This is a genomic window from Streptomyces sp. NPDC002680 (assembly GCF_042889145.1).
GTDB lineage: Bacteria > Actinomycetota > Actinomycetes > Streptomycetales > Streptomycetaceae > Streptomyces > Streptomyces adonidis.
On sequence record NZ_JBIAQP010000002.1, the window covers coordinates 297,678 to 528,363 of the forward strand.

Below are 230,686 nucleotides of genomic sequence, written 5' to 3' on the forward strand. Positions count from 1 at the left end.
CGGGACGCCAAGGAGGTGCTGGAGCGGTGCCTGCGCATCGCGGTGGCTCATCGGGACCGCCGGATCGGCGACGAGCACATCCTCCTCGCCCTCACGGCCCGCCCCGGCGTACCGTCAGAGGTCCTCGCCGACCAGGGAGTCACGTACGAGGCCCTGAGCCGTGTGCTGTACGGCGGGGGTGAGGCGAGGGCCGCCGGCTGAGGGTTCGGGCTGAGGCCCGTCGGGCGGGTGCCCGGCGCCGCGCCGCGCCGCGCGTCAGGCGCCTCCAGCCCCGGCCCTCCAGCCCCGGCCCTCCAGCCCCGGCCCCGACTCCCCGGTTCGCTAGTCCCTCCCTGCTCACACCCTCGGTGTCCGCAGTGCCGCCCCCACATGTGCCGCCGCCGATGACAAGTGGCGTCGGATCTCCTGGAGTTGGGGTTCCGTGACGCCGTGGTCGCGGGCGGAGTCCCGGATGTCGTCGCGGAAGCGGTCGAGGAGGCGGTCCAGGTCGCGGGCCGGGTTGCCGGTGGAGTCCTCGTGGGCCCAGGACGGTTCGTAGCCGGCCGGGAAGTCCGGGGGAGTGTCCGTGTACGTCGGTTCGTGCTCCGGCCGCGGTGCCGTGGGCGTCGTGGTGCCGCCTGGGCGGGGGAAGCCGAAGCCCTTCCCGAACTCGCCGAACTCCTTGGCCAGTTCGGTCAGGCCCTCCCGGACCCCCGTCGGCCAGTCGCCCCGCGTGAAGTGGTCCTGGACCTGATCCTGGACCCGCCTGGCGATGCGCTGCATCTCTTCCTGGGCCTGGGCGCGGGCGTGTTCCTGGGCCTCCTTGGCCTGGCGCCTGGCCCGCTGGGCCTCCTCGCGGGCCCGACGGCTCTCGTCCTTCGCGCGCCGGGCCTGCTCCTTCCACTCCTGCTTGATGCGCCGCATCTCCTCCGCGCCGGAGTCCCTGCGCGCCTCGCTCGTCGCCGCGCGCACCTCCCTGCGCAGATCGCCCGCCGCGCCCCGGACGTCGGCCCGGATCTCGGCGGCGAGTTCGGCGACGGACTCGCGGATCTCCAGTTCCAGGTCGGCCAGTTCGCCGCTGCGGTCGGCCAGTTCGGCGCGGCCCGCGTCCGTGATGGCGTACACCTTGCGGCCGCCCTCGCTGGTGTGGGTGACCAGGCCCTCGGCCTCCAGCTTGGCCAGACGGGGGTACACGGTGCCCGCCGACGGCGCGTACAGCCCCTGGAAGCGCTCCTCCAGGAGGCGGATCACCTCGTAGCCGTGGCGCGGGGCCTCGTCCAGCAGCTTCAGCAGGTAGAGACGCAGACGGCCGTGGGCGAAGACGGGGGGCATGTCAGAGCACCTTCTTGTTCGCGAGGTCTGTCGGGCCGGAATTGTCCCCAGGGGCAGTCCGGTCCGTCGAATCGTCCTCCCGCTGGGGGCGGCGGAGCAGGGCGATCGAGCCGGAGACCGTCGTCGCCCGCAGCTTGCCCGTGCCCGCGCCCAGGCGGCCCGTGACGCGGTGGGCACCCCACTGGCCGTGCACACGGAGGCCGTCGAAGGCGTTCGAGATCGTGCCGCTCGCCGTGTTCGCCTCGACCTCGGCGTCCGCCGGATGCGGGAGCCGGATCGCGATCTCGCCCGAGACGTTCGTCAGCCGCACGTCCGTCGGGCCCTCCGGGTCCAGGTCGACGATCATGGAGCCGCTCACCGACTCGGCGCGCACGGAGGGCCCGGAGCCCTCGACGACGGTGAGGTCGCCGGAGACGGAGTTGAAGCGCAGGTCGCCGGTGACCGCCTGGGCCTCCAGGCTGCCCGAGACCGTGTCGGCGCGGACCGGGCCGGAGAGGCCGACGAGTGTCGTGTCCCCCGTGACACCCTTCACCACCGTCGGCCCGTCGACCCCCGAGACCACGGCGCCCGCGCCGACCACGCCCACCTCCACGCGGGTGCCGGCCGGGACGGCCAGGGACACCACCGCGTTGCGTTGCCAGCCCTTGCGGTCCAGCCACTTGAGGAAGCCCTTCCAGGGCAGGTCCTCGTACGCCACCGTCAGGACGCCGTCCTCCTGGGTCACCACCAGGGGTGGGCCCTGGATCTCTGAGACCTCCAGACGGGCGGAACCCTCGTCGGTGCCCACCACGTTCACCGTGCCGTTCACGATGCGTACGTGCAGGCCCGTGACGGGCTCGTCGAAGGTGAGTTTGCCGGGCTCTTTGACGGACCACTCGGACGTCGTGGACATGGTGCGGACCCCCTGGACACAGCACGACGCGCCATATCGCGTCTTCTGCTATTCACGATATATCGCGGTCACGGAAAGTCAAGACACTTCGCGACCTACTCGTCGTCCTCGTCGTCCAGCCGTGCCAGCCAGGTCGCCAGGCGCTCCACCGGCACCTCGAAGTCGGGATTGAGGTCGACGAAGGTCCGCAGCTGCTCGGCGAGCCACTCGAAGGTGACCTCCTCCTCGCCGCGCCGCTTCTCCAGCTCTTCGATGCCTCGGTCGGTGAAATACACGCTCGTTCTCCTGGGGACTGCCGGGCCGTGGGGCTTACGCCTCCAGATTAGGCGGAGGCCCTGCCCGCCCGGGGCGGTGGTCGTCCGTCGCCCGGACCGGGGTTGTCCACAGGTTGTCCACATTTCCCCACGCGCTCGTGTCCGCACAGGCACAATGGCATCACTGTTAGTCACCATGCTCGGGGGGCGCCGTGGAACAACGCGTGATTCAGGAGATCCGACTGCCCGGGGGCGACACCGTCCTCGCGCGGGTCAGTGTGCTCGACCCGGGCGAAGTGCCGGGCGGCGCGGACGAGTTCTCGTACGAGGACGTCGGGGCGCTCGACCACATGGCGGCGCGGATCGACCAGCTGAACGAACTGGTCCGGGGCGTCGGTTCGGCCGTGTTCGACGCGGCGCGTGCCGTCCGGCCGGACGAGGTCAGCGCCACCTTCGGGGTCGAACTGGCCGTCAAACCGGGCAAGGCCGTCGCCCTGCTCGCCGACGGCGAGGCCAAGGCGGCACTGTCCATCACCCTCACCTGGCGGCCGGGGGAGAGCGGCGACCGCGTCGGCGGCACGACCGCCGCGGCCGGTCTGATCCCCGCCCCCGCCCCGGTCCCCGTTCGCGACGACCAGAGCACCGGGACGGTATGACGGAGGAGATGCTCGACGTGCTGGTCACCCGGGCCACCGTACGGATCGGGCCGGAGAACGAACCGGACAAGTTGTGGGGCAGCGGCTTCTTCGTCGCGCCCGGGTGGGTCCTGAGCTGCGCCCATGTCCTGCCTCTGACGGCCGACCCGGAGGACGTCGGCTCCTTACGGGTGAGGGTGCGGGGGTACGGCGGGCTCGATGTGCGGGCGCGTCCCGCCTACTGGCTCGGCGGGACGGACTCCGAGCAGGATCTCGTCCTCATCCGGCTGACGGAGAACGTGGCACACACGTGCGTGCGCCTCACCGACCGCTATGACGCACCACAGTCCGCCGTCACCGCCTACGGCTGGTATCCCCTGGCCGACGGCGCACCCCAGCGCTGGAAGGGGGAAACGGTGTGCAACGGCAAGGTCGCGCACGCCCTGACCCTCGGTCCCACGGTGGAGATCCCGCGCGGGGCCTCCGGGGGACCGCTGCTCGACCGTGGGCGCGGCCTGGTGGTCGGCGTCGTCAAGGCACGCCGGCCACAGAAGGACGGCGGTCTGGCCGTCGCGGCAACCGCGTTGCGCGGGTTCCGGCACGCCCTCGTCGTGCGGGCCGGGGAGGACAAGGAGGAACAGGGCGAACTGGGGGACAACCCTTACGCCGCCCTGATCCGCGCCCATGACATCTGGCATCGGAACGCCACCGGCAGCGGGTCCTGGGTGAAGGCGCAGGACGGAATGGCCGCGGGCGGCGAGCGCCGGTGGGGACCGCGGGACAGCGCCGCGGCCTCCGCGCTGCTCGCCGGGCTGCCCGCGCCGGATTCGCCGGTCGAGCTGGAGAAGGTGATCGGGCGCGTTCTCGGCGACCAGCCGTTGTGGCTGGAGGAGGACGCCCCGCGCGACTGGCGCGACGGGCACGGCTGGCTGTACGACCACAAGAAAGAGGCCGCCGACCTCGTGGCGCTGCACTATCTGCGGGTCGTCGCGCAGCTGTGCGGGCCACAGGCCCCGGGCCCCGCCGCCGCACTGGAACAGTGGGTGGAGTCACGAGCCGAGGAACTGCCCCACCACGAGCGGGCGCTCCTGATGGGCGTGGTGCCGGGTGCGCCCGCGCCCTGGGCCGAAGCCCCGCGTGCCCAGGGGTGGCGTGCCGACCCCCGGGAGAGCGACTGCGCCGAGGACGACGAAGGGCCGGTCGTCGCCGTCGAGCTGGAGCCCGATCTCTTCCGGCCGAAGGACCGCTTCCACTGGCGTATCTGGACCTGGATCGGTGGCCCCGAGACCGTGCGGGCCGTGGACGAGGGCTCCGACGGCGAAGGAGTCTCCCTCGCCGATCTGGAGGATGCCCTGACCGGGCCGCTGACGCGCACCTTCGGCCAGCTCGACGGCGAGCGCCGGGCCCGCCTCGAAGTCGCCCTGCCGGTCGAGCACTTCGGCGTGGACGCCCGGGTGTGGCAGCTGCGACCGGCGGTCCGCCGTCTCCGCCTGCGTCCCGAGGAGCGGCCCTTCGGAGTACACCGACCGGTCGTCCTGCGCTCCCTGAAGCGGCGGGGCGAGCCCACGTCCGTGTGGCGCGAGCGCTGGCGCGGAGTCGCCGAGGGCGAGCCCCAGGTGCTGTACGTGAAGTCGGAGGCCTATGCCCGGCAGGTCCTCGACCAGGGGCCGCCCGGTGCGGTGCCCGTGCTGTGCCGCACGCCGGCCGAGAGCACCGGGGCACTGTCCCGCGCGGTGGAGGCGGGCTACGGCGTCGCCCTCTGGAACCTGGAGGCCGAACACCCGCACGGCTGCGGCGCCGGCTGTGCCGATCTGCAGGTCCGAGCGGACAAGCTGCTCAGCTCGGTCGGCCGGGCGACCGCCCTGCCCGAGCGCCTGCGCATCCTGCGCGAGGACTTCAGCCTGACCGACTCCAAGAAAGCCCCCCACCCCGACCTCGACTGGGCGCAACACCTCGCCCTGTTCTACGACGATCCGCGGCGCCCGATCCCACTCTGCGACGACCTGCTGGAGTCCCCTTGACGAGCACCGACACCCGCCAACCGGACTGGTTCATCTACCGGGGAGTCGGCGGGCCGCACGACGGCATCGGCCGGCTGCCCGCCCCGCCGCCGTGGCGCGACTTCGACGGCGAGCCCGGCGGCACCGTAGTACCGCCGCTCGGCTCGGAGTCGACCAGACGCCTCGGGACGCGCGGCGACCGCGGTGTCGCCTGGCGGACGGAGGACCTGGAGCTGATCAACGCGGCGTTGTATCTGCGCCGGCCGCTGCTGGTCACCGGTGACCCCGGCTCCGGCAAGTCCACGCTCGCCCACTCCATCGCGCACGAACTGGGCCTGGGCCGGGTCCTGCAGTGGCCCATCGTGAGCCGCACGACGTTGCGCGACGGCCTGTACACGTACGACGCCATCGCCCGGCTCCAGGACAGCCAGATGGCGAAGGTGCGGGGCCAGGCGCACACCGGGGCGCCCTCCGGTGACACCACCCGTGGGCACACCGAGGACATCGGCGAGTATCTGCGGCTCGGCCCGCTCGGTACCGCGCTCCTGCCGTACGAGCGTCCGCGCGTCCTCCTGGTCGACGAGTTGGACAAGAGCGACATCGACCTGCCCAACGACCTGCTGAACGCCCTGGAGGAGGGGGAGTTCCGCATCGCCGAGCTGCAACGGATCGCCCGGCGGCAGGCGGACGTCCAGGTCCTCACGGACGACGACGAACGGGCCGTGGTGAAGGGCGGCCTGGTCCGCTGCCGGGCCTTTCCGATCGTCGTGCTGACGAGCAACGGCGAACGCGACTTCCCGGCCCCGCTGTTGCGCCGCTGCCTCCACCTGGACCTGCCCTCGCCGCGCGACGACGCCTCGGGCCGGGCCCGCCTCGAAGCCATGGTCGGCGCCCACTTCGGCGGGGCCGATGCCGAAGCAGGCGGGGACGGTGACCTGATCAGCACCTTCCTCGACTCGGAGCCGGGAGCCCTGCGCGCCGCCGACCAGCTCCTCAACGCGATCTACTTCACCCAGGAGGCCGTACGGGACCGGGGCCCGGACCGGCAGCGGCTGGCCGAGCTGCTGATGCGGCCCCTCGACCAGGGTGAGTACGGGAGCGGCGGACCGCGCGGATGACCTCACCCGATGGGCGCCTCGCCGAACTGGCCGACCGGCTTCGCGGCCTCGGCGGTGTCGAGCCGTCGGCGCGCGAACTGGCGGAGGCGCTGTGGCTGGCCCGGTTCGTGCCCCCGGCGGAGCTGAGTCGGCCGGGGGCACCGGCGTCCGCGGGTGACCTCGCGCTCCGGCGCGAACCGCCCGCGCCGCACCACGCCGACGCTCCGGTGGGCGACCGGGGCGGGCACGCCGGGCCGGCCGCCCTGCGCACCCGCCTGCACGTCGAACGGCCCCGGCCCGCCCGGCCGGATCCCGCACCGGGCCACACGGACGCGGGCTTCGTCCGGGTCCGCGTCCCCGCCGCCACAGCCCTGCCGCACCCCCTCGCGCTCCAGCGCAGCCTGCGCCCGCTCCAGCACTACCGCCCGCCCGTCCGGCTGCCTGCCCTCGACCTGGACGAACAGGCCACGGCGGAACAGGCGGCGGAGACCCATCTCGTCCTCCCCGTCCTGCGCGCCACCACCCGCCGCGAGGCCCGCCTCTGCCTCCTCATGGACATGTCGACATCAACCGGCGTGTGGAACACGGCATTCGAGGAGCTGCGCCAGTTGTGCGCCGGGCTCGGTGCCTTCCGCGAGGTGTCCGCGTACTACGTCCGGGCGGGCGCGGACGGCCGCCTGGTGATCGCGACCGGCCATGACGTCGGAGGTGAGACCGGCCGGGCGCCGCGCGCCGCCGAGCAGCTGCGCGATCCGACCGGCCGGCAGCTGACCCTCGTACTGAGCGACTGCGCGGGCCCGTTGTGGCGCTCGGGGGCGATGCAGCGGCTGCTGCACGACTGGGGGCGGGCCGCGCCCGTGGCGGTCGTGCAGCCGTTGCCGCAGCGGATGTGGCGACGTACGCATCTGCCCGCGCTCCCCGGCACGCTCCGGCGGCGCGAAGGGCTGGGCGCGCGCCTGGAGTTCACGCCGGCGGATGGTGACGTACCACCGCCCGGGGCGCTGCCGGTGCCGGTCCTGTCGCCGACCCGTACGGCGCTGGGGACGTGGGCGCGGCTGCTGTCCGGGAGCACCGGGCTGGCGGTGCCCGCGCCGGCCGCCTGGGTCAGGGGCGATCATCCGGCGTCCCCGCCCCGCCCTCGACGGCCGGTCGCGGACGCGGAGTCGGTCGTGCGGACCTTTCGGCGTACGGCGTCCCGGCAGGCCGTGGCGCTGGCCGTGGCCTTCTCGGAGGTGCCGCTCACCCTGCCGGTGATGCAGCTCGTCCAGCGGGCCATGCAGCCCCGGTCCGGTCCTGCCGTACTGGCCGAAGTGCTGCTGAGCGGGCTGCTGGAGCGCGGCGCGGAGGACGGGTGGTACGAGTTCCGGCCGGATGTGCGGAACGTGCTGCGCCGGCTGCTGCCGTCCGGGGACGCCTCGCTCGTGCTCAGGGTCTGCGGTGAGTACATCGACCGGCACCTGGGACGCCGGGCGCGCAATTTCGCGGCGCTGGCACAGGCGGAGGGTGGGGGAACGGCCGCCGCCCCGGAGCGGGACGACACGGACCTCGCCCCGGGGGCGTTCGCCGACATCTCGATGCCGGTGGCAGGAGGGGCGCCGCGCGGGCAGGGGGAGGTCTTCGACGTCATGTACGTCGAGGAGGACGAGGCATGGGCGACCTGGGTGGCCCATCTGCTCACGTCGCGCGGGCAGTTCGTGGTGAAGCGGCCGATGCGGGCGGACTCGCGGGAGCTGGCGCGGCTGGTGGGGGAGCGGCTGTCGGCGCAGCGTCCTCGTGGCGGACGTGTCGTGCTCATCGTCGGCAGCTGGTACTCCGCCTTCCGCCTCGGCAACCCGCTTCGGGCGATCGCCGCGCTGAAGGACGACCGGCTCGTCGCCGTCACCGTGACCCGCAGGGAGGGCTTCTCCTGGCAGCGGGAGGTGGGTCCCTGCACGGGCGTGTGGGACACCACCGGGACGGTGGCCACGGAGCGGCTGCTCACCGGTCTCGGCCTCGGCCCCATGACGTCGCCGGACGGCGGCCAGGGCCCGCGTTTCCCGGGGCCCACGCTGCGGCTGCGGAGCGGAGTACCCCGTACGACCGCCGGATTCGTGGCGCCGCAGGGCGTGTTGGCGCGGGTGCGCAGGAATCTGTCGCAGGGGCGTCACTCCGCGATGTGCGTTCTCGTGGGGCCGCAGTCGTCCGGCAAGACCGACCTCGCCGCGATGTTCGCGCAGCACTACGGGGCGACGTACGACATCGTCTGGTGGGTCGGAGGGGACAACGCCGAGGAACGCAAGGAGCGGCTGGCCCGGCTGGGCGTCGAGTTCGGGCTGCCGGCGGGCGGGGAGATCGGGGCCCGCCTCAGGGAGCTGTACCGGGTGCTGGCGGGCACGGCCCTCGACTGGCTGATCGTCCTGGACGGCTGGGGGGACTCGGGGGGTTCAGAGGGCTTGGGGGGCTCCGAGGAGCCGTTCCCCTTCCCCGTCGGTGGGCATGTGCTGGTCACCTCCCGGGAGGAGAACTGGCCGCGCGGGGTGGACACCGTGCGGCTGGAGCCGGGGCAGCGCCGGGAGTCCGAGAGCGTCGGCCGTGCCGTGGCGGCCGTCCGGGTCGGCGGCGACACGGTCGGCACCGGCTTCTTCGTCGCGCCGGGCATCCTCGTCACCTGCACGAGCGCGGTGGAGCGGGTGCCCAAGGGCGACCGGACCAGGATCACCGTCCACACGACGGACGGACTGGGCCACCGGGCCTGGCCGGTGCGCACGACAGGTGAGCTGGCCCTGCTGGAACTCGCCGACGACGCCGACCGCTACGGCTGTCTGTGGCTCACGGACACACCGGACGTACGGCCCGACGGCGTGACCCTGCTCGACGCCACCCGGGCGACCTTCGGCACGGTGGTCCGGTCCTGCTCCGCGCGGGCCGAAGGGCAGCCCGGGCAGCACACGATGACGCTGGTCGGCGCCCCCTTCTCGGAGCTGAGAGCCGGTGCCCCGGTACGGAGCCGACGGGACGGCTCGGTCGTCGGCGTCGCCCTGGCCACCGCGCCGGAGGACACCGGACCGGGCCGGGCCGTACGTATCGAGGCACTGCGAGAACTGTGCGAACAGGTGCCGGAGAAGGGCGCCGACCTGTGGCACCGCATCGTCCGCGCGCACGACCGGCACCACGCCCGACAGGGCTCCGCGAAGGCGGAACTGTACGCCCTGCTCGCCGAGTTGGAGCCCCCGGAGCGGCCGGAGACGGTACTGGACCTGCTCACGTCCGCCGAGGTGCCGGCGCCGGACCACGCCCCCCGGAGCTGGCGCGACGGCGCCGGACACCTGTACGCGGTCGGCGCCGCCGGATCAGTCGTCGTCTACGCGGCGAGAGTGTTCGCCCGTCTGGAGGAACAGGGCCGGACCCGGGGCGTTGCGGGCCTCCTCCCCTGGATCGAGCGGGCGGCCGGGACCGGCCTGACCGAGGAACAGGCGCGGGCGGTCCGCCAGGCACTGGCACCGGCGGCCCCGCAGTCCGCAGGCAGCGAAGGATGCCGGATCACCGTCAAGATCTGGCCCACGGACATCAGCCGGGACGATCTCTACACCTGGAGCCTGGGGGCGACCCAGACCGACCGGATGCGCCAGGCGGCACCGCCCAAGGCACCCTTCCGCCCGGACGAACCGGTGCCCCAACTGCGCGACCAGCTCAAAGCCGCGCTGGAGTGGGCCGACACCAGAAAGATCAGGGCCACGGTCGAGTACGAGCTGCCGGAGGCGCTGCTGTGGCAGCTCGACGTGATGGCCTGGGCGCCGGGCGCGGCACTGCGTACGGAGTGCAATGTGTTCGTCCGGGGGAACGTGCGGCCGTACCCGAGCGGCACCGAACAGCAGCGGGCGGACCGCTGGGAGGCCGTGTCCCGAGGCCCGTTGCTGGGCCTGCGGCCACCCGGTGACGTCTCGCCGGAGGGCGTGCGGCGGCACTTGCGCGACGCCCCCGCCAACGCCGTACCCCTCTCCTGCCGACACGCCACCGACGACGACCCCGGCACCGCCGTGCTCGACGCGGCCCGCGCCCTCGGCTACCCCCTGATCCTCTGGAGCCGCGAGGCCGACCACAGGAACTGCGCCGAGTTCTACAACCGGGTGGAACGGGAGCTGCTGCGCAGGTCGGGCAGTGTGCGGGAACTCCTGGTCCGGGTGCGGGGGTTGTGGGTCCGGAACGAGATGCGGGAGAAGAACACCGACTGGGTCAGGCAACTGGGCGTCTACTACGACCCGCCCGAGAACACCTGACGAACGCGAAGGGCCCGGCACCGGATCTCCCCGGTGCCGGGCCCTACCGCTGTGCCGCCAGAGACCTACGCCTCGAACACCTCACGCACCAGCTGCTCCTGCTCCGCCTGGTGACGCTTGGCCGAACCCACCGCCGGGGACGAGCCCGCCGGGCGCGAGATGCGCCGCAGGCGCTCGCCGTGCGGGATGTCCGCGCCGACCGCGAGGTCCAGGTGGTCGATCAGGTTGAGGGCGATGAAGGGCCACGCGCCCTGGTTCGCCGGCTCCTCCTGCGCCCACAGGTACTTCTCGGCGTTCGGGTACTTGGCGATCTCCGCCTGGAGTTCCGCACCCGGGAGCGGGTACAGGCGCTCGATGCGGATGATCGCCGTGTCCGTGGTGCCGCGCTTCTTCCGCTCGGCCTCAAGGTCGTAGTACAGCTTGCCGGCGCAGAAGACGACCTTGCGGACGTCGGCCGGGTTCGCGGACTCGTCGCCGATGACCGGGCGGAAGGCGCCCGTCGTGAACTCCTCCGTCTTCGAGGCCGCCGCCTTGAGACGCAGCATCGACTTCGGGGTGAAGACCACCAGCGGCTTGTGGTGCGGGTTGTGCACCTGCCACCGCAGCAGGTGGAAGTAGTTCGACGGGAGCGTCGGCTGAGCGACCGTCATGTTGTTCTGGGCGCACAGCTGGAGGAACCGCTCGATGCGCGCGGACGAGTGGTCCGGGCCCTGGCCCTCGTAGCCGTGGGGGAGGAGCAGGGTGACGCCGGACGTCTGGCCCCACTTCTGCTCCGCCGCCGAGATGTACTCGTCGATGACCGTCTGCGCGCCGTTGACGAAGTCGCCGAACTGCGCCTCCCACATGACGAGCGCGTCGGGGCGGGCCAGCGAGTAGCCGTACTCGAAGCCCATGACCGCGTACTCGGAGAGCAGCGAGTCGTAGACGTTCAGGCGGGCCTGCTCGTCCGACAGGTACTGGAGCGGGGTGAAGTCCTCGCCCGTGACCCGGTCGATCAGGACCGCGTGGCGCTGGCCGAAGGTGCCGCGTCGGGAGTCCTGGCCCGAGAGGCGCACCGGGGTGCCCTCCAGGAGCAGGGAGCCGATCGCGAGCGTCTCGCCCATGCCCCAGTCGATCGTGTCGTCCTCGATCATCGACGCCCGGCGCTGCAGCTGCGGGAGCAGCCGCGGGTGGACGGTGACGTGGTCGGGGATGTTGACCTGGGACTCGGCGATGCGCTTGACGACCTCCTGGGAGACCGCGGTCTGCACGGCCACCGGGAACTCGGCCCGGGGGTCGCCCACGAGGGCCTCGGCCGGGGTGGAGATGGCCTCGCGGACCTCCGTGAAGACCTTCTCCAGCTGGCCCTGGAAGTCCTGGAGCGCCTGCTCGGCCTCTTCCAGGGTGATGTCGCCGCGACCGATGAGGGACTCGGTGTAGAGCTTGCGCACCGAGCGCTTCTTGTCGATCAGGTCGTACATCAGGGGCTGCGTGAACGCCGGGTTGTCGGACTCGTTGTGGCCCCGACGGCGGTAGCAGATGAGGTCGATGACGACGTCCTTGTTGAACGCCTGGCGGAACTCGAAGGCCAGGCGAGCGACGCGGACGACGGCCTCGGGGTCGTCGCCGTTCACATGGAAGATCGGCGCCTCGATCATGCGGGCCACGTCGGTGGCGTACATGGAGGAGCGCGACGACTCCGGGGCGGCGGTGAAGCCGACCTGGTTGTTGATGACGATGTGGACCGTGCCGCCGGTGCGGTAGCCGCGCAGCTGGGACATGTTGAGCGTCTCGGCCACCACGCCCTGGCCCGCGAAGGCCGCGTCACCGTGCAGGGCGACCGGCAGGACCGTGAAGTCCGTGCCGCCCTTGTTGATGATGTCCTGCTTGGCACGGGCGATGCCCTCGATGACCGGGTCGACCGTCTCCAGGTGGGACGGGTTGGCGGCCAGCGAGACGTTGATCTGCTCGCCGTCCAGGCCGGTGAACACGCCCTGGGCGCCAAGGTGGTACTTCACGTCGCCGGAGCCGTGCATCGACTTCGGGTCGAGGTTGCCCTCGAACTCGCGGAAGATCTGGGCGTACGACTTGCCGACGATGTTCGCGAGGACGTTCAGCCGGCCGCGGTGGGCCATGCCGATGACGACCTCGTCCAGGCGCGACTCGGCCGCGCTGTCGATGACCGCGTCCAGCAGCGGGATGACCGACTCGCCGCCTTCGAGCGAGAAGCGCTTCTGGCCGACGTACTTCGTCTGCAGGAAGGTCTCGAAGGCCTCCGCCGCGTTCAGCCGGCGCAGGATGCGCAGCTGCTCCTCGCGCTCCGGCTTGCTGTGCGGGCGCTCGATGCGGTCCTGGATCCACTTGCGCTGCTTCGGGTCCTGGATGTGCATGAACTCGACGCCGGTGGTGCGGCAGTACGAGTCGCGCAGCACGCCGAGGATGTCGCGCAGCTTCATCAGGGACTTGCCCGAGAAGCCGCCGACCGCGAACTCGCGCTCCAGGTCCCAGAGGGTGAGCCCGTGCTCGGTGATGTCCAGGTCGGGGTGCTTGCGCTGGTGGTACTCCAGCGGGTCGGTGTCGGCCATGACATGGCCGCGGACCCGGTAGGAATGGATCAGCTCGAAGACGCGCGCGGCCTTCGTGACGTCGTCGTCGTGCGAGGCGTCGATGTCCTTGAGCCAGCGGACCGGCTCGTAGGGGATGCGCAGCGCCTCGAAGATGTCGTCGTAGAACCCGGTCTCGCCGAGGAGGAGGTTCGCGACGATCCGGAGGAACTCGCCCGACGCGGCGCCCTGGATGACCCGGTGGTCGTAGGTCGACGTGAGCGTCATGACCTTCGAGATGCCGAGCTTGTTGAGGGTGTCCTGGCTCGTGCCCTGGAACTCGGCCGGGTAGTCCATGGAACCGACGCCCATGATGACCGACTGACCGGGCATCAGACGCGGTACCGAGTGGACGGTGCCGAGGCCACCGGGGTTGGTCAACGACACGGTCACGCCTGTGAAGTCGTCCATCGTCAGCTTGCCGTCGCGGGCGCGGCGGACGATGTCCTCGTAGGCCTGCCAGAACTCGAAGAAGTTCAGCGTCTCGGCCTTCTTGATGCCGGCGACGACGAGCTGGCGGTCGCCGTTGGGCTTCACCAGGTCGATGGCCAGGCCGAAGTTGACGTGCGCCGGCTTCACCAGGGTCGGCTTGCCGTCCTTCTCCGCGAAGGAGTAGTTCATCGACGGCATGGCCTTGATGGCCTGCACCATCGCGTACCCGATGAGGTGGGTGAAGGAGATCTTCCCGCCCCGGGCGCGCTTCAGGTGGTTGTTGATGACGATGCGGTTGTCGAAGAGCAGCTTCACCGGGACCGCGCGCACGGACGTGGCCGTGGGCACCTCGATCGAGGCGTTCATGTTCTTCGCCACGGCGGCGGAGGGGCCGCGCAGCGTCACGAACTCGGGGCCGTCCGCGGCCACGGTCGCGGGAGCGGCCTTTGGCTTGGCGGCGGGCGCGGCTGCCACGGGCTTCGCGGCAGGAGCAGCCGGAGCGGCAGGCGCCGCCGGAGCAGCGGCCGGGGCGGCAGCGGCGGGCTTGGGAGCGACCGCCGGGGCCGGCGCAGGGACGGCCGGGGTCACGGGAGCCGCGGGGGCGGCCGGAGCCGCTGGAGCGGTCGTGGTGGTACCTGCGGCCCCCGTGGCCGCAGCACCCGCCGTAGCCGTCGGAGCGGCAGCCGCTCCGGGCTTGTAGTCGGCGAAGAAGTCCCACCAGGCTCGGTCTACGGAGTTCGGATCCTGGAGGTACTGCTGATAGATCTCGTCGACGAGCCACTCGTTGGGTCCGAACGCAGCCGCAGGGTTACCTGCTCCTTCGTCGGTCGAGATGCTCGATGAGTTACTGGGGGACTGTGGCGACACGGCGGCAACCGCCCTCTTCCGCTTCACAAGGTGGCTTCACAAGGTGATGGACAGCGGGAATTAAGGCTACGCCCCCGTGGCCGAAAGGTCAGTCCGGGCCCGTTCATCGTCGTGTAAGTCACATCGAGAAACGGGTTTCGGGGGGTGAAATGGCGGGAAACAAGCGGGGTTCCGGTCCGAAAGGGACACTCGGGGGATGCCCAGATTGTCGGCCGGGCGCACCAAATGCGCGGGCCTGTGACCAATCACACGTGTCCACGCGCGTCCGTCAGCGCGGACGTCAGGTGGATCTTGTGGCTCCGCTTCGAACTTTACGTCAACTTGGGACGGATGAGTCTCCCGGAAGGGTGACCAAAATCCGGCAACCTCGCTCGGATTCGGCCACACCGATCCGGCCGCCGTGCAGATCCACGGCCCAGCGCGCGATCGCGAGCCCGAGGCCCGTACCGCCGTCGCTGCCCGGGCCGTGCGGCGAGCTGACGCCGCCGCGGTTGAACCGCTCGAAGACCCGGTGCCACTCGGAGCGCGGGATGCCGGGCCCCTCGTCCAGGATCTCCAGCTCCAGCGACTCGGCCAGTTCTCCGCGCCGCGCCTTCACCGTGACCCGGCCGTGCGCGGGGCTGTGCTTGACCGCGTTGTCGATCAGGTTGGCGACGACCTGGTGGAGGCGCTCCGGGTCGGCGTGCGCGACCAGCTCGGGCGGGTTGACGTCGAGGTGCAGATGGACGTCCGTACGGGTGTGACCGCCGGAGCCCGACGCGATGCCCGCGCGCGTGGAGGCAACCATGTTGGCCTCCTTGAGCACGCCCGAGAGATACGGCCAGACCTCGAAGCGGCGGGTGCGCAGCGGTACGACGCCGTTGTCGAGCCGGGAGAGGTCCAGCAGGGTCTCCACCAGCCGCCCGAGCCGCTCGGTCTGCTTGAGCGCCGTACGCATGGTCTCGGGATCGGCGGCCGAGACGCCGTCCACGACGTTCTCCAGCACGGCGCGCAGCCCCGCGATGGGGGTGCGCAGCTCGTGCGAGACGTTCGCCACCAGCTCCTTGCGCTGGTGGTCCTGGGCCTCAAGCTCGTCGGCCATGACGTTGATCGTCTGGGCCAGGTCGCCCAGCTCGTCCCAGCGGTTCTCGCGCACCCGGCGCGTGTAGTCGCCGTGCGAGATGGAACGGGCCACCGCGTTCATGTCGTCCAGCGGCGCGGTGAGCGAATGGGCCACGAACTGCGTAATCAACAGTGTGGCGATCATCGAGAAGACCGTGATGAAGCGGATCTCCGTCTTGGTGTGCACCGCGATCATGGAAAGACCGGTGGTGATCAGCACCGAGACGACGACCAGAGCACCCAGCTTGGTCTTGATCGAGAACGGGCGTACGCCGCCCCAGGGCTCCCCGGGGCTCCTCCGCGCGGCCGGCCGCCCCCGGTTCATGGCGTCGGTGTCTCCAGTGCGTAGCCGACCCCGTGCACCGTACGGATCCGCTCGGCGCCGATCTTCCGGCGCAGTGCCTTGATGTGGCTGTCGACGGTCCGGGTGCCGGAGGCGTCCGCCCAGTCCCACACCTCGGCGAGCAGCTGCTCGCGCGAGAGCACGGCACGCGGGGTGTTCGCCAGACAGACGAGCAGATCGAACTCGGTGGGAGTGAGGTGCACGTCCTCGGACCGCACCCGCACGCGTCGCTGCGCGTGGTCGATCTCCAGCTCGCCGAGGCGCAGGATGCCGGAGCGCGGCGTCGACGCGGCGATGGCGGCCCGCTCGACCCGGCGCAGCAGCACATGCACGCGTGCGGCCAGCTCCCGCATGGAGAAGGGCTTCGTCATGTAGTCGTCGGCGCCGACCCCGAGCCCGACCAGCATGTCGGTCTCGTCGTCGCGCGCGGTGAGCATCAGGACGGGCACGGCCCGCTGGGCCTGTACCCGCCTGCAGACTTCGAGCCCGTCGAACCCGGGCAGCATGATGTCGAGGATCAGCAGATCGGGCTGCCAGGCCTCGGCGGTGTCGACGGCGGCCGGGCCGTCGCCCGCGGTCTGCACGAGAAATCCCTCTGCGCGCAGACGGGCCGCGATGGCGTCGACGATCGTCGGATCGTCCTCGACCACGAGAACCCGGCGCTGGGCGCCGGGTGTCGCCGTCGCGCCGTTCTGGGAGGTGTGTGTCTGCTCCATCGCCCGCCCCTGAAGTGTGCTTTCCGGAATCAGTGGGGTGATTCCTTGGCTGCGCTTGTCCGCGCATGACTGCGATTGACGCCCGCCTGATCGGATCAGTGATCGGCGTCAGGGGAGCAGAGTACGGGCAGTCACCGCGTGAGGGCTATCCAGGTCGTACGGCGAGGTGTACAACGTCGGGGACTCCCCGGGCAACAGGGACTTCTTCGGTACGCACCCCCTGGAACCCGGCATTCCGTAGAGTTCCCTCGAATTCCGGAGAGGGTTGCGCGGACCACACCGCGAGCACCCCGCCCGGCCTCAACACCCTTGCGCAGCTTGCCAGTCCGGCCTGCGAGTACAGGCTCTGGTTGTCCTCCGTGACGGTCCAGTCGGGCCCGTTGTCGATGTCGAGACACAGCGCGTCAAATGTGGCGGAGGTCTCATTGACGTATCTCACGAGATCGGCTGCGACGATCTCGGTACGGGGGTCGGAGAAAGCGCGGGCCGAGATCTCCGCCAACGGCCCGTTCCGGTGCCATTCGACGATCGCGGCTTCCCGTTCGACGACGGTGATACGGCCCCAGCGGGGTTCGTCGGCGGCGTGCGCGAGGGAGAAGCCGACACCGAGGCCGCCGATGAGGACGTGGGGGGCGGGCGTCCCGGGATCGAGGGCGTCGAGAGCCACGTCCATGAGGAGACGCTCGGACCGGCCGTCGGAAGTGTCCATCAGGAAGCACCCGTTGGCGATGATCTGCAGCAACTCCCCGTGCCGCCGCAGCACGACTTCGCCGTACGGGCCGTCACGGCGGTCCAGGACTTCGGGGGCGGTGTAGGAGGTGGTCAAGCGGGTCATGGGGGCATCTTGGCAGTGTGCCGGGACGAGTTCAGTCATTTTCGGCGAGGCCTGTCGGCTTGCTGTGAATCAGCCGGTGCGTGGCGCGGGTCACAGACAGGGGCGTGTGCCGGGGCGAAAGGTGGGGTGAAACGGAAGGAGTGCCTCACCGTGGAACGGGTCGATACGAGGGGTGACATGACGCCGGATTCGTCGGCGCCCTCGGACGTGCCCGTCGCGGAGGGCGTACGGCTGCTGGACGGGATGCCGAGACAGCGGGGGCCGGCGGAGGCCATGTCCGCGCGGCCCGTGTCCGGTCCGCGCCGGCGGCTCCTCCGGCCCTGGCGGCTCCTCCCCACCCCCACCGGAACCCCGTTCACCTTCACGTTCGCCGCCGTCCTCCTCGTTACGGCGTTCGTCGCCGAGCATGCCGACCCCGCCCTCGTGCACGCCCTCCACCAGGGCACCAGCACGGATGTCTTCCACCTCGTACGGACGCCCGTGTTCGTGCTGGTCACCAGCGCGCTGTGGGTCGTGGGCGGCGTGACATCGCCGTACGCCATCGTGTTCCTGCTCGTCCTCACCGCGCTGGAGCGGCGGATCGGTGGGCTGCGTACCGCCGGGGTGTTCGCGCTCGGGCATGTGCTGGCCACTCTCGCGACCGAGGTGCCGGTGGGGCTCGCGGTGCTGGTGGGGTGGCTGCCGGAGACCTCGCTGCATCGGCTCGACTACGGGATCAGTTTCGGGGTCGCGGCGAGCGTGGGCGCGCTGGCGGGGCTGCTGCGGCCCTGGCTGGGGTGGCTGGTGCTGGTGGTGTTCGGCGGGACGCTGGTGCAGGACCTCGTCGCGTACACCGATCCGATGACCAACTGGGGGCATGTGATGGCCCTGGCCATCGGGGTCGCCACCTGGCCGTGGGTGCGGCGATGGCGAGCGGGGCGGAGCACCGACTCCCGGAAATCACGGAAAGTCACCGCCTGATTACCCGAATCCCGATAACCTGCCCGCAAGTGGGGGACCGGCGCGTTCGCGGTCCCCGGGGACGTCAGTGCTTGCGGAGGGGGCTGGTGTGGGGGAGAGGCTGCGCCTCGCGGATGTCGAGCGGGTGCCCACGGAACGGCTCGTCGAGCTGATCGCCGAGAGTTTCGACAACCTCGTGACCGTGGCCGTCGCGGAAGCCGTCCACGGGCGGTTCCTCCCGCCCCGCACCGGCCGGCTGCTGCGCAAGGCGGAATGGCGGCTGGACTGGCAGGACGCCCTGCTGTGCGCCGGCGGAGAACTCCAGGTCGCCACCGAGCGGATGCGTTACACCGGCGACCCCCGCCTGGAGGTCACCGAGCACCGGCTGGGCCGGGTCCGCCATCGCGCCCACGAGGCCGCCATCCTGGTCAAGAAGCTGCGGCGCAACGACTTCCACAACAGCCGTGAGCGCAGGAACGGCACGAACTCCCATGTCACGGCTCAGGCCTGGCTGCGGCACGTGTTCCCGGACGAGTACGCCGGCCTCGTCCAGCGGGAGCGCGCCCGGCGGCACCTCAGTGATGCGGCGGAGCCGCCCGCGTTCCGTGACGTGCACGACGAGATCGCGTACGCCGTCGCCCACGGCCGGATCTCCGCGCCGCGCTCCCCGCAGGTCGACGCCCTGCTCGCCGCCGGTGACACCACCGTGCGGCTGGCCGCCGCCGAGGACGCCAAGGAGCAGGACGAACGCGACATGGCGCTGCGTCATCCGCTGATGCTGAAACGGTGGGAGAACGCCTTGCGGGAGCTGGGCGCGATGGCCGCGGAACGGGCCCGCACGGAGACACCCCACGCGTTGGGCACGCTCCCCGACGACATCTACGCCCTGCCCGAGGCGGAAGCGGTCGCGGTGCTCAACGCCCGGCGTTTCCTCGCGGCCCTCCAGCAGCGGCGCATGGAGTACAAGCGGTACATCCGGCAGCTCACCCAGGCCCTGCGTGAACGGGCACTCGAAAGTCCGTACGCGCTGGCCGTGTCCGAGGCCAAGGCGGAGGCCGACCGGCTCCTCGTCGAAGCGCATCCGTCCGAGTACGCCTTCATCCGCGCCGAGCTGCGCCCGTACGAGGAGCGCGTCGGCCATCTGCCCCTGTCCCTCGTCAGCAGCCCGCAGCGTGCCGGGATCAAGCGCCGCGTCCTGGCCGCCCTGTCGGACGGCACGTGGATGTGCCCGGCGCCGTGAACTTCGCGTTCGTCAGCAGCGCCTCCACCCGCCACTCCAGCGCCTCGTACAGCGCCCGGCCGTCCGGTGTTCCGGCCAGTACGCCTCTCTCCGCGCCCTGGGAGACGGCCTCCCGCGCGAGCGTCCGCATCGCGAAGGAGCCGAGGCCCCGGCGCCGGTGCGCGGGGGAGGTCTCCACCTGGTCGACCACCGCCGTTCTGCCCGTCGGGGCGATCTGGCCGCGGGCCGCCCAGGAGCCGTCGGGCGCCGCGAGCATCACGCGGGTCACGCCGGCGCGCGTCCAGACGCGTACCCGGTAGCCGTCGGGGGCGACGGGCGCCTCCGCGGGCGTCAGCGGGACCGACATCAGGTAGCCCGGCTCGGGGTCGGTCCGCCAGCCCTCGCCGAGCCAGCCGCCGACCGTCGCCGGATCGGCGAAGACCTTGAGCGTCACGCCCGTCCCGGTCACCGCGTCGGCCACCTTGCGGACGGTCCGTTCCTCGACGGCGTCGTTCACCGCGTCGAGGACGTGCCGGGTGACGTGCTCGGCCGTGCCCACGTCGATCGTGTATCCCCAGGGCTCGACCAGCGGCGGTGACGCCCCGCGCGAGACGACCCAGCCGTCGACCCAGGCCCGCACGGTTCCGTCCACGTCGACTCCCTGTGTAATGGTTGAGCTGCGGTAATGAGTGTTACTTGCCTGACTGTATGCGGGTGGTCGGCCGTCGCGGCAGAGGTGATCGCTCACGGCGAACACGTCCCTGGGAACAATCGGCCGCCCCCAAGCATTGAGTCGGCATAGCTCAACTTGACTGCCGAAGGGGAGATCATGGCTTCGACGTCCACACCGCTCACTCTGCCTGTGCTGCCGCTCGACGACGAGGTCGTGCTGCCCGGGATGGTGGTGCCGCTGGATCTGAACGACGCCGATGTGCGGGCCGCCGTGGAGGCCGCGCAGGCTGCCGCGCGCACCGAGCCCGGGAAGCCTCGGGTTCTGCTGGTGCCGCGTGTCGACGGGTCGTACCCGAGTACCGGTGTCGTCGGCACCGTGGAGCAGGTCGGCCGGCTGGCCGACGGGGATCCGGGCGCCCTCATTCGCGCTCGGGGGCGGGTGCGGATCGGCGCCGGGACCACCGGGCCGGGGGCCGCGCTGTGGGTCGAGGGGACCCGCATCGACGAGACCGTTCCCGACCCGTTGCCCGGTCATGTCACCGAACTTGTCAAGGAATACAAGGCACTTGCCACCGCCTGGCTGCGCAAGCGCGCCGCCTGGCAGGTCGTCGACCGCGTCCAGGCCATCGACGACGTCTCCGCCCTTGCCGACAATTCCGGTTACTCGCCCTTCCTCAGCACCGACCAGAAGATCGAGCTCCTGGAGACCGCCGACCCGGTGGCCCGGCTGAAGCTCGCCACCCAGCAGCTGCGCGACCACCTCGCCGAGCAGGACGTCGCCGAGACCATCGCGAAGGACGTCCAGGAGGGCGTCGACAAGCAGCAGCGGGAGTTCCTGCTGCGGAAGCAGCTGGAAGCCGTACGCAAGGAACTGCGGGAGATCAACGGCGAGAAGGACGGCGAGGAGTCCGACGACTACCGGGCCCGCGTCGAGGCCGCCGACCTGCCGGAGAACGTCCGCGAGGCCGCGCTCAAGGAGGTCGACAAGCTGGAGCGGTCCTCCGAGCAGTCGCCCGAGGGCGGCTGGATCCGGACCTGGCTGGACACCGTTCTCGAACTGCCGTGGAACGAGCGGACCGAGGACTCGTACGACATCCAGGGCGCCCAGGCCGTGCTCGACGCCGAGCACGCGGGGCTGGAAGACGTGAAGGAGCGCATCACCGAGTACCTCGCCGTGCGCAAGCGGCGGGCCCAGCGCGGGCTGGGGGTTGTCGGCGGGCGTCGTGGTGGCGCCGTGCTGGCGCTCGTCGGGCCGCCCGGTGTCGGCAAGACCAGCCTCGGTGAGTCCGTCGCGCATGCCATGGGGCGGAAGTTCGTCCGGGTGGCGCTGGGTGGGGTCAGGGATGAAGCCGAGATCCGCGGTCACCGGCGTACGTATGTCGGCGCGCTGCCCGGGCGGATCGTGCGGGCCATCAAGGAGGCCGGGTCCATGAACCCCGTCGTCCTCCTCGACGAGATCGACAAGGTCGGCTCCGACTTCCGGGGCGACCCCGCCGCCGCGCTGCTCGAAGTCCTCGACCCGGCGCAGAACCACACCTTCCGCGACCACTACCTCGAAGTCGAACTCGATCTGAGTGACGTGGTGTTCCTTGCCACGGCCAACGTGCTCGAAGCCATTCCGGAGGCGCTGCTCGACCGGATGGAGCTGGTGCGGCTCGACGGGTACACAGAGGACGAGAAGGTCGTCATCGCCCGGGACCACCTGCTGCCCCGGCAGCTGGAGCGGGCCGGTCTCGAGAGCACCGAAGTCACCCTCGACGAGGGCGCGTTGCGCAAGCTCGCCGGCGAGTACACCCGGGAGGCCGGGGTCCGGAACCTGGAGCGGTCCATCGCGCGGCTGCTGCGCAAGGTCACCGCACAGCACGAACTCGGCGAGCGGAAGCTGCCGTTCACCGTCACCGAGGGCGATCTGCGGTCGCTCATCGGGCGCCCGCATCACGTGCCCGAGGCCGCGCAGGACCCGGCCGAGCGGCGTACGGCCGTACCCGGTGTCGCCACCGGGCTCGCGGTCACCGGGGCCGGCGGTGACGTCCTCTACGTCGAGGCCTCGCTCGCCGATCCGGAGACCGGGGCGGCGGGACTCACGCTCACCGGGCAGCTGGGTGACGTGATGAAGGAGTCCGCGCAGATCGCGCTCTCCTTCCTGCGCTCGCACGGCGCCGAACTGGAGCTGCCCGTCGGCGACCTGAAGGACCGGGGCGTGCACATCCACTTCCCGGCGGGTGCCGTGCCCAAGGACGGTCCCAGCGCGGGCGTCACCATGACGACCGCTCTCGCCTCGCTGCTCAGCGGGCGGCTCGTTCGTACGGACGTCGCCATGACGGGCGAGGTCTCGCTGACCGGGCGGGTGCTGCCCATCGGCGGGGTGAAGCAGAAGCTGCTCGCCGCGCACCGGGCAGGCGTCACCACCGTGATCATCCCGAAGCGCAACGAGGCCGACCTGGACGACGTCCCGGCCGAGGTCCTGGAGAAGCTCGACGTCCACGCCGTCACGGACGTCCGCCAGGTCCTCGAACTGGCGCTCACCCCGGCGGAGAACCCGGCGGAGGTGAGGGTTCCGGCAGCGGCGTGACGGACGCTGCCGGTCGGTGAGAGCCCGGGTCCCGGAAGGGGTCCGGGCTTTCCCGTACGCCGGACGGGGGCCTGGGTGACGTCGGCGGTCCTGGCCTGCGAAATACTTGCCGAATACTGTCCGAGCTGCGGCAATGGCCGTGTTCGACGGACACCTTCAGAGCGGCGACACCGGATCGGGAGTGCTGACGTGCACGAGGACGTGAACGGCGAGGGGAACCTCGGCGGACAGCGAGTCGAGTCCACGACGCCCGGACCCGGGGTCGAGCGGGAATTCCTCGCCCTGGAGCGCGAGTTGACCGTGTTCCTGCGGCGCGCCCGGGCCAACTCCGGGGAGATGGCCCGCGAGGTCCATCCCGACCTGGAGCCGTCGGCGTACGGCCTGTTGGTGCGGCTGGACGAGTGCGGGCGCCAGCGGGCCACCGAACTCGCCGCCTACATCGGCGTCGGCAAGGCCACCATGTCCCGCCAGCTGCGCGCCATGGAGGAGCTGGGCCTGATCGCCCGCGAACCGGACCCCGCCGACGGCCGCGCCTGGCTGGTCCACCTCACCGACGAGGGCAGCGTCCGCTTCCGCGCCGTACGGGAGGCGCGACGCGCGCGGTACGTGCGGGAGCTGGGCGCCTGGGACCGCACCGAGGTGGCCGAACTGGCCCGGCTGCTGCACCAGCTGAACCTCGGTATGGAGAAGTAGGCCCTCATCCCTCTCCTCGTTCAAAGCTCCACGTAGACCACCGTCGCGTCGTCGTGCGTCTTGCTGCGGCGCAGGCGGGGTCGGCCGGCGTCCGCGTCCGCCCGTTCCAGTTCCCGTACGCGGTTCAGCAGCGACTGTGGGCCCTCCTTGCGTACGGCGGTGAAGCAGGCCGTCCAGTCGCCCTCGGCGAACTTCTCCACCCAGCGGGTCGCGCCGTCCGTCAGGGCCGCCAGGGCGCGGACCTCGGCGCGCGGGAGGGTGCCCGACACCGCGCGGGACGCCACCGCCGGATCGGCCGCCGCCGTGAAGAAGCCGCCCTCCTTGTTGCGTACCGTCGCGTCGGCGATCGCGTCCGTGGCCAGGGACGCACGGGGGACGCGGGACAGCCGGTCGTCCAGGTGGGCGGTGACCGTGCCGTCCGGGGACTCGGTCAGCAGGGCCGAGTCGGACAGCACCAGATGCTCCACGACGTCCAGGGACCAGCGGGCCAGGACCACGGTCGCCTGGGGCGTACGGGGGTGAGAAAGGTCACAGGTTTGCGTGTGGGCCTCGGCGGTACGAGAGATGGCCGCCGCCAGCACGTCCTGGAGAGGCATATCCCGCTGCGAAACCGACAGTTCGGTCAGCGCGCCGCCGAGCCGGGCCGTGTACCAGGGGACGGAATGCAGACAGCCCGTGCCGGCCCTGGGGGGAGTCACCCCGTCCAGGAGGACGAGCGAACCGCCCTGCCCGGAGGCGGGAAGCCCGATCGCTGCGAAGTCCTCATTGGGGCGGGCCGGATCACCGGGCTCCGTGGCGAGTTCAGTACGCATCCAGCCAGTCTGCACGAGGCCTTCACAACGTTCTCAAAAGGCTGGCAACAGTTGCCGAAACAGCGGGTAGCCGCTGGTCAGACGCCTGGTTTGGGCGGGAATGATCTACTCCGTGAAGACGTAGTGGCGGATAATGTCAAAGCCCGCCGCCCACGTCCAACCGGCCCACCGGGCACGGTGGGAGCACAGGCCAGAGGAACTTGCCGCCAACTCCCCGCCGATGTTGACTCCTTGATGTTCACTCCTTTGAGTGGCGGGTCAGGTGACGCGCGCTCCCTGCCCACCGGCATGGGAGGGTCGGGAGCCGGACCGTGCCGGAGAACCGGAACCGTACCGGGTGAGCGGCAGGCCAGAACCATCCGGGCGGCCATCCAGTTGACGGATCGTCATTCGGGTCCGGACGCATCGTCACCCGGGCCCATGGGCACACGAGTCAGGAATGCGAGCGACGGTGCAGAAGACGCGGCCTCGGCGCACAGGCAGGCAGACAGCTCCCGCAGGGGGCGCTACCGGTGACGCCCCGACCGATCCCGCGGGCCGGGGACGCCCCGCCCACGTCAGGAACCGGCTCATCGTGGCCGTCGCCGTCGTGGCCGCCGCGATCGCCGGGGCAGGCTCCCCGTCCCTGATCACGGCCTCCTCCCAGCTCCACGACTCCCAGGACCTGGTGACCCTCGCGGCGCAGACCCAGGACGCCCTGACCCTGGCCCACTCGCTCGCCGACGAACGCGACGAGGTCACTGTCTACATCGCCGCCGGCCGCGCCAAGGCGAAGGCGCCCTCCGAGCAGCGCGCCGCCCGCGTCGACCGCCAGGTCGGCGATCTGCGCGCCGACCCCGACACCCCGGCCGCGCTGCGCGAGGACCTGGACGAGATCGCGACGCTGCGCCGGGAGGCGCTCACCGGCAAGAGCACCGCTCTCCAGGCCCACGAGACGTACTCCGACGCCATCGCCGGGCTGCACCGCCTCGCCGAGCGACTGGCCGAGCAGCAGCCGCCCCGAGCGGGCTCCGGCGCGTACGCCCTCGCCGAACTCGACTCCGCCGTCCAGCAGGCCGCCGCCGCCCGGGGCCTCCTCCTCGCCGCGCTCAGCGTGCCGACCTCCACCGAGAACGTGTACGACCCGATCACCGGGCTGTCCTCCCGGGTGACCGTCACCTCGCCCGCCGACACGAAGACGCGGAACGCCCTCACCACCGCCGCCCAGCAGGCCCGCCTGCGCTCGGACGCGGCGATCCTCGACTTCCGCGAGACGGCCCCCGAGACCGCCGTCGGCAGCTACGACTCCACGGTCACCGGACCCGAGGTCGACACCGCCGACAAGTACCTCGCCTCGCTCACCGACCAGCCCACGCTGTCCACGCGCGAACTCACCACCGGCCTCAGCGGTGTGGACGCGGCGCTCTCCGCCCGGGTCGAGCTGATGCGGGGCGTCGAGGCCTCCCTCTACGAGCGCCGCACCAAGGCCCTCGTCAAGCTCCGGGACGACGACGTCACCGAGCTGGAGATCCGGATCGCCGCCCTCGGCGCCCTTCTCCTGATCTCCGTGGGTATCGCCACCGCCATGGCCCGCACCCTCACCCGCCCCCTCTCCGTGCTGCGCCGGGGCACCGCCCGGCTCGCCGGGGCCGCCGACCCGCTCGCCGAGGAACCGATCAAGTTCACCGGCCGCAACGACGAGTTCGCCCAGGTCGTCCGCTCCGTCAACGCCCTGCACGCCCGCGCCCTCGCCGTCCACGAGCGCATCGCCACCCTGGAGTCCGACCGCAAGCACCTGGTCGGCCAGCGCCAGAAGATGGCCGACGCCCGCGAGGAACTGCGCACCGAACTCGCCGACGCCGCAAGCCAGTTGGCCCGCACCCGGCACAACATCCACGGCACCTTCGTGAACCTCGCGCTGCGCACCCTGGGCCTCGTCGAGCGTCAACTCGCCGTCATCGAGGGCCTGGAGGAGCGCGAGCAGGACCCGGACCGGCTCGCCACCCTCTTCAAGCTCGACCACTTCGCCACCGTCATGCGCCGGCACAGCGAGAACCTCCTGGTCCTCGCCGGCGCCGAACACGGCCACCAGCACGCGGGTCCCGTCCCGCTCGTCGATGTCGTCCGGGCCGCCGTGAGTGAGATCGAGCGGTACGAGCGGGTGCGCATCTCCGCGCTGCCGCCGCACGCGCATCTCGCCGGGTTCGTCGCCGACGACGTCAGCCATCTGCTGGCCGAACTCCTGGAGAACGCCACCTCGTTCACCCCGCCCGAGCTTCCGGTGGAGATCTCCGGCTGGCTCCTGGAGAGCGGCGACATCATGCTCTCCGTCCAGGACGAGGGCATCGGCATGGCCGCCGACCGCCTCGTCCGCCTCAACTCCCGCTTGGCCGACTTCGATCCGGACGCCCCGTACGAGGCGGGCGACGAGGGCGACGAGGACGGTGACGGCATCGGGCTCGGGCTGTACGTCGTGGCGCGGCTCGCCCACCGGCACGGTGTGCGCGTGCAGTTGAGGGAGCAGAAGCAGGGCGGGGTCGCGGCGGTCGTCGTCCTGCCGAAGACGCTGCTGGCCCAGGACCCGGCGGCCGTATCACCCTCGGCCAACTCGACGCTCGGCGGCGGCACGCTGACCTTCCCGGGCGCCGACGCCGAGGTCAACTCCAATGTGCTGCAAGGGCGTTCGGAGGCCGAGGACCCGGAGGAGAGCCGGGTCGAGGACCTTGCGGAGCAGTCGGGCGGTGAGTCGGGCGGCGCCGACCCGATCGCGGCCGACGCGCCGGACCTGATGATCGCCCTGGCGGAGCGGGCCGTACGGAACGCGGAGGCGGACGCCGAGACGGACGCGGACGTGGACACCTATACGGGCACGCGCGCGGACGCGGGCACGAATGCGGGCACGGATGCGACCCCGGTCGACGGCACGCTCGCCGCGGCCGAGCCGTCGGCGCCGTCGGCTCCGGAACCCGACAACGCTCCCGTCCCGGACACCGCTCCCGTCCCCGAGGCCCTCCCCGCCTCCGAGATCACCATGGAACTGCTCGTGCCGGAACCCCCGGCCGAGGACACCCCCGAGCCGACCGTCCCCACGGCTCCCGACACCGGCACCGCCCCGGACCCCTACGCCATCGGCCCCGACACGCACGAGCGCGTCGAGGACGAGCCGCTCACCGACAAGGGCCTGCCCAAGCGGACCCCGAAGATCACCGCGCCCGCCGCGCCGCCCAGACCACGGATCGGATCCGTCGACGCCGACGCGCTGCGCCGCAGGCTCGGCGGGTTCCACCGGGGTGCCCGCGACGGACGCCGTGACGTGGAGGCGGAGATCGCGGAGCAGACGGAGCGGCCCGACCGGACCGAGCACACGGCACAACCGGCACGTACGGCACAGCCCGCACATGCCGAAGAATCCACGGGGGGAACAGTCGAGGAGGCAAGCAGTTGACCGCGCCCAGTACCTTCGGCCTGAGTAGTGAAGCCCGCAACCTGCACTGGCTGCTGACCAATCTCGTCGAGGAGGTGCCGGGACTGACGTCGGTCGCGGTGGTCTCCTCGGACGGTCTGCTCCTGCTCTCGTCCGACCCAGACAGGAACGCGGAGCGCCGGCCCGATCAGCCGACCGGCCCCAAGGGCTCCGCCGCCGACCTCGCCACCATCGTCTCCGGCATCGGCAGCCTCACCATCGGCGCCGCCAAGCTGATGGACTACGGCGGCGTCAAGCAGACCATGGTCGCGATGGAGGACGGCAGCCTCTTCGTGATGTCGATCAGCGACGGCTCACTGCTCGGTGTGCACGGCTCCCCGGACTGTGACATGAGCGTGGTGGCGTACCACATGGCGCTCTTCGTGGGCCGCGCCGGCCATGTCCTGACCCCCGAACTCCGCAGTGAGCTACGGGAGTCGATCGAACGCGGGGCCTCGGACAAGGAGCCCACGGCGGTCGGTCCGATGGCCGTCAGAACCGTGCCGGACCGTTCGGCGGAGGTCGCCAAGTGAGCGCCGTCCCGGACGCGCCCAGGCTTCCCGTCCGTGGCGGCGACCGCAAACCGGCCCGAGTACGCCCGTACTCGCTGACCGGTGGCCGGACCCGCTTCGGACACGTCCTCCTCGTCGAGACGTTCGTCGCCGCGATCGAAGCGCCCGAGGAGCGCAAGGAGCTGGAGAATGGTTCCCTCAGCACCCGGGTCATGCCGGAGATGAGGGCCATCGTCGAACTGTGCCGCCGGATGCGTACGGTGGCCGAGATCGCCGCACTGCTGACGATGCCGCTGGGCGTGGTCCGCGTGCTCCTCAGCGATCTCGCGGACCAGGGAAAGATCCGTGTGTACGGAACCGGTCACGGGCCGGGGCAGCCGGACCGCGCGCTGCTGGAAAGGGTGCTGAGTGGACTCCGTCGTCTCTGACGTCGCCCGTGGCGTCTCCCCGCTTCTCCAAGTCCGGCCCGGTGAGCAAGTCCGGCCCGGCGAGGAGGAGTTGCGGCCCTGGCAGCAGGACCGCACCCGGGCGCCGATCGCCACGAAGATCGTGATCGCGGGCGGCTTCGGCGTCGGCAAGACCACGATGGTCGGCACCATCTCGGAGATCGAGCCCCTCCAGACGGAGGCGCTGATGACCGAGGCGAGCGAGGGCACCGACGACCTCACCGCCACCCCGGAGAAGCGCACCACCACCGTGGCCATGGACTACGGCCGCATCACGCTTGACGACGACCTCGTGCTCTACCTCTTCGGTACGCCGGGCCAGCAGCGGTTCTGGTTCATGTGGGACGACCTGGTGCGTGGCGCGATCGGCGCGGTCGTACTGGCCGACACCCGGCGGCTGAAGGAGTGCTTCCCGGCGCTCGACTACTTCGAGAGCTGCGGGCTGCCGTACGTCGTGGCCGTCAACCACTTCGACGGCAGTGCCGAGTTCGACCCGGAGGACGTGCGGGAGGCGCTCACCGTGCCGCCGCACATACCTGTCATGATCATGGATGCGCGGCGCCGCATCCCGGTGATCGAGACCCTGCTCGCCCTGGTGGGCCACGCGCTGGACGTCAGTCCCGAGTAACTGCGACAGGAGACGTAGACCGTATGCGGAAGATACTCGTCGTCGGAGCCGGTCAGGCCGGACTCCAGATAGCCCTCGGCCTCCAGTCGCACGGCTACGAGGTCACCCTGATGTCCAACCGGACCTCGGACGAGATCCGGTCCGGCCGGGTCATGTCGACCCAGTGCATGTTCCACACCGCCCTCCAGCACGAGCGCGATCTCCAGCTGAACTTCTGGGAGTCCCAGGCCCCGAAGATCGAAGGACTCGGCGTCTCGGTCGCCGCCCCCGGCTCGCACGACCCGGGGCCGACCCAGCGCGCGATCGACTGGATCGGCAGGCTCGACGGCTACGCCCAGTCCGTCGACCAGCGGGTGAAGATGGCCGGCTGGATGGAGACGTTCGCCCAGCGCGGCGGCCAACTGGTCATCCACGGCGCCGCGGTGGGCGACCTCGACTACTTCTCCCGTACGTACGACCTGGTCCTCGTCTCGGCGGGCAAGGGCGAACTGGTGTCGATGTTCGCCCGCGACCCCGAGCGCTCCCCGTACCGCGAGCCGCAGCGCGCGCTGGCCGTCGCCTACGTCCACGGCCTCGGCCCGCGCCCGGAGCACCCCGAGTACGACGGCGTCCGCTGCAACCTGGTCCCGGGTGTCGGCGAGCTGTTCGTCATGCCGACGTTCACCACCTCGGGCCGCGCCGACATCCTGTTCTGGGAGGGCATACCCGGCGGCCCGCTCGACGTCTTCAACGGCGTCCGCGACCCCGCCGAACACCTCTCCCTGACCCTGGAACTCATGGAGCGGTTCACACCGTGGGAGTACGCGCGGGCCACCAAGGTCGAACTCACCGACGCGGGCGGCACGTTGGCCGGCCGCTACGCCCCCACCGTCCGTAACCCGGTCGGCCGCCTCCCCGGCGGCGGTCTGGTCCTCGGCGTGGCCGACGTGGTCGTGGCGAACGACCCGATCACCGGCCAGGGCTCCAACTCGGCCTCGAAGTGCGCGGCTTCGTATCTCGACTCGATCCTCGAACAGGGCGAGAAGGAGTTCGACGAGACCTGGATGCGGGCCACCTTCGACCGCTACTGGGACACCGCCCAGCACGTCACCAAGTGGACCAACGCGATGCTCGGCCCGCCGCCGGAGCACGTCCTCAACCTCATTGGCGCGGCAGGCCAGTTGCCCTCGGTCGCCGACCGCTTCGCCAACGCGTTCAACGACCCGGCGGACTTCGAGAACTTCTTCTACGAGCCGGACAAGACGGCCGCCTACCTGGGTTCGGTCGCGGGAGCGATGACCGAGTCGTAGCCCTCGTCCGGGCCCGCCGTGGCGTCGGCGGGGAGCTTCGGCGGTGTGTAGCGCCGCAGGGGTTCCCCGTCCGGGTCCGGCCGTACGGCGCCCAGCACCGGGTTGGCCGAGAGCGGCGACACCTTGATCCTGGCCCCCGGACGCGGCGCCTGTACGACCATGCCGTCCCCGAGATACAGGGCCACATGCGTCGCCCCGGGGAAGTAGACGACCAGGTCACCGGGGCGCAGCTCGGCCAGCGGGATGTGCGGCAGCCGCGCCCACTGCTCCTGGCTGGTCCGGGGGATGGGCCGCCCCGCCTTCTCCCAGGCCTGCGAGGTCAGCCCCGAGCAGTCGAACGACGTCGGCCCCTCGGCCCCCCACTCGTACGGCTTCCCGAGCTGCGCCACCGCATGCCTCAGCGCCTGCTCACCGTCCTGGGACGGCTTCCGTCCGGCGCTGAGGGCACCGGAGGTGACGAACTCCCGCTGTTCCTCGGTGACTTCGCCGCCGCGCTCCAACTCGGCCAGTTCGCCGAGCTGTTCGGTGCTCAGCGAGGCGAGCAGCTCCTCGACCTCCCTGAGCCGCTCCCGTACGGCGTCCCGGTCGCGCTTCTGCCGTTCGGCGAGGGTGAGTTGCTCGTCCAGCGCGGCACGTGCGGCCCGCGCGAGACCGCCGGTGCGCCGCTCGCCGCCGACCAGCCGGCCCACCGTCTCGGCCCGCTCCAGCGCCAACTGGCGGATCACATGGCCCTGTTCGAGGGCGTGCTGCGGATCGCGGGCCAGCAGCAGCTGGACGTACGGGGAGATGTCGGTGCTGTTCTGGTACTGCTGCCGGGCGAGCCGGCCGAGGGCACCGCGCCGCTCGTGCAGGGCCAGCCGGGCGCGCACGAGCTGCCGGTCGAGCCGCCGCACCTCGGCCCGCTGCCGCTTCAGCCGCTCGGCGGTGGCGTCGTAGGTGTGGGTGGCCTGCTCGGCCTCGCGATACAGACGCTGAAGGTCCGTCAGGAGGTCGGCGACGGAGGGCTCGTCGGCCTGGGGGACGACAGCGGCGGGCTCGGTGGCGGGCCCGGTCGGGGAGTCGGTCGCTGGGTAGGGCTCGGTGGAGGAACCGGTCGCCGGGGCGGGCTCGGAGGGGGAACCGTTGCCGGGGGCGGGCTCGGCGGAGGATTCGGTCGCTGTGGGACTCGGGCTCGGGCTCGGGTCCGGTGCGGCCAGGGCGGGGACGGGTGCGAGGAGTGTGCCGGCCGCCATCGCCGCCGTACAGACCAGACGCAGAAGCCTTCCTGACACGTCATCACCTCCGGTGCGGGGCAGCCCTTCCGCTCCGCACCGCGAGCTTGTGACGCGGGCGCGAGGTCCGCGCGGCGAGCGTGCGCGGTTCGGCCCAACCTCGTCACCCGTCGGTGTCGTCCGGCTTGCCCTGCGGCGTGGCGCCTGGCACCGGTCCGGCGGCCGGTTTCGACCACGGCCAGCGCAGCTTGCCGTCGGTCGGCTTGCCCTCCGGGTCGTACGCGTACTTCCAGCCCGGGTGCAGACCCAGCTTTCCCGGCCGCCCCTTCGGCACGCGCCGGTAGACCAGCACGGTCGGCGGGCCGCCGGCCGCGTCCGGCACCGGGACCTTGTACGTCTTCGGGGGGTGGCCGGTCGGCCCGAGCAGGATGGGCAGCACACGGCCGTCCAGGGGGCCGCCCTCGAAGGCGGTGTCTTGGCTCTTCACGGGATCAGTTTCCGGTATCCGCGCTCAGGGTGTTGCGTACGACGGCCGCCGTCTGCGGGTCGCGGCCGGCCGTCACCGTCAGGACCGCCGTGAACTGTTCCACCAGCCAGTCCCGCAGCTCGTCCACCGGCGGGTCCTTGTCCTCGTCCAGCCAGATGAGGGACGCCGCTTCGACGGCGGTGATCCACATGCGTACGGTCATCCGCAGGCGGGGGCTGGGGTCTGTCACCCCGAGATGGCTGAGGATGTGCTCGGCGGCGGTACGGCGGACCCGGTCCACTATGGCCGTCGTACGGGACGTCTCGACGACGCTGCCGCCCTGGAGGAGGGCGCTGAAGCCGGCGTCGTGCTCGTCGACGAAGGTGAGGTAGCGGTCGAGGGCGCGGGAGAGGCGGGCAGGGAGGGGGCCCTCGGGGGGTTCGTCGAAGCAGAGTTCGAGTTCCTCGGCGGCGGAGCGGAGTGCTGCCTCGTACAGCTGCTGTTTGCCGCCGGGGAAGTAGCGGTACACGAGGGGGCGGGAGACTCCGGCTGCCTCTGCTACGTCGTCGAGGGAGACCTCTTCGGGGGTGCGGTGGGCGAAGAGGGTGAGGGCGGCTTCGAGGAGCTGGCTGCGCCGCTCCTCGACGTTCAGACGGCGGTAGGCGGGGGCGGCGGGGGGCATGTGTGCAGGGTAGTCGGGCGGGTGGGGGTGCGTCGTGGCTGGTCGCGCAGTTCCCCGCGCCCCTGAGAGACAAAGACCCGTCCGTCCCGGTTCGTTTGGCTGCGGGCCCGGTGGGGGCTGGTCGCGCAGTTCCCCGCGCCCCTAAAGGCCCCGGCCCTGCGCCCCTGAAAAGCACGGGGCGCAGCCCCTGCTTTTCAGGGGCGCGGGGAACTGCGCGAGCAACCCCCTCTGACCCGCAGCTATACGCCAAGGGCCGGACGGGCTTTTAGGGGCGCGGGGAACTGCGCGACCAGCCCCCACCGAGGCGCACCCTGGATTCAAGCCAGCAGTCCCGAAGACCTCCACAGCCGTCGGCCGGCACCTCGCAGGACCCCGATGTCGTCCAGGAAGTCCGTCAGTTTCTTCGCGCCGGACTGCATGACCTCCCGTCGATGCCCGCTTGCCCGCACCTGCGCCACCGCCTCCGCCTTGTTCAGGCCGACGTTCTCGTACACGTCCGGGTTGACGAACGCGACCGAGAACACGCGGGCGAACTCGCCCGAGGTGACTCGGGTGAAGCCCTGGGACCATCTCGGGGCCGTCACCATCTGGCGGCGGAGTTCCTCGCGGGCGTAGCGGACGTGGCGGGACTCCTCCACCACGTGGATGCGAGTGACACCCCTGATCAGCGGCTGCACCCGCTCGTCCGGGAACGTCAGGCGCTGCATCCAGTCGAGAACCTCCTCCCCGAGCAGCGTCGCCGTGAACGAACCGGGCGTCGTGGACACCGTCTTGAAGAACCGGCCCAGGTTCTGGTGCACCCGGCTGACCGGGTAGTACGGGGTGCCGCCCCGGCTGATCAGGCGCGCGAACATCTTCGAGTGCCTGCACTCGTCCTCGATCTCCGTCAACGCGTAGCGGACGTGCGCGCTCGTCGCCGCCTTGTCGTAGATATGGCGTACGAGGAGCTGCATCAGGATGATCTCGAACCAGATCCCGAGCGAGGCGAGCGCCGCCGCCTCGTGCCGGGAGAGCAGGATGCGCTGCTCCTCGCTCATCCGCTTCCACAGCGGAGTGCCGTACAGGGAGACCAGCTCGGGCGGCCAGAACCACTTGCCGTCCTCGAAGGGGGCGTCCCAGTCCAGCTCCTTGTCGGGGTCGAAGGAGTGCTTGGCGGACGCGTCGAGGAGCCGTTCGGCCACTTGTTCCCGGTCCTTGAGCACGCCCAGCGCGTCGCGGAGTATCTCGGCTTCCGTCACTGTCGTCACGTTCTTATGAGATCGCTTGTCAGCAAGCGGGTCAATCCCCTGGGAGCTACTTGCGCGTAGCTTTTTGTGGGGCCTTATATGGGGCTTATCTCGTCACCCAAGTGCAGTAGCGTGCATGGCGTGTCCACGACTCCGCCGCCCCAGCCGCCCGACAACCCCTACGGCCCGCCCCCGACTTCGGGCCCCTACGGTCAGCAGCCGTATCCGGGCCCGCCTCCGGGGCCGTACGGTCAGCAGCCGCCACCGCCCCCGTTCCCCTACGGGCAGCAGGGGCCGTACGGCGCTCCCGCTCCCGCGCCCTGGGGTGCGCCGCCCCCGCCGCCGAAGAAGAGCCGGCTCGGGCTGATCCTCGGCATCGTCGGTGGTGTCGTCGTGCTGGTCGTGGCGGGTGTGGCCGCGCTCGTCTGGATCGGGGTGAAGTCCGACACCGGTTTCCCCGAGGCGGAGTACAAACTGACGCTGCCGGAGAAGGTGCTCGACGAGAAGTACGAGCTGGCCGGTGACCTCTCCGGCACCGAGGGGCAGGCCATCGAGGAGGAGGCCGACGGTGCGTGGGACGCGCGGGACACCAAGGCGGTGGTCGGTCAGTACAGCCTGGGTGGCGACCAGGCCGCGGGCACGTTGGTGATCTCCGGCATGTACGGGCGGTTCAAGAACACCGACCTCGCGCGCGACAACATGATGGAGGGTGCGGCGGGCGGGGAGGGCGCGAAGGTTGCCGTCAGGCCCAAGGACTTCAAGCCGGCGGGCTCCGATGTGACCGTCACCTGCGAGGTGCTTGTCCAGACCCAGCTCGGTACGGAGATCACGATTCCCGTGTGTGGCTGGGTGGATGGCAACACGGGTGCATCGATCGCCGAGATCACGGCTGAGACGGTTACGAAGAAGCCAGCGGAGGTGGACTTGGCGGCTGCCGCCGAGACTGCGGTCAGGATTCGCGGGGAGATCAGGAAGCCGCTCGGCTGAGTTGGACTCCGTCGGCTGGACGGTTGCTTGGCTGCGGGCCCGGTGGGGGCTGGTCGCGCCGTTCCTCGCGCCCCTGAAAACCCCGTCCGTGCCGATTCGTTCGGCTGCGGGCCGGTGGGGGCTGGTCGCGCAGTTCCCCGCGCCCCTAGGAGGGCGCTTCGCGCCCGTCCAACCCGCCCAGCCTGCGGGCATGCGTGCCGCTAGGGGCGGCACGGGTGGGCGCAGGCGGTACCCCGTGAGCGCGACCCCCGTGTCTCAGTCGCCGAGTACCGTCTCCATCACCTCCCGGGCGATCGGCGCGGCCACCCCACCCCCGCTGATGTCTGTGCGGTCGGGTGAGGCGTCCTCGACCACCACCGCGACCGCGACCGACGGCTCGACGTCGCGTTCGCCCTGGGCCCAGGAGACGAACCAGGCGTACGGCACGCCGGAGTTGCCGATGCCGTGCTGGGCGGTGCCGGTCTTGCCGCCGACCGTCGCGCCGGGGATCGCCGCGTTCCTGCCGGTGCCCCGTTCCACCACGTCCCGCATCAGCTCCCGCATCAGGACGGCCGTCGACGGATGCATCGCCCTGTGCTGGCGTCGTACGCCCGACGTGGCAACCGTCGTGCCGTGCGCTGTCGTTGTGCGCTCCACCAGGTACGGGGACGGCATTTGGCCGTCGTTCGCCACCGCCGCCGCCACCATCGCCATCTGCAACGGCGTCGCCCGCGTGTTGTACTGGCCGATCGCGGACAGCGCCAACTGCGCCTTGTCGACGTGGGTGTCGAAGGTGCTCGGTGCCACCGAGAACGGGATGCGCAGCCCCGCGTCGTTGAAGCCGAAGCCGTCCGCCGTGGCCGCCAGGTCGGCGACGCCCACGTCCACGCCCAGCTTGGCGAAGACCGTGTTGCACGACCAGGTGAACGCCTCCCGCAGCGAGACGTCCGCACAGCCGTCGCCCTCGTTCGTCAGCCTTGTCGAGGTGCCTGGGAGGCGGTACGGGTCGGGGGAGTGGGTCCGTTCGTCCAGGTCCGTGACCACGCCCGCGTCCAGGGCCGCCGCCGCCGTCACCACCTTGAACGTCGAACCCGGCGGATATGTCTGCCGTACCGCCCTGTTGAGCATCGGCTTGTCCGGGTCCCCGTTCAGGCGTCGCCAACTCCGTTCCACCGAACGCCCGTTGCCGGAGAGCGCGGTGGGGTCGTAGGACGGGGTCGAGACCAGGGCCAGGATGCGGCCCGTCGACGGTTCCACCGCCGCCACCGCGCCCTTGCGGCCTGCCAGGCCGTCGTAAGCGGCTTGCTGGGCAGCCGAGTTGATCGTGGTCACCACTTCGCCGCCGGGGTTCTGTGCCCGTGTCACGTCGTTCCACAGCGGGAACGGGGAGAGCATCGGGTCGGTGCCCGACAGGATGCCGTCCTCCGTGTGCTCCAGGAACGTCGTGCCGTACACCTGGGAGGCGAAGCCGGTGATCGGGGCGTACAACGGGCCGTCCCTGTACGTCCGTTCGTAGCGGAGCTGCTCCCCGGTGTCGGCGGACCCGGTGACCGGCCGGTCACCGACCAGGATGGCGCCGCGCGGCTGGCCGTAACGGGCGATCACCTGGCGGCGGTTGGCCGGGTTGTCGTCGTACCGCTGGGCCTGGACGACCTGGACGCGGGTGATGTTGACGAGCAGGGCGAGCAGGAGCAGGGCGCAGAAGACTGCCGCGTGCTTGATGCAGCGCGTCATCGGGCGCGCGGTTCTTTTCACGGGGTGTCTCTTCCTGGCGTGGGGCGCCCGTCGCCGTCGTACCCTCGTCGGGCCGAGTCGCTGATCCGGATCAGCAGCGCCACGATGATCCAGTTGGTGACCACGGACGAGCCCCCCTGCGCGAGGAACGGCATCGCCATGCCGGTGAGCGGGATGAGGCCGGACACCCCGCCCGCGATCACGAACACCTGGAGCGCCACGATCGAGGAGAGGCCGACCGCGAGCAGACGCCCGAAGGGGTCGCGGAGGGACAGGCCCGCCCGGTAGCCGCGCTCCACCAGCAGGGCGTACAGGATCACGATCGCGGAGAGGCCCGCCAGGCCCAGTTCCTCGCCCGCCGTCGCCAGGATGAAGTCCGACTTGGCCGCGAAGCCGATCAGGATCGAGTGGCCGAGACCGAGGCCGGTGCCGAGGATGCCGCCCGCCGCGAACGCGAACAGCGACTGGGAGAGCTGGTTGGGGCCCTGGCCCGCCTCGATCGTTGCGAACGGGTGCAGCCAGTCCTCGACCCGGCTGTGGACGTGCGGTTCGAACGTGCCGACGGCGAAGGCGCCCAGCGCGGCCAGCAGCAGCCCGACCGCGATCCAGCCGGTGCGGCCCGTGGCGACGTACAGCATGACCACGAAGAGGCCGAAGAAGAGGAGTGAGGTCCCGAGGTCGCGTTCGAGGATCAGTACGCCGACGCTGATCAGCCAGATCGCGACGATCGGGCCGAGGACCCGCCCGGTGGGCAGTTGGAGACGGCTGAACCGCCAGATCCGGCGGCCCGTGTACGCGAGCGCCTTGCGGTTCGCGGCGAGATACGCGGCGAAGAAGACCGCGAGCAGCACCTTCGCGAACTCGCCCGGCTGGATGGAGAATCCGGCGATCCGGATCCAGATGCGGGCCCCGTTCACGGAGGGGAAGAAGATCGGGAGGGTGAGGAGGATCAGGGCGGCGGCCACGCACACGTACGCGTAGCGCTGGAGGACCCTGTGGTCGCGCAGCAGGACGACGACCACGATGAACAGGCCCACGCCGACCGTGGACCAGACGAGTTGGGTGGGCGCGGCCCGGTGCCCCGGTGTCTCCAGGTCGAGCCGGTAGATGAGGACCAGGCCGAGGCCGTTGAGCAGCACGCCGATGGGGAGCAGGAGCGGGTCGGCGCAGGGGGCGCACCGGCGTACCGCGAGATGGGCGAGGAGCGCGAGCACACCGAGCCCGGCGCCGTAGCCGGCGGCGCCGGGCGGGAGGGTGCCGTTCTTCGCGAGGCCGACGTCGCAGTAGCCGTACACGGAGAGGAGGACGGCTACGACGATCAGGACCAGCTCGATGCCACGGCGCCGGGGGACGCGCGGGGCGGGAGCGGAGGGATCGGCGGGCTCCGAGAGCCAGGGCTCCGGGGATTCCTCGTACTCCGCCGCCACGGTGGTTCCGGGCTTCGTCATGTCCGGAACTTACCCAAAGTTCACGGAATGGTGTGTGATGCGGCCTATGTTCGCCGGGTCAGCAGAAGCGCGGTGCCGCGCCGATGTTGTCGATGTAGCGGGCGGCGCCCCAGGCCCAGGTGCCGTCCGTGAGGAGGTACCAGAGCGAGTTGCCGTCGACGTTCTCGCCGCCGACCTTGCAGAAGATGTTGACGATCGCGCCCTGCGGGACGACCCGGATGATCGCGCTGCCACGGTTCGGCGCGCTGCGCAGCCGCAGTCCGCCGTTGGCGGTGACGATCCCCTGGTAGGGCCCGGAGCTGGCAGTGCTGGAGTTGCCGCTGTTGTGCTGGCCCCAGTCGCCGTTGCCGCTCTGCTGGTTGCTGTTCCCCTGGTTCCAGCTGCTGTTGCTGTTGCTGTTGCTGTTCTGGTTGTTCTGGCTGTTCTGCTGGCCCACGCCGGTGTTGCTGTTCGGGTTCTGGTTCTGGTTCGGGTTCGGCGTGGGGTTCTGGCTCTGGTTGCTCTGCTGCGACGGCGGCTGCGTCTGCTGGGACTGCTGCGGGTTCTGCTGTTGCGGCTGCTGGGTCTGCTGTTGCTGCTGGTTCCAGCTGGTGCCCCAGTCGTCGTCGGCGGGGCTCGCGAGTGCCGGGGTGACGGCGCAGACGGAGAGCGCGGTGGCGGCAGCGGTTATGCCGAGGCGGGTGAGGGTGGTCCGCGATGTCATGTTGGCTCCTTTGCCGGGGGCAGAGCTGACTACCCGCCACGCTAGGAGCGGCCCGTGCAAGGTGCCCGTCACGCTGGGCCGTTGGTGGCGGGCCCCCGTGATTCGGCCAGCGTGAGCGTCGCCAGCGCGCCCCCGCCCTCCCCCTCCGGCACATTGACGAAGGTCAGCCGGGCACCCAGTACCTCCGCCTGGCCCAGCGCGATCGTCAGCCCCAGCCCGTGCCCGGTCGCCCCGCCCTCCGTACGGAACCGCTGCGGCCCGTGCTCCACCAGGTACTCCGGATAGCCGTCCCCGTGGTCCCGCACGGTCACGACCGGACCGTCGACGGTCAGCGTCACCGGCGTACGGCCGTGGCGGTGGGCGTTGGCGACCAGGTTCCCGAGCACCCGTTCGAGCCGGCGCCGGTCGGTGTCGACGTGGGTGTCACGGACGACGACGATCTCCGTGTCGGCGCCGGCGGCCTCCGAGGCCCGTACGACCCGTGCGGCGATGGCGCCGAGTTGCTCGGTGTCGGCCTCCAGTCGCTCCTTGCCCGTGTCGAGGCGGGAGATCTCGAGCAGGTCCTCGGTGAGTGTGCGCAGCGCGGCGACCCGGTCACGGACCAGCTCGGTCGGCCGTCCGGGCGGCAGCAGTTCGGCCGCCGCGTGCAGCCCGGTGAGCGGGGTGCGCAGTTCGTGCGCGACATCGGCGGTGAAGCGCTGCTCGCTGAGCAGCTTGCGTTGCAGCGAGGCGGCCATGGTGTCGAGGGCGGCGGCGACGGCGGCGACCTCGTCCGGCGGGCGGTTCGGGTCCTGCGTACGGGCGTCGTCGACGCGGGCGTCCAGGTCGCCGGCGCTGATCCGGCGGGCCACCTGGGCGGTCGCGTGCAGTCGGCGGGTCACCCGGGTCACCGCGAACGCGCCGACCAGCAGCGTCGCGCCGATGGCGAGGCCCGACGACCACAGGATGGCCCGGTCGAGGCCCTCGATCGTCCGGGCGCTCTGCGAGTAGTCGAGCGCCACGGCGAGCGCGTGCCCGCCGTCGGCCGGTCCGGCCGCCCACATCGTCGGGACCCCGTCGTGGTCGGTGACCATCGTGCCGCGGTCCCCGGCCGCCGCGAGCGCCCGCAGCGACCCGGGCAGCCCCTCGGGATCGATACCGGCGTTCGGCCGAAGAGCCTCCCCGGCCTCGTACGCGGCGGTGGCCTCCACCAGTCGGGACAGTGCGCGGTCGCGGGCCTGGTCGACGGTCTGGTGGGTCACCGAGACATGCACGAGGACGCCGAGCAGGGCGGCGAGGGCGCAGCACATCACGGTGATGAACAGCGCGGCCTTGACGGCGAGGGTGCCTGCCCAGGCGGGCAGCGCGACCCTCATCGGGCGCTCACGGAGGACGAGGACGAGGGCCCGGGGCTGGGGGTGCGCTGGGGTTTTCCCGTACGGAGGAACTCGTCCCGGGTGAGCAGCATCGCCTTCTGGTCGGCGTCCCAGGTCCACTGGGTGCGGTACTCGTACCCCGGGATCTGCGAGGGCGAGCGGATGATCACGGCCCGGCCGGCCAGCTCGACGGCGGTCACGGCGTCGTCGTTCGCCATGATCTGCACGAGCCTGTGCTTCTGGAAGGTGTACACGCGTACGGCCGTCCCGTTGCCCGGCAGCAGCCGGAAACCGAGGGCCATGTCGTCGCGGCCGTCGCCGGTGAGGTCGCGATAGTAGGCCTGGAGGACGGGACAGGCACCGGTGTCGCGCGTGCGCCCGCAGGCCGCCATGCCGGCGGCCGTCCCGGCGTACGGGGAGTTGTCGGCGGTGTACATGTCGGGGTGGGCGGCGATCTCCGCCCGTACGACCGCCACCGGATCGATCATGTGGATGTCGTCGCCGGGGGCGGTGACGCCCTTGACGGTCTCGGTCTCGGCCTCGCCGTAGTCCCAGGCGGGGCTGGAGGCGGCGGGCAGCTCGGGCCAGAGCCGGGCGGGGCTGACGGCGATGGCGGTGGGCCCGGCACCGCGCAGCCCACCGGCGTCGCCGCAGCCGGAGACGAGGGAGACGAGGCCGAGGACGAGGACGGCGAGGGGGACGCGTGCGGTGCGGCTGGGGTTCAACTGCACTCCTGCGTCGGGTCCGGCGAGAGGGGCGGGCGGTGGGCGAAGGGCGACCGGTCGCCTCGTACGCCACACCTTATTCGCAGGGATGACGCATTTGCCGGACGGGTTGCTCCGCCCGCTCCACCTGTTCTCCCTTTCTCACTGTTCCGCCAGCTCCTCCAGCAGCCGGGCCGTGGGCAGCCCCGTCCGCAGGTACTCCACGAACAGTTCGTTGTGCAGGGCCCAGGCGGAGCGGCGGGCCCTGATGAGACGGATCGCTTCGTCGGTGTCGTGTCCGTCGCGGACGAGGGCGTGCGCGACGACGAGCCCCGAGCGGTTGTAGCCGCTGTAGCAGCGCACGAGCACGCTGCGCCCGTCCTCCAGCGCGGCACACGCGGCCTCCGCGAGCCGGATCACACCGGCCAGCTGGGTCCCGTCGAGCGGCCCGTCCGGAACGGGCCACACATGGTGCTCGACACCGGGATCGGGCCCGTGCCCCGGCAGCTTCAAAAGGGTGATGACCAGGTCGAACTCATCCCGCACGACGGCGAACTCGAGCTCCCCCGAGCGGTTGACGAACTCGTGCCCACCCATCCACAACCCGGGCACGATCTCGCTCCATGGCTCACCCGGAGCCGGTACGTCGGGCTGCTTTCTGCGGGTCCGCAACTGTGCCGCCTCTCCCACTCGGGCCCAACTCGGCCACCCAACTCCTCCCAAAGGTAACCGGCTTCTTGCCCCGGCAGCACCCCGCCTGTTCCCATGGTCATGCGGGGAATGGGGTGATGGCGGATGAGCGGACTGCGCGTCGTACCGGCCTGGCGGCAAGGCCATGAGCGGCTGTACGTGTGCATGACGGACGGACGGAACATCGCCTGGTACGACCGTGAGTCGTCCCGGGTCAACCTGCTCAGCGAGGATCTCAGAGGGGACGTACTGGAAGCCCTGGGCCCGTTCCTGACGGGCCCCGTGACGGTGGGACCGCCCCCGGTCCCGACCCCGGCGGAGCTGGCCCGCCTCTCCCTCCACCCCGACGACGACCTGGCCCCGAACCGTCCCGGCGAGGCTCTCCAGATCGCCCTGGACCGTGACCCGGGGCCGTCCCACCGACTCCGCCCGGACCCCCGCCGACGGGCGCTGACGGCGGAACAGGCGGTGGGCGAGGCCCTGGAGGCGCTGGAGGGCGCGGGCTGGCACACCCTGCACTCGATCCCGTTACCGGGGGGCGACCGGATCCACCACCTGGTGATCGGTCCGGGCGGTCTGTTCGCGGTGCACACGCTGTACGCCCGTAAGCAGCGGGTCCATGTGGCCGACCCGATGGTGTCGTTGGGCCGCCGCGACCCGCGCCCCCTGCTGCGCCGGGTGCGCTCGGACGCCGACCGGGCCTCGTACGCCCTGACGGCCGAGGTCCACCCGGTCCTGGCCCTGGCGGGCCCGGCCGACCTGACGGTGACGGTTCCGCTGCGGGAGGTCAGGGTTCTCCAGGACGCGGATCTGTCGGGGCTGGCACGCCTGGGTGGCGTGCTCAAACCGGCCGATGTGGAGGCGCTGCACGCGGTGGCTCGGGATCGGGGGACTTGGGGGCGGGTGTAGGGGAACCGGGCGGTCGGATCAGGCGGCGTGGCAGAGCGTCGCGGGGTCGGCCACGGCCGTGTGCACCGGACGGGTGGCGCGGACCGCGACCCGCGAGCGGTTCCGCGCGAAGACGACGAGACGCAGCACCGCGAACCGCGCGACACCGGCGAGCGCGGAGGCGGACAGGTAGACGACCTGTTCGAGCACCGCACCGGGCACCGCCACCAGCTCCCGCAGCACAACCATCGCCACGCAGGTCACCGCATACGCGCCCACCGCCGACCCGGCCGACTGCACATGCTGACGCCAGGTCGCGCGCCCACCCGCGCCGAAGGTGAAACGGGCGTGCAGCTCGGTGGCGAGAAGCGTGGATGCCACGGTGATCAGGGCGTTGGCCAGGGCCCAGGGCATCCATAAGGCGAGCCCCACCACGGCGAAGCTGGAGGCGAGCCCCACTCCGCCACCGCAGAGCACGAAGCGCGCGAAGGCGTTGAAGGCGCCGGGTGTCCCCTGCCGCCGACTTTCTGCTGTCTCCATGATCCGCCCCCTGAGACTCACTCCGCCGAACGCGCGTTCCTGCCGTCTGCGGGACGGAGGGGCGCGCTGCCAATGGCGCCATGATGGCACATGTGTGGTGCCATTGATAAGGAATATGTGGCACCTATTGGCGCCATGCTTGGTGCGAGGTGTGGCGGGGAGGGTGAACGTGCAGCTCAGCGAGCCAGTAGTGGTGCCAGTAGGTCGCCGTATGTCTGGAGCCGGGGGGTGATGTCCTGTGCCCGGAACGTGAGTTCGGCCGGGTCGGTACATCCCGCGACCTCTTCCCACGTCACCGGTGCGGACGCCGTCGGCTCCGTGCCCGCCCTCAGGGTGTACGGCGTCGCCGTTGTCTTTCGGGCCGCGTTCTGGCTGTAGTCGACGAAGACCTTTCCCGGGCGCAGGCTGCGGGTCATGCGGTGGACGACCAGGTGGGGGAGGGTGTGTTCCGCCTCGACCGCCAGGTCCTTCGCGTACGCCGTGACCTCCCTGGAGGGGGTCCGTTCCGTCAGGGCGGCCAGTACGTGCAGGCCCTTCGAGCCGGACGTCTTCGCGTACGCCTCCACCCCGTCCGCCGCCAGCCGTTCCCGCAGCCACAGGGCGACCTCGCAGCACTCCACGATCGTCGCAGGGTGCCCGGGGTCCAGGTCCAGGACCAGGCGGTCGGCCTCGCCCGGGGCGTCGATCAGCCACTGGGGAGTGTGGAACTCCGTCACCAGGTTCGCCGCCCACATGAGGCTGGGCAGGTCCTGGATCAGGACCATCCTTGCCGGGCCCTCCGAGCGCGGGACCTCCGCCGTCGTTACCCAGTCGGGCGTACCGGGCGGGACGTTCTTGGCGAAGAAAGTCTGGCCGTCGGGGCCGTCCGGGTAGCGGAGGAAGGAGAGCGGGCGGTCGTGGAGGTGGGGGAGGAGGGCGTCCGCCGTGGTCGCGTAGTAGTGGAGCAGCTCGCCCTTGGTGAAGCCGGTCGCCGGGTGGATCACCTTCTCCAGGTTGGAGAGGGCCACCCTCCGCCCCTCCACCTCCGTGATCGGCGTCATACGATGAGAATCCCATGAAAGTGGGGCAAAGGGGTGAGGGGGCAGAGTGGCCCCTCGACGGCCGGCGGAAGGGTTCTCTCGTGCGATCCATATGGAACGGCGCCATCTCCTTCGGGCTGGTCAGCATCCCGATCAAGCTCGTGAACGCCACCGAGAGCCATGCGATCTCCTTCCGGCAGGTCCATGTCGAGGACGGCGGGCGCATCCGGTACCGCAAGTTCTGCGAGCTGGAGGACCGTGAGGTCGGGAGCGACGAGATCGGCAAGGCGTACGAGGGTGCCGACGGGGCGATGATCCCGATCACCGACGAGGATCTGGGGTCGCTGCCCCTGCCCACCGCCAAGACGATCGAGATCGTCGCCTTCGTGCCGAGTGATCGTATTGATCCTCTTCAGATGGACACCGCCTACTACCTCTCCGCGAACGGCGTCCCGGCCGCCAAGCCCTACACCCTGCTGCGCGAGGCGCTGAAGCGCAGCCAGAAGGTCGCCATCGCCAAGTTCGCGCTCCGGGGGCGGGAACGGCTCGGCATGCTGCGGGTCGTCGAGGACGTCATCGCCATGCACGGGCTGCTCTGGCCCGACGAGATCCGGGCCACGGACGGTGTCGCGCCGGATGCGAGCGTCACCGTGCGGGACCAGGAACTCGATCTCGCCGACGCCCTCATGGCCACCCTCGGCGAGGTCGACCTCGCAGACCTCCATGACGACTACCGCGAAGCCGTCGAGGAACTCATCGCCGCGAAGGCCTCCGGCGAGGAGACTCCGCAGGCCCCGGCACCCACCGGCGGCGGCAAGGTGCTCGACCTGATGGCCGCCCTGGAGAAGAGCGTCCGAGAGGCCAAGGAGTCGCGCGGCGAAACCGTGGAGGATGGGGAGGTCAAGCCCCTACGGGGGCGGCGTACGGCTTCCGCTGCCAAAGCCGCGCCCAAGGCGGATGCCGGAAAGAAGTCGACCTCCACAGCGAAGAAGACCGCCGCCAAGAAGACGGCCACTGCCAACAAGTCGACCAGCACCGCCAAGAAGACCCCGGCCAAGAAGACCACAGCCAAGAAGACGGCCACCCGCAAACGCTCGGCGTGATCACCCCTTCGGGTCGGGCGCGCGACAGCGCCCCGACAGGGGCGCGGGGAACTGCGCGACAAGCCCCCACCGGCCCGCAGCCAAGGAACAACCACATCCAGCGGAACTACACCCGCCGCAGCGCCAACACCGCGTTGTGCCCCCCGAACCCGAACGAATTACTGAGCGCCAGATCCCCGTGCCCGGGCAACACACGCGGCCCACCCCACACCACGTCCAAGCCGATCCCCTCGTCCTGCCCACCCTCCGCACACCCGATCGTCGGCGGAATCGTGCCATGGTGCAGCGTCAGCACCGTGGCCACCGCCTCCACCCCGCCCGCAGCCCCCTGAAGGTGTCCGAGATGACCCTTCAGGGCAGTGACGGGGACCGGAATCGCGCCCAGTACCGCCCGCAGCGCGTTCGCCTCCGCCAGGTCGCCGTCGACCGTGGCCGTGGCATGGGCGTTGACATGGATCACGTCGTCGGGGCCGCCGCCCGCGTCCCGCAGCGCGCGGCGCAGGGCCAGGGCCACCCCCGTGCCGGACGGATCCGGCGCGGCCATGTGGTGGGCGTCGGCCGACAGGCCCCAGCCCGCCGCCTCGCAGTAGACGCGCGCACCCCTCGCCCGTGCGTGCTCCTCGGACTCCAGCAGCAGGAATCCCGCCCCCTCGCCGTTGACGAAACCGTCCCGGTCCTTGGCGAAGGGGCGGGACGGCAGCTCCCCGGCGGGACGCGTCGACAGGGCGCGCATCGCGGCGAACGACGCCATGATCGCCGGCGTGACCACGGCCTCGGCGCCGCCCGCGAGGGCGATGTCGACATGGCCGTACCGGATGCGGTCGATCGCCTGGCCGATCGCCTCCGTGCCCGACGCGCAGGCGCTGGTCACCGTGCGGGCCTCGCCCGTGATGCGCAGGGCAAGGGAGATCTGGGACGCCGCCTGCGACGGCACCGTCATGGGCGTGGTGAGCGGCGAGACCGCCCGGGGGCCCTTGTCGCGCAGCCGGCGGTCGCCGCCGACCAGGACCGACGCGTCGCCCAGGATCGCGCCCACCGACACGCCCACCCGGTCGGGGGCCAGCCCGCTCGCCGCCGTCCCCGAACCGTCGAAGCCCGCGTCCCGCCAGGCCTCCCGGGCCGCCAGTACGCCGAACTGCGCGGCCCGGTTCATCCGGCGGGCCTGGGTACGGGGGAGCAGCGCGGCCGGGTCCACGGGGACCGTGCCCGCCGCGCGGACCGGCAGCCCGGTGAACTCCTCGCCGGTCAACTCCCTTATCCCGCACCGGCCTTCGAGGAGGCCTCGCCAGAGCTCGGGGACTCCGACGCCGAGCGGGGTGACGGCTCCCAGGCCGGTGACGACGACCCGCCGGACGAAGGCACGGCGGGAGTGCGGGACTTCCGGCTCGGGGCGCATGGTGAGGCTGCCTCCCGGAGTGCGGCGCGGGACGGTCGGCGCACCTCAACTCTGCCCATTCCGGGGGCACTTCATACCAATTGGACCGGAGATGGTTCACGCTTCAAGCGTGAACGTCCGTTCACTACTTGCAGGCAGTGTCCGCTCGCGGCCGGCGCCGCTCAGTCGCGCGGCCACGGCCGACCGTCCAGCCGCTCCACATCCCGGTTGAGCCGGCTCAGTTGGGCCGCGAAGTCCGCGACCTCCTCGGCCGTCCAGCCGGTCAGCACCTTGGCCAGGCCCTCCCGGTTCTCCGCGCGGTCGGCGGCCAGCCGGCGCTCGCCCTCCTCCGTGATCGCGAACTTGCGCGCCATGCCGCCCTCGGGGTCGGGGATGCGTTCGACGATTCCGGCCCGGAGCATCGCGGCCGTCTGCCGGTTGAGCGTGGACGCGTCCAGGCCGAACGCGGCGCTGAGCTGACCGATGGACATCGGTCCCTCCGCCTGGATACGGCTGAGCAGGATGTACGCGCTGCGGTCGAGCCGTCCCACGGCACCCCGTGACTTCGGTGAGAGCAGATGCATATGCCGACCGAGGAGCATCATCTCGAACTCGACCAGATCAACGGGTTTTTCCCTGCGCTCGTCCATACGGCTGCTTCCTTCGGCCTTCGGCTCCTGAACGGGCCCTCGGCTCGGCAGGCCCTGTCCCAAGTTAATGCGTTCACGAGGGATATGTATGATGCACTTCTCGTGCATGATGCACATCCCCTGTGAAGAAAGACTGAGGAGCGACCACGTGGACAGTTCCAAGCCCGACGCCGGCCCCGGCAGAGTTGTCGGCATCCTCGCCTTCGCCGGCATCGTGGCCGCGATCACGCAGACCCTCGTGGTCCCGCTGATCGGGGAGCTGCCGAGCATCCTCGACACCTCCGCGTCGAACGCCTCCTGGGTGATCACCGCCACCCTGTTGGCCGCGGCGGTCGTGACCCCGGTCGCCGGCCGGCTCGGCGACATGTACGGCAAGAAGCGCATGCTGCTCGTCTCGCTGGTGCCGCTCATCCTGGGATCCGTCGTCTGCGCGCTGTCCTCCGCCGCGCTCCCGATGATCGCCGGGCGTGGACTCCAGGGCATGGGCATGGGTGTCGTACCCCTGGGCATCAGCCTGCTGCGGGACGTCGTACCGGCGGAGAAGCTCGGTTCGTCCATCGCGATCATGAGCGCCTCGATGGGTGTCGGCGGCGCGCTCGGGCTGCCGTTCTCCGCGGCCATCGCCGAGAACGCCAGCTGGCGCGTGCTCTTCTGGGTCGTGGCCGCGCTGGCCGCCGCCGTCGCCACGCTGATCGCCCTCTTCGTGCCCGCCGGGCGGGAGAACACCGCCGCCGGACGCTTCGACCTGCTCGGCGCGATCGGGCTCGGCACCGCGCTGATCTGCCTCCTCCTCGCCGTGTCTAAGGGCGCCGACTGGGGCTGGGGCAGCGGCACCACCCTCGGGCTGTTCGCCGTCGCCGTCGTCGTGCTGCTGGCCTGGGGCTGGTGGGAGCTGCGCAACACCGAGCCGCTGGTCGACCTCCGGGTGACCGCCCGTCCGCAGGTGCTGATGACCAACGCGGCCTCGGTCCTCGTCGGGTTCGCGATGTACGCCCAGTCCCTGGTCATCCCCCAGCTGATGCAGCTGCCCAAGGAGACCGGCTACGGGCTCGGCCAGTCCATGCTCGCGATGGGGCTGTGGATGGCCCCGGCCGGCCTGATGATGATGGTCATGTCGCCGATCGGCGCCAAGCTCTCCGCCGCCCGCGGCCCCAAGGTCACGCTCTCCGTCGGCAGCCTGTTCATCGCCCTCGGGTACGGCATCTCCCTGCCGCTCGTCGGCTCCGGCTCCACCTGGGCCCTGCTCGCGGTGACCATCGTCTGCAACACGGGTGTCGGCTTCGCCTACGGAGCCATGCCGGCCCTCATCATGGGCGCGGTCCCGCAGTCCGAGACCGCCTCCGCCAACAGCTTCAACACCCTGATGCGCTCGATCGGCAGCTCGGTCTCGGCCGCCGTCATCGGCGTCGTGCTGGCCCAGATGACCACCGACTTCGGCGGCTTCGCACTGCCCTCCGAGGCCGGTTTCCGGGCCGCCATGATGATCGGCTGCGGTGTCGGCCTCGCGGCGGCGGTCGTCGCCTTCCTCATCCCGGTCCGCCCGGTGGAGGCCGCCCCGGCGCCGGAAGCCGTCACCCCCGAGGTGTCGGAGGCCAAGGCCTGACGGTCGCTCAACCCTCGTAACGAGCCGACCTCCCCGGGTTTCCGCCGGGGAGGTCGGCTCGTTCTGGTGTGTCCTGCCTCTTGTTCGGGAAGGAGGCGTGGAATGCCGGATAAGTACATGAAGAATTTACAAGGTTTACTTCGCCCACTGGTCGTGTTTCCGAAGCGTGAGGCGGAAGTGAATTAAACCGCGTATCTGACAGGAGCCTGACGTCAAGAGGTGGGGCGCCGGGTCTGCGGTGACGTCGTAACTGATTGGAATTGGACGGTTTTTCGGGACTTGGGGTGGCTGGTCGATGGTGGCCGAATGAAATCGGCCGCACACGGATCGTTCCACGCCATGTTGACTGGTGAGTAATGTCGGCGCTAACTTCCCGTTGGATTCCCCCCAGAAGTGAAGTGCCTTGAAGTGAAGTGCTTCCGCGCCACACAAAACCCCCACCGTGCAGTTTCACCGAATATTTCGGAGAATCATGACGTCTGCCGTGCGCGCCTCTGAACTGATCATCGGAGTAACCCCCTTCGGCGAACCGGACGCCCGCCTCGCCGCCGCCGTCAGCAGGGCCGGCGGGCTGGGAGTACTCGACCTGGGCCTCGGCGACCGGAGAGCGAGAGACGCGCTCGCGCGGATACGACGCCTCGCCGCCCCCGGCTCCGGCTTCCGGTACGGCGTACGGATCGGCCCCCACTGCCGACTCGCGCCGGCCGAACTCGCGGGCGTCGGCGGCCCCGACACCGTGATCCTCGCGCCCGATGTCCTGGGCGGGCCGTGGACTGCCGATGCGATCGCCGCCCACCATCGCGTCCTTGTGGAGGTCACCGACCTGGCGGAGGCCCTCGCAGCTGTCCGCGCGGGCGCGCACGGGCTGATCGCCCGGGGCAGCGACGGCGGCGGCCGGATCGGCGAGCTGAGCACCTTCGTCCTGCTGCAACGCCTCCTCGCCGAACCCGGCATCGACCTCCCCGTCTGGGCCCGCGGCGGCATCGGCCCCCGTACAGCGGCCGCCGCCGTGGCCGGGGGAGCGGCGGGCGTCGTGCTCGACAGCCAACTCGCCCTGCTCACCGAGTCCTCGCTGCCGGAGGCCACGGCCGCCGCGCTGCGCTCCATGGACGGCTCGGAAACCGTCGTCGTGGCCGGTCACCGCGTACTGCACCGGCGCGGCCCCGACGCCCCGCCCGTCCCCGCCGGCGATCCGGCGGCGGTCGCTGCGCTGCTCGGCGCCCAGGACCCGCGCACCCAGCTCCTCCCGGTCGGCCAGGACGGCTTCCTCGCCGCCCGCTTCGCCGACCGCTGGACCGACACCGCCCGCACGGTCCGCGCCCTCACCGACGCCGTCCACGATGTCGTACGGGGTGACGAGCCTGTACGTGCGCTGCGCACCGGTTCCCCGATGAGCCGGGCGCTCGGCACCCAACTGCCCATCGCCCAGGGGCCGATGACCCGCGTCAGCGACCAGGCACGGTTCGCGGCGGCCGTCGCCGGGGGCGGGGCGCTGCCGTTCGTCGCGCTGGCCCTCGCCAGTAGCGAGCAGACCCGGACCATGCTGGCCGAGACCCGGGAGGCCGTCGGCGACGACCTGCCCTGGGGTGTCGGCGTCCTCGGGTTCGCGCCCGAGGAGATGCGCAACGCCCAGCTCGAAGCCGTACGGGAGCTGCGGCCCACGCACGCCATCATCGCGGGCGGCCGGCCCGCCCAGGCCGAGGCGCTGGAGCGGGCCGGGATCGCGACCTTCCTGCACGTGCCCTCGCCGGGGCTGCTGAAGCAGTTCCTGGAGGCCGGGGCCCGCCGGTTCGTGTTCGAGGGGTCCGAGTGCGGCGGGCATGTCGGACCGCGCGGCAGCTTTCCGCTCTGGGAGGCCCAACTCGCCGTCATCGAGGACTGGTTGGCGGCAGCCGGGGAGGATGCCGCCCAGCAGGTCGAGGTGTTCTTCGCGGGCGGCGTCCATGACGAGCGGTCGGCCGCGATGGTCGCCGCGCTCGCCGCTCCGCTGACCGCGCGCGGTGCGGCCGTCGGCGTACTGATGGGCACCGCATACCTGTTCACCGAGGAGGCCGTGGTCTGCGGGGCGGTCCAGCCGCTCTTCCAGCAGCAGGTCGTCGAGGCGACCAGCACCGCGCTCCTGGAGACGGCGCCCGGTCATGCCACCCGGTGCGTGCCCAGCCCATTCAGCGACAACTACCGTGAGTTCGAGACGGAGTTGAGGGCGAACGGGGTGCCCGAGCGGCAGATCTGGGAGCAACTGGAGCGGCTCAACGTCGGTCGGCTCCGCATCGCCAGCAAGGGCATCGAGCGGGACGCCGAGGGCGAGTTGGCGGCCGTGGACGAGCAACGGCAGCTCGCCGAGGGCATGTTCATGGCCGGGGAGGTGGCCGTGCTGCGCTCGGCGACCACGACTGTCGACGCGCTGCACCACTCCGTGGCGGACGGCGCCGCCGACTTCCTCACCGGACAGGCCGCACGGCTGCGGGAGCGGCTCGGGGTGCGTCCTCCGGAAGAGGCCGAGGCCCCCGCGCCCCTCGACGTCGCCGTCGTCGGCATGGCCTGCATGTTCCCGGACGCCCCCGACCTCGCCGCCTTCTGGGCGAACGTCCTCGGCGGCCATGACGCGGTGGGCGAGGTGCCGGCCGACCGCTGGGACCCGGCCGTGCACTACTCGGCGGAGGACGGGGACGGCGGCGTAACCCCCTCCAAATGGGGCGGCTTCCTGCCCCGCATCCCCTTCGACCCGCTTTCGTACGGCATTCCGCCCACCTCGCTCGGCAGCATCGAACCCGTCCAGCTGCTGGCCCTCGAAGCCGCCCGACGGGCCCTCGCGCACGCCGGATACGGCGAGCGGGGACGGGAGTTCGACCGCTCACGCACCTCGGTCGTCTTCGGCGCGGAGGCGGGCAGCGACCTGTCCAACGCGGGCACGCTCAGGGCCGTACTGCCGTCGTACTACGGCAAGGTCCCGGACGGACTCGTGGACCAGCTGCCCAAGCTGACCGAGGACTCCTTCCCGGGCATGCTCGCCAACGTCATCTCCGGCCGCATCGCCAACCGGCTCGACCTCGGCGGCGCCAACTACACGGTCGACGCCGCGTGCGCCTCGTCCCTGGCCGCCGTCGACGTGGCCTGCAAGGAACTGGTGGGCGGGACGAGCGACGTCGTGCTGTGCGGCGGCGCCGATCTGCACAACGGCATCAACGACTACGTGCTCTTCTCCTCCGTGCACGCCCTGTCCCCGACCGGGCGTTCGCGTGCCTTCGACAGTTCGGCGGACGGGATCGCGCTGGGGGAGGGCGTCGCGTGTGTCGTGCTCAAGCGGCTTTCCGATGCCGAGCGCGACGGCGACCGGATCTACGGCGTCATCAAGGGAGTTGGCAGTTCCAGCGACGGGCGTTCGCTCGGGCTGACGGCTCCCCGGCCCGAGGGGCAGCGGGCGGCGCTGCAACGGGCGTACCGCAACGCGGGTGTCTCGCCCGCCGAGGTCGGACTGGTCGAGGCGCACGGCACCGGGACCGTGGTCGGGGACCGCACCGAACTTACCATCCTGAGCGAGGTGTTCACCGAGGCCGGGGCCAAGTCCGGGGCTATCGCCCTCGGGTCGGTCAAGTCGCAGATCGGGCACACCAAGTGCGCCGCAGGCCTCGCTGGGCTCATCAAGACCGTGCTCGCCCTGCACACCGGGGTCAAGCCGCCCACCCTGCACGTCAGCAGGCCCAACTCCGCCTGGGAGGAGGGCAGCAGCCCGTTCGCGTTCCACGGCCAGGCGCGGCCCTGGGCGGCTCCGGCGGCGGAACGGGTCGCGGGGCTCAGCGCGTTCGGCTTCGGCGGCACCAACTTCCATGTGGTGCTTGAGGCCTACGCGGACTCCGCACCGCCCGTGCACGCGCTGGACGCCTGGCCGGCCGAGCTGTTCACGTTCCGGGCGGCCGATCCGGCGGGGGCACGGCGCGCCATCGAGGACGTACTGAAGGCGGCGGAGGACGAGCAGTCCGCCTGGCGGCTGCGCGACCTCGCGCTCGCCGCCTCCCGCCGCTCCGACGCCCGGCACGAGCCGGTGCAGGTGGCGGTCGTGGCGACCGATGTGGCAGGGCTGGCCGGGCAGTTGCGGCGGGCGCTGGCGGGGGAGCACGACCCGCGCGCGGGCATCCACCTCGCTGCCCAGGCGTCGGAGGATGTCTCCGGCAAGGTTGCCTTCCTCTTCCCGGGGCAGGGCAGTCAGCGGACCGGGATGCTCGCCGACGTGTTCGTCGCGTTGCCCGAACTCCAGTACTACCTGGAACTCGGCCGCGACCACGCCGACGCCCTCTACCCGCCCACCGCCTTCGACGACACCACCCGCGACCGCCAGCACACCGCGCTGACCGACACCCGGGTCGCCCAGCCGGCCCTGGGCATCGCCGGTCTCGCCGCGCACGCCCTGCTCACCACGGCGGGCGTACACCCCGACATGGCCGCCGGACACAGCTACGGCGAACTCGTCGCCCTCAGCGCGGCCGGTGCCCTGGACCCGGAGGCACTCCTCGCACTGAGCGCGGAACGCGCGACCGCGATCCTCTCGGCCGCAGGCGAGGCCAACGGCGCCGACCCGGGGACGATGGCGGCGGTGGCGGCGGGCGCGGAGGAAGTCGTGGCTGCCCTGCGCGCCGCCGACGCGCCCGCCTCGGTCGTCGTCGCCAACCACAACTCGCCGAAGCAGACGGTGATTTCGGGTCCGACGGAGGCCGTCGAAGAGGCTGTACGGCTGCTGCGCGCGGCCGGGCTCGGCGCAAAGCGGATCCCCGTCGCCTGTGCCTTCCACAGCCCGCTGGTCGCCGGGGCCGGGGAACGCTTCGCGACGGCACTGGCCGAACAGCCCGTCCACGCACCCGAGTTCACGGTCTGGTCCAACCGCACGGCCGCCCCGTACGGCACCGACGCCGACGCGGTACGGGCCGAACTCGCCGCCCAGATCGGCGCCCCCGTCGGTTTCGTCGCCCAGATCGAGGCCATGTACGAGGCGGGCGCCCGGATCTTCGTCGAGGCCGGGCCCGGTTCCGTACTGACCCGGCTGGTCGGCCAGATCCTCGGCGACCGCCCGCACCGCACGGTCGCCTGCGAACCGCGCCCCGAGAGCGGACTGCGCGGCTGGCTCGACGCGCTGGCCCAACTGGCCGTCGCGGGGCTGCCGGTGCGCACCGGGTGGCTGTTCCACGGGCGCGACGCCGTCGACGCGACCCGGACCAAGGCACCCAAGCGGCCCGGCTGGACGGTCGACGGCCACCTGGTCCGCACCGCCGCCGGCGACCTCCTCCCCGGTGCCCTCGCACCGGCCCGACGCGTAGTGGAGACGACGACAGTGACCGCGAATCACCAGAACGGTGCCCACGGCCCCGACGGCAGGGACGCGCTGATCTCCGAGTTCCTGCGCACCAGCCGCGAGATGGTCGCCGCCCAACGGGACGTACTCCTCACGTACTTCGGCGCGGCGCCCGGCCAGTGGATACCCGGCCCGGCGGCGGCACCGGAGCCCGTGTGGGCTGCCGAGGCACCCCAGGCGGTACCCGCCGCCCCCACGTATCCGCCGGCGCTGTACGCCGTACCCGCTCCCGTTCCGGCCCCCGCCGCTGTGGGGTTCTCGGAGGCGGATGTGTTGGGTGTGGTGCTGGAGATCATCAGTGAGCGCACGGGGTATCCGGTGGACATGATCGAGCCGGATCTCGATCTGGAGGCGGATCTGAGCATCGACTCGATCAAGCGGGCCGAGATCGCGGGCGAGTTGGCCCAGCGGCTCGGGGTCGGGGGTGCGGATGTCAGCTCGTTCGGTGATGCCGAGTTGGAGGATCTGGCCAAGGCTCGTACGGCGGCTGCGGTGACGGGGTGGCTGGCGGCGCGGCTCACCACAACGGCCGTGTCTCCGCCCGCACTTGCTGCCGCTCCTGCTTCTGCCGCCGTGGGGTTCTCGGAGGCGGATGTGTTGGGTGTGGTGCTGGAGATCATCAGTGAGCGCACTGGATATCCCGTGGACATGATCGAGCCGGATCTCGATCTGGAGGCCGATCTCAGTATCGACTCGATCAAGCGGGCCGAGATCGCGGGCGAGTTGGCCCAGCGGCTCGGGGTCGGGGGCGGCGGTGACATCACCGCGCTCGACGATGCCGAGCTGGAGGACCTCGCCAAGGCCCGTACGGCGGCCTCGGTCACCGGGTGGCTGGCGGCGCGGCTCGCTGGGCCGGGCGCCGAAGCCCAGGAGGCCGAGGAGCCGGTGGCCGACGCGTACCCCGAGGTCGTCGGTGAGGCGCCGAAGCGGTTCCAGTTGCGGCCTGTGCTGCTGGAGCAGCAGGACGGGGATGCCGATTTCTCCGCTGTGCTCGGCGGCAAGCGGTTCGTGGTGCTCGGTGACGACGACGAGGGTGTGGTGGCCGGTGAGGTCGTGGCCCGGCTCGTCGGGCATGGCGCCGACGCGGTCGTCCTCGGCCCCGAGCATCTGCTGACCGAGGCCGACGGGCCGGTCGACGGGGTGCTGTTCCTCGATCCGCTGGCCGCGTCCAGGCCTCCCGTGCTGCCCGACGCGTTCCCCGTGTTCAAGGCGGCCCTGGGGCTCGGCCCGCGCTGGCTGTTCGCGGTGCGGGTGGCTGCGGAAGGCGCCCCGGGCGAGGGCGAGTTGAGGTCGGCCGGGCTGCACGGGCTCTTCCGTACCGTCGCCCGGGAGTACCCGGAGACGGACGCCCGGATCATCGACCTCGGGGCGGGGGAGGCGGGCGCGGGTGCCGTTGCCGATGCCCTGCTCGCCGAGTTGCTCGCCTCCGACCGGGCGCCGGTCGTCCTGCGAACCGCCGCCGGGCGCCATGGACTTGAGCTGGTCGAGACCCCGCTGGGCGCACTCGGCACCACCGGTGCCGGACCCGCCGGGGACGGTGCCGCCGAGGCCGCCGCCGTCGGGCTGGACCGTGACAGCGTGGTCCTGCTGGTCGGTGGGGCGCGGGGCATCACCGCGAAGTTCGCCGCCGCGCTGGCCTCCGCCTCCCGCTGCCGGATCGAACTGCTCGGCCGCACCCCCGCACCGGACGGCCCGGAGGACGCGGCCACGGCAGCCGCCCGTACGCAGGCCGAACTGCGCGCGGTCCTCGCCGCCCGGGGCGGACTGAAGCCCGCCGAGATCAACCGTGAGGCCGAACTCCTGCTCGCCCAGCGGGAGATCACCGCCACCCTCGACGAACTCCAGGCCCTCGGCAGCCCGGCCCGCTACCACTCCGTCGACTTCCGGGAACAGGACGCGGCGCTCCAGGCCGTCAAGGAGATCCACGCCGAACACGGCCGCCTCGACGGGGTCGTCTACGCGGCCGGGGTGATCGAGGACCGGCTCATCGCCGAGAAGACCACCGAGTCCTTCCAGCGCGTGTACGGGACGAAGATCAGCGGCGCCGAAACCCTGCTCGCCGCACTGGAACAACTCCCCAACAGCCCTGCCTTCGCCGTCCTGTTCGGCAGCATCTCCGCTGTCCTCGGCAACCGGGGCCAGGTCGACTACGCCGCCGCCAACGACGCCCTCCAGAGCCTCGGCGCCGCCTGGGCGGCCCGGAGCGGACAGCGGGCCCTGACCGTGCACTGGGGGCCATGGGCACCGACCGGCGGCCACACCGGCATGGTCACCCCCGAACTCGGGCGCGAGTACGCCCGGCGCGGGGTCAGGCTCATCGACCCCGAGGAGGGCACGGCCGCGCTGCTCAGGGAACTGGCCTGGGGCGAGGAGTCGGCGGGCGCCGTCGTCTACACCTCGTCGGGCTGGTAGCCGACATGACGGAACGTCACACAGAGGGGGCGGGCGGCACGTCCACCCCCGTGGCCATCGTGGGCATGTCGGTGCTGCTGCCCGGCGCCGCCGACCTCGACGCCTACTGGCGGAACCTGCTCGCCGGTACGGACGCCATCACCGAGGTACCGGACGGGCGTTGGGACGCGGACGCCTACTACCGGCCGGACTCCGCCGGTGACCGGGCCGTCGCCGACCAGGTGTACTGCCGACGCGGCGGGTTCGTGGACGAGCTGGCGGAGGTGGAGGTCACCCGGTTCGGGATCATGCCGAACTCCGTGTCCGGCACCGAGCCCGACCAGCTGATCGCCCTCAACGTGGCCGCCGCCGCCCTCGCCGACACACAGCAAGGAGGCGAGGGACGCGGGGACTTGGACGGCTGGCTGCCCGACCGGCACCGGATCGGCGTGGTCCTCGGCCGGGGCGGCTATCTCACCCCCGGCCTCGTCCGGCTCGACCAGCGGGTCCGGACGGCGGGCCAACTCGTCCGCACGCTCGGGGAGTTGCTGCCTGACCTGGATCCCGCCCAACTGGACCGCGTCCGTACGGCGTTCACGGATCGCCTCGGTCCGGACAGCCCCGAGTCGGCGATCGGGCTGGTGCCCAACCTCGCCGCCTCCCGGGTCGCCAACCGGCTCGACCTGCGCGGACCGGCGTACACCGTGGACGCGGCCTGTGCCTCGTCGCTCGTGGCCGTGGACCAGGCGGTGAACGAACTGGCCTCGGGCCGCTGTGACTTGATGCTTGCCGGCGGAGTCCACCACTGCCACGACATCACCCTGTGGAGCGTCTTCTCGCAGCTCCGCGCCCTCTCGCCCAGCCAGCGCATCCGCCCCTTCCACCGGGGCGCCGACGGCATCCTCATCGGTGAGGGCACCGGCGTGGTCGTCCTCAAGCGCCTCGCGGACGCCGAGCGCGACGGAGACAGGATCTACGCCGTCATCCGGGGCACCGGCGTGGCCAGCGACGGTCGCGCCGCCGGGCTCGTCAACCCCGACCCCGGCGGCCAGACCCACGCCGTACGCCAGGCCTGGCGTGCCGCCGGACTCGACCCGGCCCAGCCGGGCTCGCTTGGCCTCCTGGAAGCCCACGGCACGGCGACCCCCGCCGGAGACGCGGCCGAACTGACCACGCTGGCCGAGGTGTTCGGGCCGGGGGAGGGCTCGGGCGGCAGTGGCGGTACGGCGGTGATCGGCTCCGTGAAGTCGATGATCGGGCACACCATGCCCGCCGCCGGGGTCGCCGGCCTGGTCAAGGCGGCCCTCGCCGTCCACCACGGCATGCTCCTGCCCACCCTCCACTGCGACGACCCGAACCCGGCCCTCGCGGCCACCCGGTTCCGCCCGCTGGACAAGGCTGCGCCCTGGGAGACGACGGCAGAGCAGCCGGTGCGGCGGGCGGCGGTCAACGCGTTCGGGTTCGGCGGGATCAACGCGCATGTGGTGCTGGAGGAGGCGCCGGGGGCGCGGGCCGGCGCCAGGAAGGTGGCCTCTCCTGTCGTACCGTCGGTGGCCGTCGTCGAGCCCGAGCGTGTCCTGCTGCTCGCCGCCGAGTCCCCCGAGGGCCTCGCCGCCCTCCTGGACGCGGACGACACGGCCGTACTCGCCGCCGGTCTCGACGCCACGCGCACACATCCACAGGCCGGGCGGACTCGGCTCGGCATCGTCGATCCGACCGCGAAGCGACTCACGCTGGCGCGCCGGGCGGTCGCCAAGGGGCGGGCGTGGCACGGGCGTAGCGATGTCTGGTTCCGCCCGGAGCCACTACAGGCGGACACGGATGGGGAGTTGGGAGGGCTGGCCTTCGTCTTCCCTGGCCTGGAGGGCGACTTCGACCCCCGAGTCGACGACATCGCCGCGCACTTCGGCCTGGACGGAGTCCTGTCGGCCGGTGACGAACGGGCCGAGGTCGGGGACGTCGGCCGGCACGGGTTCGGGGTCGTCGGGGTCGGGCTGCTGCTCGACCGGGCGCTGCGCCGCATGGGCGTCGTCCCGGACGCGGTGGCCGGGCACAGCGTCGGCGAATGGACGGCGATGGCAGCCGCAGGCCTGTACGACGCCGACGAGGTCGGCGCCTTCATGGCGACCTTCGACCCCGACTCGGTGACCGTGCCGGGGCTGGCCTTCGGGGCGATCGGCGCACCCGCCGAACGGGTCCTCACGGCACTCGCCGAGGAGGGCTGGGCGGACGCCGGAATCGTGCTCTCGCACGACAACGCGCCCAGCCAGTCGATGGTGTGCGGTCCGGAGGCGGCGGTCGAGGAGTTCGTACGGGCGTTCCGTGCGAGGGGCGTGCTGAGCCAGGTGCTGCCCTTCCAATCGGGCTTCCACACACCGATGTTGGCGCCGTATCTGGCCCCGATCGAGCAGGCCGCGAGCAGCTTCGAGCTCCAGCCGCCGACGGTCCCGGTCTGGTCGGGAACGACGGCGGCGCCCTTTCCGTCGGGCGAATCGGCGGTGCGTGAGCTGTTCGTACGGCATCTGCTGGAACCGGTGCGCTTCCGGCAGCTGGTCGAGGCGATGTACGCGGCCGGACACCGGACCTTCGTCCAGGTCGGCACCGGCCAACTCGGCTCCCTCATCGGCGACACGCTGTCCGGGCACGATCATCTGGTCGTGGCCGCCAACTCCCCGCACCGCGACGGCCTCGCGCAACTCCGGCGCGTGGCCACGGCGTTGTGGGTGGCGGGGCGGGCGACGGCACCGGCGCTGCCGTCGCCCGCCAGGAGCGAGGCCACCGGCAACGAGGCCGCTCCCCACATCGCCCTCCATGTCGCCGGTCCCTCCGACCGCTCCACGGAACCGGCCGGCGCCGGAAGCCCCGTGCGGGGGGACCGGCCGTCGGCCCGTCCACCGGTCCGGCTGGACCTGGGCGGCGCCCTCGTCTCCCTCGACGAAGGAACACTCACCGGACTGCGCGCGGAACTGAGCCCGGGGCGGAACTTCACGGGGACGTCGGCTGCCACCGCGCTGCCGGGCGTCGGTCCGTCGCCGGTTTCGGCTCAACGGACGGTCGCAGCAAGGGCATTGGGGGCCACGGAGGCGTCCGCTGCTGCTGGCCTCCTGGGCGCAGCGGGACCGGCGTCGCCGGTGGACGCTGCCTCGGCGCTGGTCTCAGCTCAACGGGCGGGTGCCGCAGGGGCGTTGGGAGCCCCAGGGACGCCCGGCGCTGTAAGCCTCCCGGACGCCGCCTCGACTCCGGTTCCGGCTCAACGGGCGCGTGCCGCAGGCGCGTCGGGTGCCCCCGAGACACCCGGCGTTGCCGGGCTCCCGGGCACCACCGGACAGACATCACCGCTGGATGCCCTCGCGGGCCGCTTCCCAGCCGCCGCCGAACTCCGCGCCCTGCTACGGGAGACGGCGGACACGGCCGCCGAACTGATCGGCGCGGGCCGTCACCGTCCGGGCGCCGCCGAGGCGTACGCGGGCGGCGCGGCTCAGGGCCCGGGCAGGCCTGCGAGGACTGCGGGCTCGGCCGACCCGGCAGGTGCCGCACCGGCCGGGGTCTCTCCCCAGGGGTTCGTCACGCCCGCAGGGTTCTCCGGGCCGCCTCTCACGCCCACGGGGCGTGGTGACGGCCCGGGTGGGCCTGTGCGGGGTGCGGGCTTGGCCGGTGCGGCCGGCATCGCGCCCGCCGGGGTTTCTCCCCGGGCGTTCGGCACGCCCGCCGGGCTCGGCGCACCCCATCGCACCCCCGGCGCCCTGCCCCCGCACCCCCGGTCCGCCGTCCCCGGCGGACGACCGCTCACCCCGCCCCAGCCCGCCGACGCCGCATGGCACACCACGGTCCACGTATCCCCGGACTCCATGCCGTACCTCCTGGACCACTGCTTCTTTCCGCAGCGCCCCGGCTGGCCGGACGTCGCCGACCGTTGGCCGGTGGTCCCGGCGACGACGATCGTGCAGCACATCATGGAAGCAGCGGAGGCGGCGGAACCCGGGCCCCCGCCCACAGCCGTCGCCGTTCACAACGCCCGTTTCGACCAGTGGCTCACCGCCACCCCGCCCCTCGACGTGGACGTGACGGTCACCCCCGTCCCCGGAACCCCCACCCACCGTGCCGTCTCCTTCGGCCCCCGAGCCCGGGCCACCGTCGAACTCGCCCCGGCGTATCCGGACCCCGGGACCCGCCCCACCCCCTGGCCCGTCACCCCCTCCACCGAACGCGCCCCCGACCACACCGCCGCCCAGCTCTACTCCGAGCGCTGGATGTTCCACGGCCCGGCGTTCCAGGGGGTCACCGAGCTGACCGCGATGGGCGAGGCGCACGTACGAGGGGTCATCACCACCCCGCCCGCGCCCGGGTCCCTCCTCGACAACGTGGGGCAGATCCTCGGGTACTGGATCATGGCGACGCGCACCGAGCGGACGGTCGTGTTCCCGGTGGGCATGCGGGAGATGCGGTTCTACGGGGCTCATCCCACCCCCGGCACCGATGTCGACTGCTTCGTACGGATCACCAAGCTCACCGACACCCTCCTCGAAGCCGACATACAACTCACCGTCGGCGGCCGGGTCTGGGCCGTGCTCAGCGGTTGGCAGGACCGGCGTTTCGACAACGACCCCCAGACCAGGCCCGTCGAACGCTTCCCCGAGCGCAACACCCTCTCCGAGGCCCGGCCGGGCAACTGGGTACTGCTCCACGAACGCTGGCCCGACCTCGCCTCCCGCGACCTCATCATGCGCAACTCCCTTGGCGGCGAGGAGCGTTCGCTGTACGAGCGGCACGCTCCGCGTGGTCGTCGGCAGTGGCTGCTCGGCCGGATCGCGGCCAAGGACGCCGTCCGACGGTGGCTCTGGGAGAAGGAAGGCGAGGGAGGCGTGTTCCCGGCCGAGATCCGGGTGCACAACGACCCGTCGTCCGGGCGGCCCTACGTCACCGGGCTGCACGGCCGGACCCTGCCCCCGCTGGACATCTCGCTCGCCCATTCCGGGGAGGCGGGGGTGGCGATCGTACGGCCGCGCCGGACCGATTCCGCCCCCGGAGCCCCCGGCACCGGGCCCGGTATCGACATCGAGGAAGTCGTCCACCGCGACGCCTCGACCCTCGCCACCGCCCTCAACCCGGCCGAACTCGCCCTCCTCCGGGCCCAGTCCACCGCCACGGGCGACTCCGAGGCGCTCTGGTTCACCCGTTTCTGGGCCGCCAAGGAAGCGGTCGCGAAGGCGGAGGGCACCGGATTCGGGGGCAGGCCGAGGGACTTCGCCGTACGGGAGGTGCCGGCCGCCGACAGGTTGCTGGTCTCCGGGCGGCTCGCGCCCGCCTACACCGTGCACCACGAGCGGACCGGCAATCCCCCCGGACTGCCGGAGAGGGAGTACGTCGTCGCCTGGACGACCGGATCAGCCACAGCGGAAGCAGTAGCGGAAGCAGTAGAGGCAGTCGAGGAAAGGGAGTTGGAGCTATGAGCCTCAACGGGCAGAAGATCGGGACCGCCGACGAGGAGGCCGTGCTCGCCGACATCGCGGGCATGCTCGCGACCCTCCTCGACGAGTACGGCCTCGACGACGTCGAGATCCGTATGGACACCACCTTCAACCGCGACCTGGAGCTGGAGAGCATCGACCTGGTGACCCTGGCCGGGCTGCTGGAGGAGAAGTACGGCAACCGGGTCAACTTCGCCGAGTTCCTGGCCGGGATGGAGTTCGACGAGATCATCGAACTCACCGTCGGACGGCTGGTGGAGCACGTCGTCGCCAGCCTCAAAGCGGCGGAGGCGGGCTGACCATGGCGATCGTCGACATCGGGGGCGGTCTGCGCCTGCACGCCCAGCGCATCGGGCCGCGCGGTGACCGTCCGGTCACCGCCACCGCCGTACTCGTGCACGGCCTGCTCACCGACAGCCTGGCCAGCTACTACTTCACCGTGGCACCGGCGTTCGCCGCCTCCGGCATCGACGTCGTCATGTACGACCTGCGCGGCCACGGCCGCTCCACCCGCCCCGCGACCGGCTACACCCTCGACGACAACATCGACGACCTGGAGGCCCTTCTCGACCGTCTGGAGGTGACCGGCCCGGTCCATCTCGTCGGCAACTCCTACGGCGGAACAGTCGCGTTCGGCTACGCGGCCCGCCACCCCGAGCGCACCGCCAGCGTCTCCCTCATCGAGTCCGAACCGGCAACCGCCGCCTGGGCGGGCAAACTCGACGGCATCCTCGGCCGGGTCATGCACGAACTCGCCCACAACGAGGCCGACGCCATCGCCTGGATCACCGCCAACCGCAGCCAGAACACCGCCCGGTTGGCCAAGGGCGCCGCCCGGCTGGCCCGCGAGACGACGCTCGCCCAGGACATCCCGGCCAGCCGCGTGCTGACCGAGGCCGAGATAAGTTCCGTACGCTGTCCGGTGCTTGGCCTGTACGGGGGTGACTCCGACCTCGCCGAGCACGCGCCCTGGCTGGAGGCTCTGCTGCCCGACTGCCGGACCGTCGTCGTACCGGGGCACGAACACTCCGTGCTCGTCGAGGCGTCGGGGACCGTGGGCGGGCACATCCTGTCGCTCATCCACGGCTCCGCCGGTCCCGTTCCGGTTCAGCTGGCGGGGGCGGACGCGCGGTGAGCCGTTCCAGGTTCCTGTTCGTCGTGCCGCCGCTCGTCGGGCACATCAACCCGGCCGTCGGGGTCGCCGCCGAACTCGCCGCGCGCGGGCACGAGTCGGCCTGGGCGTGCGCCGATCCGGGGCTGGTGCACAGGCTCGCCGGAGCGGACGCCACCGTCTTCCCGTGCGCGGGGCCCGTCCCCGGCTCCGGTGACGGCGTACGGCCGCCGGACCTGCGGGGGCCCGAGGCGCTGAAGTTCCTCTGGGAACGCTTCCTCGCCCCGCTCGCCGAGGAGATGGCTCCCGGAGTGGCCGCCGCCGTGGGGGAGTTCGGGCCGGACGTCGTCGTCGCCGACCAACAGGCGCTCGCCGGTGGCCTCGTCGCCGAGCGGCTGGGCCTGCCCTGGGCCACCTCGGCCACCACCTCCGCCGAGTTCACCGACGTACTCTCCGGCATGCCCAAGGTCGAGGAGTGGCTGAACGAGCTGCTGGGCGGCCTCCGGGAACGGATCGGCAGCCCCGGTGTCGCCGATCCACGGTTCTCCCCGCACCTCGTACTGGCCTTCAGTACACCGGAGTTCGTCGGCCCGGAGGCCCGGACAGGCGACCAGATCCGCTACGTCGGCCCGTCCGTCGCCGACCGGCCCGCCCCGTCCGGCTTCCCCTGGGACTGGCTCGACCCCGCCCGCCCGACCGTCCTCGTCACCCTCGGCACCGCCAACACGGATGTCGGCGCACGCTTCTTGAGTGAGTGTCGGGCCGCCGCGCATGAACGGGCGGACCGCACGCAGACGGTGATCGTCGACCCGGCGGGCGTCCTCCCCAGCACCGGGGAGGACAAGGGCGTGCTGATCGTGCCCTCCGTCCCCCAACTCCCGCTCCTCGAACGGGTCGACGCCGTCGTCTGCCACGCCGGGCACAACACCGTGTGCGAGGCGCTCTGGCACGGGGTGCCGCTCGTCGTCGCGCCCATCCGGGACGACCAGCCCGTGGTCGCCGGTCAGGTCGTCGAGGCCGGTGCGGGCATCCGGGTGCGGTTCGGGCGGGTCACCGCGCCGAAACTGGGCGCCGCGATCGACGCCGTACTGCACGAGCCCGGTTACCGCTTCGCGGCGGGCCGGATCCGTACCGCGTTCCGGGCCGCCGGGGGTGCCTCCGCGGCGGCCACGCATCTTGAGCGACTCGCCATCGGCGCGCCCGCCCAGCAGACGGCCTGAGACGACGGCATGAAGGAGACGACGGCAATGAGCGACGACGAGCACGAGCCACAGACCGAGGGCAAGTCCGACGCCAAGGCCGATGGCAAGAGCAAGGGCAAGAGCAAGAGCGATGACAAGGCGGAGCAGGTCGCCGCCCTCCGGCCCACCTACCAGGCCGACCTGGCCTTCGGCCTCGACCGCTTCTTCGAACCCCCGCGCACCACCTGCCCCTGGTGCGGCTCGGCCAAGCTGCAGACGCGGGTGCGGACCACCGACCTGCTCCAGCACAAGCCCGGACGGTTCGTGCTCGACCGCTGCCAGGACTGCCGGCACACCTTCCAGAACCCCCGACTCAGCGCCGCCGGGCTGGAGTTCTACTACCGCGACTTCTACGACGGACTCGGCGAGAAGCAGCTCGGCAACACGTTCGCGGGCCGTACGAAGATGTACGAGCAGCGTGCCCGGGCCCTGCTGCCCTTCGACGACGCGCCGAAGACCTGGCTGGACGTCGGCACCGGCCACGGCCACTTCTGCGAGGCCGCGCGGAATGTCCACAGCGGTACGACCTTCGACGGGCTCGACTTCACCGACGGCGCGGAGCTCGCCGAGCGGGAAGGGCGGGTCGAGCGCGGCTACCGGGGGAGCTTCACCGAGCTGGCGCCCGAACTCGCCGCCCGTTACGACGTCGTGAGCATGTTCCACTACCTGGAGCACAGCACCGAGCCCCCGCGCGAACTGGAGGCCGCGCGACAGGCGATCCGACCCGGCGGCCACGTGGTGATCGAGGTCCCCGACCCCGACAGCCGTTACGCCCGCCTCCTCGGCCGCTGGTGGCTGCCCTGGCTCCAGCCCCAGCACCTGCACTTCGTCCCCGTGGACAACCTCCGCCGACGCCTCACCGACCTCGGCTTCACGGTCGTACTGGAGCAACACGCCGAGCCGCACGACCCGGTCGACCTGCTGGCCGCCGTCTGGCTGGCCTTGGACAACACGGCCCCGCGCGACAACCTCCCGTGGCTCCCACAGCCCCCGACCGCCTGGCGCCGCACGCTGCGCGGACTCCTACTGCTGGCAGGCGTCCCCCTCCTGATCCTGGCCACCCTCCTGGACCGCTTCGCCGTCCGCCCCCTCTCCCACCGCCTGGGAGTCTCCAACGCGTACCGCCTGGTGGCCCGCAGGGACTGAAGACGACGTACACCACGACGCTTGGCGCGTCACGGCACCGGGCGCGTCACCGCACCTGGGTGCGTCACGGCCTCCGGGTGGGGCACGGCTTCCGGGTGGGTCGCTGTGCCCTGGCGCGCCACGACGCCTGGATGGGTCACGACACCTGGATGGGGTGACGCACCTGGGGCGGTCACGGCGCCCAGGTGCGTCACGACGCCCCGGCGCGTCACGGCACCGGGCGCGTCACCGCACCTGGGTGCGGCACGGCCTCCGGGCGGGTCGCTTCGCCCTGGCGCGCCACGACACCTGGGTCGGTCACGGCGCCCGGGTGCGCCACGGCACCGGGCGCATCAACGCACCTGAGCGGGTCAGGACACCGGGGTGCACCAAAGCACCCCGCCGCCTCACAACACCTTGTTCCGCACCAGCACCGTCAGCACCAGTGCCCCCGGCAGCAGCGGCAGCCACACCGTCAGGACTCGGAAGCCGACGACCGTCGCTGCGGCCAGGGAGAGTGGGGCGCCCAGTGCTGCCAGGGCGAAGACCAGGGCCGCGTCCACCGGGCCGATTCCGGCCGGTGCGGGTACGGCGCCGACGGCGGCGCTCGCGGCGAGGTACGCGAAGAGCACGTCCGGCCACGGCACCGGCAGGCCCAGCGAGGCCCCGACACTGGCCAGTACCGCCGCCTGGCACAGGGAGAAGCCCGCGGCCCCGCCCCAGAGGGCGAGTACCCGGGCGGGCCGGGTGTGCAGCCGCCGCGCGTCGGTCAGGGCGGTGCGCAGACCGTCGAGCAGGGGGCGCCGCAGCGGACGTACGAGGGTCAGGAGCAGTGTCACGGCGGCCACCGCGGCGGCCACGCCCACGCCGATGGGCAGCAGGGTTCCGCCGTCCGGGAGGAGGTCGGTCGCGCCGAGGGACGTCGGGAAGGTGGCCAGCAGCGCCAGGATCACCAGGATCTTCGCCACCGGTTTGACCAGGGAGTACAGGGCCAGGGATGCCGTGGCTCGGGCCAGCGGGATGCCTCGGCCCGTGAGGAAGCGCAGGGTGACCGCGTGGGCGCCGAGACCTGCCGGAAGCACGTTGTTGGCGGCGCCCGCCGCGAACTGCGAGGCCAGCAGCAGCCCGGGCGGCAGCCGCTCCGGGATCGCCCCCTGCCGGGCGAACGCGGCGGAGATCCAGCACAGCAGGGTGAACGCGCCCCCGATCGCCAGCCAGCCGGGGTCGGCGGTGGTGAGCTGCCGGGCACCGTCGTGCAGTACCCGCCAGTTGTCCGCCGCCCAGACCCCGATGAGCAGGAGCGGCAGCAGACAGAGCACCCGGCGAGCGTGCCGGGCGCTGGGGAACCGTGGGGGGCGGGCAGGGGTGAGGGTGCGGTCCGTGGCGTCCTGGGGAGGGAGCGGGACCGTGGAGGCGGGCGGGGCTATGGGGACTATCGGCAATGAGGACACAGCGCGCGTCGTCCTTCCGCGTGGCGCCCACGCGGAACGGGGCGAACGGGGGGAAATGAAGAGCGAAGCAAGCGGACGGCAGGAGCGTGCCCAGTCCGCGTGACGGGGTGGTGTCCAGGAGCAGAAGGGGTGAGGGCGGACGGGCGACACAAATGATGCCTGCATCTTTATTTACGGAGTCTCCCCCCGTCGTCGCCGATCGACGCCTCAATCGTGAGCCGTCTCACACGGGCGGCCTCCGGGCCCGGTGACGTCGGCGCGTGCTCACACCGACAGCCCCGCCGCCCCGCCGAACTCCCGCATCGCCCCCTCGACGATCGCCTCCAGCCGCGCGTGGTGCGCGCCCCGCCAGTACAGACGCTCGCACTCCACGCACTGCGCGAACACGTCGTACGTCCGTCGCGTCCCGTGCTCCAGCCGCTCCCCGACAGTCTCCTTGTCGGCCTGCTCCAGCCGTCCGTTGCAGGCGGTGCACCGCGTCCAGGGGGCGAGCGCGGGCGCGAACCTGTCCAGTACGTCCCGGAGTTGGTCGTCCGGACGGTCGCTGTAGACGTACGCGCCCGCCCACAGCTCCCGGCGCCGCAGCAGCCCCCGGTCCCGCGACAGCAGCACCCGCCGCTCCGCCGCCGACAGCGCGGCCAGCGCCGGATCGCCGATGTCCTCGCTCTCGTACGCGGCATCCACGCCAAGGAGGCGAAGCCGGCGCGCGAGCGTGCCCAGGTGCACGTCGAGCAGGAATCGGAGCGGCGCTCCCGGGACCCGTTGCGGCCGGACGACGGCGCCGACCTCCACCGTCTCGCCCGCGACCGGCACATGGGACACCGGCATCTCCCGGCCGTCGACCAGCAGCCGTCCGGCCTCGGTGAGCGGCACGCCCAGCGACTCCACCACGTGCCCGAGCGAGGACGACCCGTCGGTGATCACGGTCGTAGGCCCCGCACGCCGCTCCGCCGGGACGAAGAGCCGCAGCTCAGGGGCGAAACTGATCACGATCTCCGGTCTGCTCACCCGATCAGCATGTCATCGACCAGACCGGGAGCGCCCGGGACTTTCCGGTGCACTACTCTCGGCGCTCTCAACACGCCTCGCTGGTGGGGGAGTACGGCAGCATGCAGTTCGAACGTACGGGCGTGCCCGGCTACGAGGTCGTCGAGGTCCTCGGGCAGGGCGGGTTCGCCACCGTGTACCGGGCCCGCCAACTGGCCGTCGGCCGCGAGGTCGCCCTCAAGATGGACAGCCGCGTCCTGGCCACCGACCGCGACCGGCAGCGTTTCCTGCGCGAGGTCACGGCGGCCGGTCAGCTCTCCGGCCACCCGCACGTGGTGGCGGTGTACGACGCCGGGGTGCTCGACAACGGCCGTCCGTACATGGTCCTGGAGCTGTGCCCCGGCGGTTCGCTCGGCGACCGGCTCCACCGAACGGGCCCGCTCCCGGCCGCCGAGGCCCGGGACATCGGCGTACGCATCGCCGATGCCCTGGCCGCCGCCCACGCCTCCGGCGTACTGCACCGCGACATCAAGCCCGGCAACATCATGATCGACCGGTACGGCAATGTCGGCCTCGCCGACTTCGGGCTGGCCGCGATGCCCCGTCCAGGGCAGGAACTTTCGGTCACCCGGGAGGCGTTGACCCCCGCGTTCGCCCCGCCGGAGGCGTTCCGGCTGGCCGAGCCCACCCCTGCCGGGGACGTCTACTCCCTCGCCGCGACGATCTACGCCCTCGTCCACGGCAGGCCCCCGCACTTCCCGGCGGAGGGCAGCCTCGGGATCGCGGAGGTCATCGTCCGGCACGACTGGCCGCTGCCGGACCTGCCCGGAGTGAGCCCGCGCCTCACCGAGGTACTCCGCCACGCCATGGCCCCGGACCCGGCCGACCGGCTGCCGAGCGCGGCGGCACTCAGGGACGCGCTGGCCGCCGTAGACCTGACGGAGGATGCGCCGGGCGTCCGCACCGCCGCCTTCGCCCCCACCTTCGCTCCCACAGTCCCGCAGCCCGCCGCCCCGCCCACCACCGTCCCGCAGTCCGATGCCGCCGCCGAACGCAAGAAGAAGGGGTGGCTGCGGGTGTCCGTCGCGGTCGTGGGGGTGGTCGTCGTCGGTACGGGCGGGACGGTGGCGAACCAGTACCTGCCGCCGTCGACCTCCAAGGCGTCCACCGCCGGACCCTCCGCCTCCGCCGCCGGTACGGGCGGGGCGATCGCGTCGGCCCAGGCCCAGAACGCCGGATTCGGTGTGCCGACGACGACCGAGGACTGCCCGGCGGCCGGTGTCGAGGGCGTGGGCGGTCGCTGCACCACGACCGCCGAGTGCTGGAGCGGCATGGTCGTCAACGTCGGCATCGTCAGCGTGAACCGCTCCGACTGCCTGGTGTCGCACCCGTGGGAGACCTTCGCGATAGCCCCGCTGCCGTCCGACGGGATGACCAACAACCAGAAGGAACTGATCAAGCACCCCGACGTACTCAAGCTCTGCTCCCGCAAGGTCCTGGCCGCCTCCAGACAGAGCGAGAAGGCCCTCGCCATCGACCCCGCCCGCTGGATCATCGACGTGCTCCCGCCCACGGCGACCCAGTACGCCGACGGACTGCGCGTCATGCGTTGTGTGGCCACGGTCACCGGGGAGGAGTCGACGGGGGCGTACTTCCGGCCCCGGACGTGAGGACCCGGACGTGAGGACCTGGGCGTGAGGATCGGGCCCGCTGCGATCCGTCTGTGATCCGTACCACAAAGGGTGTGCGAGGACTACAGTGGAGAGCGCCTGAGGGAAGTGATCCCGTTGTCCGTCGCCTGGGACGCCATCGGTGGGCTGGTAGACGCCCATGAACGGTTTCTGGCCGGTGCGCGGGTCGACTCGGATGTCCGGGACTCGGTGCTCGACTCATGGAAGCGGTGCCGGTACGCGGGGGTCGAGCCGGACCGGCTGCTGATCCCGTACGCCCCCGACCTGGCGCTCGACCACCGGTTCCTGCATGCCGCCGAGCCCGTCCTGGAGCGCCTCACCGCATCGCTCGCCGAGCTGAACACGACCGTCGCGCTCTGCGACGCGCAGGCCAGGATGGTCGAGCGCTACGGCGGCGACCGCACGCTCCGCGACCGCCTCGACGGTGTCAATTTCGCCCCCGGGTTCGACGCCTCCGAACGGGCCGCGGGTACGAACGGTGTCGGCACCGCCCTCGCCGGGCGCAGCCCCGTCTACGTCGCGGGCCGTGAGCACTTCGCCGACTGTCTGCAACCGTTCGCCTGCGCGGGCGCCCCTATCCGCAACCCCCTCAGCGGCCGTATCGAGGCCGTCCTCGACCTGACCTGTCTGCACGACGACGGCGACCCCGCGATGATGCGGCTCGTACGGGAAGCCGCCCGGGACATCGAGACGCGGCTGCTGGAGCAGGCCACGGAGCGGGAGCGGGCGCTCCTCACCGCGTACCGCCGGGCCGACCACGGCACGCATGGGAGCGGATGGCCGGCCGAGCCCCGGCATCCGTCCCAGGCCGAGCCCCGGTCCCCGCACATGGCCCCGAACCACGGAGCCGCCCCCGACGGCGACGTCCTCGGCCCGATCGACCTCGCGGTCCTGCGCGAGAAGGCCGAAGCGCTGATCGCCGCCCCGCACCGCACCCTCGACGAGGTCCTGCTGTCCGGCGGCCGTACCGCCACCCTCCTGCGCCGCCAGGTCGAGGGCGCGGCGGGCGAGACGGGTGTGGTCGTCGAGGCCCGGGTCCTCGGCGGCCCGCGTCTGCGCCACACCCCGGCCGTGGATGCCCCGCCCGTGCCGCAGCAGCCGGCCCGAAAGCCCCCCGTCGTCCTGCGCGCGGTCCCCGAAGCGCCCCCGGCGCCGGAACCAACCGACACCGACGCATGGCTGCTCCTTGTCGGTGAACCCGGCGTCGGGCGGCTCGCCGTACTGGCCCGCCGCCGGCTGGAGCTGCTGCACGACGCAGGCGTCCGGATCGGCACCACCCTGGACGTCACCCGGACCGCCGAGGAACTCACGCAGGTCGCCGTCCCCCGCTTCGCCGACTTCGCCGCCGTCGACCTGCCCGACTCCGTGCTCAGGGGTGAGGAACCGGGGCACCTGGGCGCCGACACCCCGCTGCGCCGGGTCGCGCTGGGCGCCGTGCACGACGAGTCCTGGCTGTACGGGGTCGGCGACGAGGTCCGGTACATCGCGTCCACCCCGCAGGCCCGCGCCCTGGAGAGCCGCAAGCCCGTCCTCGAACCGGCGCTGACCGTCGACGGCGGCTGGATCGCGCAGGATCCCGTGCGGGGCGAGCGGGTGCTCCGGGCGGGGATCCACTCCCTCATCACCGTGCCGTTGCGCGCGCGGGGCACGACGCTCGGCTCGGTCGGCTTCTACCGCTCCGAGCGGCCCGAACCCTTCGAGAACGACGACCTGTCCCTGGCCCAGGAACTCGCCGGACGCGCGGCGATCTGCGTCGACAACGCCCGCCGCTACACGCGCGAACGCAACACCGCGCTCGCCCTCCAGCGCAGCCTGCTGCCCCGGGGACGGTCCCAGCAGAACGCCGTCGAGGTCGCCTACCGCTATCTGCCCGCACAGGCCGGGGTCGGCGGCGACTGGTTCGACGTCATCCCGCTCTCCGGGGCGCGCGTGGCCCTGGTCGTCGGCGACGTGGTCGGACACGGGCTGCACGCCGCCGCGACGATGGGCCGACTGCGCACCGCCGTGCACAACTTCTGCGCCCTGGACCTGGCACCCGACGAACTCCTCACCCACCTCGACGACCTCGTCGGACGGCTCGACCGGGGCGAGGGCTGGGCCGTCGAGAACACCCACCAGGACTCGGGAATCATCGGCGCGACCTGTCTGTACGCCGTCTACGACCCGGTGTCCCGGCGCTGCACCCTCACCCGCGCCGGGCACCCGGTCCCCGCGGTCGTCGGCCCCGACGGCACCGTGGACTTCGTCGACCTGCCGCCTGGACCGCCGCTCGGACTCGGCGGGATGCCCTTCGAGACCGTCGAGCTCGAACTCGCCGAGGGCAGCCAACTCGTGCTCTACACCGACGGGTTGATCGAGGACCGGCTCCGGGACATCGACGTCGGCCTGGACCGCCTCCGCACCGTCCTGGCCTGCGCGGGCCGGGCACCGGAGGACACCTGCGAGGCCGTCCTCGACGCCCTGCTGCCCGCCCGGCCGAGCGACGACGTGGCCCTGCTGGTCGCCCGTACGCACGCGTTGGGTCCTGACCAGGTCGCCCAGTGGCCGGTGCCGCGCGACCCGGCGTTCGTGTCCCACGCCCGCGCGGCCGTCATCGAACAGCTCACCGCCTGGGGCCTGGACGAACTGGCCTTCACCACCGAACTCGTGGCCAGCGAACTGATCACCAACGCCCTCCGGCACGCCACCGGCCCGGTCCAGCTCCGGCTGCTCCGCGACCGCGCCCTGATCTGCGAGGTCTCCGACGGCAGCAGCACCTCACCGCGACTGCGCCGCGCCCGCACCGAGGACGAGGGCGGCCGGGGCCTGTTCCTCGTCGCCCAGCTCACCGAACGCTGGGGCACCCGCTACACGGCCGACGGCAAAATCATCTGGACCGAACAGCCCCTGCCATGACCTGATCCCACAATCTGTGCCAACGGTCCGAGATCCGGGCGGTAGTTGACGTAGGGCGAGCCGTGCTGCTCAATTGTTCGCATGGATGCCCAGCAGCAGCGCTTGGTCACGCGCGGCCACATCGACCTCTGTCGAGTGTGCTCCGCCGCGTGTCGCGCCTGACTCGGCACCGGGCCGTCTGACCGGCCCTGGCTCTCCATCTCCCTTCTTCACGCTCCATCGCCCTCCTTCGTTCCCCCGCGCCTCCACCTTTTCTGACGAGCCGTCAACTGCGGCCGTAAGCAGGGTTGTTCCGCCCTGTACGCAGGGCTGTTCCGTCCTGCCCGGACGGCTCAGGGGAACCCGAGAAAGGCCGTTTCCCATGCCCGTGGAATTCCTTGGCATCGCCGCGACCAACGACGGCTCCGAGACCACCCCGCGCTCCGGCGCCGCCTTCGACAGGGACTACACGCTCCGGCTCGCCCGGGCGCACGAGGACCACGGCTGGGACCGGGTGCTCTTCGCCTACGGCTCCGGCTCGCCGGATCCCGCGCCCGCAGCCGCGTACATCGCCGGCGAACTGGACCGTCTCCAAATCCTCCTGGCCCACCGCCCCAACGTCTCCTACCCGACCTTCGCCGCCAAGACGTTCGCCACCCTCGACCAGATCAGCGAGGGCAGGCTGACCGTCCACTTCATCACCGGCGGCAACGACCAGGAGCAGGGCCGCGAGGGCGACACCCTCACCAAGGACGAGCGGTACGCCCGCACCCGGGAGTACATCCGGATCGTCAAGAAGATCTGGACGACCCATGAGTCCTTCGACCACGAGGGCGACCACTACCGCTTCCACGACTTCGTCAGCGATGTCTTCCCGGTCCAACAGCCGCGCCCGAACGTCTCGTTCGGCGGCTCCTCGCCCGCGGCGTACGCCGCCGGGGGTGCCGAGGCCGACATCTACTGCCTGTGGGGCGAGCCCCTGGAGAAGACCGCCGAGCAGATCGAGGCGGTGAAGGCCGCCGCCAAGGCAGCGGGCCGCACTGACGTACCGCGCATCCAGGTGGCGTTCCGCCCGATCATCGCCCCGACGGAGGAACTGGCCTGGGAGAAGGCCCACCGCACGGTCGGCGTGATCAACGCCCGCAGGGAACGGGGCGAGTTGATCAGCAAGCGCCACAACAGCCAGGCCCAGCCCGAGAATTCAGGCTCGCAGCGCCTGATCGCGATCGCCGAGGCGGGCGAGCGCTACGACCGCGCCCTGTGGACCCCGACCGCCGCAGCCACCGGAGGAGCGGGCAACTCCAACGCCCTGGTCGGCACCCCCGAGACCGTGGCCCGGGCCCTCCTCGACTACTACGACCTCGGCGTCGACATCCTCTCCGCCCGTGGCTACGACCTGCTGGGCGACGCCATCGACTTCGGCCGGCACGTCATCCCGATCGTCCGCGAGGAGGTCGCCAAGCGCGACGCGGAACGGACGGCACGGGGTGCGCGGGTACTGGAGTCGGCGGTGAACGGATGACCACGGCAACGGCCTTGACGGTACCGGTACGTCGTCGGCACCTGCTCCGGCGCAGGCGCCACCCTCCAGGTCCGACGAGGCCGTGACCAAGTCGGAGATCAGCCCGCCGGGACTGCCACTGCCCAAGACCAACAAGTAGCCCGGAGAAGAGCAGCAGCCGGCAGAGGAACCCTCAAGTGCCCCTTGATCAGGGTCACTTGAGGGCCCCCATGGTGACCCCCGTACGCCAGTACCGACGCATCGCCACCATCATGATCGCCATCGGAACGATGGAGAGCAGCGCACCGGTCAGGACCAGGCTCGTGAGGTCGACGCCGGACTCCGCACGCTTCCCGGACCAGTTGTACAGGCCCAGGTTGAGCGTCCAGTTCTCCTCGCCGCGCAGGACGGTGAGGGGGAGGAAGAAGGCGTTCCAGGTGTTGACGAAGGCGAGCAGGAAGACGGTCGCGCCGCCCGTCGTCATCATCCGCAGCACGATGCTGAAGAAGATCCGCAGCTCCCCTGCGCCGTCGATCCGGGCCGCCTCCAAGAGCTCGAAGGGGATCGTCGCCTCGACGTACACCTTGGCGAGGTACACGCTGAACGGGTTGATCAGGCAGGGGATCAGCATCGCCCACGGGGTGTCGACCAGCCCGATCTCCGAGAACAGCAGATACAGCGGCAGCGTGAGCAGCGCGATCGGGATCAGGAACGAGCCGACCACGGCCGCGAACACGGCACCGCGCCCGGGGAAGTCGAAGCGGGCCAGGCCGTAGCCGGTCGCGAGGGCGATCAGCGTGCCGCCGAGGGAGCCGACACCGGCGTACAGGAACGAGTTGGCCGTCCAGCGCAGGAAAATGCCGTCCTCGTAGGTGAACACCTGATGCAGGTTGTCCCAGAGGTGCCAGCCGGAGAACCACAGGCCGTTGGACTGGTAGAGGCCCGTACGGTCCTTGGTGGCGGCGATGATCAGCCAGTACACCGGGAACAGGCTGTACACGCTGGCCAGTACTAGACCGACCAGCACGAACCGCTGACCGCCACGCGAACGCGCCCTGGGATCAGGCCGGTTGAGGCGCCGGGCCGAAGGAGCCGGAGACCTCTTGGAGGAGTCGGCGGTAGTGGTCGTCGCGGTGGTGGCCATCAGTCGGTCTCCTTCGAGGTCAGCCGGTAGAAGAGGAAGGAGGCGACGCCGAGGATCAGCGCGAGCAGGACCGAAAGAGCCGCGGCGTAGTGGTAGTTGCCCGCGTTGAACGCCTGGTTGTAGATGATCATGATGGGCGTGAAGCTGTCGTCGACCGTCTGCGGGGTGATGTTCCGGAACAGCGCTGGCTCGTTGAAGATCTGCAGCATCTGGATGATCGAGAGCATCCCGGTCAGCACCAACGCCCCCCGCACGAACGGGATTTTGATGCTCGTAGCGATACGCCACTCACTCGCGCCGTCCAGCCGCGCGGCCTCGAACAGCTCACGCGGAACGCCTTGCAGCGCCGCGTAGATGATCACCATGTTGTAGCCGATGCCGTGCCAGGTCAGCAGGTTGCCGATGGACGGCCACACCATCGACGGCGCGAAGAAGTTCCAGTGGAGCCCGAACAGGTCGCCGAGCGGGGTGAGCGGGCCGACGTCCGGGCTGTAGAGGTTGATCCAGACGAGCGCGGCGACCACACCCGGGATCATGTACGGCACCAGCAGCATGATCCGGAACCGGCCGGCCGCCTTGGACGTGAGGGAGTCCAGGAGCAGCGCCAGCACCAGGCTGATCACCAGCATGACCGGGATCTGCACGAGGGCGAACAGCACCACCCGCAGCACGGAACCCATGAACTTCGGGTCTGTCAGGCCCTGTTGGTAGTTGTCCAGGCCGGAGAACTCGTCCGTGGTGCCGCCCAGGCCAAGACCGGAGGACTGCGAGCGATACAGCGACTGGTAGACGGCGTAACCGATCGGCAGCAGATAGAGGAAGACGAAGCCGAGCTGGAAGGGCACCGTGAACGCGGCACCCTTCCAGCGCAGTGAGCGAATCATCGGGATGTGCCTCAGCCCTTGACGTTGATACCGCGGGACTTCAGATCCTTGACCGTCCACTCCTGCATGTGCGCGAGGAGTTCTGTGACCGTCTGCTTCTTGCCGACCACCTGGCCCCACTGGCTCTGCAGCTCGGAGAACATCGCGGTCCAGTCGGGGCCGAAGGTCCAGTCGGTGGTCACAGTCGACAGGCTGTCCTTCACGATCTGCTGCGCCGACTGGTAGTTGGAGCCGAGCAGCTTCTCCGAGATCGCCTCGGGGACGTAGGAGTCACTGTCGGCCAGCGCTGGCATCACACCGCTGCCGGTCTCCGGGCTCGCCATCGTCTTGACCGCGCCGGTGTCGGTGGACATCCACAACGCGGCCTCGGCGGCCTGCTGTTGGTGCTTGCACTGCTTGGACACCAGGGTCAGGTTCCCGCTCTGGTTGGTCCCGGCCGGAGTCTTCGCGGCCTCGCCCTTGTACGTCGGCCACGGCGCGAGCGCCCACTTGCCGAAGGAGTCGGTGAAGTTCTGCACCATCCCGGACATCTGCCAGGTGGAGATCTGCCGGGTCGCGGTGCCACCCTTGTCGAAGTTGCGCTGCACGGCCGCGTAGTCGGCGAAGGACAGCTTCGAGTTGAGGTCGTTGTCGATGATGTCCTGGATCACCTTCGCGGCCTTGAGGCTGCCCGCGTCCTGGAAGTCCACCTTCCAGGCGTCGCCGTCGATGGCGTACCAGTGGGCGCCCGCCTGCATGGCCAGCACCTCCAGGGTGCTGGGGTCCTCACCGGCGTAGTTGGTGATCTTGATGCCGTGCTTCTTCAGGACCTTGCCCGCCGCGATGAAGTCGTCCCAGGTCGCCGGGGCCTTGAGGCCGTACTTCGCGAAGATGTCCGTACGGTAGATCGTGAACGCCGGTGCGGAGGCGGTCGGTACGCCGTAGACCTTGCCCTGGACCTGGCCGACGGCCCACGCGCCCGGGTTGAACCTGTCCTTGCTCGACCCGACGTACTTCGTGATGTCGGCCAGCGCGCCCTGCGCGACCCAACTCGTCACGTACTCACCGGTGTTCTGCAACAGACAGGGCGCGTTCTCGGCCTTGACCGCGTTGCTCAGCTGCTTCTGCATCGTCAACTGGTCGGTCACCTTGGTGTACTTCAGCTGGATGTCCTTGTGCGAGGCGTTGAACGCCTTGACGACCGCCTCCTGGCCGTTGGCCCAGCCCCAGAAGTCGAGGGTGACCGGACCGGAGGACCCCGAGGCGTCGTCACCTGAACCGGACCCGCCGCAGGCGGAGACGGTGAGCGCGAGAGCGCAGACGACTCCGGCGAGGGCGGGGCGCCTGAATCTGACGGACATGAGCGTGCTCCTTAGGTAGCACCAGGTATCGCCGGGTGTCGCCGCGAGGCCGAGAGTTGCAGCCGAGACATGTAACCGTTTGCCGTGCTGGACGGTAGGCCCGCGTATGGCCGAGAAGCAAGAGGTCGTCCGATTTCTGTTTCACACACCTTGCCGACGGGTTACGAACTGGCATGGGTGACCTGGGGTTTCCTCTTCCGTACCAGTTCTGGTGAGTGGCGGTCGCGTGATCGCATCTCCCTCGGGGGCATTGACCGACTCGGAGAACCGGTCCTAGCTTGGAATACGTTTACATCCCGCACCCGTGGTGCGTGTCCCACCCCGAACCTGGAGTCCCATGCCCGCCGTGCCCGCACCACGTCTCCCGGTCGCCCTGTTCGCGATGGACCCGGTGCACCTGCCCGAACTCTTCCCGCCCGCCCTGATGGAACGGCTGCGGGGACTGGTGCGGATCGATCCCACGCTGGTCGTCCAGGACTTCACCCACCCGAGTGCCGCCGCCGCGCTGGCCGAGGCGGAGGTACTGATCACCGGCTGGGGCTGCCCCCACATCGGCGCCGACGCCCTGGCCGCCGCACCCCGGCTGCACACCGTCCTGCACGCCGCGGGCAGCGTCCGCAGCCTGCTCGGCAACGCGGTCTGGGAGCGCGGGCTCACCGTCTCCAGCGCGGTGCAGGCCAACGCCCTCCCGGTGGCCGAGTACACCCTGGCCGCCGTACTCCTCGCCGGCAAGGACGCGTTCGGCCTGCGCGAACGCTTCCGCCGCGAGCGCGTCTACCCGGCCTCAGCCGACTACGCGGCCGTGGGCAACCTCGGCCGGCGCGTCGGCGTGATCGGGGCCTCGCGGGTGGGCCGCCGGGTACTGGACCTGCTACGCCCGTTCGAACTGACGGCGACGCTGTACGACCCGTACGTGGACGCGGAGGAGGCGCGGTCGCTGGGCGCGACGTCCCTGTCCCTGGAGGAGCTGCTGAGCACCAGCGACATCGTGACCCTGCACGCCCCGGACATCCCGGAGACGTACCGCATGCTCGACCGCGAGCGTCTCGCGCTGATCCCGGACGGGGGTGTCCTGATCAACACGTCCCGGGGCGCCCTGGTGGACCATGACGCGCTGACAGGGGAGTTGGTCTCCGGGCGGCTGGGTGCGGTGCTCGATGTCACCGAACCTGAGCCGCTGCCCGCGGGGTCCCCGCTGTACGACCTGCCGAACGTGTTCCTGACCCCGCACATCGCCGGGTCCCTGGGCAACGAACTCGCGCGTCTCGGGCGGACGGTGGTGGACGAGCTGGAGCTGCTCGGCGCGGGGGTCCCGCTCGGGCATCGGGTGCGGCAGAGCGATCTGGCGCGGAGCGCGTAGGTGTGGGGCGGGGGGTCAGCCCGAGGTGCGGGTGGGTGTAATCGTTTTCACCAGGAGGGGAGGGAGTTGCTGCACAGCAACCGGTCGGCACACCGGCGATGCAGTAACGTCGGAACGTGACGGAGAACGGAACCGAAGCCCGGAAATCGGGCCCTCGCGCCACGTCGGGCAAGCGCAGACGGACCGGGGCCGACGCCGACCGGCCCAGCACGATCCGCGATGTCGCGGCCAAGGCGGGCGTCTCGGTGGCAACCGTTTCCAGGGCCCTGGCCGGCAGCCATCCCGTCTCCGCCGCCACCCGGGCCCGCGTCATGGCGGCCGTCGAGTCCCTCCACTATGTGGTGAACGTCCACGCCAAGGCACTGTCCGGCGGGGTCGCGGGACCGGTAGCCCTCGTCATGGAGCAGATCATCGGCCCGTCGTTCGCCGATGTCGCCTCCGGAGTCGAACAGGAGGCCGCCGCCAGGGGCCGGCTGAGCCTCGTCTGCACGACCCACGGTGACCAGAACCGGGAGCACGACCTGGTCCAGCTGATGCGGGAACAGCACGCGGCGGCGGTCATCCTCGTGGGCGGCGCGGTCCTGGACGAGGCGTACCACGCACGCATGGCCGAGTACGCCAGGGCCCTGGACGCGGTCGGCTCCCGCCTGGTGCTGTGCGGACGCCCGCCCCTGCCCGGCGACCTGCCGGTGACGGTGGTGGAGTACGACAACAGGGGCGGCGCCTTCCAGGCGGGCGACCACCTGCTCAGCGCGGGCCACCGGCGCATCCTCTACCTGGGCGGCGACCCCGCGATGAGCACGGCCGAACAGCGCCGGGCGGGCTACCTCCAGGCGCTGCGCGCCCACGGGGTGCCGTACGCCGAGGAGTTGGACATCCCGGGGACGTACACCCGCGCCTCGGGATACGACCGTATGCGGGACGCGCTGAAGGCGGGCCTGGAGTTCACGGCGGTCTTCGCGGGCACGGACATGGTGGCCACGGGCGTACTGGCGGCACTGCGCGAGTCGGGGCTCGACGTCCCCGGCGATGTCTCGATCATGGGCTTCGACGACGTGCCCTTCGCGGCCGACCTGTCGACGTCGCTGACCACACTCCGGGTGCCGTACGAGGACCTCGGGCGCACCGCGGTACGGCTGGCGCTGGACGGGGAACGGCGCGCCGCCGGGGGCGATCACGTGATCCTGGGGACGCAGCTGGTGATCCGGCAGTCGGTGCGGGCGCCGGGGGAGGGGCGGGCGGGGCGGGGGCGGAGGGGTCGGGGGTGACGGTTGTTTTCTGTGCACCGCCCTGGGTATGGATCGCAACGCGATCAGATCATCGGACCGCATGAGTTGAACCTGGGTGGCGGGGGCGCCCAACCCGGCGGCTCAGGGGAGGGGTTCGGTGGTGCAAGCGGAGATCACACAGGTACCGATCACGCCGTACATGTCCCGGCCGGATGCGACGCTCACCGGCATCCTCGACGTCCGGGCACGATTAACCCCCGACCGCCCGGCGTTCCGCTTCCTCGTCGACGGGACGAGCGACCACATCGAGTCGTGGACCTACCGCGAGCTGAAGCTGCACTCCGACGCGGTGGCGGCGCGGCTGAGGTCCGGCGGGCACAGCGGTGACCGCGTAGTACTGGCCGGTCAGCCCGGACTGCGGTTCGTGGCGGGCCTGTTGGGCATCCTTCAGGCCGGCGCGACGGCCGTACCGGCCTTCCCGCCGACCAACCGACGGGCCGTGACCCGCCTGCGCTCGATCCTGGCCGACTGCGCACCGGGGGCGATCCTGGCCGACCCCCGCCATGAGCGGCGCTTCACGGCGCTGGCGGCAGACGGGGCCGTACTGCCGCCGCTGCTCCCGCTGGACGACGAACCGCCTCCGGAGACTGCGGAGGTCGCCCCAGCGCACCCGACGCTGACGAACACGGCACTGATCCAGTACTCGTCCGGTTCCACGGGCGACCCGAAGGGCGTGGAGCTGACCCACGCCAACCTGATGAGCAACTGCCGAGCCATCGGCCGCCATATCGGTGACGACGCCGATCGCGTCGGGCTGAGTTGGTTACCGCCATACCACGACATGGGCCTCATCGGGACCATCATGCTTGCGCTGCACGGCGGTTGGCCGCTGCTGATGATGACGCCGGAGCACTTCGTCCAGCAGCCGGCGCGCTGGCTCCGGGCGATCACCGAACACCGGGTGACCATCACCGTCGCCCCGAACTTCGCCTTCCAGCTCTGCGCGGACGCCGTGGACGAGGAGGATCTGGCCGGGGTGGACCTGTCGTCGCTCCGCCACGTCTTCTGCGGCTCCGAGCCGGTCGTACTCGACACTCTGGACGCCTTCCGCAAGCGGTACGAGCCCCTGGGCTACCGCGAGAGGACCCTGATCCCCTGTTACGGGCTCGCCGAGGCCACACTGTTCGTGACGGCCAAGGAGCCCGGGACGGACGTGCGCGTCGAGTGGGTGGACCGGCGGGAACTGTCGCGCGGCCGGGTGGTGAGCGCGGCGGGCGACACGAGCGACCCGGTACCCATGGTCGGCTGCGGAGCCGCGGCGGAGGGCCACGAACTCCTGGTCGTCGACCCGGACTTGGGCCGGGAGCTGCCGGACGGCGAGGTCGGGGAGATCTGGGTACGCGGCCCCAACGTCGCCGCCGGCTACCATCGCGGACCCGAGCTGACCGCGACGACGTTCGGCGCGACGCCCGCCGATCACACCGGCCTCGATCCGCACACGTATCTGCGCACCGGCGACCTCGGTTATCTGCGCGACGGTGAACTGTTCGTCACCGGCCGGATCAGCGGCCTGCTCGTCGTGGCCGGCCGGAACCTCTACCCCCAGGACATCGAGCGCACGGTCGACCGCGCCCACCCCTCCGTGCACCGGTCGGTCGCCTTCGCGGTCCGGGGTACGTCCGAGGAGCACGTCATGGTCGTGGCCGAGGTACGCGACAGCAGTCGCCGACCCCGGGCCGAACTGGACGCCCTGCGCGACGACTTGATCGCGGCGGTGGCCGCCGAACACGGCGTACGGCCGGCCGGCGTGGACCTCGTACGGATCGGCACCATCCCCATGACCACGAGCGGGAAGATCCGCCGGGAGGCCGCGCGGGAGTGGTGGTGCCATGAGCGCTGAAGCCAACGCCGAAGCCAACGCCGAAGCCAACGTTGCGGCCGATGTTGAGGCCAAGGCTCTGCCACCGCGAGACCGCGCCGCGCTCGTGCTCGCCTGCGCGACGGTGGGCGGATCCACGCTCGGCTTCGTGGCCGCGATGGTCTTCACCGCCCAACACGGCTGGTCCTGGCTGCACTTCGGGCTGTTCGCGGGTATGTACCTCGTCACCTCACTCGGTGTCGAGGGCGGACTGCACCGGTTCTTCTCCCACCGCTCGTTCTCCGCCGGGCCGGTACTGACCTTCCTGTGGGGCATCGCGGGCAGCATGGCGGCGCAGGGGCCGATCCTGTTCTGGGTGTCGGTGCACCGCAAACACCATGCCTTCGCCGACCGGGAAGGCGATCCGCACTCGCCGCGCCCACGGGGCGAGGGACGGCTGGCGGTGCTGCGCGGCCTGTGGCACGGCCATGTCGGCTGGCTGTTCACCGTCCGGCGCGAGGGCTGGGCCAAGTTCGTCCCCGACCTGCTGCGCAGTCGCCATGTCGTGCTCGTCGACCGTTATTACGTCTGGTGGATCGCCCTGGGACTGGCGCTGCCCGCGGCGCTGGGCTGGGCGATCACCGGTCGGCCCGTGGACGCGCTCGGCGGACTGCTGTGGGGCGGGTTCGCCCGGATGTTCGTCCTCGACCATGTGACCTGGACGGTCAACTCGCTGGGGCACACGCTGGGCCGTCGCCCGTACGAGACCAGGGACTCCAGCCAGAACCTCGCCGTGCTCGCGCCGGTCTCGGTGGGCGGCTCCTGGCACAACAACCATCACTCCCAGCCGTCGCTGGCCCACAACCGACACCGAGCCTGGCAGCTCGACATCACCGGCGGGGTCATCGGCCTCCTGGACCGAGCGGGACTGGTGTCGGACGTCCGCTATCCCGCCCGTACGGCAGAAACCAGGAAAGCCCAGGAGAGAGGGAAGGACGAACCATGTCGGCACTCAGTGCCCCCGAGGGCATCGTCCGGCTCGACCCGAGAAGCCTCCGGATCAAGAGATTCTCCGCCCTGACCACCATGACCCTCCCGCTCGCCGGCACCGCAGCCGCCGTATATCTGTTGCTGACCGGGCGGTTCATGGCGACCGACCTGATCCTGTTCTTCGCCTTCTACGCCGTGCACCTGGGCGGAGTCACCATCGGGCTGCACCGCTACCTCGCCCACAAGGCGTTCAAGACCTCCCCCTGGTTCCAGGACGTCCTGATGGCCGCCGGTTCCATGGCCGCGCAGGGCCCGTTGCTGTTCTGGGTCGCGACGCACCGGCGGCACCACAAGTTCGCCGACCGCGAGGGCGACCCGCACTCGCCCAATCTGCACGGCACGGGCTTCAAGGCCCGTATGCGCGGCCTCTGGTACGCGCACATGCCGTGGATGCTCAGCGAGGAGTCGTCGAAGTGGTCCGTGTACGCACCCGACGTCCTGCGTGACCGGCGCCTGGTCCTGCACCACCGCCTCTACCCGACCTGGGTCACGGCCGGCCTCGTCCTCCCGGCCGTGATCGGCTTCGCCGTCGGGCACACGGCCATGTCCGCCTTCTCCGGGCTGGTCTTCGGCGGCCTCGCCCGGATCTTCGTGGCCAACCAGGCCGCCTGGTGCGTCGGTTCGATCTGCCACGCCTTCGGCAGCAGGCCGTTCGACAACGGGGACAAGAGCACCAACAGCTGGTGGGTCGCGGTCCTCACCTTCGGCGAGGGCCTCCAGAACAACCACCACGCGTTTCCCGGTTCCTACCGGCACGCCACCCGCTGGTGGGAGCCCGACCTCAGCGGCTGGGTGCTGACCGTCCTCGGCCGGCTGCACATCGTATGGGATCTGCACGAGCCGTCAGCCGCGCGAATAGCCCAGAAAAGAACGGGAGTTGGGGTTCGTCATGTTTCGCCGTAACAAGATCGAGAGCAAGAACGCGAGCAAGAGTGAGAGCACGTCCGAAGCCGGTCCGGTGACGGAGGATGCCATCCGGGCATGGATGGTCGACTACCTGCGGAACAAGCTGTCCGTGGACCCGTCGCACGTCGACACGACCCGGTCCTTCGAGGACTACGGACTCGACTCCCGCGCCGGAATCCAGATGTGCGGAAAGCTGGAGAAGTTCGTCGAACTCCGCCTGTCACCCGCCCTGTTGTACGAGCACTCGTCCATCGACGCCGTGGCCGCCCATCTGGGCCGGCGGCTGTCGGAGGAGAGCAGCCACTGAGAGCGGGGGCATGAAGGCCATGAGCGGCATACCCACCCACCCGAACCGCCGATTCGAGGAATTCCTCGACAAGTCACGGGCGTTGGAAGGCCAACACCTGACGCAGTCCATCCCGCGCGAGTACTTCACACCACGCACGGCCCGAGGGCTGCTGGGGCTGGCGGTGAGCCTGGCCCTCTACGCGGGTGCGATAGCCGGAGTCGCGTACTCCCCGTCCTGGCTGCTCGACATCCCGCTGTGGTTCGTGGCCGGCCTCGGCGGCTGGGGCATGCACTGCATCGCCCACGACTGCGGACACGGCTCGTTCTCCCGGTCACGACGCCTGAACACGGCGGTCGGCAGCTTCGCACTGCTGCCACTCCTCTACCCGTACCACTCCTGGCGTCACGTCCACAATCTGCATCACTCGCATACGAACAACCTCGAACTGGACACGGACTGGCGCCCGTTGCCCCCGGAGGCCTACCAACGTCTCTCGCCCCTCGCCAAGGCGATCTACGCGGGCACCCGCACCTGGGCCTTCTGGGGAGGCACCGTCCGCTACTGGTTCGTGTCGGGCTTCCGGCCGGGCTACTTCCCCAAGCGGTCGATGCGGCGCGACGTCTGGCGGTCCATCGCCTTCACCGGTCCCGTGGCCGTCGTAGGACTCTCAACGCTGGTGTGGCTCACCGGAGTTCAGGGCCTGCTGGGCTACTTCGTCCTGCCCTGGCTGACGACCCACCTGTGGTTCAGCGCCACGACGCTCATGCACCACAGCGCCGCCGACGTCCCCTTCCTGACCTCGGAGTACTGGACGCGCAACGCCAGCAGACTGCTCCTGACCACGGACTACGCGTACCCGAAGGCGCTGCTGTTCCTGACCCACAACATCTCGGTCCACACCGCGCACCACGTGGCCCCGGCGATCCCGTTCTACAACCTCCCAAAGGCCCAACTCGCCCTGAAAAAAGCCCATCCGGGCATGGTCCGGGAGGAGCGGCTGAGGCCCGGTCATCTGTGGCGGATCCTCAGCGACCTGCACCTGTACGACACGGAAGCGGGCTTCTACACCGGCTTCGAGGCGGCGAAGGAGCCCCCGAAGAACCGGCCGAAGACGACGTCCCGCCCCTCGTGACTTCATGGAGGCAAAGCCATGCCGGCGACCGACCAACAACTGACCGAACCTGCCATGGGCCCGGCCGAGGCCCTCTCGGAGCTGTTCACGCCGGCCGGAAAGCACAACCCCTACCCCCTCTACGACGCCCTGTGGGAACTCGGCCCGGTGATTCCCCTGGGCCCCTCCGGAACCCTCGTACTCGGCTACGACGAGATCTGCGCCGCCCTGCGCGATCCCCGTTTCCTGGTCACGGACGCCGCCGTGCACCGGACGACGGGCATGATCGACCACTCCTCCTGGCAGTGCTTCACAAAGATCATGATGTTCAGCAACTCGCCCGACCACGAGCGTATGCGCCGCTTCGCCGCCTGGGCCTACTCGCCCCGCCAGATCACCGAACGGCGCCGACTGGCGGCCAGGGCGGCCGAGCGCTGGACGACCCACTTGGCCACCCTCGACGCCGACGGCGGCCCGATCGACCTGGTCGAGACATTCGCGACCCGCGTCCCGATCTCGGTCACCGGAGACCTGCTCGGCGTCCCCGAGGCGGACCGGCTGGAGCTGCGTACGGCCATCACCGCGACGACGACCGCGTTCGAGCCGGTGTTCGACCCGGACGAACTGCTGCCGGCCGACGCGGGAATGGACGTACTCGTCGACTACCTCGACGACCTCGTACGGGAACGCCGGCGCCGCCCGGGCGACGATCTGGTCAGTGCGATGGTGCGGGACCGGGACGCCGACGGAGCGCTGAGCGAGGAGGAACTGGTCGCCAGCCTGGTGATGTTCCTGATCGCGGGCGTACAGAGCCCGAGCGACCTGATCGGCAACACGGTGAGGCTGGCCCTGAACCACCCGTCGGAGGGCAGGGGAATGACCGCCGACGACGACCTCGTACCGGCCTTCGTCACGGAAACCCTGCGCTTCGACCCGCCGAACCACGTACTGACGCGGTCCGCGGAGACGGACATCGACTTCCACGGCCATCGGGTCGCCGCGGGCAGCAGGGCCCTGCTGGTCCTGGCCGCCGCCAACCGCGACCCCCGCCAGTTCGCCGACCCGGCGCGGTTCGACGTCACCCGCAAGGACAACCGCCCGCTCTCCTTCGGACTGGGCCCGCACTACTGCCTGGGCGCCGCCTTCGCCAGGATGCAGGTGGAGATGGCGGTCCCCGTCCTCCTGAGCCGTTTCCCCCACCTGTCCCTGGCGGCCCCGCCGACCTACCGGGACCAGCTGGTGACACGCGGTTTCGCCCGGATGGAGGTGATGCTCGGTACGACGTGACTCCGAAACCGCGCGGAACAGCGGAGACCAGCGGCAAGATGAGCCCATGACAAAACTGCCCGCACGGTCGGATGGATGCGCCTCCTCTGGTTCGGTGCTGTCGCTGTGGTCACAGGACTCCGTGTTGTCGATCGGCTCGGTGGGGTCGGTGTTGTCCGTGGGGTCGGTCGGTTCGGCCCTGTCGATCGGCTCGATCGGAAGCGCGCTGTCCGTCGGCTCGATCGGTTCCTCCCTGTCGCTGATCTCGACCGGATCGTGGCTGAGTATCGGTTCGCTGTTCTCCGCACAGTCGCGCTGGTCGGTGCTGTCCTGGCGTTCCAACCGGAGTTTCCTGGCCGCGGGAGCGGTGGGGGTGGCAGTCGGAGGCGCCCTGCTGGCGGCCCAGACGCTGCACAGGTCCGGAACGGACTGACGCGGCAGGGGAGTTGACGTACCGCATGGCGAATTCCCCTGTGAAACATTGCCGCATGACACGTTGTCAGTGGCCCATGGCACGATCCCGGGCATGACATCGATCGACGAAGCGCTCCTTCTCAAGACGGCCGCCGAGTACGGCGTTCCCGGCCCCGTCGCAAGGGAGTTGCTGGCCCAGACGCGGCCGTGCGTCTACCTCGTACAGCACCGGGAACTGCCCCCGTCCCGGCAGGAAGGCGCCCGCCCCGCCGCACGAACGGGCGGGCTCCCCGCACTGCCGGACGGGGTGGACTGGCCCGAAGGGCGATCGCCGCTCGTACTGACCGTCGACTGCGCGGCCCTGCCCCAGGACGTCCTGGACATCGAACTGCCCACCGACGGCCACCTGTTGATCTTCTCGGAGATCTCGTACGAGCCCGACTCGGCCGCGGTGCTCCACGTCCCGGCCGGAGCACACACGACGGAGCGCGTCGCGACGTACGAATGGGAGGGCGAGCCCATGCAGACCACGGTCTACGAACCACGCACCCTGTACGCCGTGCCCGGACTGAGCCTCGACGGAGACGGGGAAGGGGGCCCGGAGACCGAGGCGTTCCTGGACGGGGAGGGTGAGGAGGCCGGGGAGGCGCTGGAGCGGTTCGAGGAAGCCGTACTCGACCTGGCCTACGGCGGACAACAACCCGGCGTCTGCGTACAGATCGGCGGGTTCTCCGACCCGTGGGACATGGCCCCGGACGAGGGCGAACTCGTACTGTTCGCGCAGCTGGCCGGGCAGGCGATCGACTACGACGTATGCACCATGAACCTGATCGTGGGGACACGGGAGGACATAGCCGCCCGACGGTACGACGGCCTCCAGTTCGAGCAGCAGACCTGATCTGTGGTTCGGTGCAGGTGGCGCGCTCACTCCTGTACGGAGGCCATGCCCATCGGCGAGTAGCGGTCACCTGCCGCCGCTCCGACCGGAATCGCGGCGCTCAACTCGGCGACGGTCGCGGGGTCGAGTTCGACGGCGGCGGCAGCGACGTTCTGCTCCAGCCAGGTGCGCCGCTTCGTTCCGGGGAGAGCCGTGACGCCGTCCTGGGCGAGCACCCAGGCGAGGGCGAGCTGACCGGCCGTCACGCCGAGGGTGTTCGCCGTGGCGACGATCCGGTCGAGCAGCGAAAGGTTCCGCTCCAGGTTCGCGTCGGCGAAGCGCGGCGAGGTACGCCGGAAGTCGTGAGCCGGCAGGTCGTGCACCGATGACACGGCCCCGGTGAGGAAGCCGCGCCCGAGCGGCGCGTACGCGACGAAACCGAGGCCCAGTTCACGGACCGTGTCGAGTACGCCGTTGACCTCGACGTTCCGGCTGAACAGCGAGTATTCGGTCTGCACCGCCGAGAGCGGGGCCACTGCGTGCGCCGCCCGGATACTCGCCGGGGACGCCTCGCTGATACCGAGGTACCGCAGCTTGCCCTCCGCCACGAGATCGGCGAGGACACCGAATGTCTCCTCGACCGGCACGCCCGGGTCGACCCGGTGCAGGTAGTAGAGGTCGATGTGATCGGTACCCAACCGGTGCAACGAGCCCTCCACGCACGCCCGCAGGTACTCGGGGCGCCCGTTGGGACCACCGACGATCTTCCCGGCCTCGTCGAGGGTGACGCCGCCGCCCTTCGTCGCGACGGTGAGTTCGTCACGGTGACCTTTCAGCGCGCGCCCGAGCAGTTCCTCGCCGCTGAAGGGCCCGTACATGTCGGCGGTGTCGAACATCGTGACGCCCAGCTCGACCGCCCGGTGGACGGTCCTGGTCGCCTCGGCCTCGTCCGGGGTGCCGTACATCGCGGTCATGCCCATGGTGCCGAGGCCTTCGACGGAGGTGACGAGGCCGTGCCGGCCGATGTTGTGTGTCTGCAGAGTCATGTCTCCACCAAGTCCAAGTCGTTGTAGGGGCTCCTGACCAGGCCGTCGGCCCACGCGGTGAGGTGTCGACGTAGACGGCCGGGTCATGGCAGTGCAGGGAGTGAGGCTTGTCGGGAAACGCGCGACAGGTGAAGGAGCGATCAGCGCCCTCGACCAACTGCCCCGTACGCGCGACACCTGAAGGTCGGTGATCGCTCCGAGCAACTCATCGTGCGACGACCGCCATCCCGACGAGATCGGCGGTCGCGTCCCACAGCCGGCCGGCCAGGGCCGGGTCGAGTCCGGCCTGGCCCGGCCGCCGGACGCTCGGGGAGCCCCGGAAGCCGCCGAGTCCGTCCGGACCGACGTAGGTGTTGCCGGGCACGTCCTGGGTGGCGGCGTACAGCGGCGACAGCGCTCCGCGCTCGGGGTCGTTGGTGAGGAAGGTGAACCGGTTGATGACGTTCGACCGGGACTGGGCCGCCAGCGACGTACGGGCGATGCCGGGGCTGGCGAGCACCGAGCGCACCCCGCTGCCGGCGGCGGTCAACCGGCGCTGCAGGTGTAGTTGGTGGTGGTCTGCAGATCGAGACTGTCGGCGGTACGCGCGGCGGGGATGTCCATCACGCCGGCGTTGTTGACCAGGATGTCGATGTCACCGGACCAGGAGTCGGCGAAGGCACGCACCGAGCCCAGATCCGACAGGTCGAGCGACCGGACGTCGAAGACGCCGGGCAGACCGGCGACGGCACGGCGGCCCCTGTCGGTGTCGCGCACCCCCACCACGACACGGGCACCGGCCCGAGCGAGTTCACGCGCCGTGATCAGCCCGAGGCCACGACCGGCCCCGGTGATCACCACCGTACGGCCGGTCAGGTCGGGAAGGTCGTGAGCGGTCCAACTGGGCATGGGCATGGCTCCGTAAGGCGAGGTTGGTGGTCCGTGCGGCGACCGGTGATCGCATCGCCAGTGAACTCGCCGCACGACGGCCGGTGGAAGGACATGCGGAACCACTGACTGGCAGGTCGTGGTTAAGCCGCGCCGGATGCCCAACGATGGGGACCATGGACCATACGTTCGACCGCTCGTCCCTCGGCGCCTTCCTGCGCACCCGTCGTACGGCGCTGCAACCGGAGGACGTCGGTTTGCGCCGCGGACAACGCCGACGTGCTCCGGGCCTGCGCCGCGAGGAGGTGGCGGAACTGTGCACCATGTCCGCCGACTACTTCGCCCGCCTGGAACGCGGCGACGGGCCGCAACCGTCGGAGCAGATGATCGCGGCGATCGCCCGCGGCCTACGCCTGACCCCTGACGAACGCGACCACCTGTTCCTCCTCGCGGGCTACCGAACGGCCCGCCGTGACCTACGCCTTGAGCACGTGAGCCCCGGCCTGATGAGAGTGATGGACGGCTTGGCCGACACCACCGCACAGGTCATGGGCCCACTGGGAGAGACGCTGCTGCAGACACCGTCAGCGGTGGCGTTGCTCGGCGAGCAGACCCAGTACACGGGCAACGCCCGCAGCGCGACGTACCGATGGTTCACCGATCCGACCGCCCGCGAGCGCTACCACCCCGAGCAACACGACGACAACAGCCGCACCAACGCGGCACTGCTGCGCACGGCAGCCACCCGAGACGGCCCCGACTCCCCGGCGGCGAACTTGGCGGCTCTCCTCCTGGACACCAGCGAGGAGTTCGCCCACTTGTGGGAGCGCCACGAGGTGGGCAGACGCTGGAGCGAAACAAAACGCTTCATCCACCCCCAGGTAGGCGAACTGCACCTCTACTGCCAACTCCTGCTGGAGCCGGACCAGGGCCAGTCCCTCCTCATTTTCACGGCCACCCCAGGAACAGAAAGCCACGAAAAACTCGCCCTGCTGACGGTCCTGGGCACGGACACCTTCGCCACCGACTCGGAGTAGAGCCGGTCGGAAACCCGTTAGAAGGCGTGAGCCATCAGCTCCGCGAACAGCACGTGTTCGTCGACATCGAGGCCCCGTGAGCGGAACCAGCCGCAGATGTTGGCGCAGTCGCGCTGGAGGAAGGCCATCCCGTTGAGGTTGCCGACCAGGTCGACGATCTGCGGCAGGTCGATGACGACCAGCCGCTCGCCCGCCGCCAGGATGTTGTACGCCGAGAGGTCGCCGTGCACGAGGCCGTTCTGCACCATCGTCGCGAGCGCATCGGTGAGCTGCTCGAAGTAGGCCGCCAACAGCTCGGGCGAGGGCCGGGTCTGGGCAAGCCGGGGCGCGGTCTGGACGGAGCCCTCCTCGTCGACGACGGTGATCCACTCCATCAGGATCTCGGTGCCGTCGATCTGGACCGGGTAGGGAACCGGCAGCCCGAGCTCCCAGAACCGCACCAGCGCACCCCACTCGGACACCGCCCACTCGCCGGCCGCGACCTGCCGGCCGAAGGTGCTCTTCCGCTTGACGGCCCGCTCGTCACGTGAGCGCTTCATCGAGCGGCCCTCGGTGTAGGACGCGGAGCGGTGGAAGGACCGGTGCTCGGGAGAGCGGTACCGCTTGGCCGCCATGACCACACCGGCGGTGGGGTCGCGCGGATCGGCACGCTCGACGAGGTGAACGTCGGCCTCCTTGCCGGTCTTGAGGACACCGAGCTCGGTGTCGATCGCGCCCTGCGAGGTCACCACCCAGTCCGGCAGCGGCTCGGGGCCTCGGCAGAGGGGTTCGACACTGAGCCAGGTCGACCAGCGCTGGCCGTCGCCGAGGTCGTCGTAGGCACGGAAGTCGAAGACGAACCGTTCGTCGACGTCACCCAGCTCGTCCGGCGGCGGGACGTGATGACGGTAGGCGTCGGTGCTGAAGTCGTCAGGAAATACCGGGTGCTGAGGGTGTTGAGGGTGCTGCGAGAGATCGTCGTGAGACATCGCTGGAGGTGCTCCATGAGGCGAGAGGGAAGCGGCCTGCGGGCAGACCGAGGACAGTCGTGATCACGGTCGTGCCTCCTCTCGTGAAGCACCGGGCAGCTCCCGGTGGTCCGCCCATGCTGAGGGACGGCCACGGGGAGCGGCAACCGAATAAACCCGGCCCGTGTTGAGCGGCCCCAGCGGTGCCGCAGTTGTGAGGCTTGCTCGCCCGTACCGAGCGCGTCCAAGGCCTTGTTCGGGCTGCCGTTGGCCGGACGTCGCCGGGCCGGATCCGCGGTGGGCGAGCGGGCCCCGACGCCCGGTAGGAGCGGGATGGGAGACTCGTACTTCCCGCAGGACGACAACGGCGGCATTGACGTGTTGCATCGCGACGCCCAGGACGGCCACTCCTGCCGCACCGGGCTTCCTGCCAGAGGTTCTGCCTGTTGCCATCCGGTGGCCGAGCGGCCATCGCCTGGATCGACGCCGGCCCGGTTGTATGCAGGTGTGGGCCCCGTGTTCGATCGGTCAGGCGGCATCCCGTCAGATCTTGATGACGGTGACGCGCTCGCGGCAGAGCGCGGCGAGGTCCTCGGGGTCGGAGGTGAGGACGGTGACGGGTCCGGGGGCGGCCAGCGCCGTAGCGCTGAGCATGGCGTCGATGGCGAACTTGTGCCCGTGCAGACCGGCGTCGGCGAGGAGGGCGGCGGCGTGACGGGCGATGTGCTCGGTGACCGGTTCGATGACGAGGCGAGACAGGGTCCATTCCAGGGCCGGCCGATTGATCCGTGGGTGAATCACTTCCACGAGGGTGGCTGCCGAAGTGATCACCCGCAGATCGTCGGCGCGGGCGAGGGCGAGCCAGCCGGTGACCGTACGGTCGCGCAGGACAGCCTTGGCCAGCCCCTCGCTGTCGAGGACCAGGGTGCCACCGGGGATCGCGGGCGAGGAGGTCACGCGGCGTTCGCTCCGCCCCTGGTCTGCTGCTCCCGGGCTTGGTGGAGTTGGTCGCGCAGAGCCTGAATCTCTTCGTCGGTGATGGGGCCGTGTTCGGCCTCCGCCACCGTGATGAGTTCGTTGAGGTTGTCCCGCTCGATCTGCCGGGCGACGGCTGCGGCGACGTAAGCAGACAGCCCGGAGGGGCCACTGCGGGCCTTGGCGGCTTCGGCGATATCGCGCGGCATGGTGATCGAGTACTTGCCGGTAGGCTCACTCATGCTACCTATCCTACCTTTAATCCTCCCGGTCGAGTCGGGCTGGCGGAGAGCGGAGGACGGGCCGTGGCCGGCCCGCGCACGGAGGGTGCGACGGATATCAGGGCGTTGCGGATGAGTCGAGTGTCTCGCAGTGGCTCAACTCCGGCGTTTCCGCACCGGACGTGGCTGCTTGCGCCGGTCATTCGGTCGACGCGCTGCTCAAGATCTACGCCAAGTGCATCGACGGCCAGGAGCAGGAGATGAACGACCGGATCCTGAAGAGCGGCACGAGGCCTAAGTTACGGCTGTGCATCCCCTTCACTTCCAGAACTCGAAGGAGCGGGGCATCAATGTCTACCGTTACCTTCCCGGCGCGCAAACAGCCGTGACCCGTCACTGGCCGGGCCTGTTCCAGGACTGGCCGCCCGAGCCAACTCCCTTCACCGAGTACGCGGTGAACAACAACAATATGGAAGAGGTGGCCGTCTATACCGGTCTGGTCTGGCGCCTCACCGCGGGGCTGGCTCGATACGCGATCCCTACCTACTACCGAGAAGAGGCCGCACAGACTCTGGGACGCGAGCCGGTACTCGTCGACTGGGAGTACGACATCGAAGCAGAGGCCCCGCACGCGGTGCGTGACAACGGCTTCGTCCCAGGGTGCTCAACTGCCGGTAGCCTCCGCCCAGATGCCTGGAAGGACGTAAAACGTGCTGGGCTGTTCGAACTCTCAACACCCCGAGACCTCGTTCGTCTGCTGCATGCCGTCCTGTTGGATGCGTCCTCAGAGATCACGGTCTTTGCGGTTGCCCCCGGCCCCGCCCGGCTGAAGGATCTCGTCGCCTCACTGTCCGGCTCGTCCAGGCCAAACCTGCCCTCGGTCATCAGGGGCGCCGATGTCTTCGTGGACCTGACCATCGGCAGTGACGTCGACTACTACGACGCGATCACGGTTGCCTCCCATGCTGACCTCCAGCCGCGTCTTGACGCGTTGGCGAACGACTTCGCACAACGGATCGAGGTCTTCGAAGGCCGCGTAGACAGCCTGACTGACGTAGAGGCTTTCCTCGGGGTCGTCCCCGACCTGTCAGGGATCGACCTGGACGCTGAGTGAGCGTGTGCCGGGGCATCCGGCACCACCGAAACCGAGGTCTTCTACGTCGCTTGATCTGCGGAGAGAGCACCCAAGATCAACACGCTATTACAGCGTGATCACTGTCATGGGGCTGCTCTCAGCGGTATCTGCCCGCACACACGCGAAGACCCCGTCCTCAGCTACTGCGCTGATGGCGGGGTCTTTGGGCACCCAATACAAGGTGCCCCCGGCAGGATTCGAACCTGCGCACACGGCTCCGGAGGCCGTTGCTCTATCCCCTGAGCTACGGGGGCGTGTCTGGCGCGTTGCGCGGTGACGGGTAGAACACTACCAGCTCGTTCGGGGTGATCAGGAACGGGTTTTGAGGGTCCCGGGGGACAGGGCAGGCGTCCGCCCGCGGGCGTGGAAGTGGGGAAAAGCCGGACGCGGTGGCCGGTCTCGACCTACCCTCGACTTGTGCCAGGCGTGTCCGGCCGGGTGCTTGTTGTGGACGACAACAAGGTCATCCGGCAGCTGATCAGGGTCAACCTCGAACTGGAGGGTTTCGAGGTCGTGACCGCTGCTGACGGTGCCGAGTGTCTGGAAGTCGTTCATCAGGTGCGCCCCGACGTCGTCACCCTCGACGTCGCGATGCCCCGGCTCGACGGTCTGCGCACCGCCGCCCGCCTGCGCGCGGACCCCCGTACCCGCGACCTGCCCCTCGCCATCATCAGCGCCTGTTCGCAGTACGAGGTCGAGGCCGGCCTTGATGTGGGCGTCGACGCCTTTCTCGCCAAGCCCTTCGATCCCGCCGAACTCATCAGCCTCGTACGGCAGTTGGCCGAGCGGGGGCGGGACAGCGCCTCCCTCGAGACCGCCCTCGCGCCGCCCCTCGGCGCCCCCAACGAAGCCGAGCGCGCCGGCTGGGGCGCCAGCGGCTGACCCGGAGGTCCGGGTGACCCGGGCGGTCCGGGCACCGTTTCCACCAGCCCCTCCTCACTCCCGGCCACCTCCTGGCTCCCTCCGGCCACCCCCCACCCCCTCCGCCCACATCCCGGACCCCCGCAAACCCAGTCGCACCCCCACCCCCCTCCTCCCATACCCTTGTCCCGTGACCCCCGTCGAGCTGTCCCGTACCGTGCTGTGCGCGGTACGTTGTGCTGTCGACGAGGGAAAGCTCAGCGTCGCCGTCCCCGCACGCGCCGTCGTTTCCGCGCCCGGGCCCGGTGGCACCGGGGACTACGCCACGAACATCGCCCTGCAGCTGGCCCGGCCCGCCGGCCGCACCCCCCGCTACGTCGCCGAAGTACTGCGCGAGCGGATCAGCGTCGCCCCCGGTGTCCGCGACGTCGAGATCACCGGGCCCGGATTCCTCAACATCAGCCTCGACAGCGCCGCCCCCGCAGCCCTCGTACGGGAGATTCGAAGTCAGGGCCTGCGGTACGGGCACAGCGACGCCCTTGCCGGGCAGGTGGTGTCGGTCCTGCTGACCAGTAAGAGTGAGGTCCGCGCCGAAACCCTCGCCGACGCCCTCGCACGCATCGTCGCCACCCAAGGCGGCCGGGTTCACATCCAGCGCGGCGGCAGCCGACAGAGTGCTGCCCATGACGTCGAGACCCTCGACCTCCGCACCCTCCCCCCGGCCCCCCACGACCCCACCCCCCTCGGCCCCGACGCCGTCCGCTGGGCCCTCCTCCACCCCGCGCCCCACGACCGGCCCCGTATCGGCGCCGAGCACCTCGTCCAGCGCGAGAGCAACCCCCTCTTCCGGGTGCGTTACGCCTACGCCCGTACCCGCGCCCTCGGTCGCAACGCCGCCGATCTCGGCTTCACGGCGTACCCCGGTGACCTCACCGACGTAGCGCAGCCCCCGCTCCTCCCCCCCCTCGCCGACCACCCCCGCCTCCTCCTCAGCGCCGCCACCCACCGCGCCCCGGACCGGCTCGCCCGGCATCTCGTCACCGTCGCCGATGCCACGCTCGCCTTCACGCCCACCGTGCTGCCGCTCGGCGACGAGAAACCCTCGGCCGCCCATCGGGCCCGGCTCGCGCTCGCCGAAGCCGCCGGGACGGTGCTGGCCGGCGGCCTGTCCCTGCTCGGCATCGACGCACCCGAATACCTTTGACATGCCTCTCGCCATACCTCTGACATGTCTTGACACCTCTGAGGAAGCCGCACAGCCATGAGCCGTTCCGCACACCCCGCCGGGCCCCGTCACGCCGATGTGCTGCCCGAGGGGCACCCCTCCGCGCCGCCCGCCGACCTCAACGCCCTCGATCGGAAGGTCTGGGCGTCCACCGTCACCCGTAGCCCCGATGGTGTCGTCACTGTCGGAGGGGTCGAGGTCACGGCGCTTGCCGAGGAGTTCGGGACTCCCGCCTATTTCCTCGACGAGACCGACTTCCGTGAGCGTGCCCGTGCCTGGCGTACCGCCTTCGGGCCCGACGCCGACGTCTTCTACGCCGGTAAGGCGTTCCTTTCGCGTGCCGTTGTGCGGTGGTTGCACGACGAGGGGCTCAATCTGGATGTCTGCTCCGGTGGGGAACTCACCACCGCTCTCTCCGCCGGTATGCCCGCCGATCGCATCGCCTTCCACGGCAACAACAAGTCCGTCGACGAGATCGAGACCGCCATTCGTGCCGGTGTCGGGCGGATCGTGCTCGACTCCTTCCAGGAGATCGTGCGCGTCGCCCACATCGCGCAGTCCCTCGGCAAGCGGCAGCGCGTGCAGATTCGTATCACCGTCGGTGTCGAGGCTCATACGCACGAGTTCATCGCCACCGCCCATGAAGACCAGAAGTTCGGGATTCCGCTTGCCGGTGGGCAGGCCGCCGAGGCCGTGCGGCGGGCCCTTCAGCTCGATGGGCTTGAGCTGATCGGCATTCACTCGCACATCGGGTCGCAGATCTTCGACATGTCCGGGTTCGAGGTCGCCGCTCACCGTGTTGTCGGGCTGCTCAAGGACATTCGTGACGAGCACGGGGTCGAGTTGCCCGAGATCGACCTCGGGGGCGGGCTCGGTATCGCCTACACCAGCGACGACGATCCCCGCGAGCCACACGAGATCGCCAAGGCTCTGACCGAGATCGTCAGCCGGGAGTGTGAAGCCGCCAGGCTCAGCACCCCTCGTATCTCTGTCGAACCCGGGCGCGCCATCGTCGGGCCCACCGCCTTCACCCTCTACGAGGTCGGCACCATCAAGCCCCTCGACGGCCTGCGGACATACGTGTCCGTCGACGGCGGGATGTCCGACAACATCCGGACCGCGCTGTACGACGCCGAGTACAGCGTCGCTCTCGTCTCCCGGACCTCCGAGGCCGCGCCCATGCTCGTGCGGGTCGTCGGCAAGCACTGCGAGAGCGGGGACATCGTCGTCAAGGACGCTTTCCTGCCCGCCGACCTGGCACCCGGTGACCTCATCGCGGTGCCGGCGACGGGTGCGTACTGCCGGTCCATGGCCAGTAACTACAACCATGCCCTTCGGCCGCCCGTCGTCGCCGTTCGGGACGGGGAGGCTCGTGTGATTGTTCGACGGGAGACCGAGGAGGATCTTCTGCGTCTCGACGTGGGATAAGGCTGCGACAGTCCGCCGCACACCGTGCGGCGGAAGATCTCCTGTCTTCCGCCGCCCGGAAAACGAAATAAACATCTCACGATCCGGACGATGGATAGAAACTTCAGTCCGGTGAGTGAGACTTGTCGAACCTAGACGGTATGAGGAAACGAGGTCGGATGATGCGTACGCGTCCGCTGAAGGTGGCGCTGCTGGGCTGTGGGGTTGTCGGCTCAGAGGTGGCGCGCATCATGACGACGCACGCCGACGATCTCGCCGCCAGGATCGGCGCTCCCGTCGAGCTTGCGGGTGTCGCCGTGCGGCGGCCCTCCAAGGTGCGTGACGGCATCGACCCCGCCCTCGTCACCACCGACGCCACCGCCCTCGTCAAACGCGGCGACATTGATGTCGTTGTCGAGGTCATCGGCGGGATCGAGCCCGCTCGGTCCCTCATCACCGCCGCCTTCGAGCACGGGGCGTCCGTCGTCTCCGCCAACAAGGCCCTCCTCGCCCAGGACGGCGCCGCCCTCCACGCCGCCGCCGAGGACCACGACGCCGACCTGTACTACGAGGCCGCCGTCGCCGGTGCGATTCCTCTCATCCGGCCGCTGCGTGAGTCCCTCGCCGGGGACAAGGTGAATCGCGTGCTCGGGATCGTCAACGGCACTACCAACTTCATCCTCGACAAGATGGACAGCACGGGGGCGGGTTACCAAGAAGCCCTCGACGAGGCCACCGCCCTGGGTTACGCCGAGGCCGACCCCACCGCCGACGTCGAAGGCTTCGACGCCGCTGCCAAGGCCGCCATCCTCGCCGGAATCGCCTTCCACACGCGCGTGCGGCTCGACGACGTCTACCGCGAGGGCATGACCGAGGTCACCGCCTCCGACTTCGCCTCCGCCAGGAACATGGGCTGCACCATCAAGCTGCTCGCCATCTGCGAGCGGGCCGGGGACGGGCAGTCCGTCACCGCGCGCGTGCATCCGGCCATGATTCCGCTGACGCACCCGCTGGCCTCCGTGCGCGGCGCCTACAACGCCGTGTTCGTCGAGTCCGACGCCTCCGGACAGCTGATGTTCTACGGGCCCGGTGCCGGCGGTGCGCCGACCGCGTCCGCCGTCCTCGGTGACCTCGTCGCCGTGTGCCGCAACCGGCTGAACGGGGCCACCGGGCCCGGCGAGTCGGCGTACGCCGCGTTGCCCGTGTCGGGCATGGGCGATGTCGTCACGCGCTACCACATCAGCCTCGACGTCGCCGACAAACCGGGTGTTCTCGCCCAGGTGGCCACCGTGTTCGCCGAGCACGGGGTTTCCATCGATACGGTTCGGCAGACGGGCAAGGACGGCGAGGCATCCCTCGTCGTCGTCACCCATCGTGCGTCCGACGCCGCCCTGGGCGGAACCGTCGAGGCGTTGCGCAAGCTCGACACCGTGCGGGGTGTCGCCAGCATCATGCGGGTTGAAGGAGAGTAACCAGCAATGACCCACCAGTGGCGCGGAATCATCGAGGAGTACCGGGACCGGCTGCCCGTCTCCGACAGCACGCCGGTCGTGACGCTCCGCGAGGGCGGCACGCCCCTCGTCCCCGCGCAGGTGCTCTCCGAGCGCACGGGCTGCGAGGTCCACCTCAAGGTGGAGGGTGCCAACCCGACCGGGTCCTTCAAGGACCGCGGTATGACCATGGCCATCACGCGCGCGAAGGAAGAGGGGGCCAAGGCTGTCATTTGTGCCTCTACGGGCAACACCTCTGCCTCCGCGGCCGCCTACGCCGTGCGCGCGGGCATGGTCTCGGCCGTCCTCGTGCCGCAGGGCAAGATCGCCCTCGGCAAGATGGGGCAGGCGCTGGTCCACGGCGCCAAGATCCTCCAGGTCGACGGCAACTTCGACGACTGCCTCACCCTCGCCCGGTCGCTCAGCGACAACTACCCGGTGGCGCTGGTGAATTCGGTCAACCCGGTGCGTATCGAGGGGCAGAAGACGGCCGCCTTCGAGATCGTCGACATGCTCGGCGACGCGCCCGACATCCACGTCCTGCCGGTCGGCAACGCGGGCAACATCACCGCGTACTGGAAGGGCTACACCGAGTACGCCGCCGACGGCATCGCCCGGCGCACCCCGCGCATGTGGGGGTTCCAGGCGTCCGGCAGTGCCCCGATCGTGCGCGGCGAGGTCGTCAAGGACCCCTCGACGCTCGCCACCGCGATCCGGATCGGCAACCCTGCCTCCTGGAAGCAGGCGCTGGCCGCGCGCGACGACTCGGGCGGTCTCATCGACGAGGTGACGGACCGTGAGATCCTGCGCGCCTACCGGCTGTTGGCCGCGCAGGAGGGTGTTTTCGTCGAGCCGGCGTCCGCCGCGTCCGTCGCCGGACTGCTGAAGCTGGCCGAGCAGGGCAAGGTCGACCCGGGCCAGACCATCGTCTGCACGGTCACCGGCAACGGCCTGAAGGACCCGGGCTGGGCCACCGAGGGCGCACCGAAGCCGGTCGTCGTGCCGGTGGACGCCGCGACCGCCGCCGAGCGACTCGGACTCGCGTAGACCGGGTACTGACCATCCGAACCGGGGTACTCCCTACGTAGTCCCTACGGCGGGTGCACAGGGGGCTTACGACACGCATCGTGCGCCTCCTGTGCGCCCTATGTCGCCACAGAACCTTCCTTCGATAAGCTGGGGTGAACCCGCCCGCCGCATATGCCCCGGCACATGGCACGGCGCCGCGTCGTCCCAGCGGTCTGAGGGTCTCCGTGCAGGTCCTCAGCCGTATTTCAGTAGCCGTTTTCCAGTGTCGTATCGCATGTCCTCGACGAAATCGCAGCTCAAGGAGAGTCATCGAGCGATGGCCGGTCCAGCGTTCCGCGCCGCCGCCGTCCGGGTGCGCGTCCCCGCCACCAGCGCCAATCTCGGTCCGGGCTTCGACGCCCTGGGCCTGTCGCTGGGGTTGTACGACGACGTGGTCGTCCGGGTGGCCGACTCCGGGCTGCACATCGACATCGCGGGTGAGGGCAGCGAGACCCTCCCGCGCGACGAGAACCACCTCCTCGTACGGTCCCTGCGCACCGCCTTCGACCTGCTGGGCGGACAGCCGCGCGGCCTGGAGATCGTGTGCGCCAACCGCATTCCGCACGGGCGGGGACTCGGGTCGTCCTCGGCCGCCATCTGCGCCGGCATCGTCGCCGCGCGGGCCGTCACCATAGGCGGCGACAGTCGGCTCGACGACGAGGCGCTGCTCGAACTCGCCACCGAGATCGAGGGCCACCCCGACAACGTCGCGGCCTGTCTCCTCGGCGGGTTCACGCTCTCCTGGATGGAGGCCGGAGCCGCCCGGGCGATCAGGATGGAGCCCCACGGTTCCATCGTTCCGGTGGTTTTCGTGCCCGGGAAGCCGGTGCTGACCGAGACCGCGCGCGGTCTCCTGCCGCGCACCGTCCCGCACGTCGACGCCGCGACCAACGCGGGGCGTGCCGGTCTGCTCGTCGAGGCGCTGACCAGGCGTCCTGAGTTCTTGCTGCCGGCCACCGAGGACCGGCTGCACCAGGAGTACCGCGCGCCCGCCATGCCGGAGAGCGCGGCGCTGGTGGAGCGGCTGCGGGCCGACGGTATCCCCGCGGTGATCTCCGGCGCCGGGCCCACGGTCCTGGCGCTGGCCGACGAGGCGACGGCCGACAAGGTCTCCCGGCTGGCGGGCGAGGGCTGGGCCGCCAACCGGCTCGGGCTCGACGCCCGGGGTGCGAGTGTCCTGCCGCTCGCGGCACCCGGGGAGAGCTGAATCAACGCCGTGACCTCCGACGCTGTGAGATTCAACTACATACGGTCGCCGGATTTGGAGAGGGGGAATGTTTGTTGGATCCGGTAGTGTTAACCTCAAGTCTGCACCCGACCCCACCATGGCGAGGTGCTTTGTGTCCCCGTCCGGGACAGACATTCTTCCGGGAGCCTCCCAAGCCATTCTGTGTTTCATGCGGCGTTCCATTCGTCGTGTGCAGGCGCTGAGCGGCATTCAGGGCACGCTCCGGAACCGGTGTGACCAAGCCGCCTGACACGGACACTCAGTGTCATGGCTTTGGGAAACGCCATCACCAGAAACCTCTTCCGCCGCTTCGGCGGACCACCGCCCCGGCACGGTCCACTCATGAAGGACCGAAGCCGGACAGCACAACCGGTCGCCGTGCCAGACAGGCCGACGTCCGCTCCAGGGAAGGACCCTTCGTGAGCGACACCACCGATCTGATGGGCGCACGTGTCGAGGAGACCGCTGCCGCGCCCTCCACGGACGCCTCCGCGCCTGCCACGGGTGCCGGCTCCCGGCGGCGCCGCGGTACCGGCCTCGACGGCATGGTGCTGGCCGAGCTGCAGCAGGTCGCATCCGGCCTCGGCATCAAGGGCACTGCGCGGATGCGCAAGAGCCAGCTGATCGAGGTCATCAAGGAGGCGCAGGCCGGAGGCGGGACCTCCAAGGCCGCCTCCCCCGCCGGGGACGCCGCCGAGGCCAAGCCGAAGCGCCGCGCCACCTCCAAGGCCCGTACGGGCGAGGACGCCGCGCCCGCCGCCGTAGAGACGAAGGCGGCCGTGCAGGTCGAGGCGCCCGCCGAGAAGGCCGTGGCCCAGCAGCAGATCGAGATCCCCGGTCAGCCCGCCAGCGACGACGCCCCGGCCGGGCGTGGCCGGCGCCGCGCCACGGCCGAGGCCGGCAGCCCCGAGACGGTTGCCGCCGAGGTGAAGAGCGAGCCCAAGGCCGAGACGCCGGCCGCGCAGCCGCAGGCCGACGCCGGTGACGGCGACGGCCGCCAGGGCCGCCGCGACCGCCGGGACCGCGGTGACCGCGGCCGGGACCGCGACCGCCGGGGCAACAAGGGCGACGAGCAGCAGGGCGGCACCCAGCAGCGCTCCACCCAGCAGGGCCAGGGCGGCCAGCAGGGCGACGGCCGTCAGGGCCGCCAGGACCGTGCCGAGCGCCAGGACCGCCAGCAGCGGGACCAGCGCGACAGCGGTCCGCGCGACAACGGTCCCCAGGACGACGACGACTTCGACGGCGGACGCCGTGGACGCCGTGGCCGTTACCGGGACCGCCGGGGCCGGCGCGGGCGCGAGGAGTTCGGCCCGAACGAGCCGCAGGTCGCCGACGACGACGTCCTGATCCCCGTCGCGGGCATCCTGGACATCCTCGACAACTACGCCTTCATCCGTACGTCGGGCTACCTGCCGGGTCCGAACGACGTGTACGTGTCCCTCGCCCAGGTCCGCAAGAACGGTCTGCGCAAGGGCGACCACGTCACCGGCGCGGTCCGTCAGCCGAAGGAAGGGGAGCGCCGCGAGAAGTTCAACGCGCTCGTCCGCCTCGACTCCGTCAACGGCATGGCGCCCGAACACGGCCGTGGCCGCCCGGAGTTCAACAAGCTGACCCCGCTCTACCCGCAGGACCGCCTCCGTCTGGAGACGGACCCGGGCATCCTCACCACCCGCATCATCGACCTCGTCGCGCCGATCGGTAAGGGCCAGCGCGGTCTGATCGTGGCCCCGCCGAAGACCGGCAAGACCATGATCATGCAGGCGATCGCCAACGCGATCACGCACAACAACCCCGAGTGCCACCTGATGGTCGTCCTAGTCGACGAGCGTCCGGAAGAGGTCACCGACATGCAGCGGTCGGTGAAGGGCGAGGTCATCTCCTCGACCTTCGACCGCCCGGCCGAGGACCACACCACGGTCGCCGAGCTGGCCATCGAGCGCGCCAAGCGTCTGGTGGAGCTGGGTCACGACGTCGTCGTGCTGCTCGACTCGATCACGCGTCTGGGCCGTGCGTACAACCTCGCCGCCCCGGCCTCCGGCCGCATCCTGTCCGGTGGTGTCGACTCGACCGCCCTGTACCCGCCGAAGCGCTTCTTCGGTGCGGCCCGCAACATCGAGGACGGCGGCTCGCTGACCATCCTCGCCACCGCGCTGGTGGACACCGGGTCCCGCATGGACGAGGTCATCTTCGAGGAGTTCAAGGGCACCGGCAACGCCGAGCTGAAGCTGGACCGGAAGCTCGCCGACAAGCGCATCTTCCCGGCGGTGGACGTCGACGCGTCCGGTACCCGTAAGGAAGAGATCCTGCTGTCGGGCGAGGAACTGGGTGTCGTCTGGAAGCTGCGCCGGGTGCTGCACGCGCTCGACCAGCAGCAGGCGATCGAACTGCTCCTCGACAAGATGAAGCAGACGAAGTCGAACGCCGAGTTCCTGCTCCAGATCCAGAAGACGACGCCGGGCAACGGCAACGACTGACGGTCGGTAAACGGAACGGCTGGCGGCCGGTAAACGGTCGGCAAGCAGTCCACAAAGGGTCACCTTCTGTTCCAGGGGTGGCCCTTTGTGGTGTTTGGGACAGGTGTACGATCGCGCTCTCCGGGCCGGTTCTTGTGGGGTGCCCGAACGAACAGACGATCCCTAGGGGGGACTTGAGTGGGTATATCTCTGTCCGGTGAGGGCCGCCACAGACGTCGTGTGCGGATCGCCGTTCCGCTCGTCGCCGCCGGCCTCGCCGCCGCGGTCACGGGCGCGCTGATGATGTCGTCCGCGAACGCCGCCACCGCCCTGCCGCAGCCCACCGCCGACCTGAGCCGCAGCGCGGTGGCCGGCACGGCCGAGCTGAAGGAGCGCGTCGCGGGCGCGGCCACCGGCGACGGCACTCTGGCGTCCAAGAAGACAGCGCTCACCGCCGGCTCCGTCGGTGGCACCAAGGACGCGAAGATCATCGGTGGTTCGACGACCACCATCTCGGCGGCGCCGTACATGGCCCAGCTCTGGTACTACGACGACAAGGGCACGCCGGACGCGACCGGCGACGACGTCGACTTCTTCTGTGGCGGCGCCGTCATCGCGCCCACCAAGATCCTCACCGCCGCGCACTGCGTCAAGGGCTACAACTGGAAGGCCAACGGCGCCGTCGTCACCGGCACCGCGACGCTTCCCGACGGCGACGGGAACACGAACGGGACGGTCTCGGCCGTCTGGCGCCAGTGGAACAACCCGTCGTACAGCTCGGTGACGTTCGACAACGACGTCGCCGTCCTGACGCTGGCGTACCCCGTCAAGGCCACCCCGATCCGGATGACGACGTCGGGTGACACCGTCTCCTACAAGGCGCTCACGAACGCCAAGGTCTACGGCTGGGGACGCACCACCTCCACCACCCAGGACATCTCGCAGACGCTGAAGACGGCCACGCTGCCCATCCAGTCCGACGCCACCTGCAAGGGCGCCTACGGCACCGACTTCGTCGCGGGCCACATGGTCTGCGCGGGCACGCCCGCCACCGGCAGCGACACCGGCACCACCACCGCCTGCAACGGCGACTCCGGAGGACCGCTCGTGGTCGCCGGCAAGGTCGTGGGCGTGGTGTCGTGGGGTGTCACGGACTGTGTCGAGAAGGGCGCCTACAGCGTCTTCTCGAAGGTCACCTCGTACGTCGGCGCCGTGTACCCGCGGGTCGAGGACGCGAACCTCAGCGGTGACCAGATGGCCGACCTGTGGCTGCGCCGAGCCTCCACCAAGGTGGGCTACGAGAAGGACTCCAAGGGTACGAGCTTCGGCCCGAGCGTGGTCTGGGGCAACTGGGACGGCGTCAACGTCGTCCTCCAGACCGACCTGAACCGGGACGACTACCAGGACCTGGTGGTCCGCGACAGCTCCACCGGCGCCGTCTACTGGATGCACTACGTGCCCGACTCCGAGTCCTGGGCCACGACGAAGATCTTCGCCAACTGGAAGTCCCGCACCCGGATCATCACCCCGGGCGACGTCACCGGCGACTACAAGCCCGACGTCCTCTCGGTCGACTCCGCGGGCGCCCTGTGGATCTACCCGGGCAACGGCAACGGCACCTTCGGGTCGCCGTCCAAGGTCTCCACGGGCTGGAACCAGTACAGCACCATCGTCGGCCACGGCGACTTCACCGGTGACGGCAAGGCCGACCTGCTGGCCCGCACCAAGTCCGGCGGAGTCGGCTACCTCCTCAAGGGCAACGGCAAGGCCGGCTCCCAGGCCTTCGTGCCCCGGGTCAAGGTGCGCAGCTGGAGTGGCTTCAACACCCTGGTCACCCCCGGTGACGTGACCGGCGACGGAAAGGCCGACTTCCTGGCCCGTACGCCCACCGGAGTGATGTACCTGTACCCGGGCACCGGCCAGGGCACGAGTGCGATCTTCGGCACACCGAAGTCCGTCGGCACCGACTACAAGCAGTGGGACATCATCAGCTGAACCCGCAGGTGAACGGGGTCCTCTGAGCCTTTCCGACGAACATCCCGTCCGTTCGGTCACGAACTGTGCCCTTCGCACCACGCGAAGGGCACAGTTCGTTGTGCAACCCTTTTTCCGTAATGACCGTCTGACTGACCGGTACGACGGAACCAGGACTGGCCCTGAAAGCAGGGGGTAACCGACCGGACGAGACCGAGGGGAACACATGTCCGCCGAGAGCGATCCGCTTGATCCCGCTGATCCTGCGAAGAGGCGCAGCCGCCGCAGGCCTCGCGGCAAGCACTCCAAGGCGCTCCTCGTCACTGCCTGGATCGCCGCGATCATCGTCGTGCTCGGCGGCACCGGACTCGGGTACGTGTACTTCAAGCTCAACGGCAACATCAAGAGCGTCGACATCAACCAGGTCCTGGGCACCGACCGCCCGACCAACGTCGACAACGGCTCCGAGGACATCCTGGTCCTGGGCTCCGACACCCGCTCCGGCGCCAACAGGAAGCTCGGCGGTGGTACGGACGACGGCAGCGCCCGCTCGGACACCGCGATGATCGTCCATGTGTACGAGGGTCACAAGAAGGCCAGTGTCGTCTCCATCCCCCGGGACACCCTCGTCGACCGGCCCGCGTGCACCGACGCCAAGGGCGTCACGCACGACGCGGCGAAGGGCGTGATGTTCAACTCCGCGTACTCCACGGGGGGCGCCGCCTGCGCGGTGAAGACCGTCGAGTCGCTCACCGGGATCCGGATGGACCACTACATCGAGGTCGACTTCACCGGCTTCCAGAAGCTCGTCGACGAGCTGGGTGGCGTGGAGATCACCACGACGAAGGACATCAAGGACTCGGACAGCCACCTGAACCTGAAGGCCGGCACGCACAGGCTGAACGGCAAGCAGGCCCTCGGCCTGGTCCGCACCCGCCACGGCGTCGGCGACGGCTCCGACCTGGGCCGCATCCAGCTCCAGCAGGCGTTCATCAAGGCCCTGGTCGACCAGATCAAGGACGTAGGGGTCCTGACGAACCCCAAGAAGCTCTTCGACCTGGCGGACACGGCCACCAAGGCGATCACCACGGACTCCGACCTGGGCTCGGTCCGCTCCCTGACGTCCTTCGCGACGGGCCTGAAGAACCTCGGCTCCAGCAACATGACCATGATCACCATGCCGGTGGAGTACGACCCGGCCAACCCCAACAGGGTGATCGTGGACGACACCAAGGCCCGCTTGGTCTGGAACGCCCTGAAGGCCGACAAACCCATCCCGGCAGCAGCAACAAAGGACACGGCAAAGGGAGACGCGGCGGGAGTGGTGAGCTGATGAAGGCAGTGGGCGAAGCCCCTGCCTTCAGGGGCGCGGGGAACTGCGCGACAAGCCACGATGCACCCGCAGGGAATAGACAAGCGCAACCCCCGGTTTTGGGGGATGCGCCCAGTCCTGGCAGACTGGTACGTCGGCCCCGGTTCACGCACCCGCATCCCGCGGAGGCGACCCGGCGCCCTCCCGAATCTAGGAGAACCCCTTGAAGCGCGAAGTCCACCCCGAGTACGTCGAGACCCAGGTCAGCTGCACCTGTGGCGCGTCGTTCACCACCCGCAGCACGATCACGAGCGGCAACATCCGCGCCGAGGTCTGCTCCGAGTGCCACCCGTTCTACACGGGCAAGCAGAAGATCCTCGACACCGGTGGCCGTGTGGCCCGCTTCGAGGCCCGCTTCGGCAAGGCCACTGCCGGCTCCAAGAAGTAGCGAGGCACCAGCGCCGGTCCACGGTCGCCCTGCGGGGCGTACCTGGACCGGCGTTTTTGGTCGCCCGCCTTCCCCCACGCACCACACGTTTTCAGGAGCCCCCATGTTCGAGGCCGTCGAGGAACTGCTCACCGAGCACGCCGACCTGGAGAAGAAGCTCGCCGACCCGTCGGTCCACGCCGACCAGGCCAACGCGCGCAAGCTCAACAAGCGCTACGCCGAGCTGACCCCGATCGTCGCGACCTACCGCTCCTGGAAGCAGACCGGGGACGACATCGGCACGGCGAAGGAGTTCGCCGTCGACGACCCCGACTTCGCCGCCGAGGTCAAGGAACTGGAGAAGCAGCGCGAGGACCTCACCGAGAAGCTGCGCCTGCTGCTCGTTCCCCGGGACCCCAACGACGACAAGGACGTGATCCTGGAGGTCAAGGCGGGCGCGGGCGGCGACGAGTCCGCCCTGTTCGCCGGCGACCTCCTGCGGATGTATCTGCGGTACGCCGAGCGCGTCGGCTGGAAGACCGAGATCATCGACGCCACCGAGTCCGAGCTGGGCGGCTACAAGGACGTCCAGGTCGCCGTGAAGACCAAGGGCGGCCAGGGCGCCACCGAGCCCGGCCAGGGCGTCTGGGCCCGCCTGAAGTACGAGGGCGGAGTGCACCGCGTACAGCGCGTGCCCGCGACCGAGTCGCAGGGCCGGATCCACACCTCCGCCGCCGGTGTCCTCGTGACCCCGGAAGCGGAGGAGGTCGACGTCGAGATCAACCCGAACGACCTCCGCATCGACGTGTACCGCTCCTCCGGCCCTGGCGGGCAGTCCGTCAACACGACCGACTCAGCCGTGCGCATCACGCACATTCCCACCGGAGTCGTCGCTTCCTGCCAGAACGAGAAGAGCCAGCTGCAGAACAAGGAGCAGGCGATGCGTATCCTGCGCTCCAGGCTCCTCGCGGCAGCCGTGGAGGAAGCGGAGAAGGAGGCCGCCGACGCCCGCCGCAGCCAGGTCCGCACCGTCGACCGCTCCGAGAAGATCCGTACGTACAACTTCCCGGAGAACCGACTCTCGGACCACCGCGTCGGCTTCAAGGCCTACAACCTCGACCAGGTCCTCGACGGCGACCTCGACGCCGTCATCCAGGCCTGTGTCGACGCGGACTCCGCCGCGAAGCTGGCGGCAGCGTAAGCCCCGTACGAGCCCCGTACGAGTGACAAGTACCGGAGGACCAGCGTGCAGCAGAACATTGGGGGACGGCCCCCGAGCCCCCGCAGCGTGCTGCTCGCGGAGGTGGCCCAGGCCACCCAGCGGCTGGCCGACGCGGGTGTGCCCTCGCCGCGCAACGACGCGGAGGAACTCGCCGCGTTCGTGCACGGCGTGAAGCGGGGCACGCTGCACACCGTCAAGGACACCGACTTCGACGCCCGCTACTGGGAGGTCATCGCCCGCCGCGAGGCCCGTGAGCCGCTCCAGCACATCACCGGGCGGGCCTTCTTCCGGTACCTGGAACTCCAGGTCGGGCCAGGCGTGTTCGTGCCGCGCCCCGAGACCGAGTCGGTCGTCGGCTGGGCCATAGACGCCGTCCGCGCGATGGACGTCGTCGAGCCGCTGATCGTCGACCTGTGCACCGGCTCCGGCGCCATCGCGCTCGCCCTCGCCCAGGAGGTCCCGCGCTCCCGCGTGCACGCCGTGGAGCTGTCCGAGGACGCCCTGGCGTGGACCCGCAAGAACATGGAGGGGTCCAGGGTCGACCTGCGGCAGGGCAACGCCCTGGACGCCTTCCAGGACCTCGACGGCCAGGTCGACCTGGTCATCTCCAACCCGCCCTACATCCCGCTCACCGAGTGGGAGTACGTCGCCCCGGAGGCCCGGGACCACGATCCCGAACTCGCCCTGTTCTCGGGCGAGGACGGCCTCGACCTCATCCGGGGTCTGGAACGCACCGCCCACCGTCTGCTGCGTCCCGGCGGCGTCGTCGTCGTCGAGCACGCGGACACCCAGGGCGGCCAGGTGCCGTGGATCTTCACCGAGGAACGGGGCTGGGCCGACGCGGCCGACCACCCGGACCTCAACAACCGCCCCCGCTTCGCGACCGCCCGCAGGGCCATGCCGTGAGCGTCACCCAGACTTTCTACCCCCAGCAGTACGTGTACGAGGAGGCCCGCTAAATGGCTCGGCGATACGACACCAACGACGCGACCGACCGCACGACCGGTCTGCGCGAGGCCGCGTCCGCCGTCCGCCGCGGCGAGCTGGTGGTTCTCCCGACCGACACGGTCTACGGCATCGGTGCCGACGCGTTCTCCTCCGAGGCCGTCAACGACCTGCTGGAGGCGAAGGGCCGTGGTCGTGGCATGCCCACGCCTGTTCTGATCGGCTCCCCGAACACCCTGCACGGCCTGGTCACGGACTTCTCCGAGATGGCCTGGGAACTCGTCGACGCCTTCTGGCCGGGCGCCCTCACGCTCGTCGCCAAGCACCAGCCGTCCCTCCAGTGGGACCTCGGGGACACCCGTGGCACGGTCGCCGTACGCATGCCGCTGCACCCGGTCGCCATCGAGCTGCTGACCGAGGTCGGCCCCATGGCGGTCTCCTCCGCCAACCTGACGGGCCACCCGTCCCCCGAGGACTGTGACGCCGCCCAGGAGATGCTCGGCGACTCCGTCTCCGTCTACCTGGACGGCGGTCCCACGCCCGGAATCGTCCCGTCGTCGATCGTCGACGTCACGGGCAAGGTGCCGGTCCTGCTGCGTGCGGGCGCGCTGTCGGCCGACGAGCTGCGCAAGGTGGTCCCCGACCTCGAGGTGGCGAATTGACAGCCCCTGACGCGGGGCGTGGCATAGGCACGCGTACGGGGGTCACGGGGACTCAGCACTGGGACGGGGCCTCGCGGGACGCCTTCCGCATCCTTTATGTCAGCACCGGCAACGTATGCCGCTCACCGATCACCGAGCGGCTGACCAGGCATGCCCTGGCGGACCGGCTCGGCGACCCGCTGTGGGGCGGCCTCATCGTGGAGAGCGCCGGTACGTGGGGCCACGAGGGCGCGCCCATGGAGGCCAACGCGGAGGCGGTCCTCGCGGAGTTCGGCGCGGATCCCTCCGGGTTCACGGGGCGTGAGCTGCTCGACGAGCATGTGATCCGGGCGGACCTGGTGCTGACGGCGACGCGGGACCATCGCGCGCAGGTCATCTCGATGGGGCACTCGGCGGGGCTGCGCACGTTCACGTTGAAGGAGTTCACCCGCCTGGTGAAGGCGATCGACCCGGCGACGCTGCCGCCGCTGGACGACGGCATGATCCAGCGTGCCCGCGCGCTGGTCCGTGCGGCGGCGGCTCTACGCGGGTGGCTCCTCGCGCCCACGGCGGAGGCGGACGAGGTGTACGACCCGTACGGGGCCCCTCTGACCTTCTTCCGGTCGATCGGGGACGAGATACAGCAGGCGCTGGATCCGGTGGTGACGGCGTTGACCGGGGTGCCTGCGAAGGCCTGAGCGCCCTCGGTCCTGCCACTTGGTGTCGGCTTGCGGCTGCCGGCCCGTTGTGGCCGGTCGCGCAGTTCCCCGCGCCCCTTTAGGGCGCTGACGCGCCCATTCGGGGCGCTGCGGCCTACCCTGGGCATACGTCACCGTCGACGTCCGGAGTCCGTCATGTCGGTCGTACATGCCCTTGAGAGCGATGTTGATGTTCTGCGTCGGCAGGACCCCGAGCTTGCCGAAGTGCTGCTCGGGGAAGCCCAGCGGCAGGCGACCACGCTTCAGTTGATCGCCGCCGAGAACTTCACCTCGCCCGCCGTGCTGGCCGCGCTCGGCTCGCCGCTCGCCAACAAGTACGCCGAGGGATATCCCGGTGCCCGGCACCACGGCGGCTGCGAGATCGTCGACGTCGCCGAGCGCGTCGCCGTGGAACGGGCCAGGGCCCTGTTCGGCGCCGAACACGCCAACGTCCAGTCCCACTCCGGGTCTTCGGCCGTACTGGCCGCCTACGCCGCCCTCCTGCGCCCCGGTGACACCGTTCTCGCCCTCGGGCTGCAGTACGGCGGCCACCTCACCCACGGGTCGCCCGCCAACTTCTCCGGGCGCTGGTTCGACTTCGTCCCCTACGGGGTGGACGCGGAGAGCGGGCTCATCGACTACGAGCAGGTGGGGACCCTCGCCCGTGCACATCGCCCCAAGGCCGTCGTCTGCGGGTCCATCGCCTACCCCCGGCACATCGACTACGCCCTCTTCCGCGAGATCGCCGACGAGGTGGGCGCGTACCTGATCGCCGACGCGGCCCACCCCATCGGCCTCGTCGCCGGGGGAGCGGCGCCCAGTCCCGTGCCGTACGCCGATGTCGTCTGCGCGACCACCCACAAGGTGCTGCGCGGGCCGCGCGGCGGGATGCTGCTGTGCGGCGCCGAGCTGGCGGAACGGGTCGACCGGGCCGTTTTCCCGTTCACGCAGGGGGGCGCGCAGATGCACACGATCGCCGCCAAGGCCGTCGCCTTCGGCGAGGCGGCGACCCCGGCCTTCACGGCGTACGCCCATCAGGTGGTCGCCAACGCGCGCGTGCTGGCGTCGGGGCTCGCCGCCGAGGGGTTCGTCGTCACCACGGGCGGTACCGATACGCATCTCATCACCGTCGATCCGGCGCCGCTCGGCGTGGACGGACGTACCGCGCGGGGGCTGCTTTCCGCCGCGGGAGTGGTTCTCGACTGCTGTGCGTTGCCCCACGGGGAGGCCCGCGGACTACGGCTCGGGACGGCCGCGCTGACCACGCAGGGGATGGGAGAAGCCGAGATGGCGCGGGTCGCGGTGCTGGTCGCGGGTGTGCTGCGCGGGGCTGTGGAGAGTGGTGGGGCGCGTGAAGAGGTGCGGGAGCTGGCCGGTAGATTTCCGCCGTATCCCGGGCCGTGAGGGGTAATCGTCAACCTGTGCACAGGCCCGCGTGCAACCATCGTCGCTACCCGGAAGTCCCCAACCTTAAGCGTCCCTCGCTAGGGTGTGGGGCCTGGATGGCCAGCGAGACCTGTGGGGAAGCCCGTGCGTGAATACCTGCTGACGCTCTGCATCACGGCCGCGGTGACGTATCTGCTGACAGGGCCGGTACGGAAGTTCGCGATCGTGGCCGGAGCGATGCCGGAGATCAGGGCCCGTGACGTGCACCGGGAACCCACTCCGCGGCTCGGCGGGATCGCGATGTTCTTCGGGCTGTGCGCCGGACTGCTGGTCGCCGACCACCTCACCAACCTCCACGAGGTCTTCGAGACGTCGAACGAGCCGAGGGCACTGCTCTCCGGTGCCGCCCTCATCTGGCTGATCGGGGTGCTCGACGACAAGTTCGAGATCGACGCCCTGATCAAGCTCGGCGGGCAGATGATCGCCGCCGGTGTGATGGTCATGCAGGGTCTGACGATCCTGTGGCTGCCGATCCCGGGCGTCGGCAACGTCGCGCTGACCCAGTGGCAGGGCACCCTGCTGACGGTCGCGCTCGTCGTCATCACCATCAACGCGGTCAACTTCGTCGACGGCCTGGACGGCCTCGCGGCCGGCATGGTGTGCATCGCGTCGGCCGCGTTCTTCCTCTACGCCTACCGGATCTGGGTCTCGTACGGCATCGAGGCCGCCGCCCCGGCCACCCTGTTCGCGGTGATCCTCATGGGCATGTGCCTCGGTTTCCTGCCGCACAACATGCACCCCGCGCGGATCTTCATGGGCGACTCCGGGTCGATGCTCATCGGGCTTGTGCTGGCCGCCGGAGCGATCTCCATCACGGGGCAGATGGACCCCGACGCGATGAACCTGTTCTCCGGGTCCGAGCGCGAGACCGTGCACCAGATGGTGCCGGTCTACATCCCGCTGCTGATGCCGCTCACCATCATCGCGATCCCGGCCGCCGACCTGGTGCTGGCCATCGTGCGGCGCACCTGGCGCGGCCAGTCGCCGTTCGCGGCCGACCGGGGGCATCTGCACCACCGGCTCCTGGAGGTCGGCCACTCGCACAGCAGGGCCGTCCTGATCATGTACTTCTGGTCGGCGCTCATCGGCTTCGGCGCTCTGTCCTACTCGGTCAACAACGCGTCCATGTGGATCGTCCTCAGTGTGGTGGCACTGAGCGCGATCGGGCTCGTACTCCTGCTGCTGCCGCGCTTCACCCCGCGTACCCCGCGCTGGGCCGAGGGCTTCGTGCCGCCGCGCTACCGGCGCGGCCGGGGGGCGGAGGGGCCGGCGGCCGAGGCCATGGCACCCGCCGCGTCCACGCCCTCCGTACCCGCGGAACAACACCACGCACCCGTGCGGGCCGGTGTCTCCGGAGTCAACGGAGCGACGGCGATCGGTCCCCGTTCGCGGCTCCTGGACCGGCGTAAGGCCGGGTCGTCACGCTGACGCAAGGTAAGAATCTGACTAACACTTTGCTTGAGCCCGCGCGGCCAAAGTGCCCCAATACCAGACAAGTGGGCGCCGATTCTGCACAGACGCGCGGGTTCACTCTCATGTGTGACACCGAGCACACCATCCAGGTAAAGACCTCATCAAATAGTTTGTGATACGGTTCACGAGAACCCAGGACAGAGCCGAAGGACCGTGGTGCGACGGTCCATTGGTGTGAGGTATCCACTCTCCGTCCAGGACTACGCTCGTCCATGACGACACCCCACGCCCCCTGCGAAAGCGGAGTTGCCGCCATGCCGTCCAATGACGCCCGGAACCTTCTGCACACCGCTGTCCCCACAGCGGCTGTCGGCGCGATCGTCATCGCCGTCAGCGCCGGGGTCGCCGGTGGCAAGGGGGCCATCGGCGCTGCGGTCGGCACGGTCATCGCGATTCTCTTCATGGGTATCGGGCTCTACGTGTTGCAGTGGACGGCAAAAACGCTCCCGCACCTGTTCCAGGCCATGGGGCTGATGCTCTACGTCGCCCAGTTGCTGCTGTTGCTGATCTTCGTGGGCCTGTTCCAGGACACCGACGCCTTCAATCCGAAGGCCTTCGCGGTCGCCCTGGTCGTGTCGACCGTCGTGTGGATGGCGGCGCAGGCCCGTGCGCACATGAAGGCCAAGATCTTCTACATCGATCCGGACTCGGCGAAGACTGAAAAGTCCGAGAAGTCCGGGTCGACGTCGTGAGGGGTAGGGCCGGGATAAAGGCAGTCGGGTTCTCCTGCTATCGTCCGGTGCCAACTGCGGCATCGCGGGCGCGGGCATCTGAGCTGACGCCTGCTCAATCGCGAGGCTTGATGCCCGAAAGCCGCCCCCACATCCGTTTCACCAGTCCAGTGCCGACCCGCGGCTGCGTGCCGCGCCGACACAACGAGGTTGCCGTACCCATGCGTCACGCCGAAGGAGCCCGTGGTGAGTGCTGACCAGACCCAGCTCGCCTTTGACTGGAGCTGTCGGATCATGTCCGACAACGGGTGTGGTTTTCCGGCTCCGGGCCTGCACTCATTCCTCTTCCAGCCGATCGCCGAGGTCGGCGGGTTCGAGTTCAACAAGGTGATGCTGCTCGCGCTCGTCACCACGCTTCTGGTCGTCACCTTCTTCACGCTTGCCTTCGGCAAGGCGAAGGTGGTGCCGGGCAAGCTCCAGATGATCGGCGAGGCGGGATACGACTTCGTACGCCGCGGCATCGTCTACGAGACCCTCGGCAAGAAGGAGGGCGAGAAGTACGTCCCCCTGATGGTCTCGCTGTTCTTCTTCATCTGGATCATGAACATCTGGTCCGTGATCCCGCTGGCACAGTTCCCGGTGTCGTCGATCATCGCGTTCCCGATGGTGCTGGCCGCCATCGTCTACGTGCTCTGGGTGTCGCTGACCTTCAAGAAGCACGGCTTCGTCGGCTTCTTCAAGAACGTCACCGGCTACGACAAGTCGCTCGGCCCGGTGCTGCCGCTCGTGATGGTCATCGAGTTCTTCTCGAACCTGCTGGTCAGGCCGTTCACGCACGCGGTCCGACTGTTCGCCAACATGTTCGCCGGCCACTTGATGCTGGTGATGTTCACGGTCGCCTCCTGGTACCTGCTGAACGGCGCGATGGTCCCGGCGGCCGGTATCTCCTTCGTGATGACCATCGTCATGATCCTCTTCGAGCTTTTCGTGCAGGCGGTCCAGGCATACGTCTTCGTGCTCCTCGCCTGCTCGTACATTCAGGGTGCTCTCGCCGAGCACCACTGAGCACACCTCCCGCAAGCCCCAAGCGTCCGGTGGCCAACCCCCGCCGGTCACATGAAACAGAAGGAAGATTCAGCATGGCTGCCACTGAGACCCTTGCCGCTGTCTCCGGTTCGCTCGGTTCCATCGGCTACGGCCTCGCCGCCATCGGCCCCGGCGTCGGCGTCGGCATCATCTTCGGCAACGGCACCCAGGCGCTTGCCCGTCAGCCCGAAGCTGCCGGCCTGATCCGCGCCAACCAGATCCTCGGCTTCGCCTTCTGTGAGGCGCTCGCCCTCATCGGCATCGTCATGCCGTTCGTGTTCGGTAAGTAATCACCCCTTACCCACACGTATCGACGAAAGGCACTGATGTGATCGACAACCTGGTGCGGTTCGCCGCCGAGGAGGAGCAGAACCCGCTCCTCCCGCCCGGCCCCGAGCTGCTCGTCGGCACCATCGCCTTCGCCATCGTGTTCTTCTTCTTCTGGAAGAAGCTGCTTCCGAACATCAACAAGGTTCTGGAGGAGCGTCGCGCGGCGATCGAAGGCGGCATCGAAGAGGCCGACGCCATGAAGGTCGAGGCCCAGAGCGTTCTTGAGCAGTACAAGGCTCAGCTCGCCGAGGCCCGGCACGAGGCCGCGCGGCTGCGCCAGGAGGCGCAGGAGCAGGGTGCCACGCTCATCGCCGAGATGCGCGCGGAAGGCCAGCGGCAGCGCGAGGAGATCGTCGCCGCCGGTCACTCCCAGCTCGACGCCGACCGCAAGGCCGCCTCGTCCGCGCTCCGCCAGGACGTCGGCAAGCTCGCCACCGAACTGGCCGGCAAGCTCGTCGGTGAGTCCCTGGAGGACCACGCCCGGCAGAGCCGTGTGATCGACCGTTTCCTCGATGACCTCGAGGAGAAGGCCGAGGCGACTCGATGAGCGTGCACGGAGCCAGTCGCGAGGCTGCCGCCGCCGCACGTGAACGTCTCGACGCGCTGACGGACTCGACGTCCGCCGACGCGAAGAAGCTGTCCGAGGAGCTGGCCGCGGTCACCGCGGTGCTGCACCGCGAGGTGTCGCTGCGTCGGGTCCTCACCGACCCGTCGCAGTCCGGAGAGTCCAAGGCCGAACTGGCCCAGCGCCTCTTCGGCAGCCAGGTCGGCGGGCCCACCACCGACCTGCTGGCCGGCATGGTGCGCTCCCGCTGGTCGCGTTCGCGCGACCTGGTGGACGCGCTGGAGGAGCTGGCGGACATCGCCGACCTCACGGCCGCCCAGCAGGCGGGCACGCTCGACAACGTCGAGGACGAGCTGTTCCGGTTCGGCCGGATCGTCTCTTCGAACACCGAGCTGCGCGCCGCGCTGACCGACCGTGCCGCGACCACCGGCGCCAAGGGCGAGCTGCTGCGCAGCCTGCTCGGCGGCAGGGCCGAGGCCACGACCGAGCGTCTGGTGACGCGCCTTGTGACCGCGCCGCGGGGACGTAGCCTGGAAGCGGGACTCGAGTCCCTGTCCAAGCTCGCCGCCGACCGCCGGGACCGCATGGTCGCCGTCGTCACCTCGGCGGTCCCGCTGAGCGACCCGCAGAAGCAGCGCCTCGGCGCCGCCCTCGCGAAGCTCTACGGCCGCCAGATGCACCTCAACCTCGACGTGGACCCCGAGGTCCTCGGCGGGATCCGGGTGCTGGTCGGCGACGAGGTCATCAACGGCAGCATCGCGGACCGCATCGAGGACGCCGGCCGCCGCATGGCGGGCTAGCTCGCCGGCGGTCACGCAGCACGCAGCAACTCAATACTCGTAGTACGTACTTGACTACGGCCCTGGTTGGGCCGTGCAGAGGATTCACCTCTTACTGGGGGGAGTCCCCATCCCCCCAAGTGAAACTTCGGGCCCAACAAGGAGAGCAGGGAACCCAGATGGCGGAGCTCACGATCCGGCCGGAGGAGATCCGGGACGCGCTGGAGAACTTTGTCCAGTCGTACAAGCCGGACGCGGCCTCGCGCGAGGAGGTCGGTACGGTCACCCTTGCCGGCGACGGCATCGCGAAGGTCGAGGGCCTCCCCTCGGCCATGGCCAACGAACTGCTGAAGTTCGAGGACGGCACCCTCGGTCTCGCGCTCAACCTCGAAGAGCGCGAGATCGGTACCGTCATCCTCGGCGAGTTCAGCGGCGTCGAGGAGGGCCAGCCGGTCACCCGTACCGGCGAGGTTCTGTCGGTGGCCGTCGGCGAGGGCTACCTCGGCCGCGTCGTCGACCCGCTCGGCAACCCGATCGACGGCCTCGGCGAGATCGAGACCAGCGGTCGTCGCGCCCTGGAGCTGCAGGCTCCGGGCGTCATGGCGCGCAAGTCGGTGCACGAGCCGATGGAGACGGGCTACAAGGCCGTCGACGCGATGACCCCGATCGGCCGTGGCCAGCGTCAGCTGGTCATCGGTGACCGCCAGACCGGCAAGACCGCCCTGGCCGTCGACACGATCATCAACCAGCGTGACAACTGGCGCTCGGGCGACCCGAAGAAGCAGGTCCGCTGCGTCTACGTCGCCATCGGCCAGAAGGGCTCGACCATCGCCTCCGTGCGTGGCGCCCTCGAAGAGGCCGGCGCGCTGGAGTACACGACCATCGTCGCCGCCCCGGCGTCCGACCCGGCCGGCTTCAAGTACCTCGCGCCGTACACCGGTTCGGCCATCGGCCAGCAGTGGATGTACGAGGGCAAGCACGTCCTCATCATCTTCGACGACCTCTCGAAGCAGGCCGACGCCTACCGCGCCGTGTCCCTCCTGCTGCGCCGCCCGCCGGGCCGTGAGGCCTACCCGGGTGACGTCTTCTACCTGCACTCCCGTCTGCTGGAGCGTTGCGCGAAGCTCTCCGACGAGCTGGGCGCGGGCTCGATGACCGGTCTGCCGATCGTCGAGACGAAGGCCAACGACGTCTCGGCGTTCATCCCGACCAACGTCATCTCCATCACCGACGGCCAGTGCTTCCTGGAGTCGGACCTGTTCAACGCCGGTCAGCGCCCCGCGCTGAACGTCGGTATCTCGGTCTCCCGCGTCGGTGGTTCGGCCCAGCACAAGGCCATGCGCCAGGTGTCCGGCCGACTCCGTCTCGACCTCGCCCAGTACCGCGAGCTGGAGGCGTTCGCCGCCTTCGGTTCCGACCTGGACGCCGCGTCGAAGTCCCAGCTGGAGCGCGGTCAGCGCCTCGTCGAGCTGCTCAAGCAGCCGCAGTACGAGCCGATGGCCACCGAGGACCAGGTCGTCTCCATCTGGGCCGGCACCACCGGCAGGATGGACGAGGTACCGGTCAACGACATCCGCCGCTTCGAGAAGGAGCTCCTCGAGTACCTGCACCGCAAGGAGCAGGGCCTCATGACCTCCATCAAGGAGGGCGCCAAGATGTCGGACGACACCATCACCGCCATCGGCGACGCCGTCGCGGAGTTCAAGAAGCAGTTCGAGACCTCGGACGGCAAGCTCCTCGGCGAAGACGCTCCGGCCGCCGCGGCCAAGTGACGACGGAAGGGACCTGACTCATGGGAGCCCAGCTCCGGGTCTACAAGCGTCGCATCCGATCCGTCACCGCGACCAAGAAGATCACCAAGGCGATGGAGATGATCGCCGCCTCGCGCGTCGTCAAGGCGCAGCGCAAGGTGGCGGCCTCCGCGCCGTACGCGACCGAGCTGACACGCGCGGTCACGGCGGTCGGTACCGGTTCGAACACCAAGCACCCGCTGACCACGGAGGCGGAGACGGCGACCCGTTCCGCGGTGCTGCTCCTCACGAGCGACCGCGGACTGGCCGGCGCCTTCAACTCCAACGCGATCAAGGCCGCCGAGCAGCTGACGGCGCGCCTTGAGGCGGAGGGCAAGGAGGTCGACACGTACATCGTCGGCCGCCGCGGTCTGGCCCACTACAACTTCCGCGAGCGCAAGGTCGTGGAGTCGTGGTCGGGCTTCACCGACGAGCCGACGTACGCGGACGCCAAGAAGGTCGCGGGTCCGCTCATCGAGGCCATCGAGACGGAGACGGCGGACGGCGGCGTGGACGAACTCCACATCGTCTACACCGAGTTCGTCTCGATGATGACGCAGACGGCGGTCGACAGCCGCCTGCTGCCGCTCCGCCTCGACGAGGTGGCGCAGGAGTCGGCCGGCAAGGGCGAGATCCTTCCGCTGTACGACTTCGAGCCGTCGGCGGAGGACGTCCTGGACGCCCTGCTGCCGCGGTACGTCGAGAGCCGTATCTACAACGCGCTGCTCCAGTCGGCTGCCTCCAAGCACGCCGCCACGCGCCGCGCGATGAAGTCGGCCACCGACAACGCGGGAGACCTGATCACCAGCCTCTCCCGACTTGCCAACGCGGCCCGCCAGGCCGAAATCACCCAGGAAATCAGCGAGATCGTCGGTGGCTCCGCAGCCCTGGCCGACGCGACCGCGGGGAGTGACAGGTAATGACGACGACAGTTGAGACGGCCGTTGCCACGGGCCGCGTCGCCCGGGTCATCGGCCCGGTCGTCGACGTGGAATTCCCCGTCGACGCCATGCCGGAGATCTACAACGCCCTTCACGTCGAGGTGGCCGACCCGGCCCTCGCCGGCGAGAAGAAGACGCTGACCCTGGAGGTCGCCCAGCACCTGGGTGACGGCCTGGTCCGCACGATCTCGATGCAGCCCACCGACGGTCTGGTCCGCCAGGCCGTGGTCACCGACACGGGTACGGGCATCACCGTCCCGGTCGGCGACTTCACCAAGGGCAAGGTGTTCAACACCCTCGGTGAGGTGCTGAACACGGACGAGACGTACGACGGCGAGCGCTGGTCCATCCACCGCAAGGCCCCGCGCTTCGACGAGCTCGAGTCGAAGACCGAGATGTTCGAGACCGGCGTCAAGGTCATCGACCTTCTCACCCCGTACGTCAAGGGTGGAAAGATCGGTCTGTTCGGCGGTGCCGGCGTCGGCAAGACGGTGCTCATCCAGGAGATGATCTACCGCGTCGCCAACAACCACGACGGTGTCTCCGTGTTCGCCGGTGTCGGCGAGCGCACCCGTGAGGGCAACGACCTCATCGAGGAGATGGCCGACTCGGGCGTCATCGACAAGACCGCGCTGGTCTTCGGTCAGATGGACGAGCCCCCGGGCACCCGTCTGCGCGTGGCCCTCGCCGGTCTGACCATGGCGGAGTACTTCCGCGATGTGCAGAAGCAGGACGTGCTGTTCTTCATCGACAACATCTTCCGCTTCACGCAGGCCGGTTCCGAGGTCTCGACCCTGCTCGGCCGGATGCCCTCCGCGGTGGGTTACCAGCCGAACCTGGCCGACGAGATGGGTCTCCTCCAGGAGCGCATCACCTCGACCCGTGGTCACTCGATCACCTCGATGCAGGCGATCTACGTCCCCGCGGACGACCTGACCGACCCGGCCCCGGCCACCACCTTCGCCCACCTCGACGCGACGACGGTGCTCTCCCGTCCGATCTCCGAGAAGGGCATCTACCCGGCCGTGGACCCGCTGGACTCCACGTCCCGCATCCTGGACCCCCGCTACATCGCGGCGGACCACTACAACACGGCCATGCGTGTCAAGACGGTCCTGCAGAAGTACAAGGACCTTCAGGACATCATCGCGATCCTCGGTATCGACGAGCTGGGCGAAGAGGACAAGCTCGTCGTCCACCGCGCCCGTCGCGTGGAGCGCTTCCTGTCCCAGAACACCCACGTCGCCAAGCAGTTCACCGGCGTCGACGGGTCGGACGTACCGCTGGACGAGTCGATCGTGGCGTTCAACGCGATCATCGACGGCGACTACGACCACTTCCCGGAGCAGGCGTTCTTCCTCTGCGGTGGCATCGAGGACCTCAAGGCCAACGCCAAGGAGCTGGGCGTCTCCTGAACTCCCTGAGTTCGTGTGAGGGGGCGGGCGCGTCCCGCCCCCTCACTCACGCCCACTAGACTTGTAACCAACACCCGGCAGAACAGCCGGGTGGTGACCCGAGGAGCCAACCTTGGCTGCTGAGCTGCACGTCGAGCTGGTCGCTGCCGACCGTCAGGTCTGGTCCGGCGAGGCCACCCTGGTCGTCGCGCGCACCACGTCCGGCGACATCGGCGTCATGCCCGGTCACCAGCCGCTGCTCGGTGTGCTGGAGTCGGGCCCGGTGACCATCCGTACGAGTGACGGTGGAACGGTCGTCGCCGCGGCGCACGGCGGTTTCATCTCCTTCGCCGACAACAAGCTGTCGCTGCTGGCGGAGATCGCCGAGCTGGCGGACGAGATCGACGTCCAGCGCGTGGAGCGGGAGCTGGAGCGCGCGAAGGCGGAGGGCGACGCGTCCGCCGAGCGGCGTGCCGACGTCCGGCTGCGGGCCGTGGCGGCGCGCTGACCCTGGCGTACCAGTGTGATGCTTTGCCTCAGCCGCGGCTGGGACCGGTTCGCTCCGGCCCTGGCCGCGGCTGAGGCGAATCCGGATGTTTTTTCTTTTCCGTTACCTAGGAGACGAGGAGGTCGGTGTCGATGATCCTCGCTCTGACTGTGTGCGGCTTGGTAGTGGCGCTCGTGGTGGTGGGCCTGTTCGTCTTCGGTCTGCGCCGCCGACTCATCCAACGCTCCGGCGGTACGTTCGACTGCAGCCTTCGTTGGGACGTACCGGAGAAACCCGACCCCAGCGGCAAGGGTTGGGGCTACGGCGTCGCCCGCTACAACGGCGACCGCATCGAGTGGTACCGCGTCTTCTCGTACTCCCCGCGTCCGCGCCGCGTTCTGGAACGCTCGCTGATCGAGGTGGCCGGCCGTCGTGCCCCCGACGGCGAGGAGGAGCTGGCCCTGCTCTCGGACGCGGTCGTGCTGGCCTGTCTCCATCGCGGGACGAGACTCGAACTGGCGATGAGCGACGACGCGCTGACCGGGTTTCTCGCGTGGCTGGAAGCAGCCCCGCCCGGTCAGCGCGTCAATGTTGCTTGATGTTGCTTGATCCCTGGATCAGATCTTTAGCTCAGGCCGGTGTTGATCGCGCTCACCAACTCCCCGTTGGTCGTGTCGCCGCTGAACTCCCAGAAGAAGGCGCCGCCCAGGGACTGGTTCTTGGCCCAGGTCATCTTCCCGGCGATCGTCGCGGGGGTGTCGTACGACCACCAGTTGTTGCCGCAGTACGCGTACGCCGTACCGGCGATCGTGCCGGTCGCGGGACAGGAGTTCTTGAGGACCTTGTAGTCCTCGATGCCCGCCTCGTACGTGCCCGGTGCAGCGCCCGTCGCCGAGCCGCCCGGGGCCGCCTGGGTGACGCCGGTCCAGCCACGCCCGTAGAAGCCGATGCCCAGCAGGAGCTTCGCCGCCGGGACGCCCTTCGCCTTGAGCTTGGCGATGGCGTCGGCCGAGTTGAAGCCCGCGACCGGGATACCGGAGTACGAGGTGAGCGGCGAGTGCGGAGCGGTCGGGCCGTCCGCGTCGAAGGCGCCGAAGTAGTCGTACGTCATCACGTTGTACCAGTCGGCGTAGGCCGAGGCGCCGCCGTAGTCGGCCGCGTCGAGCTTGCCGCCGGAGGAGCCGTCGGCCGTGATGGCCGCGGTGACCAGGTAGTTGGAGCCGAACTCCGTGCGCAGCGCCGACATCAGGTTCTTGAAGGCCGCGGCACCGGAGGTGTCACAGGTCAGGCCGCAGGCGTTCGGGTACTCCCAGTCGATGTCGATGCCGTCGAAGACGTCCGCCCAGCGTGAGTCCTCGACAACCGCCTTGCAGGAGGCGGCGAACGCGGCCGGGTTGGCGGCGGCCTGCGCGAAGCCGCCGGAGTAGGTCCAGCCGCCGAAGGAGTAAAGGACCTTGATGTTCGGGTACTTGGCCTTCAGCTGACGCAGCTGGTTGAAGTTGCCGCGCAGCGGCTGGTCCCAGGTGTCGGCCACGCCGGACACCGACTGGTCGGCGGTGTACGCCTTGTCGTACGCGGCGTAGGTGTCGTCGACGGTGCACTTGCCGTCCTTGACGTTGCCGAACGCGTAGTTGATGTGGGTGATCTTCGCCGCCGAGCCCGAGGTCACCAGGTTCTTGACGTGGTAGTTGCGGCCGTAGACGCCCCACTCGGTGAAGTAGCCGAGCTTGACCTTGTTCCCGGTGGGCGGGTTGGTGCCGCCGGTGGTGCGCACGGCGACCGCGCCGCTCACCGGGCCCAACTGGTCGGCGGTGTCCCGGGCCTGGACCGTGTACGAGTAGTCCGTACCGGCGGTCAGACCCGTGTCCGTGTACGAGGTGGTCGTCACCGTCGCGACCTTGGTGCCGCCGCGCAGCACGTCGTAGTTCTTGATGCCTTTGTCGTCGGTGGCCGCGCTCCAACTGAGCGTCGCCGACGTGTTGGTGATGCCGGAGGCGGTCGGAGTGCCGGGCGCGGAGGGGGCGTTGTCGCCGGGGACCGTGCCGCCGTCACAACTGCCGCTGTTCAGCTTGCAGTTGGTGGGGGAGCCGGAGCCGGCGCCGTTGAAGCCGAAGGAGACGGCGGCGCCGGGGGCCAAAGTGCCGTTCCAGGACTTGTTCTTGGCGGTCCAGTGGGTGCCGGACGAGGTGACGTCCGCGTCCCAGGCCGAGGTGACGGACGTACCGGAGGGGAAGTCCCACTCGACCGTCCATGAACTGATCGTCGTGGTACCGGTGTTGGTGACCGTCCACTTGCCCTCGAAGCCGGTGCCCCAGTCCTGGGTCTTGGCGTAGGTGGCGGTGGCCGAGGTGGCTGCCTCGGCCGGGCTCGCGAGGCCGACCATGGCGGCGAGGGGGAGCAGCAGGGTGGTCAGGCCTGCGGTGAGCCGGTGTCTGAAGCGCATGACGCGCCTCCTTGGGGGAGTCATGGGGGCGTGACTGAGCCTCACACCCACGGTGCCGCGAGAATAGGAAGGTCTGGACCACGGGTCAATAGGTCTGGACCACTTCGGCCAAGGCTCGCCCGAGTCGCCTAAACCCCCAACTCCTGTGCCAGTACCGCCGCTTGGACCCGACTGCGCAGCTCCAGCTTGCCCAGCAACCGGCTGACGTGCGTCTTCACCGTCGCCTCGGCCATGTCGAGACGGGTCGCGATGTCCGCGTTGGACAGCCCCTCGCCGAGACACGACAGCACCTCGCGCTCCCGACGGGTGAGGGCGTCCAGGACAGCCGGATCGGCCTTCGGCTCCCGTGCCGACCCGGACGCGAACTCGGCGATGAGCCGCCGGGTGACCGCCGGGGCGATCAGCCCTTCCCCTCGCGCCACTGTCCGTACCGCGTCGATCAGATCCCGCGCCTCCGTGTTCTTCAGCAGGAAGCCGGAGGCGCCCGCGCGCAGCGCCCCGAAGACGTACTCGTCGAGATCGAAGGTGGTCAGGACGAGAACGTCGGCGAGGCCCTCCGCGACCACCTGCCGGGTCGCCGACACCCCGTCCAGGCGCGGCATCTGAATGTCCATCAGCACCAGATCCGGCCGCAGTTCACGGGCCAGCGCGACCGCCTGCTCCCCGTCCGCCGCCTCCCCGGCGACCTCGATGCCGGGCGCACTGCCCAGGATGAGGACGAGCCCGGCCCGTACGGCCGACTGGTCCTCGGCGACGAGCACCCGGATCGGCCGGTCTGCCCGTCCTGATTCCGTCATAGGTCTTCTCCTTCGGCTTCGGTGAGGGGCAGCGTGGCGCGTACGGCCCAGTGGGCGCCGTCCGCTCCCGCCGCGAAGGTGCCGCCCAGCAGCGCGACCCGCTCCCGCATCCCGACCAGACCGGCGCCGGAGCCAGGGGCGCGCGGGCTGTCGTGATCGCCGTACGGGCTGGTCACGGCGATGCACAGCGAGCAGTCCCGCCGGGTGAGCGCCACCGTGACCCGGCCGGGGGAGGCGTGCTTGAGGGCGTTGGTCAGGGACTCCTGGACGATGCGGTACGCGGCCAGCTCGACCGGCGCGGGCAGGGTGCCGAGGTCGGTGTCGAAGTCTCCGGTGCCGGTGTCGAGGGTGACGTTGAGGCCGTTGGTGCGGGCGCCGTCGACCAGTGAGCCGAGGCCGTCCAGGGTCGGGGCCGCCGCCGGTTCCAGGTCGCCGCCGCTGTCGCGCAGGATGCCGATCAGTCGGCGCATCTCGGCCAGTCCCGCCACGCTGTTCTCGCGGATGACACCGAGGGCCTGCTTCGAGGTGTCCGGGTCGTCGATGGAGAGCGCGGCCGTGGAGTGGATCGCGATGGCGGAGAGGTGGTTGGCGACCATGTCGTGCAACTCCCGTGCCATCCGGGCCCGTTCGGAGACGACCGCCTGGGTGCGGTCGAACTCGGCGAGCAGCGCGGTCTGTTCGGCGCGCAGCCGGGCGGACTCGGCGGCGTCACGGTGGTTGCGGACGATCAGACCGGTGGCGGCGGGCGTGAATCCGACGACGCCGATGACCACACCGATGAGCAGCGCCTGCGGCTCCCGCCAGATGGCGAAGGGCACGACCGTGCCGGCCACCGAGAGCAGCCCGGTGATCCGGGGGACACGGCGTGCGGTGCCGGGCGGCCCGTACAGCACGGCCGCGTACACGAGGTCGGTGAACATCACGAGGGTGACCAGGCTGCCCTGGGTGACGGTGTCCAGAGCCAGCGCGGCCGTGCCGATCAGCAGACCCGTGCGCGGGCGGGTCCGCCGGAGCAGCTCGCAACCGGCGGTCACGAAGAGCGGCAGCAGCACCGGCCAGCGCCCGTCCCAGAGCACCATCGGCTCACCGGCCGGCCGGGTGCCGAGACCGACGCCCCAGAACAGCAGCCCGCCGAGCAGTCCGGCGAGCGCGATGCGCACGTCGTCGCGGTGCGGGCGGGGGAGTCGCGGGGCCATGACTCCATCCAACACGGCCGGGGCGCCGCCCGCCTGATCCCCGGGAAGGGTCCCGAACTGCATCTTTCGATGTACGGCGACTTCCTCACCGCCGACGACGAAACGGACACGGACGGCCGGGAGCCTGGAAGGAGAACGGATTCCCTGAACTGACTTTCACCGGAAGGAGCGAGTCGTGATCGTCGCGTTGATCATCGCCTGCGAGGTCGGCTTCTGGGTGCTGCTGGCGCTCGGACTGGCCGTCCGGTATCTGCTGAAGTGGCGCCGGACCAGCGTGGTGCTGCTGCTCTGCGAGCCACTGCTGGAACTGGTCCTGTTCACCGTGACGGCGATCGACCTGAAGAACGGCGCCGAACCGGGCTGGGAGCACGGCCTGGCCGCGCTGTACATCGGCTTCACGGTGGCGTACGGCCACTACACGATCCGCTGGCTCGACGGCCACGCGGCCCACCGCCTGGCCGGGGGCCCGCCCCCGCCGAAGCCGCCCCGCTACGGCATGGCGCGCGCCCGCCACGAGGGCGCGCTGTGGCTGCGTACGGTCGTGGCGGCCGGCGTCGCGTGCGCGCTGCTCCAAGCGGCGGTCTGGTACGTGGGCGACGGGGACACCTCATCCCTGCGGTCCTTCCAGTGGACGGCGCTCAGGGCCGCCGGCATCCACGGCCTGATCGCGCTGACGTACACGATCTGGCCCAAGCGGGACCCGAACCCCGGGTCAGCGCTCCCCACCAGGGACCCAGAGCACGTCCCCGACCTCCTTGTTGGCGGTACGGGCCAAGATGAAAAGCAGGTCCGATAGCCGGTTGAGGTAGGTGGCGGTGAGCGGATTCATGACCTCGCCATGCACCTCCAGCGCAGCCCAGGTCGAGCGCTCGGCCCGGCGTACCACCGTGCACGCCTGGTGCAGCAGGGCCGCGCCGGGGGTGCCGCCGGGCAGGATGAACGACCGCAGTTTCTCCAGGTCTTCGAGGAACCGGTCGCAGTCCGCCTCCAGCTTGTCGATGTAGGCCTGCTCGACCCGCAACGGCGGAAACTCCGGATTCTCGACCACCGGGGTAGCCAGATCCGCTCCCACGTCGAACAGGTCGTTCTGCACCCGGGTCAGCACCTTGACGACCGCCTCCGCAAGCCCACCGAGGGCGACGGCGGTCCCGATCACCGCGTTCGCCTCGTTGGCGTCGGCGTACGCCGAGATCCGCAGATCGGTCTTGGCGACCCGGCTCATGTCCCCGAGGGCGGTGGTGCCCTTGTCGCCGGTCCTGGTGTAGATGCGCGTCAGATTGACCATGCGGCCAGAGTAGTAACGCCGCTCGCCAACCGCTCAACTAGGCCGTCCGAGGGGCCGAATGAGCCACGTCGGTGTGATGTCCGTCAGATGAGACGTGACGCGCATTACTTACCGGTCACACAGCACCCTCACGACCGCTATGGTCCGCCGGAGAGGCCCATACACGAGGGACACGTAAACAGCGCGTCAGGGGAGTCGCACAGTGGCACGGAAGCTTGCCGTCATCGGAGCCGGCCTGATGGGTTCCGGCATCGCACAGGTCTCTGCCCAGGCGGGCTGGGACGTCGTACTGCGCGATGTCACCGACGAAGCGCTCACCCGTGGCACCGACGGCATCAAGGCCTCGTACGACAGGTTCGTGAGCAAGGGCAAGCTCGCCGAGGCCGATGCCGAGGCCGCTCTTGGGCGGATCACCGCCACCACCGACCTCGACGCCGTCGGCGACGCGGACATCGTCGTCGAGGCCGTGTTCGAGAAGCTGGAGGTCAAGCACGAGATCTTCCGCGCGCTCGACAAGATCGCGCGCGACGACGCCGTGCTCGCCTCCAACACCTCCGCCATCCCCATCACCAAGATCGCCGCCGTGACCGACCGCCCGGACCGGGTCGTCGGTGCGCACTTCTTCTCGCCGGTGCCGATGATGCAGCTCTGCGAGCTGGTCCGCGGCTACAAGACGAGCGACGAAACCCTCGCCACCACACGGGAGTTCGCCGAGTCCGTCGGCAAGACCTGCATCGTCGTCAACCGGGATGTCGCCGGTTTCGTGACGACCCGGCTGATCTCGGCGCTCGTCGTCGAGGCGGCCAAGCTGTACGAGTCCGGTGTCGCCACCGCGGAGGACATCGACCTCGCCTGCAAGCTCGGCTTCGGGCACGCCATGGGCCCGCTGGCCACCGCCGACCTCACCGGGGTCGACATCCTGCTGCACGCCACGAGCAACATCTACACCGAGTCCCAGGACGAGAAGTTCGCTCCTCCGGAGCTGATGCGCCGGATGGTTGACGCCGGTGACATCGGTCGTAAGAGCGGGCAGGGCTTCTACAAGCACTGAGCGGGAATCAGCAGTCGTAGACGGAAGCAATCAGCAACAACTCAGTAGTAGTCAACAGGCACGGAAACCGCACGAACCCCTCAGGCATCACCCTGTGGGGTGAATTGGGTATCGGTTCGCTCACAGACGGCAACCTGGCCGCCCCTCAGGCAGTCAGACGTTGCATCACCTACCGACGCGGAGCACGACGACGCACTCCCGGGGAGCGTATATGTACATCAGGGGCGACCACGCCGAGCTGGTCGTCGGGGGCCGCCTCGACGTCCGCAGCGCGGCGGACGCCCGTACGGTCCTGCACACGGCCGTCGACACAGGCGTCGGCGATCTGGTGCTGGACCTGTCCGAGCTGGACTCCTGGGACGCCACCGGGCTCGGGGTGATCATGGGAGCCCACCGGCGGTGCGGGCGGTGCGGCCGACGGCTGGTGCTGCGCGACGTACCACCGCAGATGCAGCGCCTGCTGGTGGCCACCCGGCTGCACCGGATCCTGGCGATCGAGGGCGGTATCGGGGTGGAGTCACTGCCCAGAGTGTGAAACACAGGGTGTGGACACCCTGTGTGAAACGCGCGTTGCGCACAATCCTCACGAGACTGTGACGTCTCGGACGGCGCGGTACCCCGGACTGTCGTAGATACTGTGCGAAGGTTTAGGGTTCGGTCGCCCGCTGCCTGACATCCCACGAGCGGGCCCGGACCAGAAGCGACAGCGCAGTGTGCAGCAAGGCCGGGAGGGGCCTGGGTCTTGCGACCCGCACACGACGCTTTTGGGGGGCTTGAACCTTATGGACCCGAACAACCAGGGCTCCGAGGAGTACGGCCACGACGCCGACGGCACCACGCCGCGTCAGCGCCCGCCTCGCGACGCCCTCACATCCGACTTCGGCCAGCACACACCCGCGCTCGCCCGCACGGCACAGCTCGTCTCGGGCGACTACCTGCTCACGATCAACCCGGTCGACGGCAGCGAGATAGAGATCTGCCCGCCCGGTGAACGGCCCGGCCGGCCGGCCAAGCTCACCGCGGCCGAGCGTGCCGAGATCACCCGCGCGGCCACGCCACCCGTACCGCCCGGGCCCGCGCAGCCCGAACTCCCGCTCCTGGAGCGCGACGGCGAGCGCGAGCGGCTGGTGCGGCTGCTGGCCCGCGGCCGTTCCGTACGTCTCACCGGTCCGCCCGGCTCCGGCCGCACCACGCTCCTCGACGCCGTGGCCGCGGACTGCGCGGACCTCGCGCCCGACGGCGTGGTCCGCCTCAGCGGCCTCCGCCGCACCCAGACCGACCTCCTCTACGACCTCTTCTACGCCGTCTACGGCGCACCTCTGTACCGGCCGGAACCGGACGAACTGCGCGACCTGGTCCGGGAGGCCGGCGCTGTCGTCGTCCTGGACGACGTGGAGTTCGGCGGCGCCGCGCTCGACGAACTCATCGACGCGACCCCCGAGTGCGCCTTCCTGATCAGCGCCACCCCCGATGTGCCCGCGCCGTCCGCCGACGCGCTGATCGAGGAGCTGTTCCTCGACGGCCTCGACCGGGCCGGTGGCCTGGAACTCCTTGAGCGTGCCGTCGGCCGTGTCCTCACCGAGGAGGAGGCCAACTGGGCCGGCGACCTCTGGTTCGAGTCCGAGGGCCTGCCCCTGCGGTTCGTCCAGGCCGGCGCCCTGCTCAGGCAGCGCGACGGCCTGCGCGCCAGCGCCGACGCCTTCGACGAGTTCGGCGTCTTCCAGGACATCCCGGTCGACGCGCCCTTCGACTCCGGCGAAGAACACGACGTACCGCTGCCCTCGCTCGCCGAGGGTGCCGCGCCCGCGCCGCTGCTCGCCTCCCGGCTCAGCGAGTCCGCGCGGGAGACGCTGCGCTTCGCCGTCGCGCTCGGCGGCGAGGTGCCCCACCAGGCCCATCTGCCCGCGCTCGTCGACGACGCCCACGCGGACGCCGCCCTCGGCGAGCTGCTCGGCTGTGCGCTGGTCTCCCCGGTCGGCTCGCACTACCGGCTCGCGGCCGGGGTACTGGCCCAGCTGGAGGCCGCCGGGTACGGGGAGGGTGCCCAGGAACGGGCGATCAGCGCCGCCCAGCACTACTCCTGGTGGGCCGGGCACCCGTCCGTGACCCCCGAGCGGGTCTGCGCGGAGGCCGACGCCCTGCTGGCCGCCCTCGACGTGCTCGTCCCGGTCACGGTGCCGCCGGGGGAGGACGAGGAGAGCACAGCCGTACAGCTGGCCCGCACCGCGGCGCCCGCCTTCGCGGCCGGTCTGTACTGGAGCGCCTGGGAACGCGTCCTGCGTTCGGGTGCCGAGGCCGCCCGGCTCGCCGGGGAGGTCGCGGAACAGGCCTATTTCCACCACGAGTTGGGCATCCTCGCGCTCTGCGGCGAACAGCTCGACGAGGCCCGCGCCGAGCTGGAGGCCGCCATCGGCCTGCGCGGCGCCCTCGTCGACAAGCGCGGCATGGTCGCGGGCCGTCGCGCCCTCACCCTGGTCGCGGACCGGTCCGGCGACACCCCCGGCCTCGGCTCGGGCCCCGGCTCCACGGCGGGCGAGGAGGTGCCGGACGCGCGGTACGAGGAGTCGGCGTCGCCGCCCGGCGGGGTCCCGGCCGTCTTCGGCGCCGCGGGCTATCCGCCGCTCCAGCCGTCGGGCACGGGTTTCGGTTCGGCCTCCGGTACCGGTTCCGGTTCGGGGTCCGCTTACGGGTCCGGTGACTTCCCGGCGACGGTCATCACATCCCGGTCCGGGGGCGGCGGGGCGCACAAGGCCTCGGGCCTCCAGCGGCTCGTCGGCGGTGCCCGGCGCAACCTCGTGGCCGTCGGCGCGGGCGCCCTGCTCGCGGCGGTGCTCGGCACGGTGGTGACGCTGGGGGCGACCTCGAACCCCAACGACGCGCCGTCCGACCAGGTGGGCGTCAACCCGTCCGCCAGCGCGGGCAACGACGACGACAGTCTCGGCGCCGACAAGGCCGACAAGGCCGACAACGGCGACAGCGACAGCAACGGCGACACCGGCACGGCCACCAGCCGCCCGACCGACCCGGGGCCCGACGGCACCTGGGGCACGTCGGACGACCCGACACCGCCGCCCTCGGGCGGGCAGGAGCCGTCGGACGACCCGACGGGGACGAAGACGCCGGGTGGCGGTAACGGAGGCGGGGGCGGCACCACGTCTCCGACGGACGACCCGACGACGACCGCGCCGACGGACGATCCGACGACGCCGGACCCGACCACCCCGGACCCGACCACCCCCGATCCGACCACGCCTGACCCGACCACCCCGGACCCGACGACGCCCGACCCGACGACGCCGGATCCCACCCCGGACACCACGACGTCGGCCAGCGGCCCGGCCGAGACGGCGAGCGAACCGGCGAGCGAGCCGGCGAGCTCTCCGGCCGACGACACCAGCGTCCCGGCCACGACGACGTCCAGCGAGGCGACGGTCATCTGACAGCACGACGAAGGGGCGGGTCCGTGGCAACGGACCCGCCCCTTCGCCGTACGACCAGCCCTGCAACCTTGAACAGCCGTCAGAACAGCCGGAGTTTGTCGTCCTCGATGCCCCGCAGAGCGTTGTAGTCCAGCACCGCGCAGCCGATGCCCCGGTCCGTGGCGAGTACGCGGGCCTGGGGCTTGATCTCCTGGGCGGCGAAGATGCCGCGGACCGGCGCGAGGTGCGGGTCGCGGTTCAACAGCTCCAGGTAGCGCGTGAGTTGCTCCACACCGTCGATCTCACCGCGCCGCTTGATCTCGACCGCGACCGTCGCGCCCTCGGAGTCCCGGCACAGGATGTCGACCGGGCCGATGGCCGTCATGTACTCGCGGCGGATGAGCGTGTAGCCGTCGCCGAGGGTCTCGATGCGGTCGGCGAGCAGTTCCTGGAGGTGTGCTTCCACGCCGTCCTTGATCAGGCCGGGGTCGACGCCGAGTTCATGGGAGGAATCGTGAAGGATCTCCTCCATCGTGATGATGAGCTTCTCGCCCGCCTTGTTGATGACCGTCCAGATCCCCTCCTCTTCGCCTGCCCCCTCCTTCAACGTGCAGGGCGGAGACATCCAGTTGAGAGGCTTGTAGGCGCGGTCGTCCGCGTGGATCGAGACGCTGCCGTCAGCCTTGACCAGGATGAGACGGGGGGCCGACGGGAGATGAGCGGTGAGCCGGCCCGCGTAGTCCACGGAACAGCGCGCAATGACGAGACGCATGGTCGGCAACGCTACTCGACGCGTGGTGCTCCACGCGATTCGCCCACCTCACAGTGCCGATGAGGGCTTGCTGGGCCGAAGGAACATGCCAGGGGCAACTGTTCGTTGTTGGCTGATTGTGTTCCTACCGGGACGGTTCTGACCGGTCCTGTATCCGCGTTTTCCTGGTGCCGTCACGGTCCGTTGCATACCGTAGTAACCGGGAGGTCGCGATGCATCTACGGAGCGTGCTCGGTGTCGCGGACTCCCTTTCCCTGTCCGGCAACCCCCGCGACCCGGGGGTGCGAGAGGAGAACCCATGTCGCTCGACGTCTCACCGGCCCTACTCGAACAGGCCGAGCGAGGCGAGGTCGACGAAGCTGAATTCGTCGACTGCGTCCGGACCTCCCTGCCCTACGCATGGGAGATGATCAGCTCCCTGGTGGCCCAGCTGAAGGTGGACGGCGGAGACTTCGCCGACAACCAGACGCCGCCGCCGGACGAGCAGGCACGTGGCCAGCTGCTGCGTGCGCTGGCGAGTGACGCGATTCGCGGCGCGCTGCAGCGGCACTTCGGGGTGCGGCTGGCCTTCCAGAACTGCCACCGGGTGGCGGTGTTCCCGCTGGACGCCTCGGTTGACGTCAAGCTGGCCCGCTTCACCTCGGTGCGCAGCCAGTTGCTGAACCAGTCGCCGGAATTCCGGGACTGCTGAGGTGAATTGAGGCACCGGCTTGCCGCTCCGTACGCGGGAGGTGTTTCTGTACGGGGCGGCAAGCTACCCGCGGCAGCCGGGAGATGGGAGTTCAGCGCAGCTGCGCGAGCACCTCGGTCCCCAGCCGTCGTACGTTCTCCTCGGTGGCCGCGAGGTCGCCGGAACCCTCGATGAGCAGCGCGAAGCGGGAGATGCCCGTCCGTTCGGACGTGGCCGCGAGCCGGTCGGCGCACAGCCTGGGGGTGCCCACCGGGTGCAGTCCGCAGAGGAGTTCGGTGTACGCCACCGGGTCCCGCATCGAACGCTCCCGGTCGTCCACCGTGACATGTGCTTCCAGCCCCTGACGCAGCCAGCCCGGCATCGCCTTCATCAGCGTCTCGACCGCGTCCGTACGCCGGTCCGCGATCTGGCAGACGCCGGCCGACACATGGGCGGCGCCGTGGATCTCGTCCGCCGGACGCCCCGCCGCACGGGCCAGCCGCCGCCACAGGGTGACCATCTCGGCCTTCTCCTCGTCCCCGACATGCATCCCGAGGAGCATCGGCAGCCCGCGCTCGGCGGCCAGCCGCACACTCGCCGGCGAGGTGCACGCGACGACGACCTCCGGCCCCGCCGTGTCCGACAGGGACTCCGACGGGCTGGGTACGACGGGCACCTCACGGAACCTGAACCGGTCGCCGTCGGCCGACACGGACGGTTCGCGCAGCCAGCGGACCAGCAGATCGAGTGATTCCGGGAAGGCCTTCTCGTACGCCTCGATCCCCGTCCCGAAGACCTCCAGGTCGACCCACGGCCCGCCGCGCCCCACGCCCAGCGTGAACCGCCCGCCGGACGTCAGATGCAGCAGCGCCGCCTGCTCGCCGAGCATCACGGGGTGGGTGGTGGGCAGCACGCTCACCGCCGTACCGACCCGGATGCGCCGGGTGCGGCCCAGCAGCAGCGCGGCCAGGGTCGTCGCGGACGGGCAGGTGCCGTACGGCACGAAGTGGTGCTCCGCCAGCCAGACCGTGTCGAGACCCGCCTCCTCGGCGACCTCGGCGGACCGGACCGCTCGGTGCAGCGCCTCCCCCTGACCCTGGCCCGGGAACTGGGCCGCCAGCACAAAACTACCTACGCGCATTGCTCTTTCCTGCTTCCTAGGCCCCGACATGGAGCTCCCCCGCACGGCATAACCGCTCGACACGTGCCGAAGTCACGGGTTGGCGGAGAGATTGGCGGATTGTCTGCAGAATCGGGCAACCGGGCGAAGAGTGGCCGGGGTGCCGACGGCGGACCGGTGGGGGACCGACGGGGGATTCGAGAAGGGGTTCGAGAGAAGTTCGTACGACGGTGCTGACTTACTTCTACCCCGGATCGCGCCGCGTAGGCTGGAGACGACTCCTGCCCCCTGAACCGCTCCGTGAGGTGTTCCGTGTCCCCGCGCCGCAACCGCCCCCAAGGCCCCGGCTCGCCCGGCCGGAGCGCCGACGAGGACGACTCCGGCCGCTACGGCGGCTTCCAGTCCTCGGAGGACTGGCAGGGCGAGAGCTGGAACGTCCGGCATGTGGCGGGCGCCAGCGCCCAGGGCAAGACGTACCGCTGCCCGGGCTGCGACCAGCTGATCCCGTCCGGCGTCCCGCACGTCGTCGCGTGGGCCGAGCACGCGGGCGTGGACGACCGCCGCCACTGGCACAAGGCGTGCTGGAACGCGAAGGACCGCCGCACCACGCGGGTGCAGCGGTCCCGTAACGCACCAAGATTCTGAACCAACTCACCTGTCGGCTCGCGGAGTTCACCCCTCCGGGTGAATCAGCCGAGCCGAGTGGGACAGGTGAATCAGGTGACTCACACGTCCCGGCGGTCCAGCAGCACGAAGGCGCCGGCGATCGCCACGGCGGTCACGCCTGCGAGCAGGCCGAGCTGGGCGCCGCCGGCGGCGTTCTCGTCGTCCAGCCCGAAGATCTTGGCGAGGGCGTTGGGCGCGTTGTAGTCCAGCATCTTCTCGCCGATGGTCCGCAGGCTCTCGGACATCAGCAGGAACGCGGGCAGGATCGCCGGCACCAGCACGAGCCCCAGCATCGCGGTGATCGCGCCCGCCGAGTGCCGCAGCATCGAGCCGACCGCGAGGGCGAGCGTGCCGAGCAGCGAGACGTACAGCGCGCCGATGACGACCGTGCCGCCCCAGGGCTTGCCCCCGCCGCCGTTGTGCATCGACTCGGTCGCCAGACCGACAAAACCGATCGCGAACGCGGACACGACGAACGCGACCGCGAAGAAGATGATCAGCTTGGCGGCGAGCACCCGGTGACGCTGCGGCGACGCGGTGAACGTCGTACGGATCATGCCCGTGCCGTACTCGGACGAGACGACCAGCACGCCCAGCGTGATCAGGCAGATCTGCCCGAGGATCAGCCCGAAGAACGCGGGGATGGTGTACGGCACGTCCCCGAAGTCCTCGTTGGTCGTCTGCGCGGCGACCAGCAGGCCGATGCCGATGACGAGGACCAGGAAGACCCCGAGCGTCCACATCGTCGAGCGCACCGACTTGATCTTCGTCCACTCGGAGGCGAGGGCGTGACCGAGATGCGTGCGCGTGACCGGGATCGGCGAGGTGTAGGCGGTGGAGTACGAAGCGCCGGGCGCTGCCTGCCAGTTCGGCGCCGCCTGCGGCACCGGCGTCTGCGTCGGGGGCTGCTGGGGCGTGCTCATCGGGCGTCCTCGGGCTTGGTCAGGTCGGGGGCGGCGGGCTGCGCGTACGGGTTCGGGTGGGCGCCGGCGGGCGCGGCGGGCCCGTCAGAGCCGCCGTACGGCCCCGCGGGCGGTCCGAGCGGCTCAGGCGCCGAGAACGGGGGCTGACCGCCCTCCTGGGGCGGCGGCGGGGCGTACCAGCCCGGCTGGCCCTGTCCCGGCACCGGCATCTGGGGCGGCGGCTGTGCGCCGGGCGGCGGCAGCTGCTGGAGCCCGGCCCGCTGGTCGACGGTCGAGCGGTAGTCGACGGCTCCCTGCGTCATCCGCATGTACGCCTCCTCCAGCGACGCCTGGTGCGGCGACAGCTCCCACAGGCGTACGTCGGCGGAGTGCGCGAGGTCGCTGATGCGGGGCAGCGGCAGGCCCATGACGCGCAGGGCGCCGTCCTGCTCGGGCAGCACCTGGCCGCCCGCCTCGGTCAGCGCGGCCGTCAGCTTCTCGCGCTGCTGCGGCTCGGTCTCCGGGGTGCGTACGCGCGCGAAGTCGGCGGAGTTGGCGGAGATGAAGTCCCGCACGCTCATGTCGGAGAGCAGCTGGCCGCGCCCGATCACGATGAGGTGGTCGGCGGTCAGCGCCATCTCGCTCATCAGGTGGGAGGAGACGAACACGGTCCGCCCCTCCGCCGCGAGCGCCTTCATCAGGTTGCGCACCCAGAGGATGCCCTCGGGGTCGAGGCCGTTGACCGGCTCGTCGAAGAGGAGGACCTGGGGGTCGCCGAGGAGCGCGGCGGCGATGCCGAGCCGCTGGCCCATGCCGAGCGAGAACCCCTTGGAGCGCTTCTTGGCCACGTCCTGGAGCCCGACGACCCCGAGCACCTCGTCCACGCGCCGCGCCGGGATGCCCGACAGCTGGGCCAGGCACAGCAGATGGTTACGGGCGTGCCGGCCGCCGTGCACGGCCTTGGCGTCGAGGAGGGCACCGACCTGGCGGGGGGCGTTGGGCAGCTTGCGGTAGGGGAAGCCGCCGATCGTGACCTGGCCCGAGGTGGGCTGGTCCAGGCCGAGGATCATCCTCATCGTCGTCGACTTGCCCGAGCCGTTGGGGCCGAGAAAGCCGGTGACGGACCCCGGCCGCACCTGGAAGGAAAGGTTGTACACGGCCGTCTTGTCGCCGTAGCGCTTCGTCAGGCCGACTGCCTCGATCATGCTCCGCACCCACCGAAAATTTCACGACAGCGGGGCACACGCCCCCGTAAGGGTTAGGAGCTTATCGGGGAGCTGACGGTTCCCCCCAAGGGCGAGCAAAAATGTCGGGTGCATGCCCGCCCCGGCTGGCCTTGGGAAGGTCGGGGCCGCGGAACGCGCCCCGACAGGGGCGCGGGGAACTGCGCGACCAGCCCCCACCGGACCCGCGGCCAAAGAACCCCCACCCACCGAAACGCTCACGCGTCCCGCTTCTTCAGCAGCACGTACCCACCCAGCAGTGCCACGACAACCCACACCACCATGATCGCAAGCCCACCCCAGGGCCCGTACGGCGTGTCGTTGTCGACCGGAGTCACCACCTGCATGATCTTGCTGCCGGCCTGGTCCGGCAGATAGCGCGCGACCTTCTTGGTCGCCGAGACCGCGCCCAGGATGTTGGAGATCAGGAAGAAGAACGGCATCAGCACCCCGAGCGACAGCATCGGGCTGCGCAGCATCGCGGCCACGCCCATGGAGAACAGGGCGATGAGCGTCATGTACAGCGCCCCGCCGATCACCGCACGCAGCACGCCCGGATCACCGATGGACGTCGAGTGCCCGCCCAGCATCGCCTGCCCGAGGAAGAACGCGGCGAAGCTGGTGACGACCCCGACCGCGAAGGCGAGCCCGGTCGCGACCGCGAGCTTGCTCGCGAGGAACGTGCCGCGCTGCGGTACGGCCGCCAGCGAGGTGCGGATCATGCCGGTGCTGTACTCGTTCGACACGACGAGCACCCCGAACACGATCATCGCGAGCTGACCGAGACTCATCCCGGCGAAACTCGTGTACGTCGGGTCGAAGGAGAGCCGGTCCTTCTCGCTGAGGTCGCTCCACTGGTTCTTGAAGAGCAGCGAGATCAGCGCACCGAGCGCGATCGTCACGACGGCCGCGAGACCGAGCGTCCACACCGTGGACGCCACCGACCGGATCTTGGTCCACTCGGACCGGAGGACCTGGGTCGCTGCCATGCTCAGTCCTTCTTCCAGCCGTCGCCCCAAGGCCCGGGGGAGGGGGCGGCCGGGAGACCGGCCGAGGGCGGTGTGTCGCTGTGCGCGTGGTACTCGACCGACTCGGCGGTCAGCTGCATGAACGCCTCCTCCAGGGAGGCCTGCTGGGGGCTCAGCTCATGCAGCACGATGTGGTGCTGCGCGGCCAGCTCACCGATCCGCTCGGCCTTCCCGCCGTCCACTTCGAGCGTCTCGGCGCCCGCCTGTACGACGGTGATCCCGGCCGAGTGCAGGACGTCGAGCAGCCGTTCGCGCTGGGGGGAGCGGATACGGACGTACGAGCGCGAGTTCTGGTCGATGAAGTCCGCCATGGAGGTGTCGGCGAGCAGCCGCCCCTGTCCGATGACGACGAGATGGTCGGCCGTCAGCGCCATCTCGCTCATGAGGTGAGAGGAGACGAAGACTGTACGGCCCTGCGCGGCCAGGGATTTCATCAGATTGCGGATCCAGTGGATGCCCTCGGGGTCGAGACCGTTGACCGGCTCGTCGAACATCAGGATCCGAGGATCACCGAGCAGCGCGCCCGCGATACCGAGCCGCTGCCCCATCCCGAGCGAGAACCCCTTCGCCTTCTTCCGGGCGACCGCGGTGAGCCCGACGGTGTCGAGCACCTCGTGCACGCGCGCGCTGGGGATGCCGTTGCTCTGGGCGAGACAGAGCAGGTGGTTGAAGGCGCTGCGCCCGCCGTGCATGGCCTTGGCGTCGAGCAGGGCGCCGATGTACTTGAGGGGGTCCTTGAGACGGTCGTAGTGCTGACCGTCGATCCGGACGTCACCGGCGGTGGGGCGGTCGAGGCCGAGCATCATCCGCATGGTGGTGGACTTCCCGGCCCCGTTGGGCCCGAGGAAGCCCGTCACGATGCCCGGTCTGACGGTGAACGTCAGATGATTGACCGCCACTTTCTCGCCGTACCGCTTGGTCAGCCCCTCTAGCTCGATCATGCGGCCACGCTAGTTCGGGCGTTCGGCCAGTGCCACCCGGCTGGGCAAACCAAGACCGACGCCTGCCGCAACAATGGTGAACGAGGTGGCCCAGAGGAAGGCGTGCGGGAAGGTGCCGCCGCCATGGCCCCGGGTGAGCACCGCCGCGAGGACCGCGGTGCCGAAGGACCCGCCGAGTTGCTGCACGATCCGGGTGGCCGTACTGGCGTGCGGTATCTGTGCGGGCGTCAGCCCCTGGTACGCGCCGACCATGACGGCCATGTTGGCGGCGCTCATCCCGAGCCCGCGCACGGCCAGCGCGACGGGCAGCAGGACGCCGGCGGGGTTCCGGAAGGCGAAGGGGAGTGTGCCGAGCGCGGTGAGCAACAGCCCGCCGACCACGACCGGCCGCGGTCCGACCCGGTCGGTGAGCGGCCCGGTCACGCGGGCGAGCAGACTGCCGACCCCCTGCGGCGCGAGCAGCAGCCCGGCGGCGACCACACCCTCGCCGCGGATCTGCTGGTAGTAGAGGGGCAGCAGGAACATCCCGCCGAAGAGTGCGAGCCCGCCGAGGAACAGCAGCACCGAGGAGACGGCGAAGGCGCGGTCCCGGAAGAGCCGTACGTCGACGAGGGGTGCGTCGGCCCGCAGGGCGTGCACGACGAAGGCGGCGACGAGTACGGCGCCCAGGGGTGTCGCCGTCGCTCGGGCGGCGCCGTTCTCGGTGAGCCCGTACGCGAGTGCCGCGAGGCCGGGGGAGAGGAGCAGGAGGCCGGTGAGGTCGAGGCGGGGACGGCGATCGTGGTTGCCGGGGGTGTCCTTCGGGAGGGTCCGCCAAGCCAGGGAGAGGGCGAGCAGGCAGACGGGCACGTTGACGTAGAAGATCCAGCGCCAGCTGAGATGCCCGACGACCAGACCGCCGAGCACCGGACCGAGGATCGGTACGACCACCGCGGGCAGGGTGATCGCCGCCATCAGCCGGCCCAGGTTCCGGCCGCCGGCGGCGCGCATGACCAGGGTCTGCAGGACGGGCAGCAGCAGGCCGGCGCCGACGCCCTGGACGACCCGGAAGGCGATGAGCGAGCCGGTGTCCCGGGCGAGCCCGCACAGCACGGAGCCGGTGAGGAACAGGGTGAGTGAGGTGAGCCAGAGACGTCGGCCGCCGACGCGTTCCACGGCCCAGGCGGAGAGGGGGACGACGGTCGCCAGGGCGAGGAGGTAAGCGGTGCTGACCCATTGGACGGTGGCTGTGGGGGCGTGGAGGTCGGTACTGAGCGTGTGCAGGGCGATGGAGACGACCGTGCTGTCGAGGAGAGGGGCGAGGGCGCCGAGGACGAGGGTCAGGGTGAGTTTTCGGAGGGTGGGGTCCATTGCTTCTCCGGGTCCATTGGAGACGTTGCGTCTCTTATTTGGAGGATAGGCTGGCCTGGATAGGAGACGCAATGTCTCTTACCTGGCTCTCACGGAGGCATGGAGTGACCGCTGACGGTTCGCGACGGCGCGGGGCGGCCCTGGAGGCCGAGCTTCTCGACGCCGCCTGGGAGGAGCTGGCGGAGGTCGGTTACGCCAGGCTCACGATGGAGGGCGTCGCGGCTCGGGCCCGTACCGGGAAGCAGGTGCTGTACCGGCGGTGGCCCAATCGGGCGCAGCTGGTGCGGGCGGTGGTGCGGCGGCGGAGCGGGGCGTTGGGTGAACAGGTGCCTGATACGGGGGAGTTGCGGGGGGATGTGCTCGCTGTGCTGCGGGGGATGGTGGAGCGGCAGCGGGAGCTTGGGCCCGATGTGATCCATGGGCTGCTGGCGGAGGTGCCGGATGTTGATCCGGACTTCGCTCGGATCATGCGGGGGGTACTTGGCGGCGTCCTCGATCGCGCGGTGCGCCGTGGGGAGATCCCTGCGGGTGGCATTCCCGCACGCGTGGTCAGCTTGCCCGCTGATCTTTTGCGGCACGAGATGTTGTTGGGGCGGGAGCCGGTTTCTGAGCAGGTGCTGGTGGAGATTGTGGACGACGTGTTTCTGCCGCTTGTTCGCCGTGGGTGAGTGCTGCGCCGTCGTGGCTGGTCGCGCAGTTCCCCGCGCCCCTAAGACGGAGGCCCGCACCCCCTGTTCAGGAGGTACGGGCCTTCGGAACCGCTGCTTACCGGGACTGCTGCGCAGGAACCCCGCGGGTGATCGGCTCGTCGTCCGTCGTGGGGGCGCCGGCGGCTGCCACCGCTGCTCCCGTCAGGGTGGCGAGCATCTCGCGGACGTTCGTCAGCTGGGCGTTGATCGAGTCGCGGCGGTTGGTGAGAGCCGCCAGCTCGCGCTCCGATTCCGAACGGATCCGGTCGGCCTTGGCGTTCGCGTCGGCCACGATGTCCTCGGCCTGGCGCTGGGCCGTCTCGATCGTCTGGCGGGCGCGGCGCTCGGCGTCCGTGCGCAGCTTCTCGGCCTCCAGGCGGAGCTGCTCCGCGCGGTGCTCGATCTCCGCGAGGCGCTTCTCGGCCTTGGCCTGACGGGACGCGAGGTCGCGCTCCGACTGCTCGCGGCGCTTGGCGAGGTTCGTCTCGAAGTCCGCGGCGGCCTGGGCGGCCTTGGCGCGGGTCTCCTCGAAGAGGGCGTCCGCCTCCTCACGCTTGGACTGCGCGTCCTTCTGCGCCTCCTGGCGCAGCTGGGAGGCTTCGCTCTTGGCCTTCTCGACGATCCGGACGCCCTCGTCCTCCGCCTTGGACTTGCGGTCCGCAGCGAACGATTCTGCGTCGTTGCGCACCTGCTGAGCCGCCGACTCGGCCAGCTCACGGTGTTGCTCGGCCGCGCGACGGGCCTCCTCGCGCAGGTCCTTCGCCTCCTCCTCGGCGAGGCGGAGGATCTTCTCGACACGCGCGCCGAGACCGGCGTACGACGGCTCTGCGTCGCTGACCTGGGCCTGGGCGTTCTGCGTTTCGAGGTGGAGCTCCTCGATGCGCTTTTCCAGAGCAGTGATACGAGCCAGAGCGCTGTCACGGTCGGAGACGAGCTTCGAAATGCGTTCGTCCACCTGAGCGCGGTCGTACCCACGCCGCACAAGCTCGAAGCCGTAGGGGGAAGTGTCGCTCATGGGGTTCCTGTCGAATGAGACCGGTGAGGTGATAGGTGGAATCCTAGGGGGCCAAGCGGCGTGTCATAGAGCAGAAGCCTGATTGATATGGAGAATCAGACCCCTTTTGAGTGGCTAACCGGCGGGCTGCTTGCCAAAGAATTGGTCAAAGACCCCAGAAAGCCCCACAGAATGCACGCAACGCGCCCTCCGCGCTAGCCATCTGACGGCTTGCCACCCGTACGGGTGACGCCTACGGCAGCGCCCGCCTTGACGCCACCGTCCTTGTTCGCCGACGGCGCCTCAAAGGACTCCAACGCTTCCAGCACGTCCTGGACACGGGAGATCTCCGCCTGGATGTCCTCGCGGCGCCGGACGAGGATCTCCAGTTCACGCTTGCCCTCCTCGACCGTGGCCTTCGCCTCGCGGATCGCCTCGGCGCGGAGTTCCTCGGCCTCCCGGATCAGGGTGGCCTTCTTCTGCTCGGCCTCCTTCAGGAGCCCCTCGGCCTTCTTGACAGCGGCGATCCGGACCTTGCCCGCCTCGGAGTTGGCCTCCGAGACCAGGTCCTTGGCCTTCAGCTCCGCCTTGACCAGCTGCTCCTCGGCGGCCGTGATCAGCGCGTCGCAGCGGTCGCCGGTCGACTTCATCGTCTCGGCGGCCTCGCGGCGGGCCCGCTCGTGCAGGTCCTCGATCTCGGCCGTGATGCGGTCGCGCAGCTCCTCGGCCCGCTCCCTTATGGCGGTGGCGTCCCGGCGCGCGCCGACGAGCAGCTCGTCCGCGTCCGTGCGGGCCTTCTCCACCGTCGCATTGCCCCGGGACGTCGCCTGGGACACCAGCCGCTCCGCCTCGTTGCGGGCCGCGCCCACCATCGAGTCGGCCTGCGTCTCCGCCTCCGCGGTCGTCTTCTGTGCGGCCTGCTGCGACTCCGAGAGGAGCTTGTCGGCCTCGGCGGCCGTCTCCGTGATGAGCGTGTCGACCTGCTCGGCCGCCTCGGAGCGCCGCTTGTTGGCCTCCTTGCGGGCCTCGTCCAGCGTGCTGTCGGCCTCGTCGCGCGCGGTCGACATGAGCCGGTCGGCCTCCGCCGCCGCCTCCGCCTTGACCCGCTCGGCCTCCGCCCGCACCCGCTCCGCGTGCTGCTGCGCCGAACCGACCGTCTCGGCGGCCTCGGCCCGCAGCCGCTCCGCCTCCCCGGTCGCGTCCGAGATCAGCTGGTCGGCCTTGGCCGTCGACTCGGCACGGACCCGCTCGGCCTCCGCGTTGGTCTCCTCGGTGAGCCGCTCCGCCTCCGCCGTCACCTCGGTGATCAGCGTGTCGGCCTGCGTCGCCGCGTCCGAACGGATCCGGTTCGCGTCCTCGCGGGCCTCCGCACGGCTGCGCGAAGCGTCCTGCTCGGCGTTCGCGATGGTGTCCGAAGCCTCCGTACGCACCCGCTGGGCGTGTGCGGCGGCGTCCTGGCGGATCCGCTCCGCCTCGGCGATCGCCTCGCCCACCGTGCGCTCGGCGAGGATCTTGGCGTGCTCCGACGCCTCCGACGCCTCGCGCCGCACCCGGCTCGCGTCCTCCGAGGCCCGCTCCCGCTCGGAGTAGGCGTCGGCCCGGACCCGGTCCGCCTCCTCCGACGCCTCGCGCCGCATCCGGTCGGCGACGTGCTCGGCGGCGGAACGCAGCCCCTGGATCTCCTCCTGGGCCTGCTCGTGCAGCCCCGACACCGACTCCCGGACCTGCTGGGCGTGCTGCTCGGCCGCCGACACCATCTCGTTGGCGCGCCGGTCCGCCTCCTCGACCAGCCGTACGGCCTCGGTCTGGGCGTCCTCCACGCGCCTGCGCGCCGACGCCAGCAGCTCCTCGCTCTGCTCGCGGGCCCGCTCTCGCTCCTGGTCGGCCTCCTGGCGGGCGGAACCGAGGGTCTCCTCGGCCTCGCGGCGCCGCCTGGCAGCCTCCTCCTGGGCGGCGGCCAGCGTCTCCGACGCCTCCGTCGCCAGCCGCTCGGCGGCGGCCTGCGCCTCCGCCCGTACCCGGTCGGCGGTGTCCTGGGCCTCCGACTTCAGCCGCTCGGCCTCGGCCGCCGCGTCCGACCGCAGGCGTACGGCGATGGCCTCGCCCTCCGCCCGGGACGCGGACGCGTCCGCCGCCGCCTCGTCGCGCAGCCGCTGGATCTCCGCGTCGGCCTGCGCCTGGAGGCTCCGGACCCGCTCGGCGGCCTCGGAACGCAGCCGCTCCGACTCCTCGGACCCCTCGCGGCGGATCCGGTCGGCCTCCGCGCGGGCGTCGGTGAGCGCCTGCTCGGCCGCGGTGAGCCGGTCCTCGGCCTCCGTGTGCAGCCGGGTCAGCTCGGCGGCGGCCTCCTCGCGGCGCGCCTCTATGGCCCGCTCGGTCTCCTCGCGCAGCTCGCGCGAGGCCTGCTCGGCGTCCGCCGCGATGCCCTCGGCCTGCTCGACGGCCTCCGCGCGGTGCCGCTCGGCCTCCTTGCGGGTGCGCTCCAGGGTTTCCTCGGCCTGCCGGCGCAGCGTCGTCGCGCGCTCGATGGCCTCCGTACGGACCTTCTCGCTGTCCGTCTGGGCGGTCTGGCGCAGCTCGTCCGCGTCCGCCTTCGCCTTGCCGAGCAGCTCCTCGGCGGTCCTGGCCGCCTCCTCGATCTGCTGGACGGCCTCGCGGCGCGCCTCCGCGCGGATGCGCTCGCCCTCGGCGACCGCGTCGGCGCGCAGCTGCTCGGCCTCGCCGCGCAGCCGTCGGGCCTCTTCCTGAAGCTCGACGGTCTTGGCGCGGTACTCCTTGGTGTCGTCCTTCGCCGTGCCCTTGAGCTGCTCGGCGATGTCGTGCGCCTCGGCGCGCAGCCGGTCCGCCTCGGTCTCGGCCTCGGCGCGGATGCGCTCGGCCTCCTCGGTGGCCGCCTTGGTGGTCGACTTCGCCTCCTCGGACGCCCTGTTGAGGACGTCCTCGGCGGTGCGGGCCGCCTTGGCGAGCTGGGAGGCGGTCTCCTCGGCGGTGAGACTGCGGGCGGTCTCCTCGGCCTCGGCGACGATCTTCTCGGCCTTGGCCTTCGCGTCGGCGACGACCTCCTCGGCGGACGCCTTGGTGGCCTCGGCCTCCTGGCTGGCCTCGGTGACCAGCCGGGCGACCTGCTCCTTCGCCGTACGGGTGCGCTGCTCGTTGGCGGACTCGGCGCTGGAGGTCGTCTTGGCCGCGGACTCCTTGGCCTCGGTGACGACCTTCTCCGCCTCCAGGCGGGCCTCGCGCAGGGCGGCCTCGGCCTCCTGCATCCGCTGCTCGGCGGCCCGGCTCAGCTCGGTGGCCTGGCGGCGGGCGCTGTCCGACTCCGTCATCGTGGAGCTGCGCAGCTGCTCGACGTGGTCGGCGGCCTCGCGGGCCTCGGTGGTCGCGCTGTTCAGGAGGCGGTCGGCCTCGGCACGGGCCCGGCGCAGCAGCTGGTCGGCCTCCGCGCGGGCGGCCTCGTTCTCGTTCTGCAGCCGCTGCCTGGCCTCGTTGGCGACCCGCTCGGCCTCGGACCGGGCGGCGGCCAGTGCCTGCTCGGCCTCGGACCGCGACTCGTCGACCAGCCGGCGCGCCTGGGACTCGCTGCGGGCCCGCAGCTGCTCGGCCCACGCCACGTTCTCGTTGACGTGCGACTCGACGGTCTGCCGTCGCTCGGCCAGCTCCTGGTCGAGCTGCTGGCGCCGGGTGACGGCCTCCTGGTGCAGCTCGGCCTGCAAGCGGGCCGCCTGCTCGGCGTGCTCCTGCAGGATCCGCTGGGTCTGGGCGCGCGCCTGCGACATCTCGCGCTCGGCGTCCTGGCGGAGCTGGTCCGCCTGGATCTGCGCGTTCCGCAGCAACTGCTCGGCCTGATAGCCGATGTCGCCGCCGTCATAGGCGGGCCGGGACATGAGAGTGCGGCGCGCCTCGTGAAGCTTGGCGCGCAGCACCTCGACCTGGTAGCCGAGGTCCTCGGCGTGCTGAATCGCCTTTTCCCGCTCGGTCTTCAGCCGCTCCATCTCGGCCTCGAACCGAGAGAGGTGGTCGACGTCAGCCGCCGGCTCTCGCTCCTGGCGTTCGTAGCCCCGCACTGCGCGGTCCCATCCGTCCCTGGTCGCAACCTTCTCCGAACGAGCCACGTCCGTCCGCCGAACGAGGCCCCCGGGGAATGGTGTCAGATCAACGGCGAAGCACGGACTCCCGCCCTCACCCTCGGCCCCCGAAACCTGAACCCCGGCCCTCGGATCCCCACCTCCACACATCAGGACCCGGACCGCTGCCCGAGTACACGGCAGCGGCCGTCCCCAACCCTACCGGCCCATATGTACGAGGGTCAGTGCTCAGGTGACTCAACAGCCGCCGAAGTGACCAGTTCTGTCAGTACTCCGTGGCAATCCTTCGGGTGCAGGAAGGTGATCCGCGACCCCATGGAGCCGATCCGTGGCTCCTCGTACAGAACGCGTACGCCCTTCTCACGGATGTCCGCGGCCTCGCTGTCCACATCCGCCGTACCGAAGGCGATGTGGTGCACACCCTCCCCGTTCTTGGCCAGCCACTTGCCCACGGCGGAGTCCTCGCGGGTCGGTTCCAGGAGCTGGAGGTAGGAGGCCCCGCCGTCGTCCGTGTTGTTGATCTTCAACATGGCCTCGCGTACGCCCTGCTCCTCGTTGACCTCGGAGTGGAACACCTCGAAGCCGTACGTGGCCCGGTAGAACTCGACTGTCGTGTCGAGGTCGAAACAGGCGATCCCGATGTGGTCGATTCGCGTCAGCATGGTGTTAGTGCAGCGCTCCTGCGGTGGTTACGCAACGTGCGCGCGATCACACCGACGGCCCGATGACGGAGGCACTACCGCTCAGTACATTCAGGTAAACCCTCGTTCACACTCCTCAGCTCTCCAGCTGAAAGGGGATCGCTCCTCATGTCAGGAACCAACAGCACCACCTCGGTGATCGTCTCGGGCGCGCGCACGCCCATGGGACGGTTGCTGGGCTCGCTGAAGACCTTCTCCGGAGCCGACCTCGGCGGCTTCGCGATCAAGGCCGCCCTCGACCGTGCGGGGATCGGCGGCGACCAGGTGCAGTACGTGATCATGGGCCAGGTCCTGCAGGCCGGCGCGGGCCAGATCCCGGCCCGCCAGGCGGCGGTCAAGGCCGGCATCCCGATGAACGTCCCGGCGCTGACCATCAACAAGGTCTGCCTCTCGGGCCTGGACGCGATCGCGCTGGCGGACCAGCTGATCCGCGCGGGTGAGTTCGACATCGTGGTCGCGGGTGGCCAGGAATCGATGACGAACGCCCCTCACCTCCTCCCCAAGTCCCGTGAGGGCTTCAAGTACGGCGCGATCGAGATGCTCGACGCGATGGCGTACGACGGCCTCACCGACGCCTTCGAGAACATCGCCATGGGCGAGTCCACGGAGAAGCACAACACCCGCCTGGGCCTGCTGCGCCCCGAGCAGGACGCCATCAGCGCCCTCTCCCACCAGCGTGCGGCGGCGGCCCAGAAGAACGGCGTGTTCGAGGCGGAGATCACCCCGGTGGAGATCCCGCAGCGCAAGGGCGACCCGATCGTTTTCAGCCAGGACGAGGGCATCCGGGCGGAGACGACGACGGAGTCGCTGGGCAAGCTGCGCCCCGCGTTCACCAAGGACGGCACGATCACGGCGGGCACGTCGTCGCAGATCTCGGACGGTGCGGCGGCCGTGGTGGTCATGAGCAGGGCGAAGGCCGAGGAACTGGGCCTGGAGTGGATCGCGGAGATCGGCGCCCACGGCAATGTGGCGGGCCCGGACAACTCCCTCCAGTCCCAGCCCTCCAACGCCATCCAGCACGCCCTCAAGAAGGAGGGCCTGGCCGTCGAAGATCTTGACCTGATCGAGATCAACGAGGCCTTCGCGGCGGTCGCGGTCCAGTCAATCAAGGACCTCGGGGTGTCCACGGATCGGGTGAACGTCAACGGCGGTGCGATCGCCCTGGGCCACCCGATCGGGATGTCCGGCGCGCGGCTCGTCCTGCACCTGGCCCTGGAACTGAAGCGGCGTGGTGGTGGCGTGGGCGCGGCGGCCCTGTGCGGGGGCGGCGGTCAGGGTGACGCGCTGATCGTGCGGGTACCGAAGGCATAACGGGTATCTGTACGGCCGTAATCGGAACGGAGATGTGATGCAGGACGTCCCCACGCTGGTGGCGCAGGCCCGGGAAGGCCGGCCGCGGGCCGTGGCCCGGCTGATCTCCCTGGTGGAGGGGGCGTCCGAACAACTCCGCGAGGTCATGGCCGCGCTGGCACCGCTGACCGGCAACGCGTACGTGGTCGGCCTGACGGGATCGCCGGGCGTGGGCAAGTCGACGTCGACGTCGGCGCTGGTGACGGCGTACCGGCGACAGGGCAGGCGGGTCGGCGTCCTCGCCGTCGACCCGTCGTCGCCGTTCTCGGGAGGCGCCCTCCTCGGCGACCGCGTCCGCATGTCGGACCACGCCTCCGACCCCGGCGTCTACATCCGCTCGATGGCGACCCGGGGCCACCTGGGCGGCCTGGCGTGGGCCGCCCCGCAGGCGATCCGCGTCCTGGACGCGGCGGGGTGCGACGTGGTCCTGGTCGAGACGGTGGGGGTGGGCCAGTCGGAGGTGGAGATCGCGGCGCAGGCGGACACGAGTGTGGTGCTGCTGGCGCCCGGGATGGGGGACGGCATCCAGGCGGCGAAGGCGGGCATCCTCGAAATCGGCGACGTGTATGTCGTCAACAAGGCGGACCGGGACGGCGCGGACTCCACCGCGCGTGAGCTGAACCACATGCTGGGCCTGGGTGGGTCCCGGGCGCCGGGGGACTGGCGCCCGCCGATCGTGAAGACGGTCGCGTCGCGGGAGGAGGGTGTGGAGGAGCTGGTGGAGGCGCTGGAGAAGCACCGGGCGTGGATGGAGGAGCGGGGAGTGCTGACGGAACGCCGTCGGGCCCGCGCGTCCCACGAGGTGGAGACGATCGCGGTGACGGCGCTGCGCTCGCGCATCGGCGATCTGCACGGGGATCGGCGTCTGAGCGCGCTGGCGGAGCGGATCGTGGCGGGCGAGCTGGATCCCTACCGGGCGGCGGACGAGCTGGTGGCGGGGCTGACGGAGCGCTGAGCTGCGGGCCGAGTTTCTTCGCCCCCGCCGCCCCTACCCGTCCCATCCCTGGGGGCTGCGCCCCCAGACCCCCGCCACGGCCCTGAACGGGCCTTGTCCTCAAACGCCGGACGGGCTGGGGGTGCCTGAGGTCGGCGTTCGGGGACAACCGCGCTCGGCCTGCCCTTTCCCCGCCCACCCACCCCCACCGCACTTCAGCACCGGCCGGGGCTTGATCTTTCAGCCCGTCCGGCGTTTGAGGACGAGCGCGTTCAGCGCGACAAAGGGGGGTCTGGGGGCGCAGCCCCCAGGGATGGGAACGGGTAGGGGCGGCGGGGGCGAGATCAGTCCGCGGTCACCTTTGTGATCTCGCCCGTGTCCAGGGTCACCGCCCACTCACTCGTCACCCCGTCCTTCACCGTCTCCACGCCCCACACCACCGCCCCGTTCTCATCGTCATCGCCCCCCACCTCCGTAACCGCCCCCTTCGCGGCAGCGACAAGCGCCGCATCCCGTGCGTCGAACTTCGCCCCCTTCAACGCCTCCAGCTCCGCCAGGTCCTCACTGTCGCTCTCCCCCTCCTCGGCGTCCCGCTGCGCGCCGAGCACCTTCCCGTCTGCCGAGACCTCGACGGCGTACTCCGCCCCGTCGTCCGCCACGACATCCACCCCCCACGCCCCGGCGTCACCCCCGTCGTCGTCCAACTCGGCGGAGACGACCGTGCCCGGGGTGTGCCGCAGCGCCGCCGCGATGGCCTCGGCGGCGGTGACGCCGTGCACGTTCGCAACGCTCACCCCGGACCGCGCGGCAGCCGTCCCGTCGTCGCCCGCCGCGAAGGCGGCGACGGTGCCGCCGGCCAGGGCGGCTGCGGTGAGGGTGGCGATGACGATGTTCCGCTTCCTGGGGTTCATGGGATTCCTGCCTCTTCGCTCGTTTCGATGACGACAACCAAGCTGCCCGACCCCGCCTGAAGCAGGCCTGAAGTCACCTGAAGGCGTCTTCAGGTTCGCTTTGCGACGCTGTACGCATGCGTTTGCTGATAGTGGAGGACGAGAAGAGGCTCGCCCTGTCCCTCGCGAAGGGGCTGACGGCCGAGGGCTACGCCGTGGACGTCGTCCACGACGGCCGCGAGGGGCTCCATCGGGCGACCGAGACGCCGTACGACCTCCTCGTCCTCGACATCATGCTGCCCGGCCTCAACGGCTACCGCGTCTGCGCGGCCCTGCGCGCCGCCGGCCACGATCTACCGATCCTCATGCTCACCGCGAAGGACGGCGAGTACGACGAGGCGGAGGGCCTCGACACGGGCGCCGACGACTATCTGACCAAGCCCTTCTCGTACGTCGTTCTGGTTGCCCGCGTGAAGGCCTTGTTGCGTCGGCGCGGGGCGGCGACCGGTGCCTCGCCCGTCCATGTGATCGGTGAGCTGACCGTCGACACCGCCGCCCATCGCGTTCACGTCGGCGCGGACGAGGTCACCCTCACCGCCAAGGAGTTCGCCGTCCTGGAGCAGCTCGTCCTGCGGGCCGGCGAGGTGGTGTCGAAGGCGCGGATCCTGGAGCACGTCTGGGACTTCGCCTACGACGGCGACCCGAACATCGTCGAGGTGTACGTCAGCACGCTGCGGCGGAAGCTCGGCGCCTCCCTGATCCGGACCGTGCGCGGCGCCGGGTACCGGCTGGAGGTACCCCGGTGAGACGCGCCCTCGGCTCCGTGCGGGCCCGGGCGACCCTCGGCGCCACCCTCGTCGTCGCGGTCGCGCTGGTCGCCGCCGGGACCGCCGTACTGCTCTCCCTCTGGTCCAATCTGAGCGGCCAGGCCAGTACCCAGGCCGAGCGGACCGCACGGGCGGTCGCCGCCGACCTGGCGGCCGGGACCGCGTACGACCAGCTGTCCCTCGATGACGACGACCGGCCCGTCCAGGTCGTCGACGCGGCCGGGCGCCTGGTCGCGGCCAGCGAGGACCTGGAGCGGATCAGCGGTACGGGGGTGGGGGCGGTACGTCCGCAGGCCGTCACGGGGGACACCGGCAGTTCCGAATCCACAGACGACGACTCCCTCTCGGACGGTGAGATCGACGACGACGTCTCCTTCACCGACGGGTCCGCCACCGTCGACGGCGACGACGCCGACTACCGGTTCGCCGCCGTACGCGTCGAGGCCGACGGCAGGGGCACCCTCACCGTGTACGCCGGCGCGCCCCTCTCCGCCGAACAGGGCGCCGTCAGCACCGCGTTGACCGTCATGCTGATCGGGTTCCCGCTGCTGCTCGGTGTCGTCGCCGGCGTCACCTGGCTCGTGACCCGGCGTGCGCTGCGTCCCGTCGAGGGCATCCGGGCCGAGATGGCCGAGATCACCGCCTCCGAGGACCTCGCCCGGCGCGTCCCGGTGCCGGACACGCACGACGAGGTCGCCCGTCTCGCCCGGACCACCAACGAGACGCTGGCCGCCCTGGAGGCCTCCGTGGAACGCCAGCGCCGGTTCGTCGCCGACGCCTCCCACGAGCTGCGCAGCCCCATCGCCTCCCTGCGCACCCAGCTCGAAGTAGGCGCCGCACACCCGGAGTTGCTGGATGTGGAGGGGGCCGTCGAGGACACCGTACGGCTGCAGCGCCTCGCCGCCGATCTGCTGCTGCTCGCCCGGCTGGACGCGGGGGAACGGCCCGCCGACGCCCGCTTCGACCTCGCGGAACTGGTTCGGGAGCAGGTGGAGGGGCGGGTGGGGGTGACCATCGAGTCGCAGGTGAGCGTGGAAGCGGCCGGGTCCCGGGGGCAGTTGGGGCGGCTCCTCGCCAATCTGCTGGACAACGCCCAGCGGCACGCCCGGTCGGCCGTCACCGTGGCCGTGCGGCGGGAGGGGGAGCGGGTCGTCGTCGAGGTCGCCGACGACGGGGACGGGGTGCCGGAGGCGGACCGGGAGCGGGTGTTCGAGCGGTTCGTACGGCTCGACGACGCCCGCAGCCGCGACGACGGCGGCGCCGGGCTCGGGCTCGCCATCGCCCGGGACGTCGCCGTACGGCACGGCGGCACCCTCACCGTCCGGGAAGCGCGGACAGGCGGAGCCCTGTTCGAGCTCCGCCTGCCTGTCGCCCAGGCCCGTAGCCCTAGGGTCGGCCTCGCTGGCCGCGCAGATGCTGTGCGACCGGGCGGAGCGACCTGTCCAGGTCGGCCAGTGCCTCCGCGGGGAGCAGATCGATGAAGTGCCGCCGCACCGACGCCACATGATGCGGGGCGACCCGGTTCATCGTCTCCATGCCCTGTTCGGTGAGCACCGCGTACAGGCCACGCCGGTCGGATTCGCAGTTCTCGCGGCGGACCAGGTTCGCGTTCTCCATGCGGGTGATCTGGTGCGAGAGGCGGCTCTTGGACTGGAGGGTGGCGGACGCGAGGTCGCTCATCCGCATCCGGACGTCCTCGGACTCGGAGAGGTTCACCAGGATCTCGTAGTCGTTCATCGTCAGGCCGAACGGTTGCAGGTCCTTTTCGAGCTGGTACGCCAACAGCCTGTTGACCTCCAGGTGGGTGCGCCAGGCGCACTGCTCCGCATCGGTCAGCCAGCTTGTGGCCGTCTCGGTCTCCATGAATGAAGTCTACCTAAAAGGTTGAAAGGCGAACTAGCGAGGGTGGTGTGACGGCGTGCACACGTTCGACGTCACACTCCGCAGACTACCGCTCACAGCCCGAAGCGACGCTGGAGGTCACCGAGCTGTCCGGGAAGGCGCGGTGTGCCCGGTTGCTGTGGGTGGCCTGTGGGGGCGTGGCCGCCGCCCGGTACTCCCGGCTCGTGCGGAACCGCTCCCGTGGCCTGCTCCGCCATGAGCGTCTCGCTGGACTGGAGCAGCACCGTGCCCGCCCCGACGAACTCGAACTGGTGCTCCTCGCCGGAGGCCCCGCCCAGGCCCGTCATCGCACGTAGGCCGCCCATCAGGCCTGTCATGTACCCATGGTCGTAGTGGTGGCAGGGGGAGGGGCAGTCCGCCCAGCCGACCAGGGCCTGCGGGTCCACCCGGATCGGGGGTTCCATGAACACCACGGGGCCGTTTGACGCGGCCACGAACTTGCCCGTCCCGATGAGGGTCAGGAAGCCCGGCACGATCGACTGCTTGAGCGCGAGACTTGGCTGAAAAGCGAGAAGGTTGCCCGAGCGAATGGTCAGGTTGCCGTCTTCCAGATCGTACGAATTCACGTCGAAGGCCCGGTCGGCGAGCAGCATCTTGCCCGAACCCTCGGCGACGACCCAGTCACTCGCGTGCAGAGGCGAATGAAAGGACGTACGGACAAGACGGTCCAGGCGGCCGTGTCCGATGCCGTTGAACTCCATCGTGCCGTAGTAGGCGATCATCTTGCCCTTCTGCAGGAACCACTGGCTCCCCTTGAGCTCCACGCAGAAGGTGTAGTTGTTGACGTTGTCGTCGGACGGCAGCGTCATCGGGTCGTGGACGACGGGCCCCGCGCCCGGGTAGGTGGTCACAGCTTCTCCTCCGACGCCTGGACGTACACCGCACCACTGCCGCTCAGTTCCAGCTGGAACGCCTCGCCCGAGCCGCGGCCCACCATGTCGCGCCAGCCCAGCGCGGTGGACAGCTTGTTGCGGACGTCGCCGTGGTGCGCGACGTACGCCTGCGGGTCGACATGGACCGGGCGCTGCGGGGTGATCGGGACCTCGATGACCCCGCCGTGGGCCATGACGGCGACCGCGCCGTGTCCCTTGAGGGTGGTCGTGAACAGGCCCTGGCCCGTCACCTGGCCCCGGACCATGCCCATGACGCCGCCCTGCGAGCCCATGAACATCGTGCCCTGCTGGAGGGTGCCGTCGAAGGCGAGGAGACGGTCCGCCTCGACGCACAGCGTGTCCCCGGCGAGCTGGATGACCTGGATGTGGTGGCCGCCGTGCCCGAACAGGACCGTGCCGCTGCCCTCGACCGTCATCAGCGGCGTCGCCTCGTTGGCGACCCGGCGGCCGATCATCGACATGATCCCGCCCTGGCCGCCCTGCATGTTGGGCGTGAAGGACACCTCGCCCTTGTAGGCGAGCATCGCCCCGCGCTGACTGAACAGGCGCTGGCCGGGCATGACGGTCGCCTCGACCATCTTGGAGTTGATCTCACGGAAGGGCATGTCACACATCCCCGGCGATCGTGTTGCGCTCGCTGGGCTGGACGTACACCAGGCCGTCGCCCTCGAAGCGGATCTGGAAGGCCTCGCCGCCGCCCTCGCCCATGAACGTGCGGAACGTCACACCGGACTGGAAGGACTGCCGGACGTTGCCCTGGTGCGCGATGTACGCCCCCGGGTCGACCGTCAGCGGGAACTGCGGGCTCACGCGCAGCACCACCGCAGGACCGTCCGACATGATCGCCGCCTGGCCGTGTCCCTCGACGGTCGTCGTGAACAGGCCGTTGCCCGTGGACGCGCCGCGCATCCCCGTGAACGACGTGCCCGTGCGCAGGCCCGAGTCGGTCGCGAGCAGGTTGCTCGACTCGACGTAGAGCTTGTCCCCCTGGAGGCCGACGAGGTTGATCTCGGAGGCGCGGTCGGCGAACCAGCACGTCCCGTGCCCCTTCACCTCCATCAGTTCCATCTGCTCGCCGGTGATCCGCCGGGTCACCATCCCCCGGATGCCCTCACCGCCGCCGCTGAGCTTCTTGAAGTCCATCTGTCCGTCGTACGCCACCATCGAGCCGTTCTTCGCCTTCACGGCGTCTCCGGTCATGTCGACGGCGAGCACCTTGCTGCCTTGAAGTCGAAACATCGCCACGGAGGGAAGGTAGCCTCCCGGGCACCCCCGGGGACAGATCCCGAAGGTGGAGATCGTCCCTGAACCTCCCCCTAGGGGCCGACCCCCAGCCCGGTCGCACGACCGGCGAATGCCACAATGGGCGAACGTTTGTGCGCCCATTCACAAAGCACCGAAGGTGACCCGTGGACATAAAGACCGCCTCCGCCCTCCGCCGCCTGCGCCTGGTCTCGGCCCCCGAGGCCGTCTCCTTCCTGCTCCTCCTGGTCTGCTCGGTGCTGAAGCGGACCACGGACTTCAACGCGGTGCCCGTCATGGGCATGGTGCACGGGGTTCTCTTCATCCTCTACGTGATCTTCTGGGCGGACGCCTGGAACCGCGCCAAGTGGTCCCTGAAGACCGGGCTCCTCTACTTCGTCCTCTCCGTCCTGCCCACCGGCGGCTTCTTCGCCGAGCGCAAGCTGCGCCGCGAGACCGAGGACGCGGTCATCGCCTCCCGTGCCCGCCAGGCCCAGCAGGGAGAGGTCTCCAAGGCATGATCGTCGCCTTCTCCGTGACGCCCCTCGGCGTCGGCGAGGACGTGGGGGAGTACGTCGCCGACGCCGTCCGTGTCGTCCGTGAATCCGGGTTGCCCAACCGCACCGACGCGATGTTCACGTCGATCGAGGGCGAGTGGGACGAGGTCATGGACGTCGTCAAGCGTGCCGTCGCCGCCGTAGAGGAACGCGCGCCGCGCGTCTCCCTCGTCCTCAAGGCCGACATCCGCCCCGGAGTGACGGACGGTCTGACCTCCAAGGTCGAGACGGTGGAACGCCACCTCTCCCAATAACCGTCCCTTTCGGAAATCCACCCGGCTGGACGCGTCCGGTTCGACACGTCGCCATATCTCCACTTCTGTGGGGATATCGGCTTCGTTCGATCACTGGAGGGCGCTGTGCGGCCGGAGGGCTACGACTACGACACCCACAGCCGGCTGGCCGGACCGCTCACCGAGGCACCGGTCGGAGCGCCCTACAGCGTGCGCTACACCTCGCTCCTCTCCCGTGAGCCGCGCCGAATACGCGCCGTCCTGCTGATGACCCTCGCGCCGCTGCTCACCGGCGCCCTGCTCGTCTACCTCGTCTGGCCCACCCACTGGGTCGAGCGCGAGGGCGGCGACGCGTGGATGGTCCATCTCGACATCGCGATGCTCGTGGCCATCGGGCTGATCGAGCTGTTCATGGTCGTCAACGTGGTGTCCATCGCCCACGCGACCATGGTCGCCCGCGACCCCGTACCCGTCGTACCGGAGTCCGGCACCCGCGTCGCCTTCCTCACCACGTACGTCCCGGGCAAGGAACCCCTCGCGATGGTCCGGGCCACCCTCGAAGGCGCGACCCGCGTCCACCACACCGGCCCGCTCGACGTCTGGCTGCTCGACGAGGGCGACGACGAACCGGCCAAGGCGCTCTGCGCCGAGCTGGGCGTACGGCACTTCAGCCGGTACGGGGTCCCCGAGTGGAACCGGGCCAAGGGCGTCCACAAGGCCCGTACCAAGCACGGCAACTACAACGCGTGGATCGCCATGCACGGCGACGAGTACGACTTCTACGCCTCCGTCGACACCGACCACGTCCCGCTCCCCAACTTCCTGGAGCGGATGATGGGCTTCTTCCGCGATCCGGACGTCGCCTTCGTCGTCGGCCCCCAGGTGTACGGGAACTACACCCACCCCGTGACCAAGGCGGCCGAGTCGCAGCAGTTCCTCTTCCACGCGCTCATCCAGCGCGCCGGGAACCGCTACCGCGCCCCCATGTTCGTCGGCACCAACAACGTCGTACGCGTCGCGGCCGTCAAGCAGATCGGCGGGCTGTACGACTCCGTCACCGAGGACATGGCCACGGGGTTCGAGCTGCACCGGCGCCGCAATCCGAGGACCGGGCGGCACTGGCGGTCGGTCTACACGCCGGACGTGCTCGCCGTGGGCGAGGGGCCCGCGTCCTGGACCGACTTCTTCACCCAGCAGATGCGCTGGTCGCGCGGGACGTACGAGACGCTCTTCAAGCAGTACTGGAAGGCGCCTTTCACCATGCCTCCGGGCCGACTGTTCTCGTACACGCTGATGCTCGTCTACTACCCGATGACCGCCGTCAACTGGTTCCTCGGGATGCTGAGCTGCTTCCTCTTCCTCTGGTTCGGGGCGTCCGGCACGCAGGTCGCGGCCTCCGTCTGGCTGATGCTCTACAGCGACGCCGCCGCCCTCCAGATCGGGCTGTATCTGTGGAACCGGCGGCACAATGTCTCGCCGCACGAGCCCGAGGGCTCCGGTGGGCTGGCCGGGATGGCGATGTCGGCGCTCTCCGCGCCGATCTACCTGAAGTCGTTCGGCGCGGCCCTGCTCCGCCGCCCGAGCCGGTTCGTCGTCACGCCCAAGGGCGGGGACGCCAGCCCCGACCGGCTGCTCACCTTCCGCGTCCATCTCTTCTGGGCCGCGCTCCTCGCGACCTCGCTCGTCGCCTCCGTACGCCTCGGCCACACCCATGTGGCCATGCGCACCTGGGCCGTTCTGGCGATGGTGATCTCCCTGGCGCCGGTCGCGGTGTGGCTCGCGACCCGGCGAAAGGAACACGGGGAACCCGGGGAGATCAGGGAGCGCGAGGAACCCGCGCTCGCGACCAGCACGGTCGCACCGGTCTCCAGCACCCCGACAGGAGGCAACTAGGCCATGGCCTACCAGCCGTCGAAGAAGACCAAGAAGACCGTCCTGGGCATCGGGGGCGTCGCCCTGCTCGCCGGTCTCAACGCGCCCGCCGTGCTCGACTTCGCCGGTGAGCGGTACCACGAGTACAAGATCGCCCAGCCCGGCTACCAGGCGAAGTACGGCTCCTGGAGCGCGATCGACATCCCGAAGGAGTTCCGCACCAACGCGATCCACGCGGCGCTGCTGCACACCGGGAAGGTGCTGATCGTCGCGGGCTCGGGGAACGAGCAGAAGAAGTTCGACAAGGGTTCGTTCGACACGGTCCTGTGGGACCCGAGGAACGACACCTTCAAGCGGATCGCCACGCCCGACGACTTCTTCTGCGCCGGACACGCCCAACTCCCCAGCGGACGGCTTCTGGTGGCCGGCGGCACCGCCCGCTACGAGCTGCTCGACGGCGAGGTCGAGCGGGCGGGCGGCGGGATGCGCGTCAAGAACGAGAACCCCGACAAGCCGATCGTCCTGAAGAAGGGCACCCGGTTCCGGTCGCCCGCCGGGGTGGAGTACGTCAGCCGGTTCGACGTGACGGTCCCCAAGGCGAAGCGCACGCAGAAGATCACGTACAACGCGGCCGGGGTCATGCAGCCCTGGGTCACGAAGGTCGTCGCGAGCGAGGCCCGGGTCTTCGTCGAGGCGGCCGCACCGGGGCCCGTGTCGATCACCGCCAAGCAGGCCCAGTACGAGATCGTCGGCCTGAAGGGCAAGGAAGCGGACAACACGTACGGCCTCTCCGAGAAGATCACCATGGACAAGCAGGACTTCCAGGGGATCAGGGCGGCGTACGAGTTCGATCCGAAGGCCGAGAAGTACATCCCGGTCGACCCGATGGACAAGGCGCGCTGGTACCCGACGCTGGTCGGCCTCGACGACGGGCGGGTCCTTGCCGTCTCCGGTCTCGACGACGTCGGGGCGATCGACCCCGGGGACAACGAGATCTACGACCCGAAGACCAAGAAGTGGACGCCGGGCCCGAAACGCTACTTCCCCACCTACCCGGCCCTGTTCCTCACGAAGGGCGGCAAGCTGTTCTACCCGGCGTCCAACGCCGGCTACGGGCCCGCGACGATGGGCCGGGCGCCGGGCCTCTGGGACCTGGAGAAGAACACCTTCGAGAAGGTGCCGGGCCTGACGGACGCGGACGAGACGGAGACCTCGGCGTCGGTGCTGCTGCCTCCGGCGCAGGACCAGAAGGTGATGATCCTGGGCGGTGGAGGCGTCGGCGAGTCGAAGAAGGCGACGCGGCGCACGGCCGTCGTCGACCTGAAGAAGGACAACCCGGTCTTCGAGGCGGGCCCCGACCTCCCCCAGGGCACCCGCTACCTGAACAGCGTCCTGATGCCGGACGACACCGTGTTCACGTCCAACGGCTCCGCCGACTACCGGGGCCGTAGCGCCAGCAACATCCTCAAGGCGCAGTTCTACGACCCCAAGGCGAACGTGTTCCGGGCGGCGGCCTCTCCGAAGGTGGGCCGCAACTACCACTCCGAGGCGCTGCTGCTGCCCGACGGCCGGGTCGCCACGTTCGGCTCGGACCCGCTCTACGACAACCAGCAGAACACCAAGCTCGGCCACTTCGAGCAGCGCATGGAGATCTTCACGCCGCCCGCACTGCACAAGAACGGCAAGGGCCGTCCCGTGCTGGGCGACGGCCCCCAGGAGACCGACAAACTGGGCCGTGCGACGTTCGACACGGCCCACCCCGAACGAGTGGCGAAGGCCCGTCTGATGCGCCCGAGCGCGGTCACGCACACGACGGACGTCGAACAGCGCTCCATCGACCTGCCCCTCAGCAAGGACCGCACGTCGGTGACGGTCGACGTACCGAAGGACCGGACGCTCGTCCCGCCCGGCTGGTACATGCTGTTCGTGACGGACGCGAAGGGGACGCCGTCGGAGGCGAAATGGATCCAGGTGAAGTGAACGGGGCTATGGGGTACGGGAGTTGCGGGCCAGTCCGAGTGCGTACTCCGGCCACCAGCGCCCGGCCGTCGGTCCGCCCCGGCACTCGCCGTCCGACTCGCCGGGCCGCTTGATCCACAGGTAGGCGTCGAGGGCGGGCTCGCCGGTACGGGTGGTCGGGCGGGTGCCGAGGGCGCGGCCGGGCGGGTTGCACCAGGCGTCGCTGCTGTCGCCGCGCAGCGGTCCGTTGCCGTTGCGGCTGCTGTCGACGACGAAGTGCTTGCCGTCGAGGGCACGGGAGAGCCGGACGCCGTACGTCTTGGTGGCCGCGTCCGTCTGGAAGTTGGACACATTGAGCGCGAACCCGTCGGCCCGACCGACCCCGGCCCGCCGCAGGGGTTCGACGAGCTTGCGGGGCTCGTCGATCCAGTCCGGGTTGCCGGCGTCCAGATACACCTTCGTACGGGCCTGCTGCTTGAGCCGAGCGACGGCGTCGGCGAGCAGCTGCTCCCGCTCGGCGTGGTACTCGCCGGGAGTACAGCCGTCCACGACGTGCGCGACCGCGTCCGGTTCGAGGACGACCAGCGCCGGACTGTCCCCGAGGGCGTCGGCGAACCGCTCGACCCAGGCCCGGTAGGCATCGGCGTCGCCCGCCCCACCCGCGGAGTGCTGACCGCAGTCGCGGTGCGGAATGTTGTACGCCACGAAAAGGGTCGTACGTCCGTCCCGTGCCGCCGCTCGGGTGGCGGCACGGATCACCGGCACCGGGTCGTCGCCGGCGGGCCAGAGCGCGGCGGGCTGCTCGGCGATACGTCGCAACAGCCGCGCCTCGCGGCCCCGCCCCTGCTGCTGCCAGAGCCGCACTTGGCGGGCGGCGGGGGAGGCCGGATCGACCCAGAACGCCTCGGAACCGGCGGCGGAGGCCTTCTTGGTGGCACCGGAGATGACGGCGGCCTCGCCCACCTCGGGCGCGGGCCCGCACCCCGCCGAGAGCCCGAGCACCGTGAGCATCGCGGGCGTCGCGAGGGTGAGGGTGAGGGTACGGATCAGCCGGGACACGCTGCTCCCCTGGGAAAAGATGACGCCTGGTGACGGCCAGTGACGATCGGTCAGTAATCGTGACACAGGGAGACTGACCGTCGGGGCCGCGACACCGGGGGCGGGGGCCCCGAGGATCTGCACCCTGATCTGCACTGGATGACCTGGACCGAAGGGCGAGACGGGGCTGACCGCGATGTGACCGGCGGGTAAGGTCTGGTGCCGTGCCGAAGCCGCTCAGTCTCCCCTTCGATCCCATCGCCCGCGCCGACGAACTGTGGAAACGGCGCTGGGGAAACGTCCCGTCGATGGCCGCGATCACCTCGATCATGCGCGCACAGCAGATCCTGCTCGCGGAGGTCGACGCGGTGGTGAAGCCGTACGGTCTGACGTTCGCGCGATACGAGGCGCTGGTGCTGCTCACCTTCTCCAAGGCCGGCGAGCTGCCGATGTCCAAGATCGGCGAGCGCCTGATGGTCCACCCGACGTCGGTCACGAACACCGTGGACCGCCTGGTGAAGTCGGGCCTGGTGGCCAGACGCCCCAACCCGAACGACGGCCGAGGCACCCTCGCCACGATCACGGAGAAAGGCCGCGAGACCGTCGACGCGGCCACCCGCGACCTGATGGCAATGGACTTCGGCCTCGGCGTGTACGACGCGGAGGAGTGCGCGGAGATCTTCGCGATGCTGCGGCCGTTGCGGGTGGCGGCGAGCGATTTCGACGAGGAGTGAGGGTCGGCCCGCTCGATCGGCCGGGCTTCACTTTCGAGTGTCGCTGAGTGCGTTTTGTGACTTGATGTCCGACTTGGCTGCATGAACCCGTCGTTTCCCGTGCGATCGTGTCGGTCGATCGTCATCCGGACGATCGGAATCCGGATCGATCCGGATCGTCGACAGCAGGGGAAGCAGTCGTGGCGAACGCGTCGAACACGTCGAGCAGGTCGAACATGAGGAACTTGGTCCGTGGCGCGCTGACCGCCGTCAGCGCGGCGGCGCTCACCGCCGCCGTGACGCTGGGGGCGGCGGGCGCGGCCCGTGCCAGTGCCACCGGGACCACCACGATCGGGAGCTTCAGCTACGACCTTCGTGGGGCCGGGATCAAGGTTCCTGTCGGCTGCTTCCTGACGCACACCATCAAGGGCTCGGGGAAGCGGATCACCAGTCAGTTCGCGGGGGTCGACTGCGTGGGAGTCGCGGCCACCTTCTCCCAGTTCTGCAACTGGAGAATCGACTTCACCTACGCGGACACGAACAACAGGACCTACCGGACCTCGCGCGGGGTGACGCACACAGAGTGCGAACGGGACCCGCTGCGGCACAACGCGCCGCAGAAACTGCCGAAGTACGGCAAGGCGTGTGCGAGGTTCCACGTCAACGGCAAGCTGCGTGCCACGCAGTGCCACTTCATTACGAAGTAGCCGCGAAAGCGAGCGCGGAGGTCTGTCAGACCGCGGCGGGCTTGGGAGTGGGAGCCTTCGCGATGAGCGGCTCCACCTCCCGGGTCACCTTGCGTTCGACGAAGAACGCGGCGGTCGGGACGGTGCCGGCGAGCAGGACCCAGGCGAGGCGGCCCAGCGGCATCTTCGCCTTGGTGCCGAGGTCGAAGGCGAAGACCAGGTACAGGACGTACAGCCAGCCGTGGGCGATGCCCACGCCGGTGACGAAGGAGTCGAATCCGTCCAGGTGCAGCAGCCGCTTCCCGATCACGCCGACCGTCAGCAGGATCAGCAGGACGGCGGTGACGTAGGCCATCACGCGGTAGCGGGTCAGGACGCTCTTTTTCATGGCTTCGAGCGTAGCCGGTGCCTGGCGGCGGCCCGCAGGGGGACCCCGCCTGCACGGACGTCCCAGAGCGTTTACGCGGAGCCTGCTGGCTTCTGTCCGACTCGCTCCAGGACTACGACGTCATAACCGCACCCCAACACCAGCTCTCCATCGGGGCCTACGGCTACGGCTGAGAGCCGGTTGGGCAGCGTTTGGGCATGCAGCAAGTCGCTGGTGGTCAGGTCCCAGATGCACATGGTGTGGTGGCCGACTGTGACTGCTACCGGTTTGCCGTCCATGACCGTGCACGCGACGTCCGATATCCAGCCGGATGGCTTGTCGAGGGTGCTGCGGAGCGAGAACGTGCGCAGGTCCCACACCTGGGTGCCTTCCTCGGCGGTACCCACCACGGCGACAGGCGTCAGGCCGACGGTCGTGCACGCGAGCGCGTTCACCTGGTCCGCGCAGCCGTCGAATGATCCGAGCCGTTGTGCCGTGATCAGGTCCCAGACCTGCACCGACCTCTCGCCCCCTTCATCACCTCTCGGGTAGTCAGCGACCACGGCGATCTCGCTGCCGTCCAGCGTCGTACAGGCCAGGGCGGAGACGTCGCTGAAGGCGTCGGCGAGCGCGGCAGTGGGGTAGCCGGCTTCGAGTGTTGCCGCGTCGCGTACGACGACCGCGCCGCCCGCCGGCGCCTTGTTGACGAACTGCGAGCCGGTCACCACCACTGGGGCGCCGTTGACCATGATCGACGTCACGTGCGTCCATTTCCTGCCGGTGTCCGCGGCAGTCCGAATGGGCGCGCAACTCGGAAGCGACCAAGACCAGATTGCATCGTCATAGCCGCTCGTCACCGCTATCGGCACTCCTGCGGGCTCTACGCACGTAACACTGAGGATGTCGTTGGAATGGGCTTCGCCTTGACCAAGTTGAACTCCTGAGGTGAGGTCCCAGGTTCGTACGGATTGGTCCGCACTTCCGGTCACAGCGATGGGGACGCCATCGACAACCGTGCACGCGATGCTCTGGACGTGACTCGCATGGCCAGGGAGAGATGTGGTCCCTTGCTCGGCCGGAAGGCTCCACAACCGGATTGAGTGGTCACTGCTGGACGTGATGATCAGGGGTGTGCCGTCGACCTGAGTGACCGCGATGTGGTGTACCCAGTCACCGTGCCCGTTGAGCTTGCCGATGAGCCGTCCGTCAGCGGGCTCGCGGACTTCGACCGTGCCGTCGCCATAACCGATCACAAGGGCTTCTGCGCCGCTGTGCGGTGCGACTGCCAAGGCAGTGACCCAGCCGCTGTGGCAGGGAACGCGTCTCGACTCGCTGCCGGTGGCTGGGTCGTGGACTGTCAGATGGCCAGTCGTGTCGCCCAGCAGAATGGCAGGTGTACCGCCCAGAGTGACCGCAGCGTGGGCGCCGGTCTCGGCAGCGGGTTTCCCTATGGTGGACCAGTCGAGCGTCTCCAGATTCCAGAGCAGGGCTGGGCCCGAGGAACCGGGGGTGACGATGGCGTGAGGAGTGCCGTCGATGACCGTGCAACTTAGCTGGGCGTCGGGATTCCATCCTGACTTCGGCGTTCGAGCGTGGTGAATCAATTCGCCGGTCAGCAGGTTCCAGACGGAGAGTGTGCCGAATCGACCACAGCCCACCAGGACAGGTATGCCGTCCACTGCGGCACAGTCTGCTGCGACAAGATGATTCACCTCGCCGGGCTCGTCCTCTCCTCCCGGTTCGCCGTACTCCTCCGAGATTTCGTCGACGTCCGGGGTGAGGGAATCGTCCTCGTCCCCGACCGCGGTCGATTCCTCGGGAACCGTGAAGCGGAATGAGAGCGTTCTGTTCGTGAGGTTCCAGACCTCGACTTGGCCCGTGTGATCGGCGACCACGACGACCTGCTCGCCGGCAATCTCACCACACCGGATTGCGGTGAGGTGAGCCTGGCCCGTCCTCAAGGAGGCGTGCAGCGTCCTTGATCTCAGGTTCCACAACCATAGCGAGCACGCCGGCCCTTCCATGATCATCAGCGGATCCCCGGCCAGGGTCGTGCAGTCCAGCCGAGGGTAGAAGTACCCATGGCCGTCCAGGGTTCCGAGCAGAGCGCTACTCGCCTGGGATCGCGTGGCCCAGCGAGGCGCCCAGCACAGCCCCTGCCGCAGCGAGTCCCCGTGCCGTGACAGTCCGAACCGCAACGCATCGACAGCCAGGATCTCCGCACGGCTGTCGGACGGGGCGTGTCGATGCAGATGTGCCGAGTTGCGGTACATGGCGCGGATGCGAGCGACAGCGGGATCGGTGAGACCGTCCATCGCTGAGAGAAGGGCGTCGGGGTCGGCGTGGACCAGGAAATGGGCGTCATTCAGAAGCGTGGGCAGCTCGCCCGAGGCCGCGGAGTGCCCCGACAAGTGGTCGAGGATGTACGGATGCGCTCGCAACCAGTCGCGCTGTCCGTCAGGAAGGAGGGGAACCGCCTCCAACAGCGTGGCGGTGAGACGACGTTGGTTCTCGGCGTCACGGCGAGGATTCCTCAGGTGCTCCGCCAGAGCCTCGTGAAAGAGTCGGAAGACCGAGCGCTCCCTGGTGACGGGAACCTCGACGATGTACGCGCCCGCGTGCCGGAACAGCCACTCGATGTCCTCGTCGCTGCATGGCACCCGAGACAGTGCGCCGGCCAGAGGCGCCCACAGAGAGTCCCATGGCAGCCCTTCCCCCTCGGCGTAAGCGAGCGGGGCCAGGAGGCGGCGCAGCAGTGCCTCCTTGTCCCCGTAGCGAGCCAGATACGTGTCGAACGCCTGGCCGGCCTCGGTGGGGAGCTGGTCCCGCCAGCCTGGTACGTCGATGTCCACGATCAGGTCGCCGTGGGCGATGGCGCGGACCGTCATACGAGCGACCAGGAACGATCCCTGGGCGCGTGACGCGACGGCGGCCGCGATGGTGCGGAGTGTTTCCGGGCTGTACTTGCTGCCTTCAGCCTGACTTGTGAGTAGGCACGCGCGCGAGTAGTCCTCGATGTCCGTCTGCCCTCGATAGCCGTCCGCGTCGAGGTCGATCACTTCGACAGCGCTGCCCAGAACATCGACCGTCTCCCGGCGGGATCCGATGATGAGCCGCACATGGCCCAACGCGGAGAGAGGGCGCAACAGTTCCCGGGCAATGCGCTGCGGTTCGCTGCCGGTGACACCCGTTCCCGCCTCGTCCAGAGCGTCGATGAGGACTGTGGCCGGGACGCTCGTGTCCGCGAGCCCCGAGAGCAGCTGGTCGGGAGAATCGGCGTCGACTCCCAGCACGGAGGCGAGTCGGCCGGTCAGCGACTCAAGGGTGGTTCCGCGGGCGTGGACGGCGGCCGTAATGCACCCTGGCGGTGGCATGACGTGTTCCCCCGTCCCAGGACGGGAGTTCGGATCCGGATCCGCCAGAGCCAGGAGCCGGCCGAGCAGTGCGGACTTGCCCGAGCCCGGGCTCCCGGTGATCACTCGGGCGCGGCTGTCGTGCCGGGGGTCGCGCAACCAGGCCGACAGCGTGGCCAATGCCTGGAGACGGCCGGTGAAGTAGTCCCCTTTCTCGCTCGCGTATTCCACACCCCGGCTGCGCGGATCGAAGTGCGCTGCCCATTCCCGGGCGGTCTGTACGTCGACGAGGGCGGGAGACAGGTCCGGACGGTAGTCCGGGTTGGGGAAGAACGGTGGAGGAGTGCGGACGTCCGTGGCGTGACAGCTCGCGCTTTGGTGCGGATGGTGTTCGCGGAGGTGCAGGTCGATGCGGTTGGTGATGTCCAGGAAGTTCAGATGGCGTTGTCGCATGCCTGCCCGGCTGTGTTGCAGCGCCTCCACCAGGGCCGGTACGAAAGCATGGTCCACGGCTTCCTCACGGGCTCGCGCTGCGGCGAGCAGCCAAAGGCCTGTGCTTTCTGCATCCCGCAAAGCGGTAAGGGACACTGCATCAAAAGCCATTTCCGCCGTCCCGGCACCGGCGTAGCAAGTGTCCAATATCAGCAGGGCGTACCCGACGGACGACGTGGCCACGAGGGAAGCGAGGTCGGCGGACCTGATCGCCGTACTCTGAGGGCGGGCGATGCGGCTGTCAACGCACATGAGGTAGTGGTCGCGGCGTTGGGGGTGCTTGACGCCGTGGCCTGCGAAATACACGACGAGCACGTCGTGCTGTGACCGGTCCGGATTCGCCAGCCAGTCCTCCAGTTCGGCGAGCAATTGCTGGGACCGTGGTGCGCTGCCCAGGTGAGGCAGGATGCGGGTGTAGCCGAGGCTCTCGAAGAGAGCGGCTACGTGCTCGGCATCCGCCTCCGCACCCGGCAGCTCGGTCAGCTCAGGGTCCTCGGGGTAGTGCCGGGTGCCGGCTGCGAGGACGTATCGGCGGAACGCCGGCTCTTGGCTCGGGGACGCGCTGGTCACTGGGTGAGTCCGTTGGCGATGGCGGTTCCGGTTTCAACGGCCGTGAGATATGCCGTCATGTCGTGCATGGTGGTGCCGTTGTGGACATGGAGATCTTGCACGCGAGGGCCGAAACGTGGGGCGAGTTCGTGGACGAGGGCCACGATGTCACCGGTGTCGGAGACGTTGTGCCAGTGGTCTACGGGCGATGGCCAGGCGCCGACGCCGTCGGTTGGCGGGGGAATCAGACGGTCGAAGGCGAGGTGACGCACGCCCAGGGGAGATCCGAGTGTCACCAGCGTCATTGCCTGCTGAGTGGGCAGTGAGCACAGCGCCTCGTAGGCGACGACCGAGCCCAGCGAGTGGCCCACCACCACACGGGTATCAGGCCGGATGAGTTCAAGGACGCGGGACTGCGCTGCCTCGCGGAGCGCGGGCTCCTCGAAGTAGCGCCGGAACTGCTTGAGTGCGGCGATGAGGAAAGCGTCCGAGACGGACTTGAAGAAGCGAGTTCGAGTGAGTGCGTCCAAGGCTCGCCGTACGACGGTGACGCGGAGCGGGCGTGAAGCCGCGTAGCTGATCAAGCCGCGTCCGGTCTCAGTCGGTCCCAGAACTGATGGGTCGGTCCGTGCCACCGCTTCCCACCAAGCCAGGAGCAAGTCGTACTCCAGCCCTTCGGTCACGTCTTCGGCCTCGTACTGAGGCGTGGCCGCGCGTGAACCGGGGCGGCGGAAGAGATCTCCGTAACCCGCGCATACGATGTCAGGCGGCTTCGGGGGACTTACGGCCTCGGCGAGGTGCACGTCGGCGCGGAGAGCGAGGTTCACGCCGCCGATGAGGGCGGGAGCCAATGATGAATGGAGCGTTTCGGCAGTGTCCAGGTGCTTGCCCACTCCGTGCACCACGACGACACGCGCCATTGGCCCCCCAACAATTGATCGGACGCGACGTTGTGTGCGTTCACCTTAGAACCGGAGGTCGCTGTCAGGTGCCGATTCGACGGACGGAGGAAGCCCTGTAAGCCCCAGGAGCAGGACCTGTGTGAAGCTGCGTACCCATCCCTCGTCCGCCGGGTTTCCGCTCACCAGCGTGCGGTGCACCACCGCCCCCGCCACCATGTCGAAGATCAGGTCCACCATGCGGGCGGCCTCCGCGAGGTCTGTTTCCCGCGGCAGTTCCCCCCTTGCCTGGGCTCGTGTGCGGCCCTCCAGGACCAACCGCTTCTGGCGGTCCACGATCGACACGCGGATTCGCTCCCGCAGGGCGTCGTCGTGCGTCGATTCTGCTACCACGGCCATCAGACCGCTCTTTGTCTCCGGGCGGGCCAGGATCGCCGCGAACTGGAGAACGACGCCCTCGATGTCGGCGACAAGGCTGCCCCTGTCGGGGAGTTTCAGTTCGTCGAAGAGGGCCGCGACCGCGTCGACGACCAGTTCGTTCTTGCCGGGCCAGCGGCGGTAGAGGGTCGTCTTCGCCACCCCTGCGCGTGTGGCCACGTCCCCCAACGTCAGCTTGGACCAGCCCAGTTCGACCAGGGCATCCCGCGTCGCCGCCAGGATCGCCGTGTCCGCGGTGGCGCTGCGGGGGCGTCCCGAACGACTGACGGGGGTGCGGCTCTGCATGGCATGACCATAACCGGCGGCTCCTGCGCGGCCCGTGAGGGAGATCACCAGAAGCTGGTTCCCATAGCCACCCGACTGTCGTTACGCTACTGCTCGTAGCGAAATGGCGTTCGTGCGTCTCGTGGCTCTTGCGTAGCTCACGGATCTTGGACAAGCGTCGCGTGAGCGACGACCGCTGATGCCTGGTGGGGACCCGGCATCGACCTTGCGGGAATGGGGGGACTGTGTTGCATCTGTGGTCCAGCGCGGCTGTCTCGGTGTCCATGTCGGACAAGGATCGCCCGAACGGGTGTCCCGTGGGTCGCCTGTGCCGGTGACCTCCGAGTGAAGAGTGATTGTGCGTGCGGTCATCGCACTATCGTCCGGGATTGTGAAGCTGGTGGTGCATGTGAAGTTGCTACCGACGCCCGCGCAGGCGACGGCGCTCGAAGCGACTCTGCGTGCCTGCAACGAGGCGGCCACGCACGCCTCCGCCGTTGCTTTCGCCAAAGGCCTGAAGAACCGCAATGGCTTGCAGAAGGAGGTGTACGCAGATCTGAAGGAGGCCTTCGGGCTGTCCGCGCAGCCAGCGGTGCGGGTGGTGAAGAAGGTCGTCGACGCCTACGCAACTCTGAAGGTCAATCTGCAGGCCGGGAATCTGGGCCCGGCCACCTCCCGGCGTTATCGGAGGGCAGTTGGCTCGCCCGTTGTCTTCCGTCCAGAGGCGGCGCAGCCCTTCGATGACCGGTGCCTGTCGTGGCAGTATGACGCACGCACTGTCTCTGTCTGGACCGTGGACGGGCGTATGAAGGGGATCCGCTACACAGGGTCGCCCGACCAGCTCAAGACCCTCGTGACGTACCGCAAGGGCGAGAGTGACCTGGTGTGCCGGGACGGCAAGTGGTTCCTGATCGCCACCTGCGAGATCCCGGATCCGCAAATGTACGAGCCGATGGACTGGGTGGGTGTGGACCGGGGCATCGTCAACCTCGCCACCACTAGCGACGGAACCAACTACCAAGGCCGCCGCCTCTCGCGGTATCGCCGCTGGCAAGCTCACAAACGCACCGAACTGCAGAAAAAGAACACTCGCTCGACCAGGCGTCGCCTGGCCCGCCGTGCATGCAAGGAGCAGCGTCACGCCACGCATGTGAACCATCGGATTTCCAAGGAGATCGTGTCCATCGCGCAACGCACCGGTCGGGGGATCGCTGTCGAGGAACTCGGCGGGATCCGCGAACGGGTACGGCTACGTCGCGACCAGCGGGGCTCGTTTTCCTCGTGGCCGTTCCACCAGCTCGGTCAGCATCTCACCTATAAGGCCCGTAGAGCCGGGGTGCCGTTCCTTGAGGTGGACGCGGCGTACACCTCGCAGCGCTGTCCGCGCTGCGGGCACACCGAGCGGGCCAATCGGCCCGACCGGGATCACTTCCGTTGTCGTCGGTGTGGCCTCGCTGGGCCCGCTGACGTCGTCGCCGGGGTCAACGTGCGCGACCGCGCGCGCTCGGCGTGGGCATTCGTCACCATGCCCGTCCCGCCACCGGTTCAGCCGGAGCGGGAGATGCGCCCCGTGACCGTCCTGTCGTAGGGGACAGTCGGGAGCGCGACGAGGTGTGAACGACCGAGATGTACAAGCTCGGCCGTTCACGGCCGAGAAGATGACTACGCCTTTCACATGCGGGCACGGAACAAGGGAGGATAGACGCATGCAGCCACGGAACATGTCCATGAGCGGAGTCGTCGACCTCGCCGCGGTGAAGGCGGCCCAGGAGGCCAAGTCGAAGGCGGAGCAGGCGCGTGCCGAAGCCGCCCGGCAGGGTGGCGGAGGAGCCGTCTCGCCGGCCGACCTCGTCATCGATGTCGATGAGGCCGGGTTCGAACTCGATGTCCTGCAGCGGTCCACCGAGGTGCCCGTCGTCATCGACTTCTGGGCCGAGTGGTGCGAGCCGTGCAAGCAGCTGAGCCCGGTCCTGGAGCGCCTGGCCGTCGAGTACAACGGACGCTTCGTCCTCGCCAAGATCGACGTCGACGCCAACCAGATGCTGATGCAGCAGTTCGGGGTCCAGGGGATTCCGGCTGTCTTCGCCGTCGTCGCCGGGCAGGCCCTGCCCCTCTTCCAGGGCGCCGCCGGTGAGGTGCAGATCCGGCAGACCCTCGACCAGCTGATCCAGGTCGCCGAGCAGCGCTTCGGCCTCACCGGCCTCGTCGTCGACGCGGACGCCGACCCCGGCGACCGGCAGGCCCCCGACCCCCAGGCGATCCCGGCCGGCCCGTACGACGCGCTGCTCGAAGCCGCCGTACAGGCCCTGGACGCGGGGGACTTGGGCGGTGCGGTGCAGGCGTACAAGAACGTACTGAGTGACGACCCCGGTAATACGGAGGCCAAACTCGGGCTCGTGCAGGCCGAGTTGCTCCAGCGGGTGCAGGATCTCGACCCGCAGCAGGTGCGCAAGGACGCCGCCGAGAAGCCCGGCGACCCGGCCGCGCAGATCGCCGCCGCCGACCTGGATCTGGTGGGCGGCCATGTCGAGGACGCGTTCGGGCGGCTCATCGAGACGGTCGGGCGTACGGCGGGCGACGACCGGGACGCCGTACGGCTGCGGCTGCTGGAGCTGTTCGAGGTCGTCGGCGCGGACGACCCCCGGGTCGCGGCGGCCCGGCGGGCGCTGGCGCGGGCGTTGTTCTGACCGGTCGGGCGGGCAGCCGGTCGGGCGGCGGCGGAGGTGCCGTCCGATCAGTGGCCTGACCTGTCGCTAAACATCGCGACGGGTGTTGCCCGCGTGAAGGATTTGTCGATCGAGTGCCAATGCGGTCGCGCTTTACCAAATCTTGGTAATCGCGGCCGCTGTTACTTGGAGTAAGTCGAAGGCGTCGCGCTGTCGGGTTTGGGGCGGGAAGCGGATGGTTTGTCACCCCCGCGAGGGCCACCCAGCGTTGTCGAGCAATACCCATGGGTCGCTGCTCGGTTATCTGCCCGTTACTAGCCAGTAACGAACCCCCTTGTGCGGGCGGCGAGAATGCACCACGATCGGCGACGCTCGGTCCTATCCCGTACCCCGACAGCCAGTCGGGCGCCCGGGAGTTGTTGGGTCCCCACCGGGCAGAGTCGGCGGCAGTGGCGCCGGCTCTCGGGCAGGGGGGTCTTCGCCTTCCGGCGGAGCCTGTCCGGCAAGGTTGTGCGTGATGTGTGTCAGGCGCGACCAGTGGTTGTCGCTCGGGGGTGATCGCCGGTGATTCGGGCGCTGTTCGCGCCGTCGAGCGCGGGCGCTCTCCTTACCGAGGACGTAGCACTTCTCCCATCCCTGCCCGGCTGAGCCGCCGTCATGGGGCAGTCAGGGCCAGGAGATGTACGTCCGAGAAGGAGGAAATATGGAGTCCCAAGTGCGTGGCGGGACCAGATGGAAGCGGTTCGCTGTGGTGATGGTGCCCAGCGTCGCCGCCACGGCATGTATAGGTGTCGCCCTCGCGCAGGGTGCTCTCGCCGCTTCGTTCAGTGTGTCCGGTCAGTCCTTCAAGGTGAAGGCGGCCCTGCTCGAAGGTAAGGGTTTCTCGCAGTACGGCGCGGTCGACGTGGGTCCCGGTGGGTCGATCAAGCCCGTCGCGGTCTCGGCGTTCGACTCGGCCGACATCACCAACATGTGCCAGTCCGTGGTCACGCCGAACATCCCGATTCTGGGTTCGGTCACTCTCCGGCTGGAAGCCGGTGGGGGCGGGACCCCGGTCCAGGCCAAGAACCTGTACATCGATGTCCAGGACCTCAAGGCCGATGCGGTGTTCAGCAACATCGACATCGGCGTGGCCGCCGGTTCCATCACCAAGGGACCGAAGGTCAAGCAGCAGGAGCTCGACGAGGGGCGGGCCAGCAAGTTCGGCTTCGCCCAGCAGGCCGACGAGGCGACGCTCACCGGTGTGGAGCAGACGGCGTGGGCCACCACTGCCGGAACCTTCAAGCTCAGTGGTCTCTCGATGAAGCTGTCGAAGGGCACCGACGCCGAGTGCTTCTAGGCACTCAGTGACGGGCGGGGCCCGATGGTGCCCCGCCCGTTCGCTCTCCTATACCCGCAACAACACTCATCACGGCAACACCGCTCCAGGGAGCTGTTTTCCATGAACGCCGAGTCGCCCGCGCAGGACGAGCACTTTCTTCGCGTCTTCAAGCGGAAGTTCCGCGACTGGCGGGGTGCCCGTCCGTTCTGGGCCGGGCTGCTGGTCCTCCTCGGCGGCTTCCCGATCATGTACTTCCCGTACTTCGACCTCAAAATCGGCAGTCTGACGATGGCGATGTCGACGACGGCCGGCGCCGGGTCGCTGATCATCGGTGTGCTGCTCGTCGTACTCGGAATCAGCCTCTGGTTCCAGAAGCACGTACGGACCTTCGCCGGCACCGCCGCGATCCTGCTGGCCCTGGTGTCCCTCCCGGTCTCCAACTTCGGCGGGTTCCTCATGGGCTTCCTGCTGGCGATGATCGGCGGTGCGCTGGCCATCGCCTGGGCGCCGGGTGAGCCGGAGTCGAAGTACGGAGAGTCCGCGAAGCACGCGAGCAAGGGCACGGACGCCGCCGTGGCCCCCGATGCCCCGGAGACCCCTGTGGCGGCCGAGGCCGCCGACGGTGCGGACCCGAACCCGGTGGCGGAGCCTAGCGGACTGAACTTGAGCAAGTCGGACGAGCCGAACGATCTGTCAGGAACGAGCCCGGTGAACGGGGCGAACGGGAGGCACAGTGCCGGCTGACGAGGTGACCCACGGGACCGATGTGGACGGGTCCCGCGGGAGAACCGGGCCGCGACACGCGGCCCCGAGGAAGCCGCTGTTCACCAGGTTCCATGTGCCGGCCGGGAAGGCGATAGCCCTGGCGGCGATGCCGACCGCGGTGCTCATGGGCATGGGGTTCACGCCGACGCTCGCCAACGCCGACGACCAGCCGACGACGAACAGTCAGAAGGCCGAGGAGTACAAGGCCTGCGTCGCGGCGATGGAGGACGACGCCTCGGCGTCGGCCACCCCGTCGGAGACCTCCTCGGAGAGTTCGTCCGACGAGACGACGGCGACTCCGTCGGCCTCCGCCACGGACTCCGAGTCGGGTGACGACTCGGCCTCGGGCGACTCTTCGTCGGATTCAGGTTCCGACGACGAGGCCACGCCGACTCCGACGCCCTCCGCGAGCAAGACGACGTCCAGCGGCAGCACCGGCGGCGACAGCGACACGGCCACGCCCACCCCCTCGGCGAGCGCGAGCGCCACCGAGGAGAGCGGCGGCCTGCTGGAGACCATCGGCGACGCGATCGTGGACATCTTCACGGGCGGCAGCGACTCGTCGAGCGACACGACGTCGACGACGACCTCCACGGAGTCGACGGAGACCACCGAGCCGGCCGCGACCGCCACCCCGACGCCGACCGCGTCAGCCGCGCCGACCACGGAGGCGGCCGACAAGGACACGACCGACACCACCACGGTGAAGGACACGACGCCGAAGGTCACCGAGGTCCTCAAGGACGCCACCGACACGGCGGCCAAGCCGACGGAGACGACCACCGAGGCCGCAGAGGAGGCGGCCGACGAGGCCACCGCCTCCGCGACCCCCTCGGCGAGCGCGACAACCGACGTGGACGACTGCCCGGTCGCCACGGAGGACCTCGGCGGAGTCGACAACACCATCCGGCTGCCCGACGACCCGTGGACCCTGGAGGCCAGTTCGCTGCTGCTCAAGGGCGCGGACTACCAGGGCATCGTCAAGGTGCGCACCGCCGACGGCACGGTCAAGGAGGTCCTGAAGTACGTGATCTCCGACGGCACGGACATCGGCGACCTGCACCAGCTGGTCAGCGACGACACCTCGGGCAAGACCTACCACGTGCAGGCGGCCAAGGGTTCGACGTCCACGATCAAAGACGGCAAGACGATCATGTACACGGAGAGCATCTCCGGCAACCTGTTCGGTCTGATCCCGGTGACGTTCAGCCCGAAGAGCCCCCCGCCCCTGAACATTCCGCTGATCTACTTCACGAACGTGAAGGTCACTCAGGCGGGCCAGTTCGGCGGCACGCTGACGGTTCCCGGCCTGCACCAGTACACGACCTGAGCCCTCGGAAGTCCCGTTCGGGAGCCGCACCGAGGACTGTGGCCCGGCCCGCCGCTGTTGGCGGGGCCGGGCCACAGGCCTGTGCGGGAAGTGAACGTAGCGGTCGAACTGAATGTCTAAATAAAGGTTCCGTAAACGCTTTCCCGGTGTCATGATGGTGCGGTCCCTGTGGGAAGAGGGGCACGGGGGGCGCGTGTTGACCGCACGCGCAACAGAGACGGGGGTCTCAGAACTTCCTGACTTTCCTTCGCTGCGAGCCGCCTGTGACGCCACCGGTCGGCCGTGGGCGAGTGTTCGTCGTGCTTTCTTCCTGCCGGACGAGACCGATCATCCGGACCGACCATCCAGGCAGGCATCGACGTGCGAACAACTCCGAGAACACCTCGACGAATCAGTCCGCAAAGATAATCCGCATTCACGCCTGCCAATTCCCGGGACCGTTCCGGCCCCCGGGCGCAGGCCTGTGATCTCTGTTCGGATCCATTGCCCGAGCGACCGTCAGGTTCGAGGGCGCGAGGCCGCTGAGTCACGCGAGCCCGCCACATCCTCCCGTCGCTCCCTGATCAGACTGGTACTCCATTGCGCTCCAGATCCCCAGGGTCTTCCAGAACCCTGCCCAGACTCTCTCGCCTGACCGGCGTTCTGCTCCCGCCGACGCTCGCCCTGGCCCTGGTGGCCGGGGTGGGTGTGAACAACGAGTACACGGCACCGCGGACCGAACCGGCCGCCGACTACGACTGGTACGAGGACACCGCCGCCGAGCAGTTGCGGCAGGACCAGTGCCTGATGAGCGACGTACTGCGGCTGGGCGGGCCGACCATGGCCGCCACCGCGAAGGACGCGCTCAACCAGAGTCCGGAGCGGCTGCGCGTGCTGGCCGACCGGGCCCACTGGGAGAACACCCCGCTCGCCATCGCGTACAAGTCCGACCGGGATGCCGCGCTCGCCGAGCTGAACCGGCTCGACGCGCTCCACGACAGCTGGAAGATCACCGGGCTCGAGACGCCGGGCGGCTTCCGTTCCGTCGCCGACTTCCGGTGGCCGCCCGGGACCAGCGGTGACGACGGTGAGGACTTCCACTCCCAGACCGGTCTCACGGCGTGGATCGCCGACCGGTTCTGGAAGTCCGAGAGCGACTTCTACGAGGATGCGACTCCGCCGGCCGACGCGGCGACCGTCGCGGCGGTCAAAGCCCTGGGACAGCCGCTGTACGGCAGCGACCCTGATCCGTCTCTGCCGGACTGGAACCGGCGGCTCGCCCTGCGGGACGCCTACGAGTACCTGACCGACTGGAGCCTGGAGCCGACCGGCGCGGACAACGCCCGCCTCTTCCTCAGCTCGGGCGGCTTCCCGAACAAGGCACCGGTGGCGGGTACCGCCGAGCACCGGGTCGCGGTCGAGGACCTCAAGTCCCGGTTCGCCGCCTGTGCGTGGCGTGACCCGATCGACCCGGAGAAGGTCCTGGGCGAGGTGTCCGCGACCGCCGGGGCGGAGTGGCAGCAGGAGATCGGCTCGCAGGCCGCCAAGCGCAACGACATCCTGACCGCGAACAAGAACGCCGTCCAGGCGCTGACCGTGGCCTCCGAGTCGATGGGCAAGATGCTCGGCCACTCGTGGGTCGCCGACCACATCACCCGCTGGCAGGACTACTGGTCCTCGGGCGGCATCGGCTGGATCGGCGACTCCCCGATGACCGTCCAGATCCCGGGCGCGAGCGGCAAGTGCCTGGGCGTGCAGGGGGCCGGCACCGCGAACGGCACGGCTGTCGAGGTCGTCGCCTGCTCCACGGCCACCGCCCAGCAGTGGCGGGTCAACGGGGGCTACGGCGAGGGCTACAGCCTGCAGAACGTGAACTCGCAGAAGTGCCTCGACCTCGCCACCAACCTGACGAAGATCCAGATCTCGGCCTGCAACGGCACGCCCAAGCAGGTGTGGAAGTTCAGCGTCCGGGCCGGCGCCACCCTGCAGAACCTGGGCGCGAACAAGTGCCTCAACTTCCCCACGTACACCGCCGGACAGGACGCGCTCGCGGCCGTCTGCAGCACCGCTGCCACGCAGAAGGTGCTGTTCAAGGTCTCCGCGCACAACGGCACAGTGCCGCCGGCGGCGGAGTTCACCAAGGCCACGCAGCGGCTGACCGCCGCGCGCACCGGAGCGCAGGCCGAGCTGGCCGAGCTCAAGCGCCAGGCCACGGCCGCCACGGCCGCCCAGACCGCCAGCGCCACCGCCGAACAGGCGGCGTACGCGATCGCGGACGCCAACGGGGCGCCGCGGGGCCGCGGTCTGCTGGTGGGCCAGCAGAAGGCGCAGGTCACGCAGGGAGCGGCAGCCGCGGTCGCGGCGCTGGTGAAGGCCGGCGAGACCGCCGAGGCGGCCACTCGGGCGGCTGCCGCGGACAGCGCCACGATCGCCCAGCGGGCGCTCGCGCAGGCCGCGCAGTCCAAGGCCGAGTTCCGCAAGCAGGCGGCCTACCGGGCCGAACTGCAGGCCAAGGCGGCCGCGGACGCGGCCAAGCTGCACCGTGACAACGCCAAGAAGGACAAGGAGCTGGCCGAGGCCAAGCTCGCCGAGTCCCTGGTCGCGGAGGCCGACGCCAAGGCGGCTGCTGCCGACGCGCACGCCAAGCGGCTGAAGGCCGAGGCCGAAGAGGCCACGGCGAAGAAGGAGAAGGAGACCGCCGACGTCAAGAGGTCGGAGGCGGCCCGGCACCGGCAGACCGCGGAGGCCGAAGCGGCCAACGCCGAGACTGCCAAGGGCAGGGCCGAGGCGTCGGAGGCCACCGCGGTGGCCCGGAAGACGGACGCCGAGAATGCCCGGGACCGTGCCGGGGAACTGCGCGACGACGCGTGGGACGCCGAGCAGAAGGCGGACGCGGCGCGCGCCAAGGCCGACGCCAAGGAGGCCTACGCCGAATCCCTGACAGCGGGGGACGCGGCGGACGCCGCGCGGGCGGCTGCCGATGAGGCCGACCGGCACGCGGAAGACGCCGAGTCGGCGGCAGGCCGGGCCCGTACCGCGGCCGACGCGGCCACCCAGGCGGCAGCGGACGCTGACGCGGCGGCGACCCGCGCGGAGGCCGCGGCCAAGCGCTCCCGGGCAGCCGCGGACGAGGCGCAGGCGGCGAAGCTGCGGGCGGACGCCGCGGTGCGCACCGCGACCAGCGCCGCCGCCGACGCCATCGACGCCTCCGAGCACGCCTCGGCCGAGGCCGCGTTGTCGGTCGAGGCGGCCAACGAGGCCGAGGCGCAGGCGAAGACGGCCAAGGCCGAGGCGGACGCGGCGCAGGCCGAGGCCGACAAGGCCACCGCCGCCGCAGCGAAGGCGGCGGGGTTCGCCTATGTCACCGCGCAGGCGGCGGTGGACGCCGGGAGCTCGGCCGCGCAGGTCGCGGCTCCCGCGAACGACGCGATCCAGCTCGGCTCGCCGTACGTCACCAAGGACTCGGCCGCTTCCCTGGTGGTCCTGTCCGGCCAGGCGGCGAAGACCATCGCCGAACAGCAGAAGGCCGTCGCGGACGCCCACGCCGTCAACGCGGCCGAGGAGGCCGCCGCCGCCCAGGTCATCGCCGACCAGGCACAGGGCGACGCCAAGGTCGCCTACCAGCACGCGGCGAACGCCGCCAAGTACGCTGCGGACGCCCGCGGTTACTCGAAGGAGGCACTGACCTACGCGGCTGCCGCGGCGACCGCCGCCGCGAAGGCACAGCAGTCGCTCGCCCGCACCATCGAGTACGGCCGGCAGGCCACGGCCGACGCGGTGGCCGCCGACAAGGCCGCAGGCCGCGCCGAGGGCTACGCCGACGCGGCCCGCACCTCCGCGGACGCAGCCGCCCTCGACGCCGCCGCGGCCCGCACCGCTGCCGCACAGGCGGAGGAGTCCGCGAGCCAGGCCAGGGCCGCAGCCGAACGGGCCGACGCCGCGGCGACGGCGGCGGAGGAAGCCGCCAAGGACGCCCAGGCATTCGCCGAATCAGCACAGCGGGCAGCCGAGTCCGCCGAACGCAAGGCCGCCAACAAGACGGTCAGCGACGGCGCCGGCACCAGCTTCGGCGGCGGCACGTTCTTCGTCGTGGACGAGGACAGCGTCGAGGTCACGAATGTCAGGCAGCAACAGCCGTGCGAGCTGCCGCCCGGCATCGGCACGAGTTGCACGGTCACCTTCACCTACACCTTCAACGTCAAGGTCGACTACTACCTGTGCACCAACTCCGACGTGCCGGCGACCCAGTCGGGCTGCCCGTCGGCGGACACGGTGCACCTGGGTTCACAGCCCTTCACCGGCCTGAAGAAGGACATCACCAAGACATTCACCCAGTGGGAGATCCTTCAGGGCCTGCTCAAGACCTATCTCGAGGTGGGCAAGCAGATCCTGGTCCAGGACTTCCTGGACTGCTGGCACGGCAGTGTGTCCGGCTGCGCCTGGGCGGCGTCCAACTTCATCCCGGGCAAGGCACTGGGCAAGGTCGTCGAGGGGCTCAACGCCCTGAAGACCGCCATGCGCTCGGGCACCGGAGTGCGGGAGGCGCTCAACGCGCTGAGAAAACTGGACATCGACCCGGCGACCCTCTCCAAGATCGAGAACACGGTCGACACGTACGAGGACCTGGTCACCGCCTGCACCCGGAACAGTTTCCCCGGAGGCACCCAGGTGCTCATGGCGGACGGCTCCCGCAAGGCGATCCGCGACGTGCGTGTCGGTGAGACGGTGCTGGCCACCGACCCGCGGAGCGGGCAGTCCACGGCCCAGCCGGTGACCGCGGCCTTCAGCCACGACACCACACGGCTGGTGGACATCACCGTCAGCGGCGGAGTCCTGACCAGCACGGCCGGTCACCGGTTCTACGTCCCGGAGCGCGGCTGGACCCTGGTCTCGGACCTGCGGGTGGGCGACCGCCTGCGCACCCCCGACGGGGGCCTGCACCGGGTGCAGGGCCTGCGGGACCGCGCCGGCCTGGCGCCCAGCGAGGTGTTCGACCTCACGGTCGACGGGTTCCACTCGTTCTACGTCGGCACGGCCGGGCAGCGCTCCCGCGACGTCCTGGTGCACAACTGCACCAACATCCTCGCCGACGAGGGCATCGAGGGTGCGCACACCCTCAACGACCATGTGGACCTCACCCCGCAGAAGCTGGCCGACAAGCTGGCCAGGGACGGCGTGGCGACGCAGTGGACCAGCAAGGCCATCGCCGCCGAGGCGGTCGAGAAGGGCATGGCAGACTGGATCAGGCTGCCCGGCAACGCGGACAAGCTGGAGGCCTGGCGCCTCAGGCAGGCCCAGCGGGTCGGCAAGGGCATCGGCTTCGACCCGAGGAAGGACCTGCTGCCCATCCGCATACCGTTCACCGGGCGCGGCGCCTCACTCGGTACGAAGTGGGTGAGAGGCGGCGACTCGGCAGGCCAGGCCGTCGGCAACACGGTGGTGATCCAGCTGAAGTTCGCCAAGGGGCACATGAAGCCCAAGACCTGGGTCGTCTACACGGCCTACCCGGAGTAGAGATGACCTACGAGACCGGCCTCACCTGGCTCTCCGAGCAGTGCGACGAGCTGGCGGATCTGCCTCCTGCGGAGATGGACTGCCTCATCGAGCGGGGGCCGGTCTCGGCCATGCTCCTGATCACCGAACGGTCGGTCCGGGAGCTCGGCCACCCGGCGTCCCGGCAGCTGGGCCGTGACGTACGGCGGCTACTGGACTCCGGCCTGGCGGACGACACGATCCGCACGGCCTGGGTCGGTTCGACGGACTACGCGTTCGACCCGGCCAAGCAGCAGGTCGGAGCGCGGGAGTGGCTGGAGCGGATCGAATCGGCCTGGCTCGCGGCGGAATCCCACCGTGACCCCGGCTTCACCCCGCCCCCGGCCGACCCCGTGACGGACGAGTCGCTGCGCGCCGCCGTGTACGGGGCGATGGCGCCGGTGGCCGCCGCGCTGACACGGGCACACGAGGAAGGAGAGGTCTTCAACCCGCTGCCGCTGTCCGCCCCCCTGGTACCGGCGCTGGAGCAGGTCGTAACCGGGGCGGACGCCGACCTCGGTTTCCGGCTCTTCCTGCGCGCGGTCAGACACCACGCGCTGCCGCTGGACGGCCCATGTCGGGCGGCGCTGGTGACACTCGGCGAACGCCTCGGCCACCCGGAGGGCGCGGTCGAACAGGGCCTTCAGCGGGACTGACGCGACGAGGGCTGTACACCGAGGGCGCCCCCTGCCACAGGGGGCGCCCTCACCGTCGTACAAATGCAACCGCAGATCAGGCGTGTTCGCCCTCGCCCAGGTGATGCACCCGGACCATGTTCGTCGTGCCCGGGACGCCGGGCGGGGAGCCGGCCGTCATGACGACGACCTCGCCCACCTTGAAGCGGCCCAGCTTCAGCATCTCCTGGTCGACCAGGGAGACCATCTCGTCCGTGCTGTTAACGAACGGGACGACGTACGAGTCGACGCCCCAGCTCAGGGCCAGCTGGTTGCGGGTGCCCTCGTCCGTCGTGAAGGCGACGATCGGCTGGGCCGCGCGGTAGCGGGAGAGACGGCGGGCCGTGTCGCCGGACTTGGTGAAGGCGACCAGGCCCGTGCCGCCGAGGAAGTCGGCGATCTCGCAGGCCGCGCGGGCGACCGAACCGCCCTGCGTCTTCGGCTTCTTGCCGGGGACCAGGGGCTGGAGGCCCTTGGAGAGGAGTTCGTCCTCCGCCGCCGCCACGATCTTCGACATCGTCTTGACCGTCTCGATCGGGTAGGCGCCCACGCTCGACTCCGCGGACAGCATGACCGCGTCCGCGCCGTCCAGGATCGCGTTCGCCACGTCGGACGCCTCGGCGCGCGTCGGGCGGGAGTTGGTGATCATCGACTCCATCATCTGGGTCGCGACGATCACCGGCTTGGCGTTGCGCCGGCACAGCTCCACGAGGCGCTTCTGCACCATCGGGACCCGCTCCAGGGGGTACTCGACGGCGAGGTCGCCACGGGCCACCATCACACCGTCGAAGGCCGCGACGACGGCCTCCATGTTGTCGACCGCCTGCGGCTTCTCCACCTTGGCGATGACGGGGACGCGGCGGCCCTCCTCGTCCATGATCTTGTGGACGTCGTCCACGTCGGCGGCGTCGCGGACGAAGGACAGCGCGACCAGGTCGCAGCCCATGCGCAGGGCGAAGCGCAGGTCCTCGATGTCCTTCTCGGACAGGGCCGGGACGTTCACGGCCGCGCCGGGCAGGTTGATGCCCTTGTGGTCCGAGATGACGCCGCCCTCGATGACGATCGACTTCACCCGCGAACCCTCGACGTCCAGGACCTTCAGCTCGACGTTGCCGTCGTTGATCAGGATCTGGTCGCCGCGGGACACATCACCCGGCAGGCCCTTGTACGTCGTACCGCAGATGGTCTTGTCACCGGGGACGTCCTCGGTGGTGATGACGAACTCGTCGCCCCGGACCAGCTCGACGGGGCCCTCCGCGAAGGTCTCCAGGCGGATCTTCGGGCCCTGGAGGTCGGCCAGGACGCCGATCGCCCGGCCGGTCTCCTTGGCGGCGGCCCTGACCCGGTCGTACCGGCCCTGGTGCTCGGCGTGCGAGCCGTGGCTGAAGTTGAACCGGGCCACGTTCATGCCGGCCTCGATCAGCGAGACGAGCATTTCATGGGAGTCGACCGCGGGGCCGAGAGTACAAACGATTTTCGAACGGCGCATGGGGCGATCCTATCGGTTTGTTTCGCTTCGGAATATTCCGCCTGGTGGACGACGTAGAAGACCGCAGAAGGCATGGCCTGAACACAAAAGGGCAGGATGGCGCTCAGGTGAGGCTCTCCCATCAATATCCGTTAAGTCTGCTCAGTTGTCGCGAGTTGCCTTCAGTTGTCGCCGGCTGCCGTCAGCCGTCCGTTCTCACCAGTGCGTACGTCTGTGTCGCGATCTCCAGCTCCTCGTCCGTCGGCACGACCGCTACCGCGACCCGGGAGCCCGCCGGCGAGATCAGCCTGGCCTCGGGGCTCCGTACGGCGTTCAGAGCGCCGTCCACGGCCACGCCCAGCCCCTCCAGACCGGCCGTCGCAGCCTCGCGCACCGGCGCCGCGTTCTCGCCGACCCCGGCCGTGAACGCGATGGCGTCCACCCGGCCGAGTACCGCGTAATAGGCGCCGATGTACTTCTTCAGACGGTGGATGTATATGTCGAAGGCCAGCCGGGCCGCCGGGGCGTCCGCGCCGCCCTCGTCGATACGGCGGCGGATTTCCCGCATGTCGTTGTCTCCGCACAGGCCGATCAAGCCGCTCTTCTTGTTGAGAAGAGTGTCGATCTCGTCCGTGGACATTCCGCCAACACGCGCCAAATGGAAGATGACGGCCGGATCCAGGTCACCGGACCGCGTCCCCATCACCAGCCCCTCCAGCGGCGTCAGCCCCATCGAGGTGTCCACACACCTGCCGCCCTGTACGGCGGACGCGGACGCGCCGTTCCCCAGGTGCAGCACGATCACGTTCACGTCCTCGGGCGCCCGGCCGAGGAGCTTCGCCGTCTCCCGGGACACGTACGCGTGGGACGTGCCGTGGAACCCGTACCGTCTGATCCGGTACTCGTCGGCCGTCTTCACGTCGATCGCGTAGCGGGCCGCCGACTCCGGCATCGTGGTGTGGAAGGCCGTGTCGAAGACCGCGACCTGGGGGAGGTCGGGGCGCAGGGCCTGGGCGGTACGGATGCCGGTGAGGTTCGCCGGGTTGTGGAGCGGCGCCACCGGGATCAGACGCTCGATCTCCGCGAGGACCGTGTCGTCGACGACCGTCGGTTCGGTGAAGGACTGGCCGCCGTGCACGACGCGATGCCCTATGGCCGCCAACTGGGGCGAGTCCAGGCCCAGTCGGTCCTTCGCCAGCTCCTCCGCCACCGCCTGGAGAGCCGCCTCGTGGTCGGCGATCGGGCCCGTGCGCTCACGGGACTCCCCACCCGTCGCCAGCGGGGTGTGCTTCAGGCGGGAGGTCTCCTCACCGATGCGTTCCACCAGGCCGACGGCGAGCCGGCTGCTGTCGCGCATGTCGAGCAGCTGGTACTTGAGGGAGGACGAACCGGAGTTGAGGACGAGGACGCGGGTCGCGGTCACTGGTGGGGCACCTTCGGGGCGGAGTCGGTGGTCTGGGCCTGGATCGCGGTGATCGCGACCGTCGTGACGATGTCCGGGACCAGGGCGCCCCGGGACAGGTCGTTGACGGGCTTGCGCAGGCCCTGGAGGACCGGGCCGACGGCGATCGCGCCGGCCGAACGCTGCACGGCCTTGTAGGTGTTGTTCCCGGTGTTGAGGTCCGGGAAGATCAACACGCTTGCCTGGCCCGCGACTTCGGAGCCGGGGAGTTTCGTGGCGGCGACGGTCGGCTCCACGGCCGCGTCGTACTGGATGGGTCCTTCGATACGGAGGTCAGGGCGCCGCGAGCGCACCAGTTCCGTCGCCTCCCGCACCTTGTCGACGTCGGCGCCCGACCCGGACGTGCCCGTCGAGTACGACAGCATCGCGATCCTCGGCTCGACGCCGAACTGCTCGGCGGTGGCGGCCGACTGGATGGCGATGTCGGCCAGCTGCTCGGCGTTCGGGTCGGGGTTTACCGCACAGTCGCCGTAGACGAGGACCTTGTCGGCCAGGCACATGAAGAAGACGGAGGAGACGATGTCGGCGTCCGGCTTGGTCTTGATGATCTCGAAGGCGGGCCGGATCGTCGCGGCCGTGGAGTGGACCGACCCCGACACCATGCCGTCGGCCAGGCCCTCCTGGACCATCAGGGTGCCGAAGTAGTTGACGTCCGAGACGACGTCGTAGGCCAGCTCGACCGTGACGCCCCGGTGGGCGCGGAGGGCGGCGTACTTCTCGGCGAAGGTGTCCCGGAGTTCGGAGGTCGCCGGGTCGATCAGCTGGGTGTCGCCGAGGTCGATGCCCAGGTCGGCGGCCTTCTTGCGGATGCCGTCGACCGGGCCGAGCAGCGTCAGGTCGCACACGCCACGGCGCAGCAGCACCTCGGCGGCGTGCAGGACGCGTTCCTCGGCGCCCTCGGGGAGGACGACGCGGCGCTTGTCGGCGCGGGCGCGTTCGAGGAGCTTGTGCTCGAACATCATCGGCGTGACACGGTCGCTGCTGGGTGCGGAGACCCGCTTGAGAAGTTCCGAGGTGTCCACATGACGCTCGAAGAGACCGAGGGCGGTTTCCGCCTTGCGCGGGGTGGCCGCGTTCAACTTCCCCTCCAGGGAGAAGAGTTGGGCGGCGGTGGGGAAGCTGGTGCCGGCCACGGAGACGACCGGGGTGCCGGGGGCGAGCCGGGCGGCGAGGGTGAGTACCTCGTCGCTGGGGCGCTCGTTCAGGGTCAGCAGGACGCCCGCGATGGGCGGCGTACCGGCGCTGTGCGCGGCGAGGGCGCCGACGACCAGGTCGGCGCGGTCGCCGGGGGTGACGACCAGGCAGCCCGGGGTCAGCGCGGTGAGGAAGTTGGGCAGCATCGCGCCGCCGAAGACGAAGTCCAGCGCGTCACGGGCGAGGCCCGAGTCGTCGCCGAGGACCACCGTGCCGCCGAGCGCGTGGGTGATCTGGGCGACCGTCGGCGCGGAGAGGGCGGGCTCGTCGGGGAGGACGTAACAGGGCACGGGGAGGCGGGAGTCGAGGCGCTCGGCTATCCCGGCGCGGTCCTCGCGGGCGACGCGGTTGGCGACCATCGCGAGGACGTCGCAGCCCAGCGCCTCGTACGCGCGGTACGCGTTGCGGGTCTCGGCGAGCACCGACTCGGCGGTCTGGTGGCGACCGCCGACGACCGCGACGACGGACGCGCCGAACTCGTTCGCGAGACGGGCGTTGAGGGCCAGCTCGTCCGGGAACTGGGTGTCGGCGAAGTCGGTGCCGAGGACGAGGACGACGTCGTACTCACGGGCGACCCGGAGGAAGCGGTCGACGAGGGTGGAGACGAGTTCGTCGGTGCCCTGCTCGGCCTGGAGCGCGGACGCCTCCGGGTAGTCCATGCCGTACACGGTCGCCGGGTCCTGGGAGAGGCGGTAGCGGGCGCGCAGCAGCTCGAAGAGACGGTCCGGGTTGTCGTGCACCAGGGGGCGGAAGACGCCGACCCGGTCGACCTGCCGGGTCAGCAGCTCCATGACCCCCAGCTCGACGACCTGGCGGCCGTCGCCCCGGTCGATGCCGGTCACGTACACGCTGCGGGTCGTCACGCGTGCTCTCCGTTTCGTCGCTCGGTTTCGTTCGACAGTACCTGCGGCGCCTGCCAGGGCACCTGGTAGGCCCGTCAGGATCGGGGGTGTGCCAGGGCGTGAAACAATTGGAATGGCTCACCGGTATCAAAAGCCCGCAGAGCGATCACAGCGAGCAGGAGACACAGCACGATGCGTATCGGAGTTCTCACCGCAGGTGGCGACTGCCCCGGCCTGAACGCAGTGATCCGGTCGGTCGTGCACCGAGCGGTCACTCAGTACGACGACGAGGTCATCGGCTTCGAGGACGGCTACGCTGGTCTGCTCGACGGCCGCTACCGCACGCTCGACCTCGACGCGGTCAGCGGCATCCTGGCCCGCGGCGGCACGATCCTCGGCTCCTCCCGCCTCCAGCGCGACCGGCTCCGCGAGGCCTGCGAGAACGCGCAGGACATGGCCCGCGAGTTCGGTATCGACGTGCTGATCCCGATCGGCGGCGAGGGCACGCTCACGGCGGCGCGGATGCTGAGCGACGCGGGTCTGCCGGTGGTCGGCGTCCCGAAGACGATCGACAACGACATCTCGTCCACGGACCGGACCTTCGGCTTCGACACGGCGGTGGGTGTCGCGACGGAGGCGATGGACCGCCTCAAGACCACCGCCGAGTCCCACCAGCGCGTGATGGTCGTCGAGGTCATGGGACGGCACGCGGGCTGGATCGCCCTGGAGTCCGGCATGGCCGCCGGCGCCCACGGCATCTGCCTGCCCGAACGCCCCTTCGACCCGGCCCACCTGGTGAAGATGGTCGAGGAACGGTTCGCGCGCGGCAAGAAGTTCGCGGTCATCTGCGTCGCCGAGGGCGCGCACCCCGCCGAGGGCAGCATGGACTACGGCCACGGCGCGATCGACCAGTTCGGCCACGAGCGCTTCCAGGGCATCGGTACGGCACTCGCGTACGAGCTGGAACGCCGGCTCGGCAAGGAGGCCAAGCCGGTCATCCTCGGCCACATCCAGCGCGGCGGCACGCCCACCGCGTACGACCGAGTCCTCGCGACCCGCTTCGGCTGGCACGCGGTGGAGGCCGCGCACCAGGGCACGTTCGGGCGGATGACGGCGCTGCGCGGGACGGACGTGGTGATGGTGCCGCTGGCGGAGGCGGTCACTGAGTTGAAGACGGTCCCGAAGGACCGGATGGACGAGGCGGAGTCGGTGTTCTAGGCAGCGGTGCCGGTGTTTTAGGCGGCGGTGCTTACGGGGGCGGGGTGTTGGTGTCGACTCTCGCCCAGAAGTGCTCCACGATCCGGTCGAGGAAGTCGCGTCCGGCGTGGCTCGCCTCGGTCGCCGCCGAGCCGTCCGACCAGGTCATGGTGGCGGCCATCTGCCCCTGGTAGTAGCGGTGCAGCTCCTGGAGGACGCCCTCCAGGAAGCGCCGGTTCAGCGGCACCATCTTGTTGACGGGGCGGACGTACGCCTGCCAGCGCGTCGTGACCGCGCTGCGCAGCAGGCCGGCGAGCTTGCCGTCGAGGCCGGTGAGGGTGAGGAAGTCGGCGAGCGAGAGTTCGAGCACCTCGGCGAGGATCGCGGACTGCCGCTCGGTGCCGCGCCACTCGCCGCTCTCCTCCATCCGTATGTAGACGAGGAGTTCAAGCCCGACGGCCTGGGCGACGTCCTCGGCGGTGAGGTTCCGTGCGGCGCGGTGCTCGCGCAAGGTGCGGGGGCGGCCGACGAGTTCACAGGGCGCGCACCACAACACGCCTGCGAGAGCGGTGAGTTCGCTGCTGCCGGGGGCCATTGTGCCTTGCTCCCAGGCGATCACGTGGTCGGGCGTGATGTACGGCAGCCCGTACGAGACACGCATCCCGTACGCGACGTGCTCGGGGCCCATTCCGAGGGCCATACGGAGTCTGCGGGCGGCGTGGGCGTCGAAGGGCGGGTTCGGTGGTGTCGGTGACATGGGCGGTGGCGGAACTGGGGGTCGGCGCACGCGCCACAAGCTAGGGCTACTGGGCGGCCGTGACTACGTTCTGTTCGGCCACAATTACGGATCGTAGGAAGCTACGGGGTTGGGGGTGGCCGGGGGTGCTCCCCGACTGGCCGAAGGATGTGGACAGGTGGCCGGGCAGGGGCTGTTCATGGGCGTCCGATCGTGCGAACGGCAAGGTGGTGGGGCATATGCGCGCTGGCTCGGTGGTTCGGGTGCGGGTGGTTGGGGTGGCTGACGGACTGGTGCTGTGAGCGGGTGTCGAAGGTGCGTGCGGGGTGGTTGGGGCTTGGTGGGGTGGGTGACTGGCGAGTAGTCGCGGCGCGATCTGTGCGGTGGGGGTGGCCTGTCGGTGCGGCCTGTTGGGGTTGGGCTCCTGACGTACCATCAGCGTTATTTCGCTTGGTGGTTGGGCTTCGGAGGGTGGTGGTCTTGTGAGTGGCAAGGCGGAGGAGGAGCAAGTGGCGAAGGCGGCGAAGGTGACGAAGATCGAGGGGCACATACGGGAGCGGCTGCTGGCCCCGAACTTCTGGCACCTCGCGACGGTCGGCGCCGACGGGATGCCGCAGGTGTCGCCGATGTGGGTCGACATCGAGGGCGACCACGTCATGGTCAACACGGCCATCGGCCGCGTGAAGGAGGAGAACCTCCGCGTCAATCCCAACGTCTCGCTCTCCCACCACGACCCCGAGAACCCGTACGACCGTGCGGAGATCCGGGGGCGCGTGGTGCGGTTCGTGGAGGGCGAGGAGGCGGAACGGTCCATGGACCGGCTCACGCAGAAGTACATCGGGGAGGAGCGGTATCCGTGGCTGCTGCCCGGGGAGCGGCGCGTGATGCTGCTGATCGAGGTGACGCGGGTGCGGCGGGTTGTGGGGGTGGAGCCGTTCCGGCCTGGGGTGTTGCCTGAGGTGTGAGGGGCGGGGGCAGGGGGAGGGGGAGGCCACGCCGGTCCGCGTCGTGCCGGCGTGTTAGGGCCCGTAGCACTGCGGGACGCCGGGCAGCCAGTTGTCCGGGTGCGAGATGAAGTAGCTCGCCATCCATCCGTAGAAGCCCCGGGTCCGGTTGTCCACGAAGACCCAGTACGGATTGCCGCCGACCGTCTCACCCCGCGTCTGGCACGTCACTTCGAGCTGGTCGCCCGGCTGTGCCTTGCCGACCACCTGTGGGCAGTTGCCGGGCGAGGGGAACTCGGGGCAGCGGAAACCCGGGGCCGGGTCCTGGCGGACGTTCACATCCGTCGCCCAGGTGGTGAACACCGGGCCTGCGGGCCGCTGTTCGGCAGCGGCCTGGGCGGGCGCGGCGCCCACCGTCATGGCGAGCGCGCACAGTACCGCCGCTGCGCCACCCAGTCGGGCGCCGCGCCTCGCTGACTTGTTCGACATGTCGTCCCCTTCGGACCGTTCGGACGCGTGCCCGCCTGAGGCTCGTGTCGGGCTCGTGTCGGGCTCGTGGTCGGTCAGGTGCGTTGCCCGCACCACTGGGTGGACGGGCGCGGACGCCGAGCCGTATGAGTGCGGGGCGAAGAGATATTTGCCGCCGGGGCGGTCATACGCCGAGGCGCCGGGTTCCGTCCGCAAGTTGGAGACGGATGCCACGCTGCGGGAACGTGGCTACTGTGCGCAGATGTCGTACCGACTTGATGCTGTCGTGGGTGAGTTCGACCGCTTGCGAAGCTGGGCCGAAGGGGTGCCCGGGGCGGTGGTCGCGCCGCTCAGGCAACGCATGGGGCTGCTGCCGCTTTCCACCGCGCTCTGCGGTGACCTGCCGCGAATACTTCGTGACCTCTCACAGAGCGGGCCGGTGGCCCATGTGAAGGCGGACTTCTGGGGCGGCGACGGGGATCAGGTCGCCGCTTTGTGGCGGGCCGGTGTGCGGGAATGGGGGCCAGTGCACGCCTCGGAGTTCAGCGGTCCGCGGGAGGACTGGCCGATCAACGCGGCGCTCGCCCGGCTCGGTGTGGCGTCGGCCGGCCCCGGCGCGCCGGACCATCGTGACCTGTTCGTGGAAGTGGGCCTCGGCCAAGGACGGGACGAGGAGGACTGGCGCCGGGCCGCGCTGGAGGCGGGCGACGCGGCCGACTACGACGAGTGGCACGCGAGAGAGCAGGGAAGGCGGGAGTCCGAGGAGCACGCCGCAGCCGAGCGAGCCGTCTTCGAGCGGCTGCCCGGTGTCCCGGTGCCCCTCAACGGCAAGGAGATCACCACCCTGCTCGGCATACCTCAAGGCCGGACGATAGGCGCGGCCATCCGCCACCTCCAGCAACTCCACATCGACCGGGGCCCCCAGTCCCGCGAGGAAGCCGAAACCGCACTGCGCGCCTGGGCGGCAGAGCAGGGCTTGGCCCCTGCCGCCGCGGGGCGGGCGGACACATGCTTCGGGGAATGAGGCATCAGCAGATCCTGGGCAAGCCGGCGGCTCGGGGAATGGTCCAGGCGATGAATGAGGGTGTGGCTCGGTGGACCGGCGAGCAGATGCCATACCGTGGCGGGGGCCTGCCCGACCCCGCCCGCCAAGTGGCGGCACTGGCCTCGCAGCACTCCGAGGCCCCACGCGGGGGCGATCCCCAGGCGGGCGGCGGCCTGGCGGCTTGGCGGCCTGTGGAGCTTGACCGACATCATCGGCTTGCCAGGGGCCACGGCGGCAGTCCTCGACGACGGCCGGGAGCAGCACCTCCAAATCTGCGGGCACGGCTTAGAGGAGGTGGTCTGCTTTGCCGGCCTTGATGTCCTGGATGAGGGTGCGGAGGGCGTCTCGGGTGTCGGTGAGGTAGGTGTCTTCTTGGCCTGCGATGGCTATGTAGGCGTTGTTGTGGGGGTCGGTGCCTATGCGGAAGCAGTTGGCGCCTTCTCCGCAGTAGGGCTCTTCCCAGGTGATGTCGGGCACGGGGTCTCCTAGAGGTCGTTGGCGAGGGTGCGGATGAAGTCCCGCGAGGGCGCGGGGGCGAGCGCGACGGCTTCGGCCGCGTCGAAGTGGGCTCGGTATTTGGCGAGTTGGGTCTCGGTGTCGATGAACTCCGGGCCGTGCGTGCTGTCGAGTTCCACGGTGTCGAGGCGGGGGACGGCCGACTCGGCGTAGACGACAGACTGTCCGGCGCCGGGGAAGCCGCCCGCCTTGAACGGGATCACGCGTATCGTCACGGCCTCGCGCTCGGAGGCGTACAGCAGGTGCTCCAACTGTCGCTTGGCGACGGAGGATCCGCCGAACTCCATGCGGAGGGCGGCCTCGTGGAGGATGACGTCGAGGGTCGGGGGTTCCGTAAGGTCGAGCACCTGCTGCCGGTCGACCCGGTGCGTCAGGCGCACGTCGACGTCGGGGGCGAGGAGGGGTGGGATCACCGCCTTGAACACGGCGCGGGCGTGGTCCTCGGTCTGGAGCAGGCCCGGCAGGTGCACGCTGACGGTGATGCGGAGCCGTGTGGCGTGCCACTCCATCTCGGCGATGTCTAGGAAGCCGTCGGGGAGTCGGCCCCGGTACTCCTCCCACCAGCCCTTCTCGCGGCTGGTGGCCATGGCGGCGAGTGCTTCCACGAACTCCGCGTCCGCGCAGCCGTAGTTGGCGGCGAGGGTGCGTACGCGGTCGGCGCTGATGCCGGAGCGGCCCGACTCCATGTTCGGCACGTTGGTGCGGGGGACGTTGAGCAGTTGGGCGGCGTACTCCGTCTTGATCCCGGCCGATGTGCGCATCCTGCGCAACTCCGCGCCCAACCGCCTCTGACGCTCCGTCGGCTTGTTCCTCGGCGGCATGCGCCCCTCCCCGTTCTGCTGTGTGACGGGGTCAGTCTGCCGCTGGGGTGCGTGCTTGGTCCACCTGGAACTTTGACGGTGAGTAGTACGTGTACTCCTATCTTGGGCTACGGTTGGTTATCAGTCGCTTACGACCCGGCATCACTCGGAAGCGCATCGCGTGAGCCTGCCCGCGTTCCTCCTTCCCTGGGAGGGGTGTGCTCGCGCCAGGGAGACAGGCCACTGGTCGGGTCTACGTCGGCTTCATCAAGTCCACTGTGCAGAAAGGGAGTTCACCATGTCCTCATCGCTCGCCGTCTCGGCCTGTCTCGTCTCGACCGACCTCACGAAGGTGGCGCCGCCGTCTCCGGACTCGCTTGTCTACGGCTTCACCCTGCCTGCCGAGGCGGTGAGTTCGCGGGTTGCCCGGGCCGCCACTCGGGTTGTCCTCCAGACGCATGGGCTGGAGGAGATGGCGGACGTTGCGGTGCAGGTGGTGGGGGAGTTGACGGCTTGTGCGTTTCGGTTCGGTGGGGATGGGCCGGTGTATCTGTCGTTGCGGTGGTGGGAGGGGGAGGTGCAGGTGGTGCTTTATGACGGGCATCGGCGGCATGTGCATCCCCGGCTGGCTGCGGCTTGCGATGAGCGACGGGGGGATGCGTTGCGGGTTTTGGGGTGCGTGGTGGAGGGGTGGGGTGGGGAGTGGGGGTTTGGGGAGGCTCGGGAGCCGGGAGGTGGGACTCGGATGTGGGCTGTGCTGCCTTGGGCGGAGGCGAGTGAATTTGCGCGAGTGGGGTGAGGTAAGGGGGGCCTGGAGCTGGTGGTTATTGCCGGGCTGCGGTGCCTGCTGCTTCTTCCGCGCGGGCTAGGGCTTTGGCTGCTTCCTCGGTGGCTCCGGCCTGGGTGTAGGCGTCGGCGGCCCGGAGCCAGGCATCGCGGGACTCGGCGGGGCGGCTGGCCACCTTGTAGGCGTGGGCCAGGTTGTGCAAGGTCACGCCCGCGCCGTACCAGTCCTCGAACTCCCGGCAGATCTCCACATCCCTGCCGTAAGCCTCGATCGCCTCCTCCATCCGGCCCGCCGCCCGCAAGGCACTGCCGAGGTTGTGCCACGCTCTACCCTCGCTGTGGCGGTCCTGGGCAGCCTGCAAGATGTCGAGGGCGCGTGTGTGGGCGTCGATCGCGTCCTCCACCCGGCCCGCCTTCTCCAGAGCGATGCCGAGGTTGTTCCACGCCGTGCCCTCGCTGTGGCGGTCCTGGGCAGCCTGCAAGATGTCGAGGGCGCGTGTGTGGGCGTCGATCGCGTCCTCCACCCGACCCGCCTCCCGCAAGGCGACGCCGAGTTTGGTCCACGACATGCCCTCGCTGTGGCGGTCCCCGGCCGCCTGGTCCAGGTCGAGGGCCCGAGTGTAGGCATCGATCGCCTCCTCCACCCGACCCACCTCCCGCAAGGCAGTTCCGAGGTCACCCAACGCCCCGGCCACACTCTTCGGGTTCCCGATGAGACGGGCACCCGCACAGGCAGCCACACCCACATTGACCCAGTCATCGAAATACCGCCGCCAGTGCAAATACTCCCCCAGACACGCGGCCAGCCTCACCGCAGTACTCGCAAACCGCTCCTCCACCGCCCACTGCACCGCCCCCACCAACCCCGCACGCTCACCGTCCAACCACACCAACGCCTCCCCCCGCCCCCCGAACAACCCCGGTACCGCATCCCCCGGCAGCCACCGCAACCAGTCATCGGCCGCATCCGCCCACCGCCAGAAGAACGCCAGCACCCGCTCCCGCGCCGCCACCCCCTCCTCCCTCAATCCTGCATCCCCAGCTACCACACGTGCTCCAAACACCCGCACCAAGTCATGCAACCGCCAACGCGGGACGGCACGGGGGTCGTCCCCACCAGGAACCGCTGTGACGAGATGAGTTGCTGCCAACTCTTCCAGCAAAGTCAGGGCGGAGTCCGTGTCGAGGTCCGCCAGCGCTGCCACCGCGTCCGTGCCGGTCTCCGGCGCCGGGGCGAGGGCGAGCAGGCGCAGCATGCGGGCCTGGTCGGCCGGGAGGCGGTGGTAGGAGGTCTCCAGGACCGGGCGGAGGGCGAGTGAGCGGCCGTACTGATCCGTACCGAGGTCGCCCCGGTCGAACGCGGTCGTGGCGTCCTCCGCTCCCTTGATCTCCGCCACCAGCGAGGCGATACCGCGATGGCGGCGCCGGCGCAGCATCGCCGCCGCGATCTGGAGGGCGAGGGGCAAGTGACAGCACAGGTCGGTCAGTTCACGCAGGGCGTCCGGCTCGCGGGTCGGACGGTCGTCGCGTTCGTCGGCGTCGTGCAGGGCACCGGTGATCAGCGCGGAGGACTCGGCCGGGGTCAGCGCTTCGAGGTCGATGAGGCGTACCCGAAGCCCGTCCGGACGGTTGCGGGAGGTGATCAGTACCCGGTGATGGTCCGAGGTAGGGAGCAGGGTCAGGAACTGGGCCGGATCCGAGACGTTGTCCAGGATCAGCAGCGTCCGTTGCTGCCGTTCGGCGAGGAGGGCGTGATAGGCGTCGTACTGGCGTGTTGCCGTCGGCGGCAGGTCCGAGCCTCGTACGCCGAGCGCGTCCAGCAGGGCTAGGACCGCCTGGTCCGCGGTGACCGGGTTGTCGTCGTAGCCGCGCAGGTCGACGAAGAGGGTGCCCCCAGGGAACAGGCCCTTCGAAACCACCCGGTGAGCGGCCTCCAGCGCCAGTGCTGTCTTCCCAATGCCGCCCATGCCCGTGACGGCGAAGATGAGGATCGGGCGCGCGCTCGTACCCTCCGGGGCGGGTTCGAGGTGAGGCAGTAGGCGGCCCAGATCTGCGACTCGTCCTGTGAAACCGGCAGGCCGGAGCGGCAGGGTCGCGGTCGCCACCGGGACCGGGCCGTGGGAATGGCCTACGCCGAGTCCAGGGTCCTGGTTACCTGCCGTCCTCGTCGCCGGGCCGGTGTCCGACGAACTTCGCGACGAAGGAGCCGTTGAACGTGCTCTGCCGGAAGTCGAAGTGGTCCCCTCCGTAGGTCTCGCCGCGAAAGGGACCCTCCCGGAGGTCGGTGGTCTGTTTCGGAGTCAGCTCTCGGAGTACGGCCACGGCAGCCGCCGCCGCATTCCCTGCGGCCCGGGGCTGCGAACCCGCCTTGTCCGCCTCGGACTTGTCCGGGTCGGCCTTGTCGCTGATGCCCCGGATGATCAACGCGCCGGCCTCACCGGCGAGTTGGACGGCGTTGGCGACGCCGGAACTCTCCATCTCGATGGCGGCGGCGTCGTTGTAGTGCTTGTGGATGTGCTGGGCGAGCTTGGACTTCCTGTCCGCGAGGAGTACGTCTCCGACGGCGATCGGCTTGAAGTACGCCTTGAAGTCTGACGTGTTACCCAAGGCTTCCCTGGCCGCCTGCTCCAGGCGGTGCGAAGCGTGCCAGGCCTCCGGGCGGACCAGAAAACCCTCGGGGGTCTCCTTGCCGCCATGGATCGAGTACACCTTCGTCGCGACCACGACATCACCGATCCCTATGTCGTCCTTGAGGCCGCCCGCGACACCGACGAGCAGTACGGCCTCGGGCTCCAGCCACGTCAGTACGCGCTCGGTGAGCGTCGCCGCCGTGAGTGTGCCTTCGCCCATGTTGACGAGGACCACCTGCCAAGGCGTGCCCGGGAGTTGGCCCAGCTTGGCCTTGGTTCCGTAGCGCGGGTGGGTGAGCGTCTCGACGTCCGTGAGGTGCTCCCGCACTGCGTCGTACTCCAGCGACAGCGCGGTGAGGACGGCAACGGTTCTCTTTGTCTCCGGCACCGTTCTACGGTACTTGGCGGGCGTACCGTTATGTCGCGCGATGTACGAAGGCGGCACGGGGGACGGGCGGCACGATGGCGACCGAGTACGACGGGGACCACATCGATCTGCGGGGTGCGAGCGTTGCGGGCTCGGTGACGGCCAAGGCCGTGTACCGCGAGCACGTGCCGGCGCCCCGTGCGCTGGACGCGCTGCCTGCACGGGCGGTCGGCTTCACCGGGCGGGAGGCTGAACTCCGGGAGTTGTTGGATGCGTTCGACCCGGCAGTGGCTGGGGGCGGATCCGAGGCCGTGGTCGTCGCGGCGGTCTCGGGGCTCGGCGGCATCGGCAAGACCGCACTTGCCGTACAGGCGGGGTACGAGGCATGTGGGTACGGCTGGTTCCCGGGAGGGGTGCTCTTCGTCGACCTGCATGGGTACGACGAGGAACCTGTTACGGGGGATCAGGCGCTGGAGGCGCTGCTGCGGGCGCTGGGTACGGAGCCGGAGCACATCCCGGCCGGGCCGGACGCGCGCGCAGTGCTCTACCGCTCGACCCTTGCCGACCGCGCTCGGGAGAAGGGGGCTGTGCTTGTCCTGGCCGACAATGCGTCTTCGCCCACCCAGGTACGGCCTCTGCTTCCCGGTGGTGACGCGGGACACCGGCTGCTGGTCACCTCCCGTGACCGACTGCCCCAACTGGGGGCACGGCTACTGGCGTTGGACGAGTTGACGCCTGCGGAGGCGTACGACCTGCTCGACCGTGCCTTGCGGACCGCTTCTCCTGCCGACAGCCGTGTCTCGGACAGTTCAGAGGAGGCCGCGCGCCTCGCCGCCCTCTGCGGACATCTGCCGCTGGCCCTCCAGATTGCGGCGGCGCTGCTGGTGGTGGACCGGGAGAAGCCGGTTGTCGAACTCACCGGCGAAATTGCCGACTCCCGCGACCTGCTCGGCAACCTCTATGACGGTGAGCGCAGCGTCCGCGCGGCCTTCGACCTGTCGTACAAGCGGCTACCGCCCGATCAGGCCCGTGTGTTGAGGCTGTTGGCACTCGCACCTGGGCCCGATGCGAGCGACGAGGTCGTTGCCGCTCTTGTCGGGATGGACTCTCCTCCGCACCAGGCACTGGAGGCCCTACTCCGCGCACATCTCGTTGAGCGGGGGCGGGAGAGCGGGCATCGACGGTGGCGGTTACATGACTTGGTGCGGGCATTTGGGGTCGGTGCGGTGGCGGCGGATACAGGGTTGGTGGAGGAAGGGGAGGCGGCACGGGCGAGGGTGCTGAACTTCTATCACGCGTTGGCCTATTCGGCCGATGCCTGGTTGCGGTGGTTGCCGGGGATGGCGCTGCCGGGGCAGTTCGGAGGGCGGGGCGAAGCGTTGGGGTGGCTGGATAGGGAGCGTGCAGGTCTGGTGGCGGCGGCTGGGTGGGGGGAGCGCGAGCGATTCGCGGACATGGCGATGCGGCTAGCGTCATGCCTGGCGGTTTACCTGGACTGGCGGCGGTTTTTCGATGACTGGGTTGCTGTAAGCCGGGCTGCGCTCGAGGCCGTCAGTCGCTCCGAGGACCGTACTGTCGCGGCCGTTGCCTGGAACAACCTCGGCATGGCTCTGCGAGGAGCTGGTCGGGTGGCGGAGGCGATCGAGGCGCACACTCACGCCCGCGACCTGCACCAGGCTGTCGGAAACCGTCACCGCGAGGTCATCGCTTGGAACAACCTTGGCGTCGCCCTGCGGGAGGCAGGTCGGGTGGCGGAGGCGATCGAGGCGCACACCCAGGCCCGTGACCTGTACCAGGCTACTGGGGACCGCTCAGGCGAGGCCATCGCGATGAATGGCCTTGGCGTCGCCCTGCGAAAGGCAGGTCGGGTGGCGGAGGCGATCGATGCCTACAGCCTGGCCCGAGACTTGTGCCAGGCTGTAGGGGACCGCCGCCGCGAGGCCATTGCGTGGAACAACCTCGGGTTCATCCTGGGGGAAGTGGACAGGGTAGCGGAGGCGGTCGAGGGGTTCGCCAGGGCGCTGGAGGGCTTCGAGGAGGTCGAGGATTGGTACTCGATGGGTCAAACCCTGTACAACCTCGCCCGCATCCACAAATCCGCCAACCGCCTCGTTGAGGCGCGCGCCTGCCTGCTCCAGGCTGCCGACGCCTACAGCAGGGCTGGCGACGCTGGCGAAGCCGTCCAAGCCCGCACCCGAGCCGAGCAGCAGTAATAGAAGCGGCTCCGCCCCCACCTTTTACCCCTTAACAGCCCCACCCAAAGCAAACCCCCCACCCACCCGCCGCGCCACCCCCACATACAACAAAATCACCGGCGTCGAGTAAATAACCGAAAACGCAGCCAACTGCCCATAGACAACCGTCCCCCGATTCCCGAAGAAATCATTGATGCTCACGCTCGCCGGCATCTGATCCGGTGTAAGCAGCAACATGAACGGGACGAAGAAGTTCCCCCACATCATCACGAACGAGAAGACCGTCACCACCGCCACCCCCGGACCCATCAGCGGCAGCACGATCCGCACCAACGACTGGAACGACGAAGCCCCGTCCGTCCAAGCCGCCTCCTCCAGTTCCTTCGGCACGCCATCCATGAAATTCTTCATCAGCCATACGGCGAACGGGAGTTGAGACGCCGCGAAGAAGAAGATCGTGCCTTGCATGGTGTCGATCAGGTTCACCCGTACGAACAGCGCGTACACCGGAACCATGATTGCCGTGATCGGCAGACACGTAGCGAACAGAATCGTCAGCAGGAACGGGCGATTGAAGCGTGACCGGAATCGCGACAACGGATACGCCGCCAGTGCCGCGCACACCACCGTCAGCAGTGTCCCGCCTCCGCACAGGATCAGGCTGTTGAGCAGCGGAGTGAATGTGACGTCCTCCGTCAGTACCGCGTCGAAGTTTCCGAACGTCAGGCCGTCCGGGATCCGTACCCTTAGATCCGCCCTCGGATCCAGTGCCGACAGCACGACCCACGCCAGCGGAAGCACGAAAGCCGCCGCGACCGCCAACAAGCCCGCATCCGCCGCCAACCGGCGGTTCGTGCGGCGTGACACTGACGTCATCTCATACCTCCGTCCGCAGCAGCCGCATATAAACCACCGAGAACAGCGAGCCGACCACCAGCAACAGCAGCGCCACCGCCGTGCCGTAGCCGATCATGCTCTTCTGGAAGGCCTGTTCGTACATGAACAGGGGCAGCGTCTGGCTTCTGTTCCCTGGGCCTCCCCTCGTCATCACCCAGATCAGGCCGAACACCGAAAGCGTCTGCAGCGTGTTCAGCATCAGGTTCGTGCCGATCGAGCGGCGGATCATCGGCAGCGTGATGTGCCACAGGCGGCGCCAGCCGTCCGCGCCGTCCACCTCCGCCGCCTCCGTGATCTCCTTCGGGATCTCGTTCAGCGCCGCCGAATACACCAGCATCGAGAACGCCGTACCCCGCCACACGTTCGCGAACGACACCGCCAGGATCGGCAGCGTGAACAGCCAGTTCTGGGACGGGAGATGGAGCCAGTCCAGGATCGCGTTCAGGGTGCCCTCTCTCCTGAAGAACGCGTACAGCAGGAAACCCGCCACCACCTCCGGCAGCACCCACGCCGTGATCACGATCCCGCCCACCAGCGTCCGTACCGGCTTCGACGCCCGTTGCATCAGTGCCGCCAGTGCCAGGCCCAGTGTGTTCTGGCCGATCAGGGAGGACAGGACCGTGAACACCAGCGTCAGCCAGACCGCGTTCAGGAACGCCTTGTCCTTGAACGCCGTCCGGAAGTTCTCGAAGCCCACGAACGACGACTCCGCCTGACCCGTCAACTGGAGGTCCGTGAACGCGATGTAGGCGCAGTACGCGATCGGGCCCGCGAGGAAGAGGAGGAGCAGGACCGCCGCCGGGGTGACCGGAAGTGCCCGAGTCAGTGTTCGAGGCAGGGAACGTCCTGCTGCCCTCACCGCTTCTCTACTACCTGGTCGCCCGTCGCCGACTTCAGCGCCTCGTCGTACGCGCTCGCCGCCTCCTCCACCGACGCGTCACCCGTCGTCACGCCCTCCATCGCCTCCTGGATGGCCGTCGAGACCTTCGGGTACGCCGGATACGCCGGGCGGTAGTGCGTGCTCGCCACCAGGTCCGTGAAGAACTTGATGCCGGGTTGGGCGTCGACGTAGGCGGGGTCGGCCGCCACGTCCTCCCGTACCGCTATGCCCGAGTTGGCCACGTACCACTTCTGGGCGTTCGCCTTCGTCTGCATCGTCTTGATGAACTCGAAGGCCAGGTCCGGGTTGGCCGCCTTCGACGGGATCGCCCAGGTCCAGCCGCCCGACATGCTCACCTTGCCCGGCGCCTGGCCGGTCTGCGTCGGCATCGCCGCCAGGCCCAGCTTCGTCGACCACTCCGGCCATTCGTGACCGCTGCCCGGCAGCCAGTCCTGCGGGAGCCAGGAGCCGTCGAGGTTGATGCCCAGCTTGCCCTGGGGGAGCCACTCGCCCCGGACACGGGTCGCGACGTTGGGGTCGAGGGCATCCGACACGTCCGGGCCCAGCTTCTCCTCGTACACCGTCTCGACGAAGGTCAGGGCGTCCTTGAAGGCCTGGCTCCCGGCGATCCACTTCTTCGACGAGCTGTCGTACAGGGGGTCCGCACCGCCCTCGCTCCCCGTGCCGTACAGCAGCATCTCGAAGCCCTGCATCGTCGCCGCCTCGCCCGCCGGCTTGCCCGTGTAGACGTTCAGGGGGATGACGTCCGGCACCTTCTCCTTGATCGTGCGGGCCGCCGACAGGACCTCCTCCCATGTCTTTGGCTGCCATGCCTCAGGCAGGCCCGCCTTCTTGAAGATCGCCTTGTCGAACCACAACCCCCTCGTGTCCGTGCCGTCCGGGACTCCGTACGTCTTGCCGTCCTCCGCCTTGGCCGCCGTCTTCGCCGTGTCGATGAACTGGTTCCAGTCCGGCCACTTCGCGAGGTAGGAGTCGAGCGGCTTCAAGTACCCGCTGGTGATGTCCGAGTTGATGAGGAACGTGTCCTCGTAGACCAGGTCGGGGGCCGTCTTGGGGGAGCGGAGCATCTGCTGGACCTTGGTGTAGTACTCCGAGTCCGGGGCCTTGATCGGGACCAGCTCCGCCTTCTTGCCGGGGTTGGCCTTCTCGAACTGCTTCTTGATGTCCGCGAGATACGTGTCCATCACCTTGATGGAGTTGTCCGTCGACTGCTTGAAGGAGATCCTCACCGTGTCCGGATCGCTGCCCGAGCCTCCGCCGCAGGCCGTCAGGGAACCGGCGGCGAGGGTGAGGGTGGCGGCAACGAGCAGGGATAATGGGGTAGTTGTGCGGGCTGCGGTGGGGCGCACGAGCACGACCTCCTACTGGCCTGAACGCCTGTATGGCCTGTATGGCTGCTCGGTGAACGTAAGCCCGCGTGGCCATGGGAAGGAAGAACCGTGCCGGAATCACCGGAGTCGCCGTCATCACCGGGAACAGGCGTCACCCTCGGGCAGCTTCTGCTCGCCGAGTACACGGTCCTCAAGGACGAGCAGAAGACCCGCATCGGCTTCCGGGACAACCTTCTCTACGTCACCCTCACCGTCGTCGCCGCCGTCCTCGCGGCCACCGCACAGGCCGGGCAGCCCGTCATGCTGCTCGCCCTCCCACCCGTGTGCGTCGTCCTCGGGTGGACCTATCTCATCAACGACCAGAAGATCTCCGCGATCGGTACGTATGTGAGGGAGGAGTTGGGGCCCCGGCTTGGACTGCTTGCTCAACTCACCTCGGAACAGAGCGCCTTCGGCTGGGAGTCCGCCCATCGCTCCGACACCTGGCGCCGCTCCCGCAAGGCTGTCCAACTCGCCGTGGATCTGCTCGCCTTCTGCGTCGTTCCGCTTGCCGGGCTCACCGTCTACTGGGGCGCCGGCGACATCAGCGCCGGACTCCTTGTGCTCTCCGTCGTCGAGGCAGTCGGTGTCGCCGGGCTCGCCGCCCAAGTCGTGGCCTACGCCCGCCCCAACTCCTGAGCCCCTCCTCCTCTTTACTACTGCTGCCCCCGCACCCACCGGTACTGCAACTCCGGCCGCCCCACCTGCCCGTACTGCGGGGCCCGCGCCGCCCGCCCCGCGTCCACCAGGTGTTCCAGGTAACGCCGGGCCGTGATGCGCGAGATGCCGACCTCCTCGGCGACCCCCGCCGCGGTGAGCCCTTCCGCGCTGGCCCGGAGGGTGACCGTGACCCGTTCCAGGGTGGGGGCGCTCAGGCCCTTGGGGAGGGCGGCGGGGCCCGGTGCGCGCAGGCTCGCCAGGGCGCGGTCGACCTCGTCCTGGCCGCTCGCCTCGCCCGCCGCCGCGTGGTACTCGGCGTACCGGACCAGCCGGTCCCGCAGGGTCGCGAAGGTGAAGGGCTTGAGTACGTACTGGACGACGCCCAGCGACACCCCCTCCCGCACCACCGCCAGGTCCCGCGCCGACGTCACCGCGATGACGTCCGCGTGGTAGCCGGCCGCCCGGAGCGAGCGGGCCAGTTGCAGTCCGTGCCCGTCCGGCAGGTGCAGGTCGAGGAGGAGCAGGTCGACCGGCGTACGGTCCAGCGCGCGCCGGGCCTCCGCGCCCGTGTGCGCCTTGCCGACGGCCGTGAACCCGGGCACCCTGCCCACGTACATGACGTGCGCGTCGGCGGCGACCGGGTCGTCCTCCACGACGAGAACGCGGATCGGGTCGGTCGTCGTATCTCTGTGCTTCGTGTCTCTGGGGTCGGTCATACGTCCCCTCCAGGCAAGGCGGGCTCGGCGGGCTCGGCGAGTGCGGGTCCGGGTCCGGTCGGTTCGGCGGGCCGATCGGGTCGGGCGGGCCCACTGGACCTGGCCGCCCCGGCGGCCCCCGTCGGCGCCGCAACCTTAGGCAACGGCAGCCGCACCTCGAACTCCGCCCCTCCTCCCGCCGCCTCCGACACCGTCAGCGTCCCCTCGTGCCGGGCCACCGCCTGTCGTACGAGTGCCAGACCCAGACCCCGTCCGCCCGGTCCCGCCGGCTTGGTGGTGAAGCCCCGCTGGAAGACCGCCTCCGTGTGCGCCGGGTCGACGCCCGCGCCCGTGTCGGAGACGCGCAGCACCAGCAGGGAGTCCTCCGTGAGGGCCGTCACCGTCACCCGGGATGCGCCCGTACCTCCCTGTGCCGCGTCCACCGCGTTGTCGATGAGGTTGCCCAGGATGGTGACCAGGTCGCGGGACGGCAGGGTGTCGGGGAGGAGGCCGTCGTCGAGGCTGCTGTCCTCCGACACCACCAGCTCCACGCCCCGCTCGTTCGCCTGTGCCGTCTTGCCGAGCAGCAGGGCGGCCAGGACCGGCTCGCTGACCGCCGCGACCACCTGGTCGGTGAGCGCCTGGGCCAGTTCCAGTTCGGCGGTCGCGAAGTCCACGGCCTCCTCCGCCCGGTCCAGCTCGATCAGCGACACGACCGTGTGGAGCCGGTTCGCCGCCTCGTGCGCCTGCGAGCGCAGCGCCTGTGTGAAGCCGCGTTCGGAGTCCAACTCGCCCATCAGGGACTGGAGTTCCGTCACGTCGCGCAGCGTCACCACCGTCCCTCTGCGCTCGCCGCTCGACACGGGAGACGTGTTGACCACCAGCACCCGGTCGGCCGTCAGATGCACCTCGTCGACGCGCGGCTCGGCCGACAGCAGCGCGCCCGTCAGCGGCGCGGGCAGCCCCAGCTCGGCCACGGACCGGCCGACGACCTCCCCCTCGTCCTCGTCCGGGACGCCCAGCAGCTCCCGGCCGCCGTCGTTCATCAGCGCCACCCTGTACTGCCCGTCCAGCATCAGCAGCCCCTCGCGTACGGCGTGCAGGGCGGCCTGGTGGTAGTCGTGCATACGGCTCAGCTCGGCCGCGTTCATCCCGTGCGTATGGCGACGCAGCCGCGCGTTGATGACGTACGTGCCCACCGCGCCCAGCGCCAGCGCGCCCGCCGCGACCCCGAACAGCGCCGTGACCTGGTCCTGGACCCGGGCGCTTATCTCCTCGACCCGGATGCCCGCACTGACCAGCCCGACGATCCGGTCGCCGTCGTGGATCGGGGTGACCGCGCGGACGGACGGGCCGAGCGTGCCGGAGAAGGTCTCCGTGAACGACTCGCCGCGCAGCGCGCGCTCCCGGTGCCCGAGGAAGCGCTGACCGATCTGGTCCGGGTCGGGGTGGGTCCAGCGGATGCCCCCGGGGTTCATGATCGTGATGAAGTCGACGTCCGTGTCGCGCTGCACCTGGAGGGCGTACGGCTGGAGGAGCTTCGTCGGCTCGGGGGCGGTGCGGATCGCCTCGCGCACCGAGGGGGCGTCCGCGACCGAACGGGCGACGGCCATCGCCTGGCGGCCCGCCGCGTCCTCGGCCTGGCTGCGGTCACTGACGTACGTGAACAGCGCACATCCGGCCACCACGACCGCTATCAGCACGGCCTGCATCGCGAACAGCTGGGCGGCCAGACTGCGGGGTCCGGGGACGCGGGGGAAGTGCATGGTGTCAGTCTGCCTCTCCTTATAAGTGTGAACTAAATGAACGGAAGGGTGACCGCCCTCACAAGCCGTTAGATAGTCACCGCATCGCAGGGACGCGATTCACGGGTCTTGGCCCGTTTTCGGTCGCCGCCCGCGACCCCGAAGCACCACCGCATCCCCAGCACAACTTTCTCCCCATCTCCCGGACGTGAGCCGCACGCCGGTGATGCCGACGACGACGTCAAGGAGGGCAGCCGTGGCCACCTCATCCTCAACGGCACCTGCCGCACCCGCCGCGAAGCGGGACCGTACCCACTACCTCTACATCGCGGTCATCGCCGCGGTGGCCGCCGGTATCGCCGTGGGTCTGATCGCCCCCGACTTCGCCGTGGAGCTGAAGCCGATCGGAACCGGCTTCGTCAACCTGATCAAGATGATGATCTCGCCGATCATCTTCTGCACGATCGTGCTCGGCATCGGTTCGGTACGGAAGGCCGCGAAGGTCGGCAAGGTGGGCGGCATCGCGCTCGGCTACTTCGTGCTCATGTCGTTCGTCGCGCTGGGCATCGGCCTGGTCGTCGGCAACATCATCGAGCCGGGCACCGGCCTCGCGCTGACCGACGCCGTCAAGGAGACCGGCCAGGCGCAGGTCTCGGCCGAGGCCAAGGACACCACCGAGTTCCTCCTCGGGATCATCCCGACCACGTTCGTCTCCGCCTTCACCGGCGGCGAGGTGCTCCAGACGCTGCTCATCGCGCTGCTCGCCGGGTTCGCGATCCAGGCCATGGGTTCGACCGGTGCGCCGATCCTGCGCGGTGTCGAGCACATCCAGCGGCTCGTCTTCCGCATCCTCGGCATGGTCATGTGGGCCGCGCCCGTCGGTGCGTTCGGTGCCATGGCCGCGGTGACCGGGTCCGCCGGTGTCGACGCGCTCAAGCAGCTCGCCGTCCTGATGCTGTCCTTCTACCTCACCTGTTTCCTCTTCGTCTTCCTCGTGCTCGGCGCGCTGCTGAAGATCTTCACGGGCCTCAACGTCCTCTCGCTCTTCAAGTACCTGGGCCGCGAGTTCCTGCTGATCCTCTCCACCTCGTCCTCCGAGTCGGCGCTGCCGCGCCTCATCGCGAAGATGGAGCACCTGGGCGTCAGCAAGCCGGTCGTCGGCATCACCGTCCCGACCGGCTACTCGTTCAACCTCGACGGCACCATGATCTACATGACCATGGCGTCCCTGTTCATCGCCGACGCCATGGGTACGCCGATGTCGGTCGGTGAGCAAATCCCGCTGCTGCTCTTCCTGCTCGTCGCCTCGAAGGGCGCGGCGGGTGTCACCGGCGCCGGTCTCGCGACCCTGGCCGGCGGCCTCCAGTCGCACAAGCCCGCCCTGGTGGACGGTCTCGGCCTGATCGTCGGCATCGACCGCTTCATGAGCGAGGCCCGCGCCCTCACGAACTTCGCGGGCAACGCGGTCGCCACGGTCCTGATCGGCACCTGGACGAATGAGATCGACAAGGAGCGCGTCGCGGAGGTCCTCGCGGGCCGGCACCCGTTCGACGAGAAGACACTCATCGACGAGCACGACGGCTTCCACCCGGAGGACGACACGGACTCCGCCTCCGCGGACATCCCCGAGCAGGGCGGCGAGAAGGAACTGGCGAAGGCCTGACCTCCGGGTCTGGCCTCCGGGTCTGGCCTCCGGGTCTGGCCTCCGGGTCCGGTCTGCGGGTCTGGCCTCCAGCTCCGGTCTGCGGGCCTGACCTGCGGGTCTGGTCTGCGGGTCCGGCGTCCGGGTCCGGTCTGCGGGTCCGGCCTTCGGATCCGACCTCCGGGCCTGCCCCCCCGGATCCGCCCTCCGGGTCCGAACCCCAGGACCGTCCCGCCCATCGGCTCCGGGCGGCTGAGATTCTCCCCCGTCTCTCAGCCGCCCGGTCGGCGGACCCGACCGGTGGCGGCACGGACGCCGTTCCGCTCGTCGCCGCCCGGAACACCAGGGCGGCGGGCCACTGGGACCGCGGCTCGGCCGACGACTGATCGTCGACCGCCCGGAACCGATCGGCAACTGATCGAAGGCAGCCCGCGCACCAGTACGTACGCGCGCTGCTCCGGGGCACCGGTCCCGGGTCGGCACGGCATCGCGGCCGACCAGGCTGTGATCGCCGAGATCGCCGAGAACGACGACATACCCGCAAACCATCTCCGAGCGGCTGGACACTCCCCGTAGTCCGGCCGCCCGGCCTCGGGCACCCGGCAGGTCCGCCGGAGTCCCGAGAAACACCGAGCGGCCAGGCACTCCCCCGAAGCCTGGCCGCTCGGCCATTCCTGTCTCCGGTACCGGTACCGGTACGGCGGACGACCGCCGTCTCAGTCGCTCAGCTCCGCCACCAGCGCGGTGGCCCGGGCGGCGGGTACGCCCGCGGTCGTCAGCAGGGTGACCGCAGCGGAGCGGCCCGCCTCCTCCGGCGCCAGAAGCCCGTCGTTCACCGCCTCCATCAGCGCGAACAGCATCTGCTCATGCACGTACGCCAGTGCCGGCGCCGGCAGCGGTGAGCTGAACGAGCCCTCCTCCAGGCCCTGCCGGAGCACCTCGACACAGGCCGCGCGGACCGGGGTGAACCGGTCGCGAATGCCCTGCACGGTGACGCTCCGCTGGGCGAGCCCGACGAGTATCCGGTAGCGGTCGGCGACCTGCCAGATGGCGAGCGTGGTCCGGGCGACGCACTCCGCCGGATCCTCCGCACCCGCGCGCCCCTCGGCGTGCGCCGCGGCCACCGCCTCGACCGCGCCGTCGAGCAGCGTGCTGATCAGCGCCTCCCGGCTCGGGAAATGCCCGTACACGGTCCGTCGTACGACACCTGCGGCGCGCGCGATCTGGTCCATCGAGGCGTCGGGGTCGCGCAACAGCTCGGCGAGGGCGACGTCGAGTATGCGGTGGCGGTTGGCGTCGGCGCGGCTGCTGGTGCCCGTGGTCATGGCTGACATTGTGCCTCCCTCTCTCCTCATTTGCACAGCACTGTGCAGCGGAGTAGATTGCACATCGTTGTGCAACTGCACGTCAGTGTGCAAAACGATCAGCGGCAAACCAGTCAAACCAGTGAGGAAGGCGACCCGTAGCCATGCGATCCATGCGACTCGGACGACTCGTCCGTACGGAACCCGTCGAGAGGATGGACCGCCCCTACGCCCGGCGCTGGTGGGCGCTCCTGGTCCTCTGCCTCAGCCTGCTGATGATCGTGATGGCGAACACCGCCCTCACCGTCGCCGCGCCCGACATGACCCAGGACCTGGGCCTGTCCAGTGCCGACCTCCAGTGGGTCATAGACGGTTACACCGTCCCGTACGCGGCCCTGATGCTGCTGCTCGGCGCGATCGGCGACAAGTACAGCCGGCGCGGGGCGCTCGTGCTCGGCCTTGTCGTCTTCGGGGGAGGGGCGATCGCCGGGTCGCTGGTCGACAGCGGCACCGGAGTCATCGTGGCCCGTGCCGTGATGGGCGTCGGCGCCGCGCTGATCATGCCCGCGACGCTCTCCCTCCTCGCCGCGACCTTCCCGCGCGCCGAACGCGCCAAGGCGATCACCCTGTGGACCGCCACCGCCGGACTCGCCATCGCGGCCGGTCCGCTGGTCGCGGGCGCGCTGCTGGAGAACCACGGCTGGGCGTCGACCTTCCTGATCAACGTGCCGATCGTCGTGCTCGCGATCATCGGCGCCTTCGTCCTCGTACCGCCGTCCAAGGCAGGCCACCAGGACCGGATCGACTACGTCGGCGGGCTGCTGTCGGTGGTGTGGATCGCCGCGCTCGTGTACATGATCATCGAGGGGCCGCACTTCGGGTGGGGCGTCAAGGCGATCACGGCGGCGGTGACGGCGGGGCTCGGCCTGGTCCTCTTCGTGCTCTGGGAGCTGCGCCACCCGCGCCCGGTCCTCGACGTACGCCGCTTCACCCAGCGCCGGTTCGCGGGCTCGAACCTCGCGGTCGCTCTCTTCTTCCTGGCGGTCTTCGGCGCGTTCTACTACCTCACGCAGCACCTCCAGTTCGTCCTCGGCTACGACGCCCTGGACACCGGCCTGCGCATGCTGCCCCTCGCGGGCGCGGTCTTCGTCGGCTCGGCGCTCACCGGGTACCTCACCCCGCGCGTCGGCATGAAGATCACGGTCACGGCGGGCATGGTCGGCGGTACGGCGGCCCTCGCCCTGCTCTCGCACGTGGACTCCGGTTCGTCGTACGGGGATTTCGTCGCCCCTCTTGTCATCCTCGGCCTCGCGATCGGCCTCGCCCTGTCCCCGTGCACGGACGCGATCATGGGGGTGTTCCCCGAGTCCCAGCTGGGCGTCGGTGGCGCGGTGAACGACACCTCGCTGGAACTGGGCGGCTCGCTTGGGATCGCGGTCCTCGGTTCACTGCTCTCCACCTCGTACGCCTCTCATCTGACCGATGCGACGGCCGGCAGCAAGCTGTCTGCGAGCGCACTTGACCAGGCGCAGGATTCGGTTGGCGCGGGTTACCAGGTGGCCCAGGTGATCGGCGAGCAGGCTCAGGAGCTTGCGGCGCGGGCGGCGAGCGCGGGGACGCCCGAACAGGCGGCCGCGTTGAAGACGCAGGCCGCCCAACTCGCCCAGGGGGCGCGTCAGATGGCCGACGCGGTCGGCTCGTCCTTCTCGGACGCGGTGGCCCATACGAGTCTGATCGGGGCGGTGATTCTGGGGGTGGGGACGGTGTTGGTCGCTTTCCTGCTGCCGGGGAAGGGGCGGCCGGAGGCGGCGGAAGGGGAGGTGCCCGAGGGGGCGGAGCTGGTGGGCGCGGGGCGGTGAGGCGAGGGTTGGGTTTCTTTCGCCCCCGCCGCCCCTACCCGTTCCCATCCCTGGGGGCTGCGCCCCCAGACCCCCCTTTCGGCCTGAACGGCCTCGTCCTCAAACGCCGGACGGGCTAAAAGATCAAGCCCCGTCCGGCGTTCGGGGACAACCGTGCTCAGCCCACCCCTTTCCCCCGCCCCTCCCGCATTTCAGCGCCAGCCAGCACCCTCCAGCCCGTCCGGCGTTTGAGGACGAGCGCGTTCAGCGCGAAAGGGGGGTCTGGGGGCGCAGCCCCCAGAAGGATGGGACGGGTAGGGGCGGCGGGGGCGAAGAAATTCAGGGGCGGCGGGTCAACGGGCCTGCCGCCTTGACCGTGCGTAGCACCGGTGCCGTCTCCAGCGTGTGGATGCCGGGAAGCAAGGAAAGGCGCCGCGTCAGATACGTATGCAGCGCCGCCGGATCCGCACACACCGCCTGAGCCACCAGATTCGTCCCCCCGGTCGTCGCCGCGACGAACGCCAACTCCCCATGCTCGGCAAGCGCACGCGCCACGCGATCCAACTCCGCCGGCGCCACCGACATCCACAACAGCGCCTGCGAAGTCGCCCCCAGCACACTGTCGTTCAGGTCGATGTCGAAGAACAGTGCGCCGGAGGACCGGAGTTCCGTCAGCCGCCGGGCAACAGTCGTCGGCGACCAGCCGGTGGCGGTCGCCAGTGAGGCGAGGCTCGCCCGGCCGTCGTGCGCGAGCGCGTCGAGGAGGGTGCGGTCGGCTTCGGTCAGTGGACTGGACGGCGCCGACTCGGGCTCCTCCGGACGCAGTTGACGTACCTGATCCTCCGTCAGTACGTTCGTCCGCCCACCCCAGGTCGTCGGCCCGCCGACATACGTGTGCAGCAGACTGTGGGCTGACACCGACGTGATCCCGGCGGTGCGCGGGATGTCGTGGAGCAGGAGGGCGTGGCCGTCCGACACGTCCAGCGGAGTTCGCACCACGGCCAGGATCTCCGTACCGCCCGACGCCAGCCGTACCCACGAGGTGTCCGACCGGTGGGCCAGTGCGCGGGCCAGGTCCTGCGCGCTGTGCGGCACCGCCGTCAGCCGCAGCAGCCACTGGACCTGCCCCGCGTGCCCCGGCGAGGCCAGCCCGACCACCCGCAGGCCGGCCTCGCCGCGCAGCCGACGGTAGCGCCGGGCGGCCGTCTGCGCGGAGACCCCGAGCACGGCACCGATACGGGCGAAGGGGGCCCGCCCGTCGATGTGCAGGGCGTGCACCAGGCCCCGGTCGATCGCGTCGAGCATGGATGAAATCCTTGTGCGGCGGGCTGCGTATGGACGAAATCATCAGTCTAGGGGCGAGTAATGGAGGCCGCATGCCGCCTGCGCGCACTCTCCTCCCCATGACGACCGACACGAACACCCACACGCAGACCCGCCCCCGAACCCACGCCGGCCTCGTCGTCCTCCTCATCGCCGAGGCCATGAACCTCCTCGACGCCACGATCACGACCGTCGCCGCGCCCGCGATCCACGCCGGGCTCGGCGGGCCGGTGTCGGACATCCAGTGGTACGGCGCCGCCTACACCCTGCCCTTCGCCGTGCTGCTGATCACGGGCGGGCGGCTCGGCGACATCGCCGGGCGGCGCCGGATCTTCCGGATCGGCGTCGCGGGCTTCGTCCTCGCCTCGCTGGTCTGCGCGGCGGCCCCCTCGGCCGGTGCGCTGATCGCCGCGCGGGCCGTGCAGGGCGCGGCGGCGGCACTGGTCGTACCGCAGACGGTCGGGCTGATCCGGGCCATGTACGACGGGGACGGACTCGCCCGCGCGATGGGCAGCATCGGACCGGTGATGGGCCTGGCGGCGGTGTGCGGGCCGGTGCTGGGCGGGGTGCTCACGCACGCCGGGTCCTGGCGGGCGGCCTTCCTCGTGAACGTCCCGCTGGGCCTCGCCGTCCTGGCCGCCGCCCGGCTCCTCCCCGAGGACCGGTCCGCCGCCCGCCCCCGCCTCGACCTCACCGGTACGGCACTGGTGAGCGCGGCCGTCGGCCTCCTGACGTACCCCCTGATCACCAGCGGCAGTTGGCCCTGGCTCGTCCCCTCGGCCGTACTGTTCGGTGTCTTCGTGCTCCACCAGCGTCACCGCGCCCGTCGCTCCCGCAGCCCGCTCGTCGAGCCGAGCCTGCTCCTCGGCAACCGGGGCTTCCCGGCCGCCCTCGTCTGCTCGCTGCTCTTCTTCGCCACCGTCAACGGCCTGCTGCTGGTCGTCGTGCTGCAACTCCAACTCGGCGCGCACATCGGGGTGTTGGCGGCCGGACTGTCCCTCGTGCCGTGGTCTGCCGCGATGGCCGTCTCGTCGTTGGTGGCGGGCGCCCGGCTCGTGCCGCGTTACGGAGCGCGGGTGATGTACGCCGGACTGGGCACGCTCGGGGTGGGCGCGGTGGCGGCCATCGTCGCGTACGCCAATTCCCCCGCCTCCGGGGCTCGTTACTCGTGGCCGTTGCTCCTGGCCCTGGCCGTCTGCGGGGTGGGCCAGGGCCTGTTCGTCGTCCCCTTCTTCACCGCCGCCCTGCACCGGGTGCGCCCGCACGAGACGGGCTCGGCGTCCGGACTCCTCAACGCCGTACAGCAGTTGGGCGGCACGCTCGGAGTGGCCCTGCTCGGCGGGGTGTTCCTGCGGGCGGGGACGGTGCTGGGCGGGGCGGAGGCGGCGTTCGGGACGGCGGTCGGGCTGCTTGTCCTCACCGGGGTCGCAGCCGCGCGCCTGGTGACGAGCACGGGAGCTGGTGCGAGTACGGGTACGCGCCCGGCTGCCTGATCAGACAGCCGGACCCGTGCCCGGACCCGGACCCCCGCCCGGACCCGTACGCAGGTCCGCCACCAGGCGGAAGCGTTCCAGCACCGCCATCGTCGAGTCGTCCACGGTGAACCCGGGGTCGTCCAGGGCCGTCCGCATCCCGTCGCTGTGCCAGAACCGTTCGTGACCGGCCCGCCAGGCGGCCACGTCGGCGTAGTCCTCGCCCTCGTCGAGCGCGTGGGCGAGGTCCACGTCGGCCAGCGGGACGACTCGTACGCCGGTGACCTCGATGATGCCGACCGGCCGGTCGTCGGAGTCGACGACCACCGAGTGGCTGCCGACTTCCGGTAGGGCCTCGCCCTCGTGTTCGTAGTCGACGACGAGCCCGGTCGTCGACGTCTTGGAACCGTCCAGGATCGCTGCGACGAGCCGGTCGCGCAGCGGGCCGGGGAAGGCGAACTCGGCCTTGGGCAGGCGGGAGGGATCGTCGGGCCGCGTCTGTGTCATGAGGGCACGCCGGGTGGTCTTCTCCGAGACGGAGTCCGCATCGGGGCCGAGTGTCTCGGCGACCGCGCGGAGCAGCCACTTCTGTACGTGGCCGAAGGTGAAACCGAGTCCGGTGGCACGGGAGTTGTCCATGCCGTACGAGCGGGCGAAGGAGAACGGCGAGATCTCGCCGACGTCGACGTTCTGGAAGACGGTCCTGCCGCCCGGGATGTGCAGGGCCACCGCCGCGCACAACTCCTCGGTGGTCAGCAGTCCGTGGGAGGCCGCGTTGACCGGCCCGGTGAAGTCCTGGCCCACCGCCCAGAACAGGAAGTCGGCGATCTCCTCGACGTGGATGTAGGTCGCGGGCCGGTTCTCGGTCGGTACGGCGATCGGTGCGCCGGCCCGGATACGGGTGGCGTAGTGGTCGAGCCGGCCGGTGAAGTCGTCGTTCCCGCCCAGGACATGGGCGACACGCACGGAGGTCCAGGTGTACGGGGACTCCGTACCGTCGGCCGCGAAGACCGCCTCGGCCTGGCGCTTGCCCTCGCCGTAGTGCGTGTCGCGGAACTCCGCCCGGTCCCAGGGGAGTTCGAGGTCGACGGGGACGGTACGCGGATCGACGGCGTCCTCGCGCACGGGGACGACGGCATCCTCGTAGACGAGGGAGTCCTCGTACTCGTACACCTCGATCGTCGACGTCATCACATAGCGGCGGGTACGGCCGCCGGCGAAGACGCGCCGGGCGATCGCCGCCTGGCGGGGGGTGTAGCAGACCTGGTCGACGACGGCATCGAAGGTACGGTCACCGAGAGCGGAATTCAGGGCGGCTTCGTCGTCGCGGTCGGCGACGAGGTGAATTGCGCCGGTGGGCGGGGAAGCGGAACCCCGGTTGAGAACGGTGACCCGGTCTCCGGCCGCGAGCAGCCGGTCGATGAGCCGCTTTCCGAAATAGCGATTGCCGCCGATGACCAATACGTCGCGCATGATGTTCCTCCCCGTAGCGGACCTTGCGATCATAATTCTTCTGGCGTACCAGCCGGTTCCGAAGGGGAAGTAATAGGACATCTGGCCGAGCCACCGTCGGTCGTCCCGGGCCCGCGCGACAGGCGGCCTTGCCTTGACGCCGACGTCAAGGACTACGTTCGTACGCATGCGAATCGGCATGCGGATCGGGGAGCTGGCGGCGCGGGCCGGGACCACCACACGGACCCTGCGGTACTACGAGTCACGGGGGCTGCTGCCCGCGCGGCGTACGGACAACGGCTACCGCGCCTACGACGAGGACGACCTGAAACTGCTCCGGCAGATCCGGACGCTCCAGGACTTCGGGTTCGACCTGGAGGAGACCCGGCCCTTCGTGGACTGTCTGCGGGCAGGCCACCCGGAGGGCGACTCCTGCCCCGCGTCGCTCGCCGTCTACCGCCGCAAGCTGGACGAACTCGACGCGCTGATCGGCGAGTTGCGGTCGGTCCGGGCGAAGGTCGGCGAACAGCTGACGCGGGCCGAGCGGGCCCGCGACGAACTGGCGGCCGAGGCGACGGCGGTTCCGGGTGGCCCGGAGCCGGCATGCGAGTGGGGAGGACGAACACGATGACCAAGGCAACGGGCGTGCCCGAGGTGACGGACACGGACTTCGGGACGGAGGTGCTCGGAGCGGACCTGCCGGTCCTGGTCGAGTTCACGGCGGACTGGTGCCCACCGTGCCGCCAGATGGCCCCGGTACTGACCGCCCTCGCGGCGGAGGAGTCGGACCGCCTGAAGGTGGTCCAGCTGAACGTGGACATGAACCCCCTGACGACGAACGCGTACCGGGTCCTGTCCATGCCGACGTTCATGGTCTTCCGGGCCGGGGAGCCGGTGCGGTCGATGGTGGGGGCCCGCCCGAAAAGAAGGTTGCTGGAGGAGCTGTCCGACGTACTCTGACGTCCTTCGACACGCACCGACCTGGCAGAGAGCTACTCCCATGCCCATGACCACGACCCTGTGGCGGCCGACCGGCCCCAAGGAGCTGGACCTCGTCCGCGAGCTGAACTGGCGTGCCTGGCCGCCGCGGCTGCCCGAGCAGCCGATCTTCTACCCCGTCCTCAACGAGGAGTACGCGATCGGCATCGCGCGGGACTGGAACGTCAAGCACGACGGCGCCGGCTTCGTGACGCGGTTCGAGGTCGACTCGGCCTACGTGAGCCGGTTCCCCGTCCAGCAGGCGGGCGGGCGGACGATCCTCGAACTGTGGGTGCCCGCCGAGGAGCTGGACGAGTTCAACGCCCACATCGTCGGCGAGATCCAGGTGGTCCACGAGTTCCGCTGAGTCCCGGAAACGAAGAAATCCCCCGAGCGATTGCGCTCGGGGGATTTCTTTGCGTATATTCGATGGTTCGCGACTTTGTCGAAGTTTATTCGGTCGGGTCGCGGAGAAGTTCAATGAGCAGAGTATATCCGAGCGGGAGCGGAATTGTCAAACAGGGGCGCAAACGCGGAATCAACTCACGATGAATTGCGGAGTGAGCAGGAATTCGTCGACGGGCTCTACGCCCGTGTCGACGTCCTGCGCGGCGACACCGAGCACTCCGTCACGGACGCGCTCGCGCAGGGCAGTACGCCGATGCAGGCCCGGCTCGAACGGGACGTGCTCGTCGCCGAGCGGTCGGGGCTGCTCGCCGCTCTGAACGCCGTCGACGGGTCGCTCTGTTTCGGGCGGATCGATCTCACCTCCGGCATCACCCACCACATCGGCCGTATCGGACTGCGCGCCGACGACACCGAACGCACCCCGCTGCTCATCGACTGGCGGGCCGAGGTCGCCCGGCCCTTCTATCTCGCCACCGGGCACACCACGATGGGGCTGCGCCGACGCCGGCACATCAGCACCGACGGGCGCCGCGTCACCGGACTGCACGACGAGATCCTCGACCTCGGCGACGACACCCGCACCGGCTACGAGGACCCCTCCGGTGACGCCGTACTGCTCGCCGCGCTCGACTCCGCCCGCACCGGCCGGATGAACGACATCGTGCAGACCATCCAGGCCGAGCAGGACGAGATCATCCGCGCGCCCCATCGAGGGGTGCTGGTCGTCGAGGGTGGACCCGGCACCGGCAAGACCGCCGTCGCGCTCCACCGGGCCGCCTATCTGCTCTACGAGCACCGTGAACTCCTCGCCAAGCGGGCTGTGTTGATCGTCGGGCCCAATCCCGCCTTCCTCGGTTACATCGGTGAGGTGCTGCCCTCCCTCGGTGAGACCGGGGTGCTGCTGGCGACCGTTGGGGAGTTGTTCCCGGGCGTCAAAGCCACTGCCGTCGACATCGCCCGCGCCGCCACCGTCAAGGGGCGCGCCGAGATGGCCGACGTGCTCGCGGCCGTCGTACGGGACCGGCAGCGGCTGCCCGACCCCGTCATCGCGATCGAGCACGACCGAGACGTCCTCATGCTCGACGCCGGGCTCGTGGGCGTCGCGCGGGAGCGGACGCGCGAGGCGAAGCTGCCGCACAACGTCGCGCGCGAGCACTTCGAAGGGCACATCCTCAACACGCTCACCGAGATGGTCGCGGAGCGCATCGGCACCGATCCGTACGACGGCAGCAATCTTCTCGACCCCAGCGACCTCACCCAGATCCGCGACGACCTCGCCGAGAACCGTGAAGTCTGGGCCGCCATCGAGCAGTTGTGGCCGCGCGTCAGCCCGAGGCGGCTGGTCGCCGACTTCCTCGCCGCTCCCGAGGAGTACGTGTCGCAGGACGACGCCGATGCCATCCGGCGGCCCGTCACCCGGGCCTGGACGACCGCCGACGTACCGTTGCTCGACGAGGCCGCCGAGCTGCTCGGCGAGGACGACCGGGTGTCGCGGGCCCGGGCGGAGCGCGAGCGCAGCAGCCAAGTCGCCTACGCACAGGGTGTGTTGGACGTATCCTACGCCTCCCGTACCTATGAGTTCGAGGACTTGGACGCGGAGGACTCCGAAATCCTCTCCGCGCACGACATCATCGACGCCGAACGCTTCGCCGAGCGGCACGAGGAAGACGACCTGCGGAGCGCCGCCGAACGGGCGGCCGCCGACCGCACCTGGGCGTTCGGGCACATCATCGTCGACGAGGCACAGGAGTTGTCGCCGATGGCATGGCGGCTCCTCATGCGACGCAGCCCCACCCGCTCGATGACCCTGGTCGGCGATCCCGCACAGACCGCCGAGCCGGGCGGCGTCGGCGCCTGGGCGGACATCCTCGCGCCGTACGTCCAGGACCGCTGGGAGCACGCCCGGCTTGGCGTCAACTACCGCACCCCGGCCGAGATCATGGACGTAGCGGCTGCCGTGGTGCGGGCGGAGCGGCCGGACTTCGTGCCGCCGACCTCCGTACGGTCGACCGGAGTGCGGCCATGGGTGCGGCACATCGGTCCTGAGGAACTCGCTGCCGCCGTGGAGAAGGCCGTCGGGGAGCTGGCGCCCGTCGAGGGGCGGCTCGCGGTCATCGCTCCGCGCGCGCTGCACGAGGAGCTGGCCGCGCGGCTGGACGGCGTCGAGGCGGGGGCCGAGCCCGATCTGACGCGGGGTGTCGTGCTGCTCGATCCCCGGCAGGCCAAGGGGTTGGAGTTCGACTCCGTGCTGGTGGTGGAGCCGGGGGCGTTCGGCACGAGTGATCTGTATGTGGCGCTGACCCGGGCCACTCAGCGGGTGGGTGTGCTGTATCGGGGGGAGTTGCCGGTGTCGCTGTCTGTTTCTGGGGCGTGACGGCGAGTTCCGTGCACCAAGGGTCACCAAGGCGTAACAGTTCGCGCCATGGTCACCGCTCGTGTACGGCCGGTGCGGTATGCGTGGCGGTATGGAAGCCCATCCCTTCGCGACCGCGCCGGCCGACAGCCCGGCACTTGAGTCGTTGCCTGTGGAACCGCTGTTGACGTCGGAGTTCGACGCCGACCCGGGCGGCGTGTACGCCCGACTGCGGCGCACCTACGGACCCGTGGCGCCGGTGGGTCTGATGGGCGTACCGGTGTGGCTGGTTCTCGACTACCGCGAGGTGCTGGAGGTACTGCGGAACGAGAGTGTCTGGCGGCGGGACGTGCGGTACTGGCGGGCCCGGGCGCAGCGCCAACTGCCCCCGGACTGGCCGCTCCTCGCGGGATACGAGGTGCGGCAGACCATGTTCATGGACGACGAGGAGCATCTCGCCGCCCGCCACACCCACCATGCGGCGATGCGGCCGTTCCAGGACGGACACACCCCGCAGGGCTGGGAGCTGCGGGCGACGGTCTCTAGGTACGCCGACGAGCTGATCGGGATGCTGGCGGCCGAGTCGGGCACGGCCGGGTTCGCCGATCTGGGCGCGCAGTACACACGGCCGTTGCTGCTGATGGTGACGACGAAGCTGTTCGGGTGCCCGGTCGAGCTGGGCGACGAACTCGTCATGGACCTCTGGCGGATGCTCGACGGCGGACCGGACGCGGGGCCGGCGACCGGGCGGGCGCTGGCCGCGATGACCCGGCTGGCCGCCCATCGGCGCGCGCGGCCCGGGGACGACCTGACGTCGTACATGCTGCTCGCCGACCCGAACCTGTCGGACGAGCAGTTGGGGCGCGAGCTGTTCATGAACGCGGTCTACCTCAACGACATCACCGGGAACATGGTGCTGAACACGCTCCTTGAGGTGCTGCGCGGGAACGCGACCGTGCGGCGCAGTCTGTCGGCCGGGCAGCTCGGGGAGACCGTGAACCGGGCGGCGCTGGTGAATCCGCCGGTGGCCAACATGTGCTTCCGGTTCGCGGCGCGGGATGTGCCGTTGGGGAACTTCTGGATCCGGGGCGGGGACATCGTCTCGCCGTCGGCGGCAGCGGCGCACCGGGATCTCATCGCGATCGGGGCGTCCCACATGGTCGGTTCGACGGTGAGCACGCGGGCGCATCTGGGGTGGGGCGCCGGGCCGCACCAATGCCCCAGTGCGGCACGGGAGTTGGGCGGGATGATCGTGACCACGGCCGTGGGACGCATCTTCGACCACCTGGCCAAGGCGGAACTGACCCTGCCCGCCGACCAGTTGCCGTGGCGGTCGGGGCCGGTGGTGCGAGGGCTGCGGGTGTTGCCGGTCCGGTACGAGCTGAGTGGGGGAGTGGGGCGGGGAGTTGGCGGGCCGAGGGGAGAGACCGAGACAGTGGGGGAGCCGGTCGTCTCCGGTGGGGACCGTCAGGTGAAGGGGTTGTTGGGGGCGCTCCGGAGGCTGATGTTCGGCGGGCGGTGACGCCCACACCCGCGGGTCCATGTATCGCGGGCGTATCGGAAACCGGATACGCCACCGCAACGGCCCGTCGTTTCCCATGGGGGCATGGACTCCAACGCATCTCTGCCGACGGCACCGCCCCGCCGCACGCGTGGCATCGTGCTCCTCGGTCTCGCGGTTCTCGGCCTGGCGGGTGCCGCGTACGTCGTCCGGGGGCCGCTCATGATGGCCGCACCCAGGTGCGTGGCCGGGCGGTGGCACGGCTGCTACGACACCTTCAACGGTGTGGTGCTCATGACGTTGGTCCTGATGCCGGTGGCCGCGCTGGTGGCGTGGGCTCTGGCGTACCGTCGGCGTGCCGCCGGGGTCGCGTCGGCGTGGCGGCTGTCGCTGGCCGAGGTGGGCATGGTCCACGGGACGGTGCCGTTCCTGTGGCTGACCCTGATGCCGGGCGCCGCGCCCGGCGTCGCACCCGCCCGGGTGAGCCTCGTACCCCTGCGGGACCTGGCCACGATGGGGACGCTCGGGATCGTCGGCAACCTGCTGGTCTTCGCGTCCCTGGGGTTCTTCGCGCCGATGCGGTTCGCGGCCCTGGCGTCCGTGCCGCGCGTCCTGGCGCTCGGGGCGGGCTGCTCGGTCCTGGTCGAGACCGCGCAGTACGTCTTCCGGCTCGACCGGGTGTCCTCCGTGGACGACGTCCTCGTCAACGCCACCGGCGCGCTGCTGGCCGGGCTGGCGTCGCGCCGCTGGTGGCGTACTCGTACCGCGCATACGCCGGCGATATCGCGCGCTGCCTAGGCTTCGGGTATGCGCGTACTGATCGTGGAGGACGAGCCATACCTCGCCGAAGCCGTCCGGGACGGTCTGCGCCTGGAGGCGATCGCCGCCGACATCGCCGGTGACGGCGACACCGCCCTGGAGCTGCTCGGCGTCAACTCCTACGATCTCGCGGTCCTCGACCGTGACATCCCCGGCCCCTCCGGCGACGAGGTCGCCCGGCGGATCGTCGCCTCCGGCAGCGGCATCCCGATCCTCATGCTCACCGCCGCCGACCGGATCGACGACAAGGCCTCCGGGTTCGAACTCGGCGCCGACGACTACCTCACCAAACCCTTCGAGCTGCGGGAACTCGTCCTGCGGCTCAGGGCCCTGGACCGCAGACGCTCGTACGCCCGGCCCCCGGTCCGCGAGATCGTGGGCCTGCGGCTCGACCCGTTCCGCCGGGAGGTCTTCCGCGACGGCCGCTATGTCGCGCTGACCCGTAAGCAGTTCGCCGTCCTCGAAGTCCTCGTCGCCGCCGAGGGCGGGGTCGTCAGCGCCGAGGAGCTGCTGGAACGGGCCTGGGACGAGAACGCCGACCCCTTCACCAACGCCGTGCGCATCACCGTCTCCGCGCTGCGCAAACGACTCGGCGAACCCTGGATCATCGCCACGGTGCCGGGTGTCGGCTACCGGATCGACGCAGGCAGGGACACCGCCCGCCCCGGCGGCACGCATGAATAGACGCCCCATGAGCAGACGCCCGATGAACAGACGCCCAGGGCGCAGCGCCCGGCTCAAGCTCACCCTCAGCTACGCCGGATTCCTCTTCGTCGCCGGGACGCTCCTGCTCGCCGTCATGTGGGTGTTCGTGCTGCGCTGGCTGCCGACCAACGACCCCAGAGCCCTCCAGGAGCGGTACGGCGCCGTGATCGTCGTCGGCCCCAACCGCTCCGAGCTTCTGCGCGGCTTCGCCCCCGCCGCGGGCACGGCACTGGCCTTCCTCCTCGTCTTCGGCCTCCTGGGCGGATGGATCCTCGCCGGCCGGATGCTCGCACCCCTCACCCGGATCACGGACGCGGCACGGATGGCCGGGAAGGGGTCCCTGTCCCACCGGATCGGGATGAAGGGCCGCCAGGACGAGTTCCGTGAACTCTCCGACACGTTCGACTCGATGCTCGAACGACTGGAGTCCCATGTCGCCGAGCAGCAGCGGTTCGCCGCGAACGCCTCCCACGAACTGCGCACCCCGCTGGCCATCTCACGGACGCTCCTCGACGTCGCCCGCAAGGACCCCACGCGCGACCGGGGCGAACTCGTCGAACGCCTGTACGTCGTCAACGCGCGGGCGATCGACCTCACCGAGGCCCTTCTGCTGCTCGGCCGTGGCGACCGCGGCGACTTCACCCGCGAGCGCGTCGACCTCTCCCTCCTCGCCGAGGAAGCCGCCGAGACGCTCCTTCCGCTCGCCGAACGACGCCGGATCACGCTCGACGTCACCGGCGATGTCACCGGCGGGGCGGCCGTGACCAGCGGCTCCGCGGAGCTGCTGCTGCGGATGGTCACGAACCTCGTCCAGAACGCCGTCGTCCACAACCTCCCCGACGGTGGCACCGTGACGGTCCACACCGAGGCGTACGACGACACGAGCGTGCTGCGGGTCGAGAACACGGGCCGGCACCTGTCCCCGGAACTGGTGTCGACCCTCACCGAGCCCTTCCAGCGCGGAACGGAACGCGTACGCACCGACGAGCACGTCGGCGCCGGCCTCGGCCTGGCCATCGTGCACAGCATCGTCCGCGCCCACGACGGAAGCCTCGACCTCGCCCCCGGCCCAGATGGCGGGCTCCGAGTCACGGTCCGGCTTCCCGGCCCGCTGCCCTAGGAACCGTCGGGGCTACGCCGGGCGCAGCCACACCGTCGCCAGTGGCGGCAGCGTCACGTGGATGCTGGTCGGGCGGCCGTGCCAGGGCTGGGGGTCAGGTTTCAGCGGGTCCGGGTTGTGGATGTCGGCGCCGCCGTAGCGGGACGCGTCCGTGTTCAGGGCCTCGTGCCAGGCCGGGACCGTGTCCGGGACGCCGATGCGGTAGTCGTGGCGGACGACCGGCGAGAAGTTGCTGATGGAGATCAGCGGGGTGCCCTCCGCGTCGTAGCGGACGAAGGCGAAGACGTTGTCCTCCGCCGCGTCCCCGACCAGCCACTCGAAGCCCGACGGCTGCGTGTCCTGCTGCCAGAGGGCCGGGGTGTCCCGGTACACCGTGTTCAGATCGCGCACCAGGTCCCGTACGCCCCTGTGGTCCGGCTCCGCGCCATACGCCGGGTCCAGCAGCCACCAGTCGGGGCCGTGCACCTCCGACCACTCGGCGCCCTGGGCGAACTCCTGGCCCATGAACAGGAGTTGCTTGCCGGGATGCGCCCACATGAAACCGAGGTACGCCCGCTCGTTGGCCCGTTGCTGCCACCAGTCGCCCGGCATCTTCGACACCAGCGAGCCCTTGCCGTGGACCACCTCGTCGTGCGAGATGGGGAGCACGTAGTTCTCGCTGTACGCGTACACCATGGAGAACGTCATCTCGTGGTGGTGGTGCTTGCGGTGGACCGGGTCGTGCTGGACGTAGCCGAGCGAGTCGTGCATCCAGCCCATGTTCCACTTCAGCCCGAAGCCCAGGCCGCCGAAGCCGCCAGGGCCGGTGTGGTGGGTCGCCCGCGTCACGCCGTCCCACGCCGTCGACTCCTCGGCGATTGTCACGACCCCAGGCACCCGCCGGTACACCGTCGCGTTCATCTCCTGGAGGAAGGCGACCGCGTCCAGGTTCTCCCGGCCGCCGTGCTCGTTCGGCACCCACTGGCCCGGCTCGCGCGAGTAGTCGAGGTAGAGCATCGAGGCGACCGCGTCGACCCGCAGCCCGTCTATGTGGAACTCCTCGCACCAGTAAAGGGCGTTCGCCACAAGGAAGTTGCGGACCTCCCGCCGACCGTAGTCGAACTCCAGGGTTCCCCAGTCGGGGTGGGCGGAGCGCAGCGGATCCTCGTGCTCGTACAGCGTGCGCCCGTCGAACTCGGCCAACGCCCAGTCGTCGCGCGGGAAGTGAGCGGGAACCCAGTCCATCAGTACGCCGATACCGGCCTGGTGAAGGGCGTCCACGAGGTACTTGAAGTCGTCGGGAGTGCCGAGACGCGCCGTCGGTGCGTAGAACCCGGTGACCTGATAGCCCCACGAGCCGCCGAAGGGGTGCTCCGCCACCGGCATCAGCTCCACATGCGTGAAGCCCATGTCCCGTACATAGGCGGGGAGTTGCTCGGCGAGTTGACGGTACGTCAGACCAGGGCGCCAGGACGCCAGGTGGATCTCGTAGACGGAGAAGGGTGCCTCGTGGGCCGGGGTCTCCGCCCGCCGGGTCAGCCACTCCTCGTCCTGCCACTCGTGGCGCGAACTGTGCACGATGGACGACGTGTTGGGCGGTACCTCGGTCCGGCGGGCCATCGGGTCCGCCCGCACCGTCTTCGAACCGTCCGGGCGCGTGATCTCGAACTTGTACAGCTCGCCCTCGCCGATGCCCGGCACGAACAGCTCCCACACCCCGGTCGCGCCCAGCGAACGCATCGGATACGCCGTACCGTCCCAGAAGTTGAAGCCCCCGGTCACCCGTACCCCGCGCGCGTTGGGCGCCCAGACGGTGAAGCGGGTGCCGGTGACGCCCTGGTGGGTCATCGGCTCGGCGCCCAGCGCCCGCCACAGCTCCTCGTGCCGGCCCTCGCCGATCAGATGCAGGTCCAGATCACCCAGCGCGGGCAGCAGCCGGTACGCGTCCTCGGTCTCCACCACCTGCCCGTCGTACGCGATGACCAGCCGGTACTCCGGGACGCCCCGCAGCGGCAGCGCACGCGAGAAGAAACCGTCCCCGTCGTCGTGCAGCTCGGTCCGCAGATCCCCGGACACGACGGTCACCGACAGTGCGTACGGCCGCAGCACCCGAAACGCGACCCCGCCCGGCAGCTCGTGCGCGCCCAGGACGGAGTGCGGATCGTGATGTGTGCCGGCCAGCAGCCGCTCGCGGTCGGAGGCGTCCATCGCGGGGGAGGCGAGGGGGACGACGGCCACGGCGTCCTCGGGGGCGGGGCCTTCGTAGGCAGGGCTCTGGGGAGCGGACTCGACCGGCTGCGGGGCGGGCTCCTGCGGTGCCGATTTCGCCTTCAATTCCGCCTCCGGCTTCTTCTGCTCCAACTTCTTCGCCGCCTTCGTCTTCCCGTTCTTCTTCTCGGGATCCTTCTTCGCGGACGTCTTCTTCTTGGGGCCGCTGGACGGGTGGCGCGGGGTCACGGGCGGGGGCCTCCGAGGATGAGGTGGAACCGGGCGGGGCGGGGAGCGAGGCGGGAGGTCAGTCGGGTGCGGCCAGCCGGTGTACCGCCGACATCGGCACCGGCAGCCAGTCGGGGCGGTGTCGTGCCTCGTACACCACCTCGTACACCGCCTTGTCCGTCTCGTACGCCCGTAGCAGCACCGGATCGGTACGCGGGTCCCGGCCGCTGGTCTCCGCGTACCCGGCGCAGTACGCGGCCCGGCAGATCGCCGCCCAGCCGGGATGGTGGGGGCGGAGCGAGTGGGCCGCGTAGTCGAAGGAGCGGAGCATGCCCGCGATGTCCCGGGCCGGGGGCTGCGGCAGCCGCCGTTCCGCGAGCGGCTTCGACGGTTCGCCCTCGAAGTCGATCAGCGACCACTCACCGGACGGCGACCGCAGACACTGCCCGAGGTGCAGATCCCCGTGGATCCGCTGCGCCGTCCAGGTCTGGCCCTCGGCGGCGAGGTCGGCCAGCGCCTCGTACGCCGAGCGCAGACCGGGCCCGTACGGATGCAGGGCCGGCACCGCCTGGATCGCCGCGTCCAGGCGCTCGATCATGCCGTCGACCAGCGGGCGCAGCTGCGCGTGCCCCAGGGTCACGGTCGGCAGAGCGCGGGCGAGCGCCAGATGCACCTCGGCGGTGGCCCGCCCGAGCGCCCGCGCCTCCTCGCTGAAGTCCTCCCCCTTGGCCAGCTCGCGCAACGCCAGCTCCCAGCCGTCGGCGGCACCCCGTACGAAGGGCTGGAGGACGCCGAGTACGTAGCTGTCCTCGGCGCTCGCGGCCATGTCGTGGTGGGTCTGGGTCGCCTCGGGGTCGTCGGCGCGTATCCACGCCACCGGAGCCGGGACCCGGGGGCAGGCTTCGCGGGCCAGCGCCAGCGGCAGCTCCAGGTCGGGGTTGACACCCGGTACGACCCGGCGGAGCAGTTTCAGGATGAACGTATCTCCGTAGACGATCGACGAGTTGGACTGCTCCGAGGTCACCACCCGGGCCACCAGCCCCACCGGTATCTCGCCCTCACCGTCGTCACCCTCGCCGCTCCCGTCCCGGTCGAAGCGCAGGGCGCCGATCCGGGCCCGGGTGCGCATCGCCTCCAGGAGCACTTCGGCCGGCCGGGCGTCGTACAGGGCGTCGTACACCGTGCGTCCGGTCAGCGGGCCCCGGTCCACATGGCCGATCAGCGCGGGCGCCAGCCGGGGCGGCAGCGCCTCGCGTATGCCTATGAGGAGCTGGTAGCAGTCCCCTGGGCCCTGCGCGGGCTGATGGGCGCGTACGAGGAGGTGGTACAGGCCCAGCTGTGCCGTGACCGGCAGCAGTTCGGTGGCCGCCACCAGGGAGAACCCGGTGACCGGGCGTCCTTTGCCGGCGAACCAGCGCTGTCTCGGCAGCCATTCCCGCAGCAGCGGATCAAGGGACACGAGGAGGTCGGGACTTGTCGTGGCGGAGCGGGTGGCGGCTTCCGACATGGCGTCGCGTCCTTTCCCCGGAGGCGGGGTGTGACTGATGCGTGCCCCGGGCGGGACGGGAGAAACCGGCCCGCCGGGGTTCGGCACATATGACCACGCGTACTACATGGTGACCACGTGTACTACTTGGTGTCCTTCGTGGCGTCCTTCGCGTCCTTGCGCAGCCTGAACCAGTAGAACCCATGACCGGCGAGGGTGAGCAGGTACGGGAGTTCACCGATCGCGGGGAAGCGGACTCCGCCGATCAGCTCGACCGGGTGGGCGCCGTTGAAGGCCTGGAGGTCCAGCTCCGTCGGCTGGGCGAAGCGGGAGAAGTTGTGGACGCACAGGACGAGGTCGTCCTTGTGTTCGCGCAGGAAGGCGATCACGGCCGGGTTGGAGGAGGGCAGTTCGGTGTACGAGCCGAGCCCGAACGCCGGATTCTGCTTCCGGATCTCGATCATGCGCCGGGTCCAGTGCAGGAGCGAGGACGGCGACGACATCGACGCTTCGACGTTGGTGACCTGGTAGCCGTAGACCGGGTCCATGATCGTGGGCAGGAAGAGACGGCCCGGGTCGCAGGAGGAGAAGCCTGCGTTCCTGTCCGGGGTCCACTGCATCGGCGTACGCACCGCGTCGCGGTCGCCCAGCCAGATGTTGTCGCCCATGCCGATCTCGTCGCCGTAGTAGAGGATCGGCGAGCCGGGCAGCGACAGCAGCAGGGCGGTGAACAGCTCGATCTGGTTGCGGTCGTTGTCCAGGAGCGGGGCCAGCCGCCGCCGGATGCCGATGTTGGCGCGCATACGCGGGTCCTTCGCGTATTCGGCCCACATGTAGTCGCGTTCCTCGTCGGTGACCATTTCGAGGGTCAGCTCGTCGTGGTTGCGCAGGAAGATGCCCCACTGGCAGTTCGAGGGAATGGCCGGGGTCTTCGCGAGGATCTCCGAGACCGGATAGCGCGACTCCCGCCGGACGGCCATGAAGATGCGCGGCATGACCGGGAAGTGGAACGCCATGTGGCACTCGTCGCCGCCACTCCGATAGTCGCCGAAGTAGTCGACGACGTCCTCGGGCCACTGGTTCGCCTCCGCCAGCAGCACGGTGTCCGGGTAGTGGGCGTCGATCTCTTTGCGCACATGCTTCAGGAAGTCGTGCGTCGCCGGGAGGTTCTCGCAGTTGGTGCCCTCGGCCTGGTAGAGGTACGGGACCGCGTCCAGGCGGAAGCCGTCGATGCCCAGGTCGAGCCAGAACCGCAGTGCGGAGATGATCTCCTCCTGGACCGCCGGGTTCTCGTAGTTGAGGTCCGGTTGGTGGGAGAAGAAGCGGTGCCAGTAGTACTGCTTGCGGACCGGGTCGAAGGTCCAGTTGGAGGCCTCGGTGTCGACGAAGATGATCCGGGCGTCCTGGTACTGGTCGTCCTTGTCGGCCCAGACGTAGTAGTCGCCGTACGGGCCTTCGGGGTCGTTTCTCGACTCCTGGAACCACGGGTGCTGATCACTGGTGTGGTTCATGACGAAGTCGATGATGACGCGCATGCCGCGTTGGTGGGCGGCGTCGACGAACTCGACGAAGTCGGCGAGGTCACCGAATTCGGGGAGGACGGCGGTGTAGTCGGAGACGTCGTAGCCCCCGTCCCTCAAGGGTGACTTGAAGAAGGGCGGCAGCCAGAGGCAGTCGATGCCGAGCCACTGGAGGTAGTCGAGTTTGGCGGTGATGCCCTTGAGGTCGCCGACTCCGTCGCCGTTGCTGTCCTGGAAGGAGCGGACGAGGACCTCGTAGAAGACGGCGCGTTTGAACCACTCGGGGTCCCGGTCCTTGGCGGGAGTGTCCTCGAAGGTGTCCGGGACAGGCTCATTGACGATCATGTTGTGGGTGACCCTCCGATCTGCGGGGTGGACGGTCGCAGGACGGTCAGGATGTGCGCGGGGCGAGTGCCCGGTTCCAGGCGCACATAGTTCGTCCTGCCCCATGGGTAGGTCTCGCCGGTCAGCTCGTCGCGTACCGGCACGGACTCGTGCCAGTCCAGGCCGAGTTGCGGCATGTCCAACGAGACCGTCGCCTCCTGGGTGTGGTGAGGGTCGAGGTTCACGACCACCAGAACCGTGTTCGATCCCCGGCGTTTCGAGTAGACGATCACCGCCTCCTGATCCGCGTGGTGGAAATGGAGGTCGCGCAGCTGCCGCAGGGCCGGGCTGCGCCGTCGGATCGCGTTGAGCGTGGCTATCAATGGCGCGATGCTACGTCCGTCACGTTCCGCCGACTCCCAATCACGGGTACGCAGTTGGTATTTCTCGGAGTCCAGGTATTCTTCGCTGCCCTCGCGCAGAGGGGTGTTCTCGCAGAGTTCGTAGCCGCTGTAGACGCCCCAGGTGGGGGAGAGGGTGGCGGCCAGGACGGCGCGGGCCTCGAATGCCGGACGCCCGCCCTGCTGAAGGTACGCGTGGAGGATGTCGGGGGTGTTGACGAAAAAGTTCGGGCGCATGTACGCGGCCGGGTCACCGGACAGTTCGGTGAGGTATTCGGTGAGTTCGGGTTTGGTGGTGCGCCAGGTGAAGTAGGTGTAGGACTGCTGGAAGCCGGTCTGGGCGAGGGTGTGCATCATCGCGGGCCGGGTGAAGGCCTCGGCGAGGAAGATGACGTCGGGGTCGGTGCGGTTGATGTCCGCGATGACCTGTTCCCAGAAGACGACGGGTTTGGTGTGCGGGTTGTCGACGCGGAAGATCCGCACGCCGTGGTCCATCCAGTGCCGCAGGACGCGCACCGTCTCCGCGATGAGGCCGGGGAGGTCGGCGTCGAAGGCGATGGGGTAGATGTCCTGGTACTTCTTCGGCGGGTTCTCCGCGTACGCGATCGTGCCGTCCGGGCGGTGGTGGAACCACTGGGGGTGTTTCTGCACCCAGGGGTGGTCGGGGGAGCACTGGAGGGCGAAGTCGAGGGCGATCTCCAGGCCGTGGCGGGCGGCCTCGGCGACGAAGAAGTCGAAGTCGTCCAGGGTGCCGAGGTCGGGGTGGACGGCGTCGTGCCCGCCGGCCTCGGAACCGATCGCCCACGGCACGCCGACATCCTCCGGGGTGGCGGAGAGGGTGTTGTTGGGGCCTTTGCGGAAGGTGTGGCCGATGGGGTGGATCGGGGGGAGGTAGAGGACGTCGAAGCCCATCGCGGCGATCGACGCCAGCCGCCGCGCGGCGGTGCGGAACGTCCCGTGCGGCTGCGCGGGCGTCCCCTCGGAGCGGGGGAAGAACTCGTACCAGGCCCCGTACAGGGCCCGCTCCCGCTCCACGACGAGCTTCAACGGCTCACTCACGGTGACCAGTTCACGCAGGGGATGCCGGCGCAGCACCTTGTTCACGGCTGGTGTGAGGGCCGCCGCGAGCCGGGCCGCCGGTGGGCGTTCGGTGTCCCGGAGGGCCTCGGCGGCGGTCAGGATCACCTCCCGCTTGCCCTTGTTCTTCGGTACGCCGGTGGCGGCACGCTCGTACAGCTGCGCGCCTTCCTCCAGCACCAGCTCCGTGTCGATCCCGGCCGGGATCTTGATCCCCGCGTGGTGCCGCCAGGTGCTGATCGGATCGCCCCACGCCTCCACGGTGTACGTCCACTCACCGGGCGCGTCGGCCTCGACGGTGGCGCCCCAGCGGTCGGTGCCCGGGGCGAGCTCACTCATCGGCGTCCAACGGCCGGCGCGGCCCTTCGGATCCCGGAGCACGACGTTCGCGGCGACGGCGTCATGGCCCTCGCGGAACACGGTGGCCGACACCTCGAAGGCCTCCCCGACCACTGCCTTGGCCGGGCGCCGCCCGTTCAGGACGAGGGGACGTACGTCCAGGACGGGGATACGGCCGACTGCGGTGTCCTCGGTGAGGGGGGCGGGAACGGAGAGGGGCCGGGGTTCCGGGGCCGGACTCGTGACCCGCGTGGGGTTCGCGGTCGACGGGGCGGCGGCGGGAGGCGTCTTCGAGGCGCGTTGGCCGGTGGTGGCCGGGGTGTTCGACGTCGGTCGACTCCCCCCGGCCGGGGTGTCCTCGGGCGGCGGAGCGGCGGCGAGGGGTGTGTCCGGGTCTGTCGAAGCAGCGCCGGAGGGCGTGTCGGGGGCGGCCGACGCGGTGCTTGAGGGCGTGCCGGGGGCTGCCGGAGCGGTGGTCGGCGGTGTGTCCGGGGGTGTCGGACCGGCGCTGGAGGGTTTCTCCGGAGCTGTGGCCCGTGCAACGAAGGACGTCTCCGGAGCCGTGGACCGAGCGGCGGAGGGCGTCTTCGGGGCCGGGGAGGGTTTCTCCGGGGCAGGGGAGGGTGTCCCCTGATGTGCTGCCGGCGGGACGGGGGTGTCCGTCGGGGGTATGCCGGTGGTGGTGGGGGTCGGGGGTGGTGCCGAGTGGTGCGTGGCGGGCATGACCGCTCCTGTCCGCGTCAACGTGGGTGGGCGGATGGATGTGGGGAGGGGTGTCCAGCGGGGCGTACTGAGTCGTGTACCGGGGGAGCCTTCCCACCCTATTCGGGTGGGCAATCCGGCACTTTGCTAACTACTCGCGCGTATGTCTGCACCCAGGATCAGCCAGGTCCGTGAACGTCGTCGGCCCCCTCCGGCGGACGGGGCCGACGACGGCACAGTGCCCCTAAGAGAGCGGTATCCGCAGGAGTTTGTTCGGTGAACCGGCCCGCTTGTCGGAGACTTTCCCGGTCGTCGCCAGGGACGTCAGCGCCTTGGCGACTTGCGCCGGCCGGGATTTCGGTCGTTCCGCCAAGTAGAGGGCCGCCGCGCCCGCCGCGTGCGGCGCCGCCATCGACGTACCGGAGAACACCACCCGGCCCGTGTCGCTCGCGTACGACGCCGAGGTGATCGAGACACCCGGGGCGAACAGATCCAGAGTCGATCCCCAGTTCGAGAAGGCGGCCCGGGCGTCCGTCCAGCCGGTCGCGCCGACCGTGATCGCCTCCTTGACGGCGGCCGGGGAGTAGGACGCCGCCGACGCCCCGTCGTTCCCGGCCGCGACCGTGTACGTCACCCCGGACGCGATCGAGTTCCGTACCGCCGCGTCCAGTTGGGTGTTGCGGTAGCCGCCGAGGCTCACATTGGCGACGGCGGGCTTCCTGGCATGCCTCGTCACCCAGTCGATACCGGCGATGACCTGCGCCGTCGTACCGCCGCCCGCGTCGTCGAGGACACGTACGGAGACGACCTTCGCCTTCTTCGCGACGCCCAGGGCCGCCCCGGCGATCGTCGCCGCGACATGCGTACCGTGGCCGTTTCCGTCGCCCGCCCATCTGTCGTCGCCGACGAAGTCCCAGCCGTAGCTCGCCCGTCCACCGAAGTCCTTGTGCGAGATCCGGATGCCGGTGTCGATCACGTACACGGTGACGCCCTTGCCCGCCGAGTCCGGCGAGGAGTAGCCGTCGTCGAGCGGCAGCGCGGCCTGGTCGATCCGGTCCAGGCCCCAGGACGGCGGGTTCTGCTGGCCGCGCTTGCGGGCGAGCGCGTACGCCGTTTCCTCGCTGTACGTCGTGCTCTGGTCGTAGGTGATCCGGGTGTCCTGGACGACCGAGTCCACGCGGGAGTCCGCCGCGAGGAGCCTGGCCTGTCTCTCGTCGGCCTGGATGGCATAGCCGTTCAGGACGGTGCTGTAGGTGTGGCTTATTCTCGCCCCGTACTCCGCGGCGAGTCTCTTGCCGTCCGCCGACGGGGCCGCCGTACCTCCCTTGAGTGTGACCAGGTAACTTCCGTCGACGGAGCCGGGTTCACCGGCGCCGACTATGTGCCCCTGTGGGGCGGCCTGGGCCGGTGCGGTGGCCGAAAGCACCAAGGCCGTGGTCACGGCGGTCAGGCCCGCCGCCCAGCGCAGGCGTCTTGTGCGCGTCCGTTTCATGGTTGGAGTTCCCCCTCCTCGGCCGCCAACGCCGGGCGGCCTTCTGGGCAGCCTCTCGTGCGGGGAGAAGTGTTACAAG

Annotated in this window: 185 protein-coding genes, 1 tRNA gene and 2 pseudogenes (1 of these 188 running past the window's edge); 106 read left to right on the plus strand and 82 right to left on the minus strand. The window is 70.1% G+C overall.

All coding sequences use genetic code 11. The annotated features are described in order from the left end of the window. Window positions 1-201, plus strand: partial view of a Clp protease N-terminal domain-containing protein gene (locus ACFYXF_RS07985; RefSeq protein WP_389348708.1) — the 3' portion only. Its footprint begins 369 nt before the window's first position; 201 of the gene's 570 nt are visible here — the last part of the coding sequence; its start codon lies off the left edge, out of view; the stop codon is at window positions 199-201. A 135-nt stretch (window positions 202-336) separates the two neighbouring features. Here the strand turns inward: ACFYXF_RS07985 and ACFYXF_RS07990 are convergent, their stop codons facing one another. The 3 genes from ACFYXF_RS07990 to ACFYXF_RS08000 all read right to left on the minus strand — a co-directional run bounded on the left by ACFYXF_RS07990 (window position 337) and on the right by ACFYXF_RS08000 (window position 2,478). Then, a complete protein-coding gene (locus tag ACFYXF_RS07990; RefSeq protein ID WP_389348709.1) occupies window positions 337-1,311 on the minus strand; it encodes a helix-turn-helix transcriptional regulator in 975 nt (324 codons plus the stop codon). Between the two features lies 1 nt (window position 1,312). Further along, window positions 1,313-2,203 carry a DUF4097 family beta strand repeat-containing protein gene (locus ACFYXF_RS07995; protein WP_235474903.1) on the minus strand — a complete coding sequence of 297 codons (891 nt, stop codon included), beginning with the start codon at window positions 2,201-2,203 and terminating at the stop codon, window positions 1,313-1,315. Between the two features lie 95 nt (window positions 2,204-2,298). Then, on the minus strand, window positions 2,299-2,478 hold the full coding sequence (locus ACFYXF_RS08000; RefSeq protein WP_003992906.1) for a DUF6104 family protein: 180 nt from the start codon (window positions 2,476-2,478) through the stop codon (window positions 2,299-2,301). 203 nt (window positions 2,479-2,681) lie between these two features. On the opposite strand from ACFYXF_RS08000, the gene ACFYXF_RS08005 reads away from it, so the two are divergent. From ACFYXF_RS08005 to ACFYXF_RS08020, 4 genes are read left to right on the plus strand one after another with little or no spacing between them, the layout of a single operon-like run. Continuing rightward, entirely contained in the window at window positions 2,682-3,113 is a 432-nt protein-coding gene (locus ACFYXF_RS08005; protein WP_389348710.1) for a CU044_2847 family protein, read from the plus strand. Then, the gene (locus ACFYXF_RS08010) at window positions 3,110-5,113 is read left to right on the plus strand and encodes a trypsin-like peptidase domain-containing protein (RefSeq protein WP_389348711.1); all 2,004 of its coding nucleotides are present in this window, start codon (window positions 3,110-3,112) and stop codon (window positions 5,111-5,113) included. Before ACFYXF_RS08005 ends, ACFYXF_RS08010 begins: the two co-directional genes overlap by 4 nt. Beyond that, complete coding sequence (locus tag ACFYXF_RS08015) at window positions 5,110-6,210, plus strand: AAA family ATPase (RefSeq protein ID WP_389348712.1); 1,101 nt, start codon at window positions 5,110-5,112, stop codon at window positions 6,208-6,210. Before ACFYXF_RS08010 ends, ACFYXF_RS08015 begins: the two co-directional genes overlap by 4 nt. Beyond that, the gene (locus ACFYXF_RS08020) at window positions 6,207-10,445 is read left to right on the plus strand and encodes an SAV_2336 N-terminal domain-related protein (RefSeq protein WP_389348713.1); all 4,239 of its coding nucleotides are present in this window, start codon (window positions 6,207-6,209) and stop codon (window positions 10,443-10,445) included. Before ACFYXF_RS08015 ends, ACFYXF_RS08020 begins: the two co-directional genes overlap by 4 nt. 65 nt (window positions 10,446-10,510) lie before the next feature. On the opposite strand, the gene ACFYXF_RS08025 is transcribed toward ACFYXF_RS08020, so the two are convergent. The 4 genes from ACFYXF_RS08025 to ACFYXF_RS08040 all read right to left on the minus strand — a co-directional run bounded on the left by ACFYXF_RS08025 (window position 10,511) and on the right by ACFYXF_RS08040 (window position 17,321). Beyond that, window positions 10,511-14,326 (minus strand): multifunctional oxoglutarate decarboxylase/oxoglutarate dehydrogenase thiamine pyrophosphate-binding subunit/dihydrolipoyllysine-residue succinyltransferase subunit, encoded by a 3,816-nt coding sequence (locus tag ACFYXF_RS08025; RefSeq protein WP_389348714.1) that lies wholly within the window; start codon window positions 14,324-14,326, stop codon window positions 10,511-10,513. A gap of 316 nt (window positions 14,327-14,642) precedes the next feature. Further along, a complete protein-coding gene (locus ACFYXF_RS08030; protein ID WP_389348715.1) occupies window positions 14,643-15,752 on the minus strand; it encodes an ATP-binding protein in 1,110 nt (369 codons plus the stop codon). Continuing rightward, window positions 15,749-16,486 carry a response regulator transcription factor gene (locus ACFYXF_RS08035; protein WP_006383578.1) on the minus strand — a complete coding sequence of 246 codons (738 nt, stop codon included), beginning with the start codon at window positions 16,484-16,486 and terminating at the stop codon, window positions 15,749-15,751. Before ACFYXF_RS08035 ends, ACFYXF_RS08030 begins: the two co-directional genes overlap by 4 nt. Window positions 16,487-16,631: 145 nt before the next feature. After that, the gene (locus tag ACFYXF_RS08040) at window positions 16,632-17,321 is read right to left on the minus strand and encodes a spermidine synthase (RefSeq protein WP_389348716.1); all 690 of its coding nucleotides are present in this window, start codon (window positions 17,319-17,321) and stop codon (window positions 16,632-16,634) included. A gap of 177 nt (window positions 17,322-17,498) precedes the next feature. Between ACFYXF_RS08040 and ACFYXF_RS08045 the strand changes: the two genes are divergently transcribed. Further along, complete coding sequence (locus ACFYXF_RS08045) at window positions 17,499-18,281, plus strand: rhomboid-like protein (RefSeq protein WP_389348717.1); 783 nt, start codon at window positions 17,499-17,501, stop codon at window positions 18,279-18,281. Window positions 18,282-18,369: 88 nt separating this feature from the next. Beyond that, complete coding sequence (locus ACFYXF_RS08050; protein WP_389348718.1) at window positions 18,370-19,500, plus strand: hypothetical protein; 1,131 nt, start codon at window positions 18,370-18,372, stop codon at window positions 19,498-19,500. Here the strand turns inward: ACFYXF_RS08050 and ACFYXF_RS08055 are convergent. Further along, a complete protein-coding gene (locus tag ACFYXF_RS08055) occupies window positions 19,442-20,131 on the minus strand; it encodes a GNAT family N-acetyltransferase (protein WP_389348719.1) in 690 nt (229 codons plus the stop codon). The genes ACFYXF_RS08050 and ACFYXF_RS08055 overlap by 59 nt on opposite strands. A gap of 177 nt (window positions 20,132-20,308) precedes the next feature. Here ACFYXF_RS08055 and lon point away from each other — a divergent pair, with 177 nt between their 5' ends. Both lon and ACFYXF_RS08065 read left to right on the plus strand, forming a co-directional pair. Continuing rightward, window positions 20,309-22,723, plus strand: a complete 2,415-nt coding sequence (gene lon / locus ACFYXF_RS08060; protein ID WP_389348720.1) for an endopeptidase La — start codon at window positions 20,309-20,311, stop codon at window positions 22,721-22,723. A gap of 189 nt (window positions 22,724-22,912) precedes the next feature. Further along, entirely contained in the window at window positions 22,913-23,416 is a 504-nt protein-coding gene (locus ACFYXF_RS08065) for a MarR family winged helix-turn-helix transcriptional regulator (protein WP_389348721.1), read from the plus strand. 20 nt (window positions 23,417-23,436) lie between these two features. Here ACFYXF_RS08065 and ACFYXF_RS08070 read toward each other — a convergent pair whose 3' ends face one another. Beyond that, the gene (locus ACFYXF_RS08070; RefSeq protein WP_389348722.1) at window positions 23,437-24,228 is read right to left on the minus strand and encodes a hypothetical protein; all 792 of its coding nucleotides are present in this window, start codon (window positions 24,226-24,228) and stop codon (window positions 23,437-23,439) included. A gap of 439 nt (window positions 24,229-24,667) precedes the next feature. On the opposite strand from ACFYXF_RS08070, the gene ACFYXF_RS08075 reads away from it, so the two are divergent. From ACFYXF_RS08075 to ACFYXF_RS08095, 5 genes are read left to right on the plus strand one after another with little or no spacing between them, the layout of a single operon-like run. Next, window positions 24,668-27,652, plus strand: coding sequence for a nitrate- and nitrite sensing domain-containing protein (locus ACFYXF_RS08075; RefSeq protein WP_389348723.1), 2,985 nt, complete (start codon window positions 24,668-24,670; stop codon window positions 27,650-27,652). Beyond that, window positions 27,649-28,203, plus strand: coding sequence for a roadblock/LC7 domain-containing protein (locus ACFYXF_RS08080; RefSeq protein WP_389348724.1), 555 nt, complete (start codon window positions 27,649-27,651; stop codon window positions 28,201-28,203). Before ACFYXF_RS08075 ends, ACFYXF_RS08080 begins: the two co-directional genes overlap by 4 nt. Further along, window positions 28,200-28,610, plus strand: coding sequence for a DUF742 domain-containing protein (locus ACFYXF_RS08085; protein ID WP_389348725.1), 411 nt, complete (start codon window positions 28,200-28,202; stop codon window positions 28,608-28,610). The genes ACFYXF_RS08080 and ACFYXF_RS08085 overlap by 4 nt, the downstream gene beginning before the upstream one ends. Then, on the plus strand, window positions 28,591-29,256 hold the full coding sequence (locus ACFYXF_RS08090; protein ID WP_389348726.1) for an ATP/GTP-binding protein: 666 nt from the start codon (window positions 28,591-28,593) through the stop codon (window positions 29,254-29,256). Before ACFYXF_RS08085 ends, ACFYXF_RS08090 begins: the two co-directional genes overlap by 20 nt. A 23-nt stretch (window positions 29,257-29,279) precedes the next feature. Beyond that, window positions 29,280-30,545 carry a styrene monooxygenase/indole monooxygenase family protein gene (locus ACFYXF_RS08095; protein WP_389348727.1) on the plus strand — a complete coding sequence of 422 codons (1,266 nt, stop codon included), beginning with the start codon at window positions 29,280-29,282 and terminating at the stop codon, window positions 30,543-30,545. Here ACFYXF_RS08095 and ACFYXF_RS08100 read toward each other — a convergent pair. The 4 genes from ACFYXF_RS08100 to ACFYXF_RS08115 all read right to left on the minus strand — a co-directional run bounded on the left by ACFYXF_RS08100 (window position 30,506) and on the right by ACFYXF_RS08115 (window position 34,151). Continuing rightward, window positions 30,506-31,816, minus strand: coding sequence for an NlpC/P60 family protein (locus tag ACFYXF_RS08100; protein ID WP_389348728.1), 1,311 nt, complete (start codon window positions 31,814-31,816; stop codon window positions 30,506-30,508). The two genes, ACFYXF_RS08095 and ACFYXF_RS08100, sit on opposite strands and share 40 nt — an antisense overlap. A 103-nt stretch (window positions 31,817-31,919) precedes the next feature. Next, window positions 31,920-32,243 carry a hypothetical protein gene (locus tag ACFYXF_RS08105; protein WP_389348729.1) on the minus strand — a complete coding sequence of 108 codons (324 nt, stop codon included), beginning with the start codon at window positions 32,241-32,243 and terminating at the stop codon, window positions 31,920-31,922. Window positions 32,244-32,247: 4 nt separating this feature from the next. Further along, window positions 32,248-32,904 carry a TetR/AcrR family transcriptional regulator gene (locus tag ACFYXF_RS08110; RefSeq protein WP_389348730.1) on the minus strand — a complete coding sequence of 219 codons (657 nt, stop codon included), beginning with the start codon at window positions 32,902-32,904 and terminating at the stop codon, window positions 32,248-32,250. 317 nt (window positions 32,905-33,221) lie between these two features. Next, complete coding sequence (locus ACFYXF_RS08115) at window positions 33,222-34,151, minus strand: diiron oxygenase (protein ID WP_389348731.1); 930 nt, start codon at window positions 34,149-34,151, stop codon at window positions 33,222-33,224. A gap of 120 nt (window positions 34,152-34,271) precedes the next feature. Here ACFYXF_RS08115 and ACFYXF_RS08120 point away from each other — a divergent pair, with 120 nt between their 5' ends. Further along, the gene (locus ACFYXF_RS08120; protein ID WP_389348732.1) at window positions 34,272-35,117 is read left to right on the plus strand and encodes a hypothetical protein; all 846 of its coding nucleotides are present in this window, start codon (window positions 34,272-34,274) and stop codon (window positions 35,115-35,117) included. A gap of 255 nt (window positions 35,118-35,372) precedes the next feature. Here ACFYXF_RS08120 and ACFYXF_RS08125 read toward each other — a convergent pair whose 3' ends face one another. The 6 genes from ACFYXF_RS08125 to ACFYXF_RS08150 all read right to left on the minus strand — a co-directional run bounded on the left by ACFYXF_RS08125 (window position 35,373) and on the right by ACFYXF_RS08150 (window position 41,712). Beyond that, complete coding sequence (locus tag ACFYXF_RS08125; RefSeq protein ID WP_389349006.1) at window positions 35,373-36,830, minus strand: penicillin-binding transpeptidase domain-containing protein; 1,458 nt, start codon at window positions 36,828-36,830, stop codon at window positions 35,373-35,375. Window positions 36,831-36,847: 17 nt separating this feature from the next. Further along, complete coding sequence (locus tag ACFYXF_RS08130) at window positions 36,848-38,278, minus strand: FtsW/RodA/SpoVE family cell cycle protein (protein WP_389348733.1); 1,431 nt, start codon at window positions 38,276-38,278, stop codon at window positions 36,848-36,850. Between the two features lie 58 nt (window positions 38,279-38,336). After that, complete coding sequence (locus tag ACFYXF_RS08135; protein ID WP_389348734.1) at window positions 38,337-38,981, minus strand: SH3 domain-containing protein; 645 nt, start codon at window positions 38,979-38,981, stop codon at window positions 38,337-38,339. A gap of 68 nt (window positions 38,982-39,049) precedes the next feature. Then, window positions 39,050-40,336 (minus strand): ATP-binding protein, encoded by a 1,287-nt coding sequence (locus ACFYXF_RS08140; RefSeq protein ID WP_389348735.1) that lies wholly within the window; start codon window positions 40,334-40,336, stop codon window positions 39,050-39,052. Further along, a complete protein-coding gene (locus tag ACFYXF_RS08145; RefSeq protein WP_389348736.1) occupies window positions 40,333-41,061 on the minus strand; it encodes a hypothetical protein in 729 nt (242 codons plus the stop codon). The genes ACFYXF_RS08140 and ACFYXF_RS08145 overlap by 4 nt, the downstream gene beginning before the upstream one ends. A 141-nt stretch (window positions 41,062-41,202) precedes the next feature. Further along, window positions 41,203-41,712: a protein phosphatase gene (locus tag ACFYXF_RS08150; RefSeq protein WP_389348737.1), complete on the minus strand. Its 510-nt coding sequence runs from the start codon at window positions 41,710-41,712 to the stop codon at window positions 41,203-41,205. 123 nt (window positions 41,713-41,835) lie between these two features. Here ACFYXF_RS08150 and ACFYXF_RS08155 point away from each other — a divergent pair, with 123 nt between their 5' ends. Further along, window positions 41,836-42,639 carry a nuclease-related domain-containing protein gene (locus tag ACFYXF_RS08155; protein WP_389348738.1) on the plus strand — a complete coding sequence of 268 codons (804 nt, stop codon included), beginning with the start codon at window positions 41,836-41,838 and terminating at the stop codon, window positions 42,637-42,639. An 18-nt stretch (window positions 42,640-42,657) separates the two neighbouring features. Here ACFYXF_RS08155 and ACFYXF_RS08160 read toward each other — a convergent pair whose 3' ends face one another. Both ACFYXF_RS08160 and ligD read right to left on the minus strand, forming a co-directional pair. Next, the gene (locus ACFYXF_RS08160) at window positions 42,658-43,158 is read right to left on the minus strand and encodes a GtrA family protein (protein ID WP_389348739.1); all 501 of its coding nucleotides are present in this window, start codon (window positions 43,156-43,158) and stop codon (window positions 42,658-42,660) included. A 176-nt stretch (window positions 43,159-43,334) separates the two neighbouring features. After that, complete coding sequence (gene ligD / locus ACFYXF_RS08165; protein WP_389348740.1) at window positions 43,335-44,198, minus strand: non-homologous end-joining DNA ligase; 864 nt, start codon at window positions 44,196-44,198, stop codon at window positions 43,335-43,337. Window positions 44,199-44,278: 80 nt separating this feature from the next. On the opposite strand from ligD, the gene ACFYXF_RS08170 reads away from it, so the two are divergent. Then, a complete protein-coding gene (locus tag ACFYXF_RS08170) occupies window positions 44,279-45,280 on the plus strand; it encodes a Ku protein (RefSeq protein ID WP_389348741.1) in 1,002 nt (333 codons plus the stop codon). 106 nt (window positions 45,281-45,386) lie between these two features. Here ACFYXF_RS08170 and ACFYXF_RS08175 read toward each other — a convergent pair whose 3' ends face one another. Then, the gene (locus tag ACFYXF_RS08175) at window positions 45,387-46,676 is read right to left on the minus strand and encodes a beta-ketoacyl-[acyl-carrier-protein] synthase family protein (protein WP_389348742.1); all 1,290 of its coding nucleotides are present in this window, start codon (window positions 46,674-46,676) and stop codon (window positions 45,387-45,389) included. A 161-nt stretch (window positions 46,677-46,837) separates the two neighbouring features. Further along, complete coding sequence (locus ACFYXF_RS08180) at window positions 46,838-47,305, minus strand: MarR family winged helix-turn-helix transcriptional regulator (protein WP_389348743.1); 468 nt, start codon at window positions 47,303-47,305, stop codon at window positions 46,838-46,840. A 148-nt stretch (window positions 47,306-47,453) separates the two neighbouring features. On the opposite strand from ACFYXF_RS08180, the gene ACFYXF_RS08185 reads away from it, so the two are divergent. From ACFYXF_RS08185 to ACFYXF_RS08215, 7 genes are all read left to right on the plus strand, one after another. Next, window positions 47,454-48,908: an MFS transporter gene (locus ACFYXF_RS08185; protein WP_389348744.1), complete on the plus strand. Its 1,455-nt coding sequence runs from the start codon at window positions 47,454-47,456 to the stop codon at window positions 48,906-48,908. Between the two features lie 472 nt (window positions 48,909-49,380). Further along, window positions 49,381-56,664: an SDR family NAD(P)-dependent oxidoreductase gene (locus ACFYXF_RS08190; protein ID WP_389348745.1), complete on the plus strand. Its 7,284-nt coding sequence runs from the start codon at window positions 49,381-49,383 to the stop codon at window positions 56,662-56,664. Between the two features lie 5 nt (window positions 56,665-56,669). Continuing rightward, complete coding sequence (locus ACFYXF_RS08195) at window positions 56,670-62,093, plus strand: beta-ketoacyl synthase N-terminal-like domain-containing protein (protein ID WP_389348746.1); 5,424 nt, start codon at window positions 56,670-56,672, stop codon at window positions 62,091-62,093. Beyond that, entirely contained in the window at window positions 62,090-62,410 is a 321-nt protein-coding gene (locus ACFYXF_RS08200) for an acyl carrier protein (RefSeq protein WP_235474867.1), read from the plus strand. Before ACFYXF_RS08195 ends, ACFYXF_RS08200 begins: the two co-directional genes overlap by 4 nt. Window positions 62,411-62,412: 2 nt before the next feature. Beyond that, complete coding sequence (locus ACFYXF_RS08205; protein ID WP_389348747.1) at window positions 62,413-63,246, plus strand: alpha/beta fold hydrolase; 834 nt, start codon at window positions 62,413-62,415, stop codon at window positions 63,244-63,246. After that, complete coding sequence (locus tag ACFYXF_RS08210; RefSeq protein ID WP_389348748.1) at window positions 63,243-64,442, plus strand: glycosyltransferase; 1,200 nt, start codon at window positions 63,243-63,245, stop codon at window positions 64,440-64,442. Before ACFYXF_RS08205 ends, ACFYXF_RS08210 begins: the two co-directional genes overlap by 4 nt. Window positions 64,443-64,469: 27 nt before the next feature. Next, window positions 64,470-65,609 carry a class I SAM-dependent methyltransferase gene (locus ACFYXF_RS08215; RefSeq protein WP_389348749.1) on the plus strand — a complete coding sequence of 380 codons (1,140 nt, stop codon included), beginning with the start codon at window positions 64,470-64,472 and terminating at the stop codon, window positions 65,607-65,609. 386 nt (window positions 65,610-65,995) lie between these two features. Here the strand turns inward: ACFYXF_RS08215 and ACFYXF_RS08220 are convergent, their stop codons facing one another. Then, window positions 65,996-67,039, minus strand: coding sequence for a YbhN family protein (locus tag ACFYXF_RS08220; protein WP_389348750.1), 1,044 nt, complete (start codon window positions 67,037-67,039; stop codon window positions 65,996-65,998). Window positions 67,040-67,303: 264 nt separating this feature from the next. Beyond that, entirely contained in the window at window positions 67,304-68,047 is a 744-nt protein-coding gene (locus ACFYXF_RS08225; protein WP_389348751.1) for a Mut7-C RNAse domain-containing protein, read from the minus strand. A gap of 101 nt (window positions 68,048-68,148) precedes the next feature. Here ACFYXF_RS08225 and ACFYXF_RS08230 point away from each other — a divergent pair, with 101 nt between their 5' ends. From ACFYXF_RS08230 to ACFYXF_RS08240, 3 genes are all read left to right on the plus strand, one after another. Further along, a complete protein-coding gene (locus ACFYXF_RS08230; protein WP_389348752.1) occupies window positions 68,149-69,696 on the plus strand; it encodes a serine/threonine-protein kinase in 1,548 nt (515 codons plus the stop codon). Window positions 69,697-69,804: 108 nt separating this feature from the next. Then, the gene (locus ACFYXF_RS08235) at window positions 69,805-72,612 is read left to right on the plus strand and encodes a SpoIIE family protein phosphatase (protein WP_389348753.1); all 2,808 of its coding nucleotides are present in this window, start codon (window positions 69,805-69,807) and stop codon (window positions 72,610-72,612) included. 361 nt (window positions 72,613-72,973) lie between these two features. Next, window positions 72,974-74,113: an LLM class flavin-dependent oxidoreductase gene (locus tag ACFYXF_RS08240; protein WP_389348754.1), complete on the plus strand. Its 1,140-nt coding sequence runs from the start codon at window positions 72,974-72,976 to the stop codon at window positions 74,111-74,113. Between the two features lie 193 nt (window positions 74,114-74,306). On the opposite strand, the gene ACFYXF_RS08245 is transcribed toward ACFYXF_RS08240, so the two are convergent. Genes ACFYXF_RS08245 through ACFYXF_RS08255 form a run of 3 tightly spaced genes read right to left on the minus strand, consistent with a single transcriptional unit; the run spans window position 74,307 to window position 77,460 of the window. Then, window positions 74,307-75,236, minus strand: a complete 930-nt coding sequence (locus tag ACFYXF_RS08245; RefSeq protein WP_389348755.1) for a carbohydrate ABC transporter permease — start codon at window positions 75,234-75,236, stop codon at window positions 74,307-74,309. After that, window positions 75,236-76,120: a carbohydrate ABC transporter permease gene (locus ACFYXF_RS08250; RefSeq protein ID WP_389348756.1), complete on the minus strand. Its 885-nt coding sequence runs from the start codon at window positions 76,118-76,120 to the stop codon at window positions 75,236-75,238. The genes ACFYXF_RS08245 and ACFYXF_RS08250 overlap by 1 nt, the downstream gene beginning before the upstream one ends. Window positions 76,121-76,131: 11 nt before the next feature. Next, the gene (locus tag ACFYXF_RS08255) at window positions 76,132-77,460 is read right to left on the minus strand and encodes an ABC transporter substrate-binding protein (RefSeq protein WP_389348757.1); all 1,329 of its coding nucleotides are present in this window, start codon (window positions 77,458-77,460) and stop codon (window positions 76,132-76,134) included. 337 nt (window positions 77,461-77,797) lie between these two features. Here ACFYXF_RS08255 and ACFYXF_RS08260 point away from each other — a divergent pair, with 337 nt between their 5' ends. The 10 genes from ACFYXF_RS08260 (at window position 77,798) to ACFYXF_RS08305 (ending at window position 87,841) form a co-directional block, all read left to right on the plus strand. Next, window positions 77,798-78,820 (plus strand): hydroxyacid dehydrogenase, encoded by a 1,023-nt coding sequence (locus ACFYXF_RS08260; RefSeq protein WP_389348758.1) that lies wholly within the window; start codon window positions 77,798-77,800, stop codon window positions 78,818-78,820. Window positions 78,821-78,936: 116 nt separating this feature from the next. Then, window positions 78,937-80,088 carry a LacI family DNA-binding transcriptional regulator gene (locus tag ACFYXF_RS08265; RefSeq protein ID WP_389348759.1) on the plus strand — a complete coding sequence of 384 codons (1,152 nt, stop codon included), beginning with the start codon at window positions 78,937-78,939 and terminating at the stop codon, window positions 80,086-80,088. 118 nt (window positions 80,089-80,206) lie between these two features. Next, window positions 80,207-81,949 (plus strand): fatty acyl-AMP ligase, encoded by a 1,743-nt coding sequence (locus ACFYXF_RS08270; RefSeq protein WP_389348760.1) that lies wholly within the window; start codon window positions 80,207-80,209, stop codon window positions 81,947-81,949. After that, entirely contained in the window at window positions 81,939-82,988 is a 1,050-nt protein-coding gene (locus ACFYXF_RS08275; RefSeq protein ID WP_389348761.1) for an acyl-CoA desaturase, read from the plus strand. The genes ACFYXF_RS08270 and ACFYXF_RS08275 overlap by 11 nt, the downstream gene beginning before the upstream one ends. Continuing rightward, the gene (locus tag ACFYXF_RS08280) at window positions 82,910-83,860 is read left to right on the plus strand and encodes an acyl-CoA desaturase (RefSeq protein WP_389348762.1); all 951 of its coding nucleotides are present in this window, start codon (window positions 82,910-82,912) and stop codon (window positions 83,858-83,860) included. The genes ACFYXF_RS08275 and ACFYXF_RS08280 overlap by 79 nt, the downstream gene beginning before the upstream one ends. Continuing rightward, the gene (locus ACFYXF_RS08285) at window positions 83,847-84,170 is read left to right on the plus strand and encodes an acyl carrier protein (RefSeq protein WP_389348763.1); all 324 of its coding nucleotides are present in this window, start codon (window positions 83,847-83,849) and stop codon (window positions 84,168-84,170) included. Before ACFYXF_RS08280 ends, ACFYXF_RS08285 begins: the two co-directional genes overlap by 14 nt. Window positions 84,171-84,180: 10 nt before the next feature. Continuing rightward, window positions 84,181-85,284, plus strand: a complete 1,104-nt coding sequence (locus ACFYXF_RS08290; protein ID WP_389348764.1) for a fatty acid desaturase — start codon at window positions 84,181-84,183, stop codon at window positions 85,282-85,284. Window positions 85,285-85,302: 18 nt separating this feature from the next. After that, window positions 85,303-86,550 carry a cytochrome P450 gene (locus ACFYXF_RS08295; RefSeq protein ID WP_389348765.1) on the plus strand — a complete coding sequence of 416 codons (1,248 nt, stop codon included), beginning with the start codon at window positions 85,303-85,305 and terminating at the stop codon, window positions 86,548-86,550. Window positions 86,551-86,596: 46 nt separating this feature from the next. Continuing rightward, on the plus strand, window positions 86,597-86,962 hold the full coding sequence (locus tag ACFYXF_RS08300) for a hypothetical protein (RefSeq protein ID WP_389348766.1): 366 nt from the start codon (window positions 86,597-86,599) through the stop codon (window positions 86,960-86,962). A 93-nt stretch (window positions 86,963-87,055) separates the two neighbouring features. Next, entirely contained in the window at window positions 87,056-87,841 is a 786-nt protein-coding gene (locus tag ACFYXF_RS08305) for a DUF1963 domain-containing protein (protein ID WP_389348767.1), read from the plus strand. A 26-nt stretch (window positions 87,842-87,867) separates the two neighbouring features. On the opposite strand, the gene ACFYXF_RS08310 is transcribed toward ACFYXF_RS08305, so the two are convergent. The 3 genes from ACFYXF_RS08310 to ACFYXF_RS08320 all read right to left on the minus strand — a co-directional run bounded on the left by ACFYXF_RS08310 (window position 87,868) and on the right by ACFYXF_RS08320 (window position 89,754). Then, window positions 87,868-88,866, minus strand: a complete 999-nt coding sequence (locus ACFYXF_RS08310; protein WP_389348768.1) for an aldo/keto reductase — start codon at window positions 88,864-88,866, stop codon at window positions 87,868-87,870. Between the two features lie 205 nt (window positions 88,867-89,071). Continuing rightward, the gene (locus ACFYXF_RS08315) at window positions 89,072-89,365 is read right to left on the minus strand and encodes a hypothetical protein (RefSeq protein WP_389348769.1); all 294 of its coding nucleotides are present in this window, start codon (window positions 89,363-89,365) and stop codon (window positions 89,072-89,074) included. A gap of 26 nt (window positions 89,366-89,391) precedes the next feature. Continuing rightward, window positions 89,392-89,754 carry an SDR family NAD(P)-dependent oxidoreductase gene (locus tag ACFYXF_RS08320; RefSeq protein ID WP_389348770.1) on the minus strand — a complete coding sequence of 121 codons (363 nt, stop codon included), beginning with the start codon at window positions 89,752-89,754 and terminating at the stop codon, window positions 89,392-89,394. 146 nt (window positions 89,755-89,900) lie between these two features. Between ACFYXF_RS08320 and ACFYXF_RS08325 the strand changes: the two genes are divergently transcribed. Then, entirely contained in the window at window positions 89,901-90,770 is an 870-nt protein-coding gene (locus ACFYXF_RS08325; RefSeq protein WP_389348771.1) for a helix-turn-helix transcriptional regulator, read from the plus strand. Window positions 90,771-90,787: 17 nt separating this feature from the next. Here ACFYXF_RS08325 and ACFYXF_RS08330 read toward each other — a convergent pair whose 3' ends face one another. The 3 genes from ACFYXF_RS08330 to ACFYXF_RS08340 form a co-directional block, all read right to left on the minus strand. Continuing rightward, on the minus strand, window positions 90,788-91,738 hold the full coding sequence (locus ACFYXF_RS08330) for a serine protein kinase RIO (protein ID WP_389348772.1): 951 nt from the start codon (window positions 91,736-91,738) through the stop codon (window positions 90,788-90,790). Window positions 91,739-92,260: 522 nt separating this feature from the next. Then, window positions 92,261-92,674 carry a DNA-binding protein gene (locus ACFYXF_RS08335; protein ID WP_389348773.1) on the minus strand — a complete coding sequence of 138 codons (414 nt, stop codon included), beginning with the start codon at window positions 92,672-92,674 and terminating at the stop codon, window positions 92,261-92,263. Further along, entirely contained in the window at window positions 92,671-92,934 is a 264-nt protein-coding gene (locus ACFYXF_RS08340) for a CopG family transcriptional regulator (RefSeq protein ID WP_389348774.1), read from the minus strand. The genes ACFYXF_RS08335 and ACFYXF_RS08340 overlap by 4 nt, the downstream gene beginning before the upstream one ends. Before the next feature lie 116 nt (window positions 92,935-93,050). On the opposite strand from ACFYXF_RS08340, the pseudogene ACFYXF_RS08345 reads away from it, so the two are divergent. Both ACFYXF_RS08345 and ACFYXF_RS08350 read left to right on the plus strand, forming a co-directional pair. Further along, window positions 93,051-93,194 (plus strand): annotated as a pseudogene (locus tag ACFYXF_RS08345) (site-specific integrase); the annotation flags it as partial. A gap of 26 nt (window positions 93,195-93,220) precedes the next feature. Then, window positions 93,221-94,027 (plus strand): hypothetical protein, encoded by an 807-nt coding sequence (locus tag ACFYXF_RS08350; protein ID WP_389348775.1) that lies wholly within the window; start codon window positions 93,221-93,223, stop codon window positions 94,025-94,027. 203 nt (window positions 94,028-94,230) lie between these two features. On the opposite strand, the gene ACFYXF_RS08355 is transcribed toward ACFYXF_RS08350, so the two are convergent. Then, a tRNA-Arg gene (locus ACFYXF_RS08355) sits at window positions 94,231-94,302 on the minus strand. A gap of 115 nt (window positions 94,303-94,417) precedes the next feature. On the opposite strand from ACFYXF_RS08355, the gene ACFYXF_RS08360 reads away from it, so the two are divergent. From ACFYXF_RS08360 to ACFYXF_RS08485, 26 genes are all read left to right on the plus strand, one after another. Then, a complete protein-coding gene (locus ACFYXF_RS08360) occupies window positions 94,418-94,930 on the plus strand; it encodes a response regulator (protein ID WP_389349007.1) in 513 nt (170 codons plus the stop codon). Window positions 94,931-95,099: 169 nt separating this feature from the next. Then, the gene (gene nrtL, locus ACFYXF_RS08365; RefSeq protein ID WP_389348776.1) at window positions 95,100-96,113 is read left to right on the plus strand and encodes an ArgS-related anticodon-binding protein NrtL; all 1,014 of its coding nucleotides are present in this window, start codon (window positions 95,100-95,102) and stop codon (window positions 96,111-96,113) included. Between the two features lie 57 nt (window positions 96,114-96,170). After that, the gene (lysA, locus tag ACFYXF_RS08370) at window positions 96,171-97,562 is read left to right on the plus strand and encodes a diaminopimelate decarboxylase (RefSeq protein ID WP_389348777.1); all 1,392 of its coding nucleotides are present in this window, start codon (window positions 96,171-96,173) and stop codon (window positions 97,560-97,562) included. A 158-nt stretch (window positions 97,563-97,720) separates the two neighbouring features. Then, the gene (locus ACFYXF_RS08375; RefSeq protein WP_389349008.1) at window positions 97,721-99,013 is read left to right on the plus strand and encodes a homoserine dehydrogenase; all 1,293 of its coding nucleotides are present in this window, start codon (window positions 97,721-97,723) and stop codon (window positions 99,011-99,013) included. A gap of 6 nt (window positions 99,014-99,019) precedes the next feature. Further along, complete coding sequence (gene thrC / locus ACFYXF_RS08380; protein ID WP_389348778.1) at window positions 99,020-100,078, plus strand: threonine synthase; 1,059 nt, start codon at window positions 99,020-99,022, stop codon at window positions 100,076-100,078. A 298-nt stretch (window positions 100,079-100,376) separates the two neighbouring features. Beyond that, the gene (gene thrB, locus ACFYXF_RS08385; protein ID WP_389348779.1) at window positions 100,377-101,306 is read left to right on the plus strand and encodes a homoserine kinase; all 930 of its coding nucleotides are present in this window, start codon (window positions 100,377-100,379) and stop codon (window positions 101,304-101,306) included. A gap of 440 nt (window positions 101,307-101,746) precedes the next feature. Further along, entirely contained in the window at window positions 101,747-103,801 is a 2,055-nt protein-coding gene (gene rho, locus ACFYXF_RS08390) for a transcription termination factor Rho (RefSeq protein WP_389348780.1), read from the plus strand. A gap of 219 nt (window positions 103,802-104,020) precedes the next feature. Next, window positions 104,021-105,775 carry a trypsin-like serine protease gene (locus ACFYXF_RS08395; protein WP_389348781.1) on the plus strand — a complete coding sequence of 585 codons (1,755 nt, stop codon included), beginning with the start codon at window positions 104,021-104,023 and terminating at the stop codon, window positions 105,773-105,775. 205 nt (window positions 105,776-105,980) lie between these two features. Further along, window positions 105,981-107,087, plus strand: coding sequence for an LCP family protein (locus ACFYXF_RS08400; protein ID WP_389348782.1), 1,107 nt, complete (start codon window positions 105,981-105,983; stop codon window positions 107,085-107,087). Window positions 107,088-107,289: 202 nt separating this feature from the next. Beyond that, a complete protein-coding gene (gene rpmE, locus ACFYXF_RS08405; RefSeq protein WP_235474815.1) occupies window positions 107,290-107,514 on the plus strand; it encodes a 50S ribosomal protein L31 in 225 nt (74 codons plus the stop codon). Window positions 107,515-107,617: 103 nt separating this feature from the next. Then, complete coding sequence (gene prfA, locus ACFYXF_RS08410) at window positions 107,618-108,694, plus strand: peptide chain release factor 1 (protein ID WP_389348783.1); 1,077 nt, start codon at window positions 107,618-107,620, stop codon at window positions 108,692-108,694. 87 nt (window positions 108,695-108,781) lie between these two features. Beyond that, the gene (gene prmC / locus ACFYXF_RS08415; RefSeq protein WP_319211918.1) at window positions 108,782-109,621 is read left to right on the plus strand and encodes a peptide chain release factor N(5)-glutamine methyltransferase; all 840 of its coding nucleotides are present in this window, start codon (window positions 108,782-108,784) and stop codon (window positions 109,619-109,621) included. Between the two features lie 53 nt (window positions 109,622-109,674). Next, a complete protein-coding gene (locus ACFYXF_RS08420; protein WP_389348784.1) occupies window positions 109,675-110,322 on the plus strand; it encodes an L-threonylcarbamoyladenylate synthase in 648 nt (215 codons plus the stop codon). After that, entirely contained in the window at window positions 110,319-110,999 is a 681-nt protein-coding gene (locus tag ACFYXF_RS08425; RefSeq protein WP_389348785.1) for a protein-tyrosine-phosphatase, read from the plus strand. Before ACFYXF_RS08420 ends, ACFYXF_RS08425 begins: the two co-directional genes overlap by 4 nt. Window positions 111,000-111,155: 156 nt before the next feature. Further along, the gene (gene glyA / locus ACFYXF_RS08430; protein WP_389348786.1) at window positions 111,156-112,403 is read left to right on the plus strand and encodes a serine hydroxymethyltransferase; all 1,248 of its coding nucleotides are present in this window, start codon (window positions 111,156-111,158) and stop codon (window positions 112,401-112,403) included. Window positions 112,404-112,529: 126 nt separating this feature from the next. After that, complete coding sequence (locus ACFYXF_RS08435; protein ID WP_389348787.1) at window positions 112,530-113,873, plus strand: MraY family glycosyltransferase; 1,344 nt, start codon at window positions 112,530-112,532, stop codon at window positions 113,871-113,873. Between the two features lie 299 nt (window positions 113,874-114,172). Beyond that, entirely contained in the window at window positions 114,173-114,610 is a 438-nt protein-coding gene (locus tag ACFYXF_RS08440; protein WP_389348788.1) for a hypothetical protein, read from the plus strand. A 273-nt stretch (window positions 114,611-114,883) separates the two neighbouring features. After that, window positions 114,884-115,654: a F0F1 ATP synthase subunit A gene (gene atpB, locus ACFYXF_RS08445; RefSeq protein WP_389349009.1), complete on the plus strand. Its 771-nt coding sequence runs from the start codon at window positions 114,884-114,886 to the stop codon at window positions 115,652-115,654. A 74-nt stretch (window positions 115,655-115,728) separates the two neighbouring features. After that, a complete protein-coding gene (locus ACFYXF_RS08450) occupies window positions 115,729-115,965 on the plus strand; it encodes a hypothetical protein (RefSeq protein ID WP_015657805.1) in 237 nt (78 codons plus the stop codon). A 38-nt stretch (window positions 115,966-116,003) separates the two neighbouring features. Beyond that, the gene (locus ACFYXF_RS08455) at window positions 116,004-116,552 is read left to right on the plus strand and encodes a F0F1 ATP synthase subunit B (RefSeq protein WP_389348789.1); all 549 of its coding nucleotides are present in this window, start codon (window positions 116,004-116,006) and stop codon (window positions 116,550-116,552) included. A gap of 2 nt (window positions 116,553-116,554) precedes the next feature. Next, the gene (locus ACFYXF_RS08460) at window positions 116,555-117,370 is read left to right on the plus strand and encodes a F0F1 ATP synthase subunit delta (protein ID WP_389349010.1); all 816 of its coding nucleotides are present in this window, start codon (window positions 116,555-116,557) and stop codon (window positions 117,368-117,370) included. A 158-nt stretch (window positions 117,371-117,528) separates the two neighbouring features. After that, a complete protein-coding gene (gene atpA, locus ACFYXF_RS08465; protein ID WP_389348790.1) occupies window positions 117,529-119,121 on the plus strand; it encodes a F0F1 ATP synthase subunit alpha in 1,593 nt (530 codons plus the stop codon). Window positions 119,122-119,141: 20 nt separating this feature from the next. Then, window positions 119,142-120,059, plus strand: coding sequence for a F0F1 ATP synthase subunit gamma (locus ACFYXF_RS08470; RefSeq protein ID WP_389348791.1), 918 nt, complete (start codon window positions 119,142-119,144; stop codon window positions 120,057-120,059). Continuing rightward, on the plus strand, window positions 120,059-121,495 hold the full coding sequence (atpD, locus tag ACFYXF_RS08475; protein ID WP_389348792.1) for a F0F1 ATP synthase subunit beta: 1,437 nt from the start codon (window positions 120,059-120,061) through the stop codon (window positions 121,493-121,495). The genes ACFYXF_RS08470 and atpD overlap by 1 nt, the downstream gene beginning before the upstream one ends. A 112-nt stretch (window positions 121,496-121,607) precedes the next feature. Continuing rightward, entirely contained in the window at window positions 121,608-121,982 is a 375-nt protein-coding gene (locus ACFYXF_RS08480) for a F0F1 ATP synthase subunit epsilon (RefSeq protein WP_189149593.1), read from the plus strand. Window positions 121,983-122,113: 131 nt separating this feature from the next. Then, window positions 122,114-122,560 carry a DUF2550 domain-containing protein gene (locus ACFYXF_RS08485; protein WP_389348793.1) on the plus strand — a complete coding sequence of 149 codons (447 nt, stop codon included), beginning with the start codon at window positions 122,114-122,116 and terminating at the stop codon, window positions 122,558-122,560. Window positions 122,561-122,586: 26 nt separating this feature from the next. On the opposite strand, the gene ACFYXF_RS08490 is transcribed toward ACFYXF_RS08485, so the two are convergent. The 3 genes from ACFYXF_RS08490 to ACFYXF_RS08500 form a co-directional block, all read right to left on the minus strand. Continuing rightward, on the minus strand, window positions 122,587-124,404 hold the full coding sequence (locus tag ACFYXF_RS08490; protein WP_389348794.1) for a glycosyl hydrolase family 18 protein: 1,818 nt from the start codon (window positions 124,402-124,404) through the stop codon (window positions 122,587-122,589). 128 nt (window positions 124,405-124,532) lie between these two features. Continuing rightward, the gene (locus ACFYXF_RS08495; protein WP_389348795.1) at window positions 124,533-125,201 is read right to left on the minus strand and encodes a response regulator; all 669 of its coding nucleotides are present in this window, start codon (window positions 125,199-125,201) and stop codon (window positions 124,533-124,535) included. Then, entirely contained in the window at window positions 125,198-126,397 is a 1,200-nt protein-coding gene (locus ACFYXF_RS08500) for a sensor histidine kinase (protein WP_389348796.1), read from the minus strand. Before ACFYXF_RS08500 ends, ACFYXF_RS08495 begins: the two co-directional genes overlap by 4 nt. Before the next feature lie 175 nt (window positions 126,398-126,572). On the opposite strand from ACFYXF_RS08500, the gene ACFYXF_RS08505 reads away from it, so the two are divergent. Next, window positions 126,573-127,193: a hypothetical protein gene (locus ACFYXF_RS08505; RefSeq protein WP_389348797.1), complete on the plus strand. Its 621-nt coding sequence runs from the start codon at window positions 126,573-126,575 to the stop codon at window positions 127,191-127,193. Here the strand turns inward: ACFYXF_RS08505 and ACFYXF_RS08510 are convergent. Continuing rightward, on the minus strand, window positions 127,110-127,682 hold the full coding sequence (locus ACFYXF_RS08510; RefSeq protein ID WP_389348798.1) for a cob(I)yrinic acid a,c-diamide adenosyltransferase: 573 nt from the start codon (window positions 127,680-127,682) through the stop codon (window positions 127,110-127,112). The two genes, ACFYXF_RS08505 and ACFYXF_RS08510, sit on opposite strands and share 84 nt — an antisense overlap. 202 nt (window positions 127,683-127,884) lie before the next feature. Between ACFYXF_RS08510 and ACFYXF_RS08515 the strand changes: the two genes are divergently transcribed. The 3 genes from ACFYXF_RS08515 (at window position 127,885) to ACFYXF_RS08525 (ending at window position 132,173) form a co-directional block, all read left to right on the plus strand. Next, window positions 127,885-128,733 (plus strand): 3-hydroxyacyl-CoA dehydrogenase family protein, encoded by an 849-nt coding sequence (locus ACFYXF_RS08515; RefSeq protein WP_369033095.1) that lies wholly within the window; start codon window positions 127,885-127,887, stop codon window positions 128,731-128,733. Window positions 128,734-128,944: 211 nt separating this feature from the next. Continuing rightward, on the plus strand, window positions 128,945-129,268 hold the full coding sequence (locus ACFYXF_RS08520) for an STAS domain-containing protein (protein ID WP_006382151.1): 324 nt from the start codon (window positions 128,945-128,947) through the stop codon (window positions 129,266-129,268). A gap of 247 nt (window positions 129,269-129,515) precedes the next feature. After that, window positions 129,516-132,173 carry an ATP-binding protein gene (locus ACFYXF_RS08525; protein ID WP_389348799.1) on the plus strand — a complete coding sequence of 886 codons (2,658 nt, stop codon included), beginning with the start codon at window positions 129,516-129,518 and terminating at the stop codon, window positions 132,171-132,173. Window positions 132,174-132,252: 79 nt separating this feature from the next. Here the strand turns inward: ACFYXF_RS08525 and nucS are convergent, their stop codons facing one another. Next, window positions 132,253-132,924 (minus strand): endonuclease NucS, encoded by a 672-nt coding sequence (gene nucS / locus ACFYXF_RS08530; protein ID WP_189149603.1) that lies wholly within the window; start codon window positions 132,922-132,924, stop codon window positions 132,253-132,255. Window positions 132,925-133,222: 298 nt separating this feature from the next. On the opposite strand from nucS, the gene ACFYXF_RS08535 reads away from it, so the two are divergent. Beyond that, the gene (locus tag ACFYXF_RS08535; RefSeq protein ID WP_105970747.1) at window positions 133,223-133,615 is read left to right on the plus strand and encodes an SCO5389 family protein; all 393 of its coding nucleotides are present in this window, start codon (window positions 133,223-133,225) and stop codon (window positions 133,613-133,615) included. 91 nt (window positions 133,616-133,706) lie between these two features. On the opposite strand, the gene ACFYXF_RS08540 is transcribed toward ACFYXF_RS08535, so the two are convergent. Then, window positions 133,707-134,735, minus strand: a complete 1,029-nt coding sequence (locus tag ACFYXF_RS08540; protein ID WP_389348800.1) for an LLM class flavin-dependent oxidoreductase — start codon at window positions 134,733-134,735, stop codon at window positions 133,707-133,709. A gap of 291 nt (window positions 134,736-135,026) precedes the next feature. Between ACFYXF_RS08540 and ACFYXF_RS08545 the strand changes: the two genes are divergently transcribed. Beyond that, window positions 135,027-135,359 carry an ATP/GTP-binding protein gene (locus ACFYXF_RS08545; protein WP_389348801.1) on the plus strand — a complete coding sequence of 111 codons (333 nt, stop codon included), beginning with the start codon at window positions 135,027-135,029 and terminating at the stop codon, window positions 135,357-135,359. A gap of 80 nt (window positions 135,360-135,439) precedes the next feature. Here ACFYXF_RS08545 and ACFYXF_RS08550 read toward each other — a convergent pair whose 3' ends face one another. The 5 genes from ACFYXF_RS08550 to ACFYXF_RS08570 form a co-directional block, all read right to left on the minus strand. After that, on the minus strand, window positions 135,440-136,303 hold the full coding sequence (locus ACFYXF_RS08550; protein WP_389348802.1) for an ABC transporter permease: 864 nt from the start codon (window positions 136,301-136,303) through the stop codon (window positions 135,440-135,442). Further along, window positions 136,300-137,487 carry an ABC transporter ATP-binding protein gene (locus ACFYXF_RS08555; RefSeq protein ID WP_389348803.1) on the minus strand — a complete coding sequence of 396 codons (1,188 nt, stop codon included), beginning with the start codon at window positions 137,485-137,487 and terminating at the stop codon, window positions 136,300-136,302. Before ACFYXF_RS08555 ends, ACFYXF_RS08550 begins: the two co-directional genes overlap by 4 nt. 236 nt (window positions 137,488-137,723) lie before the next feature. Continuing rightward, window positions 137,724-138,494 carry an ABC transporter permease gene (locus ACFYXF_RS08560; RefSeq protein ID WP_389348804.1) on the minus strand — a complete coding sequence of 257 codons (771 nt, stop codon included), beginning with the start codon at window positions 138,492-138,494 and terminating at the stop codon, window positions 137,724-137,726. Between the two features lie 2 nt (window positions 138,495-138,496). Further along, window positions 138,497-139,474 carry an ABC transporter ATP-binding protein gene (locus ACFYXF_RS08565; protein WP_389348805.1) on the minus strand — a complete coding sequence of 326 codons (978 nt, stop codon included), beginning with the start codon at window positions 139,472-139,474 and terminating at the stop codon, window positions 138,497-138,499. A gap of 9 nt (window positions 139,475-139,483) precedes the next feature. Continuing rightward, on the minus strand, window positions 139,484-140,824 hold the full coding sequence (locus tag ACFYXF_RS08570) for an MDR family MFS transporter (protein WP_389348806.1): 1,341 nt from the start codon (window positions 140,822-140,824) through the stop codon (window positions 139,484-139,486). Between the two features lie 104 nt (window positions 140,825-140,928). On the opposite strand from ACFYXF_RS08570, the gene ACFYXF_RS08575 reads away from it, so the two are divergent. Further along, a complete protein-coding gene (locus tag ACFYXF_RS08575) occupies window positions 140,929-141,492 on the plus strand; it encodes a TetR/AcrR family transcriptional regulator (protein WP_389348807.1) in 564 nt (187 codons plus the stop codon). Between the two features lie 97 nt (window positions 141,493-141,589). Here ACFYXF_RS08575 and ACFYXF_RS08580 read toward each other — a convergent pair whose 3' ends face one another. The 3 genes from ACFYXF_RS08580 to mce form a co-directional block, all read right to left on the minus strand. Further along, the gene (locus tag ACFYXF_RS08580; protein ID WP_389348808.1) at window positions 141,590-142,528 is read right to left on the minus strand and encodes a cellulose-binding protein; all 939 of its coding nucleotides are present in this window, start codon (window positions 142,526-142,528) and stop codon (window positions 141,590-141,592) included. A gap of 194 nt (window positions 142,529-142,722) precedes the next feature. Beyond that, window positions 142,723-146,571, minus strand: coding sequence for a polarized growth protein Scy (gene scy, locus ACFYXF_RS08585; RefSeq protein ID WP_389348809.1), 3,849 nt, complete (start codon window positions 146,569-146,571; stop codon window positions 142,723-142,725). Window positions 146,572-146,813: 242 nt separating this feature from the next. Further along, window positions 146,814-147,254 (minus strand): methylmalonyl-CoA epimerase, encoded by a 441-nt coding sequence (gene mce / locus ACFYXF_RS08590; protein ID WP_389348810.1) that lies wholly within the window; start codon window positions 147,252-147,254, stop codon window positions 146,814-146,816. A 147-nt stretch (window positions 147,255-147,401) separates the two neighbouring features. Here mce and ACFYXF_RS08595 point away from each other — a divergent pair, with 147 nt between their 5' ends. Both ACFYXF_RS08595 and meaB read left to right on the plus strand, forming a co-directional pair. Beyond that, the gene (locus ACFYXF_RS08595; protein ID WP_389348811.1) at window positions 147,402-148,604 is read left to right on the plus strand and encodes an acetyl-CoA C-acetyltransferase; all 1,203 of its coding nucleotides are present in this window, start codon (window positions 147,402-147,404) and stop codon (window positions 148,602-148,604) included. A gap of 37 nt (window positions 148,605-148,641) precedes the next feature. Further along, window positions 148,642-149,598, plus strand: coding sequence for a methylmalonyl Co-A mutase-associated GTPase MeaB (gene meaB / locus ACFYXF_RS08600; protein WP_389348812.1), 957 nt, complete (start codon window positions 148,642-148,644; stop codon window positions 149,596-149,598). A 323-nt stretch (window positions 149,599-149,921) separates the two neighbouring features. Here the strand turns inward: meaB and ACFYXF_RS08605 are convergent, their stop codons facing one another. Further along, window positions 149,922-150,488, minus strand: a complete 567-nt coding sequence (locus tag ACFYXF_RS08605; protein WP_389348813.1) for a PepSY domain-containing protein — start codon at window positions 150,486-150,488, stop codon at window positions 149,922-149,924. Window positions 150,489-150,604: 116 nt separating this feature from the next. Here ACFYXF_RS08605 and ACFYXF_RS08610 point away from each other — a divergent pair, with 116 nt between their 5' ends. Then, complete coding sequence (locus ACFYXF_RS08610) at window positions 150,605-151,273, plus strand: response regulator transcription factor (RefSeq protein WP_389348814.1); 669 nt, start codon at window positions 150,605-150,607, stop codon at window positions 151,271-151,273. Beyond that, entirely contained in the window at window positions 151,270-152,775 is a 1,506-nt protein-coding gene (locus ACFYXF_RS08615; protein WP_389348815.1) for an ATP-binding protein, read from the plus strand. The genes ACFYXF_RS08610 and ACFYXF_RS08615 overlap by 4 nt, the downstream gene beginning before the upstream one ends. Here the strand turns inward: ACFYXF_RS08615 and ACFYXF_RS08620 are convergent. The 4 genes from ACFYXF_RS08620 to ACFYXF_RS08635 form a co-directional block, all read right to left on the minus strand. After that, window positions 152,681-153,157, minus strand: a complete 477-nt coding sequence (locus ACFYXF_RS08620; protein ID WP_389348816.1) for a MarR family winged helix-turn-helix transcriptional regulator — start codon at window positions 153,155-153,157, stop codon at window positions 152,681-152,683. The two genes, ACFYXF_RS08615 and ACFYXF_RS08620, sit on opposite strands and share 95 nt — an antisense overlap. Window positions 153,158-153,249: 92 nt before the next feature. Next, the gene (locus tag ACFYXF_RS08625; RefSeq protein ID WP_369035620.1) at window positions 153,250-154,047 is read right to left on the minus strand and encodes an AIM24 family protein; all 798 of its coding nucleotides are present in this window, start codon (window positions 154,045-154,047) and stop codon (window positions 153,250-153,252) included. After that, a complete protein-coding gene (locus tag ACFYXF_RS08630) occupies window positions 154,044-154,694 on the minus strand; it encodes an AIM24 family protein (protein WP_389348817.1) in 651 nt (216 codons plus the stop codon). The genes ACFYXF_RS08625 and ACFYXF_RS08630 overlap by 4 nt, the downstream gene beginning before the upstream one ends. Before the next feature lies 1 nt (window position 154,695). Further along, entirely contained in the window at window positions 154,696-155,328 is a 633-nt protein-coding gene (locus ACFYXF_RS08635; protein ID WP_369035669.1) for an AIM24 family protein, read from the minus strand. 170 nt (window positions 155,329-155,498) lie between these two features. Here ACFYXF_RS08635 and ACFYXF_RS08640 point away from each other — a divergent pair, with 170 nt between their 5' ends. From ACFYXF_RS08640 to ACFYXF_RS08655, 4 genes are all read left to right on the plus strand, one after another. Continuing rightward, the gene (locus tag ACFYXF_RS08640; RefSeq protein WP_389348818.1) at window positions 155,499-155,852 is read left to right on the plus strand and encodes a DUF3817 domain-containing protein; all 354 of its coding nucleotides are present in this window, start codon (window positions 155,499-155,501) and stop codon (window positions 155,850-155,852) included. After that, window positions 155,849-156,142 (plus strand): MTH1187 family thiamine-binding protein, encoded by a 294-nt coding sequence (locus ACFYXF_RS08645; protein WP_105970767.1) that lies wholly within the window; start codon window positions 155,849-155,851, stop codon window positions 156,140-156,142. Before ACFYXF_RS08640 ends, ACFYXF_RS08645 begins: the two co-directional genes overlap by 4 nt. Before the next feature lie 105 nt (window positions 156,143-156,247). Continuing rightward, complete coding sequence (locus ACFYXF_RS08650; protein ID WP_389348819.1) at window positions 156,248-158,014, plus strand: glycosyltransferase family 2 protein; 1,767 nt, start codon at window positions 156,248-156,250, stop codon at window positions 158,012-158,014. A gap of 3 nt (window positions 158,015-158,017) precedes the next feature. Next, on the plus strand, window positions 158,018-159,973 hold the full coding sequence (locus ACFYXF_RS08655) for a galactose oxidase-like domain-containing protein (protein WP_389348820.1): 1,956 nt from the start codon (window positions 158,018-158,020) through the stop codon (window positions 159,971-159,973). 6 nt (window positions 159,974-159,979) lie between these two features. On the opposite strand, the gene ACFYXF_RS08660 is transcribed toward ACFYXF_RS08655, so the two are convergent. After that, a complete protein-coding gene (locus tag ACFYXF_RS08660; protein WP_389348821.1) occupies window positions 159,980-161,011 on the minus strand; it encodes a glycoside hydrolase family 6 protein in 1,032 nt (343 codons plus the stop codon). A gap of 203 nt (window positions 161,012-161,214) precedes the next feature. On the opposite strand from ACFYXF_RS08660, the gene ACFYXF_RS08665 reads away from it, so the two are divergent. Further along, a complete protein-coding gene (locus ACFYXF_RS08665) occupies window positions 161,215-161,724 on the plus strand; it encodes a MarR family winged helix-turn-helix transcriptional regulator (RefSeq protein WP_235474776.1) in 510 nt (169 codons plus the stop codon). Between the two features lie 215 nt (window positions 161,725-161,939). Further along, on the plus strand, window positions 161,940-162,410 hold the full coding sequence (locus tag ACFYXF_RS08670) for a hypothetical protein (RefSeq protein WP_389348822.1): 471 nt from the start codon (window positions 161,940-161,942) through the stop codon (window positions 162,408-162,410). A gap of 25 nt (window positions 162,411-162,435) precedes the next feature. Here the strand turns inward: ACFYXF_RS08670 and ACFYXF_RS08675 are convergent, their stop codons facing one another. From ACFYXF_RS08675 to ACFYXF_RS08690, 4 genes are all read right to left on the minus strand, one after another. Further along, complete coding sequence (locus ACFYXF_RS08675; protein ID WP_389348823.1) at window positions 162,436-162,777, minus strand: DUF3817 domain-containing protein; 342 nt, start codon at window positions 162,775-162,777, stop codon at window positions 162,436-162,438. 71 nt (window positions 162,778-162,848) lie between these two features. Then, window positions 162,849-167,171: a caspase family protein gene (locus tag ACFYXF_RS08680; RefSeq protein WP_389348824.1), complete on the minus strand. Its 4,323-nt coding sequence runs from the start codon at window positions 167,169-167,171 to the stop codon at window positions 162,849-162,851. Then, window positions 167,168-168,043, minus strand: coding sequence for an antibiotic ABC transporter ATP-binding protein (locus ACFYXF_RS08685; protein WP_389348825.1), 876 nt, complete (start codon window positions 168,041-168,043; stop codon window positions 167,168-167,170). Before ACFYXF_RS08685 ends, ACFYXF_RS08680 begins: the two co-directional genes overlap by 4 nt. A gap of 72 nt (window positions 168,044-168,115) precedes the next feature. Further along, window positions 168,116-168,772: a TetR/AcrR family transcriptional regulator gene (locus tag ACFYXF_RS08690; protein WP_389348826.1), complete on the minus strand. Its 657-nt coding sequence runs from the start codon at window positions 168,770-168,772 to the stop codon at window positions 168,116-168,118. A gap of 370 nt (window positions 168,773-169,142) precedes the next feature. Here ACFYXF_RS08690 and ACFYXF_RS08695 point away from each other — a divergent pair, with 370 nt between their 5' ends. The 7 genes from ACFYXF_RS08695 to ACFYXF_RS08725 all read left to right on the plus strand — a co-directional run bounded on the left by ACFYXF_RS08695 (window position 169,143) and on the right by ACFYXF_RS08725 (window position 181,000). Continuing rightward, window positions 169,143-170,339, plus strand: coding sequence for an RNA-guided endonuclease InsQ/TnpB family protein (locus ACFYXF_RS08695; RefSeq protein ID WP_389348827.1), 1,197 nt, complete (start codon window positions 169,143-169,145; stop codon window positions 170,337-170,339). Between the two features lie 118 nt (window positions 170,340-170,457). After that, window positions 170,458-171,438, plus strand: coding sequence for a tetratricopeptide repeat protein (locus ACFYXF_RS08700; RefSeq protein WP_389348828.1), 981 nt, complete (start codon window positions 170,458-170,460; stop codon window positions 171,436-171,438). Window positions 171,439-172,120: 682 nt separating this feature from the next. Then, window positions 172,121-172,756: a DUF6230 family protein gene (locus tag ACFYXF_RS08705; protein WP_389348829.1), complete on the plus strand. Its 636-nt coding sequence runs from the start codon at window positions 172,121-172,123 to the stop codon at window positions 172,754-172,756. A 102-nt stretch (window positions 172,757-172,858) separates the two neighbouring features. After that, window positions 172,859-173,482, plus strand: a complete 624-nt coding sequence (locus tag ACFYXF_RS08710; RefSeq protein WP_389348830.1) for a DUF6114 domain-containing protein — start codon at window positions 172,859-172,861, stop codon at window positions 173,480-173,482. Then, entirely contained in the window at window positions 173,472-174,833 is a 1,362-nt protein-coding gene (locus tag ACFYXF_RS08715) for a hypothetical protein (RefSeq protein ID WP_389348831.1), read from the plus strand. Before ACFYXF_RS08710 ends, ACFYXF_RS08715 begins: the two co-directional genes overlap by 11 nt. A 687-nt stretch (window positions 174,834-175,520) precedes the next feature. Beyond that, a complete protein-coding gene (locus ACFYXF_RS08720) occupies window positions 175,521-180,326 on the plus strand; it encodes a polymorphic toxin-type HINT domain-containing protein (RefSeq protein WP_389349011.1) in 4,806 nt (1,601 codons plus the stop codon). A 2-nt stretch (window positions 180,327-180,328) separates the two neighbouring features. After that, the gene (locus tag ACFYXF_RS08725; RefSeq protein ID WP_389348832.1) at window positions 180,329-181,000 is read left to right on the plus strand and encodes a hypothetical protein; all 672 of its coding nucleotides are present in this window, start codon (window positions 180,329-180,331) and stop codon (window positions 180,998-181,000) included. A gap of 76 nt (window positions 181,001-181,076) precedes the next feature. On the opposite strand, the gene pyk is transcribed toward ACFYXF_RS08725, so the two are convergent. The 3 genes from pyk to pta all read right to left on the minus strand — a co-directional run bounded on the left by pyk (window position 181,077) and on the right by pta (window position 186,005). Further along, window positions 181,077-182,507, minus strand: coding sequence for a pyruvate kinase (gene pyk / locus ACFYXF_RS08730; protein ID WP_389348833.1), 1,431 nt, complete (start codon window positions 182,505-182,507; stop codon window positions 181,077-181,079). 181 nt (window positions 182,508-182,688) lie between these two features. Beyond that, a complete protein-coding gene (locus ACFYXF_RS08735; RefSeq protein WP_389348834.1) occupies window positions 182,689-183,909 on the minus strand; it encodes an acetate kinase in 1,221 nt (406 codons plus the stop codon). Beyond that, the gene (gene pta / locus ACFYXF_RS08740; RefSeq protein WP_389348835.1) at window positions 183,906-186,005 is read right to left on the minus strand and encodes a phosphate acetyltransferase; all 2,100 of its coding nucleotides are present in this window, start codon (window positions 186,003-186,005) and stop codon (window positions 183,906-183,908) included. Before pta ends, ACFYXF_RS08735 begins: the two co-directional genes overlap by 4 nt. A 171-nt stretch (window positions 186,006-186,176) precedes the next feature. Here pta and ACFYXF_RS08745 point away from each other — a divergent pair, with 171 nt between their 5' ends. Continuing rightward, complete coding sequence (locus ACFYXF_RS08745; protein ID WP_389348836.1) at window positions 186,177-187,202, plus strand: ATP-dependent 6-phosphofructokinase; 1,026 nt, start codon at window positions 186,177-186,179, stop codon at window positions 187,200-187,202. 31 nt (window positions 187,203-187,233) lie between these two features. Here the strand turns inward: ACFYXF_RS08745 and ACFYXF_RS08750 are convergent, their stop codons facing one another. Then, window positions 187,234-187,938 carry a helix-turn-helix domain-containing protein gene (locus ACFYXF_RS08750; protein WP_389348837.1) on the minus strand — a complete coding sequence of 235 codons (705 nt, stop codon included), beginning with the start codon at window positions 187,936-187,938 and terminating at the stop codon, window positions 187,234-187,236. Between the two features lie 506 nt (window positions 187,939-188,444). Between ACFYXF_RS08750 and ACFYXF_RS08755 the strand changes: the two genes are divergently transcribed. After that, window positions 188,445-188,882, plus strand: a complete 438-nt coding sequence (locus tag ACFYXF_RS08755; RefSeq protein WP_389349012.1) for a PPOX class F420-dependent oxidoreductase — start codon at window positions 188,445-188,447, stop codon at window positions 188,880-188,882. A gap of 54 nt (window positions 188,883-188,936) precedes the next feature. Here ACFYXF_RS08755 and ACFYXF_RS08760 read toward each other — a convergent pair whose 3' ends face one another. Further along, a complete protein-coding gene (locus ACFYXF_RS08760) occupies window positions 188,937-189,350 on the minus strand; it encodes an SH3 domain-containing protein (RefSeq protein WP_389348838.1) in 414 nt (137 codons plus the stop codon). 241 nt (window positions 189,351-189,591) lie between these two features. On the opposite strand from ACFYXF_RS08760, the gene ACFYXF_RS08765 reads away from it, so the two are divergent. Then, entirely contained in the window at window positions 189,592-190,353 is a 762-nt protein-coding gene (locus tag ACFYXF_RS08765; RefSeq protein ID WP_389348839.1) for a hypothetical protein, read from the plus strand. Window positions 190,354-190,659: 306 nt separating this feature from the next. On the opposite strand, the gene ACFYXF_RS08770 is transcribed toward ACFYXF_RS08765, so the two are convergent. The 4 genes from ACFYXF_RS08770 to ACFYXF_RS08785 all read right to left on the minus strand — a co-directional run bounded on the left by ACFYXF_RS08770 (window position 190,660) and on the right by ACFYXF_RS08785 (window position 195,494). Beyond that, on the minus strand, window positions 190,660-190,851 hold the full coding sequence (locus ACFYXF_RS08770) for a hypothetical protein (RefSeq protein WP_330287699.1): 192 nt from the start codon (window positions 190,849-190,851) through the stop codon (window positions 190,660-190,662). 8 nt (window positions 190,852-190,859) lie between these two features. Continuing rightward, window positions 190,860-191,711: a helix-turn-helix domain-containing protein gene (locus ACFYXF_RS08775; RefSeq protein ID WP_389348840.1), complete on the minus strand. Its 852-nt coding sequence runs from the start codon at window positions 191,709-191,711 to the stop codon at window positions 190,860-190,862. 803 nt (window positions 191,712-192,514) lie between these two features. Then, window positions 192,515-194,443: a tetratricopeptide repeat protein gene (locus tag ACFYXF_RS08780; RefSeq protein ID WP_389348841.1), complete on the minus strand. Its 1,929-nt coding sequence runs from the start codon at window positions 194,441-194,443 to the stop codon at window positions 192,515-192,517. A 184-nt stretch (window positions 194,444-194,627) separates the two neighbouring features. Then, window positions 194,628-195,494 carry a nucleosidase gene (locus tag ACFYXF_RS08785; RefSeq protein WP_389348842.1) on the minus strand — a complete coding sequence of 289 codons (867 nt, stop codon included), beginning with the start codon at window positions 195,492-195,494 and terminating at the stop codon, window positions 194,628-194,630. Window positions 195,495-195,568: 74 nt separating this feature from the next. Between ACFYXF_RS08785 and ACFYXF_RS08790 the strand changes: the two genes are divergently transcribed. After that, entirely contained in the window at window positions 195,569-197,686 is a 2,118-nt protein-coding gene (locus tag ACFYXF_RS08790; protein ID WP_389348843.1) for a tetratricopeptide repeat protein, read from the plus strand. Window positions 197,687-197,710: 24 nt separating this feature from the next. Here the strand turns inward: ACFYXF_RS08790 and ACFYXF_RS08795 are convergent, their stop codons facing one another. The 3 genes from ACFYXF_RS08795 to ACFYXF_RS08805 are packed head-to-tail and all read right to left on the minus strand — an operon-like array spanning window position 197,711 to window position 200,821. Next, window positions 197,711-198,544 carry a carbohydrate ABC transporter permease gene (locus tag ACFYXF_RS08795; RefSeq protein WP_389348844.1) on the minus strand — a complete coding sequence of 278 codons (834 nt, stop codon included), beginning with the start codon at window positions 198,542-198,544 and terminating at the stop codon, window positions 197,711-197,713. A gap of 1 nt (window position 198,545) precedes the next feature. Then, the gene (locus ACFYXF_RS08800; protein ID WP_389348845.1) at window positions 198,546-199,424 is read right to left on the minus strand and encodes a carbohydrate ABC transporter permease; all 879 of its coding nucleotides are present in this window, start codon (window positions 199,422-199,424) and stop codon (window positions 198,546-198,548) included. Next, on the minus strand, window positions 199,421-200,821 hold the full coding sequence (locus ACFYXF_RS08805) for an extracellular solute-binding protein (RefSeq protein ID WP_389348846.1): 1,401 nt from the start codon (window positions 200,819-200,821) through the stop codon (window positions 199,421-199,423). The genes ACFYXF_RS08800 and ACFYXF_RS08805 overlap by 4 nt, the downstream gene beginning before the upstream one ends. An 84-nt stretch (window positions 200,822-200,905) precedes the next feature. Here ACFYXF_RS08805 and ACFYXF_RS08810 point away from each other — a divergent pair, with 84 nt between their 5' ends. Next, window positions 200,906-201,475: a hypothetical protein gene (locus tag ACFYXF_RS08810; RefSeq protein ID WP_389348847.1), complete on the plus strand. Its 570-nt coding sequence runs from the start codon at window positions 200,906-200,908 to the stop codon at window positions 201,473-201,475. A 17-nt stretch (window positions 201,476-201,492) separates the two neighbouring features. Here ACFYXF_RS08810 and ACFYXF_RS08815 read toward each other — a convergent pair whose 3' ends face one another. After that, window positions 201,493-202,212, minus strand: coding sequence for a response regulator (locus tag ACFYXF_RS08815; protein WP_389348848.1), 720 nt, complete (start codon window positions 202,210-202,212; stop codon window positions 201,493-201,495). After that, complete coding sequence (locus ACFYXF_RS08820; protein ID WP_389348849.1) at window positions 202,209-203,957, minus strand: ATP-binding protein; 1,749 nt, start codon at window positions 203,955-203,957, stop codon at window positions 202,209-202,211. The genes ACFYXF_RS08815 and ACFYXF_RS08820 overlap by 4 nt, the downstream gene beginning before the upstream one ends. Before the next feature lie 205 nt (window positions 203,958-204,162). Between ACFYXF_RS08820 and ACFYXF_RS08825 the strand changes: the two genes are divergently transcribed. Then, window positions 204,163-205,599, plus strand: coding sequence for a cation:dicarboxylate symporter family transporter (locus ACFYXF_RS08825; RefSeq protein ID WP_389349013.1), 1,437 nt, complete (start codon window positions 204,163-204,165; stop codon window positions 205,597-205,599). 695 nt (window positions 205,600-206,294) lie between these two features. Here the strand turns inward: ACFYXF_RS08825 and ACFYXF_RS08830 are convergent. Next, entirely contained in the window at window positions 206,295-206,912 is a 618-nt protein-coding gene (locus tag ACFYXF_RS08830) for a TetR/AcrR family transcriptional regulator (protein WP_389348850.1), read from the minus strand. A 143-nt stretch (window positions 206,913-207,055) separates the two neighbouring features. On the opposite strand from ACFYXF_RS08830, the gene ACFYXF_RS08835 reads away from it, so the two are divergent. After that, entirely contained in the window at window positions 207,056-208,741 is a 1,686-nt protein-coding gene (locus tag ACFYXF_RS08835) for an MFS transporter (RefSeq protein WP_389348851.1), read from the plus strand. A gap of 318 nt (window positions 208,742-209,059) precedes the next feature. On the opposite strand, the gene ACFYXF_RS08840 is transcribed toward ACFYXF_RS08835, so the two are convergent. After that, window positions 209,060-210,025, minus strand: coding sequence for an Lrp/AsnC family transcriptional regulator (locus ACFYXF_RS08840; protein WP_389348852.1), 966 nt, complete (start codon window positions 210,023-210,025; stop codon window positions 209,060-209,062). A gap of 98 nt (window positions 210,026-210,123) precedes the next feature. Here ACFYXF_RS08840 and ACFYXF_RS08845 point away from each other — a divergent pair, with 98 nt between their 5' ends. Then, a complete protein-coding gene (locus ACFYXF_RS08845) occupies window positions 210,124-211,536 on the plus strand; it encodes an MFS transporter (RefSeq protein WP_389348853.1) in 1,413 nt (470 codons plus the stop codon). Here the strand turns inward: ACFYXF_RS08845 and ACFYXF_RS08850 are convergent, their stop codons facing one another. Both ACFYXF_RS08850 and ACFYXF_RS08855 read right to left on the minus strand, forming a co-directional pair. Next, a complete protein-coding gene (locus ACFYXF_RS08850; protein ID WP_389349014.1) occupies window positions 211,537-212,022 on the minus strand; it encodes an ASCH domain-containing protein in 486 nt (161 codons plus the stop codon). A gap of 45 nt (window positions 212,023-212,067) precedes the next feature. Beyond that, window positions 212,068-212,988 (minus strand): annotated as a pseudogene (locus tag ACFYXF_RS08855) (NAD-dependent epimerase/dehydratase family protein); the annotation flags it as partial. Window positions 212,989-213,166: 178 nt separating this feature from the next. On the opposite strand from ACFYXF_RS08855, the gene ACFYXF_RS08860 reads away from it, so the two are divergent. The 8 genes from ACFYXF_RS08860 to ACFYXF_RS08895 all read left to right on the plus strand — a co-directional run bounded on the left by ACFYXF_RS08860 (window position 213,167) and on the right by ACFYXF_RS08895 (window position 220,851). Then, window positions 213,167-213,598 carry a MerR family transcriptional regulator gene (locus tag ACFYXF_RS08860; protein ID WP_389349015.1) on the plus strand — a complete coding sequence of 144 codons (432 nt, stop codon included), beginning with the start codon at window positions 213,167-213,169 and terminating at the stop codon, window positions 213,596-213,598. Then, window positions 213,595-213,927, plus strand: a complete 333-nt coding sequence (locus tag ACFYXF_RS08865) for a thioredoxin family protein (RefSeq protein ID WP_389348854.1) — start codon at window positions 213,595-213,597, stop codon at window positions 213,925-213,927. The genes ACFYXF_RS08860 and ACFYXF_RS08865 overlap by 4 nt, the downstream gene beginning before the upstream one ends. A gap of 40 nt (window positions 213,928-213,967) precedes the next feature. Beyond that, on the plus strand, window positions 213,968-214,312 hold the full coding sequence (locus tag ACFYXF_RS08870) for a hypothetical protein (protein WP_389348855.1): 345 nt from the start codon (window positions 213,968-213,970) through the stop codon (window positions 214,310-214,312). A 186-nt stretch (window positions 214,313-214,498) separates the two neighbouring features. Continuing rightward, entirely contained in the window at window positions 214,499-216,727 is a 2,229-nt protein-coding gene (locus ACFYXF_RS08875) for a HelD family protein (protein ID WP_389348856.1), read from the plus strand. A 91-nt stretch (window positions 216,728-216,818) separates the two neighbouring features. Continuing rightward, window positions 216,819-218,228: a cytochrome gene (locus ACFYXF_RS08880; RefSeq protein WP_389348857.1), complete on the plus strand. Its 1,410-nt coding sequence runs from the start codon at window positions 216,819-216,821 to the stop codon at window positions 218,226-218,228. 84 nt (window positions 218,229-218,312) lie between these two features. Further along, window positions 218,313-219,005, plus strand: coding sequence for a VanZ family protein (locus ACFYXF_RS08885; RefSeq protein WP_389348858.1), 693 nt, complete (start codon window positions 218,313-218,315; stop codon window positions 219,003-219,005). 9 nt (window positions 219,006-219,014) lie between these two features. After that, window positions 219,015-219,710 (plus strand): response regulator transcription factor, encoded by a 696-nt coding sequence (locus ACFYXF_RS08890; RefSeq protein ID WP_389348859.1) that lies wholly within the window; start codon window positions 219,015-219,017, stop codon window positions 219,708-219,710. A gap of 22 nt (window positions 219,711-219,732) precedes the next feature. Beyond that, window positions 219,733-220,851 (plus strand): sensor histidine kinase, encoded by a 1,119-nt coding sequence (locus tag ACFYXF_RS08895; protein ID WP_389348860.1) that lies wholly within the window; start codon window positions 219,733-219,735, stop codon window positions 220,849-220,851. Between the two features lie 12 nt (window positions 220,852-220,863). Here the strand turns inward: ACFYXF_RS08895 and glgB are convergent, their stop codons facing one another. The 5 genes from glgB to ACFYXF_RS08920 all read right to left on the minus strand — a co-directional run bounded on the left by glgB (window position 220,864) and on the right by ACFYXF_RS08920 (window position 230,607). After that, window positions 220,864-223,287: a 1,4-alpha-glucan branching enzyme gene (glgB, locus tag ACFYXF_RS08900; RefSeq protein ID WP_389348861.1), complete on the minus strand. Its 2,424-nt coding sequence runs from the start codon at window positions 223,285-223,287 to the stop codon at window positions 220,864-220,866. A 58-nt stretch (window positions 223,288-223,345) separates the two neighbouring features. Further along, entirely contained in the window at window positions 223,346-224,773 is a 1,428-nt protein-coding gene (locus tag ACFYXF_RS08905) for a maltokinase (RefSeq protein WP_389348862.1), read from the minus strand. A gap of 122 nt (window positions 224,774-224,895) precedes the next feature. Next, window positions 224,896-226,617, minus strand: a complete 1,722-nt coding sequence (gene treS / locus ACFYXF_RS08910; protein ID WP_389348863.1) for a maltose alpha-D-glucosyltransferase — start codon at window positions 226,615-226,617, stop codon at window positions 224,896-224,898. Then, window positions 226,614-229,136 (minus strand): maltotransferase domain-containing protein, encoded by a 2,523-nt coding sequence (locus ACFYXF_RS08915; protein WP_389348864.1) that lies wholly within the window; start codon window positions 229,134-229,136, stop codon window positions 226,614-226,616. The genes treS and ACFYXF_RS08915 overlap by 4 nt, the downstream gene beginning before the upstream one ends. Window positions 229,137-229,359: 223 nt before the next feature. Beyond that, a complete protein-coding gene (locus ACFYXF_RS08920) occupies window positions 229,360-230,607 on the minus strand; it encodes a S8 family peptidase (RefSeq protein WP_389348865.1) in 1,248 nt (415 codons plus the stop codon). Window positions 230,608-230,686 lie beyond the last annotated feature (79 nt).

Bases quoted from the DNA above. Each gene is read 5' to 3' on its own strand.
- ACFYXF_RS07990 (WP_389348709.1), bottom strand. From the start codon at position 1,311: ATGCCCCCCGTCTTCGCCCACGGCCGTCTGCGTCTCTACCTGCTGAAG.
- ACFYXF_RS07995 (WP_235474903.1), bottom strand. From the start codon at position 2,203: ATGTCCACGACGTCCGAGTGGTCCGTCAAAGAGCCCGGCAAACTCACC.
- ACFYXF_RS08010 (WP_389348711.1), top strand. From the start codon at position 3,110: ATGACGGAGGAGATGCTCGACGTGCTGGTCACCCGGGCCACCGTACGG.
- ACFYXF_RS08020 (WP_389348713.1), top strand. From the start codon at position 6,207: ATGACCTCACCCGATGGGCGCCTCGCCGAACTGGCCGACCGGCTTCGC.
- ACFYXF_RS08030 (WP_389348715.1), bottom strand. From the start codon at position 15,752: ATGAACCGGGGGCGGCCGGCCGCGCGGAGGAGCCCCGGGGAGCCCTGG.
- ACFYXF_RS08035 (WP_006383578.1), bottom strand. From the start codon at position 16,486: ATGGAGCAGACACACACCTCCCAGAACGGCGCGACGGCGACACCCGGC.
- ACFYXF_RS08040 (WP_389348716.1), bottom strand. From the start codon at position 17,321: ATGACCCGCTTGACCACCTCCTACACCGCCCCCGAAGTCCTGGACCGC.
- ACFYXF_RS08045 (WP_389348717.1), top strand. From the start codon at position 17,499: ATGACGCCGGATTCGTCGGCGCCCTCGGACGTGCCCGTCGCGGAGGGC.
- lon (WP_389348720.1), top strand. From the start codon at position 20,309: ATGGCTTCGACGTCCACACCGCTCACTCTGCCTGTGCTGCCGCTCGAC.
- ACFYXF_RS08070 (WP_389348722.1), bottom strand. From the start codon at position 24,228: ATGCGTACTGAACTCGCCACGGAGCCCGGTGATCCGGCCCGCCCCAAT.
- ACFYXF_RS08075 (WP_389348723.1), top strand. From the start codon at position 24,668: ATGCGAGCGACGGTGCAGAAGACGCGGCCTCGGCGCACAGGCAGGCAG.
- ACFYXF_RS08095 (WP_389348727.1), top strand. From the start codon at position 29,280: ATGCGGAAGATACTCGTCGTCGGAGCCGGTCAGGCCGGACTCCAGATA.
- ACFYXF_RS08110 (WP_389348730.1), bottom strand. From the start codon at position 32,904: ATGCCCCCCGCCGCCCCCGCCTACCGCCGTCTGAACGTCGAGGAGCGG.
- ACFYXF_RS08125 (WP_389349006.1), bottom strand. From the start codon at position 36,830: ATGACGCGCTGCATCAAGCACGCGGCAGTCTTCTGCGCCCTGCTCCTG.
- ACFYXF_RS08130 (WP_389348733.1), bottom strand. From the start codon at position 38,278: ATGACGAAGCCCGGAACCACCGTGGCGGCGGAGTACGAGGAATCCCCG.
- ACFYXF_RS08135 (WP_389348734.1), bottom strand. From the start codon at position 38,981: ATGACATCGCGGACCACCCTCACCCGCCTCGGCATAACCGCTGCCGCC.
- ACFYXF_RS08140 (WP_389348735.1), bottom strand. From the start codon at position 40,336: ATGAGGGTCGCGCTGCCCGCCTGGGCAGGCACCCTCGCCGTCAAGGCC.
- ACFYXF_RS08155 (WP_389348738.1), top strand. From the start codon at position 41,836: ATGAGCGGACTGCGCGTCGTACCGGCCTGGCGGCAAGGCCATGAGCGG.
- ACFYXF_RS08160 (WP_389348739.1), bottom strand. From the start codon at position 43,158: ATGGAGACAGCAGAAAGTCGGCGGCAGGGGACACCCGGCGCCTTCAAC.
- ligD (WP_389348740.1), bottom strand. From the start codon at position 44,198: ATGACGCCGATCACGGAGGTGGAGGGGCGGAGGGTGGCCCTCTCCAAC.
- ACFYXF_RS08175 (WP_389348742.1), bottom strand. From the start codon at position 46,676: ATGCGCCCCGAGCCGGAAGTCCCGCACTCCCGCCGTGCCTTCGTCCGG.
- ACFYXF_RS08180 (WP_389348743.1), bottom strand. From the start codon at position 47,305: ATGGACGAGCGCAGGGAAAAACCCGTTGATCTGGTCGAGTTCGAGATG.
- ACFYXF_RS08190 (WP_389348745.1), top strand. From the start codon at position 49,381: ATGACGTCTGCCGTGCGCGCCTCTGAACTGATCATCGGAGTAACCCCC.
- ACFYXF_RS08195 (WP_389348746.1), top strand. From the start codon at position 56,670: ATGACGGAACGTCACACAGAGGGGGCGGGCGGCACGTCCACCCCCGTG.
- ACFYXF_RS08200 (WP_235474867.1), top strand. From the start codon at position 62,090: ATGAGCCTCAACGGGCAGAAGATCGGGACCGCCGACGAGGAGGCCGTG.
- ACFYXF_RS08205 (WP_389348747.1), top strand. From the start codon at position 62,413: ATGGCGATCGTCGACATCGGGGGCGGTCTGCGCCTGCACGCCCAGCGC.
- ACFYXF_RS08215 (WP_389348749.1), top strand. From the start codon at position 64,470: ATGAGCGACGACGAGCACGAGCCACAGACCGAGGGCAAGTCCGACGCC.
- ACFYXF_RS08230 (WP_389348752.1), top strand. From the start codon at position 68,149: ATGCAGTTCGAACGTACGGGCGTGCCCGGCTACGAGGTCGTCGAGGTC.
- ACFYXF_RS08240 (WP_389348754.1), top strand. From the start codon at position 72,974: ATGCCCGTGGAATTCCTTGGCATCGCCGCGACCAACGACGGCTCCGAG.
- ACFYXF_RS08245 (WP_389348755.1), bottom strand. From the start codon at position 75,236: ATGGCCACCACCGCGACGACCACTACCGCCGACTCCTCCAAGAGGTCT.
- ACFYXF_RS08250 (WP_389348756.1), bottom strand. From the start codon at position 76,120: ATGATTCGCTCACTGCGCTGGAAGGGTGCCGCGTTCACGGTGCCCTTC.
- ACFYXF_RS08255 (WP_389348757.1), bottom strand. From the start codon at position 77,460: ATGTCCGTCAGATTCAGGCGCCCCGCCCTCGCCGGAGTCGTCTGCGCT.
- ACFYXF_RS08260 (WP_389348758.1), top strand. From the start codon at position 77,798: ATGCCCGCCGTGCCCGCACCACGTCTCCCGGTCGCCCTGTTCGCGATG.
- ACFYXF_RS08275 (WP_389348761.1), top strand. From the start codon at position 81,939: ATGAGCGCTGAAGCCAACGCCGAAGCCAACGCCGAAGCCAACGTTGCG.
- ACFYXF_RS08280 (WP_389348762.1), top strand. From the start codon at position 82,910: ATGTCGGCACTCAGTGCCCCCGAGGGCATCGTCCGGCTCGACCCGAGA.
- ACFYXF_RS08285 (WP_389348763.1), top strand. From the start codon at position 83,847: ATGTTTCGCCGTAACAAGATCGAGAGCAAGAACGCGAGCAAGAGTGAG.
- ACFYXF_RS08290 (WP_389348764.1), top strand. From the start codon at position 84,181: ATGAAGGCCATGAGCGGCATACCCACCCACCCGAACCGCCGATTCGAG.
- ACFYXF_RS08295 (WP_389348765.1), top strand. From the start codon at position 85,303: ATGCCGGCGACCGACCAACAACTGACCGAACCTGCCATGGGCCCGGCC.
- ACFYXF_RS08300 (WP_389348766.1), top strand. From the start codon at position 86,597: ATGACAAAACTGCCCGCACGGTCGGATGGATGCGCCTCCTCTGGTTCG.
- ACFYXF_RS08305 (WP_389348767.1), top strand. From the start codon at position 87,056: ATGACATCGATCGACGAAGCGCTCCTTCTCAAGACGGCCGCCGAGTAC.
- ACFYXF_RS08310 (WP_389348768.1), bottom strand. From the start codon at position 88,866: ATGACTCTGCAGACACACAACATCGGCCGGCACGGCCTCGTCACCTCC.
- ACFYXF_RS08320 (WP_389348770.1), bottom strand. From the start codon at position 89,754: ATGCCCAGTTGGACCGCTCACGACCTTCCCGACCTGACCGGCCGTACG.
- ACFYXF_RS08325 (WP_389348771.1), top strand. From the start codon at position 89,901: ATGGGGACCATGGACCATACGTTCGACCGCTCGTCCCTCGGCGCCTTC.
- ACFYXF_RS08330 (WP_389348772.1), bottom strand. From the start codon at position 91,738: ATGTCTCACGACGATCTCTCGCAGCACCCTCAACACCCTCAGCACCCG.
- ACFYXF_RS08340 (WP_389348774.1), bottom strand. From the start codon at position 92,934: ATGAGTGAGCCTACCGGCAAGTACTCGATCACCATGCCGCGCGATATC.
- lysA (WP_389348777.1), top strand. From the start codon at position 96,171: ATGAGCCGTTCCGCACACCCCGCCGGGCCCCGTCACGCCGATGTGCTG.
- ACFYXF_RS08375 (WP_389349008.1), top strand. From the start codon at position 97,721: ATGATGCGTACGCGTCCGCTGAAGGTGGCGCTGCTGGGCTGTGGGGTT.
- thrC (WP_389348778.1), top strand. From the start codon at position 99,020: ATGACCCACCAGTGGCGCGGAATCATCGAGGAGTACCGGGACCGGCTG.
- thrB (WP_389348779.1), top strand. From the start codon at position 100,377: ATGGCCGGTCCAGCGTTCCGCGCCGCCGCCGTCCGGGTGCGCGTCCCC.
- ACFYXF_RS08400 (WP_389348782.1), top strand. From the start codon at position 105,981: ATGTCCGCCGAGAGCGATCCGCTTGATCCCGCTGATCCTGCGAAGAGG.
- prfA (WP_389348783.1), top strand. From the start codon at position 107,618: ATGTTCGAGGCCGTCGAGGAACTGCTCACCGAGCACGCCGACCTGGAG.
- ACFYXF_RS08420 (WP_389348784.1), top strand. From the start codon at position 109,675: ATGGCTCGGCGATACGACACCAACGACGCGACCGACCGCACGACCGGT.
- glyA (WP_389348786.1), top strand. From the start codon at position 111,156: ATGTCGGTCGTACATGCCCTTGAGAGCGATGTTGATGTTCTGCGTCGG.
- ACFYXF_RS08440 (WP_389348788.1), top strand. From the start codon at position 114,173: ATGCCGTCCAATGACGCCCGGAACCTTCTGCACACCGCTGTCCCCACA.
- atpB (WP_389349009.1), top strand. From the start codon at position 114,884: ATGTCCGACAACGGGTGTGGTTTTCCGGCTCCGGGCCTGCACTCATTC.
- ACFYXF_RS08450 (WP_015657805.1), top strand. From the start codon at position 115,729: ATGGCTGCCACTGAGACCCTTGCCGCTGTCTCCGGTTCGCTCGGTTCC.
- atpA (WP_389348790.1), top strand. From the start codon at position 117,529: ATGGCGGAGCTCACGATCCGGCCGGAGGAGATCCGGGACGCGCTGGAG.
- ACFYXF_RS08470 (WP_389348791.1), top strand. From the start codon at position 119,142: ATGGGAGCCCAGCTCCGGGTCTACAAGCGTCGCATCCGATCCGTCACC.
- atpD (WP_389348792.1), top strand. From the start codon at position 120,059: ATGACGACGACAGTTGAGACGGCCGTTGCCACGGGCCGCGTCGCCCGG.
- ACFYXF_RS08485 (WP_389348793.1), top strand. From the start codon at position 122,114: ATGATCCTCGCTCTGACTGTGTGCGGCTTGGTAGTGGCGCTCGTGGTG.
- ACFYXF_RS08490 (WP_389348794.1), bottom strand. From the start codon at position 124,404: ATGCGCTTCAGACACCGGCTCACCGCAGGCCTGACCACCCTGCTGCTC.
- ACFYXF_RS08495 (WP_389348795.1), bottom strand. From the start codon at position 125,201: ATGACGGAATCAGGACGGGCAGACCGGCCGATCCGGGTGCTCGTCGCC.
- ACFYXF_RS08500 (WP_389348796.1), bottom strand. From the start codon at position 126,397: ATGGCCCCGCGACTCCCCCGCCCGCACCGCGACGACGTGCGCATCGCG.
- ACFYXF_RS08510 (WP_389348798.1), bottom strand. From the start codon at position 127,682: ATGGTCAATCTGACGCGCATCTACACCAGGACCGGCGACAAGGGCACC.
- ACFYXF_RS08520 (WP_006382151.1), top strand. From the start codon at position 128,945: ATGTACATCAGGGGCGACCACGCCGAGCTGGTCGTCGGGGGCCGCCTC.
- ACFYXF_RS08525 (WP_389348799.1), top strand. From the start codon at position 129,516: ATGGACCCGAACAACCAGGGCTCCGAGGAGTACGGCCACGACGCCGAC.
- nucS (WP_189149603.1), bottom strand. From the start codon at position 132,924: ATGCGTCTCGTCATTGCGCGCTGTTCCGTGGACTACGCGGGCCGGCTC.
- ACFYXF_RS08535 (WP_105970747.1), top strand. From the start codon at position 133,223: ATGTCGCTCGACGTCTCACCGGCCCTACTCGAACAGGCCGAGCGAGGC.
- ACFYXF_RS08540 (WP_389348800.1), bottom strand. From the start codon at position 134,735: ATGCGCGTAGGTAGTTTTGTGCTGGCGGCCCAGTTCCCGGGCCAGGGT.
- ACFYXF_RS08550 (WP_389348802.1), bottom strand. From the start codon at position 136,303: ATGAGCACGCCCCAGCAGCCCCCGACGCAGACGCCGGTGCCGCAGGCG.
- ACFYXF_RS08555 (WP_389348803.1), bottom strand. From the start codon at position 137,487: ATGATCGAGGCAGTCGGCCTGACGAAGCGCTACGGCGACAAGACGGCC.
- ACFYXF_RS08560 (WP_389348804.1), bottom strand. From the start codon at position 138,494: ATGGCAGCGACCCAGGTCCTCCGGTCCGAGTGGACCAAGATCCGGTCG.
- ACFYXF_RS08565 (WP_389348805.1), bottom strand. From the start codon at position 139,474: ATGATCGAGCTAGAGGGGCTGACCAAGCGGTACGGCGAGAAAGTGGCG.
- ACFYXF_RS08570 (WP_389348806.1), bottom strand. From the start codon at position 140,824: ATGGACCCCACCCTCCGAAAACTCACCCTGACCCTCGTCCTCGGCGCC.
- ACFYXF_RS08580 (WP_389348808.1), bottom strand. From the start codon at position 142,528: ATGAGCGACACTTCCCCCTACGGCTTCGAGCTTGTGCGGCGTGGGTAC.
- mce (WP_389348810.1), bottom strand. From the start codon at position 147,254: ATGCTGACGCGAATCGACCACATCGGGATCGCCTGTTTCGACCTCGAC.
- ACFYXF_RS08595 (WP_389348811.1), top strand. From the start codon at position 147,402: ATGTCAGGAACCAACAGCACCACCTCGGTGATCGTCTCGGGCGCGCGC.
- meaB (WP_389348812.1), top strand. From the start codon at position 148,642: ATGCAGGACGTCCCCACGCTGGTGGCGCAGGCCCGGGAAGGCCGGCCG.
- ACFYXF_RS08605 (WP_389348813.1), bottom strand. From the start codon at position 150,488: ATGAACCCCAGGAAGCGGAACATCGTCATCGCCACCCTCACCGCAGCC.
- ACFYXF_RS08610 (WP_389348814.1), top strand. From the start codon at position 150,605: ATGCGTTTGCTGATAGTGGAGGACGAGAAGAGGCTCGCCCTGTCCCTC.
- ACFYXF_RS08620 (WP_389348816.1), bottom strand. From the start codon at position 153,157: ATGGAGACCGAGACGGCCACAAGCTGGCTGACCGATGCGGAGCAGTGC.
- ACFYXF_RS08630 (WP_389348817.1), bottom strand. From the start codon at position 154,694: ATGCCCTTCCGTGAGATCAACTCCAAGATGGTCGAGGCGACCGTCATG.
- ACFYXF_RS08635 (WP_369035669.1), bottom strand. From the start codon at position 155,328: ATGTTTCGACTTCAAGGCAGCAAGGTGCTCGCCGTCGACATGACCGGA.
- ACFYXF_RS08645 (WP_105970767.1), top strand. From the start codon at position 155,849: ATGATCGTCGCCTTCTCCGTGACGCCCCTCGGCGTCGGCGAGGACGTG.
- ACFYXF_RS08655 (WP_389348820.1), top strand. From the start codon at position 158,018: ATGGCCTACCAGCCGTCGAAGAAGACCAAGAAGACCGTCCTGGGCATC.
- ACFYXF_RS08670 (WP_389348822.1), top strand. From the start codon at position 161,940: ATGAGGAACTTGGTCCGTGGCGCGCTGACCGCCGTCAGCGCGGCGGCG.
- ACFYXF_RS08675 (WP_389348823.1), bottom strand. From the start codon at position 162,777: ATGAAAAAGAGCGTCCTGACCCGCTACCGCGTGATGGCCTACGTCACC.
- ACFYXF_RS08690 (WP_389348826.1), bottom strand. From the start codon at position 168,772: ATGCAGAGCCGCACCCCCGTCAGTCGTTCGGGACGCCCCCGCAGCGCC.
- ACFYXF_RS08700 (WP_389348828.1), top strand. From the start codon at position 170,458: ATGCAGCCACGGAACATGTCCATGAGCGGAGTCGTCGACCTCGCCGCG.
- ACFYXF_RS08705 (WP_389348829.1), top strand. From the start codon at position 172,121: ATGGAGTCCCAAGTGCGTGGCGGGACCAGATGGAAGCGGTTCGCTGTG.
- ACFYXF_RS08710 (WP_389348830.1), top strand. From the start codon at position 172,859: ATGAACGCCGAGTCGCCCGCGCAGGACGAGCACTTTCTTCGCGTCTTC.
- ACFYXF_RS08725 (WP_389348832.1), top strand. From the start codon at position 180,329: ATGACCTACGAGACCGGCCTCACCTGGCTCTCCGAGCAGTGCGACGAG.
- pyk (WP_389348833.1), bottom strand. From the start codon at position 182,507: ATGCGCCGTTCGAAAATCGTTTGTACTCTCGGCCCCGCGGTCGACTCC.
- ACFYXF_RS08745 (WP_389348836.1), top strand. From the start codon at position 186,177: ATGCGTATCGGAGTTCTCACCGCAGGTGGCGACTGCCCCGGCCTGAAC.
- ACFYXF_RS08750 (WP_389348837.1), bottom strand. From the start codon at position 187,938: ATGTCACCGACACCACCGAACCCGCCCTTCGACGCCCACGCCGCCCGC.
- ACFYXF_RS08760 (WP_389348838.1), bottom strand. From the start codon at position 189,350: ATGTCGAACAAGTCAGCGAGGCGCGGCGCCCGACTGGGTGGCGCAGCG.
- ACFYXF_RS08765 (WP_389348839.1), top strand. From the start codon at position 189,592: ATGTCGTACCGACTTGATGCTGTCGTGGGTGAGTTCGACCGCTTGCGA.
- ACFYXF_RS08775 (WP_389348840.1), bottom strand. From the start codon at position 191,711: ATGCCGCCGAGGAACAAGCCGACGGAGCGTCAGAGGCGGTTGGGCGCG.
- ACFYXF_RS08780 (WP_389348841.1), bottom strand. From the start codon at position 194,443: ATGGGCGGCATTGGGAAGACAGCACTGGCGCTGGAGGCCGCTCACCGG.
- ACFYXF_RS08790 (WP_389348843.1), top strand. From the start codon at position 195,569: ATGGCGACCGAGTACGACGGGGACCACATCGATCTGCGGGGTGCGAGC.
- ACFYXF_RS08795 (WP_389348844.1), bottom strand. From the start codon at position 198,544: ATGACGTCAGTGTCACGCCGCACGAACCGCCGGTTGGCGGCGGATGCG.
- ACFYXF_RS08815 (WP_389348848.1), bottom strand. From the start codon at position 202,212: ATGACCGACCCCAGAGACACGAAGCACAGAGATACGACGACCGACCCG.
- ACFYXF_RS08820 (WP_389348849.1), bottom strand. From the start codon at position 203,957: ATGCACTTCCCCCGCGTCCCCGGACCCCGCAGTCTGGCCGCCCAGCTG.
- ACFYXF_RS08825 (WP_389349013.1), top strand. From the start codon at position 204,163: ATGCCGACGACGACGTCAAGGAGGGCAGCCGTGGCCACCTCATCCTCA.
- ACFYXF_RS08830 (WP_389348850.1), bottom strand. From the start codon at position 206,912: ATGTCAGCCATGACCACGGGCACCAGCAGCCGCGCCGACGCCAACCGC.
- ACFYXF_RS08835 (WP_389348851.1), top strand. From the start codon at position 207,056: ATGCGACTCGGACGACTCGTCCGTACGGAACCCGTCGAGAGGATGGAC.
- ACFYXF_RS08840 (WP_389348852.1), bottom strand. From the start codon at position 210,025: ATGCTCGACGCGATCGACCGGGGCCTGGTGCACGCCCTGCACATCGAC.
- ACFYXF_RS08845 (WP_389348853.1), top strand. From the start codon at position 210,124: ATGACGACCGACACGAACACCCACACGCAGACCCGCCCCCGAACCCAC.
- ACFYXF_RS08850 (WP_389349014.1), bottom strand. From the start codon at position 212,022: ATGACACAGACGCGGCCCGACGATCCCTCCCGCCTGCCCAAGGCCGAG.
- ACFYXF_RS08860 (WP_389349015.1), top strand. From the start codon at position 213,167: ATGCGGATCGGGGAGCTGGCGGCGCGGGCCGGGACCACCACACGGACC.
- ACFYXF_RS08865 (WP_389348854.1), top strand. From the start codon at position 213,595: ATGACCAAGGCAACGGGCGTGCCCGAGGTGACGGACACGGACTTCGGG.
- ACFYXF_RS08870 (WP_389348855.1), top strand. From the start codon at position 213,968: ATGCCCATGACCACGACCCTGTGGCGGCCGACCGGCCCCAAGGAGCTG.
- ACFYXF_RS08880 (WP_389348857.1), top strand. From the start codon at position 216,819: ATGGAAGCCCATCCCTTCGCGACCGCGCCGGCCGACAGCCCGGCACTT.
- ACFYXF_RS08885 (WP_389348858.1), top strand. From the start codon at position 218,313: ATGGACTCCAACGCATCTCTGCCGACGGCACCGCCCCGCCGCACGCGT.
- ACFYXF_RS08890 (WP_389348859.1), top strand. From the start codon at position 219,015: ATGCGCGTACTGATCGTGGAGGACGAGCCATACCTCGCCGAAGCCGTC.
- ACFYXF_RS08895 (WP_389348860.1), top strand. From the start codon at position 219,733: ATGAACAGACGCCCAGGGCGCAGCGCCCGGCTCAAGCTCACCCTCAGC.
- ACFYXF_RS08905 (WP_389348862.1), bottom strand. From the start codon at position 224,773: ATGTCGGAAGCCGCCACCCGCTCCGCCACGACAAGTCCCGACCTCCTC.
- treS (WP_389348863.1), bottom strand. From the start codon at position 226,617: ATGATCGTCAATGAGCCTGTCCCGGACACCTTCGAGGACACTCCCGCC.
- ACFYXF_RS08915 (WP_389348864.1), bottom strand. From the start codon at position 229,136: ATGCCCGCCACGCACCACTCGGCACCACCCCCGACCCCCACCACCACC.
- ACFYXF_RS08920 (WP_389348865.1), bottom strand. From the start codon at position 230,607: ATGAAACGGACGCGCACAAGACGCCTGCGCTGGGCGGCGGGCCTGACC.